Genomic DNA, 164,260 nt, shown 5'->3' on the forward strand with positions numbered 1-164,260 from the left:
TTATTTTCAATAGTTAAACCTTCGTGTGCCAATTCTAAAGTTTCAATGGCAACCTCATTACCTTCGGCTTTCAGATCTGTTGACTGTAATTTTAACGGGAATGCATTTTTCACTTTCCATGTAACTGCAGGTTCTCCGTTTTCGTCCAACAACGAAATAGTGATTGATCTTCTCTCTACCGTATTCAACTGAACGGATTGGAACCACTCAAAAAACTCATTATCAGCCTTGAAAGTTCCTCTTTTTAAAGTGATGTTATTGAAAACTCTCAATCCAGGCATTTTAATTTTGCTGAAATCCGGACTTGCGCCATGTCGGTATTCAATTAAGCCGGCTTCAATATTCAACCCCGATACTTCCTGAAAACCTACTTTTGTTCCGCCCCAATCTACTTCAAAGGCAAACTTTACTAATGGATATGTACTCATAATTCTATGTATATTTATTTGTTATTTGGTTAATTTTATGATTCTTGCAACTTGTGTGAAAAACGAAGCACAATAAATTCTGCAGGACGTACGGCAGCCATACCGATCTCGATATTCATTCTTCCTTCCAGAATATCCTCAGCAGACATGGTTTTGTTCAAACCAACGCTTACATAATACGCTTCTTCAGGCTTGCTTCCTGCCAATGCACCGTCTTGCCACTGTTGATTAAGGAAATTCTCGATCATTGTCTGTACACGGATCCAGGTATTAGCCGTATTTGGTTCGAAAACGAAACGTTCTGTTGCTTTTTTCACAGATTCTTCCACCATGTTGAAGAAACGGCGTACAGAAACGTATTTCCATTCGTTGCTGTTTCCGTCCAATGTTCTTGCGCCCCAAACCAAGGTTCCTTTTCCTGTGAAAGTTCTGATGGCGTTGATGGATTTTCCAGCCGTTGCATCTACGTTAAGATTTTCCTGATCCTCGTGAGAGATTTTTACTGTCGGAGCTACCACATAATTAAGTCCAACATTCGCAGGTGCTTTAAATACTCCTGAAGTGCTGTCTACTTTTGCATACACTCCCGCCATTGCTGATGATGGAACCATCACTACCTTTCTAGAGACTACTTACCTGGATCTTGGACGATGTTTAAACCAACGATCATTGATGTGGGTNGGGCGAACAGCCCAACCCTTGGGACCTTCTCCACGTGAGAGATTTTTACTGTCGGAGCTACCACATAATTAAGTCCAACATTCGCAGGTGCTTTAAATACTCCTGAAGTGCTGTCTACTTTTGCATACACTCCCGCCATTGCTGATGATGGAACCATTACTACTGGTTTAGATTCAATTGCTTTTTTAGCCTGGTTATAAAATTCAGAGTTCACAGATTTCAATCCTGCTAAAGTTGTAATCCCAAATGTACCGGTAACTAAAACATCAGCCTCGTTAAAATCATAACTCAAAACTGTTTTTAATTTTGGATAATAAGCCGCTCCGTATTTTAAGCCAGTAGAAACTACTTTATTTCTAAAAGTACCATCATCTCCAAGAACATCCATAATAATGAATCTGTCTTTCATCAATTCTGCATGATCTAAAGCACTATTATATAAAGAATAAACCTTGGAAATAGCTAAATCAGACTGAGCATTTGAAAGATCTACAGCATTATCCGCGGCAGCTTCAGCAATAATTTCAGCGGTATTAAAAACGGTATTAAAAGCAGCAACAACAGCCTGAACAGCATTTTTAGCATCAGCAATAGTAGCATTCGGAGCACTAGCCGCGATTTGAGCGGCCGTTGCAACTGCCTGAGCAGCCTGAGCCGCCGCAATCTGACGAAGATCATTTGGATCAGTAACTTCATAGCTATCAGCCATTGTAATAGCAGCATCGACAGCAGACTGTAAATCAGCACCACCATTAGCAGCAGCAAAAACAGCCGCGGCTGCCACTTTAGCTTCATTAGCGATGCTCTCATTTTCTTGTGCAATTTGAGAAGCCTCTTCTGCAGAAGTAACATCGGCATCAGCAGGAACCAAACCTTGAAGGTCCGGGAAAACGATAAGTGTAGGCTCATCTTCTTTTTTTAACAGCTCCAAACCGTATAATAAAGTTGCTTCTTCTGCTGTAGAGGTTCCTACAGTCACTGCATCGTTATAATCTCCTACTGAAACAATGTAACAAGGGCCTCCGCCATTCGCAAAATACATTTGCATGGCATAATACATTTTGAAGTCGCTTACTTTAGTTTGTGTTGCTGTTGCAACTCCATCTGTAAAAGCTACAGCAAAATTTTCCGGGTTTGCTTTTCCAAAAAGATTTTCATATTCCAACATTGAAGCGATTCTCGTTGGTTTGTTTTTAAGTCCTTCCGCTGTGTACCCGATAAATGCGGGAATAGCTGTTTCAACTTGCGCTACGGAAGGTGGAAATTTTGTATGTTCCTCCACATAGACTCCAGGGGTTTTGTAATTCATTTTTGTTGATTTTTAAATTAATATTAATTATTCCTCGAAATACGACTTCGAATGTTCGTTTGTGATTGATTATTTTTTATGATTTTTGTAGTTTGTGTGAGAAATTCAGGACAATAAATTCTGCAGGGCGTACCAGTGCTATTTCGATTTTTACATTCAAAATATTATTAGTCGTATTTTCATCTTTGGATCCGTCAACTTCCACTTTATAAGCTTCTTTCGGAGTACTTCCTGCCAATGCACCGTCTATCCATTGTTGGTTAAGAAAATTTTCCAACATTGTTCTTGCCCGTAAGTATGTGGAAGGAATATTGGGTTCATCAATAAAATGTCTGAGTGCTACGTTGATCGATTGTTCAATCATATCACAGTAACGACGTACATGCACATATTTCCATTCATTATCTTCTTCATTTTCTTTATCTTTCCCATCAAAAGTTCTCGCACCCCAAACCAAAGTGCCTTTTCCTGTAAATGTTCTGATGGCATTAATTGATTTTCCTGAAACATCAATATTTAAATTCGACTGTTCCTGTTCTGAAACTTTTTCTGTGGGAGCCATTACATAATTAAGGCTGACATTCGCAGGTGCTTTCCAAACTCCTCTGGTACTGTCTACTATACCGTATACTCCTGCCATTGCCGATGATGGAGGTAAAACAACTTTCACCGACATGATTTCTTTTTTTATTTGATTGTATAGTGCCGAATTAGATAATTCCAAATTTTTAAGTGTCATCCCGTTGGCTACGCTTACTTCATCTTTAACGGCAAGAATTGCCATTTTTAATGCTTCAAACTCTCCGCTGAAAACAGGTGCATCTGCGTCTGAATTATCAGGGATTACCAAATCGTCTATCGTTCCATCATATATCGCTTCCAGTACGGCTTTTGCTTCTTCAATTGCATGTATTAAATTACCTTTTGGGTTATCGGTTTCGGTAGATGTTCCGTCGGCAGCTTCATTTACTTCTTCTGCAATGGCAATAGCCTGGGCTAATAAATCGGCAAGTACAACAGCATTTGCAGATTCACTTGAGATTTCATGACTTGCTAAGCTTTTTAATTCGTCTAATGCAGCAATTTCACCTGCATAAAAACTGGCGCTGTCTTGTCCTTGTTTTTGCAAACCAGTGTGAATTATAGGGGTTTCTGTCTCATCAAATGTATAATTCAAAACGGTTGTTAAATGAGGAAAATAAGCAGCAGCATAAGTGGTGAGGTTTATTTCTTTCCGAAGATTACCAATGGTATTGAGATTATTTGATTGAACGACAGAATTTCCGTAGTAAGTATCTACTATAACGAACCAATTTTTCTTTCCGGATTCTCTTTTATCAATTGTTTCATTATAAATAGTATAAAAATCAGCCTCTATTAACGACACCGCATCAGGAAAAATGATAAGCTTAGGATCATAAGAATCCTTAATCATTCCCACACCCCTGCTTAAGTCGATAAGATTAACTTCATCGGAGGTATAATTTCCTACTGAAACAATTTGGCATGAACCACCACCATTAGCAAAATACATTTGAAGCGAATAGTACATTAAAAATTGCGCTTCCGGTACTATAAGTTCTACTCCTTTATCTTGTGTATCTTTAAGTTGGATATGCTCTTTTCTCGGTTTTCCAAAAGATTTTTCATATTCCAAAAGAGAGCTGATATCCAATGGTTCAGTATGGTTAGCAGGTGTAAGCTCAGTATACCCAATGAATACCGGAATAGCTGTATCGATTAATGAAACTGAATGAGGAAGTCTAGTAATTTCTTCAACCGAAACACCTGGTGTTGTTGGATTTGGCATGTTTAAAATTTGAATTAATGGTTATTAGTTTTTATTTATTGATATGATTAATCGACTTTGATACTTTTTATATTAACTTCGTCAATTAATTCAACTTTGACAGGATCTTTTTCAGCAGCAATTTTTATCACACTTATTTTATATAATGCAGAAGGCATTACCTTTCCGCCCAATAATCCCCAGACATAACTTAACTGCTCAAAGGGAATAGAATGCAATTCGATTCTGAATTTGAAATCATTATATTCCAATACATTATTTGTCTGAAATATTTCAATTACTTTAGAGATATTAGACAAAGATTTATCATACGTACTTCTGTTGGCAGCGATCATTACATATAGATTTAAATAAGCAGGAGCGCCTTCTAAATCATATCGAAGCGGAACTTTATCTACTACTACTTTGTTGTATCTCGAGGTATTTTTCATTGTAGATTCTTCCTCAACGCTTAGCAGAGTAATCACTACTTTATTGTCAAGACCTGAGGTATCGTCATCATGTTTTGCTATGTTATCAACAATAGCAATTTCGCCAGTTTCCTGACCATCCTTTAAACCATTTACGGAATCATTCAGTTTATTTTTTAAAATTGTTAATACTTCCTTAATCATAATTTTTGCTCTTTATTATTATGGTGCAAACATACAATCAGACTCAATCAAAAGACAAATATTTTGAGGGGTCAAACCTGTCTTTGCAGTAAATACAATTTTTATATTTTTCATAATTTAAAAAAAATTAAATTCACAATACTTTAATAATCAAAATATTACATATACAAATTAAGACAATAACTCAAACTAAAAATTATCTTAATCTAACCATGGTGAAATTTGAATACTCCGGCAGAATCTAATTTTGATATAAAAAACCACTTATTTCAATACAAAGTGATGACACAACCAAACCGCAATTTTTTTTTCGATTTTAAATGCGTTTTTTAAATCAACAGCTATCCTAAGCAATCAAATTTAATTATTGATTGTTTTTGAAATATCAGGCATTAAAAGTATCGCCCATTATAATTTTTTTCATAAAGTATCACTTTTATCATCAAACACTTTCTCAAAAACCAGAAATCTGCATCCTTAAAAAGTGATTTTGATTTTTACTGCAAAGACAGAATAGAGAGGCTTCATAATTAGCCAGATGGATTTTCTTCCTCTAATTTTGACCCCAATAATTTTAAAAACTTATTCACATGAATATCAAAAAACTTTTTGGCAAGCGCAATGAAATCATTGGCGGCCATTTTAATGAATTACGCTCAAAAATGGGTATGACAAATCAAAATGAAGAAGACATTTTCTCTTTACGGGAAGAAATTTGTAATGCCTGTCCTTTAAAAAACGGGAACAATTGCAATGCGATGAAATGGATGAATCCTGAAACACTGGAAGTTGCAGATTCTCCAAAAGATGGGTTCATCAGAGGTTGTGGCTGCAGATTGAGCGCGAAACAGAGATCAAAGTTAAGTCTTTGTCCTGCCAGTTTTTGGGGTGGAGAATTTGACAATAAGTAAAACAGTTGAACAATTACCAACACTGCATAATTAAAATCTATTTAAAGTGAAGCAAGATCATATAATTCAGAAAGTTTTTGTTGAAATTACAGTCAACAACAAAGAAAAAGCATATCGTATAAAAGATGATATCAGCAGCTTTTTGTCTATTACTGTTTTCCCGGAAATAGAAAAATACATCAATAGCATAGAGCATCAATTAGCGGGTCATACTTTGCAAATTCCTCGGTTAGAAATGAATCTCGAGGTAAAAAACAGCTCGCTGAATACTGAATTAAAAGATAAAATTGCTGAACTATTTAAAGAAAAATTATCAGAAGTAACAGGTTCCGGTGAAACATTTAACAGGGAAACACAAAAAGATTCTAAAGCATATTGGGTTGACAATCAAGAAAAAATGGTGCAAACCTTTATCTATTTTTTAGAAAACGGCTCGATGCCCTGGTGGAATTCAGATAAAAAAAGCATCAATTTTTTAGAAAAAACAGTATTTGAAACCTTGATTTTGGCCAGCAACTTTCAAAAAAGCATCATTCCCGTTTTATCAAAGCAACATGTTCAGCATCGAATCATTAATCAACTTTCAGACGAGCAAATAGCCCAGTTGTGCCTGACTGTTTTAGAAAAAAATGAATTAAAAATCAATTTGGGAGTTGAGATCCTACGTTATATATCAAAACTGAATCATATTGACAGAATTATTGTGTGGCGATTGGTTTTACGCATTTTATCAGAATATTTGAACTCATCAGATGTCCATCTTCGGGAATATCTTTTACAACAAATTTTAAAAAGTAATACAGCAGGATTGTCAGAGGTAAGAGACAACCCTAAAAATTGGAAAATTATTGTTAAGGTATTTCCTTTTATTAACGAAAACAAAATTTTAGGAAGTCGTGAAAGTACTGAAGAGAATAAAGCATATCAACCAGATAAGCCTGAAAATATAAAAGCTCCTACTGAAACAATTCATCAAAAGGATGTAATCATACCTGATGTGTTGGGCAAAAACGATGGTGACTATATTCAAAATGCAGGACTTATTTTGATACATCCTTTCATCAAAACTTTTTTTGAACATTGCGATCTTGTACATCCGGAAACTCAGGAACTCATTGATCCTGAATTGTGTGCGCATTTACTACATTATATCGCTACCGGAAAAGCAAATGCCCCCGAATACAACATGGCTTTTGAAAAATTCTTATGTAATATTCCAATAAATCAAACCATTAACAGGCATATTAAACTTTCGCGTAAGCATAAGACACAAGCTAAAAATGTAATAGAAAGCGTACGGCACAACTGGAGCTCAATGAAAAACTCATCTGCTGCATTATTGCAAAATGAATTCTTCCAGCGGTCGGGGAAATTGGTTGTCACCGATCAGGATTATACTCTTACCGTGGAACGAAAAACACAGGATATTTTACTCGAGAAACTCGCCTGGGGAATTGGTCTCGTAAGATTGCCATGGAAGGAAAAATTCATGTTTGTGAATTGGTAATAAATTCTCTACGACTTGCTCATCAAGTGTAAAATCTATTATGCTAACATGTTTTTATTTTGAACATAATGACAAGGCATTTCTCTAGTATCATTTCAAAACCTCAACTCTAAATCAAATTATGCAATCTCCTATTAACAATGAAAAATCATTAATGAAAGCAAAGATTAATGAAAAAACAGAAATTAATCATTCATTTCAAGCCAATGAAGTAAATCATTATTCTTTAAATGAAGAAATGAAATGGCTGCAATCAGTTATTGAAATGCGGTGTCAGGAATTGTTTTTAGAAGATGAAACAGAATTGAAAATTGCTTATGGAATACCAGCACCACCAGCATCTGGTGATGAATCGCCTTACTCGGTAACGATAAATACCCACCAACTTACGGTTGTAGACAGAATAATTTTAGCACTGGGAATTGCTTCGGCTCATTATCCTTCGATGTTAAAAACATTTGTACAAATAGAAGAAAACAGTAATGCGTTTGCGATTGAAGCAGGTGGTGAATATAATAAAGTCAGTCGCAGTTTTAAGCCTACTTTCCAAACTGCACTTTTTTTGCTTGCAGGAAAAAATGTATCACTATGGTCGCAATATAGTTCACAACTGATAAATGGAAGTATTTTACTAAAAAATGACATTATTTACAATCGTTCTTCAACAGAATTCATTCATGGAAAAATTGAATTGGATACCGCTTATCTAAACTATTTTTTATCGGGTAAAAAACCACAATTAGACCACGGTTCTTACTTCCCGGGAACACTTTATAAATCTGATCTTACAATGGATGATATTATTTTAGAAAATAATGTCCGAGAACAGATAAAACCTATTGCACACTATATAAAAGCATTGGAAAACGGATTTTTTAAAACCAACGAGCACAGTTTTAAACCCGGTTTTATCGCTTTATTCTACGGTGCACCGGGAACAGGAAAAACGATGTTGGCGGGAATTCTTGCTAATTCGTATGGAATTGATATGTACCATGTTGATCTTTCACAAGTGGTGAGCAAGTATATTGGTGAAACCGAGAAAAATCTTGAAGTTTTATTTAACAGATTACAGGGTAAAAATTGTATGTTATTTTTTGATGAAGCTGATGCTTTGTTCGGAAAACGTTCTGATGTAAAAGATGCTCATGATCGCTATGCTAACCAAGAGGTGTCTTATTTATTACAGAGAATTGAAAAATTTGACGGATTAACAATTTTGGCTTCCAATTTCGAAAACAATATGGATGATGCTTTTAAGCGTCGTATAGATGTTTCCATTAATGTAATAAGACCAACAGAAACGACCAGAGAGTCACTTTGGGAGCATTATTTACCTAAAAATATAACCTTTGAAAGCGATGACCTTTTAAAACATTTGGCTAAAGAATATTCTTACACCGGTGCCAATATCCGCAACATTATGAAAAATGTAGCAATGGCATTGCATGATCGTAATGAGACCATTATTACGCATTCATTACTAAGTACTTATTTAACGATAGAAAATGAAAAGGCTTTTGGGAAAAATCAGTCTCGTCTCAGTCCATTTATCCAAAAATCAGAATAAACTTTTAGCACAAAAAAATGAATTCAACTAATAACCGACATCATGAGCCGACATAAAAAAACATTTGCGCCGAGGACAAACCGTTCCGAGACACAAAATATCCATAACAAAGAGGATGAGGAAAGATATGAGCAGATTACGAATCAAGACGCTAAAATTTCCCTCACAAAAACAGAAGTTACTCAAATAACATACATTCCATTTAAAAACAGAGCATTTCATAAAGTAGAGAAAGGATTGTCTATCATTAAATTATTTAATAATGGACTACACGTCTCCGCTCTCAATAGAGCTCTCAAGACATTAGATCACAAAGTTCCTGAAAATGAGACTTTTTTTGGGGATAAAACAAAGAAGGCACTTATGAATTTTCAAAGTGATCATGGTATTCAAAAATCTGGAATTTTTGATAAGAAAACCTTATTGAAAATGGATGAGGTGCTAGGAGCATCAAAAAAACAGGAGAAAAAAGATCAGCTTTCAGTTTCTGAGCGTGCTAAAATGCTATACGAGGCTTTTGAGCACAAAAAATTATGGATTTTTGGAGCTACAGATGAAGATAAAGTTTTTAAAGCTTTAAACAAACTTTCTTATGAAGACAGACAAGAACTCATTACATATTATGACAAAAAATACAAACCAAAAAGGAGAGCAGGATTAGTAGAAGATTTATATGAAGAATTAGAAAGCAATAAAGATTTATATAAAGCTATAAAATTGTTGTATGCAAACTTTGAAGAGCCACAACAAGAACCTCAACCAGCACCACATCAAGAACTGGAGCATACCCCCAAAGGTCAATTAATAGAAGAAGTTGTCATATTTGCTAAAAGACCATATCCATGGATTAAATCTAAAACAAAATACACACTGGAAGGAGAACCAATAGAATTTGAATGTGCATATCAATATGAAACACCTATCATGTATGCCACGGGAAGCAAGCCAAAAATACCCGAAGTTGTTCGAAAAGTATTGATACAAAAAGATGATACGGTATACAGTCTTTTAGATCGTCCTGATTTTGTAGAAAATATAAAAACTTTTAGACAAGACGGAACTGTAATTAGTGAATTTTCAATTAATACTGAAGAATCCGGCATTTACACATTTGTGTTTATTATAGAAAATACTATCACCAATGAATTCAGTGCTTACACTAAAAAACATCAGGTTAAAACACTTGAAGAGGCAGCATCTGATAATTTAAAAAAGAATAAGATTCAAAATTATTCAGATTTCAGGCAACAAATAGCATTTGTAGACTTTAATCTTTCGAAAGGAGCAGTTAAAGAGCAAAAAAGAAATCCATATTTCTTTATTAAAACCGAATCCTCTACTAAAAATCCTGAAGAAGTTGGAACTTTATATTCTGACTATATTCCTCACTTATATTATTCAATTAAGGGAAAACCAATTCCTAAAGACCATCATTATTTTTGGTTTGCAGAAATCAATACCCCGAAAGAAATGGCGGATGGAGTTAGCGCATTGCTAGTTGTTGAATATGCTAAAAATGCAGTTGTACACGGCTATAAAAGAGGAACGTATTTCGGTAAAGATGGCTGGGATATGAATTCGTCACAAACAACAGCTGCTTTTTTAGGTTCATTTACAGGTGTTTTTACAATACATTGCCTGGAATTAGATAAAAAAAACCATCTGGCAGGGCAACAAGCATCCTACCAACAAGTGATCTTGCCAAAAGAAGATTACAAAGCACTTCAGAACATTAGAGAATACAAGAGAAATATTGATAAAAGTTTTAATACCATTATTCCTAACACAGCATTAGCTTTAAATGCCATTGTAATAAACGAAAAAACTACAGAAACACTATCTCTCAATTTATTTTTAGGAAAAAGCAAAACAAATTCCAAAAATTATGTATTAACAGATCTTACGCCAGGTATACTGCACAAGCGTACCTATGAAGGAAGTAATATAAAAGATTTATTTAAAGAATTTGACCGCAAAAACACCTATCCGGATGGCATATTAGCCTATGAAATTCCGGTAAATACACTCGGGTATCCTAGTATGAAAGGTAATTTCACTACCGATGGAGAATCTATGTGGGAATCGCTTTCTACTAAAGCGGGTTGGGCTTCTTTGGGTTTGGCAGTAGCAGGATTGGCGACATCATTTACACCGGCAGCTCCTATCGCGCCTTTATTATTTATAGCTGCAGGAGCTACAGGAGCAGTCTCCGGTACAGCCAGTATTATCGATAAAGTACAACAAGGCACGCTTACCAAAGAAACCCTGACTTTGGATGTCATCATGATAGCTTCCAGCTTTTTAGGGATGGCCGGGTCATTATCAAGCATCGTTAAAGCATCATCTATTTTAAAAATATCCGCAACAGGGATGCGTTACATCATTATAACCGATTTTGCCCTTAATGGTACTGCCGGAATTATGATTACATTTGATGGTTTAGAAAGTATACAAGCCATTAATGATAATAAAAACTTAACCACAGCAGAAAAAATAGATGCTACGGTTAAAATTTTGGCTCAGTTGACATTAACTGCAGGATTGCTGGTATTGAGTAGTAAAAATTTAAAAGGAGCAACATTAGAGAACGAGCAACTGCCAAAGAAGAAAAATAAAACTTCAACACAATCAAAAAAACCTTACAACCCAGAGCAGCATTCGGAATTTATTGATACGCCTCACAATTTGACAGACGGTATCTTACCAAAACTGACTGGTTTCAAACAACAACTTGAAATAGCATCTCTCAGACATCATTTAACGGAAGAGCAGTTGATAAATTTCAAAAAAGCTTTGGAATCAGCTGATCCTAAAGTTTTAAATGAAATAAATAATCAAGATAAATTAATTAACTTTGTTAAAAGCTACAAAGATAATCCGAAAGTTTTCACTCAAACTGTAAAAAGCTATGAAAAATTCTTGGGAGAATATGGATGGTATAAGTTTTGGAAAAAAATGCCCGACTTTGGAAAATCATCAAAAACTATTGATTTGTTAAAAAGTGAAAATAAATTATTACCTATCGGTGATGCAACCCATCATGATCTTGCCACTGTTCATGTTTTTACAGTAGACGGAGGATTAGTAAACACTCCGGCACGTTTTGAGCCTTCTTGGTGGGGCGAATATAACAGCCAAATATATGAAGATTTAAAAATTGCCTTAGATAAACTTAGAAAAGTGGAAGAACGAAATATGAACGGAAAAACAGTACTTAGCGGACGCATGGAAAGTTTAGATTATTTTGAATCAACTTTAAAAAATGGAAAAGGCAAAGAAGTTCCTTTCAAAGGGATGGTTTCTGCTACATTAGATGAAAAAGTAGCAAAAGGATTTATAGAGCTTTCAGCTAAAAATGTAAAAAAAGGAGAAAAAGTAGCTATTATTAGAAAAATAGAAACTGTAGAAGGTGTTTATATTGATGATTTGTCAGATTGGGGTAAAAACCTTGGTCCCATACGACATTCTGATGCAACCCCTCCTTCTACAATGATACAAGAGGAAGTACTTATGAATGAAGGATATTTCCGCCAAACTTCTAATCCAAAATATATAAAAACCATTGACGATATAGAGTATTATGAAATAGAATATTTAGAATTAGTAAAACCATTAAAATAAAAAATATGATTTTCGCAACAGACTATTTTAACCATATCAAAGATGAATTGCCTGAGTTTAATTTAAAATTATTATTAAATATCGAAGATTTGAACAATTCTATTTTTGACGAAGTATTTACTATACTTAAACCAAATCAGCAAGAACAATATATTGCTTTTAAAGATTCTGAAAAAGCAAAAAAGTACAGAACAGAGAGAAATGACCAATTACCTTATGTAGATTTTAATAATTTACCCGAGATATTTGACGATAATTTACTACAAAAAATTATGCTGTATCAAAAAGACGGAGAAACTAGAAGAGCAATAGATGATTCATTATCAGAACAGCACAAAGATCAAATTGCCAGATTTGAATCCAAAATATACGAAGAAGAAAAAGCCAAAAGACGAGCTTTAATGACCGATGAGGAAAAAAGAAAAGAAAAGGAATGGTGGGATAATTATAATACAGATCCAACACCACGTTTTATGGGTAATGTGGGAGAGCCGGATACAGTTACAAGTTATATCATAAAATATGGTGTAAATCCCTTAACCCGAGAACCTGAAACCATTGAAAGTTTTAATGAAAAGTATACCATTGATCCCCAAACAGGAGATCCTGTTCCGAAAGATAAGAATGAATAATTTCATTACACAAAAAAGTAAAGATCTTTATAAATAACTTGTAACGGGGCTACCTCAATTTTGAGATAGCCTCGTTTTATGTAGTGAAAATCAATATGACTAAAATTAATATAACTGCTAAGATAGAAAAGAATGGAGAATCATTCTTGTTCTATATAAATATATTCAATATATCTGAAGAAACTTTAAAGTTCAACCTTTCTAATAATACGGGTGGGCTTGCAAGAGAAACAATTCATTTATATGATAAAAACAAGAATAGATTGAATAAAGGAGTCAGCTACATGACCCCCATCAATAATGTCACCAGTCTAACTTCAATCGAAACAGGAGAATCCACTCAGGTTATTTTAAAAGCGAATCTTGAGGAAATAGAGAATGACCTATTTCTTGAATTTAAAGGAGCTAATTTTAATGTTAAAAAGGATAAAACCTACTATTTTCAAATAGAATATCTTGATACAAAATCAGATATGATCCCTTTCAATATTGATTAAAAAAACACAATTTTGAAAAATAATTAAATAAAAGAAGAGATATATAAACGATAAAGTAATTAAATATGAAAAAAAACGAAATAACCAGGAAAAAATTATTTGATGGAGATGAAGAAAAATGTTTAAAAGAAATTTTTGAAATTGAAAATCAGGAAATCAAATTAATTGATTTTTACAATAATCCATTAAGAGATTTAAAAAAAGAAATAGATGATGAAAGTTTTGATACAATCGTCAGAGAAAATGAATTTACTGAAAGAAAAAGTTTCATTGAAAAATATGTATCTGAGGAGGGATTGGAAATTCATTATCTAAAAAAAAATGATCTCATATATCTATTTTCATATGGAGAATATCAATCAGGGAGATATATGTTATTTTTAGAAGGTGTTTGGCATTATATGAAATAATAAAGCATCTGTTTAATATAAATAAAGTAATATTAATGAACTGATCATAAAAAATTAAAAGTAGTAGAATTAGAAAAACTATCAAAGTAAAAAAGGAACACTAACAAAAAAACTAATAAAGCATCTCACAAGGATATAAAAACCACAACAAAAGTTGTATTTTTCTTAATTATATCGGCTTTACCTATTCATATTCATAAGTCAAGTATTTAATATTGTTTATGTCTTAAAGAGTATATAAATTTTTCTAAAAAAGATTTTCAAGTTCATTCCGTACTTACACTCAAACCATAAATTGGTAATTTATACTCTACAGCAATTTTCATATTCTTTGTTACTTTGATTTAGTAATAACCAACTAAAACAAATTACCATGTCAGAAGTAAACGTAAACTCAAAAGGTCAGCTTCAATTAGGCGCAGGTGCTCAATTCTGGGTGTATCTTTCACCACAAAACGATACCGCCAAAATGATTTCAAATTGGCGTGTAACATTTTCACAAGGAAACTGGAGCGAATCTATTTCAAGTGAAGATCCAACCAAGCAGATTCAGACCCCAAATCTTTCCGGGATTTTTGAAATAAAAGTAGAATTGTTGAGCGGTTCTACAGGTACATGGCGCCAGATACCCCCTCAGGCAGGAAGTTATAATGAAATAGGCTGTAATTCTAACTGTGCTTCAATGGTAGGAATTGTTGCAGACAGTACAAATCCCCCTCCGGGATCAATTAACGCCCATTTCTGGACAACCTGGGACGCTATGTGTAAAGCAGGATAACCAACAAGAAAATTAATCACACTATAACGACAAAAAGCTTACTGTTATCCGGGTAAGCTTTTGTTGTTTATAACCTTTGATAGCTTAACATAACAAAAGAATTATTACTCTACTCCCTCTTCACATTCATACTAAATAATACCATTAAAAAAACTAATTATGTCAGAAAATCCAGAAAACAAAATAGAATTACCGGTAATCAACTTACCGGGAGATCAGTTTGCCCATACCGATGCACCTACAGAATGGTGGTGGCATGTTGGCACCTTAACAGCAGAAGACGGACGGGTTTTTGGCTTCGAGGTTAACGCCACAGGAATGTTGTCAGAAAAAATATCCTACGCATTCACACAAATTCAAATACTGATGTCAAGAATCAGCGCAATTATCAAAAAGTAAATCCAATACTTCCCCGTCCCAATGATTGGGCGCAATATGATACCTCTCAACCCTGGTTTGTCAAATTAGGTCAAAGTGGTACTGACGGTTTAGTTTCAATGAACGCTATTAACGGGAATCCATTAAATATGTCTGTACAAGCAATCTTTACAGATGTGAATAATAAAGGTGTTGAAACCAGTTGTGAGCTTAATCTTAATTTATTTCAACAAGGTCCACCCCTATTGGTTTGGGGAACGGGTTGTCATGAAGTAAATCCAAGTGGAACAAGTCCTATCACCAAGAATAATTACTATTATTCATTAACATATCTACAAGCAAGCGGAACAATAAAAATTGGGAACGAAGAGATCAAAGTGAGCGGATTAACGTGGATGGATCATGAGTATGGTGCTTTCCCACAAGGATCGCCAACCAGTAAAGTGATATGGCTGTTACAGGACATCCAACTGGAGAATGGGTTGCATCTTTCCAATTACACTAAGTTTGGAGTTTATCCTGAGGAAAATGTTCCAATGTCTTCCAATGCGACATTATTAATAGATGGAAAAAGTCATTTTATTAAGACCATCACTACTCCTTTGGGACCTTTATTCGTAAGTGACAAGGGAGTTACTTACTTTTTAAAATTTAAGATAAAGCTTGAAGGTCATGATCAATTGAGTTTTATAGTAGATAGTTCTTACGGGGATCAAGTATTTAGAGACGGTGAAGGTGCAGATGTTTACGAAGGAGTTGGCACCGCCGAACTAATATATGATCTTACACAAAAAGAGAAAATAGTACTTTCTAAAGGTACCGCTTGGATAGAGCAGAATTTAGGATAAATAAAAATATAACCAAAAAACAATATAAATATGAGTTTAGAAAATAATGTAACGAGCCCTTGGATTGGCGGATTCGAAGAATCAAATCCTGCTTTTGACTATCCAAAACCAGATTTAAGTTCTCTTCCGATGTTAGATAATATGGCCAATATTCCAAAGTTGCAGAGACAGATGAAAGCAATGTGGCCTGAATTCAGCTGGCTCACAGATATTACAAAGGATAACTCCAGATGTTTTCAAATGTTTGCACCGGATATTTCACGAATTGGCTATACCGCCGAAGGTCGCGTGTACTCGATTATCTGTCCTCAACAAGGTGCTTACCTAGATAGCGTTGGTATCAATCTTAATGTTGAGGTCACAGTTACCGGTCAGCGCGGATGGCTAAATGAAACAACGAAAGAATTGGCTGCTGATCTAACGGTAACAGGAAAGATATGGTTCTCTCCCAATAATAACCACCCATTATTAAAGCTACTTTTTGCATCCTGCGATCACCTGAACTTACCATTTAAAAAGTCAAGTGCAATAGAAGTTCAGACGTCAAATATTGGTAATTCCAACCCTATCTTTCCTCTGCTAAAAGGTACAACCAATCGTTTTTCCAGTCCATCGTTTGCAGATCATCAGGATGTAGCGTACACTGTTGGTAATATTGATGTTCAAATAAACAATCTTAAACTCACCGATAATGATATTGTTGATAAATTCAATAAAATTGTGCTGGGTATATTTAATATTCTTTCCGGGAATATGTTACAGGATACAAATATACTTTCATGGAACGTCTGGTTTGATAACCCATCAGTCGTAGATCAAGCAGAATGGCAGGCACACGCCGAATATTGGAGAGAATCTTTGGATGTAGACCACCGATCACCGGAAGGAAATGGCACGCAGGCAAAATACTACGACGGAACACTTTTGAAAATCAGTAAACTTCAGGTATTGGAACAATTATTTAAGTTGCTTTGGGAAGTATTGATTCCTAATGCAGAAGCCTTTGGATTAGACAAGAACGAACTTACTCTGATAGCAAAAGCTACTGTCAGCGATATGCAGCTGGAATTGGAACAACTTTGATAATAGATTTACAACCTATTTCATAAGTTTTTATTTATACTGACTTAAAAAAAGAGGAACTTAGAGATCACTATTTTACAGGTAGTCTCTTTGTTCCTCTTTTCTCATGATATAAGCGAAGAAAATTTTATACATATCTAAAAATAATAATTCTTGGACAAAGCTATTGAGATGAGTACCGCTAACATTAAAAAAAAAGATGAAACGTACAAATATTTGGAAGAAGCTGCTTTATTTGAAAAATTACAGAAAATTATTACCTTTATATGAGACTACTCTAATCACATGAATACAGATCTCTTAAAATCTTATATCCTGAAGACGGTTTCTATTGATGAAAAACAGGCCGAAGAATTTTGCAGCCTCTTCATACCCAGAACAGTGGACAAAAAGGAAATCTTACTAAAGGAGGGCGAGATCTCAGGATTTGAAGCTTTTGTAACTAAAGGTCTGTTCAAAGTCTACCATGTTAATCAGGAAATGGTTGAGCATATCCTTTACTTTGCCATGGAAGGCTGGTGGCTTGCTGATATCGACAGTTTCAACCATCAGCTTCCTTCACAATTGAATATTGAAGCCATTGAGAACAGTGAGATAATGATGATTAAAAGATCCGACAAAGAATATGCCTACGAGCATATACCCGGAGTTGAAAAGCTTTTCCGTGTAATGACCCAGCTGTCACACGTAGCACTGCAACGGCGTATGATTGAAAATCTGAGTATTCATGCTGACCAGCGCTACCTTAATTTTATCGAAAAATACCCGAAACTCGCCCAACGCCTTACCAATGTTCATATCGCTGCTTACTTGGGAATCAGTCACGAATTCGTAAGCCGTATTAGAAACAAGATCGTTCATAAAAGGTTACCGTAATTTATTGACATAGTTCAATCTCCTGATGATAGATCTCCACTTAACTTTGTTCCTGTCAATTATAAAAATAACAATATGAACAATGTAGATATTATCAGAAGTACCTATGAAGGCAAAAATTCTGAGGAGAACGGCCGCAATCTTGAACAACACGCAGATGCCCTTATAAGCTGGACCGAAGCAAAAGGCTTTCCCTACGGAGGAACCTATGTTGGGATGGATAGCATTGCCAAGAATGTTTTCAGTAAACTGGGGAGTGAGTGGAAAGACTATAAATTTACCCCGGAAAACTATCTTTCTGACGGCGATCAGGTAGTTGCATATGGAACTTATAGTGGAACAAATAAAACAACAGAACTTTATTTTGAAGCCAGAGTAGCCCATCTTTGGAAGCTGAAAGACGGAAAGATTATAAGTTTCGAACAGTTCGTCGATAGCAAAACGGTTGCTGATGTATATGCCTAATTTATGTTAATACAAAAAATTAAGAACAACAATTAATTACTAAAATAATATGGACAATCAACAATCAAATTTTAGAGTAGTAAAGGCAGGTGCTTTAAGCCTTGAAGTATTCAATGCATCAGAGGAGAGTTTTGGTGTGGAATCGGTCATTATATCAGGCGAAAAGGATGCCGTATTGGTTGATGCGCAGTTTACACTGGCAGACGCAGAAACAGTAGCACAAAGAATTCTGTCTTCAGGTAAGGAACTTAAATCGATCTATATCTCTCATAATGATCCGGATTTCTATTTTGGGCTTGAAGTATTAAAAAAATATTTTCCTAAGGTTACGGCCTATGCAACTCCAACCGTTGTTGAAAAGATTAAAGCTACGTCGCAAAAGAAATTGGAAGTATGGGGCGGCCGCCTAGGTGACAAAATCACTTCAAACATAGTGCTGCCACAGGTTCTTAATGGTAACCAAATCGATATTGAAGGTCATACATTACAAGTGGTGGGTCTGGAGCAGTTTCCGGAAAAGACATTTCTTTGGATCCCAGACGCAAAAGCAATCGTTGGCGGTATCAATATATTTGGTGATACTTTCAATCTTTGGATGGCAGATGCGCAGTCAACAGAAAGCCGTCAGCAATGGATTGATGTGTTGAATAAAATTGTTGAATATGCTCCGGAAATTGTAATTCCTGCTCATGCTAAAAATTCAGATTCTTTCGATATAAGATCCGTACAGCATACCAAAGAATATATTGAAAACTATGAACAGGCACTTAAAACAGCAAAGACTTCCGAAGAACTGATTCAATCAATAACAAGCAAATATCCAAATCTCACATTTGATACGGCATTGCAGTTAGGAGCTAAGGTGAACACCGGTGAAATGAAATGGTAAATTTAAATTAACTACCATTATTATCTATTTTTTCCTGCTGACTACGTTTTTATTCAGTATTAAATGATTGATTTAAAAAAACTTACAGGATTAAAAAACATAAAAAGGTCCGTTTTCATGAGTTATGAGACGGACTTTTACTTTTATTTATAGATGGTTATAAAGGTCTTGTTTCTATAATAATAAAATGTGCCACCCGATCCTTGATTAACCATTTTCCGTTTTGGTTGATATAAAAGTCTTCATATTTTACATTATAATCCGTCAAAACATCCTTTCCTTCTACTTCTCTTACCATTTTCAGTTGCGAGAATGAAATTCCGGTAGCTGTTTCTCCGTTGATTTTTACCCTATGTTGGCCATTTAACGTAAAATACGTTTTCACTTCATTGGCATGACCGTTGAAATTCTTCTCCATATCTTCTCTTCCCGAAACACTGGAAATTAAATTCCCATTCATATATACATTATACGTAAGGTCTGGCGTAAACAAATCCATCACCTGCGGGATTTTTTTCTCATCGCCCAAATAAGCATAATTATCAATTAAGTTTCTTAAATCTTCTTTTGTTTTTAAAATTTCTAAAGTCATTTTGTTAATTTTAAATTAATTTATTGCTGAAAAATATTGTTGTACTATTGTGTTATGTTTGTTTCTGTTGAACCAAAAAATATTGATCGATCACGTAAAAAAGCAGTTATCCAAACTAATAGTAACGGAATAGCGGGATTCAGCATTGAGCCGTCATGCGACAATTCGGTTGCCATTGCGCCTGAAAAATAGCAACTTATTAAAATGAAGCCAAAACGCATCGTTTTCGGAAATGCGAATAAAATAATAAAGGCAATTTCCATTATCCCTAATGTTGTTGCAGAATTGGGTAAATTGAATTTAACCAAACCATCTACTGACCAAGGCAAATGCATGGCTTTCATCAAACCACTTAACCCTACTATAACCGTAACCAAAACCGTAAGTCCGGTTGTAATTTTCTCTTTTATTGTATAATTTTATTGTTCTCAATTTTCATTTATTTATTACTCGACAAAATTATATTATATTTGCTTACATTTTATTAGTTGTTACTTATAGGTTAGTAACTAACAAAGCAATGAATTATGAAAAAATCAACAGAAATTCAAACAGATAACAGAGAATTTACCGAAGAATGTCATACGATTTTAACAGCAGTTTCGGATGCACTATATGTGATTGGTGGTAAATGGAAATTGATGATTATTATCGCAATGGCTAGAGGAAACAAGCGATTTACCGAAATTCAAAGGCAAGTCACCGGAATCTCTGCACGCGTACTTTCCAGCGAATTGAAAGATTTGGAACTGAATGGTTTTATCGTCAAAAAAGTAGAAAATGGTTACCCCGTAACTATTGAATATGAATTGCTTCCGTACAGCCAGACTTTAGAAGAATTAGTTGGTGCAATGACGAGATGGGGAATTCAGCATCGTGAAAAGGTGAAAGCTGAAATGTCCAAATAAGGTCTGCAAATTTATAATAAAAAGTAAAGATGCTCCTACATCTTGATAATGTTGTTCAGATATTAAAATACGGACGCGGACTCCAATAACTTGTACGATCTTTTAAATCCAGTACTGACATTTTGCCTGTTGTTTATCTTTCAATGAAATTTTGCTTTTCATCGAATTTTGCCTAAAGTAAACGCATCTCTATCTTCTGGTAAATGGTTTGGTATAAACGTTTCATATTCACATACTGCAGAAAAATACAAATTTCATGCTTTACAGTTAATTAAAATCTTATTAATTTTTTAATTAAGAAGATAAACATCAATTTTGAAGTCTTTAATTGACTAATTTAGCATTGGATTTAAAATGCATTAAGATTTCTATGAAAAATATTTTCTTTTTATTACTTATTTCAGCTGTACAACCCGTATTTTCACAAACAAAATTAGAAAAGGCAATAACCAATCTTGAGAATAATTACGAACAGGAAAAAGTATACATACTTACCGACAAATCGCAATATGTAGCCGGTGACCAAATCTGGTTTAAAAGTTTCGTATTTGATGGTTATAATCGTTCTACTTTGTCTACTACTTTATTTGTGGAATTATACAATGCTGATAAAGAATTAATTGATTGGAAAACGATACTTCTTACCAATGGTGAAGGCAATGGAGATTTTAAACTTAAAGAAAATCTTCTGGAGCAGGTTTATTTTGTAAGAACCTACACTCCCTATATGACTAATTTTAGTGAAGATTTCCAGATTGTTAAAACGATCCCTATTTATAATCCAACTTCCACTGAGACATTAGAAATTGCTAAAAGTTCAGATTGGTCTGCCAAAGCTTTTCCGGAAGGCGGAACTTTCGTTAACGGTATGCCTACGAAATTTGCAGTAAGATTATCAAGCAACATTTCTTTACCGGAAACTTGGAACGGAAAAATAATAGATGTACAAAATCCAAATGCACCGATCACCACATTTACGTCTTTTGATAAAAATGTGGCATCTTTTAAAATAACTCCAACTTTAGGAAAGAAATATCAGGCAATTATTCAGGATAATGCAGGAAAAAAGCAAACCATAGATTTGCCGGAAGTTGCAGACAGCGGTCTCAATCTAAAAGTTATAAGTTCTGATGAGGGGATTAAATACAGTTTAAAAGGGGTTAATTTAAAACAACAGCTTCAGAATTATAAAATTGTAGGAACCATCAATAATCATCTTGTTTACAAAGCAAATATCAATCAGTTAACGAATGAAGCTTCAAGTCTTATTCCTACAAAAATCAGTAATGGAGCAAACGGTATTTTCCAATTGGCAATTTTTGATGATCAGGATAATCTTGTTGCAAAAAGGCTCTGTTTCATTAAACCTAACAATTTAAAGATTGATAAAGCAGAAATTATCGGTCAGAATCTGAAGCAGACACCGAGATCTTTCAACAGCATTGATCTTTCCCCAGAGTCGCATTTTAAAAATTATACCGTTTTAGTAAATGAAGATAATGGCAGCAACAACCAGGAAGATGAAAATATTTTAAGCAGCCTGTGGCTAACAGGAGATTTTACTTCAAAAATAGACCGTCCGGCGCAATATTTCTCTACAAATGCCAACACTGAGGCATTGGACGCTTTATTAATTTCTGAAAACTGGAAAAGATTCGATTGGAATACAGTACTTAGCGGATCTGTACCGACCATTAAACCTAATGCTCAAAAATTTCTTTCTTACCGGGTAAAACCTCTTAAAGATAATGCTCTAATGAAAGATACTGCTGTAAATTTAGTGTTGAAATTAGGCGAAAACGAACCTACTTTCAATCCATTTAAAACAGATCAAAACGGATATATTTATCTGAATAATCTTAACTTTGATGAACCTTTGAATGTTTCATTATTTGTTAATTCTGAAAAGAGCAAAGAAGCCGGTACAGATAATTTATTTGTTACGGTTGAACCTTTGGTAAATCCAACTCCATTTAAAGGCAATTTACCAACTACAAAATACAAATTAATTCCAGCCGCTACCAACAGAAAGCTTTCTCCAACAATTTCCAGAGCGATCAACACTCAGAAAAACATGGAAAAACCGGAGAAATTTGATGTACAAATTGAAGAAGTAAAATTAACAGGAAAGAAAGCAGATCCAAAAGAAGAGCTAAATAAACAACTTTCCAGCGGAATGTTTACATCGATGAATTCTACGATATTTGATTTCGTAAATGAAGATCAAAATGTCTTTGGATCAAATAATATATTAGACTGGTTACAGGGAAGAGCTGCCGGTTTAACATTTCAGAGAAATAACTCCGGCGTGAATGTTCCTTACATTCGTGGTCAGCAGGCTAAGCTGTATTTAGATGAGGTACAAACCGATCCTACAATGATTGCCAACCTTCCTGTAAGTACTATTGCGATGGTGAAAATCATTAAGGAGTCTGGGTTAGTAGGTAATGCAGTCGCAATCTATACCATGAAAGGTAATATGAAATCTAAAAGTAATGAAAAGCCGACGCAGAATAAAAATTCATCTGTAGTAAGAGGATATGATAAACCTTCAGAATTCCCAATCGAAATGCTGGATAATGACGATTCTCCAAAGAAAATTGAAAGTGATACCAGAGAAACACTTTATTGGAATCCCAATTTGTTTGATAGTGATTATGTTCCTCCAAGAATTAAATTTTTCAATAACGATACCGCAAAACAATACAAAGTATTGATTATAAGTTTCGATGAAGATGACAATTTACTTTATGATCAGAAAATTTTAAAATAATATTTACCAACTTTTTAATAAATCACCAAATAAATTTAAGTTTAAAATTCATTAATCACCGTAATTCACTACAAATCTGACCGATAAAATCTTCAAACCCAATATTATTTAAAGAAATATTTTTCCTTATCATTTGGGGTTGTTCCCGGTTGCCACAATAATGACGAATCTACATTTATCTAAAAATTTGTATCCTTATAATGTACAATAGAAAGATTCTTTAATATTTCTGCACTTTGCTCAGGCGTAATATCACGTTGAGGTTCAGCCAACATTTCGTAGCCGACCATAAATTTTTTAACTTCGGCATTTCTCAGCAAAGGCGGATAAAAATGCATATGAAAATGCCATTCAGGATGAGATTTTCCATCAGTTGGCGATTGATGAATTCCCGCTGAATACGGAAAAGATATTTCAAAAAGATTGTCATATTTTATAGTCAAACCTTTTAAAATTGAGGCTAAAGAAATTTTTTCAGATTCAGAAAAATCAAGAATATTTTCAACTTTCCGTTTGCTTACAATCATTGTTTCGTAAGGCCAAACTGCCCAAAAAGGAACAATTGCAACGAAATCTTCATTCTTTAAAATTATTCTTTCATCGATTTCCAGCTCTTTTTTCACATAATCCTCCAAAAGAGAATTTCCGTTCTTGTCAAAATACCTTTTAAGATTTTCCTGAGTTTTCAATATAACTGACGGAATTGATGACTGTGCCCAAATTTGTCCGTGCGGATGCGGATTGCTGCAACCCATCATCTGTCCCTTGTTCTCAAAAATCTGAACGTGATTAATATAATCCAGATTTCCCAATTCTTCATATTGCTGCTGCCAAACGTCAACGACGTTTTTGATGTCATCAACTTCCATTTCAGGCAAAGTAAGACTGTGATTTTCTGAAAAACAGATGACACGATTGATTCCTCTTTCAGGTTGTAATGAAAAAAAATCAGAACTTTCTTCAGAAAATTCCACTTCATCTTTCATTAATGAGCCAAAATCATTATTGAATACAAAAACGCCTTTATAATCTGGATTTTTGTCACCATTGACACGAATATTTCCCGAACACAGGTAGCAGTTTTCATCGTGATTTGGAAGTTCTTTTTCTTCCCTTTTTTCGGTTTGTCCTTGCCAAGGTCGGCTGGCACGCTGTGGAGATACCAAGATCCATTCATCCAAAAGCGGATTGTATCTTCTGTGCGAATGTTTTTTTTGATTAAATGACGAGTTCATTTTCTTTGTATTCATTAATTCCATCCGATATTTTTACTCTGTAGACTTTCATTTCGATGTCGAAAGCCGTTTTATATTTAGCCATGATATTTTTAATAACTTCATCCACATTTTCATCTTTAATCAGATTGATGCTGCATCCGCCAAAACCACCACCCATAATTCTTGCGCCTAAAACGCCATTTTCCTTCAACGTTTCTTCCACCATAAAATCGAGCTCGTCGCAACTTACTTCAAATTCAGTCGAAAGTCCTGAATGGGTTTCAGTCAAAAGTTTTCCTAAATATTCTGCATCACCTTCAGATAAAGCTTTCGCGGCTTTTTCCACTCTTTTGATTTCTTTTAAAAGATAAAAGCATCTTTTGTAAGAAATTTCTCCCATTTCTGCTCTCAGATCATCCAACATATTAAATGTAAAATCTCTGAATTTTTCAATTTCCGGAAATCTCTCCCACAATATTTTTTTGCCCTTATCAACATCATTTCTTCGGTCATTGTAGCCGGAGGTAAGATGTGTATGTTTCACACAACTATCAAATAAAACCAGACTGTAACCTTCAAGATTTGCTTCAAAATACTGATGTTCCAGAGAATTGCAGTCGAGCATTATCACTTGGTGCTCTTTCCCTAAAACAGAAGAAAACTGATCCATAATACCGCACTTTACACCTACGAAAGTATGTTCGGATTTCTGACCGATTAGTGCCAGTTCTTTTTTTGTTAAATTTAAATCGAAAAGTTCGTTAAGAATAAATGCAAAACCGCATTCCAAAGCTGCCGAAGACGACAAACCCGAACCCATAGGAATCGTGCTGCTGAAAGCAATCTGCAAACCGCCGATTTCTTTTCCTGATTCCTGAATCGCATTGAATACGCCCAGCAAATAATTAACCCAAATCTGAGAAACAGGAGCCTGCTTCTCTTTAACATTAAAACTGAACGAATCATTGAAATCTTTGGCAAAAAAGGTACAGATTTGTGAATCGTTAGTCTTTTTTACCGCAAAATAAATATGTTTATCAATCGCCGCCGGAAGTACAAAACCATCGCTGTAGTCTACGTGTTCTCCAATAATATTGATTCTTCCCGGTGCGAGAAAAATACGTTCCGGTTCCGATTCAAAAGTCGAACGAAATGCTTCTTTTGTTTGATTAATTAAATTCTCCTGCATAAATAACTGCAATATACTTCTTGATTGATTGTAAAGGTAATAATATATATTTTTTGTATCTTAATTTTTCATTGAAAGTGAAGAGAAATATTTCTTATATAATCTTTTAAGTCGTTCTATTTACCCAGATTTAAAACTTTTATCACGTACACGAATTGTTCGTTATGAGATCTGCATTTTTTGTGAATCTTTGATAAACTGCTCTAATCCTGAATCCGTTAAAGGATGTTTCAACAATGATAATATCGGCTGAATCGGGCAAGTCACGACATCTGCACCGATTTTAGCGCAGTTGATGATGTGCATTGAGTGGCGAACGGATGCTGCTAAAATTTCGGTTTCATACATATAATTGTCAAAAATCAATCTGATTTCCTGAATCAAATTCAAACTGTCTGTAGAAATATCATCCAGTCTTCCCAAGAATGGCGAAACGTAGGTTGCACCGACTTTTGCTGCCAAAAGTGCTTGTCCGGCAGAGAAAATCAAAGTACAGTTGGTTTTGATTCCTTTGTCTGAAAAATATTTTAAAGCTTTGATACCGTCTTTTATCATTGGGATTTTCACAACGATGTTTGGATGAATTTGCGCCAGAATATCGCCTTCTGCAATCATTTCTTCATAAGTTGTTGAAAGAACTTCTGCTGAAATATCACCATCTACAATGTCGCAAATGTCTTTGTAATGTTGAAGAATCGCCTCTTTTCCGCTGATTCCTTCTTTTGCCATTAGTGACGGATTAGTAGTTACGCCATCAAGAATTCCTAAATCATTGGCTTCTCTAATCTGCTCTAAGTTGGCAGTGTCGATAAAAAATTTCATATGTAGATTTTATTTGTTATTAAATATTTTATATAAGTCTTAACTTATTATACAAACAACTTCCTGTCTTAAAAAATTCAGAAGTTATTTAATTGTGATGACCCATGTTGAGTTTGATTTTCTTCAGATCTTCCAACTCGTGAATCGGTCTTTCGATATCATAAGGAATCGGTCTTTTGGAAAACGTCTGGAAATATAATAGACACGCATCCTTCCACCAAACGGCATCTTTTGACTGGATTTTAAGTTTTGACTGAACATCTGTGAATCTTTCACTATCAATGTAAGGTTGCATTTTGTCCCAGACTTTTTGATAATCTCTCACTTCATGAACGCCTAAATCGTATTTGTAGCACAATTCTTCCCACATGGTTTTTCCATCTTTCATTTTGTAATCCCACGGAACGTGATGAAACCATAGAATCAGATTTTCAGGAGTCGTTTTGATGTTTCCATACATCCCATTAAGTGGCGGAAAATATTGTGAAACGGCATCGCTTCCGGTTTTTGTCCTGTCGAATCCAAGTCCTTCTGCATTGGCTTGATGGTAATAAACAGGCGACCAATCTGGTCTTCCTCCTTTGTAATCGCCCCACGGTTCGGGACCATAATGATGATTTCCGGCGAAAATATGGTGTAAACCCAGTGGCATCATATAATCTACAGCGGTTTCACGGGAAGTGAGCATCATTTCTTTGACAGGATTGACAAAGTTTCTATCATCTGTAAAAGTCATTTTAATCCACTCGTCGGCAATCTGTTCTGAGGACAAATCATGATTCCAAGCCAGTCGTCCAAATGCATACCAATTGGATTGTGCAAAATGATGCCCCGTCCAATTTGTGTCTTCACCGATATTGGCAACTGCTGAAATTGCCGTTAATTTTACAGGTCTTAATGTTCCGTCTGTAATCTTTGCAATTGTCGAACCTTTTCCATTGGAATACGTATCGCTATCTAATGTTTCTTTGAATAATGGAGCAAGATAGACTAAATGATTTGCCTGTCCCAAATATTCCTGAGTAATCTGAAATTCAACCATTTCCGGTGTCTTTTTCAATGCTCCAAACAGTGGATTAAATGCTTCACGAGGCTGAAAGTCAACCGGTCCGTTTTTGATCTGGATGATGACGTTATTTCTGAATTTTCCATCCAAAGGTGTGAATTCAAGATAAGCCTGTTTTGCTCTGTCTTCTTTGCTCGGACTGTACACAAATGCTCTCCACATCACGATTCCGCCATAAGGTTTCAGAACATCGGCCATCATATTGGCACCGTCGGCGTGCGTTCTTCCGTAATCCTGCGGTCCGGGTTGTCCTTCGGAATTGGCTTTCACCAAAAATCCTCCAAAATCGGGAATTAATTTATAAATTTCTGAAGCTTTGTCTTTCCACCATTTCTGAACGTCCTTATTCAACGGGTCAGAATCTTTTGTATTTCCTAATACTTTCGGCGAAGAAAAATTGACAGAAAGATAAACTTTGATTCCGTAAGGTCGGAAAATATCAGCCAAAATCTTGACTTTTTTCAGATAATCTTCACGAAGCATATTCGGAGAAGCATTCACATTATTCAGAACCGTTGCATTGATTCCAATTGATGCATTTGCTCTTGCATATTCTTCATATCTCGGTGAAACGGTATTCGGCAAATCCTCCCATTTCCAAATTGAATGTCCGGCATATCCACGTTCAATCGTTCCATCGAGATTATCCCAATGATTAAGAATTCTTACATCAAAAGATGGTTTTTCCGTAATGTTGAGATTAGTAGTTAAACTATTCGTTTGCTGAAGCCTTAAAATATGATAAACACCGTACAACAATCCGATTTCTTTTCCGGCAGAAATTACCAGTTTATTCTGAACAGATTTTATCGTGTAACCATCTTTCAGGTTTTTTAAAGATTTGTCCGTACGAAGTTCGACTTCTTGTCCCTGCCAATGATTCGTCAGCTCTTTTTTGGCAATATTGAATGTCGGGCTGTTGCCTTTCGAAATGATTTTATTTGACGAAATCCCGTTTTTTGCTGGAAACCGAAGCCAAAGCTGACTGCCATCTTCTGCGAAAATCATAAGCGGAATCATTAAAAATAACAAAACGTAAATTCGGAAATGTTGCATTCTTAAATTTTTAAAATTATTTAAGTTTTGGCTAAAGCCAAATTGTATATTATCTTTTTAAAACGGGCCAAAGCCCGCTCCTATTGATTTTCTTCCAACCCTTCAATGGTTTTTATTTTTCCGTTTTCATCATATTCAATTTCAACGACTTTCATACTTCTAAGCCAAGTTTTGCCTTCGCTAGGAACAGAATCATGGAAGAACAGATACCATTTATCTTTGAACTCAACAATGCTGTGATGGGTTGTCCATCCCACAACCGGCGTTAAAATTTCTCCCTGAAATGTAAATGGTCCATAAGGATTATCTCCGGTTGCGTAACAGATTAGATGTGTATCTCCCGTTGAGTAAGAAAAGTAATATATTCCGTTGTATTTATGCATCCATGATGCTTCGAAAAAACGGTGTTTGTCGCCGTGAAGCAAAGGATTTCCTTCTTCGTCAAGGATTAGAAGGTCTTTCGGTTCTTCGCCAAATTCCAACATATCATCGCTCAATATTACCACTTTTGAAGGAATTGCCGGTTCATCATCATTCGGCATAACTGCAGATTCCAGTGCTTTGTTATTTCTGTAACGTTGCAATTGTCCGCCCCAGATTCCGCCGAAATACATATAATGTTTTCCGTCGTCCTCAAAAAGGCAAGGGTCGATGCTGTAACTTCCCAACATCGGATGTTTTTCCGGAACAAAAGGACCAGAAGGTTTATCGCTCACTGCAACACCGATTCTGAAGATGTCATTTTTATCTTTCAAAGGGAAATACATATAATATTTACCATCTTTAAACGCCACATCGCAATCCCACAACTGTCTTCCAGACCAAGGAATATCCTTTACAGAAAGGACAACGCCGTGGTCTGTTACTTCGCCATTTTCAACATCATCTAAAGAAAAAACGTGGTAATCGTTCATATCGAAATGATCTCCGTTGTCATTTTCTTCAATGCCACTTTCACGGTCGTGTGACGGATAAATGTATAATTTGCCTTCGAAAACGTGTACGGAAGGATCTGCCATATAATCGCTTGGGAAGAGATATTTTGCTTTGTTCATTATTTAGAAGTTAGATTTTAGACTTATTTCTTTTTTGTTAATTGAATGATTTTCTCAACAACAGGTTTTGCCTTATAATTTCTGTCGAAAAGAAGCGGATAATCGGTTCTGCCTTTTACCGGAAAATCATTTTTCCAGGATTGATTGTCTGTTACTCCCCAAAGAGTTACTCTTCGGATCTTGTCCTGATGTTTCAAAAACAAGTTGAAAAAATCCAAATAGCGGTTTTCCCAATCTTTTTCAACATTTTCGGGAAGTCCTTTGGTGTATGGATTCATTTTGGCTTCATACTCCACTTTGTCGGAAACGTTGGCAGAAGTTCCCCAAGGAGAAGGAAGCGGACTGATTTCCATTTCAGTGATATTCACTTTTACGCCTGCTGCAGCGTAATCTGTGATTGCTTTTTCGTATTCTTCCAATTTTGGCGTGTCCAATCCTACGTGAGTCTGCATTCCTACACCATCGATTCTGATTCCTCTGGATTTCATATTCTTAACAATTTTAACAACTGTTTTTACTTTTTCCGGAAACCATTCGTTATAATCATTATAATACAATTCAACATTGGGATCAGCTTGCTGTGCATATTTGAACGCAAGCGGAATGAATTCTTCCCCCAGAATTTCGTAAAACTTACTTTTTCTATAAGTTCCGTCTTCCATAATGGCTTCGTTGACAACGTCGTAACCTTTGATTCTACCTTTATATCTGCTGACAACGGCTGTGATGTGGCTTTTCATTCTCTGTTTTAAAACTTCGGGTGAAACATCTTTTCCGTCTTTGCCCACAAAAAACCATTTTGGTAATTGTGAATGCCAAATCAGGGTATGACCAATGATGAACATTTTATTTTTCTCTCCAAACTCTACGAATTTATCGGCATCTTCCCAGAAGAATTTTCCTTCCTGCGGTTGGATGAACATTGATTTCATACAGTTTTCCGCAACGATGGAATTGAATTGTTTTTTAATAATGTCATCGGATTTCACATCGGTTCCATTAATCTGCGGAAGGCTCATTGCAGTTCCGATGTAGAATTTATTTTTGAAGGCATTTTTCAGGGAATTGTCTGACGATCCCGAATTTGCGGTTTTGCAAGAGACGGTAAAGGCTAAAATTCCTAATAATGCGACTATTTTTTTCATAATTATTTTTTTAAATCTAAATTTTAACAGCGAATCTCTCGCAGCCCGGCTTGAACGGAGCTTCTTTTGTGAGGAGGTACGACGAGCAAAAAAGCGGGAGTGGAAGACGGATTAAACTGCCCAAATTTTCTAATCCTGTAACTTTCTTCTGTCTTTCAGTTCCTGCTCAATTTGAGTTTCCATTTTTTTGTTGATTTCATAGAACATCAATAGTCCACAAGCGGCAAAAAATGGAATTGCAGGGTAAATACTGACCAGCATTTTAGCACCTGCTGCAACAGTTTCAGGCTGAATAACATTTTGCGCACCTTCTGAAGAAAGATAGCCGTAATTTCCGATAATAGAGGAAACTAGTGAACTTCCGATGCTCAAACCAACTTTCAACCCGACCATCATTGCAGAGAAAATTATGGCTGTTGCGCGTCTGTTATTTTTCCACTCGGAATAGTCAGCTACATCGGCAATCATTGCCCAAAGAAGCGGTGTGCTGATTCCGTAAAAAAAGCCGTGAAGAATTTGCGAAAGGAACATTAATCCTACCGATTTTGGCGGATAAAAAATGAATGCCACAATAAACAATGTTGAAATGAACAATGATGCGATGAAAGCATCTCTTTTCCCGTATTTGTCGGCAAATCTTTTTGAAAAGGTAATTCCGACAATCATCATAATGATTCCACCAGCATTGAACAGCCCGAAACCTGCTGAACGAGGGTCTTCACCGAAGAAATTCATCCCGACAGAATTGAAGAAATTGGTTATTGGCGAAATGAAATTTTTAAGGGAAGTTTCATCTACATAATTGTTGAAGTAATAAACATAAGAACCACCTTTCATTGCCAATGTAATGAAAATCAACGCCGTAACAACCAACATAATAATCCACGGTTTATTTTTCTTTAAATCTTTCAAATCGGCTCCCAACGTAGATTCCTGTTCCGGTTTTGGAATCACTCTTTCTTTGGTGGTAAAAAATGTAATGAGCAACATAATGGTTCCGATAATCGCCAACCATGTCATTACGATTTCGATTCCGACTGCTTTATCGCCGTTTCCTGCGGATAAAATAATTGGCAGCATAAATACCTGAACGAAAAACTGAGCAAACATTACCGCTACAAAACGGTAAGACGAAATACTGTTTCGCTCTTTCATATCGCCTGTAATAACGCCACTCAACGCAGCGTAAGGCAAGTTATTAGCCGCATAAAGTAACAATAAAATACTGTACGTTACCGCCGCATAAATCATTTTTCCTTTGTAAGAAAAATCGGGTGTGCTGAATGCGAAAAGTGCGGCTGCACCTAACGGAACTGCAGAAAATAAAATCCACGGACGGAATTTTCCCCATTTAGTCCTGGTTCTGTCTGCCAATGCGCCAACCATCGGATTGAATCCGAAACCGGCAATCAATCCAACAACTAAAGTTATGACAGAAGCATTTTCGGGTTTCAATCCGTAGATATCTGTATAAAAGTAAGCTAAGTACGTTACCAAAGTCTGGAAAACCAGATTGGCCGCTAAATCTCCCAAACTGTAGCCGATTTTTTCAACGACAGATATTTTTTGAGATGTATTGTTCATATAATTGTTGATATTTTTATAATTAATTTTTAAACGCAAAGTCCGCAAATATTTTTTGACTACTAATCGTTTTTAAGTTTCGCAAAGGCGTAAACTCAGCAAAGACTTAAAGATTATTCTGTAGTAAAAGGCGATGCGGGAAGTCCTGTTTTATTTTTCAGGTTTCCATCCGGATTGTCTGCCCAATCGTAGCGAACTGCAACCGGATTTTTAACCGAATCATTCCAGACTACAAGCTTTTTACCTTCGATTTTAGCTGTTGCCAAAACCCATTTTCCATCAGAATTTTTTATGGCAAAGCCTTTCAACTTAGAAATTGGTGCAAAATCATCACTTCCATTTTTAAAAGAAAGAATAATTTTATTGCCTTCGATTTTCATTGACTGATAAACTGGTCCGTCTGAAATTACATTTTTGTCATAAGCGATTTTCATTGCCTGTAAAGCGAGTCGGTCTCCCACTGTTTTTTTGTTTAAAGGGTGAATATCATTCCACTCTCCTATATCGATAATTACAGCCAATCCGGTATTCGGAACTTTTAGCGAAACCTGACTTTGTTGCTCTCTCAATTCTGCCCAATTGCTTTCAACCGGTTGAGATTTTGATTCCATAAAATTGGCTAACTGAACGATGAAAAAGGGCATTTCTTTGTTATTCCATTTGCTTCTCCAGTCTGTAATCATTGTAGTCAGCAAATCGCCGTATTCTTTTGGTTTTCCTGTGTTACTTTCGCCCTGATACCAAAGTGCACCTGTGATATTGTAGTTAATTAAAGGATTAATCATCGCATTGTACAGACCAGTCGGCTTCCAACGGATGAAGGTTTGTCCCGGAGCCATTCTGTCGACTTTTGCCCCGATTTTATATTTCCATTCAGATTTTAAATCTATTTTTTGTCCGTCGATTTCAAGGTAATACGGTTTATCTGCGATGAACTGCCCCTTTTCGCTTCCGTTGGAAATTCTCACAGCAATTACGTTTTTGCCTTCTTTCAAAACTCCGGCAGGAATGTCGTACCAACGTGGCGGATATTCATAAGTCACGTTTCCGACTTTTGTGCCGTTGATATAGGTCACATCAGCATCTTTAATTCTACCAAGGTTTAAAAACGTTGGTTTTCCAGCCTGATTTTTTGTTAAAATAATTTCTTTTCTGAACCAAACCGAACCATCGAAAGAACCTTCTTTATCTTCCCAGGAACCCGGAATCTGCATCGTTTTCCAGTCAGAATCATTCAAATCAAATTTTTCCCAATGCTGATTGAGTCCGAGATCACTTTGGTCTAATTCTCCATACCAAGCTTTGCTGAGAGCCTGTTCATTAGATTCAGTTGATTTGATTAAATCATCATTCTGCCACTTTTTAGCTTCATCCAGATATTCAGGATATTTTTTCAGAGAATTTTCATCCATCCAGGCCTGAATTGGAGAACCTCCTAAACTTGAGTGAATAATTCCAACCGCTACCTTTTCTTTTTCACTTACATCTTTAGCAAAAAAATAAGCAACACCTGAAAAATTTAAAATCGTTTGAGGATTTGTAGCTTCCCATTTTCCACCGTCTAGTTCGGTTTGAGGCGATTTGAAATTATATTTCTGAGGAACCGTGAAAAAACGAATATTTTGGTTATTCGCATTTTTGATTTCGTTGGCGTATAGCGGAGTCAATCTGCGCATCGGCAGTTCCATGTTCGATTGTCCTGAGGCCAGCCAAACTTCGCCAATCATAATGTCTTTAAGCGTCAATTCATTGATGGTCATAGTGTACGGACCGCCCGCTTTTTGTTCCGGAAGAACGATTTTCCAGTTTCCCTTTTGGTCTGCGGATGTTTTATAATTTTTGTTAAGGAATTTCACTTCTACTTTTTCATTGGCATTAGCTTTTCCCCAAATATTCAGTTTTTGATTCCTCTGTAAGACCATTCCGTCTGAAACCAAAGCCGGAAGCTTAACTTTTGCATTGATCAATGAAAAGCACAACGCGCCGATGAATAGAATTAATATTTTAAAAAAGAGTTTATTTTTCATAGCAAATTTGATTCTGCAGTTATTTTTAGTTTTTATCTGGCGTTTGATTCAGCAATCTTACTTCGATGATTTTCGGAGTTAATGATTTTTCACCTGAATTAAATTTGATATTCAGTATATCTTTATGGATTTCAGATTCAGGAATCGGAATTAATAAAGTTTGTGGAGAACTGCCCATTTTTCCTTCGAAATTTTTAGAGTAGGCTTTAATTCCGTTGATTTCTGCATTCAAAGTACGATTATTATTGGCATCAAAATATGTGATGTAAAGATATTTTGCACTCTTCTCCTTATTTTTCATCTGATAACTGAACCATCCTTTTGCCTCACGGAAATGGCGATCTTCCATATATCCGGTGTTGGAATCTTTGCTGTTGAAAAAGTGGTCAGATTCCGGCTGTTGCTCACCGAGCTGAATTTTATCTGTCGTAATATTGTTCAGTTTTCGGATTTCCGTTTCTTCTTTGGCTTTCTGTTTCTGAATCAATTCGATTTTATCCTGAGTTGCCTGCGGAAAATAAATAATATAACGCTGCTCGTGAATTTTATAGAATGGAATCAATCTCAATCCTTCTGCAAATTTATTTTGAGGATAAAGACCATTTAATTTAAATATCAGATCTTCTCCATTCACTGTTTCCAGATGATCAATCACATCTGAACTTCCCAAAATAGTCGGAATATCATTCAACGGAATCTGTGGTCCGTGCGCAATGTGACCGCCACGGCTGTCATCGCCAAAAAGTCCGTTCTGATTTTCTGTTCCGTACGTTGCGGCTAAAACGATTGGACCATATTTGAAAGCATAATAATCCGATTTGTCAGGAAGCTGCTCTGCTGAAAGGTGCATGGGGATTTTCATTTCGACCACATCGCCCTTTTTCCATTTTTTTTTGATATTGATATAACCTTCGGAATCGACAGGAATATTGATATTTTTTGAATTAACGGAAACGATTATTTGTGAAATATTAGACCATTCCGGTGCTCTTAGTTTCAGATTGATTTCAGAACTCGGAGCGAGGTCAAAAATTAATTTTGTAGAAGGTGTCTGCGGAAAATTATTTTCCTGTCTTAACACCAATTTCTTTTCAGACCATTTTAAAACAGACGGAATAAACAGATTGATATACAAATCATTATCCGAATATGCATAAATCATTTCACCATATTTGGCGTGATTTTCCATTCCGGAACCTACGCAACACCAAAAACTGGTTTCCGGCTGAGAATACACTCGGTAATGACCGGGGCGCATTGGCGTAAAGTATACGAAACCGCCTTTTTCAGGATTTTGAGTGGAAAGAATATGATTGTACAGAGCTCTTTCGTAATAATCCAGATAAGATGACTTCGGATTGGTAGCAAAAAGATCTTTGGTCAGCTTCAACATATTGTATGTATTACAGGTTTCGGGACCTTCGATACTTTTAATCATTCCACTGAAATCATTGATGGAATTGAAATGTTCACTCACACTGTTTCCCCCAATAATTGCGGAACGTTTTTGAGTTACATTTGTCCAAAAAAAATCCGCTGCACTGCTCCACTCTTTGTTGTTTTCTAAATCGGCAATTCTTTTAAAACCTATGACTTTCGGAATCTGCGTATTGGCGTGAATTCCCGTCAGTTTATCTTCGTGAATCAACAATGGATTTAAAATCGCCTGATGCGAAAAGCGGTGCGCTAACTTCAGATATTTTTCATTTTTAGTAATGTCGTAAACATCTGCAAAAACCTCGTTCAGTCCGCCATGTTCGCTGTTCAGCATTTCCTGGATCTGCTCATCGGAAAGTCTGGAAACTTCATTTGCCATCCAATCGGTAAGCTTAATAAGCATTTTTTTTGCTTTTTCGCTCCCTGCGTACCAATAAGCGTCTCTTAAACCTGAGTAAGTTTTGTGAATATTATACAGCGGAACCCAGCGGTCATTCAACCCGAAAGTAGCTGCTCGAATATTTCCTTCAGCAATTTCTTTCCAGATTTTTTCCCCGTTCGGAACACCTGAAAGATAGCCGTTTCCTGAAATATTCTGGCAACGCTTCAGCTCATCAATCATATAATCTAGTCGCTGTTTCACTTTTGCATCACCTGTAGAAGCGTACATGAGTGACAATGCAGAAATATAGTGTCCTCCAATATGCCCGTCCAATCCAGTATTTTCCCAATTTGGGTAATTTTCTTTTTTTGGATTGAGCCCCGCCTCTTTCAAATATGGAGCCAGCAAACGGTCTGCATCCATAGACATTATATAGTTTTCGTCAGTCTGCATCGCTTTGCTGAAAACGCTTTCTGATAAATGAACTTTGTTGAGAGGAAAGTAGCTAACATTTTTCTTCACCTGCCCGAAAGCAAGAGAAGTAAAACTTACGAGTAAAATCAGAGATTTTTTGTTCATAAATAAATGTTATTTCTACATTTCTAAAATAAAAGAAAGTATTCAACTGGCAAACAACTTTAAACTTTAACGATAAAATGATATACAAAATCACTTTTTCAATTAATAAAAAGTATCTCTAAAAAATGCTAGCTTATCATAAAAAACAAGATTAGACAAACTAAAGAAAATCAATTAAATAAATATAATTTAATCACTATCAAAATGAAGATCATCGATTTAAAAGAATCGATTAAAATACGTGTGTAGACTTATCGTATTTCAAAAGATATGTCAGATAAACTTTCATCTGAAATTCACGTAAAAAATTTTAACATAATTTTAACATTAAATTCACATATAATTCATGGTTATTTGGCAAATAAATCGATAAAACGATGAAAAATTATTCCCAAAATAGATACGAAAGCTTTTAAATTATCAAAAAGAAAATTAAAACAAATAAAGTGTTCGCTGCACATTTATTACACTGTTTTGTTTATATCTACCTTAAAAACAATTAACTTTGTAGAAAATAATTTTTGATGGAAGAGAATTATCTCAATTATCCCAAACATTTTATTGCAGTTGACTGTATTATATTCGGTTTTGACGGAGAGAATCTGAAAATCCTTTTAGTGCAAAGAAATTTCGAACCAAAGAAAGGTGAATGGTCGTTAATGGGTGGTTTTATTGATGATAAAGAAAGTTCTGACCAAGCTGCCAACCGTGTCCTGAATACCTTAACCGGACTTGAAAACATTTATCTAGAACAGCTGAATACATACACTGAAATTGACCGTGAACCAACTGCCAGAATTATGTCGATTTCTTATTATGCTTTAATTAATATTCAGGATAATATTCAGATTAACGAAGAATATAATACCAAATGGTTTGATTTGCAGGACAGACCAAATCTTATTTTTGACCACAATGATATGGTAAAAGATGCGATTCTGAGACTGAGAAGAAGGGCTTCCACACGACCTATAGGTTTTGAATTACTGCCCGAAAAATTCACTATGAAAGACCTTCAGAACCTTTACGAAGCGATCTTCGATGAAAAATATGATAAGAGAAATTTTACAAGCAAAATCAACGGAATGGATATTCTCATCAAAACCGAAGAAAAAGATATGACATCCTCTAAAAAAGGATCTTTTCTGTATCGTTTTGATGAAGTGAAATATCAGAAGAAGATTGGAGAAGGGTTTACTTTTAAAATTTAAAAAATTATTTTTTTCCCATCACACCTAAATGAGTATGTTTGAAATCATCCTCAAATTTCAATCCGTATCCGAAAATTCTGTCCATCGAAGAATGCGCCCATAAGATAATTCCGGCAAATTCTACAATTGAAATTTTCAGCCAGAATCCGAGAATCAAAACTATAATTGCAAGCAGTTTATGATGGAAAAAATTGTACATCCAGGCTCCAATTTTTGGATTGATTACATACCCAACCATCGAAAAATCCGGAAGCAAAAGGCAAAGCGGAAAAAGCCACCATTGAAATTCTAATTGACCAAAAAGGAAAATAGCGAAACCAAATTGTCCCAATTCTTCAAGCAGTAAAAGATTTTTCATTGTCATTTATTTATTGGACAAATCTCTGACAATTGAAACAACATCCTCTTGACAAAAATCAAGAATTTTCTGTCTGCCTTTTTCTTATTCTGCTAAAAGTTTCGGGCGACATTCCCAAAACTGACGCAATATACTGCAACGGAACCTGATGAAATAATTCTTTGTTCTGTTCAAAATACTGATTGTAGCGTTCTTCAGCAGTCATTGAAAGATGCGAAAAAATCCGGTTTTCCATCATCGCAAAACATTTGATTATAAATTGTTTCTCGATTTCAATCCATTTTGGAAATTCATGACAAAGTTTTATATAATCTGTTTTGGAAATGCTTAATAATTCAACCTCGGTGAAAGCCTGTATCGTCCATCGATTAGGTTGATTAAAGAAAAAACCCATCAATTCTGTCACGAAAAAACCTTTTGTAGAAATCCATTGCGTTATTTCTTTCCCATCTTCCGTTAATGCAAAAACACGAAGAATTCCTGATTTAACAACACTCAATCTTTCACAAATTTCACCCGATTCTGTAAATATTTTATTTTTGCTTAATTTTTCCTCCTTAAAATAAGATTGAATAACCGAAAGTTCTTCAGTAGTGAGAGATCCAAAATATTGTTGGATTGATTCATTGAAATTTTTCATGTTGCTGTTTCTAAATCTTGAATCAAAATTAAACAAAAACAGGACACCATTCCGGAATCCTGCATTCATTTATTTTCTATTAGGTTTACCAGAACCTTACGTAAAGTGCAGTCAGTAAAAGTAAAGTAACTACAATCAAAACCAACGTTCTGTTGTCAACTTTGAACATTGTTGAATCAATTGCAAATGCTTTTGGATTGACTTTCGGACCAGCAAGACTTATCAGAATCATCACCAGAATCGTAAAGAAGAATGACCATCCCATATTAATCAAAAACGGAATTTCTGTAATGGTGTGAACTACTCCATTTTCTAATTTTTCATAAGTAAATGCGGTGTATAACCAGGTTTCTTTACCGAAAATATCTACTGCAAAACTGTTGAAGAAAATTGCTAAGACAAATCCTAAAATCACACCAACCAAAGCCGCAGCTCCAGTCGTTCTTTTCCAAAACATTCCCAAAAGGAACATGGCAAAGACACCCGGACTTATAAATCCTGTATATTTCTGGATAAATGTAAATCCTCCTTCGCCACCGATTCCCAAAACATCGGTCCATGTAAACACTAAAGCGACAAACATCGCAATGATAATTGCCCAACGTCCTGTTCTCACCATCTGGATTTCGGTTGCATCTGCTTTCAAATATTTTTTATAAATATCCAATGTAAAAATCGTGGAAATACTGTTCACTTTTCCGGCTAAAGATGCTACGATGGCTGCCGTCAAAGCTGCTACAGCAAGACCTTTCAGACCTGTCGGCAAGAATCCCAAAATGGCAGAATAGGCACCGTCTTTCACACCGTTGAATCCCGGCAAATGTCCTTTCGTGTACAAAACATAAGCAGCGATTCCCGGAAGCATCACAATGATTGGCATAAACAATTTTAAGAATCCTGCGAATAAAATTCCTGTTCTTGCGGTTTTCAAATCTGCTCCTAAAGCACGTTGCGTGATGTATTGGTTGCAACCCCAATAATTCAGGTTTACAATCCATTGTCCTGCAAAATACATTGCCAATCCGGGTAAAACCACATATTTCTGAACATCTAAATTTTCAGGCATTGCTAAAGTTGTGGTTGTTTTTGTAGGTTTGTCAAGCATCAATTTAAAATGTTGAGGAGCCTCGTTCATCAACGTCTGAAAACCTGCAAAAGCATTTCCTACAGTCGCTCCGTTAATTCTCTGGTCAACAATCTGAAGCGCCATATACACTGTAGCAAAACCGCCGATAATTAAAACTGCTACCTGAATAACATCGGTGTAACCAATTACTTTCATTCCGCCAAGACCAATTAATAAAGCCATTAGAAGCAATCCGATCATAATGATGTGAAGATTGTCTCCGCCTAACAAAGTATCAATTGCCAAAGCACCCAGATAAAGAATTGAGGTAAGATTCACAATGATATACAAAAACAGCCAGAATACCGCCATAATCAAAGAAACCGATTTGTTGTAACGGGTTTCAAGAAATTGAGGCATTGTGTAAATCTTATTTTTAAGATAAATCGGAATGAACCAAATGGCAATAATAATCAATGCAAGTGCGGCAATCCACTCATACGCAGCAACGGCAACTCCAACAAAAAAACCTTCGCCTGACATTCCGATAAACTGTTCGGCAGAAATATTTGAAGCAATTAAACTCGCCCCGATAGCCCACCAAGTCAATGAACCTTCCGCCAAGAAATAATCTTTACTGCCAGTTGTTCCGGATTTCTTTTTATTGTAAATCCATATTCCATAACCGGCTACCACCACAAAATATACAAGAAATATGATGATATCTATTGTTGCTAAATTTCCCATAATTATTTTTTAACTGAGAATTTATAAATCGTTTTTGACTGATATTTTTGTCCGGGTTTCAATTCTGTTGATGGAAATGAAGGCTGATTTGGAGAATCCGGAAAATGCTGAGTTTCCAGACAAAAACCTGTTCTGAATTCATTTTTTCCACCAGTCTTAGTATCGAATTTTCCATCCAAAAAGTTTCCGGAATAGAACTGAACGCCTGGTTCATCAGTTAAAACTTCCATCATTCTTCCTGATTCAGGATGATAAACTTTTGCAATGCTTCTCAGTCCGCTTCCGTTTAGAATCCAGTTGTGGTCATAACCTTTCCCTTTTTTCAATTGATCGTCTTCTGCATTGATATCTTTTCCAATAGCCTTTGAAACCGTAAAATCAAACGGACTCCCCTTCACTGCTTTCTGTTCACCAGTTGGAATCAAAGTTTCATTAACGGGTGTGAATTTATCTGCATTAATCTGCAATTCGTGATCAAGAATTGTTTTTGAGAAATTCCCTGAAAGATTGAAATACGAATGTTGCGTCAAGTTAACAACCGTCGGTTTATCGGTTTCCGCTTCGTAAGAAATTTCCAAAGCATTGTCGTCTATTAAAGTATACAAAACCGTTGTCGATAATTTTCCGAGATAACCTTCTTCGCCATCTTCGCTTATATATGTCAGTTTTAAAGTTGGAAATTTCGCATCTTTTACAGGTTCAATGTTCCAGAATTTGGTATGAAAACCTTCTTTTCCGCCGTGAAGACTGTTCGGTCCGTCATTTTTATCGATGTCGTAGATTTTGCCTTCCAAAGTGAATTTGGCATTTGCAATTCTGTTTCCGTAACGGCCAATCAAAGCTCCGAAATAATAAGGATTTCCATTGAAATAATCTTCAGGTTTTGTAAAACCTAAGACTATATCTTCGTATTTTCCGTTTTTGTCGGGAGCGGTGAGTGAAGTGATGATTCCGCCAAAATTAATGACTTCCACCTTCATCCCGTTTTTATTGGTCAGCGTAAATTTTTTGATAGAATCACCTTTTGCCGTCACTCCGTAATCTGAGACCTGTATATTTTCCATTTTTTCTTTTTGAGGCTGATTATTATTTTCTTTTTTATTGCATCCGAAAATACTCAAAAGTGCAACAATAATCAGGTTATAACTTATTTTTTTCATAGTCTGAATAGTTTTGCAGGTTTAACGATAATAAATCCCGTTCCAGCGAAGCGTATTCTTGAAATCACGAATTTTCGTGTCTTCATCAATAACTACAGATTCAATTCCTGCAATTTCTGCGAAATCTTCCAACTGTTCTGCACTGATATTTTCGCTGTAACATGTGTGATGCGCTCCTCCTGCTAAAATCCAGGCTTCAGCGGCAGTATACAAATCCGGAAGTGGTTTCCAAAGTACCCTTGCAACAGGAAGTTTTGGAAGTTCTTCAGTAATTTCTAACGCCTGAGTTTTGTTGATTAACAGTCTGAAATGATTTCCAAAATCCATTAAAGCAGCATTAAGCGAATTGATATTTCCTCTTGAATTGAAAACCAAACGAACCGGATCCGCTTTACCGCCAATTCCCAACGGATGAATTTCGCAAGACGGTTTATCTACTGCTAAAACTGGGTCAACTTCCAACATATGCGAACCTAAAACGGACGGATTTGATGGATTTAAATGGTAGGTATAATCTTCCATAAAAGCGTTTCCGCCTTCCAAACCTTGTCCCATTGTTTTCATAGCACGAACCAAAGCGGCAGTTTTCCAATCGCCCTCACCTGCAAATCCATATCCTTTTTCCATTAATCTTTGAACCGCAATTCCAGGCAATTGCTCCAATCCGTGAAGGTCTTCGAAAGTATCAGAGAAACCTTTGAAATTTCCGTCTTTCAGGAATTTTTCTAAACCTAATTCGATTCTTGCTGCAGCTTCAAGCGATTTTCTGTTTGCACCTCCAAAGAGAAGAGATTCTGCCATTTTATATAAAGATTCATATTCTTCCACCAACGTTTTGATTTCTCCATCGCCAATAGAATTGACAACGCTGACCAAATCTCCGATTCCCCAAGTGTTTACCGAAAAACCAAACTTGGTTTCTGCTTCCACTTTGTCGCCATCGGTCACGGCAACGTATCTCATATTGTCTCCGAAACGGGCAAATTTTGCACCTTGCCAATCGTCCCAACCTGCTGCAACTCTGCTCCAGTCGCCGATTTGTTTCTGAACTCTTTCTTCAGCCCAATGTCCAACAACCACTTTTCTGTTTTTGCGGAGACGGCTTACCATAAAACCAAATTCCCGGTCGCCGTGCGCTGCCTGGTTGAGGTTCATAAAATCCATATCCATCGTAGACCACGGAATGTCCTGATTGAACTGTGTGTGCAAATGCAACATTGGTTTTTGCAAAGCGGTCAGTCCACGGATCCACATTTTTGCGGGTGAAAACGTGTGCATCCAGGTTACAATTCCGATGCAGTCTTTGGCGAAATTAGCAGCAGTTAGTATGTCGAAAATTTCTTCCGTGGTTTTTACTGTTGGTTTTAGAACTACTTTTACAGGAATTTGTGAAGAAGCGTTTAAAGCTTCCACGATTTTCGCTGAATGTTCTGCAACCTGGGCTAATGTTTCAGGACCGTATAAATGTTGGCTTCCGGTAATAAACCAGATTTCTTTGGTATTGAGAGATGTTAACATATTTTTAGTTGATTGTTATCGGTTTTTAGTTTTATGTTTGTCATTCCGAGAACGAGAAATCTCTATTGATTATACTTAATTAAGATTCTCTTCACTACATCACGTTTCTTTCAGAATGACAGACTTTATTTAATTCTATTACTGTCCGTAATAGGCGTTTTTGCCGTGTTTGCGTTCGTAATGTTTTTTGATTAATGAATCCTTTAGTCGTACAGCATCCGGGTTGATTTGTTTTGTACGATATGCCATTTCTGCAATCGTTTCCAGAACTTTGCTATTGTAAACGGCTTTGTCGGCATTTTTTCCCCAGGTAAACGGCCCGTGATTTCCGATAAGAACCATTTCCACTTCTTCGTAAGACAACTCTTTTTCTTTGAAACATTCCAGAATCTGGATTCCGGTGTTGTATTCGTAATTTCCTTCGATTAAATCATCACGCATTGGCGGCGCGCACGGAATATCCGAAATTAAATGATCTGCGTGTGTCGTTCCGAAAATCGGAATGTCCATCTGAGCTTGCGCCCAGGCGACGGAATAGATGGCGTGCGTGTGCGAAATTCCACCGATATTTTCCCAGTTTTTATAGAGATAAGCGTGGGTTTTGGTGTCGGAAGATGGTCTTAGATTTCCTTCAATGACGTTAGCATCGTAATCTAAAATCACAATATCTTCAGGCTTCAGCAATTCGTAAGGAACGCCGCTTGGTTTAATGGCAAAAATTCCTTTATCACGGTCAACAGCACTGACATTTCCGAATGTGTAGACGACCAGCTTCAAGGCATCGAGCTGCATATTGGCTTCGTAACATTCTCTTTTCAGTTCTTTATAGATGTTCATTTTATTGAAATTGAAAGATTAAAAATTATATAGATGACAAAATCTTTACAGCGAATTGCCCGCAGCCCGGCTTGAGCGGAAATCCTTTTTTTGCGTTGGGAAAAGCCTTGGCAAAAAAGATTGGGAGCGGAAGACGGATTAAGCTGCCATAATCATTTTAGTTTTCGGTTGTCAGTTGATGGTTGTCGGTTTTAAAATTGTCATCAACTACAAACTGCAAACCGTCAAATTTTTCTTTGATTTGATATGATTTTCAGTGAAATCTGCGAGAATTTGATATTGATTCATCAGTTCTGCATATTTTTCTACGTGTTCTATTTGTGGGAAATATTCGGCTTCGAAATCGGAACCCATTTTCCGGCTTGCTTCCTGAACATTGGGATAAATTCCTGCTGCAACTGCTGCGTAAATGGCGGCACCCACAGCCGGCGCTTGGTCTGATTCTGCCACTACAATCGGCATATTGAGAACGTTGGCCAAAGTCTGCATAATGAATGGTGATTTTCTGGCGACACCGCCGATTCCGATCACTTTTTCTATTTTTACGCCTTCTTCTTCGAAACGGTCAACGATTTTTTTGGAACCGAAACAAATCGCATTCACCAAAGCTTTGAAAATATGCGGTGCTTTTGTGCCCAATGACAGATTGTTGATGGCCATTTTCAGTTCCTGATTGGCATCAGGAGTTCTTCGGCCGTTAATCCAGTCCAGAGCGATTGGAACAGATTCTGACAGTGGAATTTTTTCTGCCTCTTGCGCTAGATTTCGAATTAAATTGTTTTCTAATTCTTCCTTCAGCAATTGTTTTTGTTTATCATCAATGATATTGGAATTCATTAAAATATTTTGAGTCGGCCACATCAAAATGTCTTTAAACCAAGCCAAAACATCGCCGAAAGCGGATTGTCCCGCTTCCAATCCCATTAATCCAGGAATTACTGAACCATCGACCTGTCCGCAAATTCCTTTGACGGTTTTGTCGTCGATAATTTCATTGGGAGCCACCATAATATCACAGGTTGACGTGCCCATAATCCTAATCAGTGTATTTTCCTCGACTTTTGCACCCACTGCTCCGGAATGTGCATCGAAAGTTCCGACTGCGATGACAGTATCGGTTGTTAATCCTAATTTTGTTGCCCATTCTTCATTCAGATTTCCTGCAATTTCATCTGAAGTGTAGGTTTTATCATACAATCGGTCACGAAGTTCTGCTAAAGATGAATCCAATTGACCAAGAAATTCTTTGGAAGGAAGTCCGTTCCACGACTCGTGCCACATCGCTTTGTGACCCGCAGCGCAACGGCTTCTCTTAAATGTTGCTAAATCCTGGTTATCGGAAAGTAAGAATGTAATGTAATCGCAATGTTCCATCCAGCTGTATGCTGAGTTTTTCACCGCTTCATCTTCTCTGCTGATATGAAGAATCTTTGCCCAAAACCATTCGGAAGAATATATTCCGCCTTCGAATTTAGTGTAATCTTCTCCACCCCAGTTTTTCGCCAAATGATTGATTTCTTCAGCTTCAGTGATAGATGTATGGTCTTTCCACAGCACCATCATTGCATTGGGATTTTCTGAAAACTCTGGCAAAAGTGATAAGGCAATTCCATACTTATTCACAGGAAGTGGCGATGAACCTGTCGTATCAATACAAATACTGACGATATTTTCCGGTGCTACTCCACTTTCTTTTACAACGGTTGAAATCGTTTTTTTCAAACCTTCGATATGGTCAAGCGGATGCTGTCGAAACTGATTAACTTCGGGTTTACAGAATTTGCCGTCTTTCCATCTTTGATAATAGCTTACTGAAGTGGCAAGTTCTGCCCCATTTTCGGTGTCTATCAAAACCGCACGAACCGAATCTGTTCCATAGTCTAAGCCGATAACGTACTTTTTCATTAACAAAAGTGATTAATTTGATTATTATTTTTAGCTCTTTTCAAAATAACAGATGCAATGAATTACATTACGCAAAGAATTGCCGATAAGTTTTACTTTATCCTAAAAAAAGCTTCTGTTTTTTGTTTTTGAGCTAAAACAAATATAATAATCTATTTCAAATAAATGTAATATTTACACTTAATTTTAATTTTTCCTTTGTTAATGGTCATTTGGAGTTATTTAATTTTTAAAATAACCAGAGAATTTACAGGAATTTCAACAGAAATTTTCCCCTTTTTGATACTTTGAATTTCCTGTTTTGGAGTGATGGTTTCCGACTGGAAATTATTTTCATCGGAAAGTCCTAAGGAAGTCAATATAATTTTCGTCATCTGACTGCCCGATTTTATATTTTTCGGATTGATTTCAACCGAAGTTTGTTGCACGTTTGAATTGACAATTTTGATAATGATCTCACCTTTTTTACTGTCTTTCACCGCCGATGCATAAAGATTATTCTGACCTGTCAAAGCTTTTCCGTTTTCTAAGATTTTAATTAAATCGGTTCCTTTGTTATTGGAAAATAATTTCTGAACATAATAATTCGGAGTTGCGTAAGATTTCAGATTACTGAACCAAATCAAATCCGGCGTCCACTGCCAACCGTCTGCGTGTGCCAAAAGCGGTGCATAGGAAGTCATTGTCACAACATCAGCATTACGTTCCAACCCAGTCATAAAAGCGGCTTCGGAAAGTGCAGTTTGCCAGTTGTTTTTGTTATCCGGCTTGACAACGCCAACAGATTGCGCCGCATATTCTCCGGCAAAAACTTTTGGTCCTTTTCTGTCGTATTTATCGTATCTGTCTGCATTTTTTAAGAACCAATCAGGAGAATTATAGTAATGTTCGTCAACGATTTGTGCATTCAGTTTTTTAAGTTCTTTCCAGCCATAATCGAAGAATTCTCCGTCAGGCGACGGTCCGCTTCCTGAAATGATTTGGATGTTCGGATATTTAGCATGGATGGCTTTTTCAAAAATTTTGTATCTCTCAATGTAATCTTCGCCCCACTGCTCGTTTCCAACACCTATGTATTTCATATTAAACGGTTTCGGATGTCCCATCTCAGCACGGATTTCCCCCCATTTTGTGGTGGAATCTCCGTTTGCAAATTCAATCAGATCCAAAGCATCCTGAACGTATGGATTTAAATCTTCCATTTTCACCAATTCTGCGGTGTTGAACTGACACGCCATTCCGCAACTTAAAATCGGAAGCGGTTCTGCACCCAAATCTTCTGAAAGTTGGAAATACTCAAAAAAACCAATTCCGAAAGACTGCCAGTAATCAGGCGTGAGACGGTGAGCAAATCCATTGTTCCATTTGTTGATGAGATTTTCTCTGTCTTCCACTTTTCCGACTGTTTTTTTCCATTGGTAACGTTCTGCCAAAGTTCTTCCTTCCACAATACATCCACCGGGAAAACGTAAAAATCCGGGTTGCAGATCGTATAATTTCTGCACTAAATCTTTTCGCATTCCGCCTTTTCTGCCTTTCCAGGTATTTTGTGGAAACAGTGAAATCATATCCATATTCGCCACACCTTTTCCTGTGAAAGTGAGCTGTAATGTTGCTTTTTCAACCGTCAATTTCGGAGAGAAAACCAAAGTATATTTCTGCCAGCCTCCGCCTTTAATAATTGTTGAAACGGTTGAAATTATCTTTCCGTTTTCATCAATGAGACTTGCATTAACCGCTGATATATTGCCCGAAACGTTTTCTAAATTAAAACTGAAATCATATTTTTCATCCTGATGAAGCCCGATTCCTCGGAAACCTTCATTTTCCAGAGAATAGTTGTTATCATTCCAAACCGTGATTCTTGCGTAGTTTTTATTGGTTTTAGACTTGTCGGTTATAATCGTCAGAAATCCGGAATCCAGATTCAGAGACAATGTTTTTGTGTTGAGTTGTTTCCAACCGGTTAATGGCTCATCAAACTCGAAACTCCGGTTTTTGATGAGTTCTGCGTACAATCCACCGTCTGCGGCAAAATTGATGTCTTCGAAGAAAATTCCGTACATCGTGGGCTGAATTTTGATGTTGGTGGAAGTTCCGTCCAAATCGAGAAAGTGCTTTTTTACATTTACATTTTGAGCTGAAAAGAAGGCTACACTTAAAGCAAATGCGGTTGCGAATATTTTGGATTTTGTTTTCATTGTTTAAAAGATTCAGGATCGTTTTCAGAAATTACTTAACCTGTAATTGTAGACTTTTCAAACCTGATTCATCAGAAGTTCCACCGTAGAAAATGGTATAGTTTCCTGTTTTTGAAGCTAAATCATCCACTTTTTCATCATAAAATTTGAACGAATCATTAGAAATAGTAAGCTGAAAATTTTTCGTTTCACCGGCTTTGATGAAAACTCTTTCGAAAGCCTTCAAAGTCTTTACAGGAGCGGAAAGATCGTTATTTCTTTTTATGTAAACCTCAATTACTTCTTCACCATCACGTTTCGAAATATTTTTAACAGGAATGGTAATCGTTAGATTTTCAGTTGTATTAATGGTGTTTTTGTTCAATTTGGCATCATCATAATTAAATTTAGAGTAACTTAAACCGTGACCGAAAGCATACAAAGGTTTTTCTGTCATATAACGGTAAGTTCTTCCCTGCATATCATAGTTTTCAAAGCCCTGATGTTTGCTGGTTTTTGACAGATTGTTATCAAGTTGTTCCAGATTTTTATAAAATGTAATCGGTAATTTTCCTGACGGATTGTAATCGCCCGCTAACACATCCGCAACGGCCGTTCCACCGGATTGTCCGCCGTACCAAGCATTTAATAATACGTCATAATTTTTTTCATCTTGTGCCAAGCCAAGTGAACTTCCCGTACACAACACAAAAACGACAGGTTTTCCGGTTTTTCTTAACTCTGCCAACAACTCACGCTGAACTTTAGGGAGCTCGATGGATGTCTTGTCGCCACCTTTGAAACCTTCTGCACTCACTAACATTTCTTCACCTTCAAGACTTGGCGAAAGTCCACCTGCGAAAATGATAACATCAGCACCTTTCACTTTTTCCTTTACTGAAGCGTAATTCACAGGGTCTTTTCTGTAAACATCGAAAGTGATACTTACATATTTTCCTTTTTGAGTGTGACGCAATTCAATGTTATACTCCTTTCCTTTTTCCATTTTTACAGGAAATTCTGAAGGATGTCTTGCATCAGGACCTTTTCTGGTTGCGATTTCTTTCCCATCAACAAAAAGTGTGTAAACATCTGATGTTGAAGCAGAAAAGATAACATCACCAGTGTATAAACTTTTAAAAACACCGGAAATAATTGCCGAAGTATTTTCTCTGCCAACATTAGGTGCAAGTTGAGTTCCTCCAAAACTGTTATAGCTGATTCCTGTTTTATTGACTGAAATATTGGCAGATTTTCCTTTGAATTCATTGTTATTAAAAAACTCCACTTTCATTCCTTTTTCGCCGTTTTTCTGGCTTAAGAAATTTTGGTACAATGAAGTTCTGGACGATGGGTCTGCCACTTCACTTCCTTTTTCATAAATGATTTCGGCATTTGGGAACTTGGTTTTAATTCCATCTAAAATCGTTACAATCGAGGAAGGTGTTCCGTTGTAATTTCCTAACTGCATCAAGCTGTCATCAGCGTTTGGACCGACAACCGCAATCTTTTTGATATTTTTGCTTAAAGGCAAAACATTTTTATCGTTTTTCATCAGCACAATTGATTTTTGTGCCATTTTCAATGCCTGTTTTTTATGTTCTTCAGAATCTACAACGGTGTATGGAATGGAATTCCAGTGCACTGAAGATTTCGGGTCGAGCATTCCTAATTCAAACCAACCTTTCAAAATTCTTCTCATTGAAATATCGAGGTCTTTTTCTTTGATTAAACCGCTTGCCAACGATTTATTTAAATTATTATAGGTACTGCCACACTCCAAATCTGTGGAATGTTTCAGAGCATCTGCTGCCGTGCTTTTTTCGTCAGGATGCGTTCCGTGGTATTGTTTCTGATAAAAATCTGCCAACGCCCAACAATCGGAAACGACCATTCCGTCATAATTCCATTTTCCACGGAGAATTTCTGTCAATAAAGTATTGTTGGCGCAACAAGGCTGTCCGTCGAATGCATTGTAGGCGCACATCACCTCCCTCACATTTCCTTCTAAAACTAATGCTTTGAATGCTGGAAGATACGTTTCGTATAAATCTCTTTTGGAAACTTCTGCGTTATAAGAATGTCGGTTCCATTCCGGACCGCTATGAACGGCAAAATGTTTGGCGCAGGCGTGGGTTTTAAAATATTTCGGGTCATTTCCCTGCAGACCTTTTACTGCTGCAACGCCTAAAACGGAAGTCAGATAAGGATCTTCGCCATAGGTTTCCTGACCTCTTCCCCATCTGGGATCACGGAAAATATTGATGTTCGGTGTCCAAAAAGTCAGACCTTCGTAACGTCCTGTTTTGTTGGATTCATCGAAAGATTTATTATATTTTGCCCTGGCTTCATCAGAAATCATTTCAAATGTTTTCAAATGTTCAGGAACATCCCAGGTTGCCGCCATCCCGATTGCCTGAGGAAAAACGGTAGCTGTTCCTGCTCTTGCGACGCCGTGAAGTGCCTCGTTCCACCAACCATACGCCGGAATTTCCAAACGGGGAACAGCTTTGGAATTATCCATCATCATTCCTATTTTTTCGTCAACCGTTAATAATCCGAGAAGATTTTCAATTCTTTGTTCGACGGGAAGATTTGGGTTTTGGAAAGGATATTTGAAAGTTTGTGCCGATGATATGGCAAAGACGAAAATCGATATATTTAAGAAAAGTTTTTTCATGAGATTAGTGAAAATTTCTAAGTTAATGTTTTTGTAAAAGCAAGCAGATTTTGCCTTTTTGCAATAAAACAAATATAAGATTCCATTTTAAATAAATGTAAAAATAACACTTATATTTACTTAAACGTAAAGCCACCAAATTGATTTTGATGGCTTTGGAGAATTAATTGATTTAAATATTACTGTTTAATAAATTTCTGTGAAATTATTTTCGTGCCTTTAGAAGAAACCTCGATGAAATAAGTACCTGCAGAAAATTCGTTGATGTCGATACGATTTTTTCCTGCTGTCATTTTCAATCCGAATTTTATTACTCCACCTCTTGAATCGAAAATATTTGCAGTTGCGTCTGTTGCTTTTAATTCAACAAAAATTTCTGATTTTGCAGGACTTGGATATATTTTAACCTCATCTTTTTGTAGATTGTTATTTTCTACGGCTAATACAGAGAAATTAAGAGGAAGCATGGCAGCTGTATACACATTTTCTTCTGTAAGATATGCACGGAAAGGATTAATCATTGGCTCACTTCCCGCCGAAACTTTGTAAAATCCCGTCACGCCTCCTTCTGTTTTTAAAACGTAACTGTTAGCCGGAACCCTGATGGTTTGATAAACGCCATTCATCTGGTTTACCGCAATTGCTTTTGGCGTAGAAACATTACCCGTACCTGTAAAAGTAACATTTCCTGTTGCATTGATAAGTACCGGGGTGTTTGCAGGAATTGTTCCGCCCGAAATGGCTGAACATGATATTCCTGTAGAACCTGGTGACATTAGATAAACATTCACGCCTGAAGGAATGTTTGCTTCAAAAGGCAACAATAATACTTCATAACCGCCGAAAACTCTGCTGTAAGTAGCTGCAGTCGCCGAAAAATTAAACGGAACCTGAAAATCTTTCCCTGAATCAGATAACGTAAGCATGTTGCAGATATTTCCGGAAACGACGTTTGTATTGCTGTTAGCTACAGAATTATTAACATAAAACAAACTGTTTAGATTTTGAGAAGCATTTATCCAATTTGATGTTGAATTAATTCCGGTAACATTTCTAAAATCTAATGACGTGTAATATTCATTTTCTAGTGCATCCATCAGATTACTATCAGTCGAAGTGTATGCGGATTCGAATTTTGAAGCTCTTTCGTTTCCTACATTAAAGTAAACGTCACCCAAATTTAGTGTTAAAACAGAACTGTAGTTTCCGCTTCTCAAACCGATAATTCCTTTACATCCAAATGGAAGAACAGACCTTGAAATATCAAATACCAAATTGAAACTGCCTGATCCCGGCGCCGGAAATGCAACACTTCCGTAATTATAATTTCTCAGTGTACCATTACTGTCAACATAATACAAAGTTGTGTTTGAAGAACTTTGGGAACCTGTTGTTGTATAACTTAAAACATTAAATATTAGTTTATTATATCTATCATTTAATGCTATATACCCATTCGATGCAGTAGTATTTGAACTGATAAGAGGTGTAGAATTATAAAATGTAACCGTCTGACCAGATAGCTGATAGCCTGTCCCAAAAGCCGGATTTGTTGTAGTCTGTGTTTCAATTTTATTGTAATGGACCTCGGTTCCCGTCATTGTTGAAACAGGTCTATCTCCACTTTTATTAAAAACAAACGTCATTACACTCGAAGGGCTCACAGTAATTTGCGGTCTGAACGTGTCAGCAGGAAATGTAAATGGAACTGAAGCCATATCCGAAGTTTGCGAAGTCGTCGTACTTGTTCCTGAATTTGTAAAAAACGGTAGATCTGCTTTCAGGTTATAAGTGTTCGCAGATGAATTGATGACCACTAATGTAATCTGATTTCCGTCCTGCGAAATATAGGATGATCCTTCTAGTGAACCGTTGACTACTTCCCACTTAGCATCAATTCTTCTCTTACCTGTTGTTGTTTTTGCAAACTGAGACAAAATATATCCTCTTTTTGTCATCTCACCGGCAACAGTTCCGTTGGTTCCGTCACCCATCATTCCGTAATATCTTTTTGAAGCGTAATGAATCCAAGCGTTGATATTGCCCAACATTGCATTATTCACACTTCTCGCAAAAGTAAAACCGTCAATTACCCAGCTAAAATCTCTTGCTGGAATACTGGAATTGGAATTCCAGTTGATCAGATATTCGGTCTGCCAAATTTGTTTATTATTATTTTGAAATTGCTTGTAAACAGACTGCATATTTCCATACTGATGTCCGCCATAAACTTCAAAATTAGCCATCGTTGCCGTATTCAAAAAGGCGTTGGCGTAATTATCTGTAAAACCTACACTTTCCGGAGCGATAACGTTGCAGTTAATCAACTGACCGTAATCTCTCACAAAAGCTGCAATCTGCGTCGGTGTCCAGATGCAGCCTGCATATTGCGCCATCTCATCCGGCTCGTTTTGAATGGAAATATAATCGAGCGTCACGCCGTTTGTCGCAAGATATGTCACGAAACTATTAAGATGCAAAGCGTAATCCTGATAGTGTTCAGGCTTCAAATATCCTATTTGCTGTATGCCGTTTGCGTCAACAAAAACTGCATTTGAATTATTATTGGTTTTCCACGCTGCTGGCATTGTCCACGGGCTTGCAAAAACAATCAGTCCCATCGCTTTCGCCTGCTGTGCCGTTGCTAAAACCTGTGGCCAGTTGGCAGGATCTTCCGGAATATACAACCTCAGCATGTTGTACCCCGCATCGGTAGCGCCGGTTCCCCAAAGTTTCTGAATTTCTGCGGGTGTCATATGATTGTACGCAAACTGCGGACTGCAGACAAATCCTCCAAATCCTGTAATGTTCTGATAAGTAATATTCTTATCAATTTTTACTTTTGCGTTCTGTGTACTCTGTGCATTAAAATTCTCCATGAATACAATACTTGTCATAGCAGCAAGTACTAAATTGACGATTTTTCTCATAGTAATAATTTGATTTTAATTTGACATAGATTTTAATTTAACTCAATATGTTATGATTGGTTTTTATGATTGGTGTGGAACTTTTATTTTTCTGCTGAAACTTCACTTTCCGGAGCTCCCAGATAACTTGGTTTTAATCCACCTGTATTGATTAATATTTTCTCCAAAACAATTCCCGGTTCCAAAACCCTGAAACGTAATGTATGTTTTCCTGGTTGTGAAATCTGATGTTTCGTATTAGATTTGATGATGTGTTCAGATTGCCATCTTCCCAATTCACCTTTGTAATGACCGTTGAAATTAACAATCTCCGGCGTTTGTCCATCAAAAGAAATTTCATAACGAAGTCCTTTATTATGATTGAAATTTAAAGTCGGAGCTAATAATAACTGAACTTCAAACTCACCTTTTGATTCAAAATTAATATCATATTCCAAATAGATATTTTCATCAGATTTCGGATAGGCATTTTGAGGAAAAGTCGTCACACCGGATTTGGTTTTCCCTAAATCAGGAATCACTTCCCAATGGATTCGGTCTGAATTATTCATTCTGGCGAAATTCTCAGCTTCAATGGAAACGTACCCGTTTTTCTCCTGAAATACTTTATTTTTGGACGCATTATCATCATAAACGTAAGTCACTTCCGGCATAATATTTTGTTTTCCGTCCGCCCAGGTTTTATAACCAATTTTCATTTGATCCATCATATGTTGCCACTTTCCGCCCGCAATCACATTGTTGTATTGATTGTCCAGATAGGCGTTTCTGTCAAAATATTCTTTCACTTTATCCGCGTAATAATTAGCTTTTAAGTCATATTTGGACGCCAATTCCCTGTTTTTGGCAACGGCATAATACATTTCATACAAATTACTGCACGCATCAATCGGATACAAAACCAGTTGATAATAGGCATCCTGATATTCTGCCGGAATCTGCTCTTTCAATCGCAAAGCTTCCAAAGCCAACGCTCTGTAATCATTTAAAACAGTTTCAAATTCATTATAATTTTCAAGGCTGAATGTTTTGCTGTCCAATGTTTCCGGTGTTACACGGCGATTATATTTGGCATAAAGATTAATCATTTCGGCAATTTCCTTTGCGTATTTCTCGCCAAACTGCTGGGCTGACCATTTTTCAGTATATTCCAAAAGGTTTTTAGAATTAAATTGTTTCGGATTCCAAGCCATTTCCAGGAAAAAGCTGATAGGGAATTCCATCGGTTTTAAGTCGCCAACATTCACAACCCAAACCTTATCAACTTTGTGTTCGTAAGAAAGATTCATCTGCTCCCAAACTCTTTGAATCGGACTGATGTTTATCCACTTAGAATTTCTCGGTCCGCCCACATAATCAAAATGGTAATACATTCCGTAACCGCCCTTGTGCAAAGGTTTTGAAAGGTCCGGAAGTTTTCTTACATTACCCCAATTGTCGTCACAAAACAGTAAAATTACATCATCCGGAACCCGCATTCCTTTGTCGTAATAATCCTGAACTTCTTTGTACAAAGCCCAAACCTGTGGTGTTTTATCAGCTCTTCTTCCTGTGACATCAGCAATGATTTTCCGCTGGTCATTCACCACTTTTTCGAGAAGGGAAATGTTCGTTCCCTCTCCCATTGCTTCGTCGCCGTCGCCACGCATTCCAACTGTTACGAGTTTTTCCCAGTTTTTGCTTCTCTCCAATCCTGATTTCCAGAATTCTTTCAAAACTTTCTCATTTTTAGAATAATCCCACACATTCGGCAGGTTATTTTTCTTGATGTATCGGTGCCAATCGGTCTGCGCCAAAGCCATCGGTTCGTGGTGAGAAGTTCCCATCACAATTCCCATTTCATTCGCCAAAGGTCCGCTTAAAGGATCGTCGTCATAGAAGGCTTTTCCCCACATCGCAGGCCAAATGTAATTGCCTTTCATTCTTAAAATCAACTCAAAAACTTTCTCGTAAAATTTAGCATTGATTCCGCCAAAATTTGCTCTTGCCCAACTTCCCAATGAAGGTTCCTCATCATTCAGGAAAATCCCACGGTACTCCACAGCCGGTTCTCCATCGGTATACATTCCCTTTTTAAAGTATAAATTTTCCTTCGCTAAAATTGGAACATCTGCCCAATAATACCAAGGCGAAACGCCAATTTGCTGAGACATTTCGTAAATCCCGTAAATCGTTCCTCGCTTGTCGCTTCCCGCAATTACAATCGCTTCAGAAATACCTGGAAACGGATTGCTGACATTCTGAATGATATATTTTTCATTCTTTCCTGTTAAAGATTTTCCGTCGATTTTCTTTTGTTTGATTAAATCATCAATCACTGATTTTGTTCCGACAGTTCCGATGATAATCAAAGGCGAATTCATTCCTGAAATCTGATTTAAAATCGTCGGCTGAGTTCCCGTAACTTTCTGAAAATCGGATTGTAGATTTTTAACAGCTCTCAAAATTCCATTATCGATTCCGAAATTGGTAAAAATGGAGAGATTGACTGATTTTTCTTTTAAAACAATGTTCTCTGATTTTTTTTCTGTGCTGATGAACGGTTCTGTCGCATCGATCTGCAAGCAACATCCGAAAAATGTGACGAGAAAAAATATTTTTATTCGATTCATAATCTTTTATTTTTATTAATAATGAAATCTTAAAGGTTTAGACTGTTAATTAATTCCTTAAGACAAAACCTCCATTCGGCTGAATTTCTACGTTGAAATCACCCTTTTCATTTACTTTCAATTCTTTTTCAGAAGAATTTCCCTGCACATCATCATTGATGAATTTCACCGTTTTTCCCATCAACATCGGAAGATTGATTTTCAGTTTTTTAAGCGTTTTTTCTGCATTGATTCCCGCAACATACCATTGATTCTGATGTCTTCGCGCAATCACAGAATATTTCCCGGGATAACCATCGATGAAAACCGTTTCGTCCCAGAGCGTCGGGATTTCTTTCATAAAATCAAGCTGAAGTTTTGGTACATCTGTTAGGTTATTCGGCATCACGGCAAACATCTGCACTGGATTTTGAAACAGAACCACTGTTGCCAGCTGGAAACCGTCTGTAGTGTGTCTCTTATTTTTGTCTTTGTTGGATTTTGTTAAATATTTATTGAGGAAAGTCCCACCAAATTCCATACTTCCCACCGTGTTTCTGATGAAAGGATGCAACGTTGCAAAAAATGCTTCCTGCTTGCGCACATCTTCCGAAAAGTAAAGCATTTCTGACGCTAAAACCGCTTCGCTTCCTGCATAATTCGGGTACATTACTTCCCAACCTCTCGGCAAAGTTGCACCGTGGAAAATGATGAACAAGCCGAAATCATTGGCATCCGACAAAATATCTTCATACAATCGCATCGTTTCCTGTTTATCACCACCGAAGAAATCGACTTTCAGGCCTTTGACACCGACCCCTTTCAGCCATCTCATTTCTTTTTTTCGTTCAATTGCCGAACTCATTTTATTTCTTGGTCCCATCGGGGCATCGTTGGCAGAACCGTTGGAATTGTACCATAATAACACACCAACATTCTTAGATTTTGCATATTGAATGAGGTCTTTCATTCTTTCTTTTCCGATATTTTTGTCCCAAAGCGCATCTATCAGAATGTATTCATAACCAAGTTTTGATGCTAAATCGATAAAAAGACTTTGGTCTTCATAATTCATACTGTTGTCCTGCCAGAGAATCCAGCTCCATGTAGATTTTCCGAAACTGTATTTTTGAGAAGGTTCATACATTGGTTCTACAACGTCAAAAGGAATCGTAGTTTCAACAATTGGTTTCAGAGAATCACCAATTGTGATGGTTCGCCAAGGTGTTTTTCCCGGAAGCGAAATAGATGCTCCCGTACTTCCGAAACCATTGTTTTCTGCCATATTCGGATAAGCGACTTTGTATAGATTTTTTTCTGAAGTCGTATCCAGATGAGAGGCGCAGTACAAACTGTTCACACCCGTTTCAGATAGTAAAATCCAACCATCATTTCCAACGTGAAATAAACCCGGAAAAACATAACCATAATCGGCTTTTGTTCCCAATTCTGCATCAGCTTTGTAACCGCTTTCGTAACTTGGTGCAGTTCGGGCAAAACCTGTCATAGGTTTCATCATCGGGGAAAGGAAAGTCGTGGTATGAGAAGGAAATCTGTAACCCGTAATTTCTGACTGAACAACAGCACTCAGACGGTCTTTCATTGGTTTAATCTCATATCTAAAAGCCAGATTATTATTGCTAACCTGAAATTCAATTCCAATATTGAAGTTATCTACATTAGTAAAATTGACTGTCAAAGTATTAGCTGTATAATTGACTTGCGATTTTTTGATTTTTTCGTTTGTATAATTTTTGGAAATTTTGTCTTTTTCGCTTTCAATGAATTTCAAATTCTTAGAAAAATCAGATTCATTGGTAATCAAACCTAACGGAGATTTATCCAGCATTGATTTTCCCTGAAAAGTTACAGAATACAACGCATTTCCATTTTCAGAATAAACATTCAGTTTCAGTTTTCCATCAGGACTTGAAATTTCTGCAACCTGCGCCGAAAAAGTATTGAGCGAAAGAATGCTCAGGATGAATGATAGTTTTAAAATAGATTTGGTCATAATTAATGAGTTTCAAGAAAAGTCCAAGAATCGAAAAACATAATATCTTTTTCTGCTTTTCCGTTAAACACAAAATATACATCATGAACGCCGGTAATTTTTTCCTTTACATCGGTTTTCACGGTTTCCCAACGATCATCTCCCCCGGTCACCGGAACTTTTATCGTCGCAATTACTTTTCCGTTGAGGCCGTCTAAACGAACGTCCATCGTCACTTCACTGTTATGCGTCGTTCCCACTCTCGCAGAAAAATTAGTTGCCCCCTTTTTACCGAAATCAACATTTTTCACACTTGTGTAAGCACCATTTTTTTTAGCTTTTATGAAAACGCCTGCCTCTTTATTCTGATAAGATTTCACATTTTCCGACCACGCAATCATTTCTGCCTGATTGAAAGCGTATGGATTGACCGTCGCAATGGCTTTGGTAATTCCATTCGTCATTTTGAAAGGCGAAATAGAACCGTCTTTGTTAAATTCCATTTCCTGAACGCTCACTGAACGGGTAAATCCGCTTCCGCCGGGCAAAGCTCCGTTGTGGTAGAAAAAGTAAGTTTTTCCTTTAAAATCAATAACTCCGGGATGGTTGGTAAATGATTTTCCTTCGGTTGGCATTACGATTCCGCCATATTTCCACGGACCTTGCGGACTTTTGCTGGTAGAATATCCGATAAATTCAGGAAGCGGACCGCCCGGCCAGAAAAGGTAATACAGATTTTTTCGCTTGTAAAGCCAAGGTCCTTCTTCATATTTTGTCGGTCTTTCAGGGTTTTCTTTTCCGTCTCTTTTTCCGAAAGATTCTGTAGTCATCGGAACTTCAACAATATCGCCGGAATAGGAAATCATATCCTGATTCAGCTTGACATATTTCAGTTTCGGATTTCCCCAGTACATATGCGCCTGTCCGTCATCATCCACAAAAACTGTTGGGTCAATATCACCCCATTCACTTTGCACTAAAGGTTTCCCAAGCGGATCGTGAAAAGGACCAAACGGACTGTCGCCCACGGCAACGCCAATCGCCCCTTTGTTGTTGGTTTTGCTAATCATCGGAACATACATAAAAAATTTACCGTCTCTTTCGATACACTGCGCCGCCCACGCATCACGCTTGGCCCAATCGAAATCTTTATAGGAAAGAATCGTTCCGTGGTCTGTCCAATTCACCATATCGTTGGTGGAATAAACTTTCCAGTCATTCATCGTAAACCATGTGGAATCATCTTCATCGTGCGTGGTGTAAACGTACAGCTTACCGTTATAGACCATCGGCGCCGGATCAGCGGTATAATTGGTCTGAATAATGGGGTTTTGGGAAAACAATATTCCCGAACATCCTATTATACAGATATTTATTATTGATTTTATTAATTTGTTCATATTAATTTATTTTTTCTGAAAACTCCAATGGTCGAAATTGAAAAGCTTTATTACTACCGTGATATTTTTACCTTTAAATAAAAAGGGGTTTGCAACATTTCCATCCATTGACACAATTAGGAAACCGTTATTTTCATTAGAAATAATATTCCTGTGATTCCTGAATTTTGCCGGGCAGAAGCAATTCTACTGGTGAAAAACACAGTAAAATAAAAATTTTGATTTGGTGGATTTTCAGGTTTACATTATTCTGATTTTAATAAATCGTTTACTTCCTGATTTACAGGTTTAAAAATCATTTGGGAAAAGATGTATAAATCATTTTTCCAAACTTTGAAATCGTGTCCTCCGGGTTCTATGTAAAAAATATGAGGAATTTTATTTGCTGTCAAATAATCGCTGGTTCTTTTGCTGAAAGACATCAAACCGTCCTGGTCGCCACACGAGATAAAGAGCAGTTTCAGTTCTTTTGCTTTTTGAGGATTGGGAAGCAATTGTTGAGGCTCTTTTGTATTTGGTGCCGAAGAAAAAGCGCCAACCCAAGCAAATTTATCGATATTTCCCAATCCAAAATTCAGGGTTTGTCCGCCTCCCATTGAGAGTCCCGCAATTGCGCGATTTTCTCTGTCTTTCTTAACAGGATATTTTTTTTCGATAAATGGAATCAGGTCGTTCAACAAATCTTTTTCAAACGTTGCAAAAGCTTCTACTTTGTCTTTTGCCATAATATTTCCAGTTGCTCGGTCGTCTTTCATCGCTCTTCCGTTGGGCAAAACGACAATCATTGGCGTGAGTTTTCCCTGTGCATACAGATTGTCTAAAATAATTTGAGGCGTTCCGTTTTTGTACCATTCTTTTTCGTCTCCACCAATGCCGTGAAGAAGATATAAAACGGGATACTTATTACTTTTTTTATATCCAGGCGGCGTGTAAATTAATGCTTTTCTTGTGGTTCCAACAGTTTTTGATTCATATTGAACGGAATCGATTTTTCCATGTGGAATATCTTTTTTCTCAACATCGAAACCTTGCGGTGCCTGTCTGTCTGCATTTTGAGCGGAAACAAACAGTCCCGACATCAAAAAAACGAAAGTCAATATTAGTGAATTTCTCATATTTTTTTATTTGTAATTTTTACACTTATTAATTTAGACAAAAAAATAATCCCGATAAGATTTTTTATGATGAGGAATAACGAGCAAAAAAAGCGGGAGTGGAAGACGGATAAGCTACCCAAAAAATTAACTCTTCTTTTATTATTCTGAACTTTTATTCACTCTGAAAAAATCAACATCTACAAAACCGCCAAGATTTTTGGTCGCATAATTGAAAATCGCAAACTTAGATCCCATAAAAAATCGCCTGTAATCAAAAATCATTTTGTAATCTTTCGCCATTTCCGTCCAGTTTTTTTGATCGGTACTGTATGAGAAATCTGCCAAATCTTTTCCGAGGTTAAAATCTGCATCAATTTTGAAATAAACTTTGTCTGAATTTAATAAAATTATCTTCTTTTCTTCTTTTTTGACGCCTGTAACCGCCTTTGTTTTATTATCTAAACTGACTTCATTGGTTGAAAATACGACAAACTTTTTATTACCTTCCCTCACCACCGACAGAATCCCGGAATCACCGTTAAATACACTGAAACCTGCTACATCACCGTCTTTCATCCCCTTGACATCCAGAGCAACAATACCTGTGGATTTCGGCCCTTCCATTCTTTGGGTCAAAGTATTTGGAGCGAGGTAAAGATTATCGACTATTCTACTGGTTTTCAGTCGTAAAAATCCTTTTCGGTCAGACAAAGACCACGCTTCGTTGACCGGATTATGATTCCACTGCCACTGGATTTTCATTTTTTTGTCAGAAAATTCGTCGTTTTCCACCAGATGATTTTTCGGTTTGAACGTCGGAAGCGGAACTTCTCCTGTCAAGGGAACTTTTCCGTTGTCACCCAAAACCGGCCAGTCATTTTCCCATTTCACGGGAATCAAAATCGGAACACGTCCTACTCCATTTCTGTCCTGAAAAATCAGGGAATACCAATTGTCGTTTTTATCGTCGATCAAAGCACCTTGTCCGGCGTACGAAAATCCAAGAAATTTGTCTTCCAGAATGACTTTTTTCTCGAATGGTCCAGTCACTTTATCGGCTCTGTACACTTCTTGACGACGCTTTCCACCTCTCGGCCAGGAAATCATCATCATATAATATTTTCCGTCTTTCTTAATGATTTGATTGCCTTCCAACAATCCGGTTTCTGAAGTATCTTTCTGAAAAACTTCCGTTCCATCCTGATCTCCTATAATGGTTTTAAAATCCGGACTCAACTCAAAAACTTTGTTGGAAGTGAATACGTAAACTCTGTCGTCATCATCGAAAAGCAAAGACGCATCGTGAAAATGTCTGGTTCTGGTCAGCAGTTTCCAATTTCCTTTTTCAGGATTGTCGGAAACATAAAAATAAGATTTAAAAGGCTCATCATTAGGAGAAAATAAAACATAATATTTTCCTTTGTGAAAACGGATAGACGACGCCCATTGTCCGCGTCCGTAAACGCTTCCATTAAGCAAATCGTATTTAGAATTATCACTTAGTCTGTCAAAAACGTAACTTGACATTTCCCAATTGACCAAATCTTTGGAATGCATCACCGGAGCACCCGGCATCAGATGCATCGTGGTACTTATCATATAAAAATCGTCACCGTTTCTTGTGATTGACAAATCTGGTGCATCCGCCCAAATAATCGGATTTTTAAATTCCGTCGTCTGCTGTTTTCTAACAGTATTTACCTGAGCTGAAAAGAGATTCAGCCCGATACATCCGAAAAGGGAAACTATATAGAATGGTTTATTAATTTTCACGGTTTGGTATTTTGGTTTGGTTTTAAGTTTTAATTTGGCACAATATCATTCGAAGACGTGCTGTATAAACCTATTAAACTTCCTGTGAAACCACCTGCAACATCCGTTGAAAGAATATCACCTGAAACCGGTCCACCCAAATTTTTGAAATTTTTACCATCCAAAGAATAATTAAAACTGATATTATCTTTCTCGCCAACAGCCTGGAATTTAACAGTCTTTGACAGTGAAATTTTCTCACTCGCAATCAGTTTTGAACTTCCTTTTTCGGTTCTTTCCAACACAATATAAAAGTCTTTGTCTTTCTTCGTAATTCCGAAAACATAGTTGAATCTTTCGCTTTGGTAGCAAGTGATTCCGGCTAATTCTTTTTCAGATTTCGGTTTGTAATCTAAGGTTACGGAAGTTTCAAAATCTTCGTGCTGTAATCTGTGGAATAATGAAGAAACCGGAGCCAACGCTTTGATATTCGTTTCCATAGGATTTACTTTCACACCATTTTTCGTAACAGTGATGAAGTTTTCACGAGGTCCACGCATGGCAATCCAACGGAAATCAAGATTCTTATCAGTCAGTTTATCGTTGTAGGTAAAGTTTCCGTTCGGGAAAAACCCGTGTTGTCCGTTTTGATTTTTCACCCCTTCCGGCATTTTCAATTTCGGCTTCATCGGAACCAAACCATTTTGAAAAACAGGATACGTTCCGCTCCAGTCAACAGGAAGAATAAAAGTTTCGCGACCTTTGTTCACACGATTGTTGACATTCGGACGAATCGCCAAAAACACGCCGTACCACTGTCCGTTCGGACCTTCCACCAAATCTGCGTGACCCGCCCAGTCTACTTTTTCTTTTCTGTCTTTCGGGAAATATCTTTGTGTAAGAATTGGGTTATTTTTAGCCGGAACAAATGGTCCTTTCGGAGAATCTGCCATAAAAATAACTTCGCTGTGGTTGCCTCCTGTACCACCTTCTGCACACATCAAATAATATTTTCCTTTGAATTTGTATAAGTGCGGACCTTCAATCCAAATTGGTCTTTGAGAAAGATCAACACCTCCGTTGACGATAATTTTATCTGAACCTGCTACAACCTGGTCTTTTTCTAAATCGTAATCCCACATTTTAATGACGCGGTGACCATTGTACTCCTCTGTTCCTTTTGGTGGGGCGTCATTGTGAACGATGTAGGCTTTTCCATCGTCATCGAAGAAAATGGCAGGGTCAATTCCGTCGAAATTCAGTTTCTGAACTTCGCTCCAGCCTTTTGCAGGATCCTTAGTTTTCACGACCATATTTCCAACTCCGCCTGCAATCTGCGTGGTGATCATATAAAATGTGTCGTTGAACTTATTGTATTTAATGTCCGGTGCATAAATTCCCTGAGAAACTCCACCTTTTTCTATTTTCAACTGAGAAGGTCTGTCGAGAACGTGACCAACCTGCTTCCAATTGACCAAATCTTTAGACGTAAAAATCGGAACCCCGGGAAACATTGAAAATGAAGAATTAACTAAATAATAATCATTCCCTTTTTTGGTAATACTTGGGTCTGGATAGCAGCCTTGCAAAATCGGAGAATAGAATTCGTCTGATTTTAAAGGATTGTCGCTGTATATTTTGTCGTTTCCACGGTAGTTGAAATCCGAGAAAGTCTGTGCTGACATACTGCTCACAGACAGAAAAGCAACTGCTGCAAGAATGTTATGTTTTAAATAAATCGAATGCATTAGTTTCTGTTTCATTATTATATTTTTAATTGTTGTTTTATTTGAGGTATTTATTTCCGTCAGAATAAGATGAATGAATTTAATTATCGTTTCTTCGATACTAATTCAATTTTTTGTGAATTGCAAAACAAAAAAATTAAAAGACCTTAACTAAAAAAATAGCTAAGGTCTTAACTATATGAAGAAAATTAACTAAAATTACACTCCACTGAATGCACTGAAACCGCCGTCAACAGGCAGTAATGCTCCAGTGATAAAACTTGCGGCATCTGAACAGAGAAACTGTACGGCTCCATTCAATTCTTGCACTTCACCAAATCTCTGCATTGGTGTTTTGGCGATTACTTTTTTGCTTCTGTCGGTTAAAGAGCCGTCAGGATTTATTAAAATTGCACGGTTTTGATCACCAATGAAAAATCCTGGTGCCACTGCATTGACACGAATTTTATCTCCATATTTCAATGCCAAATCTGAAGCCAGCCATTGGGTAAAATTGGTAATTGCAGATTTTGCAGCAGAATATCCCGCCACTCTTGTGATTGCAGAATAAGCCGCCATCGAAGAAATATTAACAATACTTCCGCTTCCCTGCTCTGCCATTACTTTTCCGAAAACATAGCTTGGATAAACTGTTCCGTTGATGTTGAGATTGGTTACCTCATCCCATCCATCTATATTCATATTAAAAAAAGACTGCTCGGGAGATAAAGTCGCGGTAGGAATATTGCCTCCTGCGATATTCAGCAAAATATCTATTCTGCCATATTTTTCAATAATTTTCTTTGAAGCAGCTTCAAGGTTTTCGATATTTAAAACATTAGCTTCAACAGCCAAAGCATCACCACCTAAATCTGTTAATTCTTTAACACGAGAATCCAAAGTTTCCTGATTTCTACCGAGCGCCACAACTTTAGCTCCAGCTTCAATAAAACTTTTAGCCAAGCTTCCTCCCAAAACTCCTGAAGCACCTGTAATAATTGCAACTTTATCTTTTATGCTAAACATTTCTTTCATTTTTACTTTAAAATTTATTACAAATATGCCTCTAATTATTTTTTTGCAATTCTGATTGCACTGTTGCCATTACACCATCGATTTGTCCTAACGCCAACATTCTTCCCAAGAAAGAATACCCAGGATTGTAGCCTTTATCAACATCTTCTGTCAGCAATCTTCCGTGGTCGATTCGCATTGGTAAATCCGGATTTTCTTTTTCAAATACTCGGATAACGTCAATTAATTTTCCTCTTCCACCCAAATGGTGCGCCTCAATAAAATCGCCGTTTTCAAAAACGTTGGTGCTTCTGAGGTGAACAAATTTTGTTCTGTGGGCATATTTTTGAGCTAATTTTGGAACATCGTTCTGAAGATTGGCACTTAACGAACCTGCGCAGAATGTTAATCCGTTGTGTGGATTATCGACAGCGTTCAGGAACCAGTCGATATCGTCTTCATTGGTCACGATTCTTGGCAAACCAAGCAAAGCAAACGGTGGGTCGTCTGGATGAACACACATTTGGATGTTCCATTCTTCACAGACAGGCATTATCTTTTCGAGGAAATATTTTAAATTTTCTCGAAGTTGATTCTTGTCAATCCCATTATATAAAGCCAACAAATTATTAAACTTTTCAATCGGATTTAAATCTCCTTCTTTGATATTTCCATTAACAAATCCCTGTGTTTTTACAATAACTGAATCTATCAAATCGTTGTTATCTGCTTCTGTCAGAGTATTTTTTAATTCCTGTACTTTTTGGAGAATTTCGGGATTATAATCGTTTTCTGCTCCATTTCTTTTCAGAATATGAATTTCAAAATAGGCAAATTTGGCTTTATCAAAATATAAAGATGATGAGCCGTCTTCCCATTCGTGAAAAAGGTCTGTTCTGGCCCAATCGAGAACTGGCATAAAGTTGTAGCAAACCGTGGTAATACCTGATTTTCCCAGATTTTCGAGACTTTTGATATAGTTTTCTATCAGTTGGTCTCTGTCTTTGCCTCCGTATTTGATAGACTCGCTCACGGCAAGGCTTTCAACTACAGACCAACGAAGCCCGTGACTTTCTATATAGTTTTTATAATCATTAACAGCCTCTAAACTCCAGATTTCTCCGTTAGGAATATCGTGCAGTGCAGAAACAATCCCTTCTACTCCAATTTGCCGAAGAGTTTGTAATTTAATTTTATCATTTTTTCCAAACCAACGCCAGGTTTTTTCCATAATTGTCTTTAATTTTTATTTATTAAACAAAGCAGGTGTATCTGAACACCTACTTTGTTGTTAATATGAATGTAGAATAAAATTAATTAATATCCAGGATTCTGGTATTTTGCTTTCTCTTCAGCAGATGCTCCACTCATCGCATCTATCTGTCCTTGTGGAATTGGTCTCAGGTAGTGGAATAGCTGAATATTACGTGTCACTGTCTGTGGCGTATGGTTTCCATAAGCGGTACCTCCAATTTTGTAAGTAGCAGCATATTCTCCCCATTTCTGCGTACGTACCAAATCATACCATCTGTAAAATTCACCATAGTATTCACGGGATCTTTCTGCAAGGATATAGTCAATCGTAATATTTGAAGGAGTTGCTGCGATCATGGCTGAGCTATTATCAGCAATATAAGTAGTATTTTGAGCATTATTAAACTTCCATTTTCCTGCTCTTGCACGGATGACATTAATCAGATCTCTTGCACTCATTGCTCCTGATGCTCCTTTTACTGCTGCTTCTGCCGCTATAAAATAGAACTCAGAGAATTTTGCCACGTTGAAAGGTCTTGTCAAACCTGCATTTGGATAGCCTAATCCATTTGGATCATCCGTACGGTAGGTTCCGATTTTCCATAGTCCAGGATAAACAATTCTGCTTATTCCGTTTGGTGCAACTACCCAGTCTGCTCTTCCAGGCAATACTCCTGCACCAACACCGTTTTGTCCTGCATCTGAAGGATAAGTCGGGGTTTGGGAGTCATCATTAAGAAAGCTTAAAACAGCTCCTCCCGGCTGCACAGGTAAACTATTGGCGTTATACAGAACAGGATTAGTAATGCCTGCTTTGTCCCAATTACCCCTGTAGGTAGCTACGAAAGTTCCATCATATCTTGAGTCTGTTGTTTTATCAGCAAATGTATTCTGAATAACACCGATTGTAGGGCACATACGAGCCCATGGACGTCCCAGCGACTGTGTTGCAGCACGCTGTACAGAACTTACAGCCGCCCAGCTTGTTGCAGAACTGCTGCTTTTCAGGTTTGTATAATTCCATGTCTGCATCCAGGCAGCAAAATTATCAGGAGCCCATCCAGAACCGAAACCAACAGGATCTGATTCGTTATAAAATACGCTGGACTGAGTATGATCTGCATATAACATACATTCGTTATTTCTGTCGTTTGAACCCACATTTACATCATAGAATGTAGGTTGTAAAGAATATGGACCAGGAGTACTAATTCCCTGCATAGCTACATCATAAGCCTGTTGAAAATACCATTGTGCATTATGACCATCCGGATCAGTTCTAGGAGTTTCCGGATAAGTTGGAATACCGTTAGGATTCTGCAGCCACCATCCATAAGAAAGATAAGCTTTAGCTAAAAACAGTCTTGCTACATTCTTAGTTACTCCTCCAGTTACTCTAGGAGAAGCGGGTAAATTATCTACTGCTTTTTTCAAGTCAGGGAAAATTGCTCTTGTATAAACCTCCGGAACAGTATTTCTTTTAGAAGTTGTTACAGCATTGACATTGAGTGCAAGCTCCCCGGCTCCCAAATCCAATGGTACTCCTCCATAAGTCTGAACAAGCATAAAGTAATCAAATGCTCTGAAGAATCTTGCTTCCGAAATTAATGCTTCTGCCACCCCAAATTGTGGACCTCTCTCTACAATTCCATTTGCTGTATTTATATAAGGAAAAACGGATCCCCAAATCATACTGGGTGGAAAAGAGGCCGACGTAACATTACCATTTCCTGAAAAATCCAGTTCCTTGAAGTTTCCATCCGCACTTTGCGCCCAGGTAGATTCGTCGGTACCATTCTGGCAATTACTCATAAAGTAACCATTACCATACAATAAGCGTAAACTTCTATATAAAGATGTAACACCTGCTGTAACCCCATCGGGAGTGTTGAAATAATCAACTGTATAATTTGATCTTGGCTGCTCGTCCAGAATCTCATTACAGCTGGATAAGCAAAGTGATAAGAAGAATGCTCCTATAACTATTTTTTTATTGAACTTGATCATGATTTTGTAATTTAAAAAGATAAATTGATTCCCATTAGATAATTACGCGTAGACGGATTATTAGCTCCTATAATCAGCTGACGGCTGTTATAAGGAAGACTGCTATTTACCGCCTGATTCTGGTTACCGTAAGAATTCGGTTCCGGATCCATTCCGGATTCTTTATGATAAGGAGAGAACAGAACAAGAGGGTTAGTCACTGTGACATAAATTCTAAAACTATTCAACTTCAGATCATTCAAAAATTCTTTACTGACATTATAACCAAGCGTTATTGTTCTTAGTTTAAGATATGATCCATCGAAATAAGCAAGTGTAGAGCCATATTTTGGGTTGTCTCCACTCATCATACCTCCTGGCTTTGGATATCTTACATTGGGATTATCTGCTGTCCAATAATCTACATCTACGTTATTACCTCTTCCTGTCAATCTATTAAGATAACCTGACGAGCCATAAATAGAACTAATTAAAACTCCGCCATGTTGAAATGCACCTACTGTACTCAGCTCAAAGTTTTTATAAGAAAATTTCATATTAAAACCACCTTGCCAGTCTGGAGCTGTATCAATAATTTGTCTGTCGGTTGCATTTATTGCTCTTACAGGAGTACCATCTGCATTGTAACCTCCGGTGTAAAGAACTTTAATCATACCCACGTTACCACCTGGCTCCAATGTATTAAGATATGGATCACCTTGTTGCCACAAACCAATATTTTGATAATCGTATATAGCGTTAATATTATGCCCTACAAACCAATTGTTAATTTCATCACGTGTTGTTCCTGAAGATAAGGCTAAAATCTGATTTCTGTTGGCATACCAGTTTATACCTGCATCCCAGCTAAAACCATCCGGATTATTTATGATACTACCGTTAAGTGAAACTTCCCAGCCTTTATTTTCTATTTGTCCTATGTTATTAGTTACTCTATCAATACCACCTGAAATCGGAAGTCTTGTATCAGCTAAAACTTTCTCAGTTTTGGTTCTATAATATTCTACTGTTCCCGTAATTCTATTATTAAATAAGCCAAAATCAACTCCGAAGTTATTGGTTTTAGAATACTCCCATCCCAAACCAGTATTTGGCGCAGTTAATATATAAACTCCTGTTGTGTTTGAAGATCCAAAATTATAAGGAGTTACCTGCAAAGATCCTAATGTTGTATAGGGAGCAACCGCCTGATTGGAAGTTTGTCCCCATCCGTATCTTAGTTTAAATTGGTTAATAAATTTCATGCTCTGCATGAAAGATTCACTAGCCAGATTCCAACCTAAGGATATAGCAGGATACGTATGCCACTTATTACCAGGAGCTAAAACAGATGCACCATCTGCACGGAGTGTAGCCGTAATCATATACTTATTATCATATGTGTACATGGCACGACCCATATAAGACAAGAGTCCTCTTTGCAGATAAATCTGATCTTCAGGTTTTACAGATATATCGGCCTGTGGTGATTGTCCCAGATTATAATATTGGAAAAAGTCTGCAGGTACATTTTTTGCACTCATGTAAGAGCTGATATACCTATTTCCTTCTGCCGAATATAGAGCAACTGCATTAATTTTATGCTTACCGAAAGTTCTATCGTAAGTCAATAAATTCTCTAAAGTCCAGTGGTAAGTCTGATTATTTCCTTTTCCAGCACTGGAAGGCGCTGCTGCATTTACATTAAATACACCTACCCCTGCATAGTTTCCGCTATTGGAAGTAAGATAATCTAATCCGACATTCAATCTGTATTTCAAACCAGTAATAGGCAAGCTTACTTCTCCGTATATATTATTGTATGAAGAAAAACCTTTGCTTTCATCCACATATTTATCACCCAGATTTTCAAGGGTCTTTCTTACATAAATCCAAGATTGATCAACATTCGACGCAGTACTCATTGTTCTTTTAAAACTACCATCGGAATTATAAGGATTGGCTAAAGGAGAGTAACCTAATGTTGGTGCTCCCGATACGCCGTTTCCTTCAGATACGGTATAGTTTGTATTGGTTGTAAATCCGAATTTAAAACTTTTACCAACCTGCTGATCCAAACCAATTCTTAATGCAAATCTTTCATAATTCTGAATTGGGATTAGAGCATCTTGTTTAAAATAGGATAAACCTACGTTATAATTACCTCCTTCTGTTCCTCCGGAAACTCCCACATCATGGCTCGTAATCATAGCCGGTTTGTAATACAATTTTTGCCAGTCTGTATTGGTACCCAACGTTTCATCTGTTCCTAATCCATAAATATTTCCGGCATCAACTCTAAGTTTTGCCAATTTAGGACCATCCATCATAGGATATCTTGAGAACAATGTCTGAACTCCTGTAAATGAATTATAGCTGAATCTTGGTTTTTGTCCTTTAGATCCTCTATTGGTAGTTACTAAAATAACTCCATTAGCACCTCTTGAACCATAAATGGCTGTTGCAGAAGCATCTTTCAAGATATCTATACTTTTAATGTCATTAGAACTAATATCCCCCAATGATCCTACGAATGGAATACCGTCTAAAACAATCAAGGGATCATTAGTTCCTGTTAAAGATCTCGCTCCTCTGATTCTGATCTGCATGGCAGCGCCCGGTTTTGATGAAGTCTGAGAAATATCTACCCCCGCTGTTCTTCCTTGAAGCGCCTGAGTGATGTTTGCTGAAGGTACTTCACGAAGAACATCCCCTTTTACGGTTGCGACAGATCCCGTTACAGCTTCTTTTCGTTGAGTACCATATCCAATAACAACCACTTCATCTATCTTCTTCTCTTTTGTTACCGTATCTTTTTTAACCTGGGAATAAACCATGGCTGAAGGCAATAAAGCCATCGCAAAAAACAATGCTGCTTTATTACTGCCAAAATAAAATCGGTTCATAATTATTATTTTTTAATATTAGGGTTGAAAATAAAAAAGGCTGTAGATAGTAATTCTTAAAAATCCTTATTGTTTAACAGCCTTCTACTTTTTTTAGATATACATATTCACAATAGCTTCAAACAGTTCCTGCTTTCCGCTTTTTGGTTGAGGTTCGCGAATTTCGTGGGCAATTCTCTGAAGATCTTCCAATGTAAGAGAACCTTCCTCGAAGGCTTTTCCGTTTCCGTTGTCGAAAGAAGCGTAACGGTTGGTTCTTAATTTATTGTAATCAGAATTTTCAAGGATATCTGCGGCGGCTAAAAGTCCTTTAGCAAAAACATCCATTCCTGAAATATGAGAAATAAATAAATCTTCAGCATCAGTAGAATTTCTTCTGATTTTAGCATCGAAGTTCACTCCTCCATTTCCTAAACCGCCAGCCGGAAGAAGTACTAACCAAGCCTGAACCATATCATAATAATCTACCGGGAACTGGTCTGTATCCCAACCATTTTGATAATCTCCTCTGTTGGCATCAATACTTCCTAAAAGTCCTGCATCTACAGCCACCTGAAGTTCGTGCTCGAATGTGTGACCAGCCAAAGTTGCATGATTTACTTCGATATTTAATTTAAAATCTTTATCTAATCCGTAATGTCTCAAGAATCCGATTACTGTTTCAGAATCGTAGTCGTATTGGTGTTTTGTAGGTTCCATTGGTTTTGGCTCAATCAGGAAAGTTCCTGTAAAACCTTGCTGACGCGCATAATCTCTCGATATCGAAAGGAAACGTGCCAAATGGTCTTTTTCACGCTTCATATCTGTGTTTAAAAGGCTCATATAACCTTCTCTTCCACCCCAGAATACGTAGTTTTCGCCTCCAAGAGCAATTGTTGCATCAATAGAATTTTTAACCTGAGTTCCGGCGCAAGCCAACACATCAAAATTAGGGTTGGTAGAAGCTCCGTTCATGTATCTTTCGTGTGTGAAAACATTTGCCGTTCCCCAAAGAAGTTTAATTCCTGTTTCAGCTTGTTTTTGTTTGGCATAGTCTACCACTGTCTGAAGATTTTTCTCGTATTCTTTCCAGTTGTTGGCAGGATCTACCAAATCAATATCGTGAAAACAGTAATAGTTGAAGCCCATTTTAGACATAAATTCAAAACCTGCATCCATTTTGTGCATGGCTCTTGAAACTGCATCATTCCCGATATCCCAAGGATGGTGAATAGTAGGTCCTCCGAATGGATCGCTTCCGTTTGCACAAAGCGTGTGCCACCAAGCCATCGCAAATTTCGTCCAGTCTTTCATTGGTTTTCCCATGATGATTCTTTCTGCATCATAGTAGCGGAATGCCATTGGATTCCTGCTTTCTTTTCCTTCAAACTGAATCTTATCGATACCTGTAAAAAACTCTTTTGTACCCGTTAAAGTGTTCATATATATTTGTTTTAATTTTTATTTACTATTAAAATTAGGTGTAAGAATTACATCCTCACCGATCTAAAAAGGCCAGTAAGCATAATAAAAACTGTATGTTGGTAAGGTTATACTATTTTGTTAAGATGCTGTTTCCATCTTGAATAGGCTTCAAGATATTGTTCTCGTTTTTCTAATTGTGGCTCTATCACTGCAATTCTTTCAAGCGAAGCAAAAGCTTCTTTAGAATTTGCATAGAATCCGATTCCCATTCCCGCAGCTCTGGCTGCTCCCACTGCTCCGTCTGTATCATAAAGCTCAATTACAGCATTGCTTACGCCTGCAAGTGATTTCCTGAAAATTGAACTTAAAAACATATTGGCATTTCCGGCACGAATTACCTGAATATCCATCCCGATGTTTCTCATGATATTCATTCCATATTCGTAAGAAAATACTATTCCTTCCTGCGCTGCACGTAAAATATCGCCTTTTAAATGAATATTGAAATTAATCCCGTGAATAGAACAGTTGGTTTCTTTATTTTCCAGCACTCTTTCTGCACCGTTTCCGAAAGGAATAATGCTCAATCCTTTTGCACCAACCGGTGAAAGCGAAGCCAAATCGTTCATCTCTCCGTAAGATGATAATGAAGTGGCAAAGTTATGTTTTAACCAGGAATTCAGAATTCCTGTTCCGTTAATGCAAAGTAAAACGCCCAGTCTTGTTAATTCTTCAGTGTGATTTACATGAGCAAATGTATTTACTCTTGATAAATCATCATATTCAATCTGATCCAGCACTCCATATACAACCCCTGAGGTTCCCGCCGTGGAGGCAATTTCTCCCGGATTGAAAACATTCAGTGATAATGCATTATTTGGCTGATCTCCGGCACGATAAGAGATTGGCGTTCCTTCTTTCAATCCTAATTCCTGAGCTGCTGTTGCAGAAACCGTTGCCTGAATTCCGAAAGTGGGTATGATTTCCGGGAAAAAGCTTTTTGGAATACCAAAATAATTGATGACATCTTCTGAAATACAATTGTTTTTAAAATCCCAGAAAATTCCTTCCGATAAACCTTCAACCGTCATTCCGATTTCTCCTGAAAGTCTCATGGCAATGTAATCTCCTGGAAGCATTATTTTATCTATCTTATCGAAAATTTCCGGCTCATGTTCCTTTACCCAAGCTAGTTTTGAAGCGGTGAAATTGCCCGGTGAATTTAATAAATGTGATAAACATTTTTCTTCTCCGATTTCCTTAAAAGCTTTCTCACCATATTCTACAGCACGGCTGTCGCACCAGATAATAGAAGGTCTTAAAAGGTTCTGATCTTTATCCACCAATATCAAACCATGCATTTGCCAGGTTATTCCGATACCTTTGATATCTTCAGGATGTATTCCTGACTGAGACATTACCGATTCATGGGCAAGTTTCAAATTCGTCCACCAATCTGAAGGATTTTGCTCAGCCCAACCAGGTTGTTCGGCAATGATTTTCATCTCTTTTTTTGGTGAAAAATCAGAAGCCACTACCTTCCCACTTGATGCCTCTACAAGACAAACTTTCACAGAAGAACTCCCTATATCGTATCCTAATAAATACATAGTATTGAAAATGATTTATTTAATTAATTTTGAATTATTTTTTTTGTAAGCCTTCCCATCAAATTTGTAAAATCTTGCAGCACGATGTGAGACATTTTCTTCAATTTCGTCTAATGGTATGATGAAGCTGAACGAAGAAACTTTTTTATGGAAATTTTTAATATCTATCTTTTTTTCGCTCAATGCACAATACAACTGATACAATTGTCTGATGGTAAATTTTTTAGGTAGCAATTCGAAAACAATTGTAAAATCAATTTCTATCCATCTTCTGATTTCAACAAGAGACTCCTGTATGATGATATTATGATCAAAAGGCAGAGAAGGTATTTTATCAATCGGATACCAATCGGCATTGCTGTATTTTGAACTGTTGATTTTATGATCAATTTTACATAGAGATAGATAAGCAACGGTTATGATCCTGTCGATATTATGTTTGTACTCTTTGCCCATCCATTTAATATCATTCTGATTGCTAGAACGCATTGGGTCGGCATAGCATTTAAATTGTTTCAGGATCATTTTTTTTATTCCTGTAAGCTCATACAGTACTCTGCTGGCAGCATCATTAACATCTTCATTGCTAAAAATCAAGCTGCCAGGCAATTTTCTATGCACTTCTGCAGGCGATTCATCAGAATGACGCTGAACCAACAGTATATTCAACTTATTATCTAAGTCGAACCCAAAAATAACACAGTCTACCGAAACATATGTATGTATAAAATCTGGAGTCATAACCAACGTTAACATTTACGTAACATGACAAATATAAAAATTCAATTGATATAAAAAAATAAAATCACATTATATATTAAATATCAACTGGTTACATAACGATTTTTTATGATAAGAATTGTATTGTTTTTATGATAAGGTTATCATTATTTTAATGAATATAGATACTCAATTGTCTAATATCAAACACATTAAATGTTGATAAAACACTTAATAAATTAATTTTAGTTAAATTATGGTATATGATAACATTTGTAATGAAATTAAGGAATATTTATTATCAAAAAGTTAATAATTAGAGTTTTTGCGTATATAAAACCTAAAATATCTTAATAAATTTTCACCAAAATAGGTCATTACTTATTATATTTTAATTCATTTTTCATTTTAATAAAGAATTTTAGGAATAAACACTATTCCTTAAAAACAAAGAATCTATTCTTCATTAAAAAGCTTTATCGAAAAATAGATTTTCTATCTTTAATGGTTGATTTCAAAGACTTTATATTAACTATTTCCCTATAAAAAGCTATAATTAAATACAATGATAAAACTAATAATTAATAGAATATGACTTCATGATATCGGCAAAAAGCATCCTAATAAGGTAAATAATTCGCTGTTAACTTACCCCAGCCTAATTTGTTTTAAGATAATTTTGTCTTGGTCTACAATAAAATATCGCCATCCATTTGAACGACGATATTTTTTAAAATCAAATAATAGTAGGCTCAACTCCAATTATTTTATTTTTAGAGACTTTAATATTTTATGGAAAATTTCGTTATTTTCATACACTCCGATAAAGTTTTCAGAACCGGAACCGTAAGAAAACACAGGAATCAACGTTGCTGAATGATCATCTGTTGTGAAATCTCCTTCTATAGTGCTTGTTGCCATATCTCCATGTGGAATACTGAAACCTCCCGTTTCATGGTCTGCGGTGATAACGACCAAAGTTCCCGGATTTTGATCTGCAAACTGAATGGCTTTCGTAATTGCCCTATCAAAATCGATTCCCTCAGTTAAAATCGTTCCAACATTATTGGCGTGACCTCCACTATCGATTTGTGCTCCTTCGATCATGATAAAAAAGGGTTTTTTCTTACTTTTTAGAAACTCAAGTCCACTTTCTACCGTTTCTGCGAGAAGATTTCCACGACCTTTTACAACTTGCGGGACACCATTATCAGAAAAGTAATACGCCAGATGATCTGCTTTATTTTCTGCAATTTCTTTAGGATTTTCTGCAATTTTAAAATTATTCAACCCTGAAACTTTAGATTTTCCTCCCGCTGCAAAAAAAATTAGCTTTGATTTTATTAAATCTCCCGCAATTTCCTTTTCCATTCCTCTGTCTTTTTGATGGGCATAGAATGCAGAAGGCGTAGCCCCAACAATTTCGTCGGTTGTGATAACTCCTGTATTGAAACCTTTTTCAGAAAGAATCTCAGTCATATTCGGGATTATTTTTCCGGATGGATCTACTCCGATAAACCGATTGTTGGTTTTCTTTCCCGTTGCAAAAGCGCTGGCCCCGGCTGCGGAATCGGTAGTGAAATTATCGGCTGATGTCGTTTTGATTAATCCGATATTTTTAAGCTGAGTTAAAGTCAATTGTCCTTTATTAGCCAAAACCGAAGACGAAATCTGCGAAAGGCCGTTTCCGTCACCGATAAGAAGAATCACATTTTTTACTGGAATATTTTTATTTTCATATAAAAATTTAGGCTGATAAACTTCGCTGGTTAAAGTATTTTTGAAAGTTCGCTGCTCAAGAGTTTTAAGATATTCTGCACATTCTTTCGGATGATCGGTATTGATGTAATCTACTCCCGCATGTGCAAAAAATTCCCACGAAGTTTTACCGTCCGGAATTCCCCAAAACCTGAACGGCTTGTTAAAAGATTTTGCTTTTTCAATGACTTCCGTAACTTTTGGAAGATCTTCTACAGCCAGACCGCCCTTTCCATTCCAGACAGAATAATCCTTAAAATTTAAACTGACCAAACCAATTTTCTGCCATTGTTGCGGTGTAAGATTTTGCAATGACTGATAATCGAATTTTATAAAATCAGGATATACCAAAAATTTTTCCGGAGACGGTTTATTTCCGGAAATAATAAAACTTACATTTTTTGAAGCCGTAATTTCAGGATATTTTGAAATCTCGGAAACGATCTTTTTTAAGGTAGATTCTCCTTCAGTTTTCAGATCAATTAAAATCTGAATCGGCTGATCTTTGATAATGCCAAATTCCAAAGCTTTTTCAATGGATTTTAAATACAAATTATCAAAAGTCTTTTGCTTCTGAATATCTTTTTGTTCATGCGAAACATATAGCTCATTATCAACAAGGTAAACATCGGCTTCAATAGACTTTGCACCTGCTCCCAATGCATACCAGAAAGGAACTTTTTGTTCGTAATCGTTGTGTGAATGCGCAGAATAATTTTGCGAAAATGCTAAACTTCCAACCGTTAATGCAACGACAATATTTATTTTTTTCAGACTTAAAAACATACTCATTTACTTTATATTAACTCCTGATTTTTTTAAAGCTTCCATCAATTTGTGATAGATTGTGTTATTTGGATACACTCCTGAAAATAACTCTTCACCTTTACCCATCGCAAAAACCGGAACCAAAGCTGCGGTATGCTGCCCATCAATAAAATTAATTTGAACTTTATCTTTAACTTCTTTCATTTTTCCGCTTTTAGGATCTTTTTCCATGAATTTTCCGATGCTCGCCCCGCCCGTTTCGTGGTCTGCCGTAACCACCAATAATGTGTTTGGATTTTTCTTAATAAAATCCATTACGACACCAATTGTTTTGTCAAAATCGAGAACTTCTTCTACCATCATTTTAGCATCGTTGGCATGACCGCCCCAATCGATGAACGAACCTTCCACCATTAGAAAAAACGGCTGATTCTTTTGAGAAAGAAAATCCAACGCAACTTGAGTAGCTTCAGGAAGGAAATCTTTTCGTCCCTGCACTTTATTAGGTAATTCGTCCTGTGCCATCAGATATAAATTTCTTTTTCCTACCACAGGTTTTGAAAGTGAAACCGTATCTATTCTATAATTTTTCTTTGTTAATTCCTTCAGCAAGTCTTTTTTATCTTTTCTTTTATTGAAAAATTTTAATCCTCCACCCGCAGCAAAATCAACATCAGATTTTATAAAATCTAAAGCAATATCTTCATGAAGATCGCGGTCTTTTACGTGAGCATAATATGCTGCCGGAGTTGCATGAGTAATACTCGTTAAGCTTACTAACCCTGTTTTATATCCTTTATCCTGAAGCTGTTCTAAAATTGTAGGAATTGAAAGAGAATCTTTGTCTACACCAATGGCTCTCTTGTAAGTTTTCTGTCCTGTTGACAAAGCTGTTGCCCCCGCTGCCGAATCTGTAATCCTGTCGCTGGTGCAGGAAGTTTCTGAAAGACCAACGTATTTAAAATTCTGAAAATTCGGAGTTCCATTGCCGAAATAAAATGCAGAAGTTACCTGCGACACGCCCATTCCGTCTCCGATCATGAAAATGACATTGATTGGTTTTTGTGTTTGGGCAGAGATTAATGATTCGAAAAGAAGCATGAAAAGAACAGCAACACTCCTAAAATTAAGGCTTTTATAAATATAATTCATAATGATTATTATTTTAATAATTAATGATTTCAAAAACAACGGGCAAAATTATGCATTATATCAAAGCAAAAAGTAGAGTTCAAAATACGAAAAACCAATATTAACAGTATTCTACCTTACTAACAAGCAATTAAGCAAAACCATTTAACATTAATTTTACCTAAATTTAATTTTTCGCAAAAAAATTTACATTTTATTAATTTTAAAAAGAAGTTACTTAACGGTAAATTAACGGAACTTGGGTTTTATTGAGGCTAATTTTGCACCAAAATAATTAAGGAATGAAGCGTATTTACCTCGTGCCAACTGTTCTGATGAGTTGTGTCAGTTTAACATTTGCACAAAAAAAAGAATCCGACACCATCAAGAGTGACGACAAGCTCAAAGATATTGAAGAAGTTGTCATGATCGGATACGGATCTCAGAAAAAGTCTGATGTTACCGGATCCGTAGGTTCTGTAAAAAGTGAAGATTTTAACAAAGGTCTTGTTGCCAATGTAGGACAGTTGTTGCAGGGAAAAGTTGCCGGGGTAAATGTTGCCAATGTAAGTGGGGAGCCGGGAGCTAACCAGAATATTGTAATCAGAGGGGTTGGAAGTTTACGTTCGGGGACTACTCCGTTGTACGTAATCGATGGTTTTGTAATCGATAACAGCAATACCGGAGTCGCCAATAACCCGATGAACTTCATCAATCCTCAGGATATTGAATCGGTAGATGTTTTGAAAGATGCTTCTGCTGCGGCAATTTACGGAGCAAGAGGAGCCAATGGAGTTATTGTTATTACCACTAAAAAAGGTAAAAAAGGAAGAACTCAAATGAACCTTTCATCCAATCTGACGATTTCCAGTCTTTCGAATAAAATGGATGTTTTCAGTGCAGACGAATTCAGAAAACAAGTGACTGCAATCGGCGGAAAACTGGATGATATGGGAGGAAATACTGATTGGCAGGATGAATTAACGAGAACAGCCGTTTCTAAGAATGTTAATTTCTCAGCATCGGGAGCCACAGAAAATTCCAATTATTATGCAGCCTTAGGATATGAAGATCAGGAGGGTATTTTATATAACAGTAATCTGAAAAGATACTCCGGGCGTGTCAATGTTTCACAGAAAGCTTTTGACGGCAGAGTAAATATCGATTTCAACTTAAACGGAACCAGAACAGAAAATAACAGACCAAGCGTTACCAGTATGGTTTCCAATATGCTTACCTGGAATCCTACTTATCCTGCATACACCAACGGTTCTCCAACGGCTGTTTTCAATAACGGTTCCTTCAATCCGCTTATCCGTCAGGAGATTTATAAAGATCTCACCAATAATAACCGAATTTTAGCTAATTTTTCTCCTTCAGTAGAAATTATTAAAGGTTTAACTTATAAATTAAACTTAGGCGTAGATTATTCTTCGGCAGACAGGATTATTCAAAATATACCTCATGCCATTCCATTAGAAATCGGAAATTTAAATCTGAATAATTTCTCTAATAACAATACGCTTGTTGAGAATACGTTAACGTATAAATTTAAACTGAACAATCATCATTTTAATGTATTGGCAGGACATTCTTACCAAAGATTGATGCTTGTTTCACGAGGATGGTATTACGAAAACTTCCCAATCAACGGTATTGAACCACAATATCAAATTCCAGCTGCTGGAAAAAACAATTCAACAACATCAATTACTGCCAATAAAAACGAATTACAATCGTGGTTTGGAAGAGTGAATTATGATTATAATGATAAATATCTTTTAACAGCGACTTTAAGAGCAGACGGATCATCAAAATTCGGAGAAAATAACCGTTACGGGATTTTTCCGTCAGTAGCGGCAGGATGGAATATCAGTAAAGAAGACTTCCTTGCCAATGTAAGCGCTATTAGCAATTTGAAACTAAGAGCAAGCTGGGGAAAAACAGGAAATCAGGAAATTCCAAGTAAAATCACCAAGAGAAGCTATAAATCTGATTCTAACGGAACTGCACAGGCAACTTATCCTCTAAATGACAGCGGAAATTATCCTGTAGGTGTGTATTTGGTAAGAGTGGATAATCCTGATCTTCAATGGGAAGTTACGACGCAAACCAATATCGGTTTAGATTTCGGAGTCTTGAATAACCGATTAACAGGTAGTGTAGATTTCTTCAGAAAAGTTTCTGACAATATTTTGATGGAAATTAACCCTGTAGACCCTATTGAGCCGGCTCCTACTATGTGGAAGAATATCCCTAACATGACCATTAATAATGTAGGTTATGAAATATCTTTAAACTACAACAGTGATCCTAATAAAGCATTTACCTACAGCATCGGAGGTAATACTTCATTCATTAGAAATAAAGTAAAACATTCTCCTTACCGGGTAATTTCTACCGGTGAGGCACAGGGTCCCGGAACTACGAATGCAGTAATTAACGGATATATTAATGATCAGCCTATCGGGACTTTTTATGTAAGAGAATTTTTAGGATTAAATGCAAACGGAACCAATATTTTCAGAGATGTAGACGGTGACGGGATTATTACAGACAATGACAGAGTAGCTGCCGGAAGTGCATTGCCGGATTTTACTTATAATTTATACTTAAAAGCAGCTTATAAAAATTTCGATTTAGGATTAAATTTCAACGGAGTTGCCGGAAATATGATTTACAACAATACCGCTTCTACTCTATTTTCACGAGGAAGATTAGGTATTTCACAGAACACCACAGATGTTGCCACCCAATTTCCTAATGAAAGCGTTAACAACACCAATGTTATCTCTACGAGATACCTTGAAAAAGGAGATTTCTTCAGACTTAATAATGCAACGCTAGGATACAATCTTAACCCTAGAATCTTAGGAATCGGTGAACACATCAGAAACATCAGATTCTCTGTAACAGCTCAGAATGTCTTTGTTATCACTAAATATTCAGGGTTTGATCCGGAAATCAACACCGGTCTTTCTCAAGGAGGAATCCAGTCATTCGGTATCGACTATGCCACTTATCCTAAAGCCAGAAGCTTCGTATTCGGTGTAAACGTAGCCTTTTAATTAATCATTAAAAAAGAAAACAATGAAAAATAAATTTTTAATTTCTATACTAAGTTTGAGTGCTCTGGTTGCCACGGGATGTACAGACCTTTCAGAACAAGTGATTGATGAATCGCTACAAGTACAGGCAGAAAATGTTGTAGAATCGGTACTTGCGCCAGCTTACGGTCCGCTTCCTGATGCATTTACCCATACAAAAAATTATGGGCTTCAGTTAATCAGTTCAGATCAGGCTATTTTACCTCCAAGAGGAAGCGGAAATGACTGGTACGACGGCGGAAAATATATTGAACTTCACCAGCACACGACCACAACTACCAATGTTGTTGTACAGCAGACATGGGATGCATTCAGACTGATGCTTTCCAGAACCGTTACTGCTATCGACAAACTGCAACCCTTAGTTTCAACAGATCCAAACGCTGCAAAAGCACTTTCTGAAATGCGTGCATTGAGAGCGTATTACAATATGTTAATGCTTGATTATTGGGGAATTGCATTCAAAAAAGATAATGCGGGTGAGAATTCTCAGATTCTAAGAAAGCAGGAAGCTATCAGCTATATCGAAAGTGAATTTCTTGCTGTCGTAAATGATCTTGATAATACAAAAGGTCCAGGAAGAATGTCTCAGGCAGCGGTAAACGGATTTTTAGCACAACTTTATCTTAACGCAGCCGTTTACAGAGATCCTTACGGAACACCCGTTTTCTCAGCAACGGATATGGATAAGGTGATTGAATATACCAATAAAGTCATCAACAGTGGAAAATTTACTTTATCTCCTGAATATTTTGCCATCTTTGATGATAACAATCACACGAATAAAGAGTTAATTTTTGCCATTGACCAACGTCAGGATCTTAACACGTCTCACAACAGATTAGGTTATTGGTCATTATCTGGAAGTCAATATCCATTAGCCGCTTTCCCGAAAGCCAATGGAACAGACGGACCAGCCATTACTTCTGATTTTTATCAAACCTGGGTACAGGCTTACGGAAGTACAGATCCCGCACAGGCAGACGCTCGATTTTATAAAGAAAATTTTACGGTTCCTGCCAATTTACAGAATTTAACCGGAGTTACTCCTGCTAATGATTCTGATCATTATTTTCTGGTAGACGGCGCTACTTACGAAATCAACAGAGGAATTCAGAGAGGAATCCAATGGGGATTGCGAAATGCATCAAACGGACAACCTTTCAAGATGGAGAGCGGAAAATATAAAATCTATCCGATCATCGAACAGAGAAATGGATATGTTAGTTATGTAAATCACACCTTAGAAATCGATCTTGAAAATCCAAATAACAAAGATTATACGGATGGGTACAGAGTTTCAAAATACCAGTTCAGCAGAACATCTGATACCGGGAGAAACAGAGGAAATGCAGATATTGTGCTTTTACGTTTCGCCGATATTTATTTGATGCGTGCTGAAGCCCAGTTAAGAAAAGGCAATGCAGCAGCGGCTTTAGCAGACGTAAACCTCGTAAGAGCTTCCAGAACAGCAAGACCTTCCGTAACTCCTGCAGCTTTACCTTCAATTAATCTCAATACACTTTATAGAGAAAGAGGTTTTGAATTCTACTGGGAATATTCCAGAAGAACAGATATGATTCGTTTCGGACACTATGAAGATGCTTATACTTCAAAAACCAACGCAGATGTAAGAAAAAGGCTTTTCCCTATTCCGCAGTCTGCCATTGATGGAGCATCAAGTGCTCCCGGTTATCTGGTTCAGAACTCAGGCTATTAATATTTTTTACTATACTTTCATAAAACTGCCGACACAATCGGCAGTTTTTTTGGCTATAGATACTTTCAGGAATACAAGATTCTCCGTTAATTTCCTCATAGAATTTAACTTCTAATATCAGAAATAAAGGATTTATAGAGTCTGTAGTCACTGACACAATGTAAGGCTGACCTCGACTGTCTCTTCCACCACCTATTAAAGTACATCCGTATTCTTAACCTTATTGGTAAATTTTTCTATATTATTTTTGAAATATATTTACTCATTTTTAATGAGTCGGAACGTAAGATTGATTCGTGGTTTCATAGGTTTGGCTGATTTAGCAATACGATGTTCCCAATACTGTTGAAGGTCACCCTTCATTATAAGCAATGAGCCATGCGGAAGCGGCAGACTGTACTTGCTTTGATGATGATCTTTTTTTCTGAAATCAAAGTTCCGGGTTTCCCCTAAACTTATTGACGCTATTACAGGACGCTTTCCGTAACGGCTTTCTTTATCTCTGTGCCACGCAACCGAATCATTGTTATCCCGGTAAAGATTAAGCAATACTCCATTGAATTGATAACCAAATTCTTTCTCAATCCTTACTTTTAGAGATAATAATTCCGGAGTCCAAGGATTAGTGGTTGATATATTATTATCTGCTGATTCGTAAGATTCTTTATCATCACCAAACCAAGCGGTCAGGCGGGGAGTCAGAATTTCTTTATCATACATTTTCTGGGTATGCTGTTCCCATAAAACATTATGTAAAAGTGTATCTTTAAGTGTATCAGCTTCTTCCCTACTCAGGAAATGCTCCTTATATTCCAAAAGATCTTTTGGAAATTCATAAAACTCTTCTGCTTCAAATAAACTCAGCTGTCCCATTATATTTTTAAAATAAATCCCATTTAATGGGAATTTTTCATCATTTATGTTTTTAGCTTCCTTTCGGGGAAGTTTTTTATGATTATAAATCAAGTTTTCCGAAATTTTTAAGCTTGTTTCGGTTGAAAAAGCCTGAATTGCTATTATAAAAGTAATAATCCTTATTCATATTACAAAAATTAACCATTCTAAAACAGTTATTATTATTATTATTATTATTATTATTATTATTATTATTATTATTATTATTATGTAATATTAGAATCTCTTCAAAATTTCATTACTGAATGATGATTTATATAGTTTTTCTAAAATCAATATATAGCAAAAAGAGACCGTTTAAAAGCAACAATCCCCCCTATTTTTCTGAATTAATAATCCTTTTTAACATTTAGCTATTAAATTCATTATGTTAATAGTTATTTTTTATTGTTTTATTTGAAAATCTATGATTACTTTTGAAGGATCAAACAATTCTAAGTATGAATAAATTTATAACTACTTTTTTATGTAGTCTGATTGGAGGAACTGCTTTTGCGCAGTGGACTCCAACTGCATTTGAAGGAAGATCTGAGAAATCTTCTAATGTGAGAAGTTACTACAAGCTGGATGTAAATGCAATCCAGAATCAGCTTAAAGATGCACAGGAGATGGGTAGAAGTGCCAAACCTGTAGAAATTTCTTTGCCTACTTTGGAGGGTAAAGTTGAAAAGTTTGCGGTTTATAGTTTTCCGGTTCTTGTAAAAAGCCTGGCAGATCGCTATCAATTAGGCTCCTATGTAGGGGTGGGTGTTGATGATCCTTCTAAATATGTTAGGTTTTCCGTTGCTCCGAATGATTTTCAGTCTATGATTATCAAAGACGGAGTATATCAATTTATTGAGCCTGCCAACTCTGACAAAACAGTGTATGGAGTACATCCTAAAACTAACAAAACTCCGGGAGGTTTTCTTTGCAGCATGAATGAAAGTGTTTTGTCTAAAAAGCAAATCGATGCTTTATACTCTAAAGGGCAAACTTTCGATAAAAATCCTACAAATTTTGCCAAGTCTTCTGATCAGAAATACAGATCGATGAGATTAGCTATGTCTGTAACCGGAGAGTACACTCAGTTTCACGGAGGTACTGTAGCAGGTGCTGTTACGGCAATTAATGCTACCATGACCAGAGTAAACGGTGTATTTGAAAAAGATTTTGCTTTACATTTATTTGTACAGGATTTTCCGGGGGTTATTTATACCAACGCAGCAACAGATCCTTATTCTGCAGCAGCAACAGGAGCCGGTGGTGCCTGGAACCTAGAATTACAGAATACCTTAACTGCCAATGTAGGAAACGCAAATTATGATATCGGTCACTTGTTCGGAGCTTCCGGAGGAGGAGGTAATGCAGGGTGTATCGGATGTGTATGTACTGACCCTACGACAGCTGAGCCTGAAGGAAAAGGTTCTGGATTTACTTCTCCGGCAGATGCTATTCCGCAGGGAGATAATTTCGACATCGATTATGTAGCACACGAAATGGGTCACCAGTTAGGTGCTAATCATACCTTTTCTATGAATGTAGAAGGAACCGGAGTGAATATGGAACCAGGTTCGGGATCAACAATCATGGGATATGCGGGTATTACGGGAGCTACAGACGTTCAGGCTCATTCTGATGCTTACTTCCATGTGGCAAGTATTTTACAGGTTGAAGATAACCTATCTACTACAACTTGTGATATTGAAACCACAGTAACCAACAATCCTCCTGTAATCGGAGCTCTTTCAGATTACACGATTCCTAAAGGAACTGCATTTGTACTGACAGCAACTGCTACAGATCCTGAAAACGATCCTATGACGTATACTTGGGAGCAGTTTGACAGTACAAACACTCCGGTAACAGGTGTTACAGGAAATAATACAACTGGTGCGTTATTCAGATCATGGACGCCTACCGCTACTGGAAATACAAGATATTTCCCTAAGTTATCTTCAGTATTAGCCGGTAACCTTACTGTTCCTGCAGATTGGGAAACAGTATCAAACGTAGCTAGAGCCACCAACTTTGTATTAACAGTAAGAGACAACAGCCCTATTTCAAATTCACAGCAAACGCAGAGTGATATTGTAACAGTAACGGTAAGCAATGACGGACCTTTTAAAATAAATACTTCGCAGGTTTATCATAATACACCGTCTAATATAACATGGGATGTTGCGAATACTGCTGCTGCTCCGTATAATGCTGCAAATGTAAAAATTGATTATACAACGGATAACGGAACAACATGGACTGTATTATCAGCTTCGACTCCTAATGACGGAACTCAGCCCTATACTTTCCCGGTTTCTCTGAACGGGCAAAATATTAAAGTAAGAATTTCGGCTATCGGAAATGTTTTCTACGCAGTAAAACAAATGACGGTAACTTCAGCTGCAGTGTGTGACGGAAGCGCTCCTACAGGAATTGTAGTAAGCAATGTAACTTCCACCGGCGCTTCGGTAAACTGGAATACCGTTGTTGGTGCTACTTATCAGATAAGATATAAAAAATCGACAGAGACCGTTTGGCAACAAACAACTTCTGCTACAAACTCTGTCGTTTTAGCAAGCTTAGAGGAAGGTGTGAAATATGATATACAGGTAGCTGCTGTTTGTTCAGGAACTACAGGAACATATTCTACTAACATTCAGTTTATTACCGCTTCTTCTGTCACTTATTGTGCATTAACATCCGCTGATCCTTCTGAAGAATACATCTCGAATGTAACTTTATCGAATGTTAATAACAATTCAGGATCAAGTACTTATACTAATTACGGACCTGATCCTACAAAATTAATTAATCTGGTAAGCGGATCATCAAATACAGTTTCCGTAACTAAAACATGGCCTGCAGATATTTATCCTGAAGGTGTAAGAGTATGGATCGATTTCAACAGAGACGGAACATTTGATACAACAGAAATGGTATTAAATTCTGCAGCTAGTACTACCCCTACAGTGAGCGGTACATTTACCGTTCCTACAACAGCCATTCAGAATAAAACCCTGAAAATGAGAGTTGCTCTACGATATAATGCCTCTCCTGCTGCATGTACATCTTATACATACGGTGAAGTAGAGGATTATAATGTAATGATTGTTTCCGGAATATTGGCAACAAATGAAGTGAATGCTAATAATGACGGAATCCAACTATATCCAAACCCTGCGTCAGATGTCTTGAATATAACAAAAGTATCAGACAAAGCAGTTTATAAAATCTATAGTGCTGCTGGTCAGTTGATAGACAATGGAAATATCAATTCAGGAAAAATTAATGTTTCTGGCTTGATAAAAGGCGGATATGTTATTACGATTGAAGAGAAAGGAAAAGATTTATTTAAATCTAAGTTCATCAAAAAGTAATATAACCCTAAATAGTAATAATGAGGCTGCCTGAAAAGGCAGTCTTTTTTTATTCTTAATTTTTATTGAATCAACTCTTTAATCGTGTCTTTTAATCTATTATGTAAAAACTATTAAACATATCTTAATCAAAACAACCTATTTTTGAAGCACATCTCCGAAATTATATAATCAAAACTTTGTATATTCGCAGCGTTTTTTTTAAAGAGAACTTTTTAAACAGTTTCAATTATTTTTTAAATTAAAAATTATTCAGGATGAAGAAAATCTATTTTCTAATACTTTTATTTTTATTTGCTATATCATATGCGCAAACATTTGCTATAGACCAAACATTCGGAAGCGGTGGATATACCAAATATCAATCTTCTGCCAGTACCTCTGTTGTTATGCTGCCAGATGGACAATTTATTACAGCCACTACATCGAGCAACGCTGTTCAGATCAAAAAGATAAATCAAAACGGGATCATTGATACCGGTTTCGGAACAAAATATGTGGATATGGATCCCAACTCAACCGTTAAAACCGAAGCTGTAAAGAAAATTATCTTACACAACAATAAAATAACTTTGGTCGGGAGAGTAAATGCAACTCCTAATCACAGTGCTTATGAACTTTTCGTTGCAAGAATAAACCTGGACGGAACAATGGATACGACTTTTGGCACCAATGGTTTTACAACATTTACAGTAGGATCTAACAGTACGGCTGTGGATGCTGTTATCGATTCAAATGGTTTTCTTTATTTTCATGTAACTCAAAACAGCAGCAATTTTATTGCAAAAATTAACTCTAACGGAGCTATGGACAATAGTTTCGGAACCAATGGAATACTACCGATCAGCTCATTCAGCTGTTATAAAGTTGAGGTTCAGAATGACGGTAAAATTATGTTAGCTGGTTTTAAAACCAATACGACTTCCAATACAAGAGAATCTTATCTTGAGAGAAGACTCCCAGATGGTACATTAGATGCAGGATTCGGCAACAACGGAATCGTTATAATTCCCAATACTACAGGAACTATTGCAAAGAATTTCAGTTATGATTATGCAAATAATTCTATTACTATTCTTCATCAGACAAGTGATTCCTCGCTTTATACAAGGCTTTTCCTGTCTAAAATCAGAATCTCAGACGGATCTCTAATTTCAGGCTTTGGCAATAATGGGGTAACTTCCAACTATTTATATACGAATGCCTCTGATATTATGATTGATAAATTCATCGTATTGCCTAATTCAAAAATGATTGCCGTGGGAAACATGAGTAATTTCTTCGGGAGCAACGGTACTTTTATTGCGCAACTATTTGTGGCAAGATTTAATGCTGACGGAAATGTAGATAACAGTTTTGCAAACTACGGATACCAGATGTTTTTAACAACTCCGCCCAATACATCGGTGCGGGCAGATTATCTGAATAATATATTCATTACCAATGACGGATCTCTGGTGATCGCTTATTCTGGCAACAGTGCTACACACGGGTATTCTTCTTATCTGATTAAGCTGAACAACGCCTATTTAAGTGTGAAGTCAGCTTCTGCTAAAAGCGATAATCAACGATTAATTCTGTATCCAAATCCGGCATCTCAATTCATTTCGGTTCAGAATAAAAAACATGAAAATAATAACTTTGAGTATGATATTATTGACCTATCGGGTAAAATGATTCGAAAGGGTGAATCTAAATTTAATTCCCAAATTAATGTTCAGGATTTAATGTTAGGAAACTATATTATTCAAATCCGCCATGAAAAAGAAGATAAGCAGTCCTTACAATTCATAAAAAAATAATAAAAAAGTCCTGTTTTTATAACAGGCCTTTTTGTTTTCGAAAGAATTTTCAAACAAATATCTCAGTATAGCTTCTTTCCAATTACGGGTTCCCGTAAAATTTTTCTACTGTGTTGATTTAGATTTGTACAAGACAATATTCTAATAACAACAGTATGGCATGGACTTATAGAAAAAGGATAAAAATTGTACCAGGAGTACATTTAAATTTCAGCAAGCGGGGCATTTCAACAAGCATCGGAGTAAAGGGAGCAAGTTTAAATTTCAGTTCATCCGGAACGAGATTAAACACAACTATTTTAGGATTCTCAAATTCAACCAGAATTTCAGGTTCTTCATCACAACGATCCCCACTCTCCCACCCTGATCCGTTACCTACTTACAATTCAGTACTTTCCGACAATATTTTCAGTGCAGATATACATCAAATCACCTCACAGAATATGTCTGGCATCAAAGAATCTATTTTAATTGCCCAAAGGCAAAAAGCTGAACTTCAATTAGATCTACAAAAAATAAAAAAAGCATTAGTCTTTTCTAAAACAAAAAAAATCTTAAGCTATATTTTGGTTTATGGTTTAATCAACAAAAACACCGTACAGAAAATTGATCAAGATATTGCTGCTCAACAAGAAGCAATTAAAGAAACAAAAATGGTGATTGATCATTCTGCAGTTGACATCGACATACAGTTTGATGATCCTACCAAGAAAAAATACGACCATTTATGCAGTGCTTTTAAGAATTTAAGTACTTCTCATCGTATTTGGGATATTACCGGAGCACATTTTCAGGATCGTGTTGCCGCTAGATCTAATGCCAGTACGTTGGTCAACAGAAAGGAAACTAAGGTTGGTTTCAGATCACTTTCTATCATTAAATCTAATTATGAAGCGCTTTACTTTCAAAATATAAACGGAGCAGATCTTTACTTCTATCCCACTTTTGTGTTGATGTATACCAATGACCTTAATTTTGCAATAATAGGAATTGATGAATTTAACCTCATCAATACATCTGCACATTTTACTGAAACCGATGCTGTTCCACGGGATTCAAAAGTCATTAAAAAAACATGGGCAAAAGTAAATAAAAATGGTTCGCCTGATAAAAGGTTTAAAAACAATTATCAGATTCCTGTAGTACAATACGGAAGACTTCATTTTTCTACCCGTACAGGTTTGAATGAAGAATATCAAATGAGCAATTTTGAATTTACACAGGAATTTGGATATGCATTTCAGGAATACAAGATTCTATGCCGGGCAATTGATTCAAATAATTAATCAATGGCTTTCTGAAACAGCGTTTTTTGCCTACTTTTACATCATAATTTATAAATGATCTATGAGAAAAATTGCATTTGCAGGAGTAATGGCTTTAGGAGGATTTTTAACAGCCAATGCACAGTGTAAAACTGTATCTACTCTTACAGAAAACTTTGATACCTGGAAAGAAATGAATAAATGCTGGACCGCTCAACAGGGAAAAGCAATGCTTTACGCCAGTGATAAAAAAATCATATTTTATTCGATGACCAACCCGGGAGACAATATGTATCTGGTGACTCCAAAAATTAAAGCAGGAAATTATACGTTAGATGTTGATGTTTCAGACAACGGAGGAGAAACGAGCTTGGAATTGTTCAAGATCAACAATATCTCAGATACAAAATCGTACGTTTCTATCTCTAAACCGACAAAAATAACAGGAAATAAAAAGGTATTTACTATTTCTTTAAAAAAAGATGCCAATTTGGGACTGAAAGTTTTGCTAAACGGAGTACACCAAGCAGTTTATTTAGATAATTTTTCTTTGAAGCCAAAAAAATAGATCGTTTTACACCGATTAAATTTATAAAAAGGAAAGCCTATACTTTCCCTTTTGTTGTTAATACTTTCTCCTTCAAGAATGTCAGAAATATACTTAAACCAAAATAAGCTGCCTTTTCAAGCAGCTTATTTAATCAATACGTTATTCATTAGAATAAATCTCTTACGCTGAGATTCCCTGTTGCTCCCTGTGGAAGAAAAACAACTTTTCTCTTAATACCTTTTGCTTTTTCAAGAGCTTTAAGAGCCTTTTGGCGTTCAACTTCTCTGGTAAAATGAGAATTAATATTCTCTGCTTGTGTAGAAACTTTCATATTATACTATTTTTGATTGGTGTGATGATAAATAAGTTAAAAAAACTTAAAATCTACTCAACTAAAAGCGTACCGTTTTGTTAGAATTCTCTAATGTGTGGTATGTAAAATTTTTTAATAGAATATGATGAATTTAAAACAATCCAATAGATTAGGTTAACAATAATTTAATCGCAAAAAATCTATATCTGGCACAGCGTTTGAATACTAATTTCCGACTATTAGAAAAATAGCTTTTAATAAGGGAACACTACATATTCCCGGAGAAATTCGGGAATATTTATTTAAGAAACACCATCACTTACAATACTTATTTTTTCATTTTAAATCCTTGGTTTCGACTGAGGATTTTTTATTTTATATGATTTACAAAATTACTTTTGCTTTCTTTTTCTTTCTTAAATCACGGATTTTTAACGTCAATAATTTTCTCAAATCCTCATGATATTTGTTATAACTCTTGATGCTTTTCTCAAGTTTCCTTTTGTTAATAAGATATTCCTGATAGAGATCAGACAGTTCTGAGGCTCGGGCAACGGCTTCACAGGAAATTTCATCAGGATCATCGACCGTTTCTTTCAATAAAAAACGGTAATATTCTATTCGTTCGGTAAGGCTGTTGTGAAATTTTGGTTCTATTCCCTGCATGGCAGTAATTTTTATTTAAATGATAATCCTGAAAATTCTGCAGCAGTGCCGTCACTTTGAAATAAAATTTTCACTTTTCCTCCATCAATCTCTGTATTCATTGACTTTAAATATATTTTACTTAAAACAGAAGAAAGTAAAACTTCGTCAGGATCGCCTAAATTACGAAGTGGTAAATTAACATATTCATTAACAGCTATTTGCGGAGTAACTCCATTGATATATCCGCCTTCTCCGTTTGCATTAAAGACTTTGTAGATAACCGGATGAATCTGCCAGGTAATTTTCTTCGGTTTTCTTTTATCTTCAATAGAAAATCCAGCCATATCTTTTCCTAACGTGGCTTCACCTGCCTGAACAACCTGCATATAAGGTTTCAGATTATTAATAACAATTTCTGAAGCAGATGCCGTACTTTTTGAGGTAAGAATATATACTTTATTTAAATCTAAAGAATTAGAACGCAATGTATTAAAATTAAGCGCACTGGGATCATAAGCAATCTGTTGTGAAAAAGTTCGTTTGACTTCGCCCCCGTTTTTATTTCCTTTATAGGTAATAAATTGAGAATTTGCTGAAATTCCTGCAGGGATCATTGAACAAAGTGCTGCTGCCGATGAAACCGACCCACCGTAATTATACCGAAGATCCAAAATCAATTCTTGTACTCCGGCGGTCTTAAATTCCGCAAACTTCTGATATAAAGCGGAAGTCATTCCGTCAGGAAAATCGTAGATATAAAGATAACCTGTTTTTTTGCCGTTTTTTTCAAAAATCTTAGACATTAATGGCTGTTCGAGTGAATATCCATAATAAACGGTTACATTTTTTTCATTAATAATCGATCCGTTCTGCCAATTTCCAACAGTCAGTTCAAGAACCGTTTGATTGGGAATGGATGCAGTCAACTGTTCTGCATTGGAAGCTGTAATTATCTGTCCGTTGATTTTTTTGATCATCATTCCCCGTTCCAATCCGGAATTAGATGCAGGTGAATTTTTTAACACTAATTTGATGACCGTCACCACTTCACCATTTGTTAATTGAAGGCTGGTGTAATCAAAACCGAACATATTTCTTACAGACTTTGGATAAGTGGAAGTATCAGCAGTGTTGACTATGAAAGAAAAACGATCCTGAGGTGACAGTAAACTTTTAAAAAAATCCTTTACCGGAAGATGATAATCCGGTTTTACAGGCATTTGTCCTGCCCAATAATAGTATCTTTTCATACTGTCCTGAACCCAAAGATTGGTGTATTCCGTGGTTCCTTCCTCAAAATTCGGAGCTTCATCGTCTGTACGATTGCATGAAACTGTGAAGATTGAGACCAGTATTAAAATAAAGAATTGAATGTTAAAAAAGTTTTTCATACCTCTTAATCATTTATAAATAATCTGCCACATCAATATCTCCTTTTACCACTAATACGCCGTTTTCCAGTTTTTCCTGAAGCACGATCATATTGGCACCGATATCTTGTTTTAAAGTCGCTTTAATGATAATTGAACCCGTATAAGGTTCGGTAGTTCCCGGTTTGTATAATTCTAAATAAACAGGAGCCGTAGCACTGAAATAATTATATATTTTCACAGTTGTAAAATCCTTTTTCCCGATGTTGTCGAATTCGGCAAGAACGACTCCGTTTTCTCTTTTCAGAACACCTTTCACGCCTTCCAGAGATGACCCTGAAAATTCACCCAAGTTGGGGAAAATGAATTCAAATCCTACTTTTCCTAAATTCACCTGTGGTTTTACGGCATAAGTCTTTAGAAAAATTCCAGGCAAATTGAAGAAATATAAGTTTTTATAATCATTAAAATTGTCGTAATTAATTGAATATTTGGCAATTTGAGCACCCGTCTGATTATTGTAGATAGCGAGTTCATCGGTTTCACCTTTATCCAATACAAAATTGATCTTGGTTTCTATTTTCTCTGTATAAGAAGGTGTTCCGTTGATAGAAATCGGCTGCCCGTTCAACCTCATCTGAATAACATCAGGTTTTGAATATCCTTTCACATTTACTTCAGCAGCTTTCTGGTCTTTATCGTAAACCTCTAAAGTGCTGTTGTCTGTACATGAAAAAAATATTGTGAATAATAAAATTGCTAGAATGTTTTTCATCTTATTTACTATTAAATCATAAAAAAATCAAGCGTATAAAAATTGCCCGAGCCTGAGAAGCACAGGGCAATCGCTTAATTACAAAAATCTAAGTTGAAGAATGTTTACTTTGAGTTTTCATGGTTATCCTTACTGAGAAGGAGTCGGTTATTTTTTAATAAATTTCAGTCTTTCCGTAGCTTTTCCATCGGATACTTCTGCAACATAAGTACCTTCTGACAATGCATTCACATTGATGTTTTTTGAATATTTAGACATAAAAACTTTCTGCCCTGTCATATTGTAAATACTTACCGTCGTTGCATTTTCTTTCAACACAGGGTTAAGTTGAAGCTGTAAAGAAGCAGACACAGGATTTTCCATTACTTTGGTAATACTTTTATTGGTTTTTGATTCTTTTGCATCCAATACAAATGAAGATGCATAGATTCCGATTTCATCTATGTTTATATTTTGAATATTAAGTCCATTGGCGATTCTGTTTGTCCAAAAACCGATATAAATTTTCTTTCCTGCAAAGCTAGAAAGGTTTACAAGACTCTCAACAGACTGAGATAAATCTGTAGAAGGCCAAGGATTAGCCGTATTTCCTACAATAATTGAGTAGGGACTGGTAACATTAGCCCCATTTCCATCTACCGTCAGTGCCTGAAAATCTGCCAAGGTCGGCACAGGTTTTTGAGGAGTGCTTATGTAAATCCATAAATCACGACCAACCAGCGTATGTGTTGTTCTTTGTCTGGAAATATATGCTGCCAGAGTGATTGTACCTGAAGCTCCGGTTAGATCGATTTCAGGAGAGACAACCCAATCATTTTCTGTGGTAAAACCTGTTGCTGTACCAGTAGGAACCAGATTAATAGAATATCTTAATGCTCCAGAAGAGCCATACACCAAAGTATTTGTAGTTCCGTTGTAATAAATATTGCTTCCCTGCTGCCATTGATTATTGTTTCCGTTTCCGTCATAGAATGTCCATCCTTGTAAATCATTAGGTATATCAAAAGAATTAATCCAAACAGGAACTTGTGAAAATGCTAATAAAGGTAGAAGTATTAAAGAAAATAAAATTGTCTTTTTCATTACGAAGTATTTAATTAAGTTTTAAAAAAAACAGGAAATAGTGAAAAATCACTACTTCCTGCGAATAAATTATTCAGCTACAGAGAAATCATATTTAGTCCAAGAAGCAAAGAAATTTCCACAATTTCTTCCTCCAAGATCAACAGTTCCTGAATTGAAGAATGGCTGAGGCATTCCCCCGTTAAGAGTAGTTGTTGTTCCACCAGGCACTACAAGATTCGGTGTTGATGTAGATCCTACTCTTGAAGCAAAAGCAAACCCGCTATTATGTGCATAAGACTGTACATTTGTGAAGGTAAGATCTGAAAGATTTACAGCAGCTCCACTCACTGTTTCCAATAATACTCCTACAGAATATCCTGTAACAGTTGTATTAGTAAGTGTTAATTTACCGTTTCTTCTTACATGAATTGCATTTTCGTACAATGATCCAAATGTAGAAATACTGGCTCCCACAATCGTAAGATTATTGATTACTGGGTGAGTGAAAGGAGAAGCAGAAGAACCAGTTCCGTCGTTATCCAACTCAATACCGTTAGAATCCGGGCTACCTCCGCTTTGGCTGTGCGTAGAATTCTGATCAGCTAAAGCTAAAGCACAATTAATTGTTCCGGAATATCCGAAATCAAAATCGAAGTTATCATCATCAGCAGCAAAAGATATAAGGTTTGATGCATTTACAGTACCTCCGAAGAATTCAAAAGAATCATCTTTACCGTAAGCAACCTGAATGTGATCTAAAGTCGTAGCATTTCCTACTCCTCCTAACGTTAATCCGTTGATTTCATTTCCTGAATTAGGAGAAAGAAGATCATATCCTGCGAATTCGATACGTACATATTTCATAACTCCACTATTGTCAGAAGAATTTGTACCTCCGTACTGATAATCAGTACCCGACAATCCTTCAATTACCGTAGTAGTTGGTTTGTTTGTAGGTGCACCCCCTAAAACGATAACTCCTCCGAAATCTCCAGGACTTGCTGCTGTATTTTCATCTCCATCCAATAATTTATAACTTGTGAAAATAATTGGTTGTGTTGAAGTACCTTCAGCATTTATTTTACTTCCTCTTGAGATAACCAAAACTCCTGTAGCTGTGTTTGCAGCACTTGGTTTTGCCTTAACGAAAGTTCCCGGCGCAATAGTTAAAGTAGCTCCGTTTTTCACTGTTACAACACCGTCAAGTTCAACAACACCACTCCATGTTGTATTGGTAGTAATAGTACCACTTACTGTAGTAACAGGAAGTGAAGAAGCCGTTAAATATTCCGCAGAAGCAGACTTCATTTCGAATGGAGAAGTAGAATCTGCTAAATTTTCGTTCTGACAAGCTATAAGAGATAAAGCTGTAGCTGCGATTAAAGTTAATTTTCTCATTGTTAAAGTTTTTGATGATCAAGTCAAATTGTTTTTATGTTTCCAGACTTGAGTTTTTTTTTAATATTTAGAAATACCCGCCTCTGTATTTCTGCGATTTGGTTTTTTTTACTCTATATTACATGAGGAGCTGTAATGAAGAGTTCCCTATTTATTACTGCTGATATTCGGGAAAATATCTGCTTTGATTCCTGAATCTCTACTGTGCTGCGCATCATCAGTATTATGATTGATTCATGCTCAGGATATTGAACCTGTACGTTGCAATGAGCTCTTTTCTTCTTTATTTATTTTTATCGTTAAAAAGTATAGTTCACACTTACACCGAATGTTCTTCCGTTATAAGCTCTGAATAATACTCTATCTATATCTTTATCATATTTCTTAGTAGCACCGGGCAAAAGTTCAAGATTTTCTCTCTCAGTCTGAAAATCGCTTCCGCCGCCTTTATAAACAGAATAAGAATTGAAATTGTTGTAAAACTCTTTCACCCTGTTAAACAAATTTCTTACGTTGAATTTTATCTCTAAATTCTTATCTTTTAATAATTTATATGAAATCTGTGCATCGGCAACAGCATAAGGTCGCTGTATTTCTTCTCCGATATAAGCATATCCTACCGTAATATACTGATCACCTTTTGCATTGTATAAAAAGCTAAGTCCCAGACGGTCTCCATCATATAAAAGCCCCAAATTATAGGCATAGGGTGTCTGACCAAACAATGGACGTTCAACTTCATAAGTAGCATCGGTATCTTCTGTTTTATAGCGATCTTTAAAAGCCACTACTTTGGTCTCATTATAGGTAAAGTTTCCGCTGATAAAAAGGTGTTGCAGAAATGTATTTTCTCTTATAAAACCCAAACTTTTTCGTGCTTCCACTTCAAATCCTTTCAATTTTGCATTTTTAGAATTTCCATTATAGAGAAATAAATTACCCTCACTTGAAATAAACCCTTCACGTTCTATCGGGCGGTCAAGATCTTTATAATATATTCCTGCCGAAATAATTTCTCCTAACCCCGGAAACCATTCAAACTTAAAATCATAGTTATTAATGACTGAAGAAGTCATTTCTGTATTATAAATCAATCCATTAGCAACCGGATCAAAATAAGGCAATCCCGTTCTTTCATTAAACTGAGGTCGAATGACAGATCTGTTATACGCCAATCTTACATTGATCTTGCCGGAAGGGCTGTACGTAAAATTGGCAGAAGGCATCCACTGCCAAGGTTTGTCTTCAATGGGTGCTTTAGTCACATTTTTAGGATCAGAAGGATCAAGTTGCTGTGAAATAAGATCATATTTAAAATATTCGGCACGTACTCCCCAAACCAGTCTTAACTTATTTTTCCATCGATTATCAAACATCACGTAAGGCGCATGTTGAGTAACTTTTCCTTCGTATTTATCGTCTTTGTAAAGTGCTTTAGTCTGCCAGCCAATTCCGCCTTGCGTGTAATGAGAACCATCAAACCAATCGGAAAGCAAACCCGACATCAACAGATAATTTTTTTCACTATTCGGAACATTTCGGTTTTCATCTACTTTCAGGAAGAATTTCTGCTGTTGGTTTGTATTGTTTTTTATGGCACCTGCATACCCTACTTTAATATCAGTTTTAAAATTTCCGACATCCATTTTCCATTTCAATGAAGTTCCGAAATTGTAATCTGTTTCTTTATTTCCGATGTATCCTCTTGAAAAATTACTCCCGGAATTGTAAATCTGATGGTAGGTTAAAATTTCACTTCCCACAAAATCATAATACGTCTGATATTGGGTATAATCTTTAGTATCTGAAATAACGCCGGTTCTTGCAGCAAACCAGTTGACTTCCACATTATTTATTTTATGATTTCCTTCTACTTTATTTTGCAATAAGGTCTGATATACAGGATAATTCGTATTATCTGTGTAAGGTTTGTCTAAACTACCAATCTGTGAAGGATCATTATTAGGAATAATACCATTATAAAAATAATTGTAGGAACCTTCTGCCATCGATTGCTGACCGCTTCCTCCGGTATATTCATTCCATCCCGTAACTCTTGTAAGCGTCTGATCGTAAATATGGGTATAAGAGTTACGGAATGATATTCTGTTTTTGCCCAACTGCAACCCGAAATTTAACATGGCTCCTATCGTAGAATTATAACTGTAAGATGCTCCTTTATTTTTAAAATCAAAAAATCTTACGGGTGCTTCACCCAATTCCTGCCAATTGTTTACAAGTCCTGCATTATCGAGCCATCCGCCTCTTCCTGTGTGGTCTATATCAAGCTTGTTCTGCTCGTTTCTTATTGTAAGCGCTCCGGCAACTCCCCATTTGTTATTATTTTTCATTGGAAAACTTCTTCCCATTGCCAGCTGCATATTGGAATTCATATCTGCTTTTGTTTGATAATTTGTAAAATTATCATTCGTAAAACGCCTTGATTGTTCAAAAAACAAAGGATTGTTCCAATCTGTAAACTCAAGCCCCATTGGGAAATCCCTCGTTCCGTCATCATATCCGAAATAATCATATTTCCCTCTTTTACGGGTAAGAAAATCTTTAAAAGTTGTAATATCATTGTAAGAAGTTCCCATTGTTACCGTGGTAAAATTTTCGTTGGGAATATCTTTTGTCTTTACCTCCACATAACCTCCTGCGAAACTGGCATTCATATCCGGAGTTGCGGTTTTGCTTACCACTACACTTTCAACCATTGCTGTAGGAATAATATCGAAAGAAAAATTCTGATTGTAAGCTTCCGTGCTTGGAAGATTGATTCCATCCATGGCTGCCGTGTTCCAGCGCTCTCCCATCGAACGGACAACCACATATTTGTTATCAATAGTTGTCACCCCGGTTATTCTTTTCATTGTTGCGCCTAAATCATTATCCGGTGTTTTGGAAATCTGTTCCGCAGAAATTCCGTCGCTCATTTGTGCTGCTTTTTTCTGTTGAGTCAGTAATCCTGCTTGTGTATCGGCTTTTCGGGTTCCTGTGATAACCACTTCTTTTATATCCGAAATTTTATCCGAAACAGGTCTCATGGCAAAAGAAACCGTATTCGTTTCATTATGATTAATTGTCAGTTTTTCAACACGTAAAGAGTTGTATTTCGGAGATTTTACCGTTAATGTATAAGATCCTGAAGGAAGTTCGATAGTAAAATCACCATTATTATCCGTCACGGCATTTTTTCCCGCAATATTAATTTCCGCTCCTACTACAGGATTTCCGACTTCATCAACGATTTTCCCTGAAATTCTTCCGTTTCCCAAAACAGAAATACTTTGTCCCTCATATTTTATGGAAATAAGATCGCCTTTCATACGAAACACAACAGGAAGTCCGTTTGTCATTTCTTTCAGGCAATTATTGACCGGAATATTTTCACATTTTATTGCTCTTATTTTTAATTCTTTAATATCTGCTTTAGAATAAGCCAGTCTCATTCCCGTTTTACCCGCAAATTCCTCCAGCACTTCGATCAAAGGTTTCCCCACAGGAGCAGAAAACGACACTTTTTGTGTTAATTCCTGAGCTTCTGCTGCTACCGTAAAAAATAGTGCTGCAATGGTAAAACTACACTTCAAACTTTTCATTTTCAAACTCTCTTTTATTAAATTTTATCTGATTATTAGTTTTTTATTTATTTTTCAGAATATAGGTTTGCTTTTCCTTCTGAACTTCCAGTCCAAGAATAAATGCCAGTGCATCAATATTTTCATCAGCATTTCCATTGGTAAAATCGGCAGTTATCTTCTTTTCTGCCACTTCTTTAGGATAAATAATATTGATGTTGTAATTTTTCTGCAAAACCTCAGCAACTTCTTTCAAACTGACATCATTAAAGCTTAAAGACAATAAAGCCGGCAATGTTTTATTCAACTTATTCTCTCTTTTAAATGAAATCACTGCGGCAGTACGGGCTACTCCGAAATTGGTCCATTTCTGATGAGGTTTCAAAAAAGTTATTGGAGTTCCTGCGTAAGAAACTGCGACTTTTCCTTCATAAAGATCTACCGCTTTATTGTTTCCGGTTTGGGTAATTTTAAAAACAGTTCCCAACACTTTGGTACTGAAACCATCTGCATGAACGATAAAAGGATGTTTTTTAGATTTTGCCACAGAGAAAACTGCATCTCCTTTCAAATTCACCACTCTGGTGTCTGCCGGAAAAGATTTTTCAACAGTAAGCTCCGCACCGGGAAATAATGTCACCACCGAACCATCTGCCAAGTGAACTTTTTGATTTGCATATTCGGCAAAATATACATCCGGCTTAAAGAAAGTATTATAACTAAAAACTCCTCCTAAAGTAAAAAGAAGCAATATAGCGGCTGCGATTTGGTAAAAATACTTTCTAAAGCCGTTAGAATGATATGTAATAGCTGTTTGGTTAAAATAAGGTTCCAGAGAAAACAAGACTCTCTCTTTAGATTCTTTTATATGATTCGCATCCAGATTTTTTTCTATACTGATTTTCAATTGATTTAGAAGATCGGTTTCTTTTTCTGAAATTTTTTCTTCAGAAACTTCTCTTTCCCAAAGTTTGAAAACAAATGCCTGAATATCTTTATATTTTAAGTTTTTCATAAATGACTTAGTATACGTTCGCCGTTACATCTATAAAACAGAGAAAAAGAAAAACTTCCCCAGCCTTTATTTAACATTGTATTCACATTAGAATCAACTTGTTAATATTTTGGGCAGTTTTCGACGATTTCTAAACATTTACGTCATAATTTGTCCCCGATTTTCAGAAATAATTAATGTTGAATTCCTTAAAGTTCACAAAAAGTTAATTTTCCTTTAGGTAATTTTGCATCAATGAAACAGACAGATCACAAACTATTGAAAAAAATAAAAACAGGAGACCGACCTGCTTTTATGAAACTATACGAAAGGTATTGGGATGATTTGTACCGCTTTGTTTTTGTAAAGACCCGAGACAAAGAACTGGCAGAGGAATTATTGCAGAATCTCTGGATAAAGGTTCTGGAAAACACAGAAAGTATTCAAACCGACGAAAACGAAAGCGCAAAAGGCTATTTTCTAAAGCACCTTCATTTCAGAGTTATCGATTATTTTAACAGTCAGAAAAAAGAATTATCGACAATAAGTATCGATGAATCTGAAACTTCTATCGATATTACCGATACAGAATATTTTGAAATTCTTGAAGAGCATGAAATTTCCGCTTTATTTTCTATGATTGATGAGGTTGTCTCAAATTTACCTATCACTGAACAGAAAGTGTATGACATGAGAATCCGCCAAAATAAGTCTGTTGATGAAACAGCCGAAGCTTTAGGTTTAAGCAATAAAACGGTAAGTAACAAACTCAGCAAAGCGATCGGTGAAATCCGTGAACAGCTGAATCCTGAATATCAGTCTTCCAAGAAATTTGTTTCTGTTATGGTTTTAATGGATATTTTATTAAGACATTAGTTTACAACCCATTTTTCAGGATTTTTAATAATTCTGTTTGTTGAATTACATCATTTTTGCTGTTAATTAAATTATAATTTGCCTGAAGCCAATTGTTTCTCACAATAAAAAAAGTATACGCATCCATTAGACCTTCTTTGTATTTCTCTTCAGATTTTTGAAATGAAAGTCTCTGATTTTCAAAGTTTAATTCTAAAAGATGATATTTTTCCTGCGCATTGGTAAATTGTGCTTTAATCGAATTAATGGTCTTTGTAAGATCATTAATAATTAATTCCTTATCGTAATTTGAATTGATGACATTCAATTTTGCAATCTCTACATTATTTTTGATCTGAAACTGATTAAAAATCGGAATGGAAAGTCCAAAAAACACAGATTGGTTTTTATTCTGAACAAACTGATCCGAAAAATTAATCCCTGACACATTATCTTTTCCTAAAGATTTATTGTAAAAAGTTGACCAGCTGTAATTTCCGTTAAGCGTCGGCAAATAACTGGATCTTTCAATAGAAACTCTTTTCTGCTGTGCATTGATTTCTGCAACAATTGCTTTATAGGACGGATTATTTTGCACCAATTTATTTGTAAAATCAGAATCTGAGAAATCTCCTTCCGATAAAATCTCTTCATTATTCATGATAAAATCTATAGAATCTTCCGTAATATTTAATGCATTATAAAGGTTAATTTTTGCCAAATCACGTTGATTTTTTGCTGAAACCCACTGTTCCTGTAGCGTTCCTAAATTTGCTTTAATATCGTAAATATCACTTTTTGAGCGACTTCCAATTTCGACTTCTTTTTCAGTTCGTTTAATCTGATCTTCAATTCCGGCAATTTGCGTTTCCAGAACATCCAGCCAGCTTTTACTGTTCTGATACACAAAAAATGTTTGAATCACATTCAATTGCACTTCATTTTGAGCTTGCTTAAGTTTATAAATATTTGTATTTCTATTAAGTTTCGACAATGAAATATTCAAATAATTTCTCCAATTGAATAACTGAATATTTGCCTGTGCAATCAACTGATCATACTGGGTATTCAAAGCTTCCCTCTGATTATTCGACTGATTGATAGATGATCCGAAACTATAACTGTGATTAACCGCAGCCTCCACAGAAGGAAGTAAAATCCCTTTTGAGGCCGCAATCTGTCGGTCATTTTTCTGAATATTTACCGTTGCCTGTTTTACCAACGGATGATTTTTAGAAGCATAATCAATACATTCTTTGAGTGTCCAACTCTGTTGAGCCTGAAATAGATTTATTATTAGAATGAAGAATATTTTTTTCATTGGAAAATTTTACTTTAATGATGTTAAAACCACCCCGTCAAAAATTCTATAGAATTTTCGCCACCCCTCCAAAGGGAGGAGAATTTTATTTTTCTTATGGATTTCTCTTTAGTTTTTCGTCTCAAACTTTTGGACTATTCATACTTAAAGTATTTTACAAGATTCATTTTTGTTGCTTTATATGCTTTGATGCTGACCACCGAAAATGTCAAAATCAATAATAAAATCATACTCAGAATAAATGGAAAAATTGGCATATCAATTCTATAAGCAAAATCCTTGAGCCATTCATTCATCGCATAATATCCGAAAGGAAAACTTACTAAAACTGCAAGAATACAGATGATCAGGAATTTTTTAGTCAAATCCCAAATAATTGTTCTTTCGTCTGCTCCTAATGTTTTTTTAATGGCAACATCTTTCAGTTTTTGATCAATAACAAGTGACGACAATGCAAATAATCCCAATAATGCAATCACTAAAACTACCACATTCAATGTTGTAAAAAGCATTTGCTGCTTCTGGAATTTCTCGAAAGTTTTGGCAAATCTTTTATCTACAAATTCATAATCGAAAGGATAACCGGGTTCTGCTTTTGTAACCCAAAATTCTTTGATCTGTTCTAAAGTTCCCTTAATATCACTTCCTGAAAGTTTAATCTGAAGATTACTCATATTTCCTTTCGACCAATTTCTATCGTAATTAAAAAACAACATCGGCTCTACAGGCTTGTCTACTCCATTCACATAAAAATCTTTGATAATACCGAGAATTTTATATTTTCTCTTTTTCTCTTCCCAGCCCGGATATACTTCTTTTCCCAAAGCATTTTGATGATTCCAGCCCATTTTCTTAATAAAAGCTTCATTAGCAACAGCCCCGGAAATCGTATCGGAAGCTCTGTTCCAATCCAAATCTCTTCCTGAAGCAAATTTTATATTGTAAAAATCAAAATAATTACGATCAATAGCACCGTTTATCACATTTTTTAATACTTGTAAAGTATCTGTTGCTTTTTTTACTGTTGAAGAATTTACAAACCCACTTCCAATGGAAATTACCGAGCCTGTAACGGATTCTACGCCTGAAATTTTTGCAACTTCAGCTTTAAGACGAAGATATTTTTTGAGATTATAATTGTTTTCCCAATCTGTTTTTTTGAAATTAATCTGAATTACCTGATCTCCTTTAAAGCCTAACTCTTTATTCAACATCAGCTTTACCTGAGAATGAATAATCAGCGAACAAATAATGAAAAACGAAGAAATAACCAATTGCAGCGTGAGAATAGAATTTCGCAGCCAAACCCCATTTTTACTTCTTGAAAAATTACCTTTCAATGTATTAATCGGTTTAAAATTTGAAAGATAAAATGCCGGAATAATTCCCGAAAGAAAAGCAAAAATCAATAATAAAATTCCGGAGTAAAGAAAAACTCTGCCATCAGAAAGTTTTATCTCTTTTCCTAAAAATGTATTGAACGTTGGTAAAAGCAGTTCAACGGCTGCTAATGCCAAAATATAAGCGACAATACAAATAATTAAATTTTCTAATAAAAACTGAATGATAATTTTCGTTCTTGAACTTCCAATTACTTTTCTCACCCCAATTTCTTTAGCTCTCTGAGATGCCTGTGCTGTTCTCAGATTAATCAGATTAATTCCTGAAAGTAATAAAATCAAAGCAGAAAGTCCAAGTAAAATCATAATCGATTTTTTATCGCCTTTTGAAATTCCTTCGCTTTTTGCATCCAGTTTCATTTTTGCAATGGGTGTAAGATGAACTTTCATCTTATTTTTTTCTTCATATTTTTCACCCCATTTTTCTGCAGAAATTTTCTCATGTGCAGAAACCAGATCCGACATTTTCTTTTCCAGATCCTGAACATTTGTTCCCGGTTTTAATATAAAATATCCAACATAGGAATAATTCGTCCAGCTTTTTTTACTTTCTTCCGAAGAAGGATGCCTCATGACAAATCCCGGTTTGTAAACCGAATTTACTTCCGGAATTTGATAAACAGCAGTAATAACATAGCTTTTATCATCAGAATCATCCATTTTAATCAGCTTTCCAATACAATCTTTGTATTCATCACCGAAAAGTCCTTTTGCAGTTTCCTCAGAAAGAGCAATTTTATTGTTTTCACTGATCGCATTTTTGTAGCTTCCAGCAACTTTCTTGAAAGGAAAAAAATCAAAAAATGAATCTGAAACTCTCGCATTGGAGGTGAAAACAGAATTATTTCCCGAAGAAAGTTTTACTTTGTAATCTTCCCAACTGTTAGCAATTGTATAATCTTCTATTTCAGGAAACTTTTCCTTTGAAACAGCCAATTCGGGATAGCTGGAAACGATCATTGTTCCGAATGAAGGATTTCCTGTTTCTACCAAATAAATATTCTCATTATTCGGAATCCAGTTTTCATAAGATTTTTCGTCCTGCCAATGAATAAAAATCAATAAAAACACACACAAACCAACACTTAACCCCAACACATTGATAAGAGTGGAAAGCCAGTTTTTTTTATAATTGATGAAGGCAATTTTGAGCCAGTTTTTTAACATGATTTCTAGTTTTTAGTTTCTAATGTTTAGTGTTTTGTTAATACTGAACACTAAAATTTACTCATATTTCAGATATTTTACCAGATTCACTTTTGTTGCCTGGTAGGCTTTAATGCTTACAACAACGAACGTTAAAATCAATAATAAAATCAAACTCAAAACGAATGGGAAAACCGGCATATCGATTCGGTAAGCAAAATCCTTCAGCCATTCATTCATCAGATAATAACTAATCGGAATACTGATTAATACAGCAATTAAAGTGATCCAAAGAAATTGTTTCGTCAAACCGAAAATCAATGTTCCATCAGATGCGCCGAGCGTTTTTCTTATAGCAACGTCTTTCAGCTTTTGTTCAATCATTAAGGATGACAAAGCGAATAATCCTAACAATGCTACGATTAAAACCATTGCATTCAGAATCGTGAAAAGAGTCTGCTGCTTCTGATACGTTTCAAATGTTTTTGCAAATTGTTTATCTATGAAATAAGAATTGAGAGGATAACCCGGTTCTACTTTGTTCATCCAGTAATTTTTAAGCCTTTTGACAGTTCCGTCGATGTCATCTGCTTTTAATTTTAATTGAATATTTCTTACCCCAAATCTTTTCCAGCTTGTCTCTTTATAATGAAAAAATATCATGGGTTCAACTTCACTTTTCAGACTTCTGATGTTGAAATCCTTTACAATTCCAACAATATGGTATGGTTTATCATCAAATCCGGGTCTGATTTCTCTTTTCATTGCCTGATCATCCGTCCAGCCAAACTTTCTCACAAACGCTTCATTAACCAATGCATTATCAATAGTATCTGAGGATAATTTCGGATTCAACCAACGTCCTTTATGGAGTTTAACACCCATAAATTGAAGATAATTATAATCCATAGAACCGTGGCGCCCCTGAATACTCGTATCCATATAATCCATATTGGAACTGCTCTGATTGCCTGTTCCGGGTGGCGCTTCGGAAAACGAAATACTTTCAACTCCGGGAATTTTTGCCATTTCGGTTTTCAGTCTTTCATATTTTAACCATGGTTTTGTATTGCCATAATCACCAAAGTCAATTTGATAAATCTGATTTCCATTGAAACCTAAATCTTTGTTCATCATATATTTAACCTGTTGATTGATAATCAATCCACCGATAATAAAGAATGAAGAAATAATCAATTGTAAGGTCAAAATTCCGTTTCGAAGCCAAATGCCGTGTCTGCTTCTTGCGAAATTACCTTTCAAAGTTTCGATTGCTTTGAAATTGGCGAGATAAGTTGCCGGAATTAATCCCGAAACCAATGTTACCACCACAACCATCAGGAATGAATAAAAGTAAATATGCCAGTCGCTCATCACAATTTCCTTATTGTAAAACTTGTTGAAGTCCGGCAAAAGAATTTCAGTTAATGCCAACGATAAGATGTAAGAGATGAAACAAATCAGAAATGTTTCCAATAAAAACTGAACAATTAAATTATATTTAGTACTTCCAATTGCTTTTCTCACGCCGATTTCTTTAGCACGCTGAGAAGCCTGAGCCGTTTTTAAATTAATAAAATTGATGGCTGATAAAATCACAATCAATACTGAAAGTGTAAACAAAATGATTATTGATTTAAAGTCCGGTTTACCGAACCATGTAGATTCTGCGTGCAGTTTTATTTTGTCAAGCGGCGTAAATAAACTTCCTGCCGGACCGTATAATTCCAGATATTTTTCAACGGTAACACCAGAAGGCTTAGCATTAATTTTTGCTCTGTATTCAAAAATATCTTTATAAAACTTTTGTTGTAAAACTTTTTGATCTGTCCCGGATTTCAGCAAAAAGAAACATGCATAATTGAAGTTTCCCCACATTTCTTTATCATTTTTAATTTGTTCATAAGGTAAAATGATAAACTCAGGCTTCATCTGGCTGTTTTCTTTTGGCAATTCGTACACCGCCGTTACTACAAAATTATTATTATCAAATTTTATATTTTCTCCTGCTACATCGGTTCTGCCAAATAAATTCTTAGCTGCCTTTGTCGAGATTGCAATCGTATTTCCCCCTTTCAGTGCATTTTTATAACTTCCGGAAACTAATTGAAAAGGAAATAAATTGAAAAAGTTTTCAGATACAGTCATTCCATCCTGTTGAAAGACTGTCTTTTTCTTTGTCGTCATTTTATAACCCAGTCCCGAACCGTTGATTAAAACATAATCCTGAACTTCAGGAATCAATTTTAAGGCACGATCTGCAAACGGAATAGAAATAGCGGCTCCGTAAACATTGTCTTTTTTATTATACGTCTGGAAATAATAAATATTATCTTTTTTCGGATTCCATTTTTCGTAGGATTCTTCGTCATTCCAATGCATCAGGATGAGCATAAATCCGGTCAGTCCAATCGTCAATCCAAATAGATTAATGATAGTGGAAAGCCAGTTTTTTTTATAATTAATGAAAGCGATTTTGAGCCAATTATTGAGCATAGTTAATGGTTCTTGTTTGATAGTTGTTAATTAATGATTGATAGTTTTTTAAATCGGAAGGCTTAGAATAATGATTCTACAGTTGATTCTCTATCAACTGGCAACCGACAACAATCAACCAGGTTTTTACTCAAAGTTTTTGACATCTGCTTTTTCGAAAACATCTTTTCTTTGTTCAGCATGTTGTTCCGAGAAAATCTCACCATCTTTCATATTCACAATTCTAGAAGCATAACCCGCATCGTATGAAGAGTGCGTAACCATCGCAATCGTAGAACCTTCCCTGTGAAGTTCAGCCAGAAGATTCATTACTTCATTTCCATTGGAACTGTCTAGATTTCCTGTCGGTTCATCAGCAAGAATCAGTTTTGGTTTTGTAACTAATGCCCTTGCAACCGCTGCTCTTTGCTGCTGCCCCCCCGAAAGCTGCTGTGGATAATGCTTTGCTCTGTGAGAAATATTGATTTTCTCCATAATTTCCTCCACTCGTTTTTTTCTTTCGGAAGAAGAGATTCCATTGTAAATTAAAGGCAATTCAATATTTTCATACACTGTTAATTCATCAATCAGGTTAAAATTCTGGAAAATAAAACCAATATTTTTCTTTCTGATGTCTGATTTTTTCTTCTCAGAAATTCCTATCGTTTCAGTAGATTCAAATTGATAAGAACCTGAAGAAGCACTGTCTAACAATCCGAGAATATTAAGAAAAGTAGATTTTCCGCAGCCCGAAGGTCCCATTATCACTACGAATTCTCCTTCTTTAATATGCAAGCTTACATTATTAAGTGCATTGGTCTGAACGTCTTCAGTTTTATATATTTTGGAAAGATTTTGAATATTTATCATTGTAATGTTGTTTAGAGTATATTGTTTTTAAATTTAAATTAGAGTTTTCATATGTGAGTATTTATTTTTTAATATCTAAAATTTCATACTTTTTAATTTCGGAATAATCTGAAGTAATCACCGATTCTCCTTGTTTCAGCCCGGAAACCACTTCATAATACAAAGGATTTTCTCTTCCCAGACTGATGTTTCTTTTTTCGGCTTTATTGCCTTTCACTACGAAAATCCATTTTCCGTTGGTGTCTTTATAAAAATTCCCTTTCGGAATCATCGTTTCCTGTTTGTCCTCAGATAATTTCAGTTTCACTCCAAAGGTCATCCCTATTTTTAGACTTTCTATTTTCGCATCAATAAAATTAAGTTCAACAGAAAACTGTCCGTCTTTCACTTCAGGAAGAATTTTTGTAATCATCACCTGATATTCTTTTCCGTTGTTTTCCAGGCTTCCTTTGATACCGTTCGTTAATTTATTGATATAATATTCGTCCACTTTTGCCACCAGTTTGTAACCGCCCATCAAGTCGATTTTGCCAATACTTTCTCCCGTTGTAAGGTTCTGCCCCAACGAGATATTGAATGAAGACAATCTACCGGAAGCAGGCGACATAATAAGAAAATTATTTTTGTTGGTACGAAGAATATTCAAACTTTTTTCCATCTGATTAATAGAATTGTTAATGGCTGCAAACTGAGCACTTCTTGAAGTTCTTTCATTTTTGGATCCATTTTCAACAATTTGCTTTCTTTGTTTCTGATAATTCAGATTTTGAAATGCAATATCATAATCAGTTTTCTTTCCGATTTCTGCATCGTATAGTCTTTTCTGAAGATTAAAAGTTTGTAAAGCAGTGTTATACTCATTTTGAGCTTGCAGTACTTCTTTATCCTGATTAAATTCCTGGTTTTTAAGCTCCAGAAGCGAACTTCTCATCTGGCTGACTTGCTGCATAATTCCCGTTTCCTGATTCAGATAATTGAATTCCGTATTCGGATTGTAAACCTGTGCGATGGGTTGCCCCTTCGTTACCATTTCCCCGTCTTCGGCAAAAACTTCCTTTACTGCACCGCCCTCCAAAACATTCACCAAAGAGGAATTAAGAGATTGTGTTTGTGCTGTTACCATCAGCATATCTTCAAATTTACCTTTTGTAACTTCATCTATTGTAATATCTTCCAATTTTACATTATACGTTTTTTTCTGATTGAAAAAATACCATCCGAACACCGAAACTGCCGCCGCAGAAACCAAGATGATTGCTATAAATTTTAATTTAGATTTCTTTTTTACTATTTTCGTATCCATATTTTAGATAACCATTTTACTTACAGATAATTACACAATATAAATGCCGCAGTTTTATAATCCTGTAACTCTCTGAAAATGTGATTCGATTTTAATTTATTAATTTTAAAACTGTTCATTATCGGACACTTTTTGTACGAAAACGAACAAATTTAGTTGAGGGTTGTCGAATGTTTGTTGCTTTGAAATATAACTATCAACTAAAATTGTCACTTGACAACCAAATAAAAGAAATGCGAAAAAAAGAAGCTCATATTTTAATTGTTGATGATGACGAAGATATTTTATTTTCGGCAAGAGTCTGGCTCAAAAAGTTTTTTACGGAAGTCAGCTGTCTCAGTCAGCCCAAAAATATTCTGAAATTTTTATCGGAAAAGCAAGTTGATGCCGTTATTTTGGACATGAATTTCCGAAAAGGTTTTGAAAACGGACAAGACGGATTGTATTGGATGAAAGAGATCAAAACGCTGGAACCTCAGCTTCCAATTATTCTGATGACCGCTTACGGTGAAGTAGAATTGGCAGTTGAGGCATTGAAAAACGGTGCTTCCGATTTTATTCTGAAACCTTGGAATAACGAAAAACTTTACGCTTCTGTAAATCTTGCAGTCGATATTTCCCGAAAAAACAAAAAATTAAATCAATGGGAAAATGTAAGCATCAAAACCAATCAATATCAGTTAGGAACAAAATCTCCTGCGATGCGGGAAATAATGGATCAAATTGAAAAAGTTGCCGCGACCGATGCTAATGTATTACTTTTGGGAGAAAACGGAACGGGAAAATATGTTTTGGCAGAACATATTCACGAGTTGTCGGAAAGAAAAAACCAACCTTTTGTGCATATAGATTTGGGAAGTCTTTCTGAGAATCTTTTTGAAGCAGAATTATTCGGATATAAAAAAGGAGCGTTTACCGATGCTCATCAGGATTATGCAGGAAAAATAGAAAATGCAGAAAATGGAACGGTTTTCCTTGATGAAATTGGAAATCTGCCACTTCATCTTCAAACCAAGTTATTAAGTTTAATTCAGAACAGAAAATTATCAAGAATCGGAGAAAGTAAAGAACGATTATTGGATGTGAGATTTATTTTTGCAACCAACGAAAATCTTAAAAAAGCCGTTGCAGAAAACCGCTTTAGAAAAGATTTGTATTACAGAATCAATACGGTTGAATTACAGATTCCAAGTTTACGAGAACGGATTGAAGATATTTCAAATTTAGCCCATTATTTTTTAGAAAAATACAGGCAGAAATATCACAAGCCTGATTTGGCTTTGAATGACATTTTAATTTCAGAATTAACAAATTATTCGTGGCCGGGAAATATCCGTGAGCTTGATCATTGCATAGAAAGAAGTGTGATTCTTTCTCATGAGAAAAACCTTAAATTGCTGATGCCTCAGGACGAAGAAATGGAAAATACAATTGTAAATCTGAACATCGAAGAAATGGAAGAAATTCTGATAAAAAAGGCATTGAAAAAACATCGTGGAAATATTTCGCTCGCTGCAGAAGATTTAGGATTATCAAGAGCAGCTTTGTACAGAAGAATGGAGAAATTTGATCTGTAAAAAATGAAAAAACAACAAATATTCTGGTTAATCTTTATTATTCTGGCGATTTTCAGCGGAATTTTTGCGTTTGATTTTTACTCACAGAATAAATGGATTAATTTTTTCCTATTTGCATTGATGAGTCTCATTTTCATTGTTTTAGCAAAAAATTCTGCTTTGTCTTATGTTCAGAAAACAGAAAAACTGCTTTTGGCGATTCAGAAAAAAGATTTTTCATTATTTCCGAAAACCGAAGAAAACAGTTTAGTCAACAGTGCAGTAAAACTTTATTATCAAAGCAAAGAAGAACATCTTTCTTTATCTTCTTATAAACTTTTGTATGAAGAAATTTTGAATCAACTGGAAATCGGATTGATGATTTTATCTGAAAAGGACAATCACTGGGAAGTTTTTTATGTAAATCCTGTTTTCTTGGAAATTCTGCAAATTCCAAAATATAATTCCTGGGAGCTTTACGAAAATAAATCGCCAGGCTTTTACAAGATCATCCAACAAACCAATTACGAGAATTCTCAGGAGTTTTTTGATATTTCAATTAATGAAAATACCAAACAATCGTTTTCTTTAAGGACTAAAAAAGTTCAGAATGTAAAAAATCGGTTCTGTATCATCAGTCTTGAATCTGTTCAGAAAATTATCGAGCAAAAAGAAAAACTCGCATGGAATAATCTGATGAAGGTAATTTCTCATGAACTTCTGAACACATTAACACCGGTAAATAGTTTAATTCAAAATCTGGAATATATTGCCAATCAGGAAATTATTGAGAAAGAAGATCAACAGGATATGAAAGAAAGTCTAATGATTATCAATTCAAAATCGAAGCAATTACTGAATTTTGTTGATGATTACCGACAGGTTGCAGAGTTGCCAAAACCTGCTTTCAAGAATATTTCGCTAACTGATATTGTAGAATCTGCGCTCGATTTCCTTAAACCTGAATTTGAAAAAAATCAAATCATAATTATTAATTCATTGGAAAATCACATGATTTCTGCCGATGAAAAAATGATTGAGCGCTGTCTGATTAATCTTTACCTGAATGCAATTTTTGCTGTTTCAGACACTCTGGAAAAAACAATTAAAACTGAAATTAAAACATTTAACAAACGTATTGTTCTAAGCATTGAGGACAATGGAATCGGAATTCAAAAGGAAATTCAGGATAAGATTTTCCTGCCATTTTTCACGACAAGAAGCGGCGGTTCCGGAATTGGTTTAACACTCAGCAAAAGTATTATTGAAGCACATAAAGGTTACGTTAATTATAAATCTTTGGAACAGGGAAGCCGCTTTGAAATTTGGTTTTTGAGTTAACAACAACTCCTTTTTTATCTAAACTCTGTAAGTTTTTCATTTCCTAAATCATATTGGTAGATTTTATGATTTTCAACATCAATATAAATCCATTGTATGATGGTAAAACGATGTTCAAACTCACGACCAACGCCTAACACAATGTAAGCACGGTTATCTTTAGTTCGCTCTTCAATAGAATATTCGATTTGTTCTTTGTTTTTGATAGCTTGCTGAATCAACGGATTTCTCGAATTTGCAATATAATATTCTGCTAACAGGTATAATTTATCCAGATAATCTCCCGAAAAACTTTCTCCGTCCCAATGATATTTGAGTTCTTTTTTATACTCTTTTCTAAATTTTGATACTTTTCCGTCTTTGATTTTCTTTACTGAAATAATCCATTTTGCAATTTCCGGCGTTTCTCCGTCTCCCGCAATATAAATGGTATCATTTTTCCAGTTAATTTGTATCTGATCGCCTTTTAAAAGGCTTCTATCTTCATTTTTATCATTAATAAAACCATACAAATCTTTGTTTTTATTCGCATTCAATATCATGTAATCTCCATCATCATTGTAAGAATCAAATTCAAAAATATCCTGATGGATTCGCTGTTTTTTTTGAACTGTATCTATTTTTACACTTCCTGCAACAAGCGAATCGTGAGCAATTTCATTTTTTGCAGCAATCTTTTTCTCTTTGCAGGCTAACAAGATAAAAGGAAGTAAAAAAACTTTATAAAACAATATTTTTCTCATGATTTAATTTTCAATTTTATGTTTTAGATTACCACTAATTTTTATTTTCAAATATAAAAATTCTTTGATGTCTTAAATGTTATAATTCTACAGAAAACTTATTACACTATTTTACTTTAACAGTACAATCTTCTTTTTCTTTATTCAAATGTGAAATAATTTATTTTTTTAAGTACATTTGTAGCCAATAATTTTTAAAATACAAGCAATGAAAAAAATCTTAACCTATTCCCTTTACAGCATTTTCTGCGGCACAACAAAGAAACGTTCATTAGTCATTAATTCATTAATTCAGGTTATCTAAACGGTAAAATAATAATCGGTAAGAAAAAATTAACATTTATTTTAAACTACAACACAATTTTATCCTATTTTCTTTGATTAGCAATTGATTTTTAAGTAATTATAATGTTTCATAACCGTGCTTTGCTTTGCATTGATATGCACAATATTGTATTGCATTTTATATAAATAATTAATATTCATACATTTATATTAAAATTCATCATTAAGTGACAATTCTTATCATACGCTAAACGCCGATGGATATTAAAAAAAATTGCTACTTTTGTGCAAAGAAATAAAAAATTGTTTTTTTAACGTTTTTATTGTTAATTTAGATAGACCAAATTATAAAACATTAAAAATCACCACATGAGAAAAATAATTCTACTACTTACATGCATGTTCGGTATTTCGGTTTTTTCACAGATCAAAGTATTGAAAAATGAAACTCTAGTGGAAATTGGTAAAGATAATTCTGTAGGTTTATACAAGAAGGACGATAAATTTACGATCAATTATCAGGATCTAAATACCGCAAACCTGAATACATTCCGTTCTTTTTCTTTTCAGAATTTAGATGGAGATGTTTCTGATCTTTATAATCTGATTGTCGGCGGTTTTGTTACTCCTCCCGAAGCGAATATTGTTTTGGAACTTCCCAATGATATTATTGAACTTCATTACGAAAAAAACTTCGGACAACCTACAATGCAGTTTATTCAATATATCAATAAGAATAAGAAATATGTAGGAAAATCACAGTTTCTGAATAAGAAACAGGTTGATAAAATTTTCGGAAAAGAAAACGGAAAAGCCGCATCTTACGAAAAGCCCGGTGCAATGAATAATAATCAGCCGAAACAACAGGTAAACAGTGCTGCTGCTTCATCACATGGAAACAGTAAGAACAAAAAACCCAGAAAATAAGTATATTTTTATATATTCACTCAACTCATTCTCACGAATGAGTTTTTTATTTTATTTTTGCAAAAAGATCATTATACATTATGTCTCTTCAAATAAATCATTTATCCAAAAAATTTGGTGAACAAACTGCTCTTAACGATATTAATATCACCATTAACAAAAACGAAATCATCGGACTTCTCGGACCCAACGGTGCGGGAAAATCTACGCTGATGAAATCTATCGTTGGAGCTTTAAAAATTGATGAAGGCGAAATTATTTTTAATGACAAAAATATTACAGAACACGAAATTGAAAGTAAAAAAAATATAGGTTTTCTTCCTGAAAACAATCCTTTGTATCTGGAAATGTTTGTAAAAGAATATCTTCAGTTTGTTGCTAATATTCATAAAATTCCACAGTCAAGAATAGATGAGGTGATAGAATTGGTTGGAATTACCCCTGAAAAATCAAAAAAAATCGGACAGCTTTCTAAAGGATATAAGCAAAGAATTGGGTTGGCTCAGGCCATTATCCATCAACCGGATTTGTTGATTTTAGATGAACCGACGAACGGTCTTGATCCGAATCAAATCATCGAAATCAGAAACGTTATCAAGGAAATCGGACAGGAAAAAACCGTTTTACTTTCCACACATATTATGCAGGAAGTAGAAGCGCTTTGTTCGCGTGTGATTCTTATTCATAAAGGGAATATTCTTCAGGATTGTCCTATTGATGAATTTAAAGGTAAGTTTGAAAGCTTGGAAGAAGCTTTTGCAAGTTATACTGCTTAAAAATAAAAAATCGCCCGAAAAAATTTCGGGCGATTTTTATTTAATTATATATCCGATTGGTGCAGTCAACATGAAAAGTTCATATTTTTTATAATGAAGCCAAAATTAAGAATTGTTATCTGTTTTTTCTTCAATGATAGAAACTTTTTCTACAGTTTTCTTTTGTATCTGGTCCAAAAGCTGAAGTCCCAACAATCCGCTGATTCCGCTGTTTGCAGAATCTCCGCTCCCTCCGATCAAAACTTCAGGCATAATTCTCACATTCTGACTGGCAATATTTTCCATGATTTTTAACTGAGTAAAATTATTTCCTCCCATTGCCTCTACAGATAATTTGTATGATTCGGCATTCGATTTACCAATTGCCAGAATTTTTTCTGCTTCAGCATTACCTGTCAATGAAATTTGTTCTGCGTTTGCTTTTGCCAGCAATTCAATTTTTTCGGATTCGGCTTTAGCAAGAAGTCTTGTTTTTTCGGCTTCACCGGTTGCCAAAAGTTTCAGTCTGTCTCCTTCGGCATTTGCCTGTAATCTTACAGAATTAGCATCTCCGGTTGCTTTTTTCACAGAGGCATCGGCTATTCTTTCGGCAATCCAAACTCCCTGATCTGCTTTTACAATTTCTTTCTGCATATCGGCAACCGCCGTTTCTTTTTCCAAAGCCTGACGTGTTTCCTGAGCCAGCATTTCTGTTTCGTAAGTAATTTTCTGCTCTTCTGCCAGCTTTCTGTCCGTTAAAGTTTTCATTAAGCTTTCCGGAGGAACTATTGCCCCAATCAAAGTATCAACTGCATTTACATTATACTGCTCCAAAACGCTGCTGATATGATCTTTTGCAGATTGTTGTCTTTCTTTACGTGTTCCTAAAAAGGCAATGACATCACTGTCTTGCGCAGAGTTTCTGAAGTAATTCCTAATAGTTGGTTCCAAAACCTGACTTACAAGATTAATCATATTTCCGAAACGTGCAATCACTTTTGGTGCTTCGTAAGTCGGAATATGAATGATCTGAGAAACATCAAGATTAAAAGGGAAACCATCTTTACTTCTCACCGTAATTGTTGAAAGGTTTTTGTCTAGTTGGTGAGATTCGCTTCTTTCGTAAGCCCAATTTAAGACTAAATTGGTCGTCGGAACAAGCTCAACCTTCATAATATAAGGATTAATCGGATATTTTCCGGGACCAATCGGTTCTGCCCAAACTCCTTTATGACTTTTTTCGACGATATTACCATGCTTAAAATCAACTCCGCTTAAATCTTTGCCATCTTCGCCAACATAACTGATAATTACCCCTACATGACCAATCGGGATTTCCGTCATTTTCACCATTTCAACTTTTGTAAACCAAGGATTAAGGAAATACGATCCCGCCAAAATTACCTGCTCCTGAAGACCTTTGTAACCTCCACTGTTTAAAAAAGTATCAACATCCTGAAATTTATTATGATTTTGAATGATTTTGCCCGCAATCTGACCTTCTTCCAAAGGACTTCCTTCCATTGTTGTGATGATTCCTACTGCATTATCAGGAATTTGCGTCATATCCGTTAATTCAATTTCAAATAATAAAGTATTTATTCTGTAAGAACCTGGAGCAATAATTGCTGTTTGTCGACCTTTTCTTCCGCCATTTCTTAAAAAAGCTTCAGCATCCTGAAAAGAATCACAGTCTACTTTTCTACCGAGAATTCGTCCGGTTTCCAGTTCCATACCGTCTTTTGCGAGTAACAATCCTATTTTTCCTGTAGGAATTACGATGAAAGCTTGAAAATCAATAGAATATTGCCATATCCATTTTGCAAAATACACTCCCGGGGCTAATGTCTGAGCCTGAAATCCTGCCTCTCCGTTGGTTGCGATAATTCTTCCTTCCGGAAGTTCCTGCTTACCAACCAACACAAACTTTTTGGTGACTAGTCCTATTTTGTCCTGCGGAACAATAATTAACCCAAAGAAAATTCTTAAAATGAATTTATAAAAAATTGCGCACACAAGTGCAATTACAGCCGGAATCATCCAGCCATGAAAACCTAATTCCATAGTTCGTTTGTTTTTATGTTTGATTAAATTTGAAAACAGCGATTGTGCTCTATTTTTCAGAATATGCAAAAACAGAGTACGAATTATTTGATAATTCTTTCGAAAAAATTAAGCAACTGCAGGAGGAGAAGTATTAAAAATCGTGAATATGATTTCGGATACTTTTAATAGAAAAAACTTAAAATTAATTAGTTTCATTTCAATGATAAAGGAAAGAGATCCTTTCGTAGTACAAATGTACGCAAGAAAAATATTCAGTTGTTTCAAAAAATTAAAATATTTTTCAACAATTGATATAATCAACTGCAAATCAATATAATTATTTTTAAAACAGGTAATTTATTACTCGAAAACACTTCTTTTTTACATTCTGAAAATTGTATAAATTGAAAAAAAAAGATTATAAATTGGCTTTAAATTTGATAAGATTAAACACCAACAATAAACATGAAAAAAATGATTAAAAAAGTTTTATTCGCAGCGATTTGTATAGCTCAGTTTTCATTAATTCAAGCGAATACTATTAGTGAAACTCCAATTTCAAAAGTAAACTATCAAAAAGAAAGAGTTCCAAAATCGGTTATTATCAAGACTAAGAAATTTAAAGTACGAATTGATAAACAGCCTAATGGAAACTATCTTTATCAATCTTGGGGTGCCAACACAAAGATTACAGCCAAACCAAGTATGATTATCAGCAATGGAGAATATATTCCTGATGGATCGGGAGGTAATTATTATTTTGAATTCAACAATAACGGAACTATTTATCAGGTTTGGAGAAATTATCTAACCGCTTCCTCCAAAAAAGCTCCGTACACATTAGTCGTGATCGATACAAACGGAAATACGGTTGTGAGAGAAGACGCACAGGTTGTAAAAAATTAAATAAAAACTCTCGCTTCTGAAGTGAGAGTTTTGTTTTTATGTTCCTGCCTGTTTTAATTCTGTGTAAAAATTACTTTCGGCAAAACTTTCTTTGGCAGTTTCGTATCCAATATTGAAAATTTCTTCCAAACGATCTTTTCTCCGCTCAAAAGTTCCGAAACTCGAAAATTTTTGAGATGAAATAAACCAGTCGCAATACTCGAATTTAACTTTCTCAATCCTGTATGACAGAAGATCATAAGAACGTGAAACGATGGCTTTAATAGACTTCAGATCATGGATTTTAATATCATGAGGGGGCGAAACAAAAACCCCAATTAGTTTATCGCATTCCTCTCTGATAATATCTGCCGGAAAATTATTTAATACTCCGCCATCGCAGTACATTTCGTCGCTAATAATGTAAGGAGTGGTAATCCCAGGGATTGAACATGATGCAATTACAGCATCCACCACCTTAAAATTTTCATCGAATATTTTTTCGGTTCCGTTTACCAGTTCGGTGGCAACAATCTTTACTTCTTTATCCAAATCTCCCAATTTCATATCTCCGAAAATAGGATTAAGATAATTCCTGAAGATTAACGAAGAAACCAACCCCGCCTGATTAAAGGTAAAATGTTTCCAGTTGAAAAAATAAATAGAGTTGAAGAATTCAAGAATTTCTTCAGGAGTTTTACCGATAGCATGAAGGCAACCGACAATGGAGCCTGCGCTGCAACACGATAAGACATCTACCTCGATATTCTGTTCTTTCAGAAATTTTAAAACTCCTGCATGTGCAATACCTTTAGTTCCACCACCCGATAAAACCAATCCTATTTTCTCAAAATTCATTTATTAAAAATAAGAAAACAAGTATAAATATGGTACTAATTTTATTAAAAAATATTTAAAATTTAATTACTCAATGGCAGATCTACTGTAAAATGATTCTTTTTAAATGCGTAGCTTCCAATAGCATGGTTTGAGACCGCATCTCTTGAGATTTTCAAAACATATTTTGCCGGAAAAGGATTATCTCCGTATTGAAATTCCTCTTGGAAAAGTAAAAATAATGAGCTAAATACAGCGCATAGAATTGTATTTTTTTATAGTTATTTATTAAAAAAGCTCAGATAAAATCTGAGCTTTACATATAATATTTATTAATATTTGAAATTAAATATGAATAACTTCTCCGTAAGCAGCTGCAGCAGCTTCCATAATAGCTTCAGAAACCGTCGGGTGCGGGTGAATTGACTTAATGATTTCGTGACCTGTCGTTTCCAATTTTCTGGCAACTACGGCTTCAGCAACCATATCTGTAACCCCTTCTCCGATCATGTGGCAACCTAGCCATTCACCATATTTAGCATCGAAAATAACTTTAACGAAACCGTCTGTATTTCCGTTTGCAGTCGCTTTTCCGCTTGCAGAAAGAGGGAATTTCCCAACTTTGATCTCGTACCCTTTTTCTTTAGCCTGCTTTTCCGTAAGACCAACAGAAGCAACTTCAGGGTGACAGTATGTACATCCAGGAATATTGCCATAGTCGATTTTCTCAACGTGAAGACCTTTGATTTTCTCAACACAAGTAATCCCTTCAGCAGAAGCAACGTGTGCCAACGCCTGCGTCGGGATCAAATCTCCGATCGCATAATATCCCGGAACTGAAGTTTCGTACCATTCGTTTACCAATACTCTGCCTTTATCTGTCTGGATTCCCACTTCTTCAAGACCGATGTTCTCGATATTTGCAGCAATTCCAACAGCAGATAATAAAATATCAGCTTCAAGAACGATATTTCCTTTAGCAGTTTTTACAGTAGCTTTTACGCCTTCTCCGCTTGTGTCAACACTTTCTACAGAAGCATTTACCATAATTTCAATTCCTGATTTTTTAAGCGATTTTTCTAAGTGCTTAGAAACATCCTCATCTTCTACAGGAACGATGTTTGGCATAAATTCAACAACAGTTACTTTTGTGCCCATTGTGTTATAGAAATCAGCAAATTCTACCCCGATAGCTCCAGAACCTACAACAATCATAGATTTCGGCTGCTCAGGAAGAGATAATGCCTGTCTGTATCCAATTACTTTTTTACCGTCTTGAGGCAAGTTCGGTAATTCTCTAGAACGAGCTCCTGTAGCGATAATAATGTGAGTTCCTGTATACTCAGTTACTTTACCTTCTTTATCTGTAACAGAAACTTTTTTACCTTTCTGTACTTTTGCAGTTCCTAAAATAACATCGATTTTGTTCTTTTTCATCAAGAACTCAATCCCTTTGCTCATTTTGTTGGCAACACCACGGCTTCTCTGAATTACATTTGGAAATTCAAAGCTACCTTCTACTTTATTTAAACCATAATCTTCAGCGTGATTAATATAATGGAAAACCTGAGCCGACTTCAACAAAGCTTTCGTAGGAATACATCCCCAGTTAAGGCAGATTCCACCAAGACTTTCTTTTTCTATAATTGCAGTTTTAAAACCCAATTGTGCCGCTCTGATTGCTGTAACATATCCACCAGGACCACTTCCGATGACAATAATATCGTAATTCATTAGCTTAAAATTTTTATGCGAATTTAAGGAAAAATATTGGATTTTTGTGTTTCTGAAAACAGTTCTTAGAATGCTTTCCTGTTGTAATTTCAAATCGAATGACAACAAAAAAGAGAACACCGAAGCATTCTCTTTTATATATTTTATCTTGGTAACTTTTGGCTATCTGGCAGCTCTCAGCAGTTTCTTTTCATTCTGATATCGTAAATTCAAAGCTCTTAGCTGTTCTTGTTTCATCTTTCTTGTAGCAATCGGATGGTTCATAATCATTTTTTTTTCGTTTCTGTATCGTCTATCCAATTCGCTTGCCTTACTGTTTGCCAACTGTGCTTTTGAAGGATGCGGTGGTGCAGGCGGACGTTTTTGGCTATAAGCATTAAATGATAACCCTAATAATAAAACGGTTGTTATAAATAACTTTTTCATGACGTTTACTTTTTTGAATAATTTTAATCAATATTTTAAAATCACTTAAATTCATTCGGTTTCAAAGTAAACATTACATATATCGTACCACATTTTTTATTAAATTATTCAACCTCAATATTCTGCTTCAACGGGAGGTTTTTAGAGGAATTTCCGACCATAATTCTGTAAGTCCCTTTTTCAACAATCCAATTCATTTTTTCATCTAAAAACTGTAATTCTTTCACAGGAACTTCAATCACAATCTGTTTTGATTCTCCTGGTTTTAACTCTGCTTTTTTCAACCCTTTCAATTCAATAATTGGTCTTGAAACTGAAGCCAGCAAATCTTTTACATATAACTGAATAACTTCACTTCCTGCTTTTGAACCTATATTTTTCACAGTAACTTTAGCAATAATTAGATCATTTTCAGAATATTTTGGTTGATTCAATTGTAAATCAGAAATTTCAAAGGTCGTGTAACTCAACCCAAATCCGAATGGATACAACGGTTCGCCACTTAAATCATAATAATCATTGCCACGTCCTGTCGGATGATGATTGTAGACTAAAGGCAACTGACCTTCCTCGATCGGAAACGTAATCGGCAATTTTCCTGAAGGATTTTCTGCTCCGAAAAGGACTTTGGCAACGGCATTCCCACCTTCTTCTCCAGGATACCAGACATCCAGAATCGCTCCGACTTTGTCTTTCCAGTTGGTCGTTTTTATCGCAGAACCACCTATCAAAACAACTGTCGTCGGTTTATTTAATTTTGAAATTTCCTGAATAAATTTTTCCTGATTTCCGGGAAGACTCAACGAAGAACGGTCCTGAAATTCACCTTCATGAATTCCGGCTGTAACGACGATGTAATCTGCGTTTTGAGCTAGTTTTAAAGCATCATTAAAATCTTTTTGGTAATCATTTAAACCATAATTCCAGATGAGTTCGATATTTGCTTCGCCTCTGTTTTCGTGAAATTCTACAGCCAAATTATATTTTTGACCTTTAATAAAATCTATTTCAACAGTTTTGGTTGAATAACTTAGTTTTTCCCATTGATCAACGACTAATTTTCCATTTAAATATAATCTGAAACCATCATTTCCTCTTAAACCTAATTGATATTTTCCTGAATTTGGAGCTTCTAATTTTCCTGTCCAGTGAATGCTGTAATTATCGGGTTGCAATTTTTCGGGATTTGGAGAATATAATGTCCATTTAAAATTCAATTGTTCGTCTTGTTTTTCAAACGCAGGATTTCCTTTTAAATCTGAATTGGAAAAATATTTTCCTTTCAGCCCTTTTTGATTTTCAGAAGATAAAAACTCAGTTGGAACCGTTACAAAACTTTTCAAATTCCAGTCAATTCCTTTTGAATAATTTACTTCAATATTTTTATTTTTAACAAAATTTTTAATTCCATCCAAAATACTTACTTTCTTATTTCCCGGTCCGGAATAACCGCCTGATCTGGCATTAACGGCATCGGTTCCTACAACTAAAATCTTTTTGTAATTTTCCGAAATCGGCAACGTTTGATTATTATTTTGAAGCAAGACAAAAGATTCAGACGCAGCTTTTTCCGCTAAAGATTTATGATTAATTTTCTTTAATTCCTCCATATCTTTATTGGAAACGTAAGGATTTTCAAACAAACCCAGTTCAAATTTCGCTCTCAACACTCTCGCAACCGCATCATCGATTCTTTCCTTGGAAATTCTTCCATCCAAAAACGGAGGAATAAATAATTTATAATGTTGATATTCTGTCTGGAAAATCACATCAAGTCCGGAATTTATAGCTTGTGCAGAAGCATCGTCGTAATCTTTTGCTGTAAAATGGAGAACATTTGCCCCGCCAACTGCACTTGCATCACTGATCACAAAACCTTTGAAGTTCCATTCATTTTTTAATTTTTCGGTCAATAGCCAATGATTTGCCGTTGATGGTCTTCCATCCAACAAATTATAAGACGTCATCACTGATCGGCTTTTTCCCTGATTAAAAGCTTTCTGAAAAGGAATCAAATGCGTTTCTTCCAAATATCTTTTGCTCCAATGAATCGGATAAGAATCTCTTCCACCTTCGCCTACATTTGCTAAAAAATGTTTTGGCGTTGTAATAATTCCCCGATTTTCAAACGAACTGACAAAATTTACACCCATCACAGAAGTCAAAAACGGATCTTCGCCATACGTTTCCTCCGTTCTGCCCCATCGAACATCGCTTGCTAAATTCACTACTGGAGTCAAAATCTGACGGATTCCTCTCAATTTCGATTCTTTGGCAATTGCTGCCGAAACCTCCTTCATCAAATCAGGATTGAAAGTTGCTGACAAACCAATCGCCTGTGGAAATGCCGTCGCACCTTCACGCATTAATCCATGTAAAGCCTCATCAAAAGGGATAATTGGAATTCCCAATCGGGATTCTTCCACGAAGTATTTTTGAATCGCATTAATTTTTTTTGCTAATCTTTCTGCATCTTCATTTGCATTGTATTTTAATATTTGCCCTGCAACTCCACCTCCCTGATTTCCTGCGCTTACTTGTAAACCAAAAATTCCGTGGGAATACTGACCTTTCGGAACGTTGTCCAAATCTCCGGGAATCATGAAGCACTGCCAGAATTTTTCTTCGGGTGTCATACGTTTCAATAAATCCTGAACTCTTACCTCTATTGGTTGTTTTGAGTCTTTGTATAAGGGTTTTTGTGCAGCAATGAAAACAGAACTCAACAATGAAATTCCAATCAATTTTAATCTAAACTTCATTATTGTGTAATTTGAATTACCGTTGAATATTTTAATTGATTTCTTTCTTTTGGTAAATTAATTTCAATTGAATTACCTGATTTTTTCCATTTAATTTTATTAGTCAATCCTAAAACCTTCACCGATTTTGGCTTAAAATTTTCTGGAATTGCAAAGCTTAAAGACGATGGAGACTGATAATTTATTTTTTCATCCAAGTGAAAAATATTCACCATTTTACCGTCTTTGCTTTGGGTATAATAAAAATTTCCGTCGTGGAAAGGTGCAACGGTTCTTGTTGCAAAAACTGCAGACTGATTGTGCTCCATCCAACCGGAAATTTCATTTAATCTTTCATAAACAATCGCATCGTAATCGCCGTTGGGTCCGGGCGCAATATTCATCAGGTAATTTCCGCCTCTGGAAATGATTTTCACCAACGTTTCAATAATTTTTTGAGACGATTTATAATTATCATTCGGGACATATGAAAATGAATCGCCCATCGTAATACAGCTCTCCCAAGGGATCGAAAGTGCTTTTTCCGGAACGGCCTGTTCGGGCGTTACATAATTTTCCCATTTTCCGGGAACAGTACGGTCCACAACAATAATTCCGGGTTGATTTTTTCGAGCCATCGTCCCGATTTTATCCATATCAATATCCTGTTCGACTTTAATGGTTCTCTGCCATTCAACATTGGGGTCGATTGTGTGAAATGGACGAACCCAGCCTCCGTCTAACCAAAGAATATCAATTTTACCGTAGTTTGAAGTGATCTCGTTTAACTGATTAAAAGTAAAATTCTTAAAACTGTTCCATCTTTCAGGATATTTTTTAGGATCATAATTCACATTTCTGTCTTTTGGTGGAAAATATGACCACCAATAATCATCTGAATGCCAATCGGGTTTTGAAAAATAAGCTCCGATTTTAAATCCTTTTTTTCTAAAAGTATTGAAAATCTCTTTCGTTACATCCGCTTTGGGATTTTTGGAAAAAGGAGTTTTTGGAGAAGTGATTTTGTAGTCAGACTGTTGGGTATTGAACATTGCAAAACCATCGTGATGTTTTGTTGTAAAAACCACATATTTCATTCCTGCCTTCTTCGTCGCGTCTGCCCATTTTTGCGGATTAAATTGAGTCGGATTGAAAGTCGTCTGTAGATTTTCGTAGTTTTTTATGTATTCGTAGTACGCTTTTCCGTGTTCGGGTTGTCTCTGCGTCCACGATTCGTCTTCCGGACAAAGGCTCCAGCTTTCAACAATTCCCCACTGGCTGTATGTTCCCCAATGCATGAACAGTCCGAATTTTAAGTCCTGCCAATTTTCAAGATTCTGAACAACAAGCGGATCTGTAGGTTTCTGATAGCCATCGGAAACATTGTGAGCCTGAGAAAAAAATGTGGATGATATAAGTAATGATGAAAGAAAAAAGGTTTTAGTTTTTGATCTGATTAACATCGACGTTTAGTTTTTGCTAAATTAAACTTTAACAGGAAATTTTCTACACAAAACGTAAAGTTTTTAACCTGAAATTAATAAAACAGTTTTATGTTTTAATCTAAACACATTGTTTTAACTTTCACAGGTTTCTGTTTTAGTCTAAACAACCTGTTTTGACTCTCATGGATTTCTGTTTTAATCTAAACAGCCTGTTTTAACTCTCATAGGTTTCTGTTTTAGTCTAAGCAACCTGTTTTTACTCAGGTGATAAAAGATTACAGCAACCATAATTTATTTTTTAAAAGCTTTTTTCTATTGAATTAAACTTTTAAAAGCTTTTTCGATATCCGGATAGGTAAATTCAAAACCACTTTGTAGTATTTTTTCGGGATAAACATTTCTACTTTTTAATAATAATTCGGTTTCAGTTCGCAGAAAAATGGATGCTATTTCCAACTGCCAAACTGGAGCATTTAAACCAAGCGAAATGTTCATTTCTTTTCTTAATTTTCTCATGAAATCTTCGTTGAACAAAGGATTAGGGGCAGTAATATTAATTTCACCAACGATGTTTTCATTATTGATAAGAAAATCAACGGCTTTGCAAAAATCATCAATATGAATCCAGCTTAACTTCTGATTTCCTCTTCCCTGTTTTCCGCCTAAGCCTAATTTGGTAATCAATTTTAATTTCGGAAAAGCCCCGCCGTTTTTGCCTAAAACGATTGAAGTCCGTAAAGCAACTTTTCGTATATTTTCATTCTTAACCGTAAAAAATTCTTTTTCCCAGCTTTTACAAATATTCATTGAAAAATCGTCGCCGATGATTCCATTTTTTTCTGTATTTAAATGTGTTTCTGAATGAATATAAATGGTTGCAGAACTTGCATTCAACCAAACTTTAGGCTTATTGACAGATTGATCGACAGCTTGTTGAATCACATTGGTACTGTCGATTCTTGAATAATAAATTTCCTTTTTATTTTCCTCATTATATCGGCAATCAACAGATTTTCCTGTGAGATTAATAAGAACATCAGCATTTTCAAGTACGCCTTTCCATTCCCCCAAAGTCTTTGCATCCCAATAAATTTCGTTTTCACGTTTGGGATTCCGCGTTAAAATATACACTTGATTCCCTTTTTCCGTAAAATATTTTTCTAAGTTTTTTCCGAGAAAACCGGTTCCCGCTGCGATGATTATTTTCATTTTGGTTTTATTAATGGTTGACTGTTGCTAGTTTTAAATGCTTCGACAAGTTCAACGTGATATGCGAATATCAAATACTAATACTTTAATTATTTTCTGCAGTTGATTTTATTAACTGATTTCGTTCTAACAAAAATTTTTTCATATAACTTTTAAGAAATAAAATATTGAAAATTTTTCCGATGAGTCCCAAAGGAGATTGAAATTCGAAAACATCTGTCATGATTGTATTTTTACCTTCCTGCCTGAAAATATGTTGATGTTTCATCGATTTGAAAACTCCTCTTTGCATTATATCTTTGAAATAATAAGGTTTATTCATACAATTTTCGTCGTTAACGTTTGATATAATCCCAGATGCTTTGCTTTCCATGTCACCGTTTCTCCTTCTTCAATTAATCCCGAAACTCTTCCTGCGATTGCTTTTTCATTAGTTTTTGAAGTTGATTTCTGATGCAAATCGATGTCTCTTGCTAAATCAAAAACAGTTTGAATATCTGCATTAATTATTGTGTTTAAATGTAGGATTGCCATTTTTTAGTTTTTAAAGATTAGTCCAAACTAAAATAGCTACCACAATCATTCTGAAAATCATCCAGGAAAATGTCGGAATAAAATTTAACTGTAAGATTCTGCATCTCCGAATATGTTCCAGAAACATGATGAATACTACGATTGCGAAATAAATAATTGAGAAAACTGAACTTAGATTTAAAAATAAAGAAGGAACTAAAAGTAGTGTTCCGATCAAAGAAACAGTCATCATATTTCCAAGATAATTCCAGACTTTGTCTTTTAAATAGGTTTTTAAAAATATAGTCTGCCAAATAATCTGTCCGAGACAAATTGCAAATTCTCTCCAGAAATTCTGACTTAAACCTAATCCTAATTTTGTTGAAAAAACACTTAAAATATATGCCGAAAAAATAACAACAAAAGCAATATATGCTAATCTATATTTTAAATTAAAATCAGGAACACAAGCTTCTTCCGTACTATCTTTCTTTGAAGGAATAATCTGCTTTCTATTGTAAGAAACAAAAGAATACAACTTTTTGAAAAACCAATAAAAAGGTTTTATTCGGGCAATCTTTTCTAATGTTGGAAATGAATTTCCGATGATTAATAATAAACTATCTAAGCCGTAAATTACTGTATTTTTTTCATGATCAACCAAAGCTATTTCGTTTTTCGCACGGTTAAAATCAATTAGGTTTTTATTCTTAAAACTTAATTCTGTAAAGGCTTCTCTTCCGCTTTCATCCAACATTCCGGATTTGATGAAACCTTTTGAATAGATATTGCACATCGGGCATTCGTTGTCGTAGATAAGTATGTGATTTTTGAGGGTTTTCATGATAAATATTTTTTAAAGATTCAAGAAATCTCCTTTTGTTCTTTTGTTTTGTAATTTGAACGTGAAATACATCCAGATTTTAAATATCAGTGCTTTCATTTGTAGTAATTTTATCTTTATTCATTGAATGTTTGCGACCTTTCAAGAAAAGTAACAGATTTAGAAGCATCATAATTCCTAGATAAATTGAGAATCCGCCAATCTTTTTGCTAAGTGCGACAACTAATCTTTCTGCGGTTTCGATTTGAAAAAACTCAATAATACAAAGAGCAAAACCGATATTTAAAAGGTAAAAACCAATCTTAAATAATGAGTTTGTCGCCATGGCAATGTCTTCTTTCTGATGAAAAATATCAATCATAAAAGTTTTAGAATTTTTGAAAAGAAATTGAGAAACTAAAACCGTAAGCGTGATTACAATGGGTAAATAGATCATGTACGCTGAAAAGTTGTACGTCTGAGTAAGAATTGTTGCTGTCATGATAGTTTATTTTAATGTTAATTTTTTTCTTAAAATGTAAAGAGTGAAAATGTTTGAAAAATGTAAAAAACAGAGAATTAAAACTATATAGCCAATACGGGTAAAAACAGTTTCCAATACCTTTTCCATCGTTGTAATTTTCACCCAAAAACTCAGGCTTATAGCGATATAACCGAGATTTACCAGATAATAACTTGCTAACAGTATTCTGTTTACGGTTAAACAAAAATCTTTGTCTTTAATGAGATATTCCAAATATACTTTTCCGGAATTGAAGCATCTTCTCCCAACATCAATCGTGATGTATGAACTGATTGAAAGAAAAAGTATATATGAAATTATATTAAACATTTTATAAATATTATATTTTCAATAATTTTTGAAAGTTTATTCGAAATAAAAAAGGAGTTTGAAGTCCTTTCCTATTTTAATAAATTAGTAATCTTCCCAACTAGCCAATGATCATCGCTTTTTATCGCTAAATCCATTATATTGTTGATTTTTCCTGTTACGGAACTGAAATCTTCCATGAGTTTGATAAATTCTTTTGCGCCTTCAGAATCTTTATCCTCAATATTTTTAAGCTCTTCTAAAAAGGAAATTACAGGTTCAATTTCCCTTTTTCTACGTTCTTTTGTAATTTGTTTGAACAAATACCAGACATCTTTTTCGGCTATAAAGTATTCTTTTCTATCGCCCTTCACAAATTCCTTTTTTACAATTCCCCAATCGATTAAAGCACGAAGATTCATATTGGCATTTCCTCTAGAAATTTCAAGCTGTTCCATCACCTCATCGGTAGAAAGCGCTTTTCCACTTGCCAACAGTAAAGCGTGCACCTGCGCCATTGTACGATTGATTCCCCAATTGGTAGCAAACGTTCCCCAAGTCTGAATGTATTTTTCTTTAGCTTCTGACAACTGCATTTTGTTTTCTTTTAATTTCTATTACAAATATAATTATATTTCTTGAATTTTCAATAATTTTTGAAATTTTATTTTATTTTTTTTCCTCCTATAAAAAAATCTTTGTATAAAACTATACAAAGATCATGATGTCAAAAATATTACAATCAAATCACAGCTCAATTTTAGTTTTAATTCCTTCATTCCAAAACTTAGATTCCGGGGTATAATACAAATAAACATTGCTTGCTTTTCCGGTGTATTCACCCGCAAATTCAACTTTTAAATCGAGATTGATCACTTTTGTCTCGTTTGCCTCCAAATGTTCCCAATATAATACCAGATAATTATCAAAAATTTCAAAATAAGAAACCTGTTTTTTATCAATCATATCTTTTAGCAACGCATTTTGCAGCGTCAGTCCAGCCGGAATTCCGATTTTCGCTGTAATCATTGGTAACTGTCCATTGACTTTATTCTTAATGGTGATCATCATTCTATTGGTCTCACCTACTTTCGAGTGTTGAGATTTCAATTTAGTTTCCATTGTTAAAGGAATATCAGAACTTTTTGGTGGTTCTAAAGTATAATATTGATACTCCAATTTATAAGGTAACCCTTTTTTTGAATTTGGATAATTAATCAGAACTTCATTTTCTCCATTTTTAAATGCAGATCCTGAACTCATGGTTGAACTTATTTCGGCTCCATTAGCTGTAATGATTGGTTTTTCAACACCATACAATTTTTCGTTTTTTGAAAAGAATCCCGACAGTGCTTCCAATGCCAGACTTGTTGCCTGTGTAGAACCAAATCCGTAATATCCATTATAACCGATGAGTTCGTCCGCAACTTCAGCGATTTTCAATTGATTATCCTCAGAATTTTTTTGCAATGCCATCAAATAAAGCGATAATGTTTCTGCATTTGCCGACATTCTTCCGGAACCTGTAAAAGTGGTTGCAGGCTTGATATTTTTATTCTCAAATTGCAGATTCAGCATATTGATAATTTTCGCATAATCTCCCTCTTTTTTAAGGTAGGAAGAAGTATTCGCCATCAATGCGAGCTGATAAGAATCTTTCGTCGCCATAGCTCTGTTCAAAGCAACCGCATAAGAATCTTCAAGTTCATTTTTTAATCCAATTTTCGACAAAGCGTATAACACATACATATTTCTCGACCATGAATATTCTGAAAAAGGTGCATTTATCTCATAGCTTTTTCTCACATCAAAGATTCCGTTTTTGTTTTTCTTTGAAAGAATAAACATTTTAAGATTTTGAATCAGTTTTTCATCAATTTTAATTACTTTCTTCAGATCGGTAAACTCAAGCAGAGCCAAAGCGGAAATAGAAACATCGGATTCCGAAGCATTAAAATAGCCAAATCCGCCATCTTTATTTTTATAATTGAGCATTTTTTCGAAACCTTTTTTAAGATTTTTAACGGCGGTTCCCTCTAGGTCAGCTTTCAGTTTCCCACTGGTTTTCAGATAATCCAAAATAAAAATATTCGGATATACCGTTGAAGAAAGCTGTTCAAAGCAGCCGTAGGGTTCCCTTTTCAGTCTTTCCATATCTTCAAACATACTTAAAGCAGAATTTTCGAAAACGTAATAAGAGGAAAAGAAACTTCGATTGATATATCCCGGAATATTAATTTTGTTATTTTCTGAAGTATTTCCAATGATCGAATAATAATGCGGAAAACCTTTTTCATCAACATTAAAAGGAAGAATCATGGTTTCTCTAAAATCGCTAGCTCTTACCGTAAACTGGATGTTTGAACTTACGACTTCATCTGTCTGGATTTTCACCAATAATATTCCTGATTCTAAAGGTTTCAACGTAATTAAACTGTCTGATTGTATTAATTTGACATGATCCGGAACCATCACATCCATCTTCATTGTCTTTGTTTCCGAAGAATTATTTTTAACAACAACAGGAATCGTCATTTGATCTGTTCTGGTTACATACTGCGGAATTTTAGCATCAATAGAAATAAGACTTTGAGCAGCATAGGTAGTTTCATCTCTTCCTAAAAGTCCGTTTGCCGAAATTCCTTCTGTCAAAATTCTGAAAGTGGTATTGGCATCAGAATTATAAAATTCAACAGTTGCTTTTCCGTTTTTATCTGTTTCTATCACAGGATTCCAATAAATATTTTCTCTGTAATCAAATCTGTACGATGTGTTAGTACTTTCGTAAACGGGATATGAAAATTCTCGTCGACCGGTATAAGACACAAGGCTATCGTGCGGAATGGCTTTTACAGCAATATAAGATTTTGGGGTAATATCAAAATTAATTGATCCGTTTCCGTATTTCGAAGAAGTGATGAGAATAACTCCGTTGGCTCCCTGACTTCCATATAATGCAGTTGCGGCAGCATCTTTTAAAACAGTGACAGAATTGAGGTCATTTGTATTCACATTGATATTAAAATTTTCGACAGGGATGCCGTCTACCACAAACAATGGTTTTTTATTGGTCATTGACCGAGACCCCCTGATCATTATGTTTCCGCTGGGTTGATTGCTGACAGCTGAAATTTCAAGACCTGAAACTTTTCCCTGTAAAAGATAACCAAGAGTATTACTTTGAATTTCTTCTGTTCTGACAATTTGTGACGAAGAGGTCAATGCATCTGATCTCTTTTTTATTCCTAAAGCTCCAGTTATCACAACTTCACCAATATTCTGCTGACGTGAAATTTTATCAACGCTTTTTCTTACCGAAGATTTATTGATGAGTTCTTTTTTCTTTTCAGTTTGTTTTTCTACGGCTTCCTTTACAATTTCTTCAACGTTAATATTGCTAATTTCAGATTTTGTTAAGGGATTAATATTGAGTTTATAAGCTAAAATTCTGATATTAACTTTATGTCTGGGTTTAAAAGATTTTGCAATGATTTTATAGGGTTTCGCATTGCTGAGATCAGAAAAATAGAATAATCCATTTTCATCTGTTACCTGTTTCACCATTTTGTTGGTGCCATTATAACCATCTTCTACAAGAAAAACTTCCGCTTTTACAGGATTTTTATGTTCATCTTCCACCACTCCATAGATTGGATTTCGTTTTTCAGGGAGATATTTGTATTTTTTTGTGTTATTAATTTCAGGAAGCAGTTCAAAATATCTGTAACCGTTCGTGAGCATAACGAGATCTAAGCTTTTCTTTGCTTTCTCTTCTTTTTTATCGAAATAAAACTGTGGTTTTTCAATTTTACCACGCAATTCAGAATCCATCAAAAGCCATGACACCAAATGATTTTGCTTATCATCAGCATACGTCCAAAGTTTGTCATCAACCACACTCAAAGCCAGATTTGCAGGAATTGGCTTATCATTTTCGTCTATTGTTTCAATTTTCACAACAACTTTTTCACGAGGCAGGTAGTTTTGTTTTGAGGGTTTTATTGTTACCTTCATCTGTCTGCTTTCATTCGCAAACACAATACGTTCCGCCAAAGGAATTTCATGATCAGAAACGGTAAATCTGCAAATTCCTACAGGCAAGTTTTTTTCAGAAAGTTCAACAAAATTGTTTCCTTTTTTAACTAAAACCTTTTGATTAACAGTATCTTTTTCTCTGAAACTTCCCTTTATAATTATTTCTTTTTCATCCGTTGAAATCAGTTTTAATTTTAACTGACCATTTTCTTTATTTATATTAAAAACAATTCCTTCATTTTTTGCTATCGGAAGCGGATAAACCTTTACAATATTTTCCGGTTTTATTATTCTTGCATAATAATTTTCATCTTTTTCAGGAGTAAAAGAAAAATTTCCCATTCCAAAATTGTACGCTGAAATTTCTACTATTTTTTTATCATTTTGGTTAAAAATCGCGATTGTAGCATCTACAGGTTTTTCAAATTCGTCTACCACTTTAAAAGCAACATTCTGTTCGATTCCATTGATGAAAGTTCCGCCTTCAGGCATAAATTTCACTTCCAGATTATTCAAAACAATCGGAATATTACGAGAAATAGATTCTGTAAAACCGTCAAAATTCACTTTAATATTCAACAAAGCATCAGAAGATTTCAATACCGCAGGAAATTTAAATTTCAGTTGATACTTGCCTTCTTTATCCGTTATTAATTTCCCTTCTGAAAACATTTCGCCATCGTGCATTACCGTATAAGAAGCCTCATAGAAAGGAATCGGAAGATTGCTGAGACTTCTCATCGAAAAATCTGCCAGAACTTCGTCACCTGCGCCATATCCTTTTTTTGGAAAATCAAGCTTCATTAAAATTCTTGGAGAAACAATTTTCTGCAGAGTAATTTCTTTTTCAAAAGCATTTTTTCCTTCTTCATTCTGCATCCAATTTGTAAAAGCTCTGATCTTGTAAATCCCACCTTTCATTCCGTTTCCGAAATAATATGATCCTTCTGCGTGACCGTTTTTAATTTCATACTTTAACTTACTTACGACACTTCCGCTGGGATCTATCAATTCAAAATTGACGACTTTGCTTAATTCAGATGGAAGATTACTTTGCGCATTAATCACGTAAATTTTAAAATCCATCGTTTCGCCAGGCTTATAAAAAACATGGCTGGTCTGTACATACGTCTTCTCTTTCTGAAAATCAAGAATAGTATTTTGCGCTTTCAAGTATATACCCGAAAAAAATAACACTACCATATATATTGTAAATTTAAAATTCATATCATTAAAATTTAAATGAAACCATACATCCGAATGTTTTGAAAGACGGAAGATTAAAGAAATCAAGACCTTTTCCATTTTCCAGATCATAGAAATTCTGGTTAGGATCTGTACCTTTAGCTGCCTGCCAAAGAAGAATATTATTTACATAAAAAGTAAGAACCAAAGAAGTTCTGGTTTGATTGACCGGAAGATTTGCCGACAAAGAAATAGTATTAATCCTCACGTAATCTGCCTTTTGAATATAATTTTCTGCAACGCCTAAATAACCATATCTCGTCCATTTATTCTGCAAAACACTCTGATTAGGATTGTAAAAATCTACAGGAATCTGATTGGTATTTCCGCTGGAATTTACACCTTCAAAAACAAAATTCTTACTATCTCTCTGATCGGCAGAAATTTGAGAACGACCATAATAATCCAAAGCCGCCTGCGTTCCGTTCCACAATTGTCCACCTTTTTTCCATTCCCAATTAATATCCAAAGTCAATCTTTTAAATGTAATATTATGATTGAATTTCATCACAAAGTCCGGTGTCGGGTCTGCAATAATCTTCATTCCGTCTCCCTTTTTCGGATACCCGAATTCATCAATTATTAATTGTCCTTCATTATTTTTTTCAAAATAACTTCCCATTACCGCACCCAGAACCTGACCTTCTGATAATGTTTTGTAAATATCATTAAAACCTGAAATCGGCAGATTATTATACCCTTTTTCTACTCTGTCTACAATATCTCTATAGTTGAAAAATGAAATTTTATTCTCAAATCTCAAATTTTGATTCACAGGAATTCGATATGAAAAATTAAATTCATATCCGCTGTAGGTATGATCTGCAAGATTTTTCAGCCTTAGTTGATTATTTTCATAGATTGGAAATATATCGTTGAAAATTTTCTTTTTAAAATATTCACCTTCGAGAGTGATTCTGTATCCCAAATCCCACTTAAAACCCGTCTTTAATTCTTTAATATTGATATTGGAAAGGTTTTTAAAAGTTTCAGCTTCCATGACCGGAAAATATTGATAAGAGGTTTGTGCATTGAGCAAAGTCGTAGCATAAGAAGCGTATGATCGGGTAATTTCAGGTTCTGAACTTAGCTCTGTATAAGCGCCCAATATTTTGAAATTGTGCTGCCTGCTCCAATTAAAAATATCTTCAAAAATGATGTACGCATTAGCTTTTGGAAGCCAATATTGATTTTTAAGTGATGTATTCGAAATATAAAATGAATTGGCAACGTCCGCCCCAATTTTCAAATCATTTTTGTTAATTTCAAGATTATAGTTAAAATAATAATCCTGAGAAGTTCTTTGATATGTATTCCTACGATTCGTCAGACTATTGAAAACATCAGATTTTCTGTCATTTATAATAAAATTAAGGTTCACAGTACTTCTGAAATCATAATTTCCGAATGAATAATTTCCCGAAATTATAGAATTATAAATAGAATTATTCTTAGTTCTTTCGTTCTGCAGTCCATTTGAAAATCCGTACGTTGAAGGTTTGTAATAATCAAAATTCCAAAAATAATCGTCTTCGTAAGACTGACTGATATTTAATTTAAAATCACCAAAATTTTTAGCAGCATCAAAACTAAACTGTCTGCGAAAATTCAGTTGATGATACTTATTCTCCTGATCATAAAGAAACGAAGGATTGTCAGCAAAACGGCTGTAACTTCTCTGTGAACCGTTTGACAATTGCGAACCCTGTGAATTTGAAAAAGAAACCGGTGTCAACAAAGAATTTTGATAAACTCTATTAAACAGCCCTATTCTATTGGAATTTGTCGCTTTATTTTCTTCATAATTATAAGCAAGATTTACACTATATCCTTTAAAAGATTTACTAAATCTCGCTTTGAAAAAATTATTAATGTTAAACTGATCTTCAAAATACATCTGATCTTTTTGCTGACCTAAATCCAACGAAAAACGGAAAATTTCCTGATAATCTTCTTTAACAATGGCATTTATTTTCAGTTGATTATTATAGCTAACTGTAGTTTTAAATAAGTCATTACGATATGCTTTCGCCGGAGAAATCCCGTTAGAAATAGTAACCAATCTCCCGTTTTGATCATAGTCATACGGAAGATTATCGAATCCTAATGTAGAAATATTCGGCCCGAAACTGAACATTTCATCTGTTTCGGGACTTTTCCAAACCAAAGAACCATTTTCCGATCTTCCCTGAACGTATTTATTCTGTGTTTTCGGGATAGCATTGCGTTGTTTTATATCAAAAGACGTCGTAAAAATACCATTGAAGTTCAGATTTCGCCGATTAATTTGTTTGATTCTATAAACTGTATCATTTTTCTGTCTGATATTTTTTACTTTATCAAAATACTTGGCAGATTTTTTATCAAGACCAATTTTAGAATTTTCTATGCTGTATACATCGGTATCTTTTTTAGAAATCAAACTGTCGTAAGATTTGCTGTAAATATTTTTAACATAATGTTGCGGCACCTGACTTTGCAGAATATCTTTAAGCTCTCTCAGGTTATAATTCCGAACGACTTCCTTATTTTTACCATTATTCCAAACTAATGTATCAAAGTCTTTTGCCGCAATAATGGCAAAACCTTTTTCATCCGTTAACTCGTATATACCACTGTTTTTATTAAAAATCTTTAAAAAATTCTTTGGTTTATTTTTAGCATCTAAAAATCTTCCCGAATAGTACAGTTGAGAATTTTGAGAAAAAAAACAGTTAATCGAAAACAACGGAAGCAGTAAATAAATTTTCTTCATATCATAATGTGATTAAAAATGAAACGTAAAAATAACCTTCTGAAGAAATTATTTTCTCAGATTTTATTTTTTGGATGGATGTTGATTTTAAATATTCAGGGATTATTTTTTAGCTGACTGTTCTTTAAAAATTTTCATCAACTTTCGTCTTTCTTTTCTGGAAATATCTTTTGTTTCAACGACGACCGCTCCGTTTGTGGCTTTAACTCCGAAAAGACTAGTTGCCTGTTTCCCTTTAAAAACTTTGATTGATTCTACTCTTTTGGGATCAATTTTTGAAAAATTTTCTCCATCAGAAACTTCTCCGTTGATGATGAACAAAGGACCTGAACTTCCTTTCAGTGTTCCCTGGCAACTGATCGAAATATCTACTTTACCTGAACCCGGTGTACCGGAAATTGAATTAATATTAACGCCTGCTGCATATCCGTTTAATGAATTCAGATCAACTTTATTTCCCACTTTTTCTGCAAAAACGGAATTCATTGCAACAGGTTTATTATTTTTAATGTTGGTTCTATTATACATCAAAATTTGAGGTTCATCTGTATTTTTTGCCAGTGTGTTCATTGTATTGGGATACGTTACTTCGGCAGTATCCGTAACCATATTCATATTAGACACCAATTTTTTATCTGAAGAATTCCATTCTACTGAACTGATCGAAGATGTTTTTTCTTTCTTAATTCCTTTCGCAACGACCTCTTCGAAATTTTTTTGCTTTAAAGTGTCCATCATCTTATTTTCAAATACCGCTGGCTGTGGAATTTCATGAGAATATTGCGGATCGTTAATTACATGATCAGGTATAGAGATAGATGGATATTTGTAAGCAATTTTCGGCGGAGGCGATGGTAAAATTTCACTTTGAATATTCGCTTTTACCGTACTGTCAATTGTCTGAATATGTTCCGAAATAGAAGGCACTTTATCAGAAACTACATTTTCAGCAAGAATTGGTTGTACAATTTCAGCATTATCTTTTTTAGTTGTAAAGTAGAAAATACCTGAACCGATCAATAAACTTGCGGCAATTCCGTAAGGAATCCACATCGGAATATTTTTTTTCTTTTCCTGTTTTTTATCTAATTTTTCCTCAACTTTTGCCCAAACTTTATCAAAACCCGGAAAAGTCGCAGGTTCTTCTACAGTTTTAGAAGCCTCGTTGAAAGTTTTATCTATATTATTATTTTCCATTGTTGTACAAGTTTAAATATTTTGATTAATCAAAAGTTCCTGAAGTTTTTTTCTGGCAAAATTGAGCTGAGATTTTGAGGTTCCTTCGCTGATGGAAAGCATGGTGGCAATTTCTTTATGTGGATAACCTTCGATGGCAAAAAGATTAAAAATTGCCCTGCAGCCTTCCGGAAGAAAGTTTAAAAGACTTAAAATATCTCTTTCAAACGAAATATTTTCCAATGAAGAATCAGAAGAAATCATGTGATTTTCTTCTAAAGAAATATACAGTGCTTTATTGCTTCTCAGTTTCTGCAAGCATTCGTTCACTGTAATTTTCTTTGCCCATGCATCAAAAATATCAGGGTTCTGAAGCTGATTAATTTTAGTAAAAATCTTATAAAAAGTATCTGCTAAAACTTCTTCAATATCTTCGTCACTCTTCAAATAACGTTTGCAAACCGTGTATAGCTTGCCCGCCATCTTTTCGTAGACTTGCCGCTGCGCATTGCGATCGTTCCGTTGACATTCTATGAGTAGCTCTCGTTCCATAATCTGGATTTATAATAGTATAGATGCACAAAAATTAAAAAAGGTTGGAAAGGTGGTAAACTTTTTTTCAAAATAATATAAATTAATAAGGAAAGCAAATCTAAAATAAGATATGCGGAAGCTTTAAAAGTAAGAAAATCAAGCGATTTAATAATGATGTTACTAAAAAGAAATATTACATCGTCATAATGTATAGTCACAATGCTAAAATGTAAAATCACATCACTAGAATATAAAGTTTCATCATTAAAATATAAAATAACATCGTTATAATGTAATTACAAACCTCTCGATACGATTTTTTTTCAAAAACCTACTCGAAGGGACGAAAGTACATCAAAATACACAACGGATATTTAACTTTTTGTTTTGTAACGAATCTGTACTATGAACGACTATTCATATAAATAATCTTTTTACAGTAATGAAAAATATCAAAATTACGTCATTACTTTTTGTTTTGTCTGCAGGAAGTATGATGTTTGCACAGGATGACTTAATCAACAAGTTAAAAAGCAATCAGTCTCAAAATGCTAATTTTCAGTTCACAACGTTGAAAGACGTGGGTGCAACTTCGGTGAAAAATCAAGGTTCTTCGGGAACCTGCTGGAGTTATTCGGGGAACTCTTTCCTTGAATCTGAAATGCAGAGAATGGGTAAAAAGCCTGTTGATCTGGCTGAAATCTTTACGGCAAGAAATTCTTACCATGATAAAGCAAAATTATATGTTTTAAACAGTGGAGCCATCAGTTGGGGAGACGGAGGAGAATTGCATGATGTGGTGAATATGTACAAAAAATACGGAGCAGTTCCTCAGGATGTTTACACAGGACTAAAATCCGGACAAACATTGAATAATTTCTCTGAAATGCAGGGAAAACTGAAGCCTGTTTTGGACAGTCTCGTAGCTGCTGCTTCGAAAGGAAAATTATCTGATAACTGGATGTCTTCCGTGGATGCTATTTTAGATGAATATTTAGGAAAAGTTCCTACTAACTTTACCTATCAAGGGAAATCTTACACGCCGCAAACATTTGCAAAGGAAGTTGTTGGTATTAATGCTGATGATTATGTAGAACTTTCTTCTTATAAAGATTATCCGTATTACCAGAAATTCGTAGTTCCGATTCCTGATAACTGGAGCCATGATTCTGATTGGAATGTACCGATGAAAGACTTAACGGCAATTATCGATAACGCCGTAAACAAAGGATATTCTGTAGGTTGGGCAACGGATGTTTCTGAGCCGTATTTCTCTTATAAAAATGGAGTTGCGTATGTTCCTGATGTTGATTTAGATCAAATTACAAAAGATAACAAAGGAACGTTATTCACTGAACCTAAAAAAGATAAAACTATCACAGAAGATATGCGCCAGAAAGCACTGAACAATCTTTCTACAACCGATGATCACGGGATGCACATCGTAGGATTGGCAAAAGACCAGTCTGGAAAAGAATATTATATGGTGAAAAATTCTTGGGGTGTAACGAATGATTTTGAAGGATATATTTATGTAACAAGACCGTATGTTGAGTATAAATCAACTGCGATTTTGGTTCACAAAGATGCACTTCCGAAGAGCATTAAAAAACAGTTGAAACCAACAAAAAGTATTGGATTGTAAGAATTACTTTTTGCCTTTCAAAAAAGGCATTTAGATATTTAATCTGTTAAACAACCGTTCTCAATTTTTTGGGAGCGGTTTTTGTTTTTCTTAATTTAAACTATTAAGATTTGTATTAATGGTTTAAATTCAATAAAAATTAATTTAGTTTAAAAGCTAAAAAACCGCTTCAAGATTACTCCTGAAGCGGTTTCGTAAAATAATTGATAGGTAAAAATTTAAATATAAATAATGTGAACCGTGAATGGGTTATTCTGTCTTGCAAGTGAATAGTGAGTCGTCAATTAGAAAAGTCGTAAAATAAAACTGACTGCAAAACAAACTCGCCATTTACAATTCACAATGTTTAGTAAAGCGTTGCTAAACTTTCAGCCGAAAAGTTTAAAAGATCTTCTGTATTTCCTTCTTTAACTTTCTTCACCCATTCCGGATCCTGTAATAATGCTCTTCCAACAGCAACTAAATCGAAATCTCCTCTTTCCAGTCTTCTTGTTAGTTCCGATAAATCTGCTTTTTCAGTCCCTTGCCCTGCAAATGCTGCCATAAAATCTCCTTCCAGCCCTACAGAACCTACGGTAATGGTTGGCTGACCTGTGATTTTCTTAGCCCAACCTGCAAAATTTAAGTCAGAACCTTCAAATTCAGCTTCCCAGAAACGTCTTTGCGAACAGTGGAAAATATCAACTCCCGCTTCTTTTAACGGTAATAACCACTCTTCCATTTCTTCCGGAGTATTCGCCAATTTAGCTGTGTAATCCTGTTGTTTCCATTGAGAAAGACGGATAATAATGGTGAAATCTTCACCAACCGCAGCTCTCATTGCTTTTACAATATCAACGGCAAATTTGCTTCTTTCTTTCAACGTTTTTCCACCGTATTCATCGGTTCTTGTGTTGGTGACTTCCCAGAAAAACTGGTCGATTAAATAACCGTGCGCTCCGTGAATTTCCAACACATCGAATCCTAAATCTTTCGCAGATTTTGCAGAAGCCGCAAACTGAGCAATTGTATCCTGAATATCTTCTAACGTCATGGTAGAAGCCTTTTCCATATCCATCAATGGATAATCTGCTGAACTTCTGGTATCTCCAACGTGCCATATCTGAGGTCCCATTTTACCACCATTTTCATGAACTGCGTCAATTACATTTTTCCAGCCATTTAATGCTTCTGTTCCATAGAAATCAGGGATATTCTGCATATTTTTTGATGCAGGTCTGTTGATTACGGTTCCTTCAGAAATAATTAAACCTACTTCTGCTTCAGCTCTTCTAGCATAATAATCTGCAATATTTTGGGTAGGGACTCCGTTATCAGATTGTGCTCTGGTCATCGGCGCCATTACGATTCTATTTTTAAGTTCTAAATTCTTATATTTAAAAGGATTGAATAGTGATTCTGTACTCATTTTTAAAAATGTAAATTATATTTGTTACACAAAGTAACTAATAATAGTTCATATTTGTATCTTACAAATAAAAAAAGTGGTAACTTCGCAGTAACTTACATTAGTAACGTAAAAGTAACGTATGGTAAAAAGTGAATTGATGAAATACAGCTGCCCTTTAGGCAAAGCAATGTCTGCCCTAGGAAGCAAATGGAAACCGATTATCGTATTGGTAATCCAAGACCGAAAATTACGTTTTGGAGAACTTGCTGTACGAATTAATGTGATCTCAAGAAAAGTTCTGACAGATCAGTTGAAAGAAATGCAGGCTGACGGTTTGGTGATTCGTGAAGAGTTTAAAGAACTTCCACCAAGAGTTGAATATTCGCTGACAGAAAAAGGATTGGCATTATTGCCGATTTTATATTTGCTTGAGGAATGGGAAACGAAATATCATGTGTATGATCCTGAGAAAGAGAAAGACTGTAAGACTCTTTTGGAAGAGAAGAATGTGAAAAAAGCTGTTGTTTGATGTTTTTTAATTTCTTAAAATATAAGAATCTTACTTTTTCACCACCAACATATTTGCAAAAAACGTAATTTTATTATTTTCTATAATCTTCAGACCTGCCTCAGAAATAGCTTTCTTCCATTTTCTTTGACTTAAAAAATGAAAAGCTCCAATATTAAAGAAGACAAAGTTTGTAAAATCTCTGAACTGTTCTGAAACAATAATAACACCTTCATCTTTCAAAATTCTTTTCGCTTCTTTAAAAAACAAAACTCTTTGGTTATGATCCAATATTTCATGAAGCGCCGTTATTCCAAGAATTACATCCTGAGATTGATCTTCAAGAGGTAATTTATTTGGAGAGATTTTTATTTCTTTTGGATTTGGAGGAAATACTTTTTTCGAAGTTTCGATTCCTTTTTCCTTTTCGTGACGATTTCCAAAGATATCACAAACCGTTAAATTTAAATCTGGATATTTTTTCTTCAACTCTGTTGATAAAGGATCAAAACTTGCGTGAACGAGAATAACATTTTTAGTTTTTTCCCAATCTATTATTCCTTTTAAACTATTTAATTCATAAAGATCGGAATTGTCGTATAAAATATAAGATGCAATAATTGAAGCAATTATATTTAAAACGATAAGAGTGCTTAGAATTCTCAATAATAATTGAAACCAATCGATATGAATATAGAAGGAAACAAGTAATAAAATAGCTGAAACCACTATTCCTAAAAGGATTTTATGGTGATTGAAGAGAATAACTAGTTTGGTTATTTTCATAAACATGTTTTTAAATCTAATTTACAAATTTCAAATAAAAAAACCGCCTTCCAAACGAAAGCGGTTTCAAAATTTATCTAAATCTCAATTAAAATATCGCAGGATATTTCTGAGGATTTGTTTCATTAAATAGTGCGTAGATTCTTTCAACCATATCATCTGAAGATGGCTTGCTGAAATAATCGCCGTCACTTGCATACGCAGGTCTGTGGTCGTTTGCAGCGATCGTCAACGGATCAGAATCTAAGAACCTGAACGCTTTTTGTTTCTCCAAAATCTGTTGAAGAATAAAGGCTGAAGTTCCTCCTTCCACATCTTCGTCGATTACCACTAATCTGTTGGTTTTCTTCACAGATTCAGCAATTTCATGAGTTAAATCAAATGGAATTAATGACTGAACGTCAATAACTTCCGAAGAAATCCCCAATTTTTCCAATTCTTCTGCTGCTTCCATTACAATTCTCCAAGTCGAACCGTAAGTCACCAACGTCACGTCTTTTCCTTCTTTTGTCACTTCAATTTTTCCGACAGGAACAGTGAATTCACCCAGGTTATCGGGTTGCTTTTCTTTTAATCTGTATCCGTTCAGACATTCAACAATCATGGCTGGATCGTCGCTTTGAAGCATGGTATTGTAGAATCCGGCAGCTTTCGTTAAGTTTCTTGGAACTAGTACCAAAATCCCTTTTGAAAGGTTTAAAATTCCCGCCATCGGCGAACCTGAATGCCAAACACCTTCTAATCTGTGACCTCTCGTTCTGATAATTACAGGAGCTTTCTGACCGCCTTTTGTTCTATATTGAACTGTCGCTAAATCATCACTCATTCCCTGTAAACAGTACAAAATATAGTCTAAATATTGGATTTCGGCGATTGGTCTTAATCCTCTCATCGCCATTCCGATACCTTGTCCGAGGATCGTAGCTTCACGGATTCCAGTATCGGCAACACGAACGTCACCGTATTTTTCCTGCATTCCTTCAAGACCTTGGTTTACGTCACCGATATTTCCGGCATCTTCACCAAAGACTAAAGTTTGAGGATATTTTTCAAAAATTTTATCGAAATTATTTCTTACCACTACTCTTCCGTCCACATCTTCGGAACTATCTGAGAAAATTGGTTTGATTTCCTGTACATTTTCGGCTTTCCACTGAGACTGAGAATACAAATGAGAAGAATAATTATCTTTTTCAACCTCAAAAATCTCATTATATTTCTGCATTAGTTGGTTTCTCTCTGCAGAATTTGTTCCTCTCGTTGCTAACAATGCTTTTCTTGTTAAATGGAAAACGTCTTTCTTAGCTTTTGAAACTAATTTATTGAAATGATTAATATAATTCTCAATTTCAGCATTCTGACCTTTAATATTTTCAACTAAAGGCAATATTGAACTGATTAAATCCGTAATTGTTTTCTGATAGCTTTCCCAAGCTTGTTTTTGTCCAGCTTTTACCGTTTTTTTAGCTTCTTCATCAATTGAATCTAATTCTTCTGTAGTTGCTAAAACTTCTTCCTTACCATCAATTTCGATTGAATAGTCTAAAATCCATTCTCTGAATTTTAATAATCCGTCAAATTGAGATTCCCAAGCCAGACGTTCCTCATTCTTATATCTTTCATGAGAACCTGATGTCGAGTGACCCTGAGGTTGGGTAACTTCAATCACATGAACTACAACCGGTACACTTTCAACCCTTGCAAACTGTTCCGCTCTGGCATAAGCATCCAACAAAGCAGGATAATCCCAAGCTTTTACCTGAATGATTTCACAACCTTGAAATTCTCCTTCTTTTCTCTGGAAACCGCTCAACATTTCAGCGATATCTGCTTTTGCTCTCTGTTTCATGGTAGGAACAGAAATTCCGTAACCGTCATCCCATATCGAAACAATCATCGGAACCTGAAGCGCACAAGCCGCATTCAACGTTTCCCAGAAATGACCTTCTGCTGTAGAAGCGTCACCAATTGTTCCAAAAGCGATCTCATTACCGTTGTTAGAAAATTTTTCAGAACCTTCAAATTGTACTGTTTTATATACTTTAGAAGCCTGAGCCAATCCTAATAATCTTGGCATCTGTCCGGCAGTCGGAGAGATATCCGAAGAAATATTTTTTTGCGCCGTCAGATCTTTCCAGCTTCCATCTTCATTTAAACTTCTTGTTGCAAAGTGCCCGTTCATCTGTCTTCCGGCGGATGCAGGTTCTCTTTCAACGCTTGTATCTGCATATAACTGAGCAAAGAAACTGCCAACCGATAAAGCATCTATCGCTAATGCAAAAGTCTGATCTCTGTAATATCCCGAACGGAAGTCTCCATTTTTGAACACTTTCGCCATAGCCAACTGAGGAAGCTCTTTACCATCCCCAAAAATACCAAACTTAGCTTTTCCCGTTAAAACTTCTCTTCTGCCCAAATAAGACATTTCACGAGAAATTCTTCCTAGTTTATAATCTTCAAGTATCTGATTTTTAAAATCTTGAAAGGAAATTTGCTGAGTTTCAATATAGGTTGTCTGCATAGCCAAATATTAAATATTATTTATGTTGAAGTATTTTGCTAATATACACTTTTTAAATTAATTTTAATTTTTAATAATCTTTTTTAAAAATTTGATAATAAAAGAAATTGTGTTTATCTTAGAATAAATTTGTAAATGATGGAAAAAAAATCAACCCATATCCTGAATGCATCGAGTAATCTTTTAGGTTTTTCATTGGTAATTATCACTTCTCTGAAAATCACTAAAATGAGTCACAGCACATATCTGGACGAGTTTGCGGGAATTGCCTGTTTATTTTTTGCCTTCAGTTGCTTCTTCTCGTTTATGGCAATAAGATCAACGCGCGAAAAGCGCATAAACAGATTTGAGAGTATTGCGGATTATTTATTTTTAATCGCTTTATTTTGTATTGTATTAGCCGTTATTATTGTAACAATTAAAGTTATTTAATTTAAAATTTTCTTTCAATTACATAATCCAACATAATTAGTAAAGATTTTTTCGCCTCAGAATCAGGAAATTCGTTAAGAATATCTTTTGCTTTTTGTTGGAAATCTTTCATTATTTTAATTGCATACTCTAACCCACCTGAAGTTTTAACGAAATTAATTAACTCTTTTACACGCTTCTGGTCATTATTATAACGCTTAATCGTATTAAAATAGTATTTTTTATCTTTCTCGTTGGCAATTTTCAAGGTATGAATCAAAGGCAATGTCATTTTTTGCTCTTTAATGTCAATTCCCACCGGTTTCCCGATCACATTTGAACTTAAATAATCGAAAAGGTCATCTTTAATCTGAAAAGCCATTCCCGTATACGTTCCGAACTGCATCATTTTTTTCGCCAAATCTTCATCAGCATCGTTGGACAACGCTCCGATTTCACAACAGGCTGCAATTAACGTAGCCGTTTTCTGACGGATAATTTCATAATAAACATCTTCCGTAATATCCAGTTTTCTGGCTTTCTCCAACTGAAGAAGTTCACCTTCAGACATTTCTCTGATGGTTCTGGAAATGACCGCTAATAAATCGTAATCTTTATGATCGGTAGAAAGCAAAACCGCTTTCGACAATAAGAAATCGCCTACTAAAACTGCAATTTTGTTTTTCCATAACGCGTTGATTGAAAAGAAATTACGACGTTTAAAACTTTCATCCACTACATCATCATGCACCAGAGTTGCTGTGTGAATCAGCTCAATCATGGAAGCTCCACGATAGGTTTTTTCATTGACATCACCAATCAATTTGGCACAAAGAAACACAAACATCGGGCGCATCTGCTTCCCTTTTGTCGTAACGATAAAACGAGTGACTTTATCTAATAAAGGTACTTTACTCTGCATCGATTCATAAAACTTTTGCTCGAAAAGTTTCATTTCTTCATTGATGGGTCGTTTGATTTCTTCTACAGTATTCGCCACAATCTTCGAATGATGGATAAATAATTATTAATGATCACAAAGATAATTTTTTTCAGTCAATTTTAAGGGAAATTAATGTTTGAGTTTATCTTTAGGAATAAAATAAAGGCTCTGTTTCTCACCTCCCAGCGGAGAATGAAACTTTTCTCCGGAAATATAAATACCTGTTTCATCAACCGCAATACCTTCAATCTGACCAATTGACAAGGCACTTCCCAAATAATATCGGATCGGATTTTTTTTAAAAAAGATTCCCGATTCAGACTCATTAAAAACAGTTAAAAAAACTCCTGTATTCTTTGTATACCCTATTAAATAAAGCTTTTTATCAAAATAACAAGCGTCAGTTACAACATAATTTGTTTTAAAAGTTTCAACTTTCTCTGCTTTTTGCTTTTCCGAACTTTCAGGATTAATGATATAATGGGTTGTCATTTTTGAAGACCATTCTTTTGTGAAAAGATGAATTTTTCCATTCAAATAAATCATCGCTTCAGCATCAAAATCTGTTAAAGTATATTTTGGAATAAATTCTTCCTGATTAGGATATTCAAAGGAAATTATTTTAACAGAATCATTTTTTAACGAATTTGCTTGAAAAGGAATTTTGTAGATTTCTAAGTCTCGCCTCGTTCCTCCGTTATTTCCGAAATCTCCGATGTAGAAATTCTTTCCGTCATTTGTAAGCGCTTCCCAGTCTTTATTTTTACCATTAACTTTTAGCACATTTACAATTTCCCCAGTTGTTTTATCCAATTCAAAAAGCTCAGGCGAATTTCCGCTGTCGTTGAATGTATATAATTTTCCATTCATTAAACTTAACCCGGAAGTTTCCTTAACTTTTTCATCTAAATAATTGACTCTGTACTTTTTAATTTTAAAAACTTCTTTCTGCTGAGAAAATGATTGACTGGAAATTATTATGGTAAGAAATAAGAAAAGGTTTTTCATCCAGTAAAAATAAAAATTTATTTTTAGAGATTTTAAATGAAAACTATGCAGATTTTTTTTGGATCTGATCTTTTTTTCTTGTTTTCTTTGCCCAATAATCTTTTTGATATTGCCTTACCGTTTTTCCTGTTCCATCATGTCGCCATCCCGGAGAATTGAAAATATAATTGATTCTGTCTGAAAATTTTAAATCCGGCTGCTTAATATCTTTCCAAATCTTTCTCCATTCGTACAAAAGAACAGTATCCGGTTTATTGTCGGGCATTTTTGGATAAATTCCGTATTTGACAGGAACATTTGGATCTTCTTTTTCGAAAGTTCTGAAAATTTTATCCCAGATAATTAAGCACATTCCCATATTTCTGTCCAAATACTCAATGTTACAGGCATGATGAACACGGTGATGAGAGGGCGTAACCAATAAATACTCCAAGATTCCCATACTTTTTACAGTCTGCGTATGAACCCAAGTTCCGTACACCTGAGCAATGGCATACACCACCATGATATGCCAGGGATTAAATCCCAGAAAAGCCAGTGGAGAAAAGTATAAATATCTGTATAAAGGCTGTAAAACAGGACTTCTGAAACCCGTTGTCAAGTTGAAATATTCTGAATTGTGATGTGTAATGTGTACTGCCCAAAATGCTCTGGAATGATGATCAACATAATGCAAAACATAATAAGCAAAATCAGTTATGACAAAGCAAATTAACCAATACCAAATCGTAAATTCCCATGAAAAAAGTCGGTGATGGTAAAAGAAAAACATCACACCCATTGCGAAAACTTTCATCATAAGATCCAACGCAAAATTCATTAAAGCAAGGTAAATGCTCGTTACAACATCTTTTCTATTATAAAGTTTAGCTTCGGAAACGTGACTGTAAATCAATTCAGCTAAAATAAAGACAGCAAGGATCGGAATCGACCATGAGTATACATTTTCTAGTCCGTTTTCGCCCAAAAAGTAATCCGTCATTGCTACTTGTTTTGTACAAATGTAGAATTTTAAGAAACTGTTAAGAAAAAGTTTTTATTTTTTAATGAAATTTTAATCAACCGTTTTGTTCGCAAGCTGTCCGCAAGCAGCATCAATATCTCCTCCTCTGCTTTTACGGATCATCACAGTAATGCCTGCATTTTCAAGCTGACGAACATAATTTTCCTCTGCCTGTTTGTTACATTGGTCATATTTTCCGTCACCAATTGGGTTGTATTGAATTAAATTAACCTTGGAAGGAATCTGTTTACAATATTTGATTAAAGCTTTGATATCATCATCGCCATCATTAATACCTTTCCAGACACAATATTCAAAAGTGACCACAGAACCTGTTTTTTTGTACCAATATTGCAGCGCTTCCATAATATCCGTTAATGGAAATTTATCCGAGAAAGGCATGATTTCGTTACGCTTAGATTCTATTGCAGAGTGAAGCGATAAAGCCAATTTTACACGCAATTCATCATCAGCCAACATTTTAATCATCTTTGGAATTCCGGATGTAGAAACGGTAATCCTCCTCGGAGACATTCCCAATCCTTCCGGCTGAGTGATTTTTCTGATCGCTTCCACTACATTTTTATAGTTCATCATCGGCTCCCCCATTCCCATAAAAACGATGTTGGTAAGCGGTCTGTTGAAATACATTTTGCTTTGGCTGTCGATTAAAGCAACCTGATCCACGATTTCAGCAACTTCAAGATTTCTCATTCTTTTGAGTCTTGCCGTTGCGCAGAATTCGCAGTTTAGCGAACATCCAACCTGTGAGGAAACACAAGCGGTTGTTCTTGTTTCTGTAGGAATTAATACTGATTCTACCAATAAACCGTCGTGTAATTTTACACCGTTTTTGATGGTTCCATCCGTACTTTTTTGAAGCTGATCAACAGAAACAGGATTAATGGTATATTCTTCGGAAATTCTGTCACGAAGAGTTTTCGAAAGATTCGTCATTTCATCAATCGAGTGAAGATTTTTACTCCACAACCAGTCATACACCTGTTTCGCACGAAACGGCTTTTCTCCCAAAGTCACAAAGTATTCTTTGAGCTGGTCTAGTGATAAAATTCTGATATCTTTCATTGTAAGGTTTTAGATTATAGGTTTCGGGTCGCAGGCAATTACTACCTGCAACCTTTTACCTTATATCTTATTAAAGAATTAACATTGCATCTCCGTAAGAGTAGAATTTATATTTTTCTTTTACTGCTTCTTCATAAGCCTGCATAATGAAATCTTTCCCTGCAAACGCTGCAATCATCATCAATAATGTTGATTTGGGTGTGTGGAAATTAGTAATCATACAGTTAGCAACTCCGAAATCGTGAGGAGGATAAATAAATTTATTCGTCCAACCGTGGAATGCAGAAATTTTCTTATTAGAAGAAACCGAAGTTTCAAGGGTTCTCATTGTCGTTGTTCCTACAGCACAAACTCTTCTGTGATTATCAACAGCGTTATTAATAATATCCGCATTTTTCTCATCGATGAAGATCTCTTCAGACTCCATTTTATGCTTAGAAAGATCTTCAACTTCAATTGGGTTGAAAGTTCCCAAACCAACGTGAAGCGTAACTTCAGCAAAGTCGATTCCTTTAATTTCCAATCTCTTCATCAAATGTTTTGAGAAGTGAAGACCAGCCGTAGGAGCCGCAACAGCACCTTCTATTTTTGCATAAATCGTCTGATATCTTTCAGCATCTTCCGGTTCAACATCTCTTTTGATATATTTTGGAAGTGGCGTTTCTCCTAATTCTTTTAATTTAGATCTGAATTCTTCGTAAGAACCGTCGAATAAAAATCTCAATGTTCTTCCTCTTGAAGTAGTGTTATCGATAACCTCAGCAACCAAAGATTCATCTTCAGTGAAAAATAATTTGTTACCAATTCTGATTTTTCTTGCCGGATCTACCAAAACATCCCAAACACGAGTTTCTTTATCAAGCTCTCTCAACAAGAAAACTTCAATTTTAGCTCCTGTTTTTTCTTTATTTCCATACAATCTTGCAGGAAAAACTTTCGTATTGTTAAAGATGAATAGGTCTTTCTCTTCGAAATAATCAACGACGTCTTTGAATAATTTATGCTCAATAGTCTGATTTTTACGGTCAAGAACCATTAATTTGGCTTCGTCTCTATGCTCAGAAGGATGTTCTGCCAATAATTCTTCAGGAAGATCAAAATTAAAATCTGATGTTTTCATTTTTTAAATTACGGTTTAAAAATTTATTGAAATTACGAGATGTAATTTGCGGAGTGCAAATATACGACATTCGATACCCCTTTGTCAAGTATTATTTACAATGAAATAAAAAACCGTGATATCACGGTAATTTGCAACGGTAAAAATTCGTATTTTGGCGATGCAAAAAATCATAAACTATGAGTAAATATTCAATCGAATCTTTTGTGAATGAAACAAAAGAAAATCCACAAGAAAGAGATTATTTCGAACTGGAAAAACCTGCACTTTTAGAAATCAACTTGAATAATCAATCGGTCTGGACAAAAACAGGAAGTATGGTGGGTTATGTTGGAAACATCAATTTTGAAAGACAGGGAATGCTGGCTGGTGGTTTAGGAAATCTTCTTAAAAAAGCAATCAGCGGAGAGGGCGCAAAACTGATGAAAGCGGAAGGAACCGGGAAATTATATGTTGCTGATGAGGGGAAAAAAGTTCGTATCCTTTACCTAAACAATGAATCTGTTTGTGTAAACGGGAACGATGTTTTAGCCCATGAACAAAGCATTAAAAGTGACATCACCATGTTAAAAAGCATCGCAGGCGTAATGTCTGGCGGACTTTTTCAAGTAAAACTTTCAGGAACGGGACATATTGCAATGACTACTCACGGCGAGCCTTTAACATTATTGGTAACTCCAGATAGTCCGGTTTTTACAGATCCTAATGCAACGGTTGCATGGTCCGGGAATTTAAGTCCTGAACTTAAAACTAATGTCTCTTTTAAAAGTTTAATTGGAAGAGGAAGCGGCGAAGAATTCCAAATGAAATTCTCAGGAAGTGGTTGGGTATTGATTCAGCCGTATGAAGAGGTTTATAGAGTTGAGAAGTAAATTTTATATAAATTTTAGCAGGGATAATTTTATTCCTGCTTTTTCTATTGGTTTTTAAATTTTAATTGATTTTTAGAAACTTTAATTTCAAAATCTTGAGGTTCTACGGCAATTAATTCAAGTTTTATTTCATAATTTTCAAATTTATTAGATGCAGATTTAACAATATAATTTTCTTCAAACTTAATTTGTTTGTCAATTTCATGAGCATCAAATAGGGCTCTTAAGGCAATATATGATAAATCATTTTCAAATTTTTGTAATTCTACATTTGCTTCTTTTCTCGTTTTTTTTAATTTATTATTTTTAAACTCTTTTATTTTGTAATAATCAGAATCATTTTCATTTTTAATGAATTGAAAATTGAAGGTTCTTCTTTTAATTTCTTCTTCAAACTGATTTTTTACATCAGGAAATTTCACAGAATACTGATAGATAAAATCCTCACTTTTTAAAGGAAATTTGATATTTTTAAGTATAAAGTGATGCTCAACATTACTTGTAAAATCATGAATTTTAGCAACAAAGCCCTTATCCTGTCCATTAGTAAAACGAATTGCATAAGAATGGTCATTAGAATTAATAATTTCATTAGAAAAGTGTAATTCAGGAATATTATCACGCCTTATTTCGTTTTTATAATTAATATAATAATCAAAATGATATTCCTGAGAAAAAATAGTAACAAAAGCAAAAAATAAGAATAACGATATTAGTTTTTTCATAAATGCATTTTTATCTTCTTCCATTCCTCTAATTTCTTTTCAAAAGAAACTGTATGAAGTGGACTTGTAGAAGGCAGTAAAAATACAGGAATTTTATAATTCTTTCCTAAAATTTTCTGTAGATTTTTATACGATTTTCCTCCGTTGCAGAAAATAGTTTTAATATTCGGATGATTTTCTAAAAGTTCAGCAATTTGATTGGCTTCTTCATTTTTTATTTCAGAATCTAAGCTTCCTTTTCTTTCGCAGGAATCAATGACATCCCAAAGTGCGATATGATTTTGCTTTAAAACCTGAATTCTTTCGTCATAATTTTCTGTAAATTTTTCATTAAACAATTCAAAAATAATTTTCCAGAATTTGTTTTGAGGATGACCGTAGTATTGCTGTTTTTCTAAAGATTTTACTCCCGGAATTGAACCTAAAATTAAGATTTTAGAATTTTCATCAATAATTGGAGGAAAGGAGGATATTCTGTTTTGCATGACTCAAATTTATTTAATTTTACATAAACAAAAAACGGACTATAAAGTCCGTTTCAATATTTTTAATGATACTATTGACCATCCCGTCAAAAATTCATTCTGAATTTTCGTCACCCCTTTAAAGGAGGGGAATTCTGAGATTAAGGTTTACAATGTTTCTTTCAGCCAGTCAAAGAATTCTCTCTGCCACACCAAACCGTTTTGCGGATGAAGCACCCAGTGATTTTCGTTCGGGAAATACACTAGTTTTGATTTCAATCCTCTTAATTTTGCTGCCTGGAAAGCTTCCTGCCCTTGTTCATAAGGAACTCTGAAATCGATTCCGCCTTGAACGATCATGATGGGTTTATTCCATTTATCAACAAAATTACTTGGATTGAATTCTGTGTAAGCCCTTGGAAGTGGTTTTTCCCACGGTGAACCCAAATCCCAATTCGCAAACCAAAGTTCTTCCGTCGTTAAATACCAAGATTTCATATCAAATAATCCATCATGAGCAATAAACGTTTTGAATCTATTTTCATGAATTCCAGCTAACATAAATACGCTGTAACCGCCATAGCTTGCTCCAACAGCCGCTACTCTCTCACCATCAACATACGGTAAAGTTTTTGCAAAATCGGTTGCTGCCAAATAATCTTTCATCGGCTGTCCACCCCAGTCTCTTGAGATCTCTTCGTTCCATTTTGTCCCCCAACCCGGCATCCCTCGACGGTTTGGTGCAACGACAATGTATCCGTTGGCTGCCATTAAAGCGAAATTCCATCTTACACTGAAAAATTGTGTTAATGCAGATTGAGGCCCGCCTTGGCAATATACCAATGTTGGATATTTCTTATTCGGATCGAAGTTTGGTGGGTAATGGAACCATACTCCCATTTCTTTTCCGTCTGAAGTTTTTACCATTTTCAACTCAGATTTTCCCTGTGCTAATTTTGCGTAAGTTTCTTTATTAGCATCAGTAATTTGCTTTAAATCTCCGTTTTTAAGGTTAACTGAGAATATTTCTGAAGCATGATTAATATCTGTTTTTGAAACCAATAATGAATTTTTATGATCTGCAAAAATTTCATTAATATCAAAATCACCTCTTGTAATTTGCTGAACTTTAGCATTTTTAGGATCTAAAAAAAATAGTTGCTTCGTCCCTCTGAAAGCTGCCGTAAAATATATCGTTTTAGAATCTCCGCTCCAGAAAACATCTCCTGAAACACTTTCATCCCAACTGCTTGTAAGGTTTGAAATTTTACCAGACTTCCAATCCATGATTTTTACATCATTTTTATCTGCTTCATAGCCGTCTCTCGCCATACTTAGCCAAATCAGAGATTTTCCATCCGGACTGAATTTTGGATTTACATCATAGCCTTTATTCGTTTCAGTTATGTTTTTTGTTGTTCCTGATGCTAGATCGTATGCAAAAATATCCGTGTTGGTACTTGTTGAGTACTCTTTACCGCTTTTCGGCTTTGTAACATATAAAAGCTGTGCAGAATCTGGACTGAAAATAAAATCTTCCGCTCCACCGAAAGGTCTTTGAGGCGAATCCCACATTTTGCCTTCCAATAAATCTTTAGCAGAATCAACAGCAGCTGAAGTATTTACCACAAAAACATGGTTGTATTTTCCTTCATTAAAGTAATCCCAGTGTCTGTGATTCAAGTCTGTATAAACCTGTGCAGTCGTTTTTGGAGTATCGGAAAATTTATCTTTTCCCATTACTTTTTCTACCAAAACCTGCTTGCTGAACGCTATTTTTTTACCGTCTGGAGAAATTACAATATTATCAACTTCACCGATTGTATAAAATTCTGTCCATGTTTTTCCGCTGTCTTTGGAAAGGAAAATTTTGTTTCCTTCCTGAGCGTAGATTCCGTTTTTATCCCATTGAATAAGAGATTTTTTACCAAAATCTATTTTAGTGGACTGATTATTGAGAACGTTTAAGAAATAATTCTCACTTTTTGTTTTTTCTGTTTTAAGATCTGTTTGCCCCACTTTATAAATAAGCGAAGACTGATCGGGAGAAACTGCCTGTACCCCAACTTTTTTCAAAGTCCATAAGATTTCAGGCGTCATTACTTGTTGTGCATTCATTAAAAGCGGAGCTGCCAAAGCCAGCAGACTGTACTTAAGTTTCATAAATTCCTATTTAATTCAAAGATTTCCAAAGGTATGTAAATGTGTTTAAACTTCAAATTTAATGATGGATTTAAATTACTATCCTTATTTTTACGTTAAATTTAAGACTAACAATTATGAAAAAAATTCTATCTGTTTTACTGGGTTTTTTCTCAGTTTGTGCATTTTCACAAATCAATATCTCTCCTCAAGTTACGCATTATCATGACCCTTATCAGATAACCGTTTCAGCGACCGGAACAATTTATTATACAACAGACGGAAGCACACCGACGTTAAGTTCTAGCTCTGCTACTAACAGTGTACAGATTTTAATTGATGATAATAAAGAAATCAAAGCTTTTGTGGTGAATTCGGGAACAACCTCACCTGTTATCAGTAAAAAATATTATACCGGAACAATTACTCCTGCGAAAATTTATTTTAAACCTCCCTCAACGTGGACAGCAGGAAGCTGTGCAATGGTTACCATGATTAATCCGAATGCTATAAACGGCTTTGTAATTGACAGTATCTGGCCGGGATTCCCCATGACCAGTACAGGTTGCAACGGCTGGTACACATTAAACAGAAATTTTGAAAGTGGTTCGGTAACTTTCAATAACTGTTCTCCTTTTGTAAATATTCCCGGAAGTGTTTATACGAACGATATTGCAATGGGAAATTTGCTGTATTACGATTTCACAGACGGAGCGATCAACAATCCTCCGGCTTGCATTCTGGCTACAAAAGAAGGCAAATTAGAGCCGATAACTTTGGTAAAAGTATATCCTAATCCGGTTTCAGATATTTTAAAAATCAATTCTGATACAAATTTTACAGAGTATGAAATTTTGGATGCCAGCGGAAAAATAGCTTCTAAGGATAAATTAACCTCAAAAGAAATCAATATTAATCAGCTGAGTTCAGGAAATTATTTCATCAAACTGAAAGATAAACAAAATACGATTTTATTAAAATTCATCAAGAAATAAAAACAAAAACCGTCAAATAACTGACGGTTTTTTATATTTCTCGAGATGAGTTTTACGTTAATCTTTATCTGCAAACATAGAGTTGGCGAGAGAAGTAATTACTGAGAGCAAAATACTGAAAATAAATGCCCAAAGGAAACCGTCGACCTTCATACTGTCGATGAAATAATCTGCTATCAGGATGATAATCGCATTGATAACCAATGCAAATAATCCCAAAGTAATAATTGTTAAAGGCAATCCGAAAAGGTTCAGAATAGGCTTTACGAAAATATTTAAAATACCTAAAACAATGGCAAAAATGATGGCCGTTGAAAAACCGTCAAAATGTACTCCCGGTAGAATTTTAGTTAAAAGATAAGCAACAATGGCTGTTATAAGAAGTCGGATAATTAGGTTCATAGTATTTAATTTTTAATGTTTATGGGGTTACTGAGCAAAACTTATTCCATTTAATCTACCACATTTATTTAATCTTCATCATCGTTACCAATGAAGTCGCAACATGACTTTCAGATTTTCCGTTTTCATCGATTGTATAAATTTCTGTTCTTATAACAGAGATTTTTGCACCCCCTTTTATGACATATGATTTTGAAACCAAAGCATCACCGATTGCCGGTCTCAGATAATTGACTTTCAATTCAACCGTCACCACATAGCAATCTTCTTCATAATGACTTACCGCTGCGTATCCCGAAGAAACATCCACTAAAGAAGCGATCATTGCACCGTTGAACATTCCCGCTTTTCTGGTCATTAAATCCATTTTTGGAATTTTCATAGAAATAAAATCGGTTTCGACTTCCAGTAATTCTGCCTTGTAAAATTGTAAAGTTTCGGAACGGTTGAAACTATTGGTGATCAATTGTTTTTTTTCTGGAGACATTATTTTAATTTAAAGCAAATGTAATACAACCTTAAAGATCGTGAAAATTTTCACTTACTATTAACTCATAAAATAAGAAACAGTAAATTCGTTTACCAGAAATAGGTTAAAAACTATGAGCAACGATTTAATATATCAATTCATTAAACCAGAAAAATCACTTGCCGATTTTGTATTTGGCTATTCTTCGTTGGAAAATCTGGAGACATTTAAAGAAGGTGTAATCATTCCCAACGGAAAAATTGATTTGCTTTTCTGCAAAACTACCGATAATCAGTTTCAAATTGTGTTAATGGGCTTGGAAACTAAACCTAAACCAATGCCTAAAACGGAATATTCCACTTTTTTTGCGATTAGTTTTGATCCGCTTGCGTTAGAATATATTCTTCATCAGTCTATCGCAGAATTTGTAGATGGTGGAAAAGAATTGCCCGATAATTTTTGGGATTTCAGCATTGATGATCTCGACGATTTTGACCAATTCTGTAAAAAAGCTTCAGAAAAAATTACATCATTATTACCTGAAAAAATTGATGAAAGAAAAAGAAAATTGTTTGAACTTATTTTTGAAACGCATGGAGAAATCAATGTTAAAGAGCTTTCAGAACAAATCATTTGGAATGAACGACAGATTAACCGTTATTTCAATAAACAATTAGGAATTTCGTTAAAATATTACTGTAAAATATTGCGTTTTCAGGCTTCTCTTCATCATATCAAAGACGGAAATCTTTTTCCGCAGCTTAATTTTACCGATCAGTCTCACTTCATCAAAGAAATTAAAAAACTTTCCGGAGTTTCTCCTAAAGAACTGTTTAAAAATCAAAACGACCGATTTTTACAATTTTTAGTGTATCATACCTCCTAATTTTGCAGCATAAAATTTAAAATTATGCTTATAAAAAATAAATCAGTTGCTATTGTTGGCGGCGGTCCGGGTGGATTAACACTGGCAAAATTATTACAGTTAAAAGGTACTGATGTAAAAGTATTTGAAAGAGATATTGATAAAAATGCACGGGTTCAGGGATCGCCTCTTGATCTTCATGATAATTCCGGATTGGCGGCAATTCGTAAGGCGGGTTTGTTAGAAGAATTCAAACAAAATTATCTTGTAGGTGCCGACAGAGAACTGATCATGAATGAAAATGCGGAAATATTTTTCAGCGATCATGAATCAAAATCTGAAGAAAATTTCGGGCACCAGCATTTCCGCCCGGAAATAGACCGTGGTACTTTACGAAAAATTTTACTGGAATCTCTACAACCAGAAACTATAGTTTGGGACAGCCATTTTATTTCAATGGAAAAACATCATGAAGGATGGCTTTTGCATTTCAAAAACAATACAACAGCTTATGCAGATATTGTGATTGCCTGTGATGGTACCAATTCAAAAATCCGTCCTTATATTACTGACAGTAAAGCTTTCTACACCGGAATCACAATGCTTGAAGGTAATATTATGAATGCAAAAGAAACTGCTCCAAAAGTTAATACATTACTGAAAGGTGGTAAAATAATGGCTTTCGGGAACAATAAAAATCTTCTGATGGGACAAAAAGGAAATGGCGACATCGGCTTTTACGCAAGTTTCAGAACTGATGAAAATTGGGCAACAACAAGTGGTTTAGATTTCAGTGACAAAAATCAAATGCTGAGTTGGTTTAAAACTACTTATCCTGAGTGGAACAACGTTTGGCTTGAGTTGTTTGAAAACTCAGAAACTCCTTTTATTCCGCGCCCTATTTACTGTATTCCTTTGGATCAGAACTGGGAAACACAATCTAATGTAACAATGATTGGGGACGCCGCCCATGTAATGCCTCCGTTTGCGGGAGAAGGTGTTAATATGGCAATGCTTGATGCTTTGGAATTGAGTGAATGCTTAACCTCTAATCAATACGAAACTTTACAGGAATCTATTTCAGAATATGAAATCCAGATGCGAAAAAGAGCCGCAATTGTTGCCAAAGAATCTCTTGATAATGGCGAATTGATGCATTCCGAAAATGCTCTTGAAAATATGCTGAATTTCTTTAACGCAACTCATTAATAATTAAATAAAAAAGTAGAAACAGTTTATTCCGTTTCTACTTTTTTATTACGCTGAAGATAACTTTATAAATTAAATAATAATTACATTAAACTGATCATCAAAAGATAAAATACCTTCCGTTACACTTTCAGGATGTGTGCTAAAACCTTTCAATTTTGAAGTTTTTGATTTCAATACCAAATCCATCAATTGTTTATCCGAAAGTTTTTTACCGAAAATTTCAAATGAAACTTTAAAGCCGCAATTTTTAAAATCAGAACAGCCGACAGCCGTTTTTCCTTTCATTAAATGATGGTCTTTACACTTCGGGCATTTGGTTTCTTCCCAAGCCTGAAGTTCTTTTTTCACAGCCGGTTCGCGCTTTTTCTTTTCTTTATCTGCAACTTTTTCCTCTTCCTGCAACGTAATTGCTTTTGCCTTTCCGTACACCACTTTTTTGGTAAGTTCGGTTACCATTTGAATCAATTCTTCTTTGAACTGATTGGCTTCATAGTCGCCACTTTCTATTTTACGAAGCTTAGATTCCCATTCTCCGGTCAGTTCGGGACTTTTCAACAACTCGTCTTCAATGGTATCAATCAACTGAATTCCGGTTTGGGTGGCAATCAGGTTTTTTCTTTTCTTTTCAATATAATTTCGCTTGAAAAGCGTTTCGATAATATTGGCACGGGTCGAAGGTCTTCCGATTCCGTTGTTTTTTAGTAATTCACGAAGTTCTTCGTCTTCAACCTGTCTTCCTGCGGTTTCCATTGCTCTCAGCAAAGTTGCTTCGGTGTAAGGTTTTGGCGGTGATGTTTTCCCTTGGTGAATCATCGGATCGTGCGGTCCGGTTTCTCCAACAGTAAATTCAGGAATGGTCTGTTCTTCTTCCTTGTCTTTTTCTTTATCCGTGGATTCTTCTTTTGGCTCTTTGGCATAAACGGCTCTCCAACCAGGCTCCAGCACCTGTCGTCCGCTTGTTTTGAAAGGAATTGTTCCTACTTTTCCTTCCACTAAAGTATTTGAAATCTTACATTCAGGATAAAAAACTGCGATAAAACGTTTGGCAACAAGATCATAAATGAGCTTTTCTTCTCGTGTTAAATTCTGAGAAGGCGGAATTTCGGTGGGAATAATAGCATGGTGATCAGTCACTTTTGCATCATCAAACACAGCTTTCGACTTAGGAATCGGCGCTTCCAATAAAGGTGCAATCAAATCCTGATAAAAATGCATTTTGCGAAGAATTCCATCTATTTTAGGATACAAACTTTCAGATAGATACGTTGTATCCACACGAGGATAGGTGACGTGCTTTTTCTCGTAAAGACTTTGAATATACTTTAATGTATTGTCCGCGGAATATCCGTATTTCTTATTGGCTTCTACCTGAAGTCCGGTCAAATCAAAAAGTCTCGGATTTTTTTCTTTACCTTCTTTAATTTCAAAAGAAACAATCTCAAAAGGATTTACTTTAAGATATTCCAAGCCTTTTTCAGCACGCTCTAACGTTTTTAAACGGTCAATAGCAGCATTGAAAATAACGTCACGGTATTTGGTTTTGAGTTCCCAATATTCTTCGGTGTTAAAAGCATCGATCTCCTTCTGACGCTGCACCAGCATCGCCAACGTTGGAGTCTGCACTCTTCCGATAGAAAGAACCGCTTTGTTTCCGCCAAACTTTTTGGTGAACAATCTGGTGGCATTAATTCCCAATAACCAGTCGCCGATGGCTCTTGCATTTCCTGCGAGATACAGATTTTTGTAATCCTCTGCAGGTTTTAATTTCTGGAAACCTTCTTTAATCGCCTCTTCGGTAAGGGATGAAATCCATAACCGCTGAACCGGTTTGTTGCATTTTGCTTTCTGCAATACCCAACGCTGAATGAGTTCTCCCTCCTGCCCGGCATCACCACAATTAATAACCTCATCACATTCTCCAACTAATCTTTCAATGACTTTAAACTGATTTTCAACGCCTTTGTTGGGAATTAATTTGATTCCGAAATTATTGGGAATGATCGGCAGCAAAAAGAGATTCCAGGATTTGTATTGCGGACCGTAGTCATGAGGTTCTTTGAGGGTGCAGAGATGTCCGAAAGTCCATGTCACGCAATAGCCGTTTCCTTCCATATAGCCCTGTTTCGGCATGGTAGCGCCCAATACTTTGGCAATATCTCTGGCAACACTGGGTTTTTCGGCAATACAAAGTTTCATGAATTTCGGAATTATGGAAAGGGTTGCAAAAATCGGGATTTTTTTTGGATTTTGGATAAGGTTGTCTGGTATAAGTTATGAATTATAAGTTGTAATGACTGACCGATAAAGTATTATCTATGAATTAAAATTATTTTTTGCGGCAGGATATTTATACTTACTCCTTGTTACTTTATAGATTGTCTTGCAAGTTTTGTAAACGATCTTAGGAAAAGTATAAATCAGGATGCTTATATTATAGTTGGGGATGCAAGGATATTAAATGAGATTACAAAAAATATAAATTGGGATGCTAATTTTTATATTTTAGGCTTTTAGAATATTACTTGTGGGTGCAAAAATACACATCGGGGTACTAACTTTATATTTGTGCTTGGGAGAAGGTCAAACTGTATCTGCATTAATAGAAAGTTTACCCCAATTGGTTAAAAACATCAGCTTGTAAAAAATAAAGCGACTCATTTGTCGCCTTATTCTTTACTGCTTTATCATTGTAAATTCACCTATTGGCAATGAAAATTCAGGTTTTGAAGGCACAGGATTATCTACATTAATGATTTCACTACTAATATTTTGAATTCTACATTGCATTACTTCTTGTCCATTAATAACTGTCCTACGCATAATTAAATCAGCTCTTCTACTGGAAATTTTATCTTCAATAACAACAACCAATCTTTTTTCATTAGGATTACATTGAGGGCACTTCCATAATCTACTATTGATATTTTTAATAATATATTTTGTTGCAATATTATGTTTTAAAAATTGATCAGAATAGTTAACATTTAAATTAGACAATGTATTTGTTTTCTCAACACCATTTTCAATATATTGATATTCTCCAATAATCATATCTTCAAAGTTTAAGCCTACAGGCTGCTTTATCATTTTTTTTAATATGATTTTAAAACTTGTATTTCCATTAGAATATATATATATA

122 protein-coding genes are annotated in these 164,260 nt (G+C 35.4%); 36 read left to right on the forward strand and 86 right to left on the reverse strand.

The window, feature by feature from the left end; all coding sequences use genetic code 11:
• The 4 genes from ASG22_RS18075 to ASG22_RS18095 all read right to left on the reverse strand — a co-directional run.
• The coding region (locus ASG22_RS18075; protein WP_055987675.1) for a phage tail protein at nt 1-428 on the reverse strand (428 nt) is incomplete at its 3' end.
• Between the two features lie 35 nt (nt 429-463).
• Complete coding sequence (locus ASG22_RS18080; protein WP_082505046.1) at nt 464-1,039, reverse strand: phage tail sheath family protein; 576 nt, start codon at nt 1,037-1,039, stop codon at nt 464-466.
• Between the two features lie 1,455 nt (nt 1,040-2,494).
• Nucleotides 2,495-4,228, reverse strand: coding sequence for a phage tail sheath family protein (locus tag ASG22_RS18090; RefSeq protein ID WP_055987679.1), 1,734 nt, complete (start codon nt 4,226-4,228; stop codon nt 2,495-2,497).
• Between the two features lie 47 nt (nt 4,229-4,275).
• The gene (locus tag ASG22_RS18095) at nt 4,276-4,842 is read right to left on the reverse strand and encodes a DUF4255 domain-containing protein (protein WP_055987681.1); all 567 of its coding nucleotides are present in this window, start codon (nt 4,840-4,842) and stop codon (nt 4,276-4,278) included.
• A 668-nt stretch (nt 4,843-5,510) separates the two neighbouring features.
• Here ASG22_RS18095 and ASG22_RS18100 point away from each other — a divergent pair.
• The 14 genes from ASG22_RS18100 (at nt 5,511) to ASG22_RS18165 (ending at nt 19,307) form a co-directional block, all read left to right on the forward strand.
• Nucleotides 5,511-5,753, forward strand: a complete 243-nt coding sequence (locus tag ASG22_RS18100; RefSeq protein ID WP_131726212.1) for a hypothetical protein — start codon at nt 5,511-5,513, stop codon at nt 5,751-5,753.
• 46 nt (nt 5,754-5,799) lie between these two features.
• Nucleotides 5,800-7,260 (forward strand): contractile injection system tape measure protein, encoded by a 1,461-nt coding sequence (locus tag ASG22_RS18105; RefSeq protein ID WP_055987686.1) that lies wholly within the window; start codon nt 5,800-5,802, stop codon nt 7,258-7,260.
• A 121-nt stretch (nt 7,261-7,381) separates the two neighbouring features.
• Nucleotides 7,382-8,830, forward strand: coding sequence for an ATP-binding protein (locus ASG22_RS18110; RefSeq protein WP_055987687.1), 1,449 nt, complete (start codon nt 7,382-7,384; stop codon nt 8,828-8,830).
• 42 nt (nt 8,831-8,872) lie between these two features.
• Nucleotides 8,873-12,451 (forward strand): peptidoglycan-binding domain-containing protein, encoded by a 3,579-nt coding sequence (locus tag ASG22_RS18115; RefSeq protein ID WP_055987690.1) that lies wholly within the window; start codon nt 8,873-8,875, stop codon nt 12,449-12,451.
• Nucleotides 12,452-12,456: 5 nt separating this feature from the next.
• The gene (locus tag ASG22_RS18120; protein ID WP_055987692.1) at nt 12,457-13,083 is read left to right on the forward strand and encodes a hypothetical protein; all 627 of its coding nucleotides are present in this window, start codon (nt 12,457-12,459) and stop codon (nt 13,081-13,083) included.
• Between the two features lie 95 nt (nt 13,084-13,178).
• Complete coding sequence (locus ASG22_RS18125) at nt 13,179-13,580, forward strand: hypothetical protein (protein WP_055987695.1); 402 nt, start codon at nt 13,179-13,181, stop codon at nt 13,578-13,580.
• Nucleotides 13,581-13,645: 65 nt separating this feature from the next.
• Complete coding sequence (locus ASG22_RS18130) at nt 13,646-13,990, forward strand: hypothetical protein (RefSeq protein ID WP_055987697.1); 345 nt, start codon at nt 13,646-13,648, stop codon at nt 13,988-13,990.
• A 373-nt stretch (nt 13,991-14,363) separates the two neighbouring features.
• Nucleotides 14,364-14,768: a hypothetical protein gene (locus tag ASG22_RS18135; protein WP_055987700.1), complete on the forward strand. Its 405-nt coding sequence runs from the start codon at nt 14,364-14,366 to the stop codon at nt 14,766-14,768.
• A 159-nt stretch (nt 14,769-14,927) separates the two neighbouring features.
• On the forward strand, nt 14,928-15,167 hold the full coding sequence (locus ASG22_RS18140; protein WP_055987702.1) for a hypothetical protein: 240 nt from the start codon (nt 14,928-14,930) through the stop codon (nt 15,165-15,167).
• A gap of 128 nt (nt 15,168-15,295) precedes the next feature.
• Nucleotides 15,296-15,994: a lipocalin-like domain-containing protein gene (locus ASG22_RS18145; RefSeq protein ID WP_157844729.1), complete on the forward strand. Its 699-nt coding sequence runs from the start codon at nt 15,296-15,298 to the stop codon at nt 15,992-15,994.
• Between the two features lie 30 nt (nt 15,995-16,024).
• Nucleotides 16,025-17,077 carry a hypothetical protein gene (locus ASG22_RS18150; protein WP_055987706.1) on the forward strand — a complete coding sequence of 351 codons (1,053 nt, stop codon included), beginning with the start codon at nt 16,025-16,027 and terminating at the stop codon, nt 17,075-17,077.
• Nucleotides 17,078-17,362: 285 nt separating this feature from the next.
• On the forward strand, nt 17,363-17,953 hold the full coding sequence (locus ASG22_RS18155) for a Crp/Fnr family transcriptional regulator (protein ID WP_055987708.1): 591 nt from the start codon (nt 17,363-17,365) through the stop codon (nt 17,951-17,953).
• A gap of 75 nt (nt 17,954-18,028) precedes the next feature.
• Nucleotides 18,029-18,418 (forward strand): nuclear transport factor 2 family protein, encoded by a 390-nt coding sequence (locus ASG22_RS18160; RefSeq protein ID WP_055987710.1) that lies wholly within the window; start codon nt 18,029-18,031, stop codon nt 18,416-18,418.
• Between the two features lie 49 nt (nt 18,419-18,467).
• Nucleotides 18,468-19,307 carry an MBL fold metallo-hydrolase gene (locus tag ASG22_RS18165; protein WP_055987712.1) on the forward strand — a complete coding sequence of 280 codons (840 nt, stop codon included), beginning with the start codon at nt 18,468-18,470 and terminating at the stop codon, nt 19,305-19,307.
• A 157-nt stretch (nt 19,308-19,464) separates the two neighbouring features.
• Here ASG22_RS18165 and ASG22_RS18170 read toward each other — a convergent pair whose 3' ends face one another.
• On the reverse strand, nt 19,465-19,899 hold the full coding sequence (locus ASG22_RS18170) for a nuclear transport factor 2 family protein (protein ID WP_055987713.1): 435 nt from the start codon (nt 19,897-19,899) through the stop codon (nt 19,465-19,467).
• Between the two features lie 44 nt (nt 19,900-19,943).
• The gene (locus ASG22_RS21700; RefSeq protein ID WP_082505047.1) at nt 19,944-20,243 is read right to left on the reverse strand and encodes a DoxX family protein; all 300 of its coding nucleotides are present in this window, start codon (nt 20,241-20,243) and stop codon (nt 19,944-19,946) included.
• Nucleotides 20,244-20,426: 183 nt separating this feature from the next.
• On the opposite strand from ASG22_RS21700, the gene ASG22_RS18180 reads away from it, so the two are divergent.
• Nucleotides 20,427-20,807 carry a winged helix-turn-helix transcriptional regulator gene (locus ASG22_RS18180; protein ID WP_055987718.1) on the forward strand — a complete coding sequence of 127 codons (381 nt, stop codon included), beginning with the start codon at nt 20,427-20,429 and terminating at the stop codon, nt 20,805-20,807.
• Nucleotides 20,808-21,177: 370 nt separating this feature from the next.
• A complete protein-coding gene (locus ASG22_RS18185; RefSeq protein WP_055987719.1) occupies nt 21,178-23,580 on the forward strand; it encodes a hypothetical protein in 2,403 nt (800 codons plus the stop codon).
• A 179-nt stretch (nt 23,581-23,759) separates the two neighbouring features.
• Here the strand turns inward: ASG22_RS18185 and ASG22_RS18190 are convergent, their stop codons facing one another.
• The 9 genes from ASG22_RS18190 to ASG22_RS18230 form a co-directional block, all read right to left on the reverse strand.
• On the reverse strand, nt 23,760-24,830 hold the full coding sequence (locus ASG22_RS18190; protein WP_317038858.1) for a UDP-glucose--hexose-1-phosphate uridylyltransferase: 1,071 nt from the start codon (nt 24,828-24,830) through the stop codon (nt 23,760-23,762).
• On the reverse strand, nt 24,799-25,986 hold the full coding sequence (gene galK, locus ASG22_RS18195; RefSeq protein WP_055987722.1) for a galactokinase: 1,188 nt from the start codon (nt 25,984-25,986) through the stop codon (nt 24,799-24,801). Before galK ends, ASG22_RS18190 begins: the two co-directional genes overlap by 32 nt.
• Nucleotides 25,987-26,148: 162 nt before the next feature.
• Nucleotides 26,149-26,808 carry a fructose-6-phosphate aldolase gene (fsa, locus tag ASG22_RS18200; RefSeq protein ID WP_055987724.1) on the reverse strand — a complete coding sequence of 220 codons (660 nt, stop codon included), beginning with the start codon at nt 26,806-26,808 and terminating at the stop codon, nt 26,149-26,151.
• 88 nt (nt 26,809-26,896) lie between these two features.
• A complete protein-coding gene (locus tag ASG22_RS18205) occupies nt 26,897-28,930 on the reverse strand; it encodes an alpha-glucuronidase (protein WP_055987726.1) in 2,034 nt (677 codons plus the stop codon).
• Between the two features lie 80 nt (nt 28,931-29,010).
• Nucleotides 29,011-29,985: a glycoside hydrolase family 43 protein gene (locus ASG22_RS18210; RefSeq protein ID WP_055987728.1), complete on the reverse strand. Its 975-nt coding sequence runs from the start codon at nt 29,983-29,985 to the stop codon at nt 29,011-29,013.
• Between the two features lie 23 nt (nt 29,986-30,008).
• Nucleotides 30,009-31,130 carry an endo-1,4-beta-xylanase gene (locus tag ASG22_RS18215; RefSeq protein WP_055987730.1) on the reverse strand — a complete coding sequence of 374 codons (1,122 nt, stop codon included), beginning with the start codon at nt 31,128-31,130 and terminating at the stop codon, nt 30,009-30,011.
• A 129-nt stretch (nt 31,131-31,259) separates the two neighbouring features.
• The gene (locus ASG22_RS18220) at nt 31,260-32,714 is read right to left on the reverse strand and encodes an MFS transporter (protein ID WP_055987732.1); all 1,455 of its coding nucleotides are present in this window, start codon (nt 32,712-32,714) and stop codon (nt 31,260-31,262) included.
• 113 nt (nt 32,715-32,827) lie between these two features.
• Nucleotides 32,828-34,741: a sialate O-acetylesterase gene (locus ASG22_RS18225; protein ID WP_082505049.1), complete on the reverse strand. Its 1,914-nt coding sequence runs from the start codon at nt 34,739-34,741 to the stop codon at nt 32,828-32,830.
• Between the two features lie 25 nt (nt 34,742-34,766).
• Nucleotides 34,767-37,139, reverse strand: a complete 2,373-nt coding sequence (locus ASG22_RS18230; RefSeq protein ID WP_055987735.1) for a glycoside hydrolase family 127 protein — start codon at nt 37,137-37,139, stop codon at nt 34,767-34,769.
• A gap of 524 nt (nt 37,140-37,663) precedes the next feature.
• Between ASG22_RS18230 and ASG22_RS18235 the strand changes: the two genes are divergently transcribed.
• On the forward strand, nt 37,664-38,350 hold the full coding sequence (locus tag ASG22_RS18235) for an NUDIX hydrolase (RefSeq protein WP_055987736.1): 687 nt from the start codon (nt 37,664-37,666) through the stop codon (nt 38,348-38,350).
• Between the two features lie 4 nt (nt 38,351-38,354).
• On the opposite strand, the gene ASG22_RS18240 is transcribed toward ASG22_RS18235, so the two are convergent.
• From ASG22_RS18240 to ASG22_RS18360, 25 genes are all read right to left on the reverse strand, one after another.
• Nucleotides 38,355-38,708, reverse strand: a complete 354-nt coding sequence (locus ASG22_RS18240; protein WP_055987738.1) for a DUF4260 domain-containing protein — start codon at nt 38,706-38,708, stop codon at nt 38,355-38,357.
• 58 nt (nt 38,709-38,766) lie between these two features.
• Nucleotides 38,767-39,348, reverse strand: a complete 582-nt coding sequence (locus tag ASG22_RS18245) for a Crp/Fnr family transcriptional regulator (protein ID WP_082505051.1) — start codon at nt 39,346-39,348, stop codon at nt 38,767-38,769.
• A gap of 85 nt (nt 39,349-39,433) precedes the next feature.
• Nucleotides 39,434-41,161, reverse strand: a complete 1,728-nt coding sequence (locus ASG22_RS18250) for a sodium:solute symporter family transporter (protein WP_055987739.1) — start codon at nt 41,159-41,161, stop codon at nt 39,434-39,436.
• A 2-nt stretch (nt 41,162-41,163) separates the two neighbouring features.
• On the reverse strand, nt 41,164-42,321 hold the full coding sequence (locus tag ASG22_RS18255; RefSeq protein WP_055987742.1) for an aldose epimerase family protein: 1,158 nt from the start codon (nt 42,319-42,321) through the stop codon (nt 41,164-41,166).
• A gap of 21 nt (nt 42,322-42,342) precedes the next feature.
• Nucleotides 42,343-43,839, reverse strand: coding sequence for an L-arabinose isomerase (araA, locus tag ASG22_RS18260; protein WP_055987743.1), 1,497 nt, complete (start codon nt 43,837-43,839; stop codon nt 42,343-42,345).
• Between the two features lie 138 nt (nt 43,840-43,977).
• Nucleotides 43,978-44,676 carry an L-ribulose-5-phosphate 4-epimerase gene (locus ASG22_RS18265; RefSeq protein ID WP_055987746.1) on the reverse strand — a complete coding sequence of 233 codons (699 nt, stop codon included), beginning with the start codon at nt 44,674-44,676 and terminating at the stop codon, nt 43,978-43,980.
• A gap of 207 nt (nt 44,677-44,883) precedes the next feature.
• Nucleotides 44,884-46,581: a ribulokinase gene (locus tag ASG22_RS18270; RefSeq protein WP_055987748.1), complete on the reverse strand. Its 1,698-nt coding sequence runs from the start codon at nt 46,579-46,581 to the stop codon at nt 44,884-44,886.
• Between the two features lie 218 nt (nt 46,582-46,799).
• On the reverse strand, nt 46,800-48,782 hold the full coding sequence (locus tag ASG22_RS18275; protein WP_055987750.1) for an alpha-L-arabinofuranosidase C-terminal domain-containing protein: 1,983 nt from the start codon (nt 48,780-48,782) through the stop codon (nt 46,800-46,802).
• A 31-nt stretch (nt 48,783-48,813) separates the two neighbouring features.
• Complete coding sequence (locus ASG22_RS18280) at nt 48,814-51,441, reverse strand: glycoside hydrolase family 3 C-terminal domain-containing protein (protein ID WP_055987753.1); 2,628 nt, start codon at nt 51,439-51,441, stop codon at nt 48,814-48,816.
• A 179-nt stretch (nt 51,442-51,620) separates the two neighbouring features.
• Nucleotides 51,621-54,371 (reverse strand): T9SS type A sorting domain-containing protein, encoded by a 2,751-nt coding sequence (locus ASG22_RS18285; RefSeq protein WP_055987755.1) that lies wholly within the window; start codon nt 54,369-54,371, stop codon nt 51,621-51,623.
• An 83-nt stretch (nt 54,372-54,454) separates the two neighbouring features.
• The gene (locus ASG22_RS18290) at nt 54,455-56,983 is read right to left on the reverse strand and encodes a glycosyl hydrolase 115 family protein (protein WP_055987757.1); all 2,529 of its coding nucleotides are present in this window, start codon (nt 56,981-56,983) and stop codon (nt 54,455-54,457) included.
• Nucleotides 56,984-57,032: 49 nt separating this feature from the next.
• Nucleotides 57,033-58,976, reverse strand: coding sequence for a glycoside hydrolase family 97 protein (locus tag ASG22_RS18295; protein ID WP_055987759.1), 1,944 nt, complete (start codon nt 58,974-58,976; stop codon nt 57,033-57,035).
• 2 nt (nt 58,977-58,978) lie between these two features.
• On the reverse strand, nt 58,979-60,355 hold the full coding sequence (locus ASG22_RS18300; RefSeq protein ID WP_055987761.1) for a glycoside hydrolase family 43 protein: 1,377 nt from the start codon (nt 60,353-60,355) through the stop codon (nt 58,979-58,981).
• A 245-nt stretch (nt 60,356-60,600) separates the two neighbouring features.
• Nucleotides 60,601-61,470, reverse strand: a complete 870-nt coding sequence (locus ASG22_RS18305; protein WP_055987762.1) for an alpha/beta hydrolase — start codon at nt 61,468-61,470, stop codon at nt 60,601-60,603.
• Nucleotides 61,471-61,611: 141 nt separating this feature from the next.
• Nucleotides 61,612-63,225, reverse strand: a complete 1,614-nt coding sequence (locus ASG22_RS18310) for a glycoside hydrolase 43 family protein (RefSeq protein WP_055987765.1) — start codon at nt 63,223-63,225, stop codon at nt 61,612-61,614.
• A gap of 29 nt (nt 63,226-63,254) precedes the next feature.
• The gene (locus tag ASG22_RS18315; protein ID WP_055987767.1) at nt 63,255-64,967 is read right to left on the reverse strand and encodes a glycoside hydrolase family 43 protein; all 1,713 of its coding nucleotides are present in this window, start codon (nt 64,965-64,967) and stop codon (nt 63,255-63,257) included.
• A gap of 183 nt (nt 64,968-65,150) precedes the next feature.
• On the reverse strand, nt 65,151-65,966 hold the full coding sequence (locus ASG22_RS18320; protein ID WP_055987769.1) for an SDR family oxidoreductase: 816 nt from the start codon (nt 65,964-65,966) through the stop codon (nt 65,151-65,153).
• 31 nt (nt 65,967-65,997) lie between these two features.
• Nucleotides 65,998-67,176: a mannonate dehydratase gene (gene uxuA / locus ASG22_RS18325; protein ID WP_055987771.1), complete on the reverse strand. Its 1,179-nt coding sequence runs from the start codon at nt 67,174-67,176 to the stop codon at nt 65,998-66,000.
• A gap of 86 nt (nt 67,177-67,262) precedes the next feature.
• Nucleotides 67,263-69,206 carry a RagB/SusD family nutrient uptake outer membrane protein gene (locus ASG22_RS18330; RefSeq protein ID WP_055987772.1) on the reverse strand — a complete coding sequence of 648 codons (1,944 nt, stop codon included), beginning with the start codon at nt 69,204-69,206 and terminating at the stop codon, nt 67,263-67,265.
• A gap of 11 nt (nt 69,207-69,217) precedes the next feature.
• Nucleotides 69,218-72,091, reverse strand: a complete 2,874-nt coding sequence (locus ASG22_RS18335; RefSeq protein ID WP_055987774.1) for a SusC/RagA family TonB-linked outer membrane protein — start codon at nt 72,089-72,091, stop codon at nt 69,218-69,220.
• 93 nt (nt 72,092-72,184) lie between these two features.
• Complete coding sequence (gene xylA / locus ASG22_RS18340; protein ID WP_055987776.1) at nt 72,185-73,513, reverse strand: xylose isomerase; 1,329 nt, start codon at nt 73,511-73,513, stop codon at nt 72,185-72,187.
• A gap of 107 nt (nt 73,514-73,620) precedes the next feature.
• Nucleotides 73,621-75,105, reverse strand: coding sequence for a xylulokinase (locus tag ASG22_RS18345; RefSeq protein ID WP_055987778.1), 1,485 nt, complete (start codon nt 75,103-75,105; stop codon nt 73,621-73,623).
• Between the two features lie 15 nt (nt 75,106-75,120).
• Nucleotides 75,121-75,846, reverse strand: a complete 726-nt coding sequence (locus ASG22_RS18350) for an NUDIX hydrolase (protein ID WP_055987780.1) — start codon at nt 75,844-75,846, stop codon at nt 75,121-75,123.
• 741 nt (nt 75,847-76,587) lie between these two features.
• On the reverse strand, nt 76,588-78,375 hold the full coding sequence (locus ASG22_RS18355; protein ID WP_238586947.1) for an alkaline phosphatase: 1,788 nt from the start codon (nt 78,373-78,375) through the stop codon (nt 76,588-76,590).
• On the reverse strand, nt 78,376-79,503 hold the full coding sequence (locus ASG22_RS18360; protein WP_055987782.1) for an alkaline phosphatase: 1,128 nt from the start codon (nt 79,501-79,503) through the stop codon (nt 78,376-78,378). It abuts the gene before it with no gap.
• 281 nt (nt 79,504-79,784) lie between these two features.
• Between ASG22_RS18360 and ASG22_RS18365 the strand changes: the two genes are divergently transcribed.
• Both ASG22_RS18365 and ASG22_RS18370 read left to right on the forward strand, forming a co-directional pair.
• A complete protein-coding gene (locus ASG22_RS18365; protein ID WP_055987783.1) occupies nt 79,785-82,550 on the forward strand; it encodes a SusC/RagA family TonB-linked outer membrane protein in 2,766 nt (921 codons plus the stop codon).
• A gap of 22 nt (nt 82,551-82,572) precedes the next feature.
• The gene (locus ASG22_RS18370) at nt 82,573-84,309 is read left to right on the forward strand and encodes a RagB/SusD family nutrient uptake outer membrane protein (RefSeq protein ID WP_055987785.1); all 1,737 of its coding nucleotides are present in this window, start codon (nt 82,573-82,575) and stop codon (nt 84,307-84,309) included.
• A 258-nt stretch (nt 84,310-84,567) separates the two neighbouring features.
• On the opposite strand, the gene ASG22_RS18375 is transcribed toward ASG22_RS18370, so the two are convergent.
• Nucleotides 84,568-85,275, reverse strand: a complete 708-nt coding sequence (locus ASG22_RS18375; RefSeq protein ID WP_238586948.1) for an alpha-ketoglutarate-dependent dioxygenase AlkB family protein — start codon at nt 85,273-85,275, stop codon at nt 84,568-84,570.
• Nucleotides 85,276-85,664: 389 nt separating this feature from the next.
• Between ASG22_RS18375 and ASG22_RS18380 the strand changes: the two genes are divergently transcribed.
• From ASG22_RS18380 to ASG22_RS18395, 4 genes are all read left to right on the forward strand, one after another.
• Nucleotides 85,665-88,580 (forward strand): reprolysin-like metallopeptidase, encoded by a 2,916-nt coding sequence (locus ASG22_RS18380; protein ID WP_055987787.1) that lies wholly within the window; start codon nt 85,665-85,667, stop codon nt 88,578-88,580.
• 257 nt (nt 88,581-88,837) lie between these two features.
• Complete coding sequence (locus ASG22_RS18385; RefSeq protein WP_055987790.1) at nt 88,838-90,382, forward strand: T9SS type A sorting domain-containing protein; 1,545 nt, start codon at nt 88,838-88,840, stop codon at nt 90,380-90,382.
• Between the two features lie 155 nt (nt 90,383-90,537).
• The gene (locus tag ASG22_RS18390; RefSeq protein WP_055987791.1) at nt 90,538-91,668 is read left to right on the forward strand and encodes a DUF4236 domain-containing protein; all 1,131 of its coding nucleotides are present in this window, start codon (nt 90,538-90,540) and stop codon (nt 91,666-91,668) included.
• A gap of 61 nt (nt 91,669-91,729) precedes the next feature.
• A complete protein-coding gene (locus tag ASG22_RS18395) occupies nt 91,730-92,215 on the forward strand; it encodes a hypothetical protein (RefSeq protein ID WP_055987794.1) in 486 nt (161 codons plus the stop codon).
• Nucleotides 92,216-92,363: 148 nt separating this feature from the next.
• On the opposite strand, the gene ASG22_RS21040 is transcribed toward ASG22_RS18395, so the two are convergent.
• The 8 genes from ASG22_RS21040 to ASG22_RS18430 form a co-directional block, all read right to left on the reverse strand.
• The gene (locus ASG22_RS21040) at nt 92,364-92,528 is read right to left on the reverse strand and encodes a hypothetical protein (protein ID WP_157844730.1); all 165 of its coding nucleotides are present in this window, start codon (nt 92,526-92,528) and stop codon (nt 92,364-92,366) included.
• A gap of 366 nt (nt 92,529-92,894) precedes the next feature.
• On the reverse strand, nt 92,895-93,176 hold the full coding sequence (locus ASG22_RS18400) for a hypothetical protein (protein WP_055987795.1): 282 nt from the start codon (nt 93,174-93,176) through the stop codon (nt 92,895-92,897).
• 11 nt (nt 93,177-93,187) lie between these two features.
• A complete protein-coding gene (locus ASG22_RS18405; protein WP_055987797.1) occupies nt 93,188-94,549 on the reverse strand; it encodes a S41 family peptidase in 1,362 nt (453 codons plus the stop codon).
• 13 nt (nt 94,550-94,562) lie between these two features.
• Nucleotides 94,563-95,303: a hypothetical protein gene (locus ASG22_RS18410; RefSeq protein WP_055987798.1), complete on the reverse strand. Its 741-nt coding sequence runs from the start codon at nt 95,301-95,303 to the stop codon at nt 94,563-94,565.
• A gap of 147 nt (nt 95,304-95,450) precedes the next feature.
• Entirely contained in the window at nt 95,451-96,386 is a 936-nt protein-coding gene (locus ASG22_RS18415) for a T9SS type A sorting domain-containing protein (protein ID WP_055987799.1), read from the reverse strand.
• A 69-nt stretch (nt 96,387-96,455) separates the two neighbouring features.
• A complete protein-coding gene (locus ASG22_RS18420; RefSeq protein ID WP_055987801.1) occupies nt 96,456-97,766 on the reverse strand; it encodes a hypothetical protein in 1,311 nt (436 codons plus the stop codon).
• A 299-nt stretch (nt 97,767-98,065) separates the two neighbouring features.
• Complete coding sequence (locus ASG22_RS18425) at nt 98,066-101,368, reverse strand: TonB-dependent receptor (protein ID WP_055987802.1); 3,303 nt, start codon at nt 101,366-101,368, stop codon at nt 98,066-98,068.
• A 43-nt stretch (nt 101,369-101,411) separates the two neighbouring features.
• Nucleotides 101,412-102,362, reverse strand: coding sequence for a FecR family protein (locus tag ASG22_RS18430; protein ID WP_055987804.1), 951 nt, complete (start codon nt 102,360-102,362; stop codon nt 101,412-101,414).
• 234 nt (nt 102,363-102,596) lie between these two features.
• On the opposite strand from ASG22_RS18430, the gene ASG22_RS18435 reads away from it, so the two are divergent.
• Entirely contained in the window at nt 102,597-103,217 is a 621-nt protein-coding gene (locus ASG22_RS18435) for an RNA polymerase sigma factor (protein ID WP_055987806.1), read from the forward strand.
• A gap of 1 nt (nt 103,218) precedes the next feature.
• Here ASG22_RS18435 and ASG22_RS18440 read toward each other — a convergent pair whose 3' ends face one another.
• The 5 genes from ASG22_RS18440 to ASG22_RS18460 form a co-directional block, all read right to left on the reverse strand.
• Nucleotides 103,219-104,517: a TolC family protein gene (locus tag ASG22_RS18440; RefSeq protein ID WP_055987808.1), complete on the reverse strand. Its 1,299-nt coding sequence runs from the start codon at nt 104,515-104,517 to the stop codon at nt 103,219-103,221.
• 134 nt (nt 104,518-104,651) lie between these two features.
• Entirely contained in the window at nt 104,652-107,084 is a 2,433-nt protein-coding gene (locus tag ASG22_RS18445) for an ABC transporter permease (RefSeq protein WP_055987809.1), read from the reverse strand.
• Nucleotides 107,085-107,141: 57 nt separating this feature from the next.
• Nucleotides 107,142-109,559: an ABC transporter permease gene (locus tag ASG22_RS18450; protein ID WP_055987811.1), complete on the reverse strand. Its 2,418-nt coding sequence runs from the start codon at nt 109,557-109,559 to the stop codon at nt 107,142-107,144.
• 126 nt (nt 109,560-109,685) lie between these two features.
• Complete coding sequence (locus ASG22_RS18455) at nt 109,686-110,408, reverse strand: ABC transporter ATP-binding protein (protein ID WP_055987813.1); 723 nt, start codon at nt 110,406-110,408, stop codon at nt 109,686-109,688.
• 61 nt (nt 110,409-110,469) lie between these two features.
• On the reverse strand, nt 110,470-111,711 hold the full coding sequence (locus tag ASG22_RS18460) for an efflux RND transporter periplasmic adaptor subunit (protein ID WP_055987815.1): 1,242 nt from the start codon (nt 111,709-111,711) through the stop codon (nt 110,470-110,472).
• 233 nt (nt 111,712-111,944) lie between these two features.
• On the opposite strand from ASG22_RS18460, the gene ASG22_RS18465 reads away from it, so the two are divergent.
• Nucleotides 111,945-113,288, forward strand: coding sequence for a sigma-54-dependent transcriptional regulator (locus ASG22_RS18465; RefSeq protein WP_055987909.1), 1,344 nt, complete (start codon nt 111,945-111,947; stop codon nt 113,286-113,288).
• A 3-nt stretch (nt 113,289-113,291) separates the two neighbouring features.
• On the forward strand, nt 113,292-114,608 hold the full coding sequence (locus ASG22_RS18470; RefSeq protein ID WP_055987817.1) for a sensor histidine kinase: 1,317 nt from the start codon (nt 113,292-113,294) through the stop codon (nt 114,606-114,608).
• 14 nt (nt 114,609-114,622) lie between these two features.
• Here ASG22_RS18470 and ASG22_RS18475 read toward each other — a convergent pair whose 3' ends face one another.
• Entirely contained in the window at nt 114,623-115,351 is a 729-nt protein-coding gene (locus ASG22_RS18475) for a hypothetical protein (protein WP_055987820.1), read from the reverse strand.
• A gap of 654 nt (nt 115,352-116,005) precedes the next feature.
• Here ASG22_RS18475 and ASG22_RS18480 point away from each other — a divergent pair.
• Nucleotides 116,006-116,563, forward strand: coding sequence for a hypothetical protein (locus ASG22_RS18480; protein WP_055987822.1), 558 nt, complete (start codon nt 116,006-116,008; stop codon nt 116,561-116,563).
• 80 nt (nt 116,564-116,643) lie between these two features.
• A complete protein-coding gene (locus tag ASG22_RS18485; protein WP_055987824.1) occupies nt 116,644-117,339 on the forward strand; it encodes an ABC transporter ATP-binding protein in 696 nt (231 codons plus the stop codon).
• A gap of 105 nt (nt 117,340-117,444) precedes the next feature.
• Here the strand turns inward: ASG22_RS18485 and ASG22_RS18490 are convergent, their stop codons facing one another.
• On the reverse strand, nt 117,445-119,382 hold the full coding sequence (locus tag ASG22_RS18490) for an SPFH domain-containing protein (protein ID WP_055987826.1): 1,938 nt from the start codon (nt 119,380-119,382) through the stop codon (nt 117,445-117,447).
• Between the two features lie 456 nt (nt 119,383-119,838).
• On the opposite strand from ASG22_RS18490, the gene ASG22_RS18500 reads away from it, so the two are divergent.
• Nucleotides 119,839-120,270 (forward strand): hypothetical protein, encoded by a 432-nt coding sequence (locus ASG22_RS18500; protein ID WP_131726213.1) that lies wholly within the window; start codon nt 119,839-119,841, stop codon nt 120,268-120,270.
• A 36-nt stretch (nt 120,271-120,306) separates the two neighbouring features.
• On the opposite strand, the gene ASG22_RS18505 is transcribed toward ASG22_RS18500, so the two are convergent.
• The 15 genes from ASG22_RS18505 to ASG22_RS18575 all read right to left on the reverse strand — a co-directional run bounded on the left by ASG22_RS18505 (nt 120,307) and on the right by ASG22_RS18575 (nt 140,572).
• A complete protein-coding gene (locus tag ASG22_RS18505; protein ID WP_055987833.1) occupies nt 120,307-121,107 on the reverse strand; it encodes a patatin-like phospholipase family protein in 801 nt (266 codons plus the stop codon).
• Nucleotides 121,108-121,431: 324 nt separating this feature from the next.
• A complete protein-coding gene (gene lpdA, locus ASG22_RS18510; RefSeq protein WP_055987835.1) occupies nt 121,432-122,820 on the reverse strand; it encodes a dihydrolipoyl dehydrogenase in 1,389 nt (462 codons plus the stop codon).
• A 162-nt stretch (nt 122,821-122,982) separates the two neighbouring features.
• Nucleotides 122,983-123,246: a hypothetical protein gene (locus ASG22_RS18515; RefSeq protein WP_055987836.1), complete on the reverse strand. Its 264-nt coding sequence runs from the start codon at nt 123,244-123,246 to the stop codon at nt 122,983-122,985.
• A gap of 104 nt (nt 123,247-123,350) precedes the next feature.
• Entirely contained in the window at nt 123,351-126,008 is a 2,658-nt protein-coding gene (locus tag ASG22_RS18520) for a glycoside hydrolase family 3 N-terminal domain-containing protein (protein ID WP_055987838.1), read from the reverse strand.
• The gene (locus ASG22_RS18525) at nt 126,008-127,450 is read right to left on the reverse strand and encodes an alpha-L-fucosidase (protein WP_055987840.1); all 1,443 of its coding nucleotides are present in this window, start codon (nt 127,448-127,450) and stop codon (nt 126,008-126,010) included. The genes ASG22_RS18520 and ASG22_RS18525 overlap by 1 nt, the downstream gene beginning before the upstream one ends.
• 294 nt (nt 127,451-127,744) lie before the next feature.
• Nucleotides 127,745-128,641: a TIGR01777 family oxidoreductase gene (locus ASG22_RS18530; RefSeq protein ID WP_055987842.1), complete on the reverse strand. Its 897-nt coding sequence runs from the start codon at nt 128,639-128,641 to the stop codon at nt 127,745-127,747.
• Between the two features lie 85 nt (nt 128,642-128,726).
• On the reverse strand, nt 128,727-128,963 hold the full coding sequence (locus tag ASG22_RS21585; protein WP_317038859.1) for a hypothetical protein: 237 nt from the start codon (nt 128,961-128,963) through the stop codon (nt 128,727-128,729).
• On the reverse strand, nt 128,960-129,175 hold the full coding sequence (locus tag ASG22_RS21590; RefSeq protein WP_317038860.1) for a hypothetical protein: 216 nt from the start codon (nt 129,173-129,175) through the stop codon (nt 128,960-128,962). The genes ASG22_RS21585 and ASG22_RS21590 overlap by 4 nt, the downstream gene beginning before the upstream one ends.
• Nucleotides 129,176-129,185: 10 nt before the next feature.
• Nucleotides 129,186-129,998 (reverse strand): DCC1-like thiol-disulfide oxidoreductase family protein, encoded by an 813-nt coding sequence (locus tag ASG22_RS18540; protein ID WP_055987843.1) that lies wholly within the window; start codon nt 129,996-129,998, stop codon nt 129,186-129,188.
• 79 nt (nt 129,999-130,077) lie between these two features.
• Nucleotides 130,078-130,479: a hypothetical protein gene (locus tag ASG22_RS18545; RefSeq protein ID WP_055987846.1), complete on the reverse strand. Its 402-nt coding sequence runs from the start codon at nt 130,477-130,479 to the stop codon at nt 130,078-130,080.
• A 422-nt stretch (nt 130,480-130,901) separates the two neighbouring features.
• Nucleotides 130,902-131,405 (reverse strand): GbsR/MarR family transcriptional regulator, encoded by a 504-nt coding sequence (locus ASG22_RS18555; RefSeq protein ID WP_055987850.1) that lies wholly within the window; start codon nt 131,403-131,405, stop codon nt 130,902-130,904.
• Between the two features lie 151 nt (nt 131,406-131,556).
• Nucleotides 131,557-136,047 carry a TonB-dependent receptor plug domain-containing protein gene (locus ASG22_RS18560; protein ID WP_185113823.1) on the reverse strand — a complete coding sequence of 1,497 codons (4,491 nt, stop codon included), beginning with the start codon at nt 136,045-136,047 and terminating at the stop codon, nt 131,557-131,559.
• Between the two features lie 28 nt (nt 136,048-136,075).
• Nucleotides 136,076-138,844 (reverse strand): hypothetical protein, encoded by a 2,769-nt coding sequence (locus ASG22_RS18565; RefSeq protein ID WP_055987854.1) that lies wholly within the window; start codon nt 138,842-138,844, stop codon nt 136,076-136,078.
• Nucleotides 138,845-138,946: 102 nt separating this feature from the next.
• Complete coding sequence (locus ASG22_RS18570) at nt 138,947-140,041, reverse strand: TonB-dependent receptor (RefSeq protein ID WP_055987856.1); 1,095 nt, start codon at nt 140,039-140,041, stop codon at nt 138,947-138,949.
• A 12-nt stretch (nt 140,042-140,053) separates the two neighbouring features.
• Complete coding sequence (locus ASG22_RS18575) at nt 140,054-140,572, reverse strand: RNA polymerase sigma factor (RefSeq protein ID WP_055987858.1); 519 nt, start codon at nt 140,570-140,572, stop codon at nt 140,054-140,056.
• Nucleotides 140,573-140,996: 424 nt separating this feature from the next.
• Between ASG22_RS18575 and ASG22_RS18580 the strand changes: the two genes are divergently transcribed.
• Nucleotides 140,997-142,199, forward strand: a complete 1,203-nt coding sequence (locus ASG22_RS18580) for an aminopeptidase C (protein WP_055987860.1) — start codon at nt 140,997-140,999, stop codon at nt 142,197-142,199.
• Between the two features lie 346 nt (nt 142,200-142,545).
• Here the strand turns inward: ASG22_RS18580 and ASG22_RS18585 are convergent, their stop codons facing one another.
• Nucleotides 142,546-143,607 carry an NADH:flavin oxidoreductase gene (locus ASG22_RS18585; protein WP_055987863.1) on the reverse strand — a complete coding sequence of 354 codons (1,062 nt, stop codon included), beginning with the start codon at nt 143,605-143,607 and terminating at the stop codon, nt 142,546-142,548.
• Nucleotides 143,608-143,728: 121 nt separating this feature from the next.
• Here ASG22_RS18585 and ASG22_RS18590 point away from each other — a divergent pair, with 121 nt between their 5' ends.
• Nucleotides 143,729-144,118: a winged helix-turn-helix transcriptional regulator gene (locus tag ASG22_RS18590; RefSeq protein ID WP_055987865.1), complete on the forward strand. Its 390-nt coding sequence runs from the start codon at nt 143,729-143,731 to the stop codon at nt 144,116-144,118.
• A gap of 30 nt (nt 144,119-144,148) precedes the next feature.
• Here the strand turns inward: ASG22_RS18590 and ASG22_RS18595 are convergent, their stop codons facing one another.
• Nucleotides 144,149-144,883, reverse strand: coding sequence for a class I SAM-dependent methyltransferase (locus ASG22_RS18595; protein WP_157844731.1), 735 nt, complete (start codon nt 144,881-144,883; stop codon nt 144,149-144,151).
• An 88-nt stretch (nt 144,884-144,971) separates the two neighbouring features.
• The gene (locus ASG22_RS18600) at nt 144,972-147,404 is read right to left on the reverse strand and encodes a thiamine pyrophosphate-dependent enzyme (protein ID WP_055987868.1); all 2,433 of its coding nucleotides are present in this window, start codon (nt 147,402-147,404) and stop codon (nt 144,972-144,974) included.
• A 138-nt stretch (nt 147,405-147,542) separates the two neighbouring features.
• On the opposite strand from ASG22_RS18600, the gene ASG22_RS18605 reads away from it, so the two are divergent.
• Nucleotides 147,543-147,836, forward strand: coding sequence for a hypothetical protein (locus tag ASG22_RS18605; RefSeq protein ID WP_055987912.1), 294 nt, complete (start codon nt 147,543-147,545; stop codon nt 147,834-147,836).
• 1 nt (nt 147,837) lies between these two features.
• Here ASG22_RS18605 and ASG22_RS18610 read toward each other — a convergent pair whose 3' ends face one another.
• The 5 genes from ASG22_RS18610 to queA all read right to left on the reverse strand — a co-directional run bounded on the left by ASG22_RS18610 (nt 147,838) and on the right by queA (nt 152,975).
• Nucleotides 147,838-148,815, reverse strand: coding sequence for a polyprenyl synthetase family protein (locus tag ASG22_RS18610; protein ID WP_055987870.1), 978 nt, complete (start codon nt 148,813-148,815; stop codon nt 147,838-147,840).
• 72 nt (nt 148,816-148,887) lie between these two features.
• Nucleotides 148,888-149,766 carry a hypothetical protein gene (locus tag ASG22_RS18615; RefSeq protein WP_055987872.1) on the reverse strand — a complete coding sequence of 293 codons (879 nt, stop codon included), beginning with the start codon at nt 149,764-149,766 and terminating at the stop codon, nt 148,888-148,890.
• A gap of 43 nt (nt 149,767-149,809) precedes the next feature.
• The gene (locus tag ASG22_RS18620; protein WP_055987874.1) at nt 149,810-150,748 is read right to left on the reverse strand and encodes a sterol desaturase family protein; all 939 of its coding nucleotides are present in this window, start codon (nt 150,746-150,748) and stop codon (nt 149,810-149,812) included.
• A gap of 72 nt (nt 150,749-150,820) precedes the next feature.
• On the reverse strand, nt 150,821-151,855 hold the full coding sequence (gene rlmN / locus ASG22_RS18625) for a 23S rRNA (adenine(2503)-C(2))-methyltransferase RlmN (RefSeq protein WP_055987875.1): 1,035 nt from the start codon (nt 151,853-151,855) through the stop codon (nt 150,821-150,823).
• A 70-nt stretch (nt 151,856-151,925) separates the two neighbouring features.
• A complete protein-coding gene (gene queA, locus ASG22_RS18630) occupies nt 151,926-152,975 on the reverse strand; it encodes a tRNA preQ1(34) S-adenosylmethionine ribosyltransferase-isomerase QueA (RefSeq protein ID WP_055987877.1) in 1,050 nt (349 codons plus the stop codon).
• A 179-nt stretch (nt 152,976-153,154) separates the two neighbouring features.
• Here queA and ASG22_RS18635 point away from each other — a divergent pair, with 179 nt between their 5' ends.
• Nucleotides 153,155-153,847 (forward strand): AIM24 family protein, encoded by a 693-nt coding sequence (locus tag ASG22_RS18635; protein WP_055987879.1) that lies wholly within the window; start codon nt 153,155-153,157, stop codon nt 153,845-153,847.
• Nucleotides 153,848-153,891: 44 nt separating this feature from the next.
• On the opposite strand, the gene ASG22_RS18640 is transcribed toward ASG22_RS18635, so the two are convergent.
• The 3 genes from ASG22_RS18640 to ASG22_RS18650 form a co-directional block, all read right to left on the reverse strand.
• Nucleotides 153,892-154,596, reverse strand: coding sequence for a hypothetical protein (locus tag ASG22_RS18640; RefSeq protein ID WP_055987881.1), 705 nt, complete (start codon nt 154,594-154,596; stop codon nt 153,892-153,894).
• On the reverse strand, nt 154,569-155,057 hold the full coding sequence (locus ASG22_RS18645; RefSeq protein ID WP_055987883.1) for a DNA-deoxyinosine glycosylase: 489 nt from the start codon (nt 155,055-155,057) through the stop codon (nt 154,569-154,571). The genes ASG22_RS18640 and ASG22_RS18645 overlap by 28 nt, the downstream gene beginning before the upstream one ends.
• 147 nt (nt 155,058-155,204) lie before the next feature.
• A complete protein-coding gene (locus ASG22_RS18650) occupies nt 155,205-157,199 on the reverse strand; it encodes a S9 family peptidase (RefSeq protein ID WP_055987885.1) in 1,995 nt (664 codons plus the stop codon).
• Nucleotides 157,200-157,315: 116 nt separating this feature from the next.
• Between ASG22_RS18650 and ASG22_RS18655 the strand changes: the two genes are divergently transcribed.
• Nucleotides 157,316-158,173 (forward strand): T9SS type A sorting domain-containing protein, encoded by an 858-nt coding sequence (locus tag ASG22_RS18655; protein ID WP_055987887.1) that lies wholly within the window; start codon nt 157,316-157,318, stop codon nt 158,171-158,173.
• A 57-nt stretch (nt 158,174-158,230) separates the two neighbouring features.
• Here the strand turns inward: ASG22_RS18655 and ASG22_RS18660 are convergent, their stop codons facing one another.
• Both ASG22_RS18660 and ASG22_RS18665 read right to left on the reverse strand, forming a co-directional pair.
• Nucleotides 158,231-158,575, reverse strand: coding sequence for a phage holin family protein (locus ASG22_RS18660; protein WP_055987889.1), 345 nt, complete (start codon nt 158,573-158,575; stop codon nt 158,231-158,233).
• Between the two features lie 64 nt (nt 158,576-158,639).
• A complete protein-coding gene (locus tag ASG22_RS18665; protein WP_055987890.1) occupies nt 158,640-159,062 on the reverse strand; it encodes a PaaI family thioesterase in 423 nt (140 codons plus the stop codon).
• A 115-nt stretch (nt 159,063-159,177) separates the two neighbouring features.
• Here ASG22_RS18665 and ASG22_RS18670 point away from each other — a divergent pair, with 115 nt between their 5' ends.
• Entirely contained in the window at nt 159,178-159,930 is a 753-nt protein-coding gene (locus ASG22_RS18670) for a helix-turn-helix domain-containing protein (RefSeq protein WP_055987892.1), read from the forward strand.
• A gap of 24 nt (nt 159,931-159,954) precedes the next feature.
• A complete protein-coding gene (locus ASG22_RS18675) occupies nt 159,955-161,118 on the forward strand; it encodes an FAD-dependent oxidoreductase (protein ID WP_055987894.1) in 1,164 nt (387 codons plus the stop codon).
• Between the two features lie 72 nt (nt 161,119-161,190).
• Here the strand turns inward: ASG22_RS18675 and ASG22_RS18680 are convergent, their stop codons facing one another.
• Complete coding sequence (locus tag ASG22_RS18680) at nt 161,191-163,317, reverse strand: type IA DNA topoisomerase (RefSeq protein ID WP_055987896.1); 2,127 nt, start codon at nt 163,315-163,317, stop codon at nt 161,191-161,193.
• Nucleotides 163,318-163,794: 477 nt separating this feature from the next.
• A partial coding sequence (locus tag ASG22_RS18685) for a DUF6705 family protein (RefSeq protein WP_317038861.1) occupies nt 163,795-164,260 on the reverse strand: 466 nt, incomplete at its 5' end.

This window comes from Chryseobacterium sp. Leaf405 (assembly GCF_001425355.1).
In the GTDB taxonomy this organism is placed as follows: Bacteria; Bacteroidota; Bacteroidia; order Flavobacteriales; family Weeksellaceae; genus Chryseobacterium.

Bases quoted from the DNA above. Each gene is read 5' to 3' on its own strand.
- ASG22_RS18080 (WP_082505046.1), bottom strand. From the start codon at position 1,039: ATGGTTCCATCATCAGCAATGGCGGGAGTGTATGCAAAAGTAGACAGC.
- ASG22_RS18090 (WP_055987679.1), bottom strand. From the start codon at position 4,228: ATGCCAAATCCAACAACACCAGGTGTTTCGGTTGAAGAAATTACTAGA.
- ASG22_RS18095 (WP_055987681.1), bottom strand. From the start codon at position 4,842: ATGATTAAGGAAGTATTAACAATTTTAAAAAATAAACTGAATGATTCC.
- ASG22_RS18100 (WP_131726212.1), top strand. From the start codon at position 5,511: ATGACAAATCAAAATGAAGAAGACATTTTCTCTTTACGGGAAGAAATT.
- ASG22_RS18110 (WP_055987687.1), top strand. From the start codon at position 7,382: ATGCAATCTCCTATTAACAATGAAAAATCATTAATGAAAGCAAAGATT.
- ASG22_RS18115 (WP_055987690.1), top strand. From the start codon at position 8,873: ATGAGCCGACATAAAAAAACATTTGCGCCGAGGACAAACCGTTCCGAG.
- ASG22_RS18120 (WP_055987692.1), top strand. From the start codon at position 12,457: ATGATTTTCGCAACAGACTATTTTAACCATATCAAAGATGAATTGCCT.
- ASG22_RS18125 (WP_055987695.1), top strand. From the start codon at position 13,179: ATGACTAAAATTAATATAACTGCTAAGATAGAAAAGAATGGAGAATCA.
- ASG22_RS18130 (WP_055987697.1), top strand. From the start codon at position 13,646: ATGAAAAAAAACGAAATAACCAGGAAAAAATTATTTGATGGAGATGAA.
- ASG22_RS18135 (WP_055987700.1), top strand. From the start codon at position 14,364: ATGTCAGAAGTAAACGTAAACTCAAAAGGTCAGCTTCAATTAGGCGCA.
- ASG22_RS18140 (WP_055987702.1), top strand. From the start codon at position 14,928: ATGTCAGAAAATCCAGAAAACAAAATAGAATTACCGGTAATCAACTTA.
- ASG22_RS18145 (WP_157844729.1), top strand. From the start codon at position 15,296: ATGTCTGTACAAGCAATCTTTACAGATGTGAATAATAAAGGTGTTGAA.
- ASG22_RS18150 (WP_055987706.1), top strand. From the start codon at position 16,025: ATGAGTTTAGAAAATAATGTAACGAGCCCTTGGATTGGCGGATTCGAA.
- ASG22_RS18155 (WP_055987708.1), top strand. From the start codon at position 17,363: ATGAATACAGATCTCTTAAAATCTTATATCCTGAAGACGGTTTCTATT.
- ASG22_RS18160 (WP_055987710.1), top strand. From the start codon at position 18,029: ATGAACAATGTAGATATTATCAGAAGTACCTATGAAGGCAAAAATTCT.
- ASG22_RS18165 (WP_055987712.1), top strand. From the start codon at position 18,468: ATGGACAATCAACAATCAAATTTTAGAGTAGTAAAGGCAGGTGCTTTA.
- ASG22_RS18170 (WP_055987713.1), bottom strand. From the start codon at position 19,899: ATGACTTTAGAAATTTTAAAAACAAAAGAAGATTTAAGAAACTTAATT.
- ASG22_RS21700 (WP_082505047.1), bottom strand. From the start codon at position 20,243: ATGAAAGCCATGCATTTGCCTTGGTCAGTAGATGGTTTGGTTAAATTC.
- ASG22_RS18180 (WP_055987718.1), top strand. From the start codon at position 20,427: ATGAAAAAATCAACAGAAATTCAAACAGATAACAGAGAATTTACCGAA.
- ASG22_RS18185 (WP_055987719.1), top strand. From the start codon at position 21,178: ATGAAAAATATTTTCTTTTTATTACTTATTTCAGCTGTACAACCCGTA.
- ASG22_RS18190 (WP_317038858.1), bottom strand. From the start codon at position 24,830: ATGAATACAAAGAAAATGAACTCGTCATTTAATCAAAAAAAACATTCG.
- galK (WP_055987722.1), bottom strand. From the start codon at position 25,986: ATGCAGGAGAATTTAATTAATCAAACAAAAGAAGCATTTCGTTCGACT.
- fsa (WP_055987724.1), bottom strand. From the start codon at position 26,808: ATGAAATTTTTTATCGACACTGCCAACTTAGAGCAGATTAGAGAAGCC.
- ASG22_RS18205 (WP_055987726.1), bottom strand. From the start codon at position 28,930: ATGCAACATTTCCGAATTTACGTTTTGTTATTTTTAATGATTCCGCTT.
- ASG22_RS18210 (WP_055987728.1), bottom strand. From the start codon at position 29,985: ATGAACAAAGCAAAATATCTCTTCCCAAGCGATTATATGGCAGATCCT.
- ASG22_RS18215 (WP_055987730.1), bottom strand. From the start codon at position 31,130: ATGAAAAAAATAGTCGCATTATTAGGAATTTTAGCCTTTACCGTCTCT.
- ASG22_RS18220 (WP_055987732.1), bottom strand. From the start codon at position 32,714: ATGAACAATACATCTCAAAAAATATCTGTCGTTGAAAAAATCGGCTAC.
- ASG22_RS18225 (WP_082505049.1), bottom strand. From the start codon at position 34,741: ATGAAAAATAAACTCTTTTTTAAAATATTAATTCTATTCATCGGCGCG.
- ASG22_RS18230 (WP_055987735.1), bottom strand. From the start codon at position 37,139: ATGAACAAAAAATCTCTGATTTTACTCGTAAGTTTTACTTCTCTTGCT.
- ASG22_RS18235 (WP_055987736.1), top strand. From the start codon at position 37,664: ATGGAAGAGAATTATCTCAATTATCCCAAACATTTTATTGCAGTTGAC.
- ASG22_RS18240 (WP_055987738.1), bottom strand. From the start codon at position 38,708: ATGAAAAATCTTTTACTGCTTGAAGAATTGGGACAATTTGGTTTCGCT.
- ASG22_RS18245 (WP_082505051.1), bottom strand. From the start codon at position 39,348: ATGAAAAATTTCAATGAATCAATCCAACAATATTTTGGATCTCTCACT.
- ASG22_RS18250 (WP_055987739.1), bottom strand. From the start codon at position 41,161: ATGGGAAATTTAGCAACAATAGATATCATCATATTTCTTGTATATTTT.
- ASG22_RS18255 (WP_055987742.1), bottom strand. From the start codon at position 42,321: ATGAAAAAAATAAGTTATAACCTGATTATTGTTGCACTTTTGAGTATT.
- araA (WP_055987743.1), bottom strand. From the start codon at position 43,839: ATGTTAACATCTCTCAATACCAAAGAAATCTGGTTTATTACCGGAAGC.
- ASG22_RS18265 (WP_055987746.1), bottom strand. From the start codon at position 44,676: ATGAACATCTATAAAGAACTGAAAAGAGAATGTTACGAAGCCAATATG.
- ASG22_RS18270 (WP_055987748.1), bottom strand. From the start codon at position 46,581: ATGAAAAAGTACGTTATCGGCTTAGACTATGGAACAGATTCGGTTCGT.
- ASG22_RS18275 (WP_055987750.1), bottom strand. From the start codon at position 48,782: ATGAAAACAAAATCCAAAATATTCGCAACCGCATTTGCTTTAAGTGTA.
- ASG22_RS18280 (WP_055987753.1), bottom strand. From the start codon at position 51,441: ATGAAAAAACTTTTCTTAAATATATCGATTTTCGTCTTTGCCATATCA.
- ASG22_RS18285 (WP_055987755.1), bottom strand. From the start codon at position 54,371: ATGAGAAAAATCGTCAATTTAGTACTTGCTGCTATGACAAGTATTGTA.
- ASG22_RS18290 (WP_055987757.1), bottom strand. From the start codon at position 56,983: ATGAATCGAATAAAAATATTTTTTCTCGTCACATTTTTCGGATGTTGC.
- ASG22_RS18295 (WP_055987759.1), bottom strand. From the start codon at position 58,976: ATGACCAAATCTATTTTAAAACTATCATTCATCCTGAGCATTCTTTCG.
- ASG22_RS18300 (WP_055987761.1), bottom strand. From the start codon at position 60,355: ATGAACAAATTAATAAAATCAATAATAAATATCTGTATAATAGGATGT.
- ASG22_RS18305 (WP_055987762.1), bottom strand. From the start codon at position 61,470: ATGAGAAATTCACTAATATTGACTTTCGTTTTTTTGATGTCGGGACTG.
- ASG22_RS18315 (WP_055987767.1), bottom strand. From the start codon at position 64,967: ATGAAACAGAAACTAATGCATTCGATTTATTTAAAACATAACATTCTT.
- ASG22_RS18320 (WP_055987769.1), bottom strand. From the start codon at position 65,966: ATGAAAGAAATGTTTAGCATAAAAGATAAAGTTGCAATTATTACAGGT.
- uxuA (WP_055987771.1), bottom strand. From the start codon at position 67,176: ATGGAAAAAACCTGGCGTTGGTTTGGAAAAAATGATAAAATTAAATTA.
- ASG22_RS18330 (WP_055987772.1), bottom strand. From the start codon at position 69,206: ATGATCAAGTTCAATAAAAAAATAGTTATAGGAGCATTCTTCTTATCA.
- ASG22_RS18335 (WP_055987774.1), bottom strand. From the start codon at position 72,091: ATGAACCGATTTTATTTTGGCAGTAATAAAGCAGCATTGTTTTTTGCG.
- xylA (WP_055987776.1), bottom strand. From the start codon at position 73,513: ATGAACACTTTAACGGGTACAAAAGAGTTTTTTACAGGTATCGATAAG.
- ASG22_RS18345 (WP_055987778.1), bottom strand. From the start codon at position 75,105: ATGTATTTATTAGGATACGATATAGGGAGTTCTTCTGTGAAAGTTTGT.
- ASG22_RS18350 (WP_055987780.1), bottom strand. From the start codon at position 75,846: ATGACTCCAGATTTTATACATACATATGTTTCGGTAGACTGTGTTATT.
- ASG22_RS18355 (WP_238586947.1), bottom strand. From the start codon at position 78,375: ATGAGTATGTTTTTAAGTCTGAAAAAAATAAATATTGTCGTTGCATTA.
- ASG22_RS18360 (WP_055987782.1), bottom strand. From the start codon at position 79,503: ATGAATTATATTTATAAAAGCCTTAATTTTAGGAGTGTTGCTGTTCTT.
- ASG22_RS18365 (WP_055987783.1), top strand. From the start codon at position 79,785: ATGAAGCGTATTTACCTCGTGCCAACTGTTCTGATGAGTTGTGTCAGT.
- ASG22_RS18370 (WP_055987785.1), top strand. From the start codon at position 82,573: ATGAAAAATAAATTTTTAATTTCTATACTAAGTTTGAGTGCTCTGGTT.
- ASG22_RS18380 (WP_055987787.1), top strand. From the start codon at position 85,665: ATGAATAAATTTATAACTACTTTTTTATGTAGTCTGATTGGAGGAACT.
- ASG22_RS18385 (WP_055987790.1), top strand. From the start codon at position 88,838: ATGAAGAAAATCTATTTTCTAATACTTTTATTTTTATTTGCTATATCA.
- ASG22_RS18390 (WP_055987791.1), top strand. From the start codon at position 90,538: ATGGCATGGACTTATAGAAAAAGGATAAAAATTGTACCAGGAGTACAT.
- ASG22_RS18395 (WP_055987794.1), top strand. From the start codon at position 91,730: ATGAGAAAAATTGCATTTGCAGGAGTAATGGCTTTAGGAGGATTTTTA.
- ASG22_RS21040 (WP_157844730.1), bottom strand. From the start codon at position 92,528: ATGAAAGTTTCTACACAAGCAGAGAATATTAATTCTCATTTTACCAGA.
- ASG22_RS18400 (WP_055987795.1), bottom strand. From the start codon at position 93,176: ATGCAGGGAATAGAACCAAAATTTCACAACAGCCTTACCGAACGAATA.
- ASG22_RS18405 (WP_055987797.1), bottom strand. From the start codon at position 94,549: ATGAAAAACTTTTTTAACATTCAATTCTTTATTTTAATACTGGTCTCA.
- ASG22_RS18410 (WP_055987798.1), bottom strand. From the start codon at position 95,303: ATGAAAAACATTCTAGCAATTTTATTATTCACAATATTTTTTTCATGT.
- ASG22_RS18415 (WP_055987799.1), bottom strand. From the start codon at position 96,386: ATGAAAAAGACAATTTTATTTTCTTTAATACTTCTACCTTTATTAGCA.
- ASG22_RS18420 (WP_055987801.1), bottom strand. From the start codon at position 97,766: ATGAGAAAATTAACTTTAATCGCAGCTACAGCTTTATCTCTTATAGCT.
- ASG22_RS18425 (WP_055987802.1), bottom strand. From the start codon at position 101,368: ATGAAAAGTTTGAAGTGTAGTTTTACCATTGCAGCACTATTTTTTACG.
- ASG22_RS18430 (WP_055987804.1), bottom strand. From the start codon at position 102,362: ATGAAAAACTTAAAATATAAAGATATTCAGGCATTTGTTTTCAAACTT.
- ASG22_RS18435 (WP_055987806.1), top strand. From the start codon at position 102,597: ATGAAACAGACAGATCACAAACTATTGAAAAAAATAAAAACAGGAGAC.
- ASG22_RS18440 (WP_055987808.1), bottom strand. From the start codon at position 104,517: ATGAAAAAAATATTCTTCATTCTAATAATAAATCTATTTCAGGCTCAA.
- ASG22_RS18445 (WP_055987809.1), bottom strand. From the start codon at position 107,084: ATGTTAAAAAACTGGCTCAAAATTGCCTTCATCAATTATAAAAAAAAC.
- ASG22_RS18450 (WP_055987811.1), bottom strand. From the start codon at position 109,559: ATGCTCAATAATTGGCTCAAAATCGCTTTCATTAATTATAAAAAAAAC.
- ASG22_RS18455 (WP_055987813.1), bottom strand. From the start codon at position 110,408: ATGATAAATATTCAAAATCTTTCCAAAATATATAAAACTGAAGACGTT.
- ASG22_RS18460 (WP_055987815.1), bottom strand. From the start codon at position 111,711: ATGGATACGAAAATAGTAAAAAAGAAATCTAAATTAAAATTTATAGCA.
- ASG22_RS18465 (WP_055987909.1), top strand. From the start codon at position 111,945: ATGCGAAAAAAAGAAGCTCATATTTTAATTGTTGATGATGACGAAGAT.
- ASG22_RS18470 (WP_055987817.1), top strand. From the start codon at position 113,292: ATGAAAAAACAACAAATATTCTGGTTAATCTTTATTATTCTGGCGATT.
- ASG22_RS18475 (WP_055987820.1), bottom strand. From the start codon at position 115,351: ATGAGAAAAATATTGTTTTATAAAGTTTTTTTACTTCCTTTTATCTTG.
- ASG22_RS18480 (WP_055987822.1), top strand. From the start codon at position 116,006: ATGAGAAAAATAATTCTACTACTTACATGCATGTTCGGTATTTCGGTT.
- ASG22_RS18485 (WP_055987824.1), top strand. From the start codon at position 116,644: ATGTCTCTTCAAATAAATCATTTATCCAAAAAATTTGGTGAACAAACT.
- ASG22_RS18490 (WP_055987826.1), bottom strand. From the start codon at position 119,382: ATGGAATTAGGTTTTCATGGCTGGATGATTCCGGCTGTAATTGCACTT.
- ASG22_RS18500 (WP_131726213.1), top strand. From the start codon at position 119,839: ATGATTAAAAAAGTTTTATTCGCAGCGATTTGTATAGCTCAGTTTTCA.
- ASG22_RS18505 (WP_055987833.1), bottom strand. From the start codon at position 121,107: ATGAATTTTGAGAAAATAGGATTGGTTTTATCGGGTGGTGGAACTAAA.
- lpdA (WP_055987835.1), bottom strand. From the start codon at position 122,820: ATGAATTACGATATTATTGTCATCGGAAGTGGTCCTGGTGGATATGTT.
- ASG22_RS18515 (WP_055987836.1), bottom strand. From the start codon at position 123,246: ATGAAAAAGTTATTTATAACAACCGTTTTATTATTAGGGTTATCATTT.
- ASG22_RS18520 (WP_055987838.1), bottom strand. From the start codon at position 126,008: ATGAAGTTTAGATTAAAATTGATTGGAATTTCATTGTTGAGTTCTGTT.
- ASG22_RS18525 (WP_055987840.1), bottom strand. From the start codon at position 127,450: ATGTTAATCAGATCAAAAACTAAAACCTTTTTTCTTTCATCATTACTT.
- ASG22_RS18530 (WP_055987842.1), bottom strand. From the start codon at position 128,641: ATGAAAATAATCATCGCAGCGGGAACCGGTTTTCTCGGAAAAAACTTA.
- ASG22_RS21585 (WP_317038859.1), bottom strand. From the start codon at position 128,963: ATGAATAAACCTTATTATTTCAAAGATATAATGCAAAGAGGAGTTTTC.
- ASG22_RS21590 (WP_317038860.1), bottom strand. From the start codon at position 129,175: ATGGCAATCCTACATTTAAACACAATAATTAATGCAGATATTCAAACT.
- ASG22_RS18540 (WP_055987843.1), bottom strand. From the start codon at position 129,998: ATGAAAACCCTCAAAAATCACATACTTATCTACGACAACGAATGCCCG.
- ASG22_RS18545 (WP_055987846.1), bottom strand. From the start codon at position 130,479: ATGACAGCAACAATTCTTACTCAGACGTACAACTTTTCAGCGTACATG.
- ASG22_RS18555 (WP_055987850.1), bottom strand. From the start codon at position 131,405: ATGCAGTTGTCAGAAGCTAAAGAAAAATACATTCAGACTTGGGGAACG.
- ASG22_RS18560 (WP_185113823.1), bottom strand. From the start codon at position 136,047: ATGGTAGTGTTATTTTTTTCGGGTATATACTTGAAAGCGCAAAATACT.
- ASG22_RS18565 (WP_055987854.1), bottom strand. From the start codon at position 138,844: ATGAAGAAAATTTATTTACTGCTTCCGTTGTTTTCGATTAACTGTTTT.
- ASG22_RS18570 (WP_055987856.1), bottom strand. From the start codon at position 140,041: ATGGAAAATAATAATATAGATAAAACTTTCAACGAGGCTTCTAAAACT.
- ASG22_RS18575 (WP_055987858.1), bottom strand. From the start codon at position 140,572: ATGGAACGAGAGCTACTCATAGAATGTCAACGGAACGATCGCAATGCG.
- ASG22_RS18580 (WP_055987860.1), top strand. From the start codon at position 140,997: ATGAAAAATATCAAAATTACGTCATTACTTTTTGTTTTGTCTGCAGGA.
- ASG22_RS18585 (WP_055987863.1), bottom strand. From the start codon at position 143,607: ATGAGTACAGAATCACTATTCAATCCTTTTAAATATAAGAATTTAGAA.
- ASG22_RS18590 (WP_055987865.1), top strand. From the start codon at position 143,729: ATGGTAAAAAGTGAATTGATGAAATACAGCTGCCCTTTAGGCAAAGCA.
- ASG22_RS18595 (WP_157844731.1), bottom strand. From the start codon at position 144,883: ATGAAAATAACCAAACTAGTTATTCTCTTCAATCACCATAAAATCCTT.
- ASG22_RS18600 (WP_055987868.1), bottom strand. From the start codon at position 147,404: ATGCAGACAACCTATATTGAAACTCAGCAAATTTCCTTTCAAGATTTT.
- ASG22_RS18605 (WP_055987912.1), top strand. From the start codon at position 147,543: ATGGAAAAAAAATCAACCCATATCCTGAATGCATCGAGTAATCTTTTA.
- ASG22_RS18615 (WP_055987872.1), bottom strand. From the start codon at position 149,766: ATGAAAAACCTTTTCTTATTTCTTACCATAATAATTTCCAGTCAATCA.
- ASG22_RS18620 (WP_055987874.1), bottom strand. From the start codon at position 150,748: ATGACGGATTACTTTTTGGGCGAAAACGGACTAGAAAATGTATACTCA.
- rlmN (WP_055987875.1), bottom strand. From the start codon at position 151,855: ATGAAAGATATCAGAATTTTATCACTAGACCAGCTCAAAGAATACTTT.
- queA (WP_055987877.1), bottom strand. From the start codon at position 152,975: ATGAAAACATCAGATTTTAATTTTGATCTTCCTGAAGAATTATTGGCA.
- ASG22_RS18635 (WP_055987879.1), top strand. From the start codon at position 153,155: ATGAGTAAATATTCAATCGAATCTTTTGTGAATGAAACAAAAGAAAAT.
- ASG22_RS18640 (WP_055987881.1), bottom strand. From the start codon at position 154,596: ATGGAAGAAGATAAAAATGCATTTATGAAAAAACTAATATCGTTATTC.
- ASG22_RS18645 (WP_055987883.1), bottom strand. From the start codon at position 155,057: ATGCAAAACAGAATATCCTCCTTTCCTCCAATTATTGATGAAAATTCT.
- ASG22_RS18650 (WP_055987885.1), bottom strand. From the start codon at position 157,199: ATGAAACTTAAGTACAGTCTGCTGGCTTTGGCAGCTCCGCTTTTAATG.
- ASG22_RS18655 (WP_055987887.1), top strand. From the start codon at position 157,316: ATGAAAAAAATTCTATCTGTTTTACTGGGTTTTTTCTCAGTTTGTGCA.
- ASG22_RS18660 (WP_055987889.1), bottom strand. From the start codon at position 158,575: ATGAACCTAATTATCCGACTTCTTATAACAGCCATTGTTGCTTATCTT.
- ASG22_RS18665 (WP_055987890.1), bottom strand. From the start codon at position 159,062: ATGTCTCCAGAAAAAAAACAATTGATCACCAATAGTTTCAACCGTTCC.
- ASG22_RS18670 (WP_055987892.1), top strand. From the start codon at position 159,178: ATGAGCAACGATTTAATATATCAATTCATTAAACCAGAAAAATCACTT.
- ASG22_RS18675 (WP_055987894.1), top strand. From the start codon at position 159,955: ATGCTTATAAAAAATAAATCAGTTGCTATTGTTGGCGGCGGTCCGGGT.
- ASG22_RS18680 (WP_055987896.1), bottom strand. From the start codon at position 163,317: ATGAAACTTTGTATTGCCGAAAAACCCAGTGTTGCCAGAGATATTGCC.